This window comes from Chitinophaga sp. S165, from assembly GCF_003182155.1.
Classification (GTDB): domain Bacteria; phylum Bacteroidota; class Bacteroidia; order Chitinophagales; family Chitinophagaceae; genus Chitinophaga.
In genome coordinates, this window is the sequence record NZ_QGTG01000001.1 from 939,761 (window position 1) to 1,170,446 (window position 230,686).

At 45.8% G+C, this 230,686-nt stretch carries 145 protein-coding genes (2 of these 145 cut by a window edge); 54 read left to right on the forward strand and 91 right to left on the reverse strand.

Going from position 1 to position 230,686, the window contains the following annotated elements:
* Both cobW and cobN read left to right on the forward strand, forming a co-directional pair.
* Nucleotides 1-351: the final stretch of a cobalamin biosynthesis protein CobW gene (gene cobW, locus C7475_RS03465; RefSeq protein ID WP_110051087.1), read on the forward strand. The gene continues 696 nt to the left of window position 1, outside the view; the window shows 351 of its 1,047 coding nt (coding positions 697-1,047); the start codon falls outside the window, past its left edge; it ends in the stop codon at nucleotides 349-351.
* 8 nt (nucleotides 352-359) lie between these two features.
* Complete coding sequence (gene cobN / locus C7475_RS03470) at nucleotides 360-4,145, forward strand: cobaltochelatase subunit CobN (protein ID WP_110051089.1); 3,786 nt, start codon at nucleotides 360-362, stop codon at nucleotides 4,143-4,145.
* On the opposite strand, the gene C7475_RS03475 is transcribed toward cobN, so the two are convergent.
* Nucleotides 4,146-6,122, reverse strand: coding sequence for an amidohydrolase family protein (locus C7475_RS03475; protein ID WP_110051092.1), 1,977 nt, complete (start codon nucleotides 6,120-6,122; stop codon nucleotides 4,146-4,148).
* A 315-nt stretch (nucleotides 6,123-6,437) separates the two neighbouring features.
* Between C7475_RS03475 and C7475_RS03480 the strand changes: the two genes are divergently transcribed.
* The 5 genes from C7475_RS03480 to C7475_RS03500 all read left to right on the forward strand — a co-directional run bounded on the left by C7475_RS03480 (nucleotide 6,438) and on the right by C7475_RS03500 (nucleotide 15,727).
* Nucleotides 6,438-7,964 carry a ferritin-like protein gene (locus tag C7475_RS03480; protein ID WP_110051094.1) on the forward strand — a complete coding sequence of 509 codons (1,527 nt, stop codon included), beginning with the start codon at nucleotides 6,438-6,440 and terminating at the stop codon, nucleotides 7,962-7,964.
* A 10-nt stretch (nucleotides 7,965-7,974) separates the two neighbouring features.
* The gene (locus tag C7475_RS03485; protein WP_110051096.1) at nucleotides 7,975-10,359 is read left to right on the forward strand and encodes a hypothetical protein; all 2,385 of its coding nucleotides are present in this window, start codon (nucleotides 7,975-7,977) and stop codon (nucleotides 10,357-10,359) included.
* Nucleotides 10,359-11,741 carry a radical SAM/SPASM domain-containing protein gene (locus C7475_RS03490; protein WP_110051099.1) on the forward strand — a complete coding sequence of 461 codons (1,383 nt, stop codon included), beginning with the start codon at nucleotides 10,359-10,361 and terminating at the stop codon, nucleotides 11,739-11,741. The genes C7475_RS03485 and C7475_RS03490 overlap by 1 nt, the downstream gene beginning before the upstream one ends.
* Before the next feature lie 14 nt (nucleotides 11,742-11,755).
* Complete coding sequence (locus C7475_RS03495; protein ID WP_110051101.1) at nucleotides 11,756-13,225, forward strand: NAD(P)/FAD-dependent oxidoreductase; 1,470 nt, start codon at nucleotides 11,756-11,758, stop codon at nucleotides 13,223-13,225.
* 144 nt (nucleotides 13,226-13,369) lie between these two features.
* Complete coding sequence (locus tag C7475_RS03500; protein ID WP_110051103.1) at nucleotides 13,370-15,727, forward strand: ABC transporter permease; 2,358 nt, start codon at nucleotides 13,370-13,372, stop codon at nucleotides 15,725-15,727.
* Between the two features lie 76 nt (nucleotides 15,728-15,803).
* On the opposite strand, the gene C7475_RS03505 is transcribed toward C7475_RS03500, so the two are convergent.
* The 14 genes from C7475_RS03505 to C7475_RS03565 form a co-directional block, all read right to left on the reverse strand.
* Nucleotides 15,804-16,244: an SRPBCC domain-containing protein gene (locus C7475_RS03505; protein ID WP_110051105.1), complete on the reverse strand. Its 441-nt coding sequence runs from the start codon at nucleotides 16,242-16,244 to the stop codon at nucleotides 15,804-15,806.
* Between the two features lie 169 nt (nucleotides 16,245-16,413).
* The gene (locus C7475_RS03510; RefSeq protein ID WP_199236164.1) at nucleotides 16,414-17,382 is read right to left on the reverse strand and encodes a family 43 glycosylhydrolase; all 969 of its coding nucleotides are present in this window, start codon (nucleotides 17,380-17,382) and stop codon (nucleotides 16,414-16,416) included.
* A gap of 17 nt (nucleotides 17,383-17,399) precedes the next feature.
* Nucleotides 17,400-18,107 (reverse strand): DUF3823 domain-containing protein, encoded by a 708-nt coding sequence (locus C7475_RS03515; RefSeq protein WP_110051107.1) that lies wholly within the window; start codon nucleotides 18,105-18,107, stop codon nucleotides 17,400-17,402.
* 15 nt (nucleotides 18,108-18,122) lie between these two features.
* Nucleotides 18,123-19,946, reverse strand: coding sequence for a RagB/SusD family nutrient uptake outer membrane protein (locus tag C7475_RS03520; RefSeq protein WP_110051109.1), 1,824 nt, complete (start codon nucleotides 19,944-19,946; stop codon nucleotides 18,123-18,125).
* A 12-nt stretch (nucleotides 19,947-19,958) separates the two neighbouring features.
* The gene (locus tag C7475_RS03525) at nucleotides 19,959-23,180 is read right to left on the reverse strand and encodes a TonB-dependent receptor (RefSeq protein WP_110051111.1); all 3,222 of its coding nucleotides are present in this window, start codon (nucleotides 23,178-23,180) and stop codon (nucleotides 19,959-19,961) included.
* Nucleotides 23,181-23,642: 462 nt separating this feature from the next.
* Nucleotides 23,643-26,216 carry a kelch repeat-containing protein gene (locus C7475_RS03530; protein ID WP_158286407.1) on the reverse strand — a complete coding sequence of 858 codons (2,574 nt, stop codon included), beginning with the start codon at nucleotides 26,214-26,216 and terminating at the stop codon, nucleotides 23,643-23,645.
* 95 nt (nucleotides 26,217-26,311) lie between these two features.
* Nucleotides 26,312-29,809 (reverse strand): gliding motility-associated C-terminal domain-containing protein, encoded by a 3,498-nt coding sequence (locus C7475_RS03535; RefSeq protein ID WP_110051116.1) that lies wholly within the window; start codon nucleotides 29,807-29,809, stop codon nucleotides 26,312-26,314.
* Nucleotides 29,810-29,993: 184 nt separating this feature from the next.
* The gene (locus tag C7475_RS03540) at nucleotides 29,994-30,956 is read right to left on the reverse strand and encodes a DUF5996 family protein (protein ID WP_110051118.1); all 963 of its coding nucleotides are present in this window, start codon (nucleotides 30,954-30,956) and stop codon (nucleotides 29,994-29,996) included.
* A 167-nt stretch (nucleotides 30,957-31,123) separates the two neighbouring features.
* Nucleotides 31,124-34,159 carry a T9SS type A sorting domain-containing protein gene (locus tag C7475_RS03545; RefSeq protein ID WP_110051120.1) on the reverse strand — a complete coding sequence of 1,012 codons (3,036 nt, stop codon included), beginning with the start codon at nucleotides 34,157-34,159 and terminating at the stop codon, nucleotides 31,124-31,126.
* A gap of 150 nt (nucleotides 34,160-34,309) precedes the next feature.
* Entirely contained in the window at nucleotides 34,310-34,480 is a 171-nt protein-coding gene (locus C7475_RS32885; RefSeq protein ID WP_158286408.1) for a hypothetical protein, read from the reverse strand.
* Nucleotides 34,481-34,910: 430 nt separating this feature from the next.
* Entirely contained in the window at nucleotides 34,911-35,540 is a 630-nt protein-coding gene (locus C7475_RS03550; RefSeq protein WP_146217455.1) for a hypothetical protein, read from the reverse strand.
* A 209-nt stretch (nucleotides 35,541-35,749) separates the two neighbouring features.
* Nucleotides 35,750-36,835 (reverse strand): L-dopachrome tautomerase-related protein, encoded by a 1,086-nt coding sequence (locus C7475_RS03555; RefSeq protein WP_110052799.1) that lies wholly within the window; start codon nucleotides 36,833-36,835, stop codon nucleotides 35,750-35,752.
* Nucleotides 36,836-36,886: 51 nt separating this feature from the next.
* Nucleotides 36,887-37,582 (reverse strand): DUF421 domain-containing protein, encoded by a 696-nt coding sequence (locus tag C7475_RS03560; protein WP_110051125.1) that lies wholly within the window; start codon nucleotides 37,580-37,582, stop codon nucleotides 36,887-36,889.
* 11 nt (nucleotides 37,583-37,593) lie between these two features.
* Nucleotides 37,594-38,283 carry a DUF421 domain-containing protein gene (locus C7475_RS03565; RefSeq protein ID WP_110051127.1) on the reverse strand — a complete coding sequence of 230 codons (690 nt, stop codon included), beginning with the start codon at nucleotides 38,281-38,283 and terminating at the stop codon, nucleotides 37,594-37,596.
* A gap of 602 nt (nucleotides 38,284-38,885) precedes the next feature.
* On the opposite strand from C7475_RS03565, the gene cas13b reads away from it, so the two are divergent.
* The 3 genes from cas13b to C7475_RS32890 all read left to right on the forward strand — a co-directional run bounded on the left by cas13b (nucleotide 38,886) and on the right by C7475_RS32890 (nucleotide 44,789).
* Complete coding sequence (gene cas13b, locus C7475_RS03570) at nucleotides 38,886-42,569, forward strand: type VI-B CRISPR-associated RNA-guided ribonuclease Cas13b (RefSeq protein WP_110051129.1); 3,684 nt, start codon at nucleotides 38,886-38,888, stop codon at nucleotides 42,567-42,569.
* Nucleotides 42,562-43,080: a CRISPR-associated protein Csx28 gene (gene csx28, locus C7475_RS03575; protein WP_110051131.1), complete on the forward strand. Its 519-nt coding sequence runs from the start codon at nucleotides 42,562-42,564 to the stop codon at nucleotides 43,078-43,080. The genes cas13b and csx28 overlap by 8 nt, the downstream gene beginning before the upstream one ends.
* A 1,538-nt stretch (nucleotides 43,081-44,618) precedes the next feature.
* Nucleotides 44,619-44,789: a hypothetical protein gene (locus C7475_RS32890; protein ID WP_158286409.1), complete on the forward strand. Its 171-nt coding sequence runs from the start codon at nucleotides 44,619-44,621 to the stop codon at nucleotides 44,787-44,789.
* Between the two features lie 342 nt (nucleotides 44,790-45,131).
* Here C7475_RS32890 and C7475_RS03590 read toward each other — a convergent pair whose 3' ends face one another.
* The 3 genes from C7475_RS03590 to C7475_RS03600 form a co-directional block, all read right to left on the reverse strand.
* A complete protein-coding gene (locus C7475_RS03590) occupies nucleotides 45,132-45,551 on the reverse strand; it encodes a hypothetical protein (protein WP_110051139.1) in 420 nt (139 codons plus the stop codon).
* Nucleotides 45,552-45,654: 103 nt separating this feature from the next.
* On the reverse strand, nucleotides 45,655-46,383 hold the full coding sequence (locus C7475_RS03595; protein WP_110051140.1) for a hypothetical protein: 729 nt from the start codon (nucleotides 46,381-46,383) through the stop codon (nucleotides 45,655-45,657).
* A gap of 3 nt (nucleotides 46,384-46,386) precedes the next feature.
* Nucleotides 46,387-47,595 carry an AAA family ATPase gene (locus C7475_RS03600; RefSeq protein ID WP_110051143.1) on the reverse strand — a complete coding sequence of 403 codons (1,209 nt, stop codon included), beginning with the start codon at nucleotides 47,593-47,595 and terminating at the stop codon, nucleotides 46,387-46,389.
* 160 nt (nucleotides 47,596-47,755) lie between these two features.
* Between C7475_RS03600 and C7475_RS03605 the strand changes: the two genes are divergently transcribed.
* The gene (locus C7475_RS03605) at nucleotides 47,756-48,511 is read left to right on the forward strand and encodes a hypothetical protein (protein WP_110051145.1); all 756 of its coding nucleotides are present in this window, start codon (nucleotides 47,756-47,758) and stop codon (nucleotides 48,509-48,511) included.
* On the opposite strand, the gene uxuA is transcribed toward C7475_RS03605, so the two are convergent.
* From uxuA to C7475_RS03625, 4 genes are all read right to left on the reverse strand, one after another.
* On the reverse strand, nucleotides 48,435-49,610 hold the full coding sequence (gene uxuA, locus C7475_RS03610; protein ID WP_110051147.1) for a mannonate dehydratase: 1,176 nt from the start codon (nucleotides 49,608-49,610) through the stop codon (nucleotides 48,435-48,437). The genes C7475_RS03605 and uxuA overlap by 77 nt on opposite strands.
* A gap of 3 nt (nucleotides 49,611-49,613) precedes the next feature.
* On the reverse strand, nucleotides 49,614-51,938 hold the full coding sequence (locus tag C7475_RS03615; protein WP_110051150.1) for a glycoside hydrolase family 3 N-terminal domain-containing protein: 2,325 nt from the start codon (nucleotides 51,936-51,938) through the stop codon (nucleotides 49,614-49,616).
* Nucleotides 51,939-52,012: 74 nt separating this feature from the next.
* A complete protein-coding gene (locus C7475_RS03620) occupies nucleotides 52,013-53,833 on the reverse strand; it encodes a RagB/SusD family nutrient uptake outer membrane protein (RefSeq protein ID WP_158286411.1) in 1,821 nt (606 codons plus the stop codon).
* Nucleotides 53,834-53,848: 15 nt separating this feature from the next.
* Complete coding sequence (locus tag C7475_RS03625) at nucleotides 53,849-57,022, reverse strand: TonB-dependent receptor (protein WP_110051155.1); 3,174 nt, start codon at nucleotides 57,020-57,022, stop codon at nucleotides 53,849-53,851.
* Nucleotides 57,023-57,400: 378 nt separating this feature from the next.
* On the opposite strand from C7475_RS03625, the gene C7475_RS03630 reads away from it, so the two are divergent.
* Nucleotides 57,401-58,438: a LacI family DNA-binding transcriptional regulator gene (locus C7475_RS03630; RefSeq protein ID WP_110051157.1), complete on the forward strand. Its 1,038-nt coding sequence runs from the start codon at nucleotides 57,401-57,403 to the stop codon at nucleotides 58,436-58,438.
* Here the strand turns inward: C7475_RS03630 and C7475_RS03635 are convergent, their stop codons facing one another.
* The gene (locus tag C7475_RS03635) at nucleotides 58,439-58,906 is read right to left on the reverse strand and encodes a hypothetical protein (RefSeq protein WP_110051159.1); all 468 of its coding nucleotides are present in this window, start codon (nucleotides 58,904-58,906) and stop codon (nucleotides 58,439-58,441) included. It abuts the gene before it with no gap.
* 591 nt (nucleotides 58,907-59,497) lie between these two features.
* Between C7475_RS03635 and C7475_RS03640 the strand changes: the two genes are divergently transcribed.
* From C7475_RS03640 to C7475_RS03650, 3 genes are read left to right on the forward strand one after another with little or no spacing between them, the layout of a single operon-like run.
* On the forward strand, nucleotides 59,498-61,642 hold the full coding sequence (locus tag C7475_RS03640; RefSeq protein ID WP_110051162.1) for an alpha-glucuronidase family glycosyl hydrolase: 2,145 nt from the start codon (nucleotides 59,498-59,500) through the stop codon (nucleotides 61,640-61,642).
* Between the two features lie 23 nt (nucleotides 61,643-61,665).
* A complete protein-coding gene (locus tag C7475_RS03645) occupies nucleotides 61,666-62,415 on the forward strand; it encodes an SDR family NAD(P)-dependent oxidoreductase (protein ID WP_110051165.1) in 750 nt (249 codons plus the stop codon).
* A 19-nt stretch (nucleotides 62,416-62,434) separates the two neighbouring features.
* Nucleotides 62,435-64,369: a sialate O-acetylesterase gene (locus tag C7475_RS03650; protein ID WP_110051168.1), complete on the forward strand. Its 1,935-nt coding sequence runs from the start codon at nucleotides 62,435-62,437 to the stop codon at nucleotides 64,367-64,369.
* Between the two features lie 16 nt (nucleotides 64,370-64,385).
* On the opposite strand, the gene C7475_RS03655 is transcribed toward C7475_RS03650, so the two are convergent.
* The gene (locus C7475_RS03655) at nucleotides 64,386-64,646 is read right to left on the reverse strand and encodes a SemiSWEET family sugar transporter (RefSeq protein ID WP_110051171.1); all 261 of its coding nucleotides are present in this window, start codon (nucleotides 64,644-64,646) and stop codon (nucleotides 64,386-64,388) included.
* Nucleotides 64,647-64,777: 131 nt separating this feature from the next.
* On the opposite strand from C7475_RS03655, the gene C7475_RS03660 reads away from it, so the two are divergent.
* From C7475_RS03660 to C7475_RS33110, 4 genes are all read left to right on the forward strand, one after another.
* Nucleotides 64,778-66,454, forward strand: a complete 1,677-nt coding sequence (locus tag C7475_RS03660; protein ID WP_158286412.1) for a serine hydrolase — start codon at nucleotides 64,778-64,780, stop codon at nucleotides 66,452-66,454.
* 357 nt (nucleotides 66,455-66,811) lie between these two features.
* On the forward strand, nucleotides 66,812-66,997 hold the full coding sequence (locus C7475_RS32895) for a DUF3606 domain-containing protein (RefSeq protein WP_158286413.1): 186 nt from the start codon (nucleotides 66,812-66,814) through the stop codon (nucleotides 66,995-66,997).
* A 59-nt stretch (nucleotides 66,998-67,056) separates the two neighbouring features.
* Nucleotides 67,057-67,794: an ROK family protein gene (locus C7475_RS03670; RefSeq protein WP_233259753.1), complete on the forward strand. Its 738-nt coding sequence runs from the start codon at nucleotides 67,057-67,059 to the stop codon at nucleotides 67,792-67,794.
* 425 nt (nucleotides 67,795-68,219) lie between these two features.
* Complete coding sequence (locus C7475_RS33110) at nucleotides 68,220-71,828, forward strand: glycoside hydrolase family 19 protein (RefSeq protein ID WP_199236165.1); 3,609 nt, start codon at nucleotides 68,220-68,222, stop codon at nucleotides 71,826-71,828.
* A gap of 199 nt (nucleotides 71,829-72,027) precedes the next feature.
* Here C7475_RS33110 and C7475_RS03695 read toward each other — a convergent pair whose 3' ends face one another.
* The 3 genes from C7475_RS03695 to C7475_RS03705 all read right to left on the reverse strand — a co-directional run bounded on the left by C7475_RS03695 (nucleotide 72,028) and on the right by C7475_RS03705 (nucleotide 77,132).
* On the reverse strand, nucleotides 72,028-73,344 hold the full coding sequence (locus C7475_RS03695) for a RagB/SusD family nutrient uptake outer membrane protein (protein WP_110051181.1): 1,317 nt from the start codon (nucleotides 73,342-73,344) through the stop codon (nucleotides 72,028-72,030).
* A 31-nt stretch (nucleotides 73,345-73,375) separates the two neighbouring features.
* Complete coding sequence (locus C7475_RS03700; protein WP_110051184.1) at nucleotides 73,376-76,372, reverse strand: SusC/RagA family TonB-linked outer membrane protein; 2,997 nt, start codon at nucleotides 76,370-76,372, stop codon at nucleotides 73,376-73,378.
* 391 nt (nucleotides 76,373-76,763) lie between these two features.
* A complete protein-coding gene (locus C7475_RS03705) occupies nucleotides 76,764-77,132 on the reverse strand; it encodes a hypothetical protein (protein ID WP_110051186.1) in 369 nt (122 codons plus the stop codon).
* Nucleotides 77,133-77,606: 474 nt separating this feature from the next.
* On the opposite strand from C7475_RS03705, the gene C7475_RS03710 reads away from it, so the two are divergent.
* Nucleotides 77,607-78,740: a TlpA disulfide reductase family protein gene (locus tag C7475_RS03710; protein ID WP_110051188.1), complete on the forward strand. Its 1,134-nt coding sequence runs from the start codon at nucleotides 77,607-77,609 to the stop codon at nucleotides 78,738-78,740.
* Between the two features lie 143 nt (nucleotides 78,741-78,883).
* Here C7475_RS03710 and C7475_RS03715 read toward each other — a convergent pair whose 3' ends face one another.
* Genes C7475_RS03715 through C7475_RS03740 form a run of 6 tightly spaced genes read right to left on the reverse strand, consistent with a single transcriptional unit; the run spans nucleotide 78,884 to nucleotide 88,510 of the window.
* A complete protein-coding gene (locus C7475_RS03715; protein WP_110051190.1) occupies nucleotides 78,884-80,821 on the reverse strand; it encodes a heparinase II/III family protein in 1,938 nt (645 codons plus the stop codon).
* A 15-nt stretch (nucleotides 80,822-80,836) separates the two neighbouring features.
* Nucleotides 80,837-82,051 (reverse strand): alginate lyase family protein, encoded by a 1,215-nt coding sequence (locus C7475_RS03720; protein WP_233259754.1) that lies wholly within the window; start codon nucleotides 82,049-82,051, stop codon nucleotides 80,837-80,839.
* 7 nt (nucleotides 82,052-82,058) lie between these two features.
* The gene (locus C7475_RS03725; RefSeq protein WP_110051195.1) at nucleotides 82,059-83,048 is read right to left on the reverse strand and encodes a DUF4466 family protein; all 990 of its coding nucleotides are present in this window, start codon (nucleotides 83,046-83,048) and stop codon (nucleotides 82,059-82,061) included.
* Nucleotides 83,049-83,072: 24 nt separating this feature from the next.
* Nucleotides 83,073-83,480: a hypothetical protein gene (locus C7475_RS03730; protein WP_233259755.1), complete on the reverse strand. Its 408-nt coding sequence runs from the start codon at nucleotides 83,478-83,480 to the stop codon at nucleotides 83,073-83,075.
* Between the two features lie 21 nt (nucleotides 83,481-83,501).
* Nucleotides 83,502-85,343: a RagB/SusD family nutrient uptake outer membrane protein gene (locus C7475_RS03735; protein WP_110052802.1), complete on the reverse strand. Its 1,842-nt coding sequence runs from the start codon at nucleotides 85,341-85,343 to the stop codon at nucleotides 83,502-83,504.
* Between the two features lie 11 nt (nucleotides 85,344-85,354).
* Nucleotides 85,355-88,510, reverse strand: a complete 3,156-nt coding sequence (locus tag C7475_RS03740; RefSeq protein ID WP_110052803.1) for a TonB-dependent receptor — start codon at nucleotides 88,508-88,510, stop codon at nucleotides 85,355-85,357.
* Between the two features lie 740 nt (nucleotides 88,511-89,250).
* On the opposite strand from C7475_RS03740, the gene C7475_RS03745 reads away from it, so the two are divergent.
* Nucleotides 89,251-90,711 (forward strand): carboxylesterase/lipase family protein, encoded by a 1,461-nt coding sequence (locus C7475_RS03745; RefSeq protein WP_158286414.1) that lies wholly within the window; start codon nucleotides 89,251-89,253, stop codon nucleotides 90,709-90,711.
* 61 nt (nucleotides 90,712-90,772) lie between these two features.
* Here the strand turns inward: C7475_RS03745 and C7475_RS03750 are convergent, their stop codons facing one another.
* Nucleotides 90,773-91,675: an SDR family oxidoreductase gene (locus tag C7475_RS03750; RefSeq protein WP_110051200.1), complete on the reverse strand. Its 903-nt coding sequence runs from the start codon at nucleotides 91,673-91,675 to the stop codon at nucleotides 90,773-90,775.
* Nucleotides 91,676-91,975: 300 nt separating this feature from the next.
* Between C7475_RS03750 and C7475_RS03755 the strand changes: the two genes are divergently transcribed.
* On the forward strand, nucleotides 91,976-92,815 hold the full coding sequence (locus C7475_RS03755) for an alpha/beta fold hydrolase (protein WP_110051202.1): 840 nt from the start codon (nucleotides 91,976-91,978) through the stop codon (nucleotides 92,813-92,815).
* A gap of 216 nt (nucleotides 92,816-93,031) precedes the next feature.
* Here C7475_RS03755 and C7475_RS03760 read toward each other — a convergent pair whose 3' ends face one another.
* On the reverse strand, nucleotides 93,032-94,159 hold the full coding sequence (locus C7475_RS03760) for a FecR family protein (protein WP_110051205.1): 1,128 nt from the start codon (nucleotides 94,157-94,159) through the stop codon (nucleotides 93,032-93,034).
* A gap of 10 nt (nucleotides 94,160-94,169) precedes the next feature.
* A complete protein-coding gene (locus C7475_RS03765) occupies nucleotides 94,170-94,778 on the reverse strand; it encodes an RNA polymerase sigma factor (protein ID WP_110051207.1) in 609 nt (202 codons plus the stop codon).
* A gap of 353 nt (nucleotides 94,779-95,131) precedes the next feature.
* On the opposite strand from C7475_RS03765, the gene C7475_RS03770 reads away from it, so the two are divergent.
* Nucleotides 95,132-98,473: a SusC/RagA family TonB-linked outer membrane protein gene (locus tag C7475_RS03770; RefSeq protein ID WP_110051209.1), complete on the forward strand. Its 3,342-nt coding sequence runs from the start codon at nucleotides 95,132-95,134 to the stop codon at nucleotides 98,471-98,473.
* A gap of 15 nt (nucleotides 98,474-98,488) precedes the next feature.
* Nucleotides 98,489-99,892 (forward strand): RagB/SusD family nutrient uptake outer membrane protein, encoded by a 1,404-nt coding sequence (locus tag C7475_RS03775; RefSeq protein ID WP_110051211.1) that lies wholly within the window; start codon nucleotides 98,489-98,491, stop codon nucleotides 99,890-99,892.
* Nucleotides 99,893-99,960: 68 nt separating this feature from the next.
* Here the strand turns inward: C7475_RS03775 and C7475_RS03780 are convergent, their stop codons facing one another.
* The 4 genes from C7475_RS03780 to C7475_RS03800 form a co-directional block, all read right to left on the reverse strand.
* The gene (locus C7475_RS03780) at nucleotides 99,961-100,215 is read right to left on the reverse strand and encodes a hypothetical protein (RefSeq protein ID WP_110051213.1); all 255 of its coding nucleotides are present in this window, start codon (nucleotides 100,213-100,215) and stop codon (nucleotides 99,961-99,963) included.
* Between the two features lie 378 nt (nucleotides 100,216-100,593).
* Nucleotides 100,594-101,031 (reverse strand): MauE/DoxX family redox-associated membrane protein, encoded by a 438-nt coding sequence (locus C7475_RS03785; protein ID WP_110051215.1) that lies wholly within the window; start codon nucleotides 101,029-101,031, stop codon nucleotides 100,594-100,596.
* 256 nt (nucleotides 101,032-101,287) lie between these two features.
* Nucleotides 101,288-101,611, reverse strand: a complete 324-nt coding sequence (locus C7475_RS03795; RefSeq protein WP_110051220.1) for a S24 family peptidase — start codon at nucleotides 101,609-101,611, stop codon at nucleotides 101,288-101,290.
* 289 nt (nucleotides 101,612-101,900) lie between these two features.
* Nucleotides 101,901-102,833 carry an AraC family transcriptional regulator gene (locus tag C7475_RS03800; protein ID WP_110051223.1) on the reverse strand — a complete coding sequence of 311 codons (933 nt, stop codon included), beginning with the start codon at nucleotides 102,831-102,833 and terminating at the stop codon, nucleotides 101,901-101,903.
* A 367-nt stretch (nucleotides 102,834-103,200) separates the two neighbouring features.
* Between C7475_RS03800 and C7475_RS03805 the strand changes: the two genes are divergently transcribed.
* From C7475_RS03805 to C7475_RS03825, 5 genes are read left to right on the forward strand one after another with little or no spacing between them, the layout of a single operon-like run.
* Nucleotides 103,201-106,443: a TonB-dependent receptor gene (locus C7475_RS03805; RefSeq protein WP_110051225.1), complete on the forward strand. Its 3,243-nt coding sequence runs from the start codon at nucleotides 103,201-103,203 to the stop codon at nucleotides 106,441-106,443.
* Between the two features lie 23 nt (nucleotides 106,444-106,466).
* Nucleotides 106,467-108,389, forward strand: a complete 1,923-nt coding sequence (locus tag C7475_RS03810) for a RagB/SusD family nutrient uptake outer membrane protein (RefSeq protein ID WP_110051227.1) — start codon at nucleotides 106,467-106,469, stop codon at nucleotides 108,387-108,389.
* A gap of 29 nt (nucleotides 108,390-108,418) precedes the next feature.
* Nucleotides 108,419-109,678, forward strand: coding sequence for a DUF4959 domain-containing protein (locus C7475_RS03815; RefSeq protein WP_110051230.1), 1,260 nt, complete (start codon nucleotides 108,419-108,421; stop codon nucleotides 109,676-109,678).
* A 22-nt stretch (nucleotides 109,679-109,700) separates the two neighbouring features.
* Entirely contained in the window at nucleotides 109,701-110,921 is a 1,221-nt protein-coding gene (locus tag C7475_RS03820) for a DUF4998 domain-containing protein (RefSeq protein WP_110051232.1), read from the forward strand.
* A gap of 21 nt (nucleotides 110,922-110,942) precedes the next feature.
* Nucleotides 110,943-113,273, forward strand: a complete 2,331-nt coding sequence (locus tag C7475_RS03825; RefSeq protein ID WP_110051235.1) for a glycoside hydrolase N-terminal domain-containing protein — start codon at nucleotides 110,943-110,945, stop codon at nucleotides 113,271-113,273.
* Nucleotides 113,274-113,348: 75 nt separating this feature from the next.
* Here C7475_RS03825 and C7475_RS03830 read toward each other — a convergent pair whose 3' ends face one another.
* The 13 genes from C7475_RS03830 to C7475_RS03890 all read right to left on the reverse strand — a co-directional run bounded on the left by C7475_RS03830 (nucleotide 113,349) and on the right by C7475_RS03890 (nucleotide 131,589).
* Nucleotides 113,349-113,894, reverse strand: coding sequence for a hypothetical protein (locus C7475_RS03830; RefSeq protein WP_110051237.1), 546 nt, complete (start codon nucleotides 113,892-113,894; stop codon nucleotides 113,349-113,351).
* Nucleotides 113,895-114,135: 241 nt separating this feature from the next.
* A complete protein-coding gene (locus tag C7475_RS03835; protein ID WP_233259756.1) occupies nucleotides 114,136-114,723 on the reverse strand; it encodes a YdeI family protein in 588 nt (195 codons plus the stop codon).
* 10 nt (nucleotides 114,724-114,733) lie between these two features.
* Nucleotides 114,734-115,117, reverse strand: coding sequence for a DoxX family protein (locus tag C7475_RS03840; protein ID WP_110051239.1), 384 nt, complete (start codon nucleotides 115,115-115,117; stop codon nucleotides 114,734-114,736).
* A gap of 6 nt (nucleotides 115,118-115,123) precedes the next feature.
* Entirely contained in the window at nucleotides 115,124-115,597 is a 474-nt protein-coding gene (locus tag C7475_RS03845; protein WP_110051241.1) for an SRPBCC domain-containing protein, read from the reverse strand.
* A gap of 4 nt (nucleotides 115,598-115,601) precedes the next feature.
* Complete coding sequence (locus C7475_RS03850) at nucleotides 115,602-115,925, reverse strand: helix-turn-helix transcriptional regulator (RefSeq protein ID WP_110051243.1); 324 nt, start codon at nucleotides 115,923-115,925, stop codon at nucleotides 115,602-115,604.
* A gap of 641 nt (nucleotides 115,926-116,566) precedes the next feature.
* Nucleotides 116,567-117,571 (reverse strand): toll/interleukin-1 receptor domain-containing protein, encoded by a 1,005-nt coding sequence (locus C7475_RS03855; RefSeq protein WP_110051245.1) that lies wholly within the window; start codon nucleotides 117,569-117,571, stop codon nucleotides 116,567-116,569.
* A 278-nt stretch (nucleotides 117,572-117,849) separates the two neighbouring features.
* Nucleotides 117,850-119,130 carry a sugar MFS transporter gene (locus tag C7475_RS03860; protein WP_110051248.1) on the reverse strand — a complete coding sequence of 427 codons (1,281 nt, stop codon included), beginning with the start codon at nucleotides 119,128-119,130 and terminating at the stop codon, nucleotides 117,850-117,852.
* 317 nt (nucleotides 119,131-119,447) lie between these two features.
* Nucleotides 119,448-121,484, reverse strand: a complete 2,037-nt coding sequence (locus C7475_RS03865; protein ID WP_110051250.1) for a hypothetical protein — start codon at nucleotides 121,482-121,484, stop codon at nucleotides 119,448-119,450.
* A gap of 347 nt (nucleotides 121,485-121,831) precedes the next feature.
* Entirely contained in the window at nucleotides 121,832-122,257 is a 426-nt protein-coding gene (locus tag C7475_RS03870) for a hypothetical protein (protein WP_110051253.1), read from the reverse strand.
* A 405-nt stretch (nucleotides 122,258-122,662) separates the two neighbouring features.
* Entirely contained in the window at nucleotides 122,663-123,379 is a 717-nt protein-coding gene (locus C7475_RS03875; RefSeq protein ID WP_110051255.1) for an ATP-grasp domain-containing protein, read from the reverse strand.
* Between the two features lie 67 nt (nucleotides 123,380-123,446).
* Complete coding sequence (locus C7475_RS03880; protein WP_110051258.1) at nucleotides 123,447-126,557, reverse strand: AsmA-like C-terminal region-containing protein; 3,111 nt, start codon at nucleotides 126,555-126,557, stop codon at nucleotides 123,447-123,449.
* 81 nt (nucleotides 126,558-126,638) lie between these two features.
* Nucleotides 126,639-130,355: a glycosyltransferase gene (locus C7475_RS03885; RefSeq protein WP_199236166.1), complete on the reverse strand. Its 3,717-nt coding sequence runs from the start codon at nucleotides 130,353-130,355 to the stop codon at nucleotides 126,639-126,641.
* 61 nt (nucleotides 130,356-130,416) lie between these two features.
* Nucleotides 130,417-131,589 (reverse strand): glycoside hydrolase family 2 TIM barrel-domain containing protein, encoded by a 1,173-nt coding sequence (locus C7475_RS03890; RefSeq protein ID WP_158286416.1) that lies wholly within the window; start codon nucleotides 131,587-131,589, stop codon nucleotides 130,417-130,419.
* 358 nt (nucleotides 131,590-131,947) lie between these two features.
* Here C7475_RS03890 and C7475_RS03895 point away from each other — a divergent pair, with 358 nt between their 5' ends.
* Nucleotides 131,948-132,220 (forward strand): DUF4242 domain-containing protein, encoded by a 273-nt coding sequence (locus tag C7475_RS03895; RefSeq protein WP_110051266.1) that lies wholly within the window; start codon nucleotides 131,948-131,950, stop codon nucleotides 132,218-132,220.
* 136 nt (nucleotides 132,221-132,356) lie between these two features.
* On the forward strand, nucleotides 132,357-133,532 hold the full coding sequence (locus C7475_RS03900) for an aminotransferase class V-fold PLP-dependent enzyme (RefSeq protein WP_110051269.1): 1,176 nt from the start codon (nucleotides 132,357-132,359) through the stop codon (nucleotides 133,530-133,532).
* Here C7475_RS03900 and C7475_RS03905 read toward each other — a convergent pair.
* The gene (locus C7475_RS03905) at nucleotides 133,529-134,596 is read right to left on the reverse strand and encodes a class I fructose-bisphosphate aldolase (protein WP_110051272.1); all 1,068 of its coding nucleotides are present in this window, start codon (nucleotides 134,594-134,596) and stop codon (nucleotides 133,529-133,531) included. The two genes, C7475_RS03900 and C7475_RS03905, sit on opposite strands and share 4 nt — an antisense overlap.
* Nucleotides 134,597-134,821: 225 nt before the next feature.
* Here C7475_RS03905 and C7475_RS03910 point away from each other — a divergent pair, with 225 nt between their 5' ends.
* Genes C7475_RS03910 through C7475_RS03920 form a run of 3 tightly spaced genes read left to right on the forward strand, consistent with a single transcriptional unit; the run spans nucleotide 134,822 to nucleotide 144,405 of the window.
* Nucleotides 134,822-136,420 carry a cyclic peptide export ABC transporter gene (locus C7475_RS03910; protein ID WP_158286417.1) on the forward strand — a complete coding sequence of 533 codons (1,599 nt, stop codon included), beginning with the start codon at nucleotides 134,822-134,824 and terminating at the stop codon, nucleotides 136,418-136,420.
* A gap of 12 nt (nucleotides 136,421-136,432) precedes the next feature.
* Nucleotides 136,433-142,666: a type I polyketide synthase gene (locus C7475_RS03915; RefSeq protein ID WP_110051277.1), complete on the forward strand. Its 6,234-nt coding sequence runs from the start codon at nucleotides 136,433-136,435 to the stop codon at nucleotides 142,664-142,666.
* Nucleotides 142,666-144,405: a carbamoyltransferase C-terminal domain-containing protein gene (locus C7475_RS03920; RefSeq protein ID WP_110051280.1), complete on the forward strand. Its 1,740-nt coding sequence runs from the start codon at nucleotides 142,666-142,668 to the stop codon at nucleotides 144,403-144,405. The genes C7475_RS03915 and C7475_RS03920 overlap by 1 nt, the downstream gene beginning before the upstream one ends.
* A 4-nt stretch (nucleotides 144,406-144,409) precedes the next feature.
* Here the strand turns inward: C7475_RS03920 and C7475_RS03925 are convergent, their stop codons facing one another.
* From C7475_RS03925 to C7475_RS03980, 11 genes are all read right to left on the reverse strand, one after another.
* On the reverse strand, nucleotides 144,410-151,045 hold the full coding sequence (locus C7475_RS03925; RefSeq protein ID WP_110051282.1) for a non-ribosomal peptide synthetase: 6,636 nt from the start codon (nucleotides 151,043-151,045) through the stop codon (nucleotides 144,410-144,412).
* A gap of 16 nt (nucleotides 151,046-151,061) precedes the next feature.
* Nucleotides 151,062-152,879 carry a TauD/TfdA family dioxygenase gene (locus C7475_RS03930; protein WP_110051285.1) on the reverse strand — a complete coding sequence of 606 codons (1,818 nt, stop codon included), beginning with the start codon at nucleotides 152,877-152,879 and terminating at the stop codon, nucleotides 151,062-151,064.
* Nucleotide 152,880: 1 nt separating this feature from the next.
* Complete coding sequence (locus tag C7475_RS03935; protein WP_110051288.1) at nucleotides 152,881-158,973, reverse strand: non-ribosomal peptide synthetase; 6,093 nt, start codon at nucleotides 158,971-158,973, stop codon at nucleotides 152,881-152,883.
* A 2-nt stretch (nucleotides 158,974-158,975) separates the two neighbouring features.
* Nucleotides 158,976-163,235, reverse strand: a complete 4,260-nt coding sequence (locus C7475_RS03940) for a non-ribosomal peptide synthetase (RefSeq protein WP_110051290.1) — start codon at nucleotides 163,233-163,235, stop codon at nucleotides 158,976-158,978.
* 9 nt (nucleotides 163,236-163,244) lie between these two features.
* Nucleotides 163,245-170,561, reverse strand: coding sequence for a non-ribosomal peptide synthetase (locus tag C7475_RS03945; RefSeq protein ID WP_110051292.1), 7,317 nt, complete (start codon nucleotides 170,559-170,561; stop codon nucleotides 163,245-163,247).
* Entirely contained in the window at nucleotides 170,561-171,562 is a 1,002-nt protein-coding gene (locus C7475_RS03950; RefSeq protein WP_110051295.1) for a TauD/TfdA family dioxygenase, read from the reverse strand. Before C7475_RS03950 ends, C7475_RS03945 begins: the two co-directional genes overlap by 1 nt.
* Before the next feature lie 6 nt (nucleotides 171,563-171,568).
* A complete protein-coding gene (locus tag C7475_RS03955) occupies nucleotides 171,569-176,458 on the reverse strand; it encodes an aminotransferase class III-fold pyridoxal phosphate-dependent enzyme (RefSeq protein WP_110051297.1) in 4,890 nt (1,629 codons plus the stop codon).
* A gap of 6 nt (nucleotides 176,459-176,464) precedes the next feature.
* On the reverse strand, nucleotides 176,465-179,686 hold the full coding sequence (locus tag C7475_RS03960) for a type I polyketide synthase (RefSeq protein WP_110051299.1): 3,222 nt from the start codon (nucleotides 179,684-179,686) through the stop codon (nucleotides 176,465-176,467).
* Between the two features lie 27 nt (nucleotides 179,687-179,713).
* Nucleotides 179,714-180,463: a thioesterase II family protein gene (locus C7475_RS03965; protein WP_110051302.1), complete on the reverse strand. Its 750-nt coding sequence runs from the start codon at nucleotides 180,461-180,463 to the stop codon at nucleotides 179,714-179,716.
* A 221-nt stretch (nucleotides 180,464-180,684) separates the two neighbouring features.
* Entirely contained in the window at nucleotides 180,685-181,236 is a 552-nt protein-coding gene (locus C7475_RS03975) for a YcjF family protein (protein ID WP_110051308.1), read from the reverse strand.
* A 38-nt stretch (nucleotides 181,237-181,274) separates the two neighbouring features.
* Nucleotides 181,275-182,165 carry a prohibitin family protein gene (locus tag C7475_RS03980; RefSeq protein ID WP_110051310.1) on the reverse strand — a complete coding sequence of 297 codons (891 nt, stop codon included), beginning with the start codon at nucleotides 182,163-182,165 and terminating at the stop codon, nucleotides 181,275-181,277.
* Between the two features lie 665 nt (nucleotides 182,166-182,830).
* Between C7475_RS03980 and C7475_RS03985 the strand changes: the two genes are divergently transcribed.
* Entirely contained in the window at nucleotides 182,831-183,481 is a 651-nt protein-coding gene (locus C7475_RS03985) for a response regulator transcription factor (RefSeq protein WP_110051313.1), read from the forward strand.
* A gap of 156 nt (nucleotides 183,482-183,637) precedes the next feature.
* Here C7475_RS03985 and C7475_RS03990 read toward each other — a convergent pair whose 3' ends face one another.
* The 5 genes from C7475_RS03990 to C7475_RS04010 form a co-directional block, all read right to left on the reverse strand.
* Complete coding sequence (locus tag C7475_RS03990; protein ID WP_110051316.1) at nucleotides 183,638-185,464, reverse strand: beta-galactosidase; 1,827 nt, start codon at nucleotides 185,462-185,464, stop codon at nucleotides 183,638-183,640.
* Nucleotides 185,465-185,477: 13 nt separating this feature from the next.
* Nucleotides 185,478-186,959 carry a glycoside hydrolase family 30 protein gene (locus tag C7475_RS03995; RefSeq protein ID WP_110051319.1) on the reverse strand — a complete coding sequence of 494 codons (1,482 nt, stop codon included), beginning with the start codon at nucleotides 186,957-186,959 and terminating at the stop codon, nucleotides 185,478-185,480.
* 1 nt (nucleotide 186,960) lies between these two features.
* Entirely contained in the window at nucleotides 186,961-188,631 is a 1,671-nt protein-coding gene (locus C7475_RS04000; RefSeq protein WP_110051321.1) for a RagB/SusD family nutrient uptake outer membrane protein, read from the reverse strand.
* A 17-nt stretch (nucleotides 188,632-188,648) separates the two neighbouring features.
* Nucleotides 188,649-191,753, reverse strand: a complete 3,105-nt coding sequence (locus C7475_RS04005) for a TonB-dependent receptor (RefSeq protein ID WP_110051323.1) — start codon at nucleotides 191,751-191,753, stop codon at nucleotides 188,649-188,651.
* A 133-nt stretch (nucleotides 191,754-191,886) separates the two neighbouring features.
* Entirely contained in the window at nucleotides 191,887-195,843 is a 3,957-nt protein-coding gene (locus tag C7475_RS04010; protein ID WP_110051326.1) for a hybrid sensor histidine kinase/response regulator transcription factor, read from the reverse strand.
* 233 nt (nucleotides 195,844-196,076) lie between these two features.
* On the opposite strand from C7475_RS04010, the gene C7475_RS04015 reads away from it, so the two are divergent.
* Both C7475_RS04015 and C7475_RS04020 read left to right on the forward strand, forming a co-directional pair.
* Nucleotides 196,077-197,000, forward strand: a complete 924-nt coding sequence (locus tag C7475_RS04015; protein ID WP_110051328.1) for an alpha/beta fold hydrolase — start codon at nucleotides 196,077-196,079, stop codon at nucleotides 196,998-197,000.
* Between the two features lie 122 nt (nucleotides 197,001-197,122).
* Nucleotides 197,123-198,133 (forward strand): hypothetical protein, encoded by a 1,011-nt coding sequence (locus C7475_RS04020; protein ID WP_110051330.1) that lies wholly within the window; start codon nucleotides 197,123-197,125, stop codon nucleotides 198,131-198,133.
* A 26-nt stretch (nucleotides 198,134-198,159) separates the two neighbouring features.
* On the opposite strand, the gene C7475_RS04025 is transcribed toward C7475_RS04020, so the two are convergent.
* Nucleotides 198,160-198,867, reverse strand: coding sequence for an SMUG2 DNA glycosylase family protein (locus C7475_RS04025; protein WP_110051332.1), 708 nt, complete (start codon nucleotides 198,865-198,867; stop codon nucleotides 198,160-198,162).
* Nucleotides 198,868-198,907: 40 nt separating this feature from the next.
* Nucleotides 198,908-199,498 carry a TetR/AcrR family transcriptional regulator gene (locus C7475_RS04030; RefSeq protein ID WP_233259757.1) on the reverse strand — a complete coding sequence of 197 codons (591 nt, stop codon included), beginning with the start codon at nucleotides 199,496-199,498 and terminating at the stop codon, nucleotides 198,908-198,910.
* A 276-nt stretch (nucleotides 199,499-199,774) separates the two neighbouring features.
* Here C7475_RS04030 and C7475_RS04035 point away from each other — a divergent pair, with 276 nt between their 5' ends.
* Both C7475_RS04035 and C7475_RS04040 read left to right on the forward strand, forming a co-directional pair.
* On the forward strand, nucleotides 199,775-200,455 hold the full coding sequence (locus C7475_RS04035) for a metal-dependent hydrolase (RefSeq protein ID WP_110051334.1): 681 nt from the start codon (nucleotides 199,775-199,777) through the stop codon (nucleotides 200,453-200,455).
* 304 nt (nucleotides 200,456-200,759) lie between these two features.
* A complete protein-coding gene (locus C7475_RS04040) occupies nucleotides 200,760-202,181 on the forward strand; it encodes an MDR family MFS transporter (protein WP_110051336.1) in 1,422 nt (473 codons plus the stop codon).
* Here the strand turns inward: C7475_RS04040 and C7475_RS32740 are convergent.
* Nucleotides 202,081-202,764 carry a hypothetical protein gene (locus tag C7475_RS32740; protein WP_146217456.1) on the reverse strand — a complete coding sequence of 228 codons (684 nt, stop codon included), beginning with the start codon at nucleotides 202,762-202,764 and terminating at the stop codon, nucleotides 202,081-202,083. The genes C7475_RS04040 and C7475_RS32740 overlap by 101 nt on opposite strands.
* Before the next feature lie 131 nt (nucleotides 202,765-202,895).
* Between C7475_RS32740 and C7475_RS04050 the strand changes: the two genes are divergently transcribed.
* On the forward strand, nucleotides 202,896-204,632 hold the full coding sequence (locus C7475_RS04050) for a hypothetical protein (protein WP_110051341.1): 1,737 nt from the start codon (nucleotides 202,896-202,898) through the stop codon (nucleotides 204,630-204,632).
* A gap of 32 nt (nucleotides 204,633-204,664) precedes the next feature.
* Here the strand turns inward: C7475_RS04050 and C7475_RS04055 are convergent, their stop codons facing one another.
* Nucleotides 204,665-205,033 carry a VOC family protein gene (locus C7475_RS04055; protein ID WP_110051344.1) on the reverse strand — a complete coding sequence of 123 codons (369 nt, stop codon included), beginning with the start codon at nucleotides 205,031-205,033 and terminating at the stop codon, nucleotides 204,665-204,667.
* A 111-nt stretch (nucleotides 205,034-205,144) separates the two neighbouring features.
* Nucleotides 205,145-206,533, reverse strand: coding sequence for a right-handed parallel beta-helix repeat-containing protein (locus C7475_RS04060; RefSeq protein ID WP_110051346.1), 1,389 nt, complete (start codon nucleotides 206,531-206,533; stop codon nucleotides 205,145-205,147).
* A 104-nt stretch (nucleotides 206,534-206,637) separates the two neighbouring features.
* Between C7475_RS04060 and C7475_RS04065 the strand changes: the two genes are divergently transcribed.
* Nucleotides 206,638-207,876: a hypothetical protein gene (locus tag C7475_RS04065; protein WP_110051349.1), complete on the forward strand. Its 1,239-nt coding sequence runs from the start codon at nucleotides 206,638-206,640 to the stop codon at nucleotides 207,874-207,876.
* A 751-nt stretch (nucleotides 207,877-208,627) separates the two neighbouring features.
* On the opposite strand, the gene C7475_RS04070 is transcribed toward C7475_RS04065, so the two are convergent.
* Nucleotides 208,628-209,518 carry an NAD(P)H-binding protein gene (locus C7475_RS04070; RefSeq protein ID WP_110051351.1) on the reverse strand — a complete coding sequence of 297 codons (891 nt, stop codon included), beginning with the start codon at nucleotides 209,516-209,518 and terminating at the stop codon, nucleotides 208,628-208,630.
* Between the two features lie 78 nt (nucleotides 209,519-209,596).
* Between C7475_RS04070 and C7475_RS04075 the strand changes: the two genes are divergently transcribed.
* Nucleotides 209,597-209,974: a helix-turn-helix domain-containing protein gene (locus tag C7475_RS04075; RefSeq protein ID WP_110051353.1), complete on the forward strand. Its 378-nt coding sequence runs from the start codon at nucleotides 209,597-209,599 to the stop codon at nucleotides 209,972-209,974.
* A 30-nt stretch (nucleotides 209,975-210,004) separates the two neighbouring features.
* Here C7475_RS04075 and C7475_RS04080 read toward each other — a convergent pair whose 3' ends face one another.
* Together C7475_RS04080 and C7475_RS04085 are read right to left on the reverse strand one after the other, a co-directional pair.
* Nucleotides 210,005-210,481, reverse strand: coding sequence for a hypothetical protein (locus C7475_RS04080; RefSeq protein WP_110051356.1), 477 nt, complete (start codon nucleotides 210,479-210,481; stop codon nucleotides 210,005-210,007).
* Between the two features lie 209 nt (nucleotides 210,482-210,690).
* On the reverse strand, nucleotides 210,691-211,242 hold the full coding sequence (locus tag C7475_RS04085; RefSeq protein WP_110052806.1) for a dihydrofolate reductase family protein: 552 nt from the start codon (nucleotides 211,240-211,242) through the stop codon (nucleotides 210,691-210,693).
* 172 nt (nucleotides 211,243-211,414) lie between these two features.
* Here C7475_RS04085 and C7475_RS04090 point away from each other — a divergent pair, with 172 nt between their 5' ends.
* Nucleotides 211,415-211,633 carry a DUF4287 domain-containing protein gene (locus tag C7475_RS04090; RefSeq protein WP_110051358.1) on the forward strand — a complete coding sequence of 73 codons (219 nt, stop codon included), beginning with the start codon at nucleotides 211,415-211,417 and terminating at the stop codon, nucleotides 211,631-211,633.
* A 240-nt stretch (nucleotides 211,634-211,873) separates the two neighbouring features.
* Here C7475_RS04090 and C7475_RS04095 read toward each other — a convergent pair whose 3' ends face one another.
* Nucleotides 211,874-214,189, reverse strand: a complete 2,316-nt coding sequence (locus C7475_RS04095; RefSeq protein WP_110051360.1) for a T9SS type A sorting domain-containing protein — start codon at nucleotides 214,187-214,189, stop codon at nucleotides 211,874-211,876.
* Between the two features lie 369 nt (nucleotides 214,190-214,558).
* Here C7475_RS04095 and C7475_RS04100 point away from each other — a divergent pair, with 369 nt between their 5' ends.
* Together C7475_RS04100 and C7475_RS04105 are read left to right on the forward strand one after the other, a co-directional pair.
* Entirely contained in the window at nucleotides 214,559-215,575 is a 1,017-nt protein-coding gene (locus C7475_RS04100) for an SDR family NAD(P)-dependent oxidoreductase (protein WP_110051362.1), read from the forward strand.
* Nucleotides 215,576-215,651: 76 nt separating this feature from the next.
* Nucleotides 215,652-216,461 (forward strand): AraC family transcriptional regulator, encoded by an 810-nt coding sequence (locus tag C7475_RS04105; protein ID WP_110051364.1) that lies wholly within the window; start codon nucleotides 215,652-215,654, stop codon nucleotides 216,459-216,461.
* Between the two features lie 46 nt (nucleotides 216,462-216,507).
* On the opposite strand, the gene C7475_RS04110 is transcribed toward C7475_RS04105, so the two are convergent.
* The 8 genes from C7475_RS04110 to C7475_RS04135 form a co-directional block, all read right to left on the reverse strand.
* Nucleotides 216,508-216,891: a GreA/GreB family elongation factor gene (locus C7475_RS04110; protein ID WP_110051367.1), complete on the reverse strand. Its 384-nt coding sequence runs from the start codon at nucleotides 216,889-216,891 to the stop codon at nucleotides 216,508-216,510.
* 32 nt (nucleotides 216,892-216,923) lie between these two features.
* A complete protein-coding gene (locus tag C7475_RS04115; protein WP_110051370.1) occupies nucleotides 216,924-217,355 on the reverse strand; it encodes a hypothetical protein in 432 nt (143 codons plus the stop codon).
* A gap of 121 nt (nucleotides 217,356-217,476) precedes the next feature.
* Nucleotides 217,477-217,644, reverse strand: coding sequence for a hypothetical protein (locus C7475_RS32900; RefSeq protein ID WP_158286418.1), 168 nt, complete (start codon nucleotides 217,642-217,644; stop codon nucleotides 217,477-217,479).
* A 72-nt stretch (nucleotides 217,645-217,716) separates the two neighbouring features.
* A complete protein-coding gene (locus tag C7475_RS32905) occupies nucleotides 217,717-217,881 on the reverse strand; it encodes a hypothetical protein (protein ID WP_158286419.1) in 165 nt (54 codons plus the stop codon).
* A gap of 113 nt (nucleotides 217,882-217,994) precedes the next feature.
* Entirely contained in the window at nucleotides 217,995-218,912 is a 918-nt protein-coding gene (locus tag C7475_RS04120) for an AraC family transcriptional regulator (protein ID WP_110051372.1), read from the reverse strand.
* Between the two features lie 105 nt (nucleotides 218,913-219,017).
* Entirely contained in the window at nucleotides 219,018-219,281 is a 264-nt protein-coding gene (locus C7475_RS04125) for a hypothetical protein (protein WP_110051375.1), read from the reverse strand.
* Nucleotides 219,282-219,326: 45 nt separating this feature from the next.
* Nucleotides 219,327-219,749 (reverse strand): hypothetical protein, encoded by a 423-nt coding sequence (locus tag C7475_RS04130; RefSeq protein WP_110051377.1) that lies wholly within the window; start codon nucleotides 219,747-219,749, stop codon nucleotides 219,327-219,329.
* Nucleotides 219,750-219,986: 237 nt separating this feature from the next.
* On the reverse strand, nucleotides 219,987-220,430 hold the full coding sequence (locus tag C7475_RS04135) for a YqgE/AlgH family protein (protein ID WP_110051380.1): 444 nt from the start codon (nucleotides 220,428-220,430) through the stop codon (nucleotides 219,987-219,989).
* A gap of 104 nt (nucleotides 220,431-220,534) precedes the next feature.
* Between C7475_RS04135 and C7475_RS04140 the strand changes: the two genes are divergently transcribed.
* The 3 genes from C7475_RS04140 (at nucleotide 220,535) to C7475_RS04150 (ending at nucleotide 223,191) form a co-directional block, all read left to right on the forward strand.
* Nucleotides 220,535-221,269 (forward strand): hypothetical protein, encoded by a 735-nt coding sequence (locus C7475_RS04140; RefSeq protein WP_110051382.1) that lies wholly within the window; start codon nucleotides 220,535-220,537, stop codon nucleotides 221,267-221,269.
* A gap of 89 nt (nucleotides 221,270-221,358) precedes the next feature.
* Nucleotides 221,359-221,889, forward strand: a complete 531-nt coding sequence (locus C7475_RS04145; RefSeq protein WP_110051384.1) for a DinB family protein — start codon at nucleotides 221,359-221,361, stop codon at nucleotides 221,887-221,889.
* Nucleotides 221,890-221,982: 93 nt separating this feature from the next.
* The gene (locus C7475_RS04150; protein WP_110051386.1) at nucleotides 221,983-223,191 is read left to right on the forward strand and encodes an alpha/beta hydrolase-fold protein; all 1,209 of its coding nucleotides are present in this window, start codon (nucleotides 221,983-221,985) and stop codon (nucleotides 223,189-223,191) included.
* An 82-nt stretch (nucleotides 223,192-223,273) separates the two neighbouring features.
* Here C7475_RS04150 and C7475_RS04155 read toward each other — a convergent pair whose 3' ends face one another.
* The 4 genes from C7475_RS04155 to C7475_RS04170 form a co-directional block, all read right to left on the reverse strand.
* Nucleotides 223,274-223,636 (reverse strand): YegP family protein, encoded by a 363-nt coding sequence (locus C7475_RS04155; protein ID WP_110051388.1) that lies wholly within the window; start codon nucleotides 223,634-223,636, stop codon nucleotides 223,274-223,276.
* Between the two features lie 65 nt (nucleotides 223,637-223,701).
* Nucleotides 223,702-224,472 carry a PIN domain-containing protein gene (locus tag C7475_RS04160; protein WP_146217457.1) on the reverse strand — a complete coding sequence of 257 codons (771 nt, stop codon included), beginning with the start codon at nucleotides 224,470-224,472 and terminating at the stop codon, nucleotides 223,702-223,704.
* Between the two features lie 621 nt (nucleotides 224,473-225,093).
* On the reverse strand, nucleotides 225,094-225,849 hold the full coding sequence (locus C7475_RS04165) for a hypothetical protein (RefSeq protein WP_110051393.1): 756 nt from the start codon (nucleotides 225,847-225,849) through the stop codon (nucleotides 225,094-225,096).
* Between the two features lie 146 nt (nucleotides 225,850-225,995).
* Nucleotides 225,996-226,277 (reverse strand): helix-turn-helix domain-containing protein, encoded by a 282-nt coding sequence (locus tag C7475_RS04170; RefSeq protein ID WP_110051396.1) that lies wholly within the window; start codon nucleotides 226,275-226,277, stop codon nucleotides 225,996-225,998.
* A gap of 231 nt (nucleotides 226,278-226,508) precedes the next feature.
* Between C7475_RS04170 and C7475_RS04175 the strand changes: the two genes are divergently transcribed.
* From C7475_RS04175 to C7475_RS04200, 6 genes are all read left to right on the forward strand, one after another.
* Complete coding sequence (locus tag C7475_RS04175) at nucleotides 226,509-226,781, forward strand: hypothetical protein (protein WP_146217458.1); 273 nt, start codon at nucleotides 226,509-226,511, stop codon at nucleotides 226,779-226,781.
* A 169-nt stretch (nucleotides 226,782-226,950) separates the two neighbouring features.
* On the forward strand, nucleotides 226,951-227,778 hold the full coding sequence (locus C7475_RS04180) for an SDR family oxidoreductase (protein ID WP_110051401.1): 828 nt from the start codon (nucleotides 226,951-226,953) through the stop codon (nucleotides 227,776-227,778).
* A gap of 43 nt (nucleotides 227,779-227,821) precedes the next feature.
* The gene (locus C7475_RS04185) at nucleotides 227,822-228,730 is read left to right on the forward strand and encodes an AraC family transcriptional regulator (RefSeq protein ID WP_233259758.1); all 909 of its coding nucleotides are present in this window, start codon (nucleotides 227,822-227,824) and stop codon (nucleotides 228,728-228,730) included.
* Nucleotides 228,731-228,841: 111 nt separating this feature from the next.
* Nucleotides 228,842-229,264 (forward strand): hypothetical protein, encoded by a 423-nt coding sequence (locus tag C7475_RS04190; RefSeq protein ID WP_110051403.1) that lies wholly within the window; start codon nucleotides 228,842-228,844, stop codon nucleotides 229,262-229,264.
* A 71-nt stretch (nucleotides 229,265-229,335) separates the two neighbouring features.
* A complete protein-coding gene (locus C7475_RS04195; protein WP_110051406.1) occupies nucleotides 229,336-229,920 on the forward strand; it encodes a hypothetical protein in 585 nt (194 codons plus the stop codon).
* A gap of 48 nt (nucleotides 229,921-229,968) precedes the next feature.
* On the forward strand, nucleotides 229,969-230,686 hold the 5' portion of the coding sequence (locus C7475_RS04200) for a DUF2652 domain-containing protein (RefSeq protein ID WP_110052808.1). It continues 365 nt past the right edge of the window; only the first 718 of its 1,083 coding nucleotides appear in the window; it begins with the start codon at nucleotides 229,969-229,971; its stop codon lies off the right edge, out of view.

The window sequence follows — 230,686 nt, forward strand, 5'->3', positions numbered from 1 at the left end:
CACTCACATCATGAAGAAGATCATGCCAATGGCCTGGACCACCACCATGACGATGATATTGACTCCGTAGTAGTAGATATTCATGCGCCGCATACGCCTGAAACACTGGTGGAAGCCCTGAAGGAGCTGGTGAGTGAATATGAAATATACCGTATAAAGGGCTTTATTGATGTTCCCGGCAAACCTATGCGCCTTGTATTACAGGGTGTATCCAATCGTTTCGATCACTATTTCGATCGTAAATGGAAGGACGGCGAAACCCGTAAAACAAGCCTCGTGATCATCGGAGACGAGTTACACGACAAAGACCTGGGTACTATTATCAATGAAAGACTGAGTGTAGTCAGCTAATATCATACATGCATCTTATTCCAACTATTCCGGGAGGATGGAACCCTAATGGTGAAGGGGTCTTCCATATACAACAGCAGCCTGGCGATATCATCTTCCTGTCTGCAGCCGATACAGAGATACATTCCCTGAACAATGCGTACCGGGAACTGTATGGACCTGCAGCAGGGGCTTCCTCCCTGCCGTCCCTGCGTATTGCCAACCTCGTGTACCTGAAACAGGAACTGACGATCGACAAATACGTAGAGGAAGTGATCGGTGAAGCTAAACTGGTCATATGCCGGTTCCTGGGTGGTAAGAACTACTACCCCTACCTGTTCGAAGCAGTCAGTATTGCCTGTGAGCTGAAGAAGATCCCTGTTCTGTTCCTCCCGGGATATGATGTACCTGATATTGAATTGTTGAACAGTTCTACAGCCGATCTCAATATTGCAGATACTGTCTGGAAATACCTTTGTGCAGGCGGCAGGCGAAACCACCTGCAATGCCTGCAATATCTCTTTCACACTTTCTTCCGGCTTCCATATACATTTGAAGCGCCGCAACGGCTACCGGACCTGTTCCTGTTCCATCCCGAAAGAGGGCTTATCCTGCCGGGAGAAGAACATACCATCATTCCACAGGATGTACGTTCCGGAAATGCAGTCATCCTTGTATACCAGACGCACTACCTGGCCGACAACCTGGAGCCGGTATATTATCTTGCAACAGCACTTGAAAAACAAGGTATCAATCCGGTCATTGCCTTTGCAAGTAATCTTCGCGACCTGAGCACCTGCGATGAGCTATATCACCTGCTGAACAAGATAGGTGCATCCTTAGATGTGATTATCAATACCACCAGCTTCTCCATTAAATCATTGCTGGATGCTACAGATGATCAGTTCATCTTCAGCAAACTGAATATACCTGTTATTCAGGCCATCTTCGCATCCTGTACAAAAGAGATCTGGCAGGAAAACCTCTTTGGCCTGACACCGGCAGATGTAGCGATGAACATTGCCCTCCCCGAAATAGACGGGAGGATCATCACTACGGCAGTTTCGTTTAAGTCTTCATTAGGAAGAGATGCACTCACTGATTCGGACATTCTTAAATATACCACACACGAAGAAGGCTGCGACTTTGTAATAGAATTTGCGAAACGATGGATAAGTCTCAGGCGTAAAGAGAATGGCGACAAGCACATTGCCCTGATCATGCCCAACTATCCCAATAAGGATAGCCGTCTTGCCAATGGTGTGGGACTCGATACCCCGGCCAGTATTATAGAGATCCTCCATGCGCTGAAAGCAGCTGGTTATGATACGGGAGAACTCGTACCTACCGACAGCGCCGAACTCATTGAACTGATCACTCATTACATCACCAACGATACAGATACTGCCTTATACAGGCCTTACCAGGTGAGCCTGAAGATTGAACAATTCAATCAGCATTATAACGCCCTCTCTCCGCTGCTGAAACAGAAGATTGAACAGCAATGGGGCCTGCCTGAAGATTCACCTAACTATAATGCAGATGAATTCATTATTCCGGGTTTTTTACTGAGTAATATCTTTGTCAGCATTCAACCTGCCCGTGGTTACAATCAGGACGTTAAAGCCATTTACCATTCTCCCGATCTGCCGCCTACCTATGCTTATCTCGCTTATTATTTCTGGGTGAATAACGTATTTGGTGCTGACGCAGTCGTACACGTAGGCAAACACGGAAACCTTGAATGGCTGCCTGGTAAAAGTGTGGCATTAAGCAGAGAGACCTGTTTCCCTGCAGTATTGTTAAATCCAATTCCGCATTTCTACCCCTTTATTATTAATGATCCTGGTGAAGGCACGCAGGCAAAGAGAAGAAATCACGCTATCATTATAGATCACCTGATACCCCCCATGACAAGGGCGGAAAGTTATGGCGTGCTGACTAAGCTGGAACACCTGATCGATGAGTATTACGATGCTTACAGTATTGACCCCAAACGAACAGCCGTCATCAAAACACAGATCACGCAACTGGTACGGGAAGCCAATCTGGAAGCTGACCTGCAATCGTCTGTGAAGGACATCGACGAACTGCTCGTTAAACTGGACGGCTATCTTTGTGAACTAAAAGAAGCGCAGATCAGGGACGGTCTGCACATTCTTGGTAAAGCTCCGGAAGGAGAACAACTGACAGACCTGGTCGTAGCATTACACCGTGTACCTGCCGTGGGTAACATAGGCATCACACAGGCTATTGCCCGGAGTCTGGAACTATCATTCGATCCTTTGAACTGTGATTATCAGTCGTCGTTTGCAGCAGACGGGCAGCATGCCGTATTTGCAGCTTGCAGGATAAATGGAGATGTGGTTGAAGTACTCGAGCAACTGGCTAAAACATGGACAACCCAACTACTTAACGACACTACTGAGCTTCCGGCACTTCTTCCCGATGGCAAACAGTATCCGCTCATTGTCGAATACGGCAGCCTGATTCTTAACAATACACTACCAAAAATAAAAAATACCCGTGGAGAGATCACGAATCTTCTACAAGGCCTGAATGGCAGCTATGTCCCATCGGGCAGTTCCGGCGCGCCTACACGGGGAAGGCTGGACGTATTACCTACAGGGCGTAATTTCTATTCTGTAGATGTACGTGCCATCCCCACACAAACTGCATACAGCCTCGGAGTAAAAAGTGCTAACCTCATCATTGACCGCTATTTACAGGAACATGGCGACTATCCAGAATCAATAGGTCTCTCAGTATGGGGCACTTCCACTATGCGCACCGGCGGTGACGACATTGCACAGGCGCTGGCGCTGATGGGCGTAAAACCTGTATGGCAAACCGCCAACAGGCGGGTAAGTGATTTCGAGATCATTCCGCTGATCACTCTGCGCCGCCCTAGAGTAGACGTCATGCTGAGAATATCCGGCTTCTTCAGAGATGCTTTTCCTGATGTTATTTCTCTCTTTAACGCTGCCGTAGAGAAGGTAGCTCAATTGGACGAACCATTCGAGCAGAACCCCGTTAGAAAACGTTTCCTCAAAGAGAAACAGGAATGGCAGTCCAAAGGACTGGATGAGGAAAAAGCATATAAGCGTGCTTTATTCAGAGTGTTCGGTTCCAAACCCGGTGCTTATGGAGCGGGTTTGCAGGCCGTGATCGATGAAAAGAACTGGCAATCAAGAGAAGACCTGGCGAAGGTATATATCAACTGGAGCGGTTACGCCTATGGTGCTGACCGTATCGGTGAATCAGCACACGAAGTGTTTGAAAAACGCTTGTCAGACATCCAGGTGGTGATGCATAACCAGGACAACAGAGAACACGACATCCTCGATTCCGACGACTATTACCAGTTCCAGGGAGGACTGGCCAATGCTGTACAGACCATCAAAGGAGAACAACCTTCTATCTATTTCGGAGATAACGCCCGTCCGGAAAACCCCAAAGTGAAGACGTTAAAAGACGAGTTGCTGAAAGTATACCGGTCCCGTGTAGTCAATCCTAAATGGATCGCCGGAGTAAAACGTCATGGATATAAGGGAGCGTTTGAAATGGCCGCTACCATGGATTACCTGTTTGCTTACGACGCTACGACCGACCTGGTGGACGACTTCATGTATGAAGGCATCACACAGGCATATCTCTTCGACGATGACAACAGGCAGTTCATTGAACAGGTCAATCCCTGGGCACTGAAAGATATGACCGAACGTATGCTGGAAGCTATCCAGCGGGGGATGTGGAAACATCCGGAGAGAGAAACGCTGGAACGCCTGCAACAACTATTTATAGATCAGGAATGATCAACAGTCTATCGGTGAAGTGTCAATGTCATACTTAGACACTGGCACTTCATCATTCAGCTTCTCTCCATCTACGCCAGGTATTCCTTCGTTATCCGGATTCGAATAAATAACAACTGTCCTCGGATTGTCTTTTATGTTTAAGTACTTCCTCGGATTAATTCTTGCGATCTGATCAAAATCTTCCTCCGATAATCCGCCCATCATATCAGCCACCATGTTCTTATCTGACTTATGATTTCTTACAACAAAAAAGTCAGTACCATACAACACTTTTTCTCTCAGACGTTTGTTCTGCAATGTTTCTTTCAGCAAAGGCAGAATGGCGGCATCGTTATGGAGAATATAACTGATATCTGCGTATACGTTCTTATACTGCAACATCATGCTGCAAATAATAGAGTACCAGTCTGTGTAACGCCAGATCTGTTCAGGCTTGCCCGGAGAAGGCTCCCCGTCCAGTCTTGTAAAGAACTGAATACCTTCATCAGGATGTTTGATCAACTGGCTGCTGTAATTATATCTGTCCTTTTCAAAATACCGGCACCATTCGTCATCACCACCGAAATGCCCCAGGCAGATCTTCAGTGCGCTCAGGTCCTGCGTTAAGCCGGTATCTGAATATCCAAAAAGGGCTTTCACACGTGCTATTTCCTCCTGACTGGATACTTTTTTTAACACATCTCCACCTAATAACTTTTGCAGCTGTCCTTTGTCCAGTAAACAAAGAAAATTCATCGGATGAGTGAAATTGCAGCTGAAATCCATGTTCTTCGTTTGCGAAAGGACCAGCGGAACATATTCACTTTTTAGACTATCATGTGTCTCCCTTTGCTCATCTGTTTCAAATCCATCCTTTACATCTTCATTATCATCACTCTCCCCTCCCATCGCTTGCTCGAATACCGGATGCTCATACCATTCCGTTTTCTTCCTGCCCCTGTAAAAGATAGTGCCTCTGATACAATGTGTAAGTATCGGAATGTTATTGTCTGCCGCATACTTCCATAATGGAAGCAGTTTAATATCAAATGGAAAATAACCCAGTGCAGGATAGATCTTGATACCGCTGAATTGTCTTTCCTCCAGGTATTCCCTGATAAAACAATCTTCCAGAACAACCTTATCACCTTCCTGTCTCCACTCAAAAAAAGGCTTATCTCCTTTTACAGATCGCTTTTCTTCAGCTACAGGCACACACCTCCTGGGATCAACAAAAACAAAAGGAAAGAACGTCTTTTTGTTCCTTTTCTTTTCCTTCATCTCTGCCAGCTCCTGCATCTGATCACGATAACGTACACGGCTCTCCCCGGCTGCCATATAATCCATATCCATCGGTAGTACAACAAAACCTGTCCCCTCCGGATACTGGGATTTCAGCTTAGAAAAGATCCGGGACTGCTGCCTGTGAAATGCATACCGGCCTATATTTACATAACGCCCGATCATCTCTCTGGTCTGCTTACCTGGCAACATAGCTACAAACTTCTTTAGCCCGCTGCTCATCCAGATAACAAGGTTCCTGATAGATGGGAAGAACAATAAAACAAATACAACAAAACAGCCTTGTAAAAATGTCCCTTTTATTGGCAACATAAAGGGTGCGAGCCATGCATACAGCTGGTCCGTTAATGACGACAACCAGTTTCCTTCAGGCAATACTGCCGGCAGCAGTTCATTTAACAAATAAAGTGTCTGAAAGAAAAGGTAGTATTCAAAGATGGTATTGAACGGCCAGCATTTATTGTAGACACGGTTCACAGCGGTAAAACCTCTACGAAGCTTTTTGAACCAATACGTATACGGGATTCTTGCAGGCCCTCTGTACCACCACCGGAAAAAACCTACGATCAGTTTAAGTGAAATAAGGTAGTGAAGCGGTTCCGGTACAAAAGTGCGCGCTAGAAAAGGAGGCACATGATCTCCCGTGAAAACATGCGTATGGCAATTGATGATGGGGTGTTTTTCATCCTGCATGACAATCTTTTTATGGGGTCCCTAAATAAGCAATATAAAGGTATTTCTATCCACAGAAAATACAAACTACTTTGTATCTTCTGCTGGCGTTCAGTTATATATGTTTTATCCTGTATTTAAAATTCATTTTGACAGCTCAAAAAAAAGTCTTTAACTTTAAAAGACCTCGAATTGACCGACGAGAATTAAGATACTATTACAAAGCAGACAAAATAACTATTACAGAACAAGTCATGTGAACCGCAGTATTGCAGGTTAAGGTTGCTATTTTTTTTATTCCACACCAACTCACCATTATCCTAAACACCACTGCTCATGCAACGTAATTTTCAACGTTACCTCGGCCCCGTATTCAAAAGAGCACAACTCAATCAACTCAGAACGGAAGCTTTAAGGTCGGCCCAGTTTGAAGGAAAAGGTATCCAGTCCATGGAATATTCCGCCTTCGAAATTGATGAAGTCCCTATTGTTATTCCTCCGGAATTTAACGGAAAAGACTATGTTTCATTCCTCTTATGCATCGATGCGGAGATCGAGCATGGCCTGATGCTACAGTACCTCTATGCAGCCTACAGTCTCGGCGGACCACAGATCCCACCCGACTACCAGGACCAGATCCGTGGTGCACAGGAAGTCATCCTGGGTATTGCAAAAGAAGAAATGGGACACTTTATTTCCGTACAGAATGTATTAAAACTGATCGGCGCCCCTTTACATTTCGAAAGACAGGACTATCCCTGGGATACGCCCTTCTATCCTTTCCCATTCAAACTGGAACCGCTCACCCTGCAATCGCTGGCAAAATATGTGTACGCAGAAGCGCCACAGAGCTGGCTGGACAGCGATGATGCAGATGCCCGGAAGATCGTCAAGATGGTAAAAGATGAAGTACCGCACCCAAATACAGTGGGCGCCCTGTTTGAAGTGCTTCGCAAACTGATCAATGATCCTACCGTTATTCCTGACGATGCCTTCCAGGCGGATACTTATCCTCAACAGGCCAAGTTTGACGAATGGGGCCGCGGCTACCAGGGCGGACAACGCGGTAATGCAACGGGTGCAGGTATGGCTGGCGCTCCCGATGTATTGGTCATGCCATTGGCCAGCAGAGATGATGCCTATAACGCCGTTACCGAAATAGCAGAGCAAGGTGAAGCCGCCACCGCACCGGATAGTGATTCACCATCACACTTTGAGCGCTTCCTTAAAATATTCCAGCTGCTTGAAGGAATATCGAACACGCCCGGTGTTAACTGGTCCTTCTCACGTAACCTGGCAGTCAATCCGGAGATACTTTCCAACACAGACGATCCGGAATCATCCCCTTCTGAAGGACAGATAGCAGATGAAGAAGTAGACGTCATCACAAATGTAGAAGCGCAGAACTGGGGACACCTGTTCAATATCCGCTACCGCATGCTGCTGAATTTCCTCACGCATAGCTTTGTGCTGGACAATGGTTACAACAATGTGGGCGCTATTTCTCCGCGTGGTATGATCATCAACTCCACCTTCGGTGAGATGTACAACCTGCGTAGCATTGCATCAGTAATGGTGCAGATACCACTGCTTGAAAATCCTGGTCCTATTGACGAAAACACCAAATTCGCAGGCCCTCCGTTCCTCGTGCCTTATAGCCTGCAACTCCCCACAGGAGAGCATAACAGGTGGCGTGCACACCAGGACCTCATAGAAGCGTCAGACCCTATTATCCGTACGCTATTGAATCAGGTGAAGCCCCATAATCAACGCTACCTCTATTCGCTTCTTGAAGCAGACGCGAAACTGTTACAGGTAATCCAGGAACTCACAGCAGCCTGCAGCTGTACTACTAACCAGTAAAACCTACGTTATGCAAACGCAAATCAAAGAAATCCGTATCCTTCCCCCAATAGCTATAGGCCGTCTCGGCGCATCTCCGACACCAGTGGACGCATATGACCTGGTCATTCCTGACGATAAACCACTTGGCTTCCGGCAGATAGTACCACAGAAATCATTAACCGTCAACTTTGGCGATCACACTGTCAGTGCTACTGTACCCGACCAGATCATTTTCAAGGAAGCTCCAATCGGCGATTATCCAAACGGTTATATCCGTCCCGTAGCGCCCTTCCTGGAACTCTTTGCCATTACGACCGATAATCCTGATATGCTCGTTCCGCTTACCCTGGACTTGCTCGGAAAGGCCGGCCTTTCACTAAAAAACGTCAAGTGGTCAATCACGCTGGGTAACCTGAAGATCTTCCGCAGAACAGGTGATCCAAAGGATAAGATCACCGTCACCCAAGACATTCCGGATACCTATCCATACCAGCTGAATGCAACGTGTGAGCATTTCTACGCAGGGCAATCACTACACCTGGGCTCAGTCCAGTTTATTCAGCCTTCAGAGGATTTCCCGGGATTAAGGCTCCGCTTTACACCAGCTGCTGGCAATGTATATGGCTCATCTAAACTGAGAAAAGAAAGTGAAGATGCAGATCCTACCACCGACCCGATCATCACCAAAGACAGTCAGGTAATATATAATTCCACCTCCGGCAACGGGACCTGGCAGGGATATACCGAGTCAGGCGATTTCAATCCTACATACACCATGCCTGCACAGATCTTTGCCGGTTATGGTACGTCAAAGGGCGAGCAGGTAAGCTGGGGCTACCTGGATGACGAATGCGATGGTATCGTCACCGCCTATCTGAAACAAAGCGACAACGATAATAATCCACTCACGGCTACCGCACACGTAGTGGCGGGGCCTCCCGCATATGCGCCCGATATACTGCCTATCCGTGCCGTATCTGATGAACTGGAACAGATCATCAAAGGTACCGCGCCCGATAAGGAAGTGCCTATCGAAGTAGCCGAAGAAGTGGTGCGCCGCGCCTTCGAGTCCATTACGCTCATGAACACGGCTGTCATGAACGGTAACCCCATCAATGGCAGGGAGAATGTGGCCAGTACAATGGTAAGACAGGATACCAATGATTTTGGACGCCTGTATGAGCCTATTATGGCAAGTTCCATAGTAGACAACCTGGCCCTTCGTACCCTGCATGAAAGAGTATTTAACGGACTAAGCACCGGCGCTGCTACCTGGTTTGCATCAGCGCTCCGGCAACCTAACATGATCGGCGATCTCTCCGACACGGAACGCCGCAAAATGCCTGGCCTGATGCGTGGTGCGGACGGCAGAGGCCTTACGCTGACCCACAGGATGATCAACAACGTTATCCAGGCAGCCGCCAATGCCATGTTCCAGAATAATGAAGACGGCACTTCGGAAGCTCCTCTGCCCCCACCGCCGCCACCTGTTCCCGGTCAGCCGATAAAAGCGGACGACCTCATTGCACAGTTACATTACCGTGGCGAAGGCAATCCCTACAGCGTGCTGTCAAGGGCCGCTATATCCAATTGCTTCCCGGGACTTGAATTCGACTTCAGGAACTTATGGCGGCATACTTTCGTCAACCTCACCATGAGTGAAAATGATAATTATGTGCTTGACGATGCTACCGGCAACAACCTGAAAGGCCGCCGCCTCGTAGCTGTAAATAATCAACCTACTATGGTGGCCGGTGTAGGACCTGTATTCCCTGGCGGAGACAGTGTACCGCTTCAGACTAAAGACAATCCCAATGGTGCAGCCTTCATGGAATGGTCTAACCTCATCGCAGGTTTTAATCTGCAGCCGGGACAAACCGCGAACGTACAGTTCACTGCCGGAGAAGCCACGCTGCCCGTACTGGTGACAGTAAAAGACCTGGAGGACAAAACAAAATATCCGGAGTTCACACTTACCGTCAATGGCTTCATGACGCCTAATACGGCTGCATTATCTCCTACCATCGTTTCTCCCGGAGAATTAACGCACGGTCTCTGCGCTCCCTGGCAGAACGATTACAGGGAATGCGCCTGCTATTATTGGGCCGCCAGCCGCCCTGATTATGTGAATGTGGTACCGGGCGAGAATGGCCTCAGTAAAGGTGATATGTGGCTGGCTAAACGGCGTACAGGAAATTATGTTCCCGACAACCGTACCGACTCCCGTCTCTTCTCCTATGATGACCTTTTCAGGGACTGGCAGGGAGAACTCAGTTTCATTATCAATGGACGTGATGCAACAGCTTCTCCGTCAACCTCCGGGCAACAGGGAAATAGTATTGCCGAAGGCAATGAAAAAGCAACTAAGCCTGGAACACAAACACATCCGAATCCTTCACTAATAGATAAATAATGTCCCCTGTTACAACACAGACAGGCACTGATTCACTGGCAGCAATTGCCAGTGAATTAGCTGCCCGTATCAATATGGGATCTGCGCCGCGATCTCCGCAGGTCCACCTGATACCTACCGCCGGTAATACCCACTTGTTCATTACCAATGGCAGCCGTTTGTATAATATGTCGCCCGCCATTGAAGCACGTATAGAACAGCTGCTGCAACAACAGGACGAAGAAGGCATCACCAGGGAGCTGATCTCCCTCGGTCTTGATATGCCAGTGCTTATTAACGACGAACCTTTAAAGAACCCTAAAACATATGCATTATCGTTAGCCATCGCCCAGAAATGTAACATGGGCTGTACATACTGTTATGCCGACCAGGGCGATTTTGGCGGACCAATGAAGAACATGTCTGCCGATACTGCCAGACAATCCATTGATCTCCTCCTGAAAGATTGTGATCCCGGCAGTAAAGTACAGGTCACCTTCCTGGGTGGTGAACCGCTCATCAACAGGAAAGCATTAAGAGAAACCACACAGTACGCTTTTGAACAGGGCCGCAGCAAAGATGTACAGGTCAATTTCTCGCTGACCACTAACGGAACGCTCTTAAAAGAAGATGATGCCGCTTTTTTTGAAGAATACGGTTTTGCAGTCACCATTAGCCTCGATGGTATCGGGGAACAACATGACCGTCTTCGTCCTTTAAAGAACGGGGCTGGCACCTACCGGCAGATCATCGAAAAGATCCGGCCATTGCTGACTATGCAACGCAGGATGCAGGTGTCTGCCAGGGTAACCGTTACTCCTGCCAATATGGACCTCGCAAAAACCTTACAGGAATTCATTGACATGGGCTTCCACAGTATCGGCTTCTCGCCGCTGTTACGCTCAAGCAGCGGAAAAGGCGAGATGTCTAAAGAAGACCTTGAACAGATGCTACAAGGCATGATCGAATGCGGACTGCTTTTCGAGCAGCACGTCATCACCGGCAAACGCTTTCCTTTCCTCAACATGGTCAATGCCCTGAAAGAAATTGCGAAAGGCACCCACAGGCCCTATCCCTGTGGTGCAGGTGCAGGTTATATGGGCGTTTCGGCGGACGGCGAGTTATCTGCCTGCCACCGTTTTGTGAACGAACCAGCAGGCCGCATGGGCGATCTTGTTAACGGAATAAATCCTACCTTACAGAACAACTGGCTGGCGTCAAGGCACGTCCATAACCAGGAGCCCTGTCACCAGTGCTGGGCCAGGTATCTTTGCGGTGGCGGTTGTCATCATGAAGTGCTCGAAAAAGGCCGTACTGCCTGTGACTATATCCGTGGCTGGCTGCATTACACCATGCAGGCCCACGAGAGGATCGCCCGGATGGCGCCCCATTGGTACAAGTAGCTATTCAACATATTATGACCCCGCAACACACAACTGACGTGCTTATCATTGGAGCTGGCCCCGCAGGTACCTGCGCTGCTTTACGCCTGCTCTCCCTCGGCCATAAAGTGGCGCTGACAGAAAGTGAGCCCTTTCCCCGGCCACAGATCGGTGAATCCCTTTCTCCAGGTATCCGGAACATCTTCGATTACCTGGAAGCTTCCCATCTGCTCAACCAACGGAATTACCTTCATCAGCTCAACGCACAGGTGATATGGGACACAACGGCCGTACAAACCTTCAGTGCCGCACAACGTGGTCCGGGCATCATGGTCGACAGGGGATTGCTTGACAAAGACCTGCTCTCCCTGGCAGTAGAACGGGGATTACAACTTTATCAGCCTGCACGTTTTGAATCCTGCCGGCAAACAGATACCGGCTGGCAATCACAACTCCGCCAGGAAACACAACTCCTTACCATCAATAGCAGATTCATACTCGACGCCCGTGGCCGCCGGGGCAACAGTATGCAGGACAGGGTGCTTACCGCTCCCCCTACAGTGGCAATATGGGGCCATTTACCGGCACATCTCATGCCGGGTGATACACTGATCGAGGCGACAAAAAAAGGCTGGATATGGGGCTCTCCTACGCCTGACAGACAGTTCAGGACAATTACCTTCATCGATCCGAAGGAATTAAAAGGCAACACGGTCTCCCTCACGTTCAGTAACGTACTGTCAGAAAGCCGTTTATTCCAGGTGGTCCGCAATAACGGAATACAGGACCTGCAAACCTGTACGGTCTTTACATATGCGCACACTTCGCCCTGGCAGGATAATTACCTCCGTTTGGGCGAAGCCGCCTTCTCCCTCGATCCGCTTTCCTCCACCGGTGTAGAAAAAGCCATGCGCTTTTCCCTGCAGGCCGTCATTGCCATCAATACGATCCTGAAAACCGGTCAGACGAACCTTGCACAGGCTTTCTATGAAGATAACATGATCACCTCCGTTAGTAGTCATACCCACTGGACCAGCAACTACTATGCGCAGGCATGGCCGGGACAGGAACATGCTTTCTGGCGGGAAAGGTCTGTTCCCTTCATCGGTCAGCCCGATACAGCTACTGCATTCTACAACAGGCTGAAAGACAAATTCGCCGCACCTAAAGAAAAAGGCCCTGACAGGCAGATCAACGTACAGCAGGAACTGCAACGCCTCTGGCACGAACAGGTCCGTTTATCCCCTGCGCTGATCTTCAGGGAAACGCCTTGCGTAGTCGATGATATACTGCAACTCCGTACAGCCATTCAGCACCCTAACCTGGAAAGGGAAATAGCCTACCTGGAAACGGTGGAGATTTCTCCTTTGCTGTCAATGGCTCATAATATCACTACATTTGGCGATATTGTACAGGAGTGGAGCCGTCTGTTGCCTTTCGAACAGGCTGTCCGTATTGCCTTCTTTTTGTGGGATAAAGACATTCTTTGCGAAACAGCATCATGATGGTGTCCGGAAACGAACGTACTTTATGCTGAAACCGGACAACCAACAGCCTATCCATCCACACAACATACTGAATATAAAACCATTGGCTCGTGGCATTGACTTTGTTCGCCATGAATACACCCGTTATTTAAACATACCCGTATGTTCAGGAACTACTTCATCGTCGCTATCAGGAACCTGAGACGCAATCTTAACTATGCCTCCCTAAATATCATAGGGCTTACGTTAAGTATTGCCGCCTGTCTGATCATTTTTCTGATCACTAAGAATGAACTGACATTTGACGCCTACCATAAGAAGGCCGGCAGGACCTACCGTGTCACCATGAATGCACTGGACTTTAACCCCAGTGTATCCCTGGCCATCGCACCGGCTATGCGGACAGCCTTTCCTGAACTTGAGAACATCTCTCAGTACTGGTATCGCAGGAACGGACTCGTGAAAGTAGGTAACACCCGCTATAAACAGGACGAATACGCCTTCGCCGACCAATCATTTACAGACATATTTGATTACGAATGGATCTCCGGTAACCCGCAAACAGCACTCACAGCGCCCAATTCAGTGGTATTGACAGAAAGCATCGCCCGTAAATATTTTGGTGATCAGAACGCAATAGGCAAGACATTTCAGCTCGATAATAATTACCAGTTAACAGTCACCGGTATCATTAAAGACCTGCCACCCAATACCGGCATGACCTTTGGCTTTGTTGCCTCTTTTGCAACGATCGAGAAGGAAATGAAGCGGGCGATGAGCGAGTTCTATGCCATCGTAGGCGGTAATACATTCGTTGTCATTCCCGAAAACTACAACATCAGCAATATCGAAAAGCGCATGAAAGCTTTCGTGAGCCAGAACTGGGGTCCGAACATCGCAGCAGAAGCAAAGCTGCTGCTTCAACCATTGAAAGACATCCGGTTCGACCAGCGTTATATTCAAAGCGCTACCACTTCCCGCAATACTTACCGTGCACTCATTGCCATAGCAATCTTTATCATCGTTACTGCCTGTATCAATTTCATTAATCTGGCTACAGCACAGGCTATGAAACGGGCCAGGGAAACAAGCGTAAGAAAAGTACTGGGAGCGAACCGTTTCCAGCTTATACGTCAGTTCCTGGGAGAAACAAGCGTAATAGTTTTGCTCACCATCCTGCTGGGCCTCGTTGTCGCTTATCTTGCATTACCACAGGTTGCAACCTGGCTGGATATACGCATCGGCGTACAACAGTTGAATCAACCGCTGATATACGGACTACTCGCGGCACTGGCTCTCACCATCATACTACTGGCAGGCCTTTATCCGGCCTTTGTACAATCATCTTTTCAACCGGCTGTCAGTCTTAAGAGCGCAAGCGGTCATTCATCCGGTCATGCCTTAACCCTCCGTAAATCATTAGTGCTTGTGCAGTTCCTGGTATCCCAGGTGCTGATCATAGGCACACTTGTCGTGTCAAAACAAATGGATTTCTTTAAGAACGGCGATCTTGGCTTCAACAAAGAAGCCGTAGTTACTTTCTCCATCCCTGACAGGAACAAACGGATTGTACTTGAACAACAACTGAAAGACAATGCCGGCATTAAAGAAATGTCATTCTCTTCCGGTGCGCCTTCCTATAACCGTTCATTCGCTCCTTTCTCCTGCCCGGAAAAAGGTATTACCAAAGATGACGTCACTGAACTGAAGTTTGTAGATGAGCACTTCATGAAAATGTTTGACATGAAAATGTTGTCAGGCGAAGGCATCACGCCCGTGAAAGATGGTGATACCATTTACAGGGTCGTGGTTAACGAAGCGCTGATCCGTAAGCTCGGTGTGGTCCGTCCGGAAGATGCCGTTGGAATGAACATCATGTCCGGCGACGAAAAACTTGTTATCAAAGGAGTAATGCAGGACTTCCAGAGTGAATCCAAACACAAGGACAGGAGACCATGTATCTTCTTCAACGATCCGAAAGCTTTCGATATCGCCAGTGTAAGATTACATCCTAAGAACATGCCGGCCACTATCGCCAGGATAGAAAAAGGCTGGTCTACCCTCTTTCCGGATGATCTCTTTTCTTACGAATTCCTGGACGATCATATCGCCGCCATGTACAAACAGGAACAGAAGCTCTTTACTGCCTACAGGCTGTTCTCAGGTCTCGCTATCATTATCGGATGCCTGGGCCTATACGGCCTCGTAGCTTTTGCAGCAGTACAACGCAATAAAGAAATTGGTATCAGGAAAGTATTAGGCGCGTCCATTCCGGATATTGTCTTTCTGTTCGGTAAGGAATTTATTCTGCTGATAGCTTTGGCATTTCTCATAGCCACACCACTATCTTATTACCTGATGCACAACTGGCTGAACAACTTTGCCTATCATATTCCGTTATCACCCGGCATCTTTGTACTTGCCATTGGTTGCTCGGTGCTCATTGCGGCATTGACCATCGCACATCAATCTGTAAAAGCCGCGCTGGCCAATCCGTTAAAAAGTATTAAAACAGAATAATGTTGATCAGCAAAAGGAAAGCCGGCCTCTTAAACAGACCGGCTTTCAATGCCAATATCGTACGATGAACAACGATCTAATTCCGTTCGGATAATTCCTTCACTTTTTCGAGTGCCTTAGGCCAGGTCTCGGTGAAATAATCCTTAAACTCATCCACAAGATCTATATCGATCACGAGCTCTGTATGACCGTCCACATTCCTGAGCGTATAATTCTCGTGTGCGCCGGCCCACTTCTTTACTTCATCACTCACCTTGTCTTCAACACCGTCCGTTACAAACCCGAGGTGCTCTATCGACATGTACTCGTTAGGAATATTATCTGCTATCCTGGATATCATGCCGGAATTCTTGGCATCCAGGAACTGAACCTCGCTGCCTTTCTTCCAGTCAGTTTTCGCCCATGATCCCGGAGCGAAGACCGATGTCCATTCACGGTAAGAAGCATCATCCCACAGTACCTGCCACACCTTTTCCCGGGGTCCGTTGATTGTGATCTTGAATTCATGTTTTTCCATAACATGTGTTTTTTGCGTTTTGTACGTATGATTAATGGAAAGCTTGTTGCTATAACAAAGATGAATTTCTTTTCACTTTTACAGGCGGTGTAATTAAGACATTCTGAAGGGGTAAACAGGTCAGTCCGCAAGGCCCCTACAGCCCGGTACGATCAGTAACAACGAGGGCCTATTTACCTGTCGTCTGTACTACCTTCTGAATAGTCCCGTCTTCATTGTAGAACAATTTATCTACACAGATCGACCGCAGCCAGTCATGATGCGACAATGCGCTGTTATGGTAGAAAGCGTACCACTGACCTTTATACTCAACAATAGAACCATGGTTCGTATAACTGTCTGTCGGGTCCATATAGATCCCTTTGTATGTCCACGGACCTAAAGGACTATCGCTTGTAGCGTAACGCAACTGATTGTGTTTGCCATCTTTGTCATTGTTGTCGGAGTAAGACAGGTAGTACACGCCATCTTTTTTATGCACCCAGGTGGCCTCGTGGAAGTCCACCAGTCCTTCCATAGGCTGCATATCACCATCTATGCCCATCATGTCGTCCATCAGTTTACCACCTTTGCAAACACCGCCACCGCCATAGTAGAAGTAAGCCAGTCCGTCGTCGTCAACAAACACACATGGATCGATCATCGGTTCCAGGTCAGGCAGGAAGCCCTTTACGGTAAATCCGCCTGCCGGGCTGGTACTGGTAGCTACGCCGATCTTCCAGGTCTTATTCCACTCATCTCCGCTTGGATGAGGGAAGAAAAGATAATAGGTGCCTTTCCTGAACGCACAGTCAGGCGCCCACATAAAGCCGCCATCTTTTCTGCCCCAGGGAACCTGGCTCGCACGCAATATCTCACCATGGTCTTTCCAGTGTACCATATCATCAGTAGAGAAAACATGGTACTGGTCCATCAGGTCACAGCCTTTTGGCGGCGCAATATCATGAGATGCATAAACATATAATCGTCCGTCATTCCACACATGTGCCGAAGGATCGGCTGTGTAGATCTCCGTAATAAAAGGGTTCTGTTGTGCCGTGGATGAAGAGGCCGACAATACTACCGATAAAAGTGAAATGGAAAGAACGTACATCATCTTTCCCGTAAAACCTGAACGCGTGCGACTGATCTTTTGCATATTACTTAAAACTTGTATTATGGAACTTTAACTTCGATTATCTGCGAATAATTAAACTGCTTGTAACTATCGTCCACCCGTACCCCAACTCTCGCGTAGAACGTTCTGGCTGTCTTCAGGTTCGGTACGCGTATCTCAAATGTCCTTGCGGCAATGTCGTCTGACCAGCTGCTGTTGATATCGATCTTATTAGGATCGGTATACTGGCTGATTGTTGCTCCACTGCCCACATACTCGCTCGTATTTACGAAAGGCTTGACATCCAGTATCTTGGGTAAACCTGTTTCTACCGGTGCTGACAGCTTGAACCGCATGATCAGCGTAGTGCCCTCCAGTTCGTGCGTGAACTGTGTGATACGCAGATAAGGCGTCAATGTGAAATCCTGGGTGGTCGTTCCGTTAATGTCCACCTCAATTCCCGGTACCGGCCAGAAAGCACCGTTAACAGGCGTAACCCGGTAATGCCCGCTGAACAGTTTTGTATCTTCAAAAGTTCCGTCACTCCTGGAAGGGATGTACTGCGGAGTAGGTGTTGCGCTCCAGCTCAGCTCTTCCAGTCTGATCTGCACCCCGCCGGTTTCCGTCAGGAAATTCTCTTTGGAATCATTGTCCAGCAGCCTTCCTTTGAAGCCTGCATCCGGGCCGTCATAATTATCTTCCTTGGAACAGGAAAACATCGTTACGGCAGTAAGCAAGATAAACAATCCATTTATGATCTTTTGCATGGTCGTCGCTTTAAATTAGTGATTAGGGTTGTTGGGATAAAGGTTCGGGTTCTTGCCAAGCTCTCCGCCCGGAATAGGCTCGTAATAAAACTTCTTCTCAAAAGTGTAGGAACGCTGGAATGGTTCCAGTTCACGGAGGAAGATAAATTTCTGCTCGTCAGCCACATAATAAGGCATCAATGCATGATACTTCGTATTATCCAGCATCCTGTCGGCAATACGCCATCTTCTGAGGTCCCACCAGTATTGTTTTTCAAATGCCAGCTCTTTACAACGTTCGTTACGTACGGTATCTATCGTAAAATCTCCCACCAGCAATGGCGCTCCTGCACGTTCCCTGATATCGTTGATCATATTTCTCGCATCTCCCAGGTTATTGAGTTCCACCGCCGCTTCTGCCCTGTTCAGCAGTACTTCTGCATAACGCATATCTATCCAGCTCTGGGTACTCATATACAATCCGCATTGTGACTGTATCCTGTTGTAGTCTACATATTTCCTGACATAGAAACCGGTACGGGTGAAGTCGTCATTGTCTGTACTGATACCGGTAAATCCAATGATGCGCATACCGTTAAACAAAGTTTCCGTCTTACCGGCCAGATGTCTGACAGAGAGGTTCGGCGGATTCTGTCCCAGTTCATCAGCCGCAGTACCATTGAAGTGCTCATAGATCCCGCGTTGCATATCAAACTGTTTACCTCTTAAAGTAGCACCTGGGAAATAGATAGTGGCCAGCAAACGCGGCTCCAGTCCCTGTGCCAGTTGTGCTGTATTATCAAAACGGCGGGGAGTACCGTCTGCATTAACGATCGGCAATTGCCCGGTAAAACGCTCTATCAGCTCCAGTGTAGGGTATGCACGGGAAAGACCATCTGCAGTCATGAAACGGCAGGTCATGGTAGCGTCCCAGCTATGCGCCGTATTGCTGGTCAGTGAATAGTCCCTCACCAGGATGTTTTCCGTGCTTTCCCTGTCCAGGAAGAGGTCTACATAATTCTGTTCCTTATCGGTTTTCTTACGGTACAGGCTATACTGTCCTTCCAGCAGCTTCGCTGCATCCCAGGACTTCTGAAAGAAACCGTTCGCTGCGGATGCCGGAATACCCACATACCCCTGATCACGGGCATCTCCTGCCACAAAGTTTTCAGAACCATACTTCGCGATAGTGCCTGCATATAACATCGCCCTGGATTTCAGTGCAGCAGCCACGTAACGGTTAGCCCTGCCCCTGGGACTTGTAGCTGGCATTTTATTATAAGCACTGTCAAGATCTGCACTTATAAAATTCCAGACGTCTTCTTCCTTATCCCTGTGTACCTGCAGTTCCTCCAGGCTTTGTTCCGGATAATGCTGCACTTTCCTGATAATAGGAATACCACCGTAACGCTTAGCCAGTGCGAAGTAGTAATATGCCCTGCAGAAGTAAGCCTCACCCAGCCATGCATCTATTTGTTCCGGTGAAAAACCCGTACCGTAAACCGGCAGGTTCTCTATGAAATAATTAACCGTACGGATATCATTGTAAGGCCAGTACCCGAAACCGCCTGCGCCGTCATACGTGCTGCCATAAGGCCCTACCAGCTCGCCGCAAAGCGCGCCGGGATGATAGAACTGCTCCCATCCCCTGTTGAAACCGGAACCTTCCTGGCGATAATAAAAATCTTCTATCGGCAATGCCCTGTATACCGTAGCCAGATACCCTGCTACACCTGCTTCAGTGCCAAAAACATCCCTGTCCTGGATCACGTTCAACGGATCAATGTCCAGATCTCTGCAGGAAGGCTGTAGCAGTATTGCCAGTATCGCGATGATGCTTATATATATTTTGCTCTTCATGTTGTTTTCAGTTTAAAAGGTGATGCTGGCGCCTACACTAAATGTTCTGTTCATAGGATATTTATATCCGCCCTGGGAGTAGTTCCAGTCTGCGCCATTAGCTACAGTACCTGGATGCTCCGGATCACTGTTTTTCAATCCCGTGAAAGTGGCCAGGTTATAACTGTTGACGTAGGCCCTGAGATTGCCGATACCAACTCTGCTGAGCAATTTCTTCGGAATAGTATATCCTATCTCCAGGCTCTTGATCCTCACGTACGTAGCATTCTGTACTGCCTTTGTGCCTTCTGCCACCGGCGAGCCCATTGCAGGATATTTACCAGGTACCCACTCCGTATTGGGATCAAAAACATCCGCCTCAGGATCGGCGGTATGCCACCTGTCAAGGAATTGTGTCAGCGCACTACGGCCATACATCAACGGCTCTGCCATCTGTTCTGCATATTGCACATGGAAATTAGTGGCGCCCTGTAACAGCATATTAAAGTCAATCCCTTTCCATGCTGCGCCAATGGTCATCCCGAAGTTTACCAGCGGAATATCTCTGGTTGCTATCGGTGATTCATCCTTACCATCTATCACCCCATCATTATTCCAGTCGAGGTAATAATAATCGCCGGGTACAATGTTCTGGTTTCCGCCACCTGTATTGACATTGTGATTATAGATCTGATCGTAAGAAGTGAACTGCCCGCCGTATTGTTTTCCCCACCAGATATTCGTATAACGGTCTGCCTGTGAGTTCTTCCAGTTCTCGTAAGAGTTACCGGCGCGGGTTTGCTGTACCTCACGCAGCTTAGTACGTGTAGATGAAATGTTTCCGCTGATATTATAGCTGAAATCACCAATGGTATTACGATGTGTCAGCACGATCTCAATACCCCGTGTCTGATCGCTGTTCAGGTTTTCCTGCGGCAGGTTAGTGCCGACAGTACCTGGCAGTGTAGTCGTTCTTGTAGCCAGCAAACCGTCCCTGTTGCGGATGAAATAATCTACCGAACCACCTATTACACCTCTTAACAGATCAAAGTCGATCCCCATGTTGAGCGTCTTGGCCGTATACCATGTCAGATCAGGATTCACCACACCTCTGGAGGCCATTCCGTTTACATAATTTCCTCCGAAGAAGTAACCGGGCGATGGATAGTTATATCCCGATATATACTGGAAGCCCGTAGCGCCATCATCACCGGTCTTCCCATAGGAACCGCGGAACTTCAGGTTACTTAGGATATTAGGAGATACAAAGCCCTGGAAGAACGGTTCTTCTGTTATACGCCAACCGGCTGATACTGCTGGAAAGAAACCCCATTGTGCACCCGGTTTGAACTTGCTGGAGCCATCATACCTGAAACTGAAATCCAGCAGGTATTTGCCTTTAAAATCATAAGTCGCTTTACCGACAACGCCCTTGTTCACGGTTTCCCAGAGGCCGTTCCCGTCCATGCTGCCCAGCTGATTGGTCTGATCGCCTGCAAACAGGTAAGGGAGCCCCAGCGAGAATTCGCGCTGTGCATAGAAGTTATCGGCCGTCGAATGACTTTCCTCATACAACACCAATCCGGTCACATTATGCCTGCCCGCGAATTTCCTGTTATAGTTCAGCGACAACTGGTATAAAGTAGAAGTATTATTGCCATAAGTACGGTTAACTGTTGATGGAGAATTCACCAGCGTTCCGATGTACTTATCGTTCTGCTGATCGTATTGAAACAATGTATAGGACTTCCTGACCATGCTGTTATCAACGATATTGAAACCGTAATTGTACATGCCCCTGGCCATCAATCCCTCAATGGCAGGGATATCATATTCCAGTGCCAGCTGCCCCTGGAAGTTCCTGTTCTTAAATGACTGTCCTCCTGTATAATCAGCATCTGTCATAATCACCGGGTTCGCATTGTCCGGCATCAGATGAGGGTACAAAGGATTGTTGTTTGCATAGATCTGGTCGGTCGGCAACTGGTTCCAGGTATATTTGAACATCTCCCACACGCCCCTGCCGCCCGGTTGATTCTTTGTATCGGTATACCCCGACACCAGCAACTGTGCGCGCAGCCGGTCAGTGATCTTTGCATTTACATTTGAGCGGAAGTTCCAGCGGTCGTAATTCATATCCCCGCTACGGAACAAGCCATCCTGGTTGAAATATCCCAGGTTGAAGAAATAGTTCGTCTTATCATTGCCACCATTCACACTCAGGGTATGTTGTATTTCCGGAGCAAACTCCTTCATGGTAGCGCCTACCCAGTCGGACGACTTTAACGTTCCGTTCCTGTACAGCTCCATGTCGGCATCAGAGAAAGAAGGCGGCATCTGGTTATAGAAGTTATTCCCAAAGCCACGCTTCTGCTGCTCGTTCTTCAGCATCATATATTGCAGCGCATCCACACCTTGCGGTACATTCAGGAACTGCTGCCAGCTTTGGTTCACCGCATAGGTAATATCGAACTTACCCGTCTGACTGCGGGTACCTCTTTTACTGGTCACCAGGATCACCCCGTTTGCTGCACGTACACCGTAGATAGCGGCAGAGGCATCCTTCAGGATAGAGATACTTTCAATCTCATTCGGGTCCATCCTGGAAAGATCTCCGCCGCTCCGTGGCACCCCGTCTATCACTACCAGCGGATTGCCCATCCCACGGATGTCGAACACATTATCATAAGCGCCCGGCTCACTGCTTTTCTGCACAACGCGCAATCCCGGAAGCTTACCCGTCATCATATTGATAACGTTCTCGTTTTTGGTCACTACCAGCTCACCGGACCTGATCACGGAAACAGCCCCTGTCACCGTCGCCTTTCGCTGGGTGCCATATCCTGTTACGATCACCTGGTTCAAACCGGCCGTTGTAGACGGCAGACGGATCATCAGGTTACCGGAACCGCTGTAAGGGATCCTCAGTTCCCTGTATCCCACCAGCCGGACGTACAGAGATACGGACTGCCCTTCAGGCGCCTTCACGGTAAACCGGCCGTCCTTATCGGAAATAGCGCCCGACTGGGTACCGGCAATACCGACAGTCACTCCCTCCAGCACATGGCCATCGGCAGAATCGACAACCTGGCCTGTAATAGTCTTCAGTGTTTTGAAACTATCCCTTTCCTGTGCCTTGACCCCTCCCGGTCGGGATAAAACGAGGGTACTGACCATCAGTAATTGTAACAACAGGGATTTTCCGTCCATGCTTTTAATAACATGAACGCATGCGTCATACGTGGATCTTTTCATATTTGCAAGCTTTGCGTTTAACAAGGAGGTCTGTCGATCTCTGATTTCATAACAGGAATAAAAATTTTATACACTAGTGAACTCTAATACTTTTAATGCTGATCCAGGAAAACATAACTCATGACATAGATGAGAAAACAAAAGAAGAGACCTGCCAACCGGACTGTAATTAACTGATCGGGAGATTAAAAAAGGCTTAACAAAAGGGTTAACGGAAGGCTTAATGCTTGATTTTCATAAAAAAGAATATTGATAAATCGATTACAATTGACGGGTGTTCATATCGGTTCACGTTCCGTACGTTTCCCAACGATCCACGCGTTCACGTTCCGCACGTCTTGACGTTCCGCGCGTTTCCCACGTTTCCCGAGCCAGGCACCAGGGTAGGGCCAATGCCAGTGCCAATGCCGGGGAGATCCACAGGTAATGCGATACCACCCCGGGCATCGAAACCATCCCATCCTACCTTATCACATCATTGAACGACTTATAAAACTCCTCTCCATAAATGTCCCGGTAATCTTTTACGAACTTTTCATAGGTAGTATTCGCCAATGAATGCCTTTTCAACTGAATGAGGTTTTTACATTTATACTCCAACGCCTCTTCATGCAGGCGGTCAAAAAGGAATATTGCATTCGTGACCCTTATAATAAACTCTGGATCTTCCACCGTCTGCCCGCTCTCTTTGAGATAACCCAGGCTGAGATCAATAACGGCATTGCTGACTTCCGCCTTGATATCGTCCAGCCAATCGTATTCTGTTTTAGCGAGGAAGGCCCCTGCTTCAACTATTTTCAGCAGGTCGGTCATTAAGGACAGGTCTGCAATGGCTTTTCGTTTAGCCAGACCGACAAACTGTTCATAATCAAGATAAAAACGGTCTTCTGTATACTGAAATTGCCAGTAAACGGCCTTCTTATTGATCATACAATTCCCTATCCGCTCAAGGATGCTTTTCAGTTTAGCGAGGTTGACCGACCTGTTATTTTTGGCGTCTTTGGCCGACTTCCCATTCCAGAGGATCTCGTTCAGTTCATCGGCGGTGATGCCTTGTCCGGTCCTTACGGTATAGATCAGGATCAGGAGTAGCAGCTCTTTCATCAACGGCGTAAATAACCCTGTCACTTCTTCTCCGGCCTCATTAAACGCCTGGAACGGACCGAAGAGGCGAACACCGGACTTCGGCATCTCCTCATCTTTCACTTCTTCGGGAATTACTCTCTCCTCCGGATGATCTGCTACTAAGACAGGCTCCGGAATGGCCTGCAATGGGCGCTCTTCCTTTTCTCCTGCGACTGCAACCGGCGGCTTTACCTGTTTAACGGTTTTCTTCCGGAACAGCCACCAGAGGCATCCCATAGCAGCTGCAAAAAATAACGCTATGAAAAGCAGCCATTTACCGGAGAAACCTTTTCTACCAGCCGCTGTTGCTTCAACAGCATCCAGGTCAAGCGGGGGAAAATCAATGGTATAGACTTTCACGGTTGTTTTACGCTGACGCAGTTCCTGATCATCATACAATAACGTTACCGCTACCAGCTTACCCACTCCCGGCGCATAGTACAGGTCTGCAAAAGACTGCACATCATAAAAAGCATAAGGGATGGGGGTACCTGTCAGCTTGTATACGGGCCTGTCAAGCGAGCCTTGTATAAGCTGCAACCTGGAATTGAAACTATCTTTGGGGAATACCAGTCCGTAATACTGTCTTCTTTTGGCATCGATCACCAGGCTATTGGCAAAGGTGAACCTGCCATATACCGAGTCGAGGTTAAACCGTTTGCTGAAGGTGCCGGTACGCACGTCGAAAGCAAACAGGTCGTAATATCCACGGGGGTCCAGCATCTGATCGCCGGTAATGCTGCCATATCCTCCGATAATAAAAGCTGTATCGCCGGAAGTATTCAATCCCAGTCCTGCCAGGTAACGCGGAGGGAAAACGCTGCCTCCGGCAGGCATGGTCTCCCATTCTCCCGTACGCAGCTTGTATCGCTGTACCTGGTTTTTATACTTGAGTTGTCCATATCCACCGATGATATATAACGCAGTGTCTACAGGAGAAATGAATTTATTGGCGTGCCAGAATTCTGTCAGTATAGTATCCGGAAAAGTAGTGGTCCATTGAGGATGTGCATTGCTATAAGCCGCCACTTTCTTATGATCAATATAGACAGTGTACAACTGTTCCGTAAGCGTATCAAAAATGCCCTGGCAGCCCACCAGTATGTTTTCCTGCGGCACCGACTTCGCTGTCCGGGAATGCTGGTTCTGTCGCAAGTCATATGTTATGATGGAATCTATACCGGTGATCAGTAATTGTTCCTTCCGCTGGTCAAATGCTACCACCACATTTCCGTTCAGCTGGAAAGACCCGATCGTTTTCCAGTACTGATGACCCGGTTTCAGCCACACCCCGTTTTTTACTTTTGCAGCTTCCCGGGAAATATCGTCGTAACAAAGTGTATCCGCTACTTCTGCCAGCGGCCAGTGGTTCGTTAACTGCCCGTCATGAAAGATCCGGATGTCCTTGATGCGCATCGGCGGAATGTCCCTGGTATGGAATCTTTCATCGTCATTAGCGCCATAGAGGAATTTAAAACAGTTCCCCTTAAAAGAAAAGGCGGCGCTGCCCACACTTTTATTGTTCACCGCTAATGAGATCTGTTGCTTTTCCAGGTCCATGGTAACCGACAGCCGGTTCCATTCATTGTACAATTTATAGGCGTCACAAGAAAAGGAGATATTGAAAAAATGCTGCCCGGAAGTAACGCGGAAAAGAGAAGCCTTCTGATCATAGATCAGGTCAATATTCTGTTTGTCGTTTACAATACGGAGGATGTAACCGAAATAGATATGATTGTAAGCAATGAAGTTCAGGTCAAATTCAAGACGCACCCTGCCAGAGAAACATAAGGGTTTACCTGTAGCAATTTCAAAAGCAGTCCTTTTCTCAGCGACCGCCTCATGTCCATTAAATGCGAGCCCATAGGATAAATAAGATTGTGCCCGTCCTATAGTTAAAATGAGTAACAAAAATATAGTAAGGAAAGATCGATACATACTTAAGCAAAAAAACAATATTAAGTTGTATTGAGCAATCTACACACCTATTTTTTTATCATATCCGCCTAATAGACCACAAGCACGGCCCCTTTATCCTGAACAGGCCGCCCGAGGATGTCAATGCCCTGCATCAGCCACACATAAGCGCCCGCATCCACCTTTTTGCCCCGGAAAGTGCCGTCCCATCCGGCTTCAATATCTTTTGTAGTAAATACAACATTGCCCCAGCGGTCCATCACCGTGAAAAGCGTATAAGATGCAACGCCGATCCCTTTAGGCTTGAACACATCATTACGGCCGTCCCCGTTGGGAGAGAAAGCAGTAGGTGAAACCACCTTGATGGAGTCTATCACATGCACCCTTATTATCGTTGTGGCGCTCGCACAATCGCCAAACTCATAATTCATTCCGTAAGTGGTGGTTTCAGTGATCCCCGTGATCCTGAACACCCCTGTGTCATTGCTTTCGGACCATTCGGTGCCAGGTATGAACAACACGTATTTACCGGTACGTTTGTCGTTAGCCTTTATTACGGCTGTCATTCCCCGCATGATGGTCACGTCTTTTGCAGGAGGCGCCGATAAGGAGAGATTAACTGCCAATATCGGGAAAGGACGGCTGTTCACAACACATCCGTTACCATCTGTCACCTGCAGCGTGTATGTCCCCGCCGGTAACATGTCTGCCGCCAGTATATTCGAAACAACAACACTATCCTGATTCAGCCAGGTATATGAAAGCGGCGTTTTACCGTCAACACCAATACCTGTTATTGTACCGGAAATGGTATTACACATGTCATCTATAATAGCAAGGTTCTCATCATCTATCACAGCCAGATCAGGCGTTTTCAGCGTCACTGTCGATACCAGCTGTTCGCATTGTTCCACATCAGTAACATACACATGGTAAGTACCGTCGCCAAGATCTCTCAGATCTTTCTCCTGACCGATCACTGTGCCTGCCTGATCGGTCCAGCGATAGCTGACCGGTGTTCCTCCCACTATAACAAGGCCGGTTACACTACCGTTATGCAGATTACATACAGGGTCCTGTACATTGATCTGCGCAACGTTCATCTTGTCGGGTTGATGTTTCGGTATAACATATTCTATCCTGGTATTACAACCTACAGCATTGCTGATCTGCAAGGTATATCTGCCCGCTGCCATATTGGTCAGGTCAAGGCTATTGCCTACGGTGGCGCCATTCTGGTCTGTCCAGCTTACAATCTCTGCGTTTGTAGCCTGTAAACCGGTCACGCCGCCATTATCAACTGCGCAATCTGCTTCTTTTATCACAAGTCCGTTTATGTCAATGGTGATCAATCCCGGAGCTGTAATTGTAAACGGTGCAGAAGGTAACGCAGGACAGGAAGATCCATCGGTAAATGACAGTACGTACTGTCCTGCCGGAATATTCGCCAGGTCTAACGTATTTCCGACCACATCCTGGTTCGCATTCCTCCATGTATATACGATCGTTCCGGTACCGGTCACTTTCAAGCCGGTAATGCTGCCCGTCGGATCACTGCATATAGCCTCTTTTATTACGACGCTGCTGGCATCCAGCACAGGAGCAGCCACACCATTGATCACGAACGGACCGCCGGTAGCAGTACATGTGTTCACGGTATCTGTGATGGTCAGCGTATAATTACCCGGAGCAAGGTTACTGAGCGTGGGGCCAGTTCCAACTACAACATTTGCGGCATTACGCCAGGCGTATTTCAGGTTCATTCCCTGGAACTGTAATCCGGTGATGCTGCCATTGTTTACACCACAGGTTGCAGGCTTTATCACACCTGTTGCTGTCAGTACCTGCGGCGTCTGGTCCTTTACCTCAAAATAAGGAGAGTACACAATACACTCCGGCTTATTACACCCGCCACCGTACATAACGAGGCGGTACTTTCCTGCCGGTACATTGTTCAGCGATGTATCCGTTCCCACAGTATTGCCTGCCGCATCTTCCCAATGGAACGGCGTGGCATTGTAGAGGAGTTTATTTTTAATACTACCGGTGCTTTTACCGCATGCGGTATTGATAATATTTGCCGGGATATCTTCACTCCATACAGGGTTACTATAGTCGGAGGTAGCACCGGCTGCATCAGTAGCAGATACGATCACGCCGTCACGTCCTTTTAATGCATATGTCCATTTACCGTCAGCCCCGGCAAAGAACGTCTCAATATAATTCCTGCCATCACATTTCGGCCCTGAACCGCATTTGAAAGGAACGAAGGCCTCCATTCTTGCATTAGGCGTTGCCGTTCCGCTTAATGTAGTACCGGTACACGCGGTAACACGCACGAACGGCAGCGCTCTTCCGTCGTCGGGACTCCAGTCAAGCAGCGCAACGCTGTTCGCAGGACGATCAATGCTGGATGTCCTGTTATTACAGAACATCTCATTTTGCGATACCGTTACGCGGTAAGACCTGACCACAGAAACCGGTGCATCACTGCCACCGGCAATAATATTTTTGTCAGACAATATACCTCCGATCATTCCCTTCGCCAGGTTACAATCCCTGATCAATATACCCGACGAGTGGTTCCCCAGCACATTCTGACCCGTTATATCCGTTCCTATCTTATTTCTTACAATACTGAAAGTGCCATTCGTCAAACCAAATACCCCGATGCCATAAACACTGGTACCTGCCACCTGGTTATCGCTGATCACTACATTACCGGTTGTACCGCCATAAATACCCAATAGTTCTCCCGTAAAAATGAAGAAGTTCATTGCACCGGTACCATTAATATCCGTTCCTATCTTATTAAAAGCGACAAGCGCATTCCCCGATTCAATATTCAATTCCACGCCATAATAGTTCCCCATGATCACGTTCCCCCAGTCGTTCCCGTTACCACCAAGTGTTACCCCGTTCAGGTATCTCAGATGAACAGGCTTGTAACTGGATAACTGCGTAGTGGCGGTCATACCGTCTTCTTCAAAACCGAGAATGTTACTTTGTATCACGACGTTACTGATCGTCTTCGGATCAAAGTTGCCCGCATCACCGTAGATACAGTACTTGTAACCATTGATGACATTTCCCTTTCCCGGACTTCCTATCGTAATATCTGAACAGGTACCGCTGATCTCAATGCCATGCCCCTCGATGGAAGTGTTCAATGTATTCTTTATAGCCAACCCATATATTTCAACCTTCTGGGCGTTATCCACCTTCAAGGCATAAAAGCCTGCAGGCGTTCCTGAAACCTGTCTGTATACGTATACCCTCGCCCCGTTAGGACTTAGCTGGTTAGATGGCTGCGTAGAAGCGTCCAACGCAATATTACTGGTCAATCCGGGCAGATCGCTGAGCAGTGTGATCGTCACATCCGCGGCCGTCGTTCCGGGAAGATTAAAGTAGATATAGTCTTTTGCAGCAGTACCGTTGCTATTGGCTTTGGTGATTGCATCTCTCAGTGTTCCGGGTCCGCTGTCCGCTTTTGATATAACGATGAAAGTGGCGGCTTTGGCTGGAGTAAGAATACAAAAACAAGATATGGTAATGAGCAGGAGTAATACACCTGTTGTAGGTTTCATGTTAGTCGATATTCGGGATATATAGGCAGCGTTTAACTACCGGGTCGAAAAATACATATATTTATTAAGAATATAATATAAAAAGGAAATTCTTCACATTAAAATTTAGCGTAAAAGGCTGTAACAGGAAAAAACTACTCTTTCAAGTAAAAGGAAGGGGCCCCGTTTCGGCGCCCCTTCAGTATCATTTTCTAAAACATCCATATTCATTTTCAAGGTGGGAAAAGTCGCATTCCAGCGCCTTACGGTCCCAGTTACTCGTCTTAGCAGTAGCCTCGTATGTCGACTGCAGAAAATCCAGTAATGTTTCTTCCGGATTATCTGATTGCTGTACCACGTCGTAGTGGAGCAGGAACTCGCCCATTTCAGTGCTGTAGAAAGCTTCCTGGGGTTTAACCGGTTGTTCTCCGAAAGCCTCATTAACCGGGTAACAATAAGCATAAAAAACTACGTGCGGATATTGTTCACTGCCCGGCCAGAACCCAACGGAGCTTACTTCTTTGGAATAAGACTCCTGCATCACCACGGCCGGCATATTAGGGCTCTGTCCCTGATGCGGTGGTGCATCCCTGCCTGAAAACCGTGTAACGGCCAGGTCAAAACCGCCCCAGAAGAAATGTACCGGACTGACCTTACCCGTAAAACGGGACCTGAAACGTGTAAATACACCGTCGATCCTTACAAGTGCCTGCCAGTAATCAGCCATCTTTTCCGCATTGTATGTACGGGGGGCATGGTCCTTCTCAAATGGTATGGCGCCTTCAATTTCACTGGGCGTTGTGAAAATCGAAACCTGTATGTCCAATGCCTTCAATTTCTCAAACACGGCTCCGTAAAAGTCAGCCACTGTACGTGAACCTAAACTCACGGATTCCCTCTTACCCATACTGGTAATGATCAGCAACTGATGAAGATGGAAATCGAAATCTATCTGAAAACTGCCATGCTCATACGGTATACTCCCCGTACTAAGTCCATAAGGAGTAACATACAATGTAACATGCCAGGAATGATTTAACCAGGGCATTTTCCTGAGCCGGATCTTCCCAACAACCTGTGTCCACAGTTGGACCACCGTTAATGTATCTTTCAACTCATCAAATTTCAGCACTGGCCATTTGCTTGTTTGTAAAGCAGTATCACCCATAATTAAATATTGAAAATGAACAGATTAGTGTTATCAATAGTAATTTAAGGAAAAAATATTTAGCCGGATGATCATGTTATGCTTTATGCGCTAAATCCCACTATATGTACAATAAAAAAAGACAGGGATACAGCACGTACCCCTGCCTAAAACCACAGCGTCGATGTCTATTCCACCACCAACTTCTTTGTTTCTATTTTTACATTGGAAACTGTTTTAACCAGATACACACCCGGAACAAGATTAGCTGTATTTACAGTAATGCGTTGTTCTCCGGAAGGTATCCTTTGTTTCAATGCCTTTACAAGCACCCCGTTCGAATTATATATCTCGATCACTGCATCAGTAGCGGCCTGTAACTGGTAATGCAATGTTACCTGTTCCCTTGCAGGGTTTGGATAAAGTTTCAGGCCTGCCTTTGTCAGCTTGCTCTCAACCGGTAGCACTTGTGAAGCCGTAAGTCTTGCTGCTGATGTAGTGCCCCATCTGAACACTTCCCATCCGCCTATAGCTGCACGGTTACAGTTCATTGGTTTTGTTCCGTTCTCAGAGCAAACGTACTGTCCTTTCAGGCTCTGGAAAGCCACCGTATTGCCGCTCATGTTGATCCAGTTAAATCTTGTCGTACTATCCAGTGTGGTACCTGTGCAGAACATCGGACTGGTAGCCGTAACGTACAGACCATTATTCCCTTTCAGTGCAATCGTATTGTTACCTGCATCTACCACCTGGAATTTCTCCCACGGTCCTAACCCGGTACGGTTACAGTTCATCGCCTGTGCACCATTTTCAGAACATACCAGCAGCGTATCGTGATAGAGGTAGATCGTACTGCCTATAGGCGCCGGTGATGGCGGATTTGTAACAGTTGTATCCTGTGCATCTTCGATGATGATATCGTCAAAATAAGCGGTAAAATTGCCACTCAGCGCCGGATTATCATAAGCAATACTGATACCCGTGATCTCATCACCGATCAGTTCTCCCTTACCGATCTGGCAGGAAAATTTCTGCCAGCTGCCTACAGTACCACGCCCTATATTCGGATGCATCGCATTACCGTTATTGTCTTTATATGCCGACAGACTACGCAGCACTTTACCTGATTTAAACGTCAGGTCGACCGATGTAAACCTGCCAGGATTGTTCACTGTATATTTCCAGAAACTCAATTGCATATTGGCCTTCACCGGGATCTTCGTTTCTGAAATTTTATAATAGTAGGATGATGCTCCGCCAGCGGTACCGTTGATCTTCACAGTATATACGCCGCTCTTCGAAAAGCCAGGCGCATTGTCGATCGTTACAGCTGTATTACTAACGCCATTGGAGGACAACAACGCATTCCTGTAAAAGCAGGCGTCGATCGGCGAAACGATATCCTGTGGCACATTATTGATGATACAATTTGCTACCCTGCTCTCGAAACTGTTCCTATAATAGATAGGACCAAGAGAATAAGGGATCGGTATTTCCGCAGGCGTATCTGTGCTGGTCAGCAAACGTGCTGCCTCCCCGGCGAGACGCAGGTAGTAATCTGACGACGTCCATACGCCATCCATAGAAAGCGTACCGAAGTACTGATCTGTCGGAATATCAAAATAGTCAACTGCAGAACTGATAATATTCGTCGATTCTTCAAACTCGTCCAGCATGGCGTAGTACATAGACTTCACGCCTACACTCTTAATATTACGGGCCTGCTTCCACAGGAACTTACCACCCAGTCTGCGGGTATCGTTCGGATAACCGGTCACATGTTGCGACCATGCACTGCCCGGCATGATCACCGGATAAAAACCCATACCGTTCTGATCGCAATATTGCTTGTCAGGGATCAGGTATTGTGTCCTGAAATTATCAGCCCCTGTCGTATCACTATACACACCTACTGTCCAGGGAGAGATCATGTTGTATGCCTTATATACATCTGCAAAATCGGTGCGGGAACCGTCATTCATCAATCGCCAGCCTCTCGGTACACCGGCGATCACATAACAACCACGATCTTTGAAGAACTGCGCCAGTTCAAGCGCCTGCGCCCTGTCTACGAGGATGGTTGAATAACCCAGTCCCCACAGCTCTACTACCGGTTTACCGTTTACTGTTGCATATGCACCTGATTTCGTCAGTTCAAATATCTGCTCCATCTGATATACCCAGTCGCGTTTAATGCCCTCTACGAGGTCAATAGAGTTCACTTCTCCGTTGTTCTGGTCTGGCATACAGTACATCACATAAAACAGCCTGCCATTAGCCTCACAGGCGTTCTTGATATTGACATAATAATCATCCGTAGATGTATATTTAATATTCCTTCCAACTGGTGCATTACGCTGGATGGCCACCCCATCAAAACCCGTTCTTTTCAGCAATGCCATCTGCACGTCTATCACACCTTTGTCGGTAGAGTTATACAGTCTGGCGGGCTTGCCATTACCCAGGTTAGCGAAATTGGTAGCATACATCGGAACATTGGGATTATTCTCATAATCGGCCAGCAACGGAAATGTTTCAGTATTATGATTACCTCTTCCGGCAGCAGGTACTTTGTCGTATGACCAATGACCCCAGTCTTCAGGTTTAGGCCCTGCCTCATGCCATAACTGGTAACCCGCAAACGATTTTCCTACAAACTCGGAAGCAGGATTGTTCGGTCTTGCAGGAATAGGCTGCGCATCCGGATTCAGAGAACCTACGTACATGGTGATATCCTTGATGTACGTATCTTCAGAACCATAGCCCAGGCGAATATCGCCGCCGTAACCCATGCTGCCATCCAGACCGGCATCTTCCAGGAATACCAGGCGCGTTACCCATTTCTTTGTATTGGATTTCTTAAAATCCGCACCACCCCAGCCAGTACCGGAACGGGTATAGTTCAGCCACACGAAATTCATGCTGTTATCATAATAGGTAACAGACAGGATGATCTTTTTTGCTGTAGTAGGTACCGCGGCTCTGTCAGCACGTACATACATAAACTTTCCGGCGGGGATCTTCCGGCATAATACGCCGTCCACTGTTGCTACTTCCGTGTAGCCTTCGCCACTTTGGTTGTTCTCAATGCCATAGGTCAGGCTGCCTGATTGTACAGGATTGGTGAATTTGATCCAGGCAGATACTGCGGGCAGGGTTATATCGCCCGCCCTTAGGATACACGCACAGATAAGGCATGCAAATAGTAATAGAGAGTGTTTCATATATAGTATTTAGTTGGGAAAAGATGTCAGGGATAGCTGACCTGTTGACGGGCTTCATACAGACCTGCTGTAAATCAACAGATATGGATCTAGGTAAACGGGTTTACAGTGTTAAAGAGATATGGTTTTCGGGATAAATATACAAAAACTTCATTGCTGTCCGAATACTATCGGCATTTCATAACATGCTATTATTCCCTGTAAAGACAATTGCTGTTTTTCTATGAACGGCAATGCATCTTCCTCGTTAGTATCGGGAAATAATAAAGGTATAGGGAACCAATATTTCAAAGAACTTAGCAATGCCTGTAGTTGAATCATATACCCGGTTTTACATTAAATTATCTTCCATACTAGCGTACTTCATAACGATCATCAGCATCAGGTTAAAGCAGGGAACGTTCTGCCAGCTTCAGGCGCAGCCCCGTTTTACCGTGATTACTGAACACAATATTAGCGGATTTATTTGCGTAATTCTGGACAATGTACACAGGACGCAAATCCATGTGTATAGGACGCAAAAACGTGTATGCAAGACGCAAAAACGTAGGGGTCAGAAATTTGCCCAAAGTGGCAGATATAAATTACAGATTCGGTTAACATATTCTTCTACCGGTCCGGCTACGGTTTAACTTTGGTTAAGATTCGCTTTGATATTACTCATCTTACGTTGATCTTACGTTCATGAACGTAGGATCAACGTAAGATGAGTAATATCAAAGCGAATCTTAACCGATTATCAGGCGAACTACTACCGCCTTTCCCATTCCGCTCTCAAGGCGGCAATATATTCCGGCAATGTATTCAGTTCAGGAAAGCCTTCTTCTACAGGATCATCACTGGGTAATTCAGTCATGATATAAACGTTAATGTACTGGGCAAAGGCTTTTTCTCCCAACAAGCTCTGTAACAAGAGGAAAACAGCAGTATCAAGATGCTCGTTCAGTTTAAGAAGATCATAGTTCTGCATATGTACCGCCAGATTCAGCTTCTCCGGCGTTTCAGGGTCTTCGATGGCGGTGAACCACATCTCATCCGGCGATAACTCAAGGTCTTCATATTCAATTCCTTCACCGCCTTCATCTGCCGGTATTAATGCAGTAAAGGTCCAGTAATCCAGTTCAGGTGCTTTTTCAACCAGATATTCAGCATCATCAAAGAAGTCTTCGTCGCAGTTAGCTGTTATAATAAGTTCACCTTCATTATTTTCATTGATACGCATTTCGAAGAACAGGCTGGTACAATAACGATGGAGCCTTTCTGTCAGCTCGTCAAATACCTCCACGATCTGTTCCTGTTCCATTTCCCTAAAAAAGCGAAAGTCGTCCTGCCTTTCTTCAAACCAGCGCCAAAACTTTGCAGCGTCATTACTTCTAAGCATATCTGTCCGTTTTATGGCCATATGCGGCCGGGGGGATAACATTAGTATTTATACCTGCAATTTAGGTTTTTTTGCATTTTACATAGTTATATTATATACTTAATATGACTGCAAAGGAACAACATCTTAAAACAACGATTCCCGACTTTATCAGCCAGGAACCCTGAGAATCTTTCAGCCGTCGTTAAGCGGCAGCTTGGTAATTTCCGTTAGATCTTAATCCTGTAAACAGTATACGGTGAGGTTCGTTTATCAACGCCGTTATTATATTCAGGTTGTTTTTGTATCTGCGAGCAACTTACATACAGGTAGCCGTCAGCAATTGAATAACTGTCAGGCCATATCAGCCGGTCGTCCTGCACAATGGTCGTCATCTTCAGGCTTGAGTCCAGTTTCACCAACCGGTAACGTTGCAGATCGCCCAGGTAAAGGTTTCCTTTTTTGTCGAAGATCATTCCATCCGTAGTTGTAAAATGTCCCAGGTCTTCTACCTTACTGCCCAGATCAGCATCAGTCATATTCCAGTCCCGCAGATATTCAGTTTTGATCCTGTAAAGCTTATCGTCAGAAAGAGGTTTGTAATACAACCACTCACCGTCGGGTGTCAATGCGATACCGTCAGAATTAAATTTGGCAGGACGGCCATCTTTCATCAGTTCCCTGCCATCAATAATAAACTTATAGGCCGGGTCGGAAATGGTCGAATAATGCGCCTTTAATACCCGGCGCATTTGTCCGTCGGCAAGATTCACTACAATGAGCCCTCCACCTTTTGATTCCGTCAGATACGCATACTGACGCGCCACATCGACCCTCACGTCATTCACATAAGAAGTATCTGCCACAATATTCACAAATGAATAGTTACGGGCGACGGTATTATTGGCCTTATCCATCTTCACCAGCTTTGCACCGTTCCCCTGGATAGTTTGCAGTTTGGGTGCCGCGGGGTCCAGTATCCATAGCTCACCGGCATCATCAAAGTAAACAGACTGTACGCATACCCACTTATTCAGACCGGGCAAACCATGCTGCCATTGCTGCATATCGGTATTTGGATAAGGCGTTTTACCGGTCCTTCCCTCTGTTACTACAACCGCATATTGGTAGATATCCGACCACCGTGGATAATTCACCAGCATACGCCCACCCTCCTCTTTGGCCACACCGGTTAACTGATAGGTGTTATCTTCGAAGACAAGTTGAAGTCCGCGGTCATTGTCAGGGTCATTATCGTCAGAACAAGCTGCCAGAAAGCTCATGAGCAACAGCAGGAGTACAGTATGATTTTTCATAAACATGGTTTTATATTTTCAGCATTCTTTTTAATTGCAATACACAGCATATCACATGTCTTTGGGGTTTACAGGATGAGTGAAGCGGTCATGATCGCATTTCGGACATTTATCAGGTGCGGCTATTCCGGTATCGTTACCACAATGATAACATACACGCTGGTCGTGTTCATAATGAAGGCCTTTCACCATTTCTTCATCTTCCTCCGGCATTATCGATAACCCAGGCTTTGGCTCAGTGCTGTTGATCAGCGTAAATGTACCATTGGCCTCAAAGTAGAAACGGCTCACCTGCCCCAGGTGTTTAATCCCTTCTGAACGCAACTGTGAAAAAAGGCGTTCCCTGGAAATGCGTGTTGTTAACATCTCGCGGAGGTTCATGGTACCATCAAAAACAAGTACGCCAATGTCCCCCTGTGAAATCCTTTCAAAACGCTCGCTTGTGGTAGCTATACGCGCGATCCATCGTTGTCCCAGTATGACGATCACCGCCACGATAAACGCAGGAAGCAATCCCCTGTCGGGTGCCTGGATGGGAATACCGATCGCTGCCGCCAGAGAGGACATCGCTACCATCTCATTGCGGCTTAACTGAGAAGCCATGCGCTTGCCCATTATTCGCATGGAAATGATCAGTAACAGGAACACAAAAAGTACCCTGAAAATCACCTCCATGAAAAAGACCACCGGGACATTACCCATGAAGATCCTCATCCAGTCATCAACCAAAATTTCGTACGACTTCATACACCATCCGTTTATATTACTGCTCTATCCCATTTGACGGCGCCGCAGTTGTTGCATGCCTTGTCCTTTGTTGACAACTTCTCAGTAGCCCCGCAGTGCTGACAGGCATATTCGTCCTCGTCTGCATCGTGCCGGTAACCATGTACATGTTTGTCGCGCGTAGGCAGTAAAGACAATCCCGGGCGGGATCCCTTTGTCTTAAATACTGTAAAAGCGCCACATGCTTCAAGATAGACGCGTTCCACTACACCGAGATTATAGATCTTCTTTTGCCTTAAAACACTATATAGTTGCGCCCTTGAAACACGGGTCTTCTCCAGCTCATCGGTCTGCAGTAATCCGTTCTTTACCAGAATAGACATTGAGCCGTATGTAGCAGTCTCCACTTTCGCATTTTTTACCTCCCACCAGCTCAACCCGCGATGGTATGCTAAAACAAGGACGAGGATGAAGATCCCCTGTAATATCCCCCTGTCAGGCAGCTCCATCGGTGGGGCCACGATCGCACCAAGCATGATAGTGATAGCAAAATCCACGATAGTCAATTGTCCCGACATTCTTTTACCGAGCAGTCTCATGATCAGCAGCAGGGCAACATAAACAATGATTGTACGGAAGAACACTTCCAGCATAAATGCGACAGGGGCATTTCCAATAAAGATCCGTTCCAGATCTGTAAGTTTTATCTGAGTCTTGTCCATAACATCACACGCTGGCCGCAATAGTTTACTCAAAAACTATGCAATCTAATGGAGCGGAACGGCATACCTTCGTGAACGATGATCGCTGCATGTTTGTACCGGGAGAATGGCAATGGACCATTCTAAGGAGCAGGCTGATACCTTGAAAACTGGTGCTAAATGTTCCCGACATATCCCCATAATTCCCATACGGGGCAAGGCACGGTGGGCAACTGACGCCATCTATTAGAGCAATAAGTAATATTACTCAACAGTTAATAAGAGGTTAACGATACATAATTATCAACTTTTTCTCATGCTTTTACACAACAAGTATTTAAATTACAGGTGTTAATACCCAACCATGAAAAAACGCTTACTAATTGTTTCATCGCTACTATTATCATCATTATCATTTAGCGGAAAGGTTTTTACAAAAGTGTATATCTGCAGATCATCTGGCAGTTATGCCTATCACAAAACACTTTGTAAAGGTCTGGACCAATGTGCACATAAAATAGACTCTGTAACCATACAGGATGCAATAGCAATGGGTAAAAAGAAAGCCTGCCGCTACTGCTTCCGATAAGCTCCCATATTATTTACCCCTTATTTCTTCCACGATGAATGCAAACACCCCAACACTGGCGCCCGAGCTGAAGGCGCCCAGGATCTACAATCAACAGGATACTCCATGGTATTTTGGAGCCCATCTTAATCAGGCCAGGCACAATCTGTTTCTGGCTCTGAACGAATTGACTATTAAGATAGGTGGGAACCCCATCGAAAATGATGATCAGCTGCAGAGTGCCAAAGCATTGACAATACTCAATGCAGCATCGCCTAATCCCAATGAGCTGGCAAAGGCAATGGAATATTATGACAAGAACTTTCCGTTCCTGTTCTACATGCAGTACAGGTATGAAACCGATCAGGAAAGAGATGAAAGGATCTTCTCCCGTCAGAAGAACCGTAGGTCCGCACCTGTTCAACATGCCTATGGTAGCGCCGCCAGGTATTTTGAGATCCTGAATACACTCATCGTCTATCTCAACAAAGCCCGGAATCACTGTAACCATTACACGTATTCTCCACTGACTATAAAAAAAGACCTTGTCTACCTGCTCAATGATGTATTCGACGTAAATGTGAGACTGATAAAAAGCAGGTTTAACCTGGAAGAAGCACAGCTGGACCATCTGAAAAGATATAATGGCATCGACAGGAAAACGAAAAAGCCAAAATCCAACTACCGCTTCTGGTACTCATTTACCGCCACGGGAAATACTGAAAATATCTCTGAGGCCGGACTCGCATTTTTTACCTGTCTCTTTCTTCCGAAAGGAGAAGCTTATCTGTTCCTGAAGAAGCTTTCCGGTTTTAAACGGGCGGAAACGCCTGAATATAAGGCCACGCTGGAAGTCTTTACTTCGAATATGTTGCGCGTTCCCAGAGAAAGATTGGAGAGCGATAACAGTCCCCAGGCCGTGTTCCTTGACATGTGTAATGAACTGGCCAGGTGTCCGGCAGAACTCTTTGAGTTGCTGGAAGAAGAAAAGCAGGAGTTATTCATTACGAACCGGCTTGAAGATGAAGACAATACCGATAGCTCCGGCGACGGTCCGGAAACAAAGATGATCCGCAAAAGCGACAGGTTCCTTTACTTCGCTCAACGTTATCTCGATATCACAAAAGGTCTTCCTCAAATGAGATTCGGCGTCGATCTCGGCATGTATTTTTACAGTATCTATCCCAAGACACTGGCCGGCGTCGACGAAATGCGGCAGTTAACCAAACACCTCATCGGTTACGGAAGACTGGAAGATTTCGATACGGACAAACGTCCTGCTGCATTTGCCGCGCTCTATGGACAAAAGGAAGATCCGTTTGCTCCGTACATCAGGGAAACGACACCGCACTATCATACAGATGGCAAGAACATTCCCATCTATATCGGTAGCAGTTCCTGCGAATGGCCTGAAATCGGCACAACGGACGTTAAAGGAAAATCATATCCGCGGAAACTGAATAAAAACAATACGCTCCTTCCCTACGCAATACTCAGCGCAAAGGAAATGCCTGCTTTAATGCTGTACCACTTGCTGCGAAAAGAAAAGAACAAAGGCGATGACGTGCAGAAAGTGATTGTCACCCATATCAACAACGTAAGGAGGTTCTTCAAAGCGGTGCTGAACGGAAGCGAAAGACCTGTGGATCAAAGCCCGCTTCCGAAACCCGACGGAGACGCATTGAAACAACGGTCGGACAAGGAATATTGCCGTCGCTATGAATTACTGTTGCAGCAACTGGACAGATATGCCCTCCATCCTTCCTACATCCCGGAAAAGTTGGCCAACTACCTGTTGGGTATCGCTCCCTCAGATTGGAAAGAAAAAGCGGAAAGACGGCTGAATGAAATGAAAGCCACTGCTGCCGATCTGGTTGAACGAATGGAACTAAGAGAGAAAGACGATATCAAACCAGGCAAACCGGGATTCAGGAAGGTAAAAGTAGGCAAGCTGGCACAGTTAATTGTAGAAGATATGATGCTGATGCAACCTGTGCTGAAAGATGAGAATGATCAACCTGTTCCTGATTCAAAAGCAAATGGACTGGCGTACAGGCTACTGCAAAGTCACCTGGCTTTCTATGGTGTGCACCGGGATAACATCACTGAGCTATTTAGTAGCTGCAAACTAACCGGCGGCACCAATCCGCATCCTTTCCTCCATCGCATCAACGTAAATGAGCTGTCGGGCATCATTGAATTTTATAAAGCATACTTCAATGAAAAGATCGACTACCTCAATACCTGCTTAAAAAACAAGCGATATGATGAGTATCATTTTCTAAAAATAAATGCGCAGCCGGATGATATTGCTGATCTGCTAAAAACTTACCTGCAAACAGAAGGACCGTCTCACTCGCCTTTTAATCTGCCACGGGGTTTCTTTCATCGTGCAACAGTCAACTGGCTGATGTTACACGGAACAGAGAGTAATAAAAAGTTCCTCGCTGATCATCCCGATACCAATACGGTCCATCTCACAAAACACCTGTTTGAACAACAGGACACGGCGCAAGCCTTCTATCACTGGAAACGGCATTATCACCTGTTCAGCGGCGATGTTCCCCTGTATCTCAACCTGGAAGAAAGAAAACAGGAAACGGAACGCACGATGAAGATCGTTAACAGGCTCCGCGAAGAACTGGACGACATGGAAGATCTGGCAGCAGAAGCTCAAGACACTTTCTATCATGAAATCAAGCGACTACGCTCTTTAGATGATATCATCAGGCACACAGAAAGGAAATACGGCGCCTCATTTCCTGCAGTCTATGAGATTGAATGGCGCGTGTCCGATTACTATATGCATAAAGATGCTACCCGGCTTGTAACAGCAGCGATAGAAGGTCAGATCAAAGACAATAAACATTACCTCAACAGCTACAAGTTCTTCATTGAGAATGAAAAGTATCTCCGCCTTATTGAGGCGCAGGATATGCTGCTGTTCATGGCCGTGAAAGACCTGCTGAAAGAAAAGATCGGCGATATTTCACTGACTGAAACGCAGGACAAAGAATCCGGCACCTTCTTACTCAGTAACATCTCGCCTCAAAACGTTGAAAACAATAAGAACTTACTGAACCAGCGGCCGGCTGGCGGGATCCACATCAACCTTGATTTCTTCGAAATAAACGAGAATGGATCATTCAGGAAATCGGAAAACGGTAAAGTGAAAGTAGGTACCGCCACCATCATCGACAAACATCTCAAAATTAAAAATGCAGGCAACTTCCGGAAACTCTTAAAAGATCGCCGGATCAATAATATCTGCTTCTATTTCAAACCGGATGCCGGTCATTTCACTATCAACCGTATGGTGCTCGAAAATGAATTCAGGGCATACGATAAACAACGCCTGAAAGTACTTGAAGTCGTAGCTGCTTTTGAGGAGAAGCTTTATCTCAACAGTAACAAAGAGGAGAAAGCCACTTTCCTCAACAACAAAGGCGTCGCGGAACACAAACTCTATCTTAAACATTACTTCGGCAAGTTCACAGATGATAACGAAAACCTTCAGCGGAATCTGCTTGCTATCAGAAATGCCTTCGCACACAATCAATTCCCGCTGATCCACGACGATACCTTCGCCCTCTCCGCCAATGAATGGAGAATGATCCATGAACAGTACCAGCCTTCTGCACAAGGCAGTCACCAGGGATATGGTATCATCGAGAAAATATCCTTATACGGGATAAACGGATATCAATCTCTCATAGACAAAATAAGCGGGCATGTGTGAGATCAACTGGGACCTGACGATAAAAGCCCTCGGCGTGTTAGCTACAATACTTGTAGCCGTATTGCTCTACTTCTTCACCAAAAGGAATATGCGCAATGAGACAATGGAGCGGATCAGCAGGTTCAGGAACGAAAAGCTGATGGAGGCCGGTATGGCTTTCTGGAGCTTACTAGCGTATATCACTCCTACAGAAAACAATCACTCTATCATTGTCTGGACACAGAAGAAAGGCCGGACAGAAAAAGAGTACTTCTTTCAGCCTTTCCTCGCCGGGGAGTTTATCAAAAAACTAAATGAGGTAAACTATGAGAAAGGGTTTGGGCTATTTCTTAGTAAGTCTACAAGGGATCTGTTCTATGAATACAGGAATATTATCTATGGGATTTTGCTGGCGGAGAAAAATAATACCAGTGAGAAGATCCTGCTTTCAAACGATGAGATGGTGAAGAAGATGTTCGACCTGTATAATAAGATGGTGGTGGAGTTGAGGAAGGAAGTTGGGCCAGTGTAAGATTAGAAAAACAAGAATATTTAGTTATATCAGTCGATTGAGAGGGAATTTAATCTTGTTGACTTTCTATACAAAGCATTGTCAAAGAATATTTTGATGATTTAATGTTGGAGTAACCTGTGATTTGTAGGGTAACGACAACTGGTCAAACAACCGTATTTAGAAGCCGAATAGTTGGAGTAACCTGTGATTTGTAGGGTAACGACAACGCAATCCGATTTCGCTCCGCATCGTAAAAGTTGGAGTGACCTGTGATTTGTAGGGTAACGACAACTCCGAACAAATGAGCGGAAATATACATTAAGTTGGAGTGACCTGCGTTTTGTAGGGTGGCTACAACCATGCTCGAAGCCGTACTTCATCTTCATGTGTTGGAGCGACCCGTGATTTGTAGGGTAACGACAACTAAACTCCATATATGTCCGAACGCCTAAAGGTTGGAGTGACCTGCGTTTTGTAGGGTAACTACAACGTCAGGCTATTATGAGAATATTTTTATGTATTGGAGTGACCTCCGTTTTGTAGGCTACGACAACCTTCATTGATTGTTTGATAACTTCAAATTTGTTGGATACATCTGTGTTTTGTAGGATAACAACAACAACTCATGATCAAAGATTTAAATGTTAGAGCTGGGAAAACCTACGCTTTAGTGGATAACCACAGCACCGTTCAACAAACCCACAATGTCCGGACGTTGGGAAAGCCTGTATTTGCAGAGCACTCACAACATTTTCATGGTCAATTTGTTTTTAAAATGAAGTTGGAAAGACCTGTGTTTTATAGGTGGATCACAACAACATCAAACTCCGTTAACCATTAAACCTTATCGTTGGGGAAGCTCCAAATTTGCAGGGCAACAACACTTCATCGGATCGGTTGATTTTAATAGGGGTAGTTGGAAAAACCTACATTTTGTAGGTCACGACAACATTGCAACAAAAAGTTGGTTGCGATACTAGTTGGAGAAAACCGTCTTTATCCGGGTAAACCACAACTGCGAGTTTGACTAGCTATCACTTTGTGGCACAGCCACAAAAAACATTTGGGTTTCATTAATTGATCCTGCGTTGGGAAAGCCGCACATTCTATCGGCAACAACAACGCCCATTTTTTTTGGATTTTAACGTGACGCCGGGGAATTCCCATTTTGCAGGTACTTAACGGCCACACATTCACATGGAAAATTAACAGGGGTGTTGGATAATCCTACGTTTTGCAGCCCAAGTACAACACCAAACAAATTAGTTGTCCAGGTTAGCGTTGGGACAGCCGTGAGGCAACTCAAACTCACAGTTTGAGAGTTTAAAACTTAGGAAGTTGGAGATGCCCGTATTTCATTGGGTTATCACAACGGCAGACAATAAGAATTTCATAACTTTGGTTGGAGAAGCCTTCATTTTCGAAGAGCAACTACGACATTATAGTTTAGATTTTAGCGTAATTATGTTATTGGGGAAACCTGTATCTTACATGTTCATCACAACCGCAGATAAGGAGAAACCAATAGCAGCTCTTAACTATCTAAATTCATTGCCATGACACCTGGAAGAAAAAGAGAGCAATTAAGACTTCAAATTTTAGAAACCCAACGAATGCTCGACCTCGTTGGCGCACACCCTATCATGAGCGCATCTTTCCAAGATCGCCTCAGTCAACTTCAACAACAATTAGATGATTTACCTGCTGATAACAAAGATCTACCGTAAGCCTCTTCTTTTCCGGATGCCCGGTCATGGGGTCTACTATGTATAATCGCGTATCCGAAACAAATACAAAATCTTCCCAGGTTGAATTAAGAGGCGTTCTTAAGGGCATCCCGTTGGAATCTTGGAAGTTTGACTTTCTAACCGATGAAGATCATTTGATCAATGGAAGAATCGGTCAACATTTATCCGAGGAAGAAATTACCGATTTTATGAGTCAGTTCTTCAACAAAACCTGCATGGCATCTTTTGAGAAGACCACAGTATATCTGAAAAATGGTAGGATTAAAGATAGTTATGAGTTGATTAACTTAAATAAATAGCTAAGTTGGGCGCCTTCATTTATCAATTCTCATCCCCTTCAACAATAATCTGCCCATAAACCGGATCATTAGAAGATGTAAGCTTATATGGCAGGTAATATCTGACAACCTTCCCATCATGATGTACTACCCGGATTTCAACTGCAGACGTTTTCCCATTTGAACTATCATCGCTGATATATACATCTATTCCCATCGCCGCCATCTTATAATCGCCTCGTACAATTCCGTTCCATAATGCTTCACTCAAGCGATCAATCATCTCCTTTGAATCGGGATGTTCTTCGCCCCAATATATCCCAATGGGCCTTAATTCGTCGTTTTTATCCATTGCAGCGCCGAACGGATAAAACTCACCGGCTTCTTTTAGAAATGCAGTTGCCTGGTCTATAATGAGCTTCCTTAGGCTGTCTATATTTACCTCGGGGAGCTTAGCTGTCATATGATCCGGGATTTAAAGCACAGTAATAGTCCTAAAGCCTCTAATGTTGAAAGTAATGCAACGAGATATGGGGAGTAAATGTCGCTACACTATCATCTAATACTTAATCCAACATCTCAGCAGGTACATGATTTAATACAGCAACCATTGACCTGCATAACATTGTAAATGAAGACTTCCTGGACAAATGCATTTCTAACTGCCTCTTATACTGATGCTTCAAAACCGGGTTGCTACAGCCTAGCCATTGAATAAGCAAATCCTTTATATGGTCGTATTTCTTCCTGATTTCAAATCTAAGCCCCGCAGTCGCCTTGATAGTTTCCTCACTGTGACCGTTATGCAGCCTGTTTAAAAGTTCGCAGGTATTAACCGCTTTCCCATTAGTAGCATCACGCGGCTCAAAATGAGGATCCTCACCCATTATTCCAAGACTATATAGAATTTCTGTCTCCACATCATCCGCCGGATCGCAAGGATCCAGGTAGCCACCGGCAGGTGTTGCTCTTGGCTTCATTTTATTTGCTCTATGCTCTGCCGGATACAGATTCGTCCAGTCATATCGTCTTGAACGATCTACCGACTGAGAAACAAAATGTTCAATATCCATACACCAGGAGTTAAGGAACTTCTGCTCTGTCAGGTAACATTTTGAATGAAAACATCGATCAAACGCCTCCAGAAGATCTGAACTTCTGTACGTTCCAGGCTCGGTTGGCTTTATTCCAACCGCAGGATTGGCAAGATATGCCTGGATATCTGTGATGTATTGCTGTATCTCTTGGGTATTTAACGCGGAAGGTATAGCGGCCTCTCTTTGGACATTGATCATATTTTATCCCCGTTTGCTTTCTAATGCTATAATTTGATTTTCTATTTCAAATCTCAGTGATGGCGTCATATACTTTTCATTCGCCATTATTATCTCGCGGAGCTTATCCGGATTACGTTCATTAACGGCCTGGCTTACCTCCAGCAAAATAGCATCTGCTACCGGCGAGAACTCATTGTCCAAACCGAAATGTTTGATCATTAACTCAGAATAACTACTTCCAGCCTGCCAACCAGCTATTTCTTTTTTACTTGTAAGATCATAAACAATGGCATTTTTTACACTTGAAATAACTGCCGGTGAATGTGTTGCGACAATAAACTGAATAGCAGGAAACAGTTCGGTTAACAGTGGTAAGATCTCATATTGCATTCCAATATGAAAATGAGTTTCAGGTTCGTCTATAAGAACGATGCCTGGTGGATCGTAACTGTAATCTCCGTTCTCCTTTCTGATCAGATCCACACGCATCAGCAGGTCCATTAAAATGCTTATGAAAGCGGAGAATCCCTCAGAAAGCTGGTTAAATGTCATTCTCCTTCCATCTCTCAGAACTATCTCAAAATCAAAGCTCTCCTGAATAAACAACAAATCTAATTCAGTATCCTCAAATACTCTCCTTAAAATATTAGTAAGACTGCCGAAAAAAATCTGATTTTGATTTAATCTCGTTTTATCGTCTTTAATGAGATCAAATGCCTCATATACTTTCTTGTTAACCAAAAACTGTTTAAACCTTGATATAAATTTTTCGGGATCCGATTCAGCTTTTAGATTTTTCATGAACTCCTCCTCTTGTACCACTGAATTCACCAACCCCAAATTAATTTTTCTGTGAGCCCTGAAATGAGAGAATATAAACTCAGCCGGTCTTAAAAGCAATTCTAAATTGTCTTCGTGGAGAAAATGCAAATCCAATATATTATAAGGATTTATCCTTTTATCAGAAAGAGAATCTTTAATCGGGAAATTTTGTGAAGGTTGCTTTTTTATATTACTTAGGTTGTGCAATCTATACTCTCCTCCAAATGTATCGTTTACCAACAATCCCATTTGAAAGCCTATTGACTCCAATATCGTTGTCTTCCCAGTCCCATTCTTTCCCGTCAAAATAATATGCTTAAACTCAGCCAACGGAGTTGCAGGAACGTCAAAATTCTGATACGCATAACAATCATTGACATGAATCTGTTTAATATATGGGAACTTCATACTACGATCTTCTTAGTTATCTCAAAAAAACAAACCATTCTACATCAAAATAGAATGGCTCAAGACATAAAAGTACAAAACTTATCTAAAAATACCTTCCCCCCTCCCCGTCTCCCAAATTTTCCGTACCTTTAACCAACTCAAAATCAACTATTAAAGCATGCCCAAACAACAAAGCATCATCCTTTTATCCGGCCGCATGGGCGACCAGGTATTCTACCACAAAAAAGACAAACGTGGCAGGAAGAAATACTACGTCCGCAGAGCGCCGGAAGTAGTCCGCCAATCCACCGCCACCAAAAAGACGGCCACCGACTTCGGTACCGCCAGCAAGGCCAGTCGCCTGATCCGGCAGGCATTGAATGCATACACCTGCCAGTACAAGGACGAAACCCTGCATTACCGCCTGAACGCCCTCCTGGGAAAGATAATCCGCCTCGACACAGACCGCCCCGCCGGACAGAAAAGGCTCCTGCCGGAACACATGTCCCTTTTAACCGGTTTCCGGTTCAATAGTGAAACACGTGTCCCTAAAATGGACCGCATGACAGTAAAAGAGAACACAAAGCTTATCGCGGTATCCGTCAATTTTGAAAAAGGAACGACCCTCGTCCGGGTCAGTGAAGCCATAACAGCAGAACAACCCGGCAATAACGAACTGACGCTGCTTCTGGCAGAAACGGAAGGCAAAGCCCTGGACATCATCGACGTCCTCCAACCCGCCCCTGTACAACAACAGACCAGGGCCAGACCTAAATTACAGGTCCAACCTAAGTCCATATCAACGCCTACCTTACTTCATCTATACGCCTACCCATATCCGGGTACAAAGCATCATTCTACCGCCCGTTCAGCCCGAAAGCGATCCCCATTTCTAACCCTCTCAGCTCCGCTAACCCTTTCAGGCGCCCTATAGCTGAATAACCAGGGTAAGTAGTCTTGTCAAGATCGTCCAGCATCTGGTGACCATGGTCCGGTCGCACGGGAAGCGTATATCCCTTCCGTTGCATCAGCAATACTAATTCCTTTACGACACTGTACATATCTACTATCCCGTCCAGGTGATTGGACTCAAAGAAATTACCCGCCACATCCTGTTGCGTATTACGCAGATGAACGAAGTGGATACGGTCACCGAACCGCCGTACCATCTCCGGAAGATCATTATCTTTTCTAACCCCGAAAGAGCCGGTACAGAAACACAAGCCATTAGCAGGAGAAGGCACCGCATTCAACAAGGCCTCCACATCCGCGCTAGTGCTTACAATACGCGGCAATCCCAACACCGGGAAAGGCGGATCGTCCGGATGAATAGCCAGCTGCACACCTACAGATTCCGCCACCGGCGCAACTTCCCGTAGAAAATAGTAAAGGTGCTCCCGCAGCTTCGCTGCATCAATATCCTTATAAGTATCCAACGCCTGTAATACCTCAGGTGCAGTAAAAGGAATATCACTGCCCGGCAATCCCAGTAAAGCATTCTTATAAAGCGTAGCCTGGTCTTTGTCGTTCATCTCACTTAGCAAAGCTGCAGCTTCCGCAAGTTCGTCAGCCGTATAATCTTTCTCTGCGCCCGGCCTTTGCAGCATGAACACATCAAAAGCAATAAAAGCCGAACGCTCAAACCGCAAGGCCTTACTGCCATCCGGTAAGGTATAAGCGATGTCGGTACGTACCCAGTCCAGCACCGGCATAAAATTGTACGTCACTACCTTCAGCCCGCATTGTGCAATGTTCAACAGGCTTTGCTTATAGTTGGCAATATGCAGCTGATAATCACCTGTTTGTTTTTTAATATCCTCACTTACCGGTAAACTCTCGATCACTGTCCAGGTCATACCCGCCGCTTCAATGATCGCCCTCCGTTTGTTGATCTCCCGTACGGGCCACACTTCCCCTACCGGTATATGATGCAACGCAGTTACTACTCCCGTACATCCCGACTGCCTGATATCCCACAGGCTCACCGGATCGCTCGGACCGAACCAGCGCATAGTTTTCTCCATCAATAACATTCGCTATGGTATTACTGTCAATGAAACAGATGTTGTTTTATCTGATGCCGTACCGGCCATAATTGTAAACGTACCCGGTTCCACTACCCACTTCATATCCTTGTTGTAAAACGATAACGCAGATGTATCAATAGTAAAGTGAACGGTCTGAGATTGACCCGGTTCCAGCCAGATCTTCTGAAAACCCTTCAGTTCCATTACCGGACGGGGAACAGATGAATAATCATCCCTGATGTACAACTGCACAACCTCTGCTCCTGCCCTGCTACCAGTATTCGTCACCGTTACACTCGCCGTCGTCTTACCGTTTGTTTTAATTTTCCCTTCGGATAAGATTAAGTCGCTATAACCAAAGTTCGTATAACTTAACCCGTGCCCAAACGCAAATAGCGAGCTTGCGTCAAAGCCTAAATTATACCCGCGGCGGGCGGACGGTTTATAGTTGTAATAAGCAGGAATATGTCCCGCAGTTCTCGGAAAGGAAATAGGCAATTTACCACTGGGATTAATATCACCGAATAAGGCATCCACCATTGCATAGCCGCTCTCCTGACCTAAATACCAGCATTGCATGATGGCTGGCACTATAGCAGTAACAGGTCCCAAACTTAACGGCGGACCACTATTAACAAACGCGCACATAGGTTTGCCGGTCGCAGCCACAGCCTTCACCAGCTCTATCTGTCCATTCAGCAATTCCAGCGTAGGCATATCGCCCAGGTGATTACTCGCCCAGCCTTCCCTGTTCATACTCTCATTACCACCTATAAACAACACTACTACATCCGCCTGTTTCGCGATCTCTACTGCTGCATCGATCTTGCTCTTATCCGGATTGTCGGCAGCAAGATTGATCGTATCTGCAAACCAATTGTTCTTATCTGTCAATGTAACACCTTCCGCGTACAACACTTTTATCTTATCGCCATAACGCTCTTTCATCGCCTGCAAAGGAGAGATCGTAACGCGGGGTTTGCCGGAATAACCGCCCAGCAAACACTTGTCCGCGTTAGGCCCGATAAAAGCGATCGTCTTGATCTTGTTCTTATCCAACGGTAATACCTGCTGATCATTCTTCAACAATACCATCGCTTCCTGCGCTGCGCGATAAGCCACTGCTCTTTTAGAGGCACTGCCTACTAATGTATCAGCACGGGCAACATCCACATAAGGATTATCAAATAGACCTACACGGAACTTGTTGATCAATATCCTCTTTACAGCTGAATCAAGCACTTTAACAGATACCTTGCCGCTCTTCACAGCCTGCGCCAGATTCTTAAATCCATCCGGGTCAGGCGTTTCTATTTCAACACCTGCATTGATTGCCAATACGCCCGCTTCATCCAGCGATGGCGTTACTTTATGCAAAGTCTGCACATCTCTCACCGCATAATAATCTGACACTATCACGCCTTTAAAACCCCATTCCTTTCTCAGGATATCCTTCAACAAATAACTGTTAATATGAGCCGGCAAACCGAATACTTCATTATAACAAGCCATCACGTTCATAGCGCCCGCCTCTTGTATACACGCAACGAACGGTTTAAAAAACACTTCTCTTGCCGTTCGTATATCAATATTGCTGGGCGACACATTCAGCCCGCCTTCACTCTGCCCGTGAATACCAAAATGTTTCAATGTAGCAGCTACCTTATCACGACCAAGATACACACCGCCACCCTGATATGCTTTGATCTGCGCTACCGACAACCGGGATATCAGGTATGGATCTTCTCCCATCGTTTCTTCCGTCCTGCCCCAACGCGGATCACGTACAATATCAACAACCGGGGCCAATACCTGCTGACCGCCCCTCGCACGTACTTCCGCTGCAACACTCGTAAATACATCGCCCATCAAAGCCTCATTCCAGGTGCTCGCCAATGCGATCGGTACCGGAAAGTTGGTCGCGTCCTGCGTTTGCTGACCATGCAATGATTCCTCATGCACCATCACAGGAATACCTAATCTCGTCTTCTCTATGAAATAACGTTGAATATTGTTATATAACTCAGCCTGTTCCTTCGGATGACGCCCGTCACTGTTCGGCCCTCCCTTTTCGTTCAACCGTGCGATCTCTCCCAGCCCGTTCTTCAATACCGTACCGGCTTTCGCCTCATCGAAACGGCCTAGTGTATCCAGCAGGCCAGCCTTCTGAGCCCAGAAACATTGCGTCTGCATCACCTTCTCTTCCAATGTCATCCTGGCTAAGAGGTCCTTCGCCCGTACATCGGGCGACAACCGCTTATTCTTATATGCGGGCGATTGTGCATAGGATACATAACTGCTTAAAAAAGCGATGGCTAAAAAATATTTCCTCATAGATCAATGAATGGTTAAGGCCTGCAACAATATGCTGCAGGCCGGTTTTTATGATGGAAGAAAAATATCAATGATCAATACCCAGCGTTCTGGTATTGTGTCTTATTCATATCAGCAACCGCGTCCAGCTGTCCTTTCGGAATAGGCCGCAACACGTGAAAATCCTTGATACCGGCGGCACCGTCCGGATTGTACGCCTTCACTCTTTCAATCAGTTTACCCCTCACCGCCAGGTCCGGCCAGCGCATGCTTTCACCGCACAGTTCACGGGTACGCTCATCCAGTATGAAGTCCAGCGTGATCTGCGACACATCATTCACCCTGATAGCATTGTACCTTGCCGTCACTTCACTTTCACTCAATCCCGGACGATACGCTGCACGTTGTTTTAACACATTGATCAGACCTACTGCATCCGCAGGATGATTATCGCCTAACGCCGCTTCCGCCGCGATCAGGTATACTTCGGATAATTTGCTGACAACGAAAGGCCTTCCTCCCTGGTCGTTAGCCGCCAGTTTATTAGGGTCTTCATATTTACTCAGACTGGGATACATGTTCCTCGTCACCACAGGATCTATCGAACCACCGATCAGGTAAAACTCTCTCGGAGCTATCACACGGTATGGTTTCAGTTTAGGCCCTGCGGGCGATATACCATTCAGTGAATCAGCGATCCTGTTGGTCTTCGCCATAATAAAGGCAGTGTCTACATTCGCAGTAAAGCCACCGCCTGTAACCGAAGCAATGTACACCGTACGGAAAGTCCCGTCGTAACGGCTGTCATTTGTTTTATCTGCAAAGGCTACATTGTACAGCCAGGGCGTCGGACAAAAACGTCGTATCGGTCTGCCGTACTGCACCGTCCTGGCGGATATCGGCTGTGTCGTGGAAGAAGCTTCAGGCGCTCTCACAGAAGTATAATCACCTACAAAATCATTATTAGCATCAATCCCTTTCATACCACCACCAATGCTGTTCGGGTTACCTACTTCATTCGCATTGTTGTTACCGGGAATACGTTCCACCGCATACAAGATCTCCGCATTATAATCATTGCCCGGTCTGTGCACATCCGCATAATTCTGCTGCAACGCCACACCATAAAACGCCTGGTTGTTGATCAGCTCCATTGCCGTGTTATAGGCATTCGTGAAATCTGAGGGCTGTTTTGCCGCGGAATACGCCCGGGAGAGGTAAGCCTTCGACAGGAGGTGTAAAGCAGCTGATTTGGACAGTTTAAAGGCATTGGTAGGCCTTTTATCCGGCAGGTTCTCACTGGCAAAGGTCAGGTCTTCTATAATAACGTTATAATCCTTCACCAATACATCTGCAACCGGCAACCTGTTGAAACCCTGGAAAGCCGTTTCATTGAACACCAGGTCCCCGTTCCCGAGATCTACCGGTACTGCGCCAAACTGCTGTACAAGCAGCAGGTAATAAGCTGCTCTTAAGAACCTCGCTTCTCCCTGTATCACCTTCCGCTGATCTTCACTGATAGGTACTTCCGGTGCATACTGCACAATCGCATTCGCCAGATTGATATTCGAATAACTCCTGTTCCAGGGAGTGAGAATAGCCCCGTTCGCAAAGTCCAGCGTATAGTTCCCCAACGTCAGAAAATCCTGCGTACCGCCAGCGCCGTTACGAGGCTGCTCTGCATAGGTATATTCATCTGTACCACATACGGCAATGGCTACAGCGCCCTCCGGACCATAGTTGTACCGCATACCTGAATACAGCGCATTGACAGCATTCTGTAATCCTGCCGGTGTTTTGAAATACTCCGGAGAGAACACGGTGTAAGGACGCTCCTCCAGCTTTTTATTACAGCCGGTCACTGTTAACAGTAATCCGCCGGCCATTATCGTTAGAAACTGATATATAGGCTTCATATGCATGCTAATGGTTTAAAGTGAGATATTGGCTCCAAGCGTGAAAGTCCTCATTGGCGGCGTGCCCAGGCCCACTGTAATAGAACCGTTCCCGTTAGTGTTCGGACGGATATTGCCCGGATCGGCCACACCCTGTGTACCTACGCCGGTCCCCTCGGGATCAACGCCTGTCTTATCAAAGAATGGAGAGAATATAGTAGCAACATTATCTACCGTCACATAAAAACGTACGGCCTGTGCATTCAACCGTTTCAGCAAAGGACCATTGAATGTATATCCCAGGTTGATGCTTCTGATCTTTACAAAAGATGCATCGTAGTATCCCAGCGTGGTCCATGCAGTACTGATATTGCTGATAGTCGCCTGTGGTTTCGGGAACCAGTTGGAAGGATTGCTTTCCGTCCAGTAGTCTACCTTCAGACCATTACGCTTACCATCCATTACGGTCAGGTAAGCAGCATTCGGCTGATGCACCTGGCTGATAAGCGTTCCGCCGAAACGTGCATACATCACAATGCTCAGATCAATGCCCTTATAAGAGAACCTGTTGGTCAAACCACCCTGCAAACGTGCCTCCATACTGCCAATCACATAACGGTCGTACAATGCGCTGATCTGCCCGTCAGGTTTACCTTCCGGACCACCATGATCTTCAAACTTGATCTGCCCCGGAATAGCGCCGTAAGTCGCTGCTTCAGCAGCTTCGTTACTTTGCCAGATACCCAGCTTTTTATAATCGTAAATAGCCGACATCGGGTGACCAACAAACAACTGATTAGCCACATCCTCCGTTACCTGGTTACTTAATTTCAGGATCTTGTTCCTGTTGAAGAACAGGTTCAGGTCAGTGCTCCAGGAGAACCCGCTCTTTGATCTGATATTTACTGATGATGCCGTGAACTCTAAACCCTTGTTCTGCATCTCACCAATGTTCGTCTGATAAGCGCCGGACACACCGGATGTAGGCGGCAGCGTTACACTATAGAGTATCCTGTTGGTCTTCGCATAATAGTAATCCAGTGATCCTGTCAGCCTGTTGTTAAACAAACCAAAGTCCACCCCGATATTGCGTGTTTGCGTATACTCCCACTGTAAATTAGGATTAGGTAAGGTTGCCACCTGGTACCCTGTTACGATCGTACCGCCATAGTTATACCTGATCACATTACCCGGAGCAGTCAGGAAGTTATCGTTGGTCACAAGCCCCAGCGATGCATAAGGCAGTACCGCCTGATTGGAAGTTTGTCCCCATCCTGCACGGATCTTCAGGTCAGACAGGAACTTCACCTTACTCATAAATGATTCCCTGCTGATATTCCATCCCGCCGATACTGCCGGATAAGAATGCCATTTCTGTCCGGGAGATAATCTTGAAGAACCATCCATGCGTCCCGTCAGTGTCAGCATAAAACGATCGTCATACACATAGTTCACCCTCGCCATATACGATAACAAGGCCCATGAACTTTCATCACCATCTACTACAGCAGCGGGCGTTGTATTGGATTGAGAGAGGTTATAGAATTGTACAAAATCTTCATTAATGGAATCTTTAGAAACGGAAGTAGAATGCATGTGGTTCTCCTGTACACTGTACAAACCAGTAAAGCTGATACGATGTTTCTTGGCGATAGTTTTGTCGTAATACAACAGGTGCTCCAATGTATAACCCCATGCCTCTTCATTGAACACGGAAGCCGTATTGCCCTTGAAACCACGGAAGAACGCAGGATTGGCAGGTGTATTGGCACTCTGGAACTGATCGTTCTCCTGTTGCCTGAAACTCAGACCCAGGTTCACGCGGTAACGCAAACCCTCTAATATTTCATACTCGCCATACAAGCTGTTATTGGAAGTCATCCTGCGGATCTTATCCACCCAGTTATTATTGTTCCGCTGCAACAACAACGGACTATAAGTAGGATAATTGTTATCATCGATATTACCATTCGGCAAAGGGATCACATTGCCGGCGCTATCGTATGGAGGCATCAGCGGGCTCATTGCCAGCGTCGGGAACATCGTGTTCTGTGCCACGAATTGTGAACCATTGGTCACGCCCACCTGGTTAATAGTCGTGATACCCACCTTGATACGTTTACCGATACGGCTGTCGATAGTAGCACGCAGTGAGTAACGCGTAAAGTCCTGTCCTGGCACTACTGCCTCCTCTTTATAGTAACCGCCACCCAGCGAGAAGGTATTACCGGCGTGCCCGCCGGATACCGTCAGGTTATGATTGCTACGATAACCGGTACCATACATCAGGTCCTGCCAGTCGGTACTTCTGCCACTGGCGATAGACTTCTGTTCTTCCGGCATGTAACCTTGTCCCCAGGTAGAAGTATCGCGCATGGTCTGGTATTCCTGCGGATTAAACACCGGGTATTTATTCGCCACCTTACTGAAGCCATGATAGCCGCTGTAAGCCACACGGGTATCGCCGCTCTTACCACGTTTGGTAGTAACGATAACAACACCGTTCGCACCTCTTGAGCCGTAAATAGCAGTAGCAGAAGCATCCTTGAGCACATCAATGGAAGCGATATCGTCAGGGTTCAGATCGTTGAGCGTACCTTCAAACGGAATACCATCCACAACGAACAGGGGTTCATTGGAACCACTGATCGATCTTGTACCTCTTATCCTGATCTGCGCACCTGCGCCGGGCGTGGTACCTGCACGCTGGATCTCCAGACCGGCGGCACGCCCCTGTAATGCCTGTTGTACGTTGGCTACGGGCACTTCTCTGAGGGTGGTTTCATTTACGGAAACGACAGACCCTGTCACATCTTTACGCTTCTGCGTACCATAACCGATCACCACTACTTCTCCTATATCTTTTGAAACAGGCAATAACTGTACGGTGATAGTTGTCTGATCGCCGACCACTATTTCCTTCTCTCCAAATCCCATACTTGTAACGACCAATACGGCCTGCGGGCCGGCAGTAATGGTAAACTCTCCGCTGACGTTGGTCACGGTACCATTCACTGTACCCTTCACCTGTACCGTAGCGCCGATAACCGGTGTCCCCAGGTCACTGATAACCCTGCCTTTTACTGTTTTATCCTGCTGAGCAAGACTTACCGCAGGAATGACAAGCTGGCAAATAAGCATAACGGCAAGCCAGAAAGCCGTATACTTCCGCCATTTCCCCCTATAGCATTGTAAATGTAAATTGACCATTTTCCCGTATTTTGTTAGATGTAAATGAAATCGGTTGTAATCCCACCGCAATCAATACCTGTCTGGATAACGTGAACACTTCAGCGCAGCCGGTCATGCCGCAGCCGATCAAATCTGCCGGTAATTTTATGAAGTCACAGTAAAGGGTTGCTTATAGCCTTGAGCAGGCGGGAAATGAGCTGTCTGTTTTTCATTAAACCGTTGGCACGAGCCTTCTTTCGTTTATTTCGTGGAACCCTTAAGAATGTGCTTACATTTGTGGAATCTTTTTGTCTGTCTTTTCAGACACGAATATAGCAATTTTAATAAAAAATACAACCGATTGTATTTTTTAGATAAAATATTTCTACTTTTATTTGTACAGGAAACATCCTTGTCATGTCAGAAGAAAAAGAAATCACGATCTACGATATAGCCAAACATCTGAACATTTCGCCTACTACGGTCAGCCGCGGACTGAAGGACCATCCCACCATTAATATAAAGACGCGCAAGAAGATCGCTGAAGCGGCCCGCCAGCTGGGCTACCGCTCCAACACCTTTGCCAGCAGTCTTCGCAGCAAGCGTACCGAGACGCTGGGGGTTATTGTTCCCAGGCTGAATAGTAATTTCATGTCGTCTGTACTGGCAGGCATGGAGAACGCCGCCAGCAGGGAAGGTTACAATCTGATCATAGCACAGTCGCTGGAACAGGCCGACAAGGAAATGGAGAACGTGATGACCATGTTCAATAAGAGAGTGGACGGGCTATTGGTATCTCTCGCCTATGGTACAGAAAGCATCCGTCACTTTGATGTGTTCTTTAACAAAAAGATCCCGGTTATCTTTTTTGACCGCGTAGCCGCGCATCCTGACAGCACCAGTATCATCATCGATAACTTCACGGCCGCTTACCAGGTTACCCGGCACCTTATTATGCAAGGCCATAAACGCATTATGCACCTGGGTGGCAATATGTTACTGAATGTATATTCCGAACGATTAAGAGGCTATAAACAGGCATTACAGGACCATAAACTGCCTTTTGAAGAGAAGCTGGTCATGACAGGCAATCTTACCGAAGAATGCGGCACAGACATCGCGAAACAGCTCCTGAAACTGAAACCTAAAGACAGGCCCGAAGCCGTCTTCTGCGCCAACGATACTGCCGCCGTATATTGTATGATCGCCCTCAAGAACGCCGGCGTCAGCATTCCCGAAGAAATCGCCTTTGCCGGTTTCAATAATGATCCGATCAGCAGGGTGATAGAACCGAACCTCACCACCGTGAACTATCCTGGCTATAATATGGGGCAGGCCGCTGTGACAGCACTTGCCAATCACCTTAACGGAGACGCCAGCATCACCGACACGAATACGATCGTACTGAGATCTGAACTGATTATCAGAGCATCCTCCGGAAAAAGGGAGCAATAACTACAACGCTCCCACAATAGTGCATTTGCTGAGATACTCCCTGTTGAAATAATCTGTATAATGAGCTGTTCTCCGCAGCTGCATTGTCTTTATATTCAATTCCCACACAGCCGCATCAAGGTATAATATACCCACCAGCAGTTCTACCGTCTCCTCATCTTTCTGGCGCATATCAAATACAGGATCTGTATCGATCGTTATTACTTCCTCTTCATCATGTTCCCCTTCATACCAGACAGTCAGTTCAAAATCTCCCGCCATTACGGCCCAGTCTTCATTCTCACTGATCAATCCACAGGTCGGGTTACCATAGAACCAGTTCAGATAAGTTACATCCCTCGTCTCCAGGTGCAGCAGATAAGCATTCTCGGATTGACTTACAATCCTCCGCTGCTTACCTATAATGTATTTATCAGCCCCACTAAGGGTGAAATACGCGTTATATAAATTCGTAAACAATTCTGACATAGCGGCTGCAAAGTAATGGAACTCTTGTTTTATATACAAATCATGGGGACAAAAATATCCATGTAATCCGCTACCCGCTTGTTTCTGACTTGGGATGAAACAAATGAGCCCAATTTGTTTCCACGGGGTTGTCACCCCGGGGAAACGTTTGAACACGCAACACCGCTACCGACGAAACACACGAACACCACCGGGGAAACGTTTGAACACGCAACACCCCCACCGGCAAACACACGAACACCACCGGGGAAACGTTTGAACACGCAACACCCCCTACGACGAAACACACGAACGCCACCGGGGAAACGTTTGAACACGCAACACCCCACCGACGAAACACACGAACGCCACCGGGGAAACGTTTGAACACGCAACACCCCTACCGACGAAACACACGAACGCCACCGGGGAAACGTTTGAACACGCAACACCCCCACCGGCAAACAAATGAACCCGCAAAGCATATCATTGAACACCAAACAATCCGCCACACATATCCCCGCTCCCCAAAAACAAATCTTTGTAATTAAAATTCTTTTACCGACTTTTACGCAACCGATTGTAATTTTTATTTCAACCAACAGCCCCGTTATGAAAAACACACTGTTGCTGATGCTCTTACTGTGCTGTATACAGCCTTTACGGGCCGAAGACGGATATGATCTCTGGCTCCGGTATAAACGGATTGACAATAACGCCCTGTTATCCACCTACAGGAGAACCATCGCTGCTATTCACATAGCTGGCAATTCCCTTGTTATGGATGCGGTAAAGAAAGAATTAGACCAGGGCCTGAATGGGTTACTGCAAGCGCACATACCTTTCACCAACGGACAACCTGTCAACAACACACTCATCGTTGGCACAACTTCAACGCTTGCAGCTTTGAAATTATTCCCGAAGGATGATCTCCAGCAACTTGGGACTGAAGGTTTCCGCATTACGTCCAGGACAGTTGCCGGGAAGGTTTGTACAGTCATCACAGCCAATACAGATATAGGCGTGCTTTACGGTGCCTTCCATTTTCTCCGCCTGATACAGACCCTGCAACCTGTTGCAAACCTGAATATCACCTCAACTCCCCGTGTTAAACTCAGACTGCTGAACCACTGGGATAACCTTAACAGGTATGTTGAACGCGGATACGCTGGTATCTCTATCTGGAACTGGCATACCTTGCCTGAGTATATAGATGACCGTTATATCGATTATGCCCGGGCAAACGCCTCTATCGGTATTAACGGTACAGTACTCAACAACGTCAATGCCAACGCGACCGTCCTTACAGCACCCTACCTCCACAAGGTAGCTGCGCTGGCGGACGTACTTCGCCCGTATGGCATCAAAGTATATCTCAGCGCCCGATTCAGTGCGCCGATGGAGATCGGACACCTGAATACCGCCGATCCTCTAAACGATACCGTACGCCAATGGTGGCAAGCCAAAGCTAAAGAGATCTATACCATGATCCCCGACTTTGGAGGCTTTCTTGTTAAGGCAAACAGCGAAGGCCAACCAGGCCCGCAAAGCTATGGCCGCACGCATGCTGACGGCGCTAATATGCTGGCAGACGCGCTCTCGCCACTTGGAGGTATCGTTATCTGGCGAGCCTTTGTATACGACCCCGAGGCAAATGATCGCTTCAAACAAGCTTATGATGAATTCACTCCGCTGGATGGAAAATTCCGTAAGAACGTACTGGTACAGGTAAAGAATGGCCCCATCGATTTCCAGCCAAGAGAGCCCTTCTCTCCCCTGTTCGGCGCTATGCCGAAAACACCTTTGATGATGGAGTTCCAGCTCACGCAGGAATACCTCGGCCAGGGCACACACCTCGTTTACGAAGCACCCCTGTTCAAAGAAGTATTGGATGCAGATACACATAGCAAAGGAAAAAACAGCACAGTGGCAAAGATCGTAGACGGCACCCTCAACGATCATACGCTTTCCGGTATCGCAGGAGTAGCCAATATCGGTAATGAACGCAACTGGACAAACCATCCTTTCGGTCAGGCAAACTGGTATGCGCTCGGCAGACTTTCATGGGATTACTCTTTGAGCAGCGAACAGATCGCCTCAGAATGGATTCGTCAAACGTTCAGCAATGACCCAACAGTGGTCAACACTATCAGGAACATCATGCTAACCTCCCGTGAGGCTGTTGTTAACTATATGACGCCACTTGGCCTGCATCATATCATGGGAAATGGACATCACTACGGCCCTGCACCCTGGAGCAATAAAGCGCCCAGGCCAGACTGGGACCCTGTATATTATCATAAAGCAGACGCGAAAGGGGTCGGCTTCGACAGGACAGCCTCCGGCTCTAACGCACTGCAACAGTATCAACCTGCCGTACGTCAGTTATATGCCGACAGCAACGCCTGCAGCGACCAATACCTGCTATGGTTCCATCATGTCAGCTGGCAGCATAAAATGCATTCCGGCAGAACCTTATGGAATGAGCTTTGCCATAAATACCAGGAAGGCGTCGACTCCGTCAGCGCCATGCAACAACAATGGAGGCAGTTAAAGAAACATATTGATCCGGAGAGATTCCACCAGGTAGAAATGTTGCTGGCCATTCAGCACAAAGATGCCATCTGGTGGAGGAATGCATGCCTGCTTTATTTTCAGACATTCTCCGGAATGCCTTTCCCGGCAGGATATGAACAACCGGACCATACACTCGGATATTATCAACAAGAACGTTTCCCTTATGCACCAGGGAACTGATACACCTTAATAAACAGATCGATATGGATACAGTAAACAAACGGGTAGCAATTGTAACAGGCGGCGGTTCAGGCATCGGACTGGCTATCACGGAAAAATTCATCTCCGGTGGTATTCACACCGTCATCGTGGGCAGGGATGAAAAGAAGCTGCAGGCTGCCAGAACACAATTAGGAGAGCTCTGTTATCCGATCAACCATGATGTCAGCGATCTGGCAACCATTCCATCGCTTATCAAAAAAGTCATTGATAAATTCGGGCATATCGATATCTTAGTGAACAACGCCGGTATCAATATGAAAAAGGATTTCATTGAGATCACCGACGAAGAGTTCCAGCAGATCATCACCACTAACCTCTGTTCTGTATTCTCTATTTCACGGGAAGTAGTGAAACATATGTTGCCCAGGAACAGCGGAAATATCATCAATATAAGCTCAATGGCGGCCCAATATGGTATGCCGAGGGTAATTGCCTATAGTGCCAGCAAAACGGCAATAGACGGCATGACAAGGGCCATGGCGGTTGAATTATCTCCCAAAGGCATCCGCATCAATGCAATCGCCCCGGGATTTATTGAAACTGCTATGACAGCCAAAGCACTGAATGCCGATCCTGAAAGAAAGAAGAAAGCCGTTGGCAGAACGCCCATGGGCCACATGGGCCAACCTATGGACATTGCTGATGCGGCGCTTTTTCTCTCTTCGGATGCCGCCCGTTACATCACTGGCGTCATCCTGCCGGTAGATGGTGGTAATTCAATTGGATTCTAGACTTTCATATATCACGTTTATGAAGACGCTTCGTTTACTGCTGCTTTCCATTGTAATATGTTGTTCTGTCCGCGCACAGGTTCGCCTGCCACGCCTGATCAGCGACAACATGGTACTACAGAGAGAGGCCCAGCTAAACATCTGGGGCTGGGCTACCGCCGGGGAAAAGGTCCTCCTCGGCTTCGCCGGCAAGCAATACGAAACGATCACTCCTGCAGACGGCCGCTGGCAGGTGGCCATACCACCCATGGAAGCCGGCGGCCCTTACGACCTCACCATCGATGGCAGCAATCACATCACCGTTAAGAACATCGTTATCGGTGATATCTGGATCTGCTCCGGGCAATCCAATATGGAAACCCCGATGTCGAGATTAAAGGACAAATACCCTGCTGTCATCGCTGCAGCACACAATCCCAATATCCGGGCGTTTAATCCTGCTACCAGGATGGAATGGCAACGGCCTTTGGACGACTTCCAGACAGGCTCCTGGGAAATGGCAGACCCACAAACAGTATTACAATTTTCCGGTGTTGCATACTTCTTTGCAAAAACCATCTACGAACAATACAACATTCCCATCGGCATCATCAAGGTAGCCGCCGGAGGCTCTACCATAGAAGGATGGATAAGCGAAGAAGCCCTGCAACGAACACCCGCATACGCTAATGTACTTAGGTTGAAACAACCAGGGTACATGGACAGTATCCGCCAGGCAGACCAAAAAGCCAGCGACGACTGGTATTACCACTTATGGAAGCAGGATAAGGGAATACAAACAACCACACAATGGTCAGACAGCAGTTATGTTCCGGAAAATTGGAATACAATGAATATACCAGGCTATTGGCATGACCAGGGATTAACAAACATACATGGCTCCGTATGGTTCAGAAAGACCATCCAGGTTCCCGCAGCTATGACTGGTCAACCCGCCAGACTGTTCCTCGGCAATATCGTTGACAGGGATTCCGTATACCTCAACGGTCACCTTATCGGCGCTACGCAATACCAATACCCGCCCCGGAAATACCCTGTTCCTGCCGGCATGCTGAAGGAAGGCCCTAATACCATCGTCGTACGGGTGATCAACTACAGCGGTAACGGAGGCTTTTACAAAGACAAGGTTTATCAGCTGTTCACTACCACCGACACTATCAACCTGGAAGGTCCCTGGCAATACCAGCTGGGCGCATCCACCGATCCTATACCACCATCCATTCCCTTCTACACACAGCCGCTGGGGCTCTATAATGCCATGATAGCGCCATTACTGCCCTTTGCTATGAAGGGAGTGCTCTGGTACCAGGGAGAAGCAAATTCAGACAATCCAACCGCATATAAAACGCTACTCGAAACCCTCATAAAAGACTGGCGGATGAAATGGACCGGTATGCAGCCCATGCAGAACTTTCCGTTTTTATATGTACAGTTACCAAACTATATGGTCAGTCATCCCCAGCCAACAAACAGCAACTGGGCACTCTTAAGGGAATCACAGCTGAAGGCATTATCTGTTCCCAATACAGCCATGGCAGTAGCCATTGACATCGGCGAATGGAATGATATCCATCCCCTCAACAAAGAAGACGTGGGCAAACGTTTAGCTCTGGCAGCACGTAAACTTGCCTATCAAGACAGTCTTGTGGTCAGCTCAGGTCCTTTGTATAAGAACATGACATCCGAAGGGCACAAGATCATTATACAATTCATCAATACCGGCAGCGGTCTTATAGCTAAAAACGGTCCCTTAAAACAATTTGCCATCGCAGGCCCTGACAAGCAATTCAGATGGGCGCATGCAGAAATCAAAGGCAATAAGGTCATCGTCTGGCATGAGGCCATCAGCAAACCTGTAGCCGTACGTTATGCCTGGGCCGACAATCCGGAAGGCGCCAATCTCTATAACAAAGAAGGATTGCCGGCATCTCCTTTCAGGACCGACAATTTCTAGACTCATAGCCCGTATATCAGCTGTGCCTGTACTTATACTTAAGTACCAGCATTGCAATATTTAATCCCAGTGCGAGGAAGTTGGTTAAAATGATGGGAAGGTCCGATTTGTCAAATCCGTAATAGACCCACAGGCTGTTCCCCGTCATCATAACAATAAACATGAATACCGATACATCCTGCGCTTCCTTTGTCTTTAGCGTCTTGATAAGCTGCGGAAGTATAGAAGAAGAAGTGCACATGCCTGCTACAAAACCCAGTATCTCAATAAATTCCATAATCCCGGTTTATCTGTTAGCAACAACAAAACAATGCCAATTCTGACAGTCCCGGGCATAATCGTATGCAACCTTTCTTTATCTCAGTTGTCATTAAGGAAGCATATCGCCATCTTTACAACACCAGCATTATGAAGAAATATCTCCTCGTTGTTTTATTGCTAAGCTATGTGCAGGGTATTGCACAACAGATACCAGACTCCCTGGAGCCTGACATTAACAAACTGTTCTCCAGATACAGCCGCCCAGGCACTCCGGGGGCTGCAGTGCTTATCGTACAGAACGGACAGATCATATTCAAAAAAGGCTATGGGTCCGCCAACCTGGAATACGACATTCCCGTAGCTCCCAATACCGTTTTTGACATTGCTTCCGTATCAAAACAATTCACCGGTTTCGCCATATCAACATTGATAGAGGAGGGAAAGATCTCTCCGGATGATGATATTCGTAAGTACCTCCCTGAAGTACCACAATTTGGCAAAACGATCACGATACGCCATTTGATCCACCATACCAGCGGACTAAGAGACTGGCCTGCCACATTACATGCAGCAGGATGGAGATGGGATGAAACCTTTAGCTTCGACGACATTCTAAGAATGGTGAAACAGCAACGTGAGCTTGATTTTGAACCAGGCTCACAATACTCCTACTCCAATACCGGTTATAACCTGCTGGCAGCCCTGGTAGCTAAAGTAAGCGGCAAATCATTTCCCGACTGGATGAAAGAACATCTCTTTTCTCCTTTACAGATGAATGCCACTATCGTACAAGACGATCACTCACAGATAATCCCGCGTCTGGCCTCCTCATACTACCACAACGGAAGAGAGTATCACAAAAGTAACGACGCCCTTACCGCTTTAGGTTCGAGTTCAATATTTACAACCGTTGAAGATCTCTCCAAATGGGTGATCTATTTCCAGGCGCAACTGGACAAAAAGAACCCTGTTTTTCTAAGGATGATTGAAACAGATAGCCTAAATAACAAACTCCCCATCAATTATGCATACGGAGTGGAAGTATCTAAGATAAATAACGCAGACAAGGACAATCGCAATAGTGTAACGAATATTTCACACGATGGCGGCTGGGCAGGATTTCGCACCATCATATCCAATTACCCGGACCAGAAACTGTCAATTATCCTGCTTGGGAACGATGGCAACTTCGATAGTAATGGCAGCGCCAAAGCCATTGCAAGATTGTTCCTGAAAGAGAAACTACCTCTAACCGCCGGTCCGACACGCGAAAACCTAAGTAATTTGCCAACAATCAAAGGCGACCAGTCGCTACTAAAAAAATACACCGGCAGCTACCAGTTGGGAGAAGGTTGGTACGTGACTTTCACCCTCGAAAACGACCGCATGATGGTACAGGCCAATGGCGAATATAAGTTCCCTACAGATATAAAATCAGACACTGTATTATGGGTCCCTGCATATTCTTCATCAGTTACATTCAGGGACATAAAAGAAAAAGCAGGCGCCCTCAAATATCGGAACATCATCGCCAAAAGAGTCGAGCCCATCACAATTGATTCATCGCAGCTCAAGCGTTATGCAGGCACTTATTACAGCGAAGAGCTGGAAACAGCGTACAAACTGTCCGTTAAAGGCGGTAAACTCATAGCCCATCATATGCGCCTGGGCGACTTTGAATTCCAGCCCGACATGGCCATCGCCGATAAATTCAGCAGTTATAACGGCACCATTAACTTCCTAAAAACAGGAACAGGCAACATAACCAGCTTCAGACTATCCAACGGAAGGATAAAGAACATCCTGTTCAAAAAACAGGAATAAGGAGTACAAGAAAACTAAGTGCTATGCTGAGTATAACTGATCCTTTTTGAAGCATCCATAATAGGAACTCCGAAGTTGCTGCCGGTTTCAGGTAGGAATTGCGGGCCTCCGGCTCTTTGAGACACGCTTGATGCCCCCCCAATAGAGATCCAACAGCCCATACGCTTGAAAATGCTTAATAGACATCCAACCAAAGAGGCGCCGACCGCAATCCTACCTGAAACCAAAAGCGACGAAAACAAATCCAACAAACGGAAAACGCGACCACAATCCTACCAAAACCGAAAGCGACGAAAACAAGTGGCACAATCTCTGATCAGATATTTAAAAGTATTTTCTAACCAAAACACTTTCACCATGTCTGATAACAAAACCAACGTCGGTCAGCAGGACCGGATAAGGATCGACGCCAATGACCCTGCTGAGGTGGAATATGTTCACAGACTATTCCCACATCTTGAACACAAACAGGTATTAGACGCCATCAAAAATAAAGGCCCGATAAGGGAAGATGTCATTAAATATCTGCAAAATCTGAAGTAACTTCAATAACATGCCCTGCGTAAATTACGCAGGGCTTTTTTAAACAATAATCTCATATTATGGCAACAGGACATATCTTAGCAATAGACGTAGGCGGATCGCACATCAAAGGCACTATTCTGAACAGCAAGGGCGAATGGCAAATGGAATACAAGCGGTTGCCTACACCCAAAGAAGCAAAACCCGCAGACGTATTGGAAACCATATCAGCATTGGTAAAGGAGATGCCCGAATATGAGAAGATCTCAGTAGGCTTTCCGGGATATGTTCGTAATGGCGTCGTGTACACAGCGCCGAACCTGGGCAATCCACATTGGAAGAATATCGATCTTGGCCAGCAGATAGCAGACCTGTTAAACAAGCCGGTGAGGCTGGTTAATGACGCAGACCAGCTGGGTCTTGGCGTAGTCAGCGGTAAAGGATATGAACTGGCAGTAACGCTCGGTACAGGTTTCGGCACAGCATTACTCATAGATGGGTATTTGCTGCCACACCTTGAGCTTGCGCATCACCCGGTGACCAGGGAACACGATTATGATGAATATATCGGAAATAAGGCCCTTGAAAGAGAAGGAAAAGAGAAATGGAACAAAAGGATGGAACGCGTGCTGGACATCCTGAAAACCGTCTTCAATTACGACCGGCTGTATATCGGCGGAGGCAGTGCAGACGAATTAACGATGCCGCTTGATGACAACATTCATATTTTCACCAACAAACAAGGTATCAAAGGCGGCGCACGGCTGTGGGACATGGAAGACAAATACCACATCAGTACAAACTATCCTAAAAGATAGCGAAGAACCAAAAAAAATTATTCCTTACACAGGTACCAAATAGCAAGTCGCACGTCATAGTATGCATACATGCCCGCCGGTTGATCGCCGCGGGCAGTATTTGCAGATAAATTCAGAGCGCAAACAAACACCACAACTAAAACATGACGTAAGCAGGTAAAGGAAGGCTATTTAATATTACTCAAAATAATCACGGTACAATAACCTATACAGGCACCAGCTTGTAAAGGGTAAACCCATCATTACTCAAAATAATCATTGTACATCTGCTACAGGCAATTGCCGGTAGAGGAAACTATGTATTACTTCAAATGATCATTGTACAAAAATCTGCTGCAGGCATCGCCTGTAGCGCCACACCATCCCGTAATCATCAAAAAATCTAAGGTACATCGACTATTCACTGAAAACCAAATAGTATATCCATGAAAATCCATTACTGGAAGCCGGCCATCAAACGATGGCTCAGGCGAAGCTTTATCGTAACCTTTATCCTGAGTTGCGTTGCCGCAACTAACACAGGCTATGCACAGAACTTTAGTGATGTGATGGCCGCGTCTGAGTGGAACACGTTCTTCCCTCACCGTTTTAATCCGGACGACCGTACAGGCGCCGGTACCTTACCTACAACTGCCGCAAAGGATTTCTATTCCTATGCTAACTTTGCCGAAGCGGTACGCCGTATGGGCAACATCAAGATCATTATCGAAAGACGTTGCGGAACCAATGCCTACCGTCTTACCCGTATCGACAAAACAACAGGAGCATCAAAAGTGATCCGTACAGATGCGGATTTCAACATCTCTCCTAATAACATCCTGACAGAAACACTGGATTATGCTTCTTTCGCAGGTGAAGGCGACCTGGCAGCACGTAAGCGTGAGCTCTGTGCTTTCCTGGCCAACATCTCACAGGAAACTACAGGTGGCTGGCCTACAGCACCTGGAGGCCAATATGCATGGGGCCTTTATTTCCGCGAAGAGCAAGGCTTTGAAGGTACCAACAACGTTGGTTATATTGTTTCAGATGCAACTTATCCTGCAGCACCTGGTAAATCTTACCATGGCCGTGGCCCTATCCAGTTGAGCTACAACTATAACTATGGTCAGGTGAGTGAGTTCATCTTCGGCGATAAGAACGTACTGCTGGCTAATCCTGAAAAGGTGATCCAGGATGGCGTGATCGCTTTTGAAACCGGTATCTGGTTCTGGATGACACAACAGTACCCTAAACCATCCTGCCATGATGTAATGATCCCGAACAAATGGACGCCTACAGCAGAACAAACAGCACTGGGGCTGCGTCCTGGTTTTGGCGCCACCGTTAATATCATCAATGGTGGTATTGAGTGTGGCGGTGGTTCAGAAAACACCAAAGTATTGAGCCGTATTGGTCACTTCCAGCGTTACACCGGCATCAAAGGCGTAAGCCTTGAGCTGAACGGCGGTAACAGCACTGTTAACTGTGGTTGTGCTAACATGCGTCCATTCGCGATTGACGCACAGGAATGCAGCAAGATCGCTTCCCTGAAATTCACCTCTCCATCAAATGGCATATTGAGCACAAGCTCTTTATCTGCAGTTACCTTATCGGTATCTAAGAATGATCCCCGTGGTGAGATCTCTGAAGTATTCATTAAGATAGATGGCAGGCGTCTGTCCGGTACTTCCGTACAGTTCACACCATCTGCGTATAAATCATACACTGCTACAGCAGTGGGTATCCGTCCTGGTAAAGATTCTGTAATAACCACTGTAACCTTCGCTATCTGGAATCCGCAGACATTTGAAGGCTGTGCAGGTCTGCCTGCATGGAGTGCTGCTGCAACTTATGCTGCTGCCGGCACTATCGTGCGTTACAACAGTACCATCTACCGTAACCTGTGGTGGGCCGGTGCTGCTGATATTCCGGGTGTAAGCTCGGCATGGGCAGTAGTAGGTGCATGTAATGGCACTAATCCTCCTACCGATCCTGAAGATCCGGAAGAACCTAATCAGCCTTCTACAGCGCCTATCGGCAAAACTATCTGGCTGAAAGGCTTCAACGGTCAATATGTAAGCTCTGAGAACGGAGTACAACCAATGAACTGTAACCGCCCTGACGTACAGGGTTGGGAACAATTCCTGGTAGTGGATGCTGGTAACGGTACGATTGCACTGAGCAACCAGGGCAAATATGTATCATCCGGTAACGGTACCGCATCGATGACCTGTGCTGCAACAACTATCCAGGCATGGGAGAAGTTCATATGGGTTGTGAATGCAGATAACACCATTTCCCTGAAGGGCAATAACAACATGTTTGTAAGCTCTGAGAACGGAACAAAAGCAATGACTTGCAGCCGTGCAACCGCACAGGGCTGGGAAGCCTTCACCTGGGGTGAAGTAAGCAGCACGCCTCCTACCGATCCGGGAGATGGTGGCGATACAACCGTAACACCGCCTACACCTACCACCGACTTCAAAGTAATTGGTTACGTGCCTTCATGGCAGGGCGATGTGAACACTGTACAATACAGCAAGCTCACACATATCAACTATGCATTTATACTGCCTAATGCAGACGGTAGTCTGCGTGCCCTGGAAAATCCATCCAAGCTGCAAAGCCTCGTAACAAGAGCACACGCTAACGGTGTGAAGGTGATGATCTCTGTAGGTGGCTGGAATAATGCTGACGATAGCGGTTTCCACGGTCTGGCAAGCAACGCGACCGGCCGTACTAACTTTACCAATGCCCTCATCGCACTGGTGAACCAGTACAACCTGGATGGTGTGGATATCGACTGGGAATACCCGGACCCTAACACACAGTCTGCTAACGACTACGTAACTCTCATGACTCAACTGTCTAACGCAATGCATAGCCGCGGTAAACTGCTTACAGCAGCTATCGTAGCACAAGGCGGTACCGGCGGTGGTATCCTGAGCAGCGTATTCCCTGTTGTGGACTTCCTGAACATCATGGCTTATGATGCTGATGGTGCTAACCACTCTACCTACGCTTATGCACAAAGCTCTCTGAACTACTGGAGAAACCGTGGCTTACCTAAAGAGAAAGCCGTACTGGGCGTTCCTTTCTATTCAAGGAATGGCTGGTATCCTTTCTGGCAGCTGCTGCAGATGGGCGCTAGTCCAAATGCTGACCAGTTCAATGGAGAAGGATACAACGGTATCCCAACTATGAAGAACAAAACCAACCTTGCATTTGACAACGGTGGTGGTGTGATGATCTGGGAACTGTCCAACGATGCAACTGGTGCTAACTCTCTCCTGAGTGCAATCCACGAAGTAGTATTACAACGTGGTGGTAATACTGAAAATCCTCCAACCAATCCTCCTGCTACCGGTGCTCCTATCGGCAAGACTATCTGGCTGCAAGGCTTCAACGGTCCGTATGTGAGCTCTAAGAACGGCGTAGGCCCAATGTGGTGCAACGCTACTGCTGTAGCTGGCTGGAACCAGTTCCTGGTAACGGATGCAGGCAACGGTAAGATCGCACTAAGTAACCTGGGTAAATACGTAACCTCCGGTAACGGTACAGCAGCAATGACCTGCGCCGCCACAATTATCCAGGATTGGGAGAAATTTGACTGGATCGAGAACGTAGACGGAACCATCTCCCTGAGAGGTAATAACGGTATGTATGTATCTTCTGAAAATGCAGAAGAAGCAATGAACTGTAACAGGGCTACTATCGGTGGCTGGGAAGCCTTCAACTGGGGCGCTGTCAACGCAGCTGCAAGAACTGCAACAGTTGCTGCAATAGCTCCTGTAACTGATAACAAGGTTGCTACTGCTTCCGTATATCCCAACCCGATCGGCAAGGGTAACACCTTTACCGTGACTATGGGGCAGTTTGATGCTAAACAACCGGTACGCATTACCATTCTGGACCTCAATAAGAAAGTTGTTGCTTCTCAAACCGCCAACGGTGGCGTAGTGAAAGTGTCAACTGCCGGAATCCCTGCCGGATTCTATATTGTCGTGATCAGCAACGGTCATAATGTAGTTACCAATAAGATAGTGATTCAATAAGACGATCACGTCACGTCACATTAACAAGGCCGTCCCTGGAGAGAGACGGCCTTGTTTCATTTACAAGTTATCAGATAAAGCGAAAAGACCGCCCCAAAACTACGTTCGAGACGGTCTCTCGTTGCTCACTAAATTGTAACAAGTAAAAACGGCAGCGCCGCAGAAGACGGATCTCCTGCGGCGCTACCGGTGACTAAAACTACAAATTGCTCTCATTCTGTGGTAATGGATACTTTGCCCATACATCGTCGTCAGGTCTGTCTTTCGGCAATGTATTCAGTAAATTATAACGTCTGAGGTCTATCCAGCGATGGCCCTCCATGAACAATGAATACCGCCTGTTGTACAACAGCTCTGTAGTCAATGCTGGAACCGTGATGGCTCCGGCATATGGCGTCAGGTTGTGTTGTGTCCTGATACGGTTCAGAGCTACAATAGCATCAGGAATAGCACCAGATTGTAACTTCGCTTCTGCATAGATCAGGATCAGCTCCTCATTACGGATAATACTTACCGGCGAGTTCAGGGAGCTCCAGATCACTACATCACGGGTTACTGTCAATCCGCCCTGGCTGGCTGCAACAGTACGCAGTGCAGTTTTAGCGATACGGTCATCTGAAGGAAGAATATCCGTCGTATAAGAAGGATGTGGGCCTCTTACTTCACCGCTTGTGTTTGGAGCCAGGAACAACGTATTAGGCAAATCGCCACCGTTGGTAGAGAAGAAATGATATACACCATCATTCAACGGGCCATTCAGATTAAAGAAGGACTCATTCAACGCCGTCAGCGCAGCAGCCCAGTTCTTTCTGTAAAGATGTACCCTGGCAGCCAATGCACGGTTAAATTTCAGTAAACCTGCCGCATCTTTGAAACCAGCAAAACCATTTGACAATGGGAACATTACTTCCGATCCTGTCAGGTCTGCTTTACCCGCATCAAGGAATTGCAGTACGGTATCCATTACTTTCCCGGGATCTGTGATAACAGGCCCTAATGTAGCACCATTTGGCACTGGTATACGTGCACCATTAGAATCTGTCATATTGATGTTCAGCAACAGCTGATAACCGATCAGCGTCTTCGCAAAACCGGTGAAGGCTTTCTTCTGTACATCGGAAGCGATCTCCGGACGGGCATTACCTATCGCGTCAATCAGTATGAAACACTGCCTGATCACCTGGTAACGGGAACCCCAGGGGTTAGTCAGATAGAAGGTATTATTGTCCAGTATCCTGCTACCACCGCCAAGTATATCGGTAGTATAACGGGGCTCAGAACCTGAAAAGCGGTAGATTTCCCTGCCAATGGCGCCGAGACCGTCAAGATACACCGCATAGTTATTACGCATACCTGATTCAGCACCAGTTACCAGGTTAAACAGATCACTACGGGTCGGATTATTTATGATATCACCTACTACAGGCGTATTTAGACTGTTTATTTCTCCTTTCTGACAGGCATTCATGGTCAGCAGGAAGAAGGCAGCAGTTATTATTGAGAAATAGTTCTTCATATGTAATAATTTTTAACAGACAGAAAATGATCTAGAAATCAACACCAACATGGAAACTACCTCTTTTGGAAGCAGGGAACGGAGTAACGTCCACACCGGTCGACAAACCAATACTACCACGGCTTGTAGAAGTAGTGATAGTGTTACTACCGAAGTTGGATACCTCAGGATCATATCCTACATAACTTGTCCAGGTAAAGAAGTTGTTAGCAGATACCCCCAGGCGTATGCCCTTGATGAAGTTTGTGTTCTTCAACGGTACATTGTAATAAAGGCCTATCTCACGGATACGTACATAAGAAGCATCCTGTACATAGACGCCAGCATCACCAGCGCCGGTACGGTATTCTCCGAGTTTCATTCCATGAGAGATCTCATCATAGTCAAAGGAAGTACCGCCCAGGTCTGTCAGCAATTGCGTCAGGTTGATATTGTCTCCCCCTTTCTTCCAGTGGATCAGGAAACGTAGGGAGAAGTTTTTGAACACTGTCAGTTCATCAAAGAAACTCATCTGGAACTTAGGCTCTGAGTTACCGATCAGTTTCAGCTCGCCATTCACAGTACCTTTGATCTGTGTAGCAGGTTCGCCTTCTTCCAGGTAGAAAGTACCGAGTGAGTTACCGAACGCGCCGATAGCATAAGGAGGAATCAACAATGTGGTTACTTTGGAACGGTTACGCCACCAGTTAACGGTAGAAGACCATCTTACATTTTTTGTGTTGATAGGGATAGCTGTCAGTCCCAGCTCAATACCCTGGTTCTTCAGGTCACCACTATTCTTCCACTCGTTAGCATAACCTGATGATCCTGGCAAAGCATGACGTAACAATACATCCTGGATACGTTTGTTATAATAAGTAGCTTCCAGATTGATCCTGCCATCCAGTACACTGACGTCCAGACCGGCTTCAAATTCGGACTGTCTTTCGGGTTTGATATCCGGGTTCCCCAGCAGATTATCTACCAGTATACCAGGGTATCCGCCGATATTACTTCCCAGCATACCTGTGAACTTACTGCTGTAAGGCGGTACGTTACCAGACTGTCCATAGGCTGCACGCAGCTTAAGGTTTTCCACTCCTTTCACATCCCAGAATTTCATTTTGGCCAGGTTCCAGGAAACGGCTCCTTTAGGGAATACATAATATTTCTTGTAATCTCCGTTGTTGGTAGATCTGTCAAAACGAACACCACCGCTTAAGGTGATAGCGTCAATTAATGTCAGGTCTTCCTGTACGAAAATACCGTTGTCGCGGTACTTCTGTCTGAATTGCCTTGTAGCCGTATTGGCGCTGGCGTCCAGGTTGCTTTGTCCGGATACAAGGTTGGTGGCTACTGTAACGATGTTGTCGAGATACCCGGTTTCTAAGGTAGCTCCTGCGGTACTGGTCAGGCTGATATTTTCATTTGGAGTGAACGTATTGACCAGGAAACCGGCAAGGTTTGTATTGGTGTTATTTGTATTACCCTGAATCGAATGACCCTGTAATGCATTTTCTTCAAACTGCAGGTCACGTGGGAACAGGGCCGCTGTTTTATAGTTAAAGTAGTCAAGACCGCCACGGCCGATGAAACGCGTGGAAGAACGCTCATTCTGCTGGATGCGTACTTCCAGGTTAGCACCACCCACAAAACGGTTGGTCACCTCATTGTTTTCCATTTTATCCCGGGTTTCCAGTGGATTGGAGGCCGCAAAAGTATTACGTGGATATTCGCCCAATGCGTTCGGGAACAGGTCTACAAAGGTAGGAGTAGATGATAAAGCCACACCGTAAGTCACACCGTTATTATCGTTGTTGGTCAATCCCCTGTCAGCGTTAGAATGAATGTAACTGGTCGTAATGCCGAAAGAAATACGGTCACTGATCTTATGGTCTACATTGACACGTACAGAGTTGTTGAAATAACCCGTATTCTTAACGATACCATCTTCCTGCCTGCGGTTACCTGAGATATAGAAAGTGGTCTTGTCTCCGCCACCACTTAATGACAGGCCGGTATTTAATATCAGACCGGTTTCTCCATACATTTCCTTTTCATAGTCGATGAGCTTACCTGCGCTTTTAGCAGCATTATACTGTGCTGCGTATTGCGCACGTCTGGCTATTACTCCAGGATCGGCGCTGCTGGCAGGCCCCGCCAGATCAGCTGCTGTTTCCGCAGTAAGTTCACGCACGCCCATCAGATGTCTTACTTTAGCGAAACCTGTTTCATGGTTCGCACTGATCCTTGTCTTACCTGCACGGCCTTTCTTTGTAGTGATGATCACCACGCCGGCAGCCGCTTTAGCGCCATACAAGGCAGCGGCAGAAGCGCCTTTCAGGATCTCGATATTCTCAATATCCTGCGGATTGAGGTCGGCGATACGGCTGGAAGGGTTATCCTGGTTATTGGGATTACCAGCTGTTGCAGCACCTGTTACATCGTTCAATCCGGCAGGGATACTACTGTTATTGAAGAAGATACCATCTACTACATACAGTGGTTGCGAATTACCGAATACAGAAGTGATACCTCTCATCTTTACAGAAATACCGCCACCGGGAGCACCGGAGTTAGCGGTGATAAGGGCGCCCGGCACCTTGCCGCTCAACGCTGCGTCAAAAGTTTGCGCAGGCGCTGTACCAGACAGCTGATTGGCGGAGATGGTCACTACCGTATTAGCGAGGTTACTTCTCTTCACCGTAGTAGCCAGACCTGTTACTACGATTTCGTCCAGTTTCGCAAAGTCTTCTTCCAGGGTGATGTCAAGTGAAGTACTGCCCGGCGAAACCTTGAGGGTCTGTGTTTTGTACCCGGTAAAAGAGACTAATAAAGTGGAACTACCTGCGGGAACTGCCAGGTTGTAGGTTCCATTGGCATCTGAAATAGTTCCCCTGTTGGTGCCCTGTATTCTGATAGTTACACCGGGAATAGGCTTGCCATTCACGGCGTCCCTGATTCTGCCTGAAAGGTTTTGCTGCGCAAATAATGCTAGTGTACTACATACGAATAGCAGTACAAGCAAGCTGGATTTGGGTAGAAGCATAGCTTGTTCGATTTAGATATAATGATTGATAAATAAATGCTACTGTTTCACGTACGGTCTTGCGATCTTAGATTTTGGTGTTAAACTTGCTACAGGTCATGTCTGCTTACTTAACAGTTAATAATGCGTTGTGGTTCCCTGCCAGGAGCATTCAGCTACGGGTTTTTGGTACAGTCTGGAGGCAAGGCCCTCATAAGCCGGTTTTTATAACGTTGAATAAGTTCGGCAGATTACGAAAAACTCAAAGCATTTCGTTTTTTTTCTTTGGGTGATTTATGCTATATTTTCATTTAACGTTACCAGTCTGCTATTCAATAGCACCAATGGCAATGTCCCGGAACCGGTTACTTCCGTAACCCGGTTCCGGGACATTATCTTTTATGTAGATTGATTAAGGTTTTACACCTCCCTCAATAGCGCCTTTAAGATCCTTGGAAATAAGCTTACTACCGTCAAAGAATGACACCGTCGCCTTATCCTTTATAGTAAATTGTGTGGCCTTCAGGTGGAGTACCTTGCCATTAAAATTATCCAGCTTCAGTATTTCTCCCGTGGTATTTCGTTGTACCTGTATATAAGCGATGGCGTTAGGTCCATCTTTAGACAGGTCAGCATAAAATGTGTAGTAATAACTTTCGTCTTTCTGATATCCGATCTCGGTGAATGGGAATTTGTCACTGTTAGCTTTAACAACGAAAGTACAGAAAGAAGACATTGCTACAACAACAATAATGAGCAGGTATAGTGCGCGCTTTCTCATAGGGATAGTTTACTTTAATAATAAAAAAGGTTCGTGTGCATGTACAATTTAACAATATTTTATATTTAAAAGAAACTTTTATTCGTTATGCAGATAAAAAAATCTGCCCCCTCTTCAGAAATATTTTTTTTATTTTTTCTTTCGGCTGATAATCAATTATTTGATACCAAACACCCGTATTTGATTAAAAATATTTTTTTTGAGTGTTTCCCTGCTTTCCAAGTGTCCTGCTCTTTCACAACTCACATATAATAAATGAATTATGTATTTCTATCCCGGCATAGGGGTTGCTCATAATATTTACCCGGCCACTTCTCTTCACCATATACTTTAAATTTTTTTTTAACCCTTGTACGCATATCGGGTATTAAATGTTGTCTTATATGCAAAGGGTTCATTCAATATAGTGCGCGTTTAAATTTTGAATCGACTTTAATAATTCGTGTAAGCAACAACAATAAAGGTAAATCACAGATGAACAGAAGCTTAATGGTTCTTGCAGCCTGCTGCATAACTATGCCTGCAATTGCGCAATCCTTTCAGATCAAAGGAAAGCTTGGAAGATTACAGTCACCCGCCAAGGTGTATATTGGTTACACTTACGATGGTAAAAGTGTATATGATTCTACTTACCTGGACAATGGTAATTTCTCGTTCGACAGACCTGTCTCCTATCCTACCAACATTATGTTGACAGTAAGCAGGGACGGTGAAGCGCAGACTTTCTTTAATGCTAAAGACATCGCTCACCTGTATGTGGAACCAGGTTCCATCGTTTGGTTAACATCTGATGAAAGCATCGCGAATTTTGAGTCCAACGGTTCTCAGGCACAGGATGATTATAAAGTATATGAAAAGTTCATGACGGATGCCGAAGAAAAACTGGCCCTGCTCACGGCTGAATCATCCAACACACTGCAGAACGACGTATCTGAAAAAGGCCTTGCTGCGAAAAGCCAGTACATGGAACATTTCCGTGCAGCAATGGACTATAGGAAACAGAAAATGAAAGAGTTCATCCAGCAACATCCTGATATGTATATCAGCCTGGATATCCTGGAAGAATATGCCGGCGCCTTCATCAACCACGTTGACGTGGAGCCCCTGTTCAGATCTCTGAATGACAAAACTAAAACTTCAATAAAAGGCAAACAATATCTGAAGAAGATCGAGTTAGCTAAACAGACCGCTATTGGCGCTGTAGCTCCCGAATTCTCTCAGAAAGGTCCGGACGGTAATAAAATAGCGCTTTCTTCCTTCAAAGGAAAAGTAGTGTTACTCAACTTCTGGGCCAGCTGGTCTGCAACTTCCAGGATAGAGAACCAGGAACTGAAGCAGATTGTAAAAAACTACAATACAAAAGATCTCGTAGTAATAAATGTTTCAATGGACGAACGTAAGGAAGAATGGGAAAAAGCCCTGGCGGAAGATAAAATGACCGGTTACAACGTATCCGATCTGAAATTCCTGAGAAACGAAGTAGCAGAACTTTATAATGTCACCGCGATCCCACAGAACGTGTTGATTGATGCATCCGGAAAAATCATTGCCCGAAATGTGAAGGGTAGTCAGCTGTCAGAGAAATTAGGTAGTATACTTGGTAAATAATTAATTGATAAATAAGTAAAGAGTGTAATCATAACAGGTAGTCATAGTGAATTAATGCAAACCCGGCAGGTGTAGTGAAATAATATTTCATGAACCTGCCGGTTCTTTTTAAGATCAATTTATCCGATCCCTTACTAATAACATTACATAGCCCCTACAGAGAACGTCAGTTTGCCTTTTGCCTTTACACTCCCCTCAAGATTTATCCTGTAAATATTATCTCCCCATTTCTGTTTTACACCTCCGTCTTCTTCCGTTTGCAAGGGGATCTTCTCTACTTTGGCCACAAGCTGTGCAGCCGGATAGTGCAGGTAGAAATCCTTTGTAATACCACCTTCCTGCCGGTGGATCACCAGTACTCCAGGTTTCAACACTTCCACCGGATAACAGGTCATTAAATGTTCCGTCACCTTGCTATCCGCGTTAAGCTCCATCACATCATCTATCAGCACATTCTTCCCCTTGTTCAAACGGATACTTCGCTCCCATTTCTTTACGCCCGCCTCCACAGGATAAGAACTACTGATATCCATAGCTATACTGCTACGGCTGGCGTTATTACTATACACTACCTTTTCAGCCTTAAATTTCGCGCCTGCCGACTGCGGATAGCCATTCACGCTTGGTACGTTATGATAGTCGGAACGATTATACCAGATATCATATCGTCTGCCGCTAAAAGTTTTTGCAGTATAAGTACCACGGCCAATATCGATCAGTACCGGCAGCCCGTCGTAATACACCACATAGTTGCCGATGTCATTATGATTATGGCTCTCGTCATTATTTCCACCCTTTGCCGCCACGAAGAAGCCATCCGTACTTCCACCTTTGTCACGGGCTATCATTACCTGCAGATCAGGCCACCAGCAATCGCCGGGTAGTACCAGTCCCTGTTTGGCTTGCTTAAGCTCATCCTGCATGAACAACACGAACAGATGCCTGAAGTAATGATACCCTCTCGTTGACGCCGGATTCTCCCGCTTCAGGTAATACGCTCCGAATTGCATCATCGCCGTATCTTTTATATCCTTTCCAAAGCGATAGATCATACTGGCCGCCATTCCAGGTTGAGGGTCCGCATCTGCAAAATTCAGGAAATAACGTTCACTGATCTGTGCCTTGTAAATGAACCGGCCCATCTCAGCTACCTTCTTATCGGCGTAGACATAATTGAATGCCTGATTGGTAGCCAGGTTAAGCATTGAAACGTTATCATACAAAGATGCCGCCGCTGCACCCCAGTACCCCGGACCTTCATCACAACCACCATCAGCTGGATATGGGTTCAGGAAAGCATCAAGCACTCCCAATATCTTCGATACAGCTGCCACACGTTTGCTGTCATCCTTCTCCAGCAGCAATACGGAATTAAGCCAGTTAGAACAGATCCAGGGATTCCAGTTATTCGGACGCCTGCCCTGACCACTGGAGCTCATCCAACCATGGTGTTTTGTCATCAATGGCTCGAAGATCCGTTTGTTGGTTTCATAATAGATCCGCTTTCTTATCTGCGGTGAAACCTTGTCAAACTGTGCTCCCAGGAAGTAGTCCGTCCAGGCCAGTAAGGTGGCCGTCTCCGCTGAGAAAAGCTCTACGAAAGGAGCAGATACATCCATCAATCCATCAAAAGATCTTGGCAGATGCGCAGGTACTCCCCAGAAAGACTCTTCACAGATCGACCATACGCCGTTCACTATCGGATCAATGAACCTCCCTTTATTTTCATACACTTCCGCCAGCAGTAAAGTACCAAGAACCTCCCGTCTTTTACCGGCGATGTCCTGATACTCACTACGGTTACCATTACGGATGATCAACAGTGACTTTACGGCAGGGATACCCGGCCAATCGTAGTTCTGATACTCTTCTGCCTTCTTTATTACAGCAGCCCCTATTGTAGGATCGGCCAGCTGCCATCCTTTGCGGTTCTCCGTATGCGGGAAGGGCTCCCAGCGACTATACGGTATCAGTTTCTCTGTAAGTTGTGCAGACGTATACCGGCCACTTAACAGGTTCTGGGCAGACAAGAGCCCGCCCGCTAAAAGCAGCATGCAGGTTAAAACAATGTGTTTTTTCATGAGACCTTTGTTTGTTTAATATGCCCAGTCAGTAAGCAGGATTAAGTTGTTACGGAAATTCCCGTGCTTCTCCCTGAGTACAGCCAGGTCAATGTCAGTATATTTTTTTGCCGCCACTTCCGACAGCTCCAGGAACTCTTCATTATGTCTTGGCTTGATCTGCTGGTGTTGCCATTCCTTCTTTCCTGTTGCATAAGGCAGTAGCCATGTATAAGCTTTCTTCAGACTTTTCCTGCCAGGACTTTCATAATGCCACAGGTCAACCTGTACATTTTCAGCAAGTAATGCCAGTTCAAAAAATGCACGCAGATTAAACAGTGAATAATTCCACGAGAGTGTTCTTGCCAGCTCCTTCGGCTGCTCTCCATCTGCCTCCAGCTGTTTGTCTATCCGCCTTTTGGTTTGCTGCTCCAGCATCTCTTTCGCCAGTTCCCGCTGACCGGTGAACAGTGCAATAATAACCTGTTGCACATCATACCAGGTCCCATGATTATTCAGCTCGTCTGCTTCGTCCTTGCCTATAGGACTGGATCGCATCCATTGCAGGAATTGTCGGTACCATTCCTGTATACCTTCATACTCGGCTGTCGATAATGCTTTTGAACCTTTCAATAACTGGATGCCATCAATCAGCATGGTTACGTTGTGCGTATCAATCAGGCCAATACCCCTGCCGTCAGTAATACCGGGTATGGCCTGCCCGTAATTCAGGTGAGGATTCATCCGTGTAGCAGTATCGAGGAACCAGGTACGTAACAACCCTGCCGCATGTGCAGCATACTTTTCATTACCTGTATAGAACCATGCCAATCCCAGGAAGTATACATCCCGGGATATGGCGTTCTGAAATTCATCATCTTTGATAGCATAGCGCTCCGGATTGACCTGTCCGTCCTTGCGGATGTATGGCAATCCATTAGCCTTGCTGGAGTCCGGCCACCAGTATGGCCCTACACTCATATAATCGTGCTTGTTGCCACTGGGCGGCACCTTATTCTTGTATACAACAGAATAAGGGCCGTTCCTCAGTGACCGGTCAGCTATGGAAAGCAGTTCCGTCAGCGCCCGTTGCATGGCAGTATCCCGCTGCGCGATCTTCCGTTTTCCGTCCAGCAGTTTTGCTGGTTTGATCAGAAAGGTCTCAGGAGGCGACTGTGCAGCCAGAGTGCTTATACACATCAACAGGGCTAACAACAACATAATACAGATCTCAATTGATGGCGTCCTCATAGTAGCGTTATTTAAGCGTGTAACGTTTCATACTGATAGTGCCACTTTTCTTGCCATCATCAGCTTTGTTGATGTAAATATACGCACGGTACTTACCGTCAGCAGTTTCTACCCAAACGCCCGCTTCAGATTTAAGATTGATCGCATAATCCGGCGTACCCGACATATCCAGCTGCCGGAAATCCACATCATCGATATAGATCCCGTACTGTAATCTCGCAAGGTGAAAATCTCTCAGTGCCCAGGTCTTCTTAACTTTCGTCACCCTGTTTACGCCAGGCGGTAATACAATACCGGGTAAATAAGCAGTATCAGCACCCGGCGATACAAGCGCATGTTTGAAAGTGATATTGGGTATGGCCCTGTAGAGGTAAACGAGATCTATTTTGTCAGCGTTCGCAGTGGCATCCTTTTCATTGTAAACTGCCATATCAGCAACGGAGATGAAACAAGCGTCACCGTCCTTTACCGGTAGATCAAGCGCCATATCCATATTGGAGATCGCATATGGCCCCATAGCATAAGATACAGTTTCGCCGTTGCTGCTTTTTGCCGTGAATGTGAAACGGACTTCTTTTCCCTTTGCTGCCTTCGGTATCCTGTAGTAATACCGAAGCGTTACTGCATTGGTATCTTTTGTGAACGTAACTGTCGTGATGTTTCCCTGATTCACAGAAGAATCACCTATCGGAATACCGACATCTTCACCACTTCCGTTTGTGTAATATGATTTATTCTCCAGGTAGGTAGTGCTATCTCCCTGAATAGACGCCTCCACTTGTGCAGAGATAATCTTACCCCTGGTCGCCGGCAGTGCCATGGCGTAGGCAAACTCTATATTCAGACCTGCCAGGTTAGGTCCCAGCGTCCTTTTGATACAGTCGTTCTGCAGCTCGTTCTTCGGCTCCGGAATTGCATAGTCTTTATCCTTACACCCTACTACCGAAAGGCACAGGGAGAACAACCCTAATGTATATCCAAAATATTTAGCGTTCATAAAATGCGTGTTTAAGTATAAAAACTACCGTGGCTGTACTGTGACTGTCACCTTATAGGTCTTTCTCACCTCCCTGTTGCCCGAAATCACTGTATATGTTCTTGGCGTCGCGAGGTCTGAAAAGTCAGTAAAACCAGTGATCTTCGGGTCCAGCTTAGCATCCGTCACCAGCGTGAACTGGGGATAAAGATGCTTCAGATCAGTGCCATAAAATACCGTCACACCAATGGTGCATGCCACGGTATCTATTTCAGCGTTCTTCGTACGCACCGTCTGGAAGTCAGAGCCTAACAATTCAAAATTGCTGACATAACATTCTGCACGGTCTGTGATCAACAGTCCGTCTTCATCTATCGGCGTATCTTTTCTGCAACCTGTCCAGCACAATGTCATAAGGAGCAATAACGTGATCGTGGAATATCTTTTCATCATGTTGTTATTAATAGTTTACAATTACAGCCAGGGCGTATTCTGTGTCAGGTTAGGGTTCCTGTTACGCTCTCCCGGCGGGATCCTGAAAATGTAACATTGTTCGTACTCCCGCTCAGACATGTTCTGAAAATAACGGGTCATCTGGGCGCCATAGGTATCGATACGCCATACGCCACTGCCATATGGCGGGTTCCATACCCGTTCAATAGCTCTCCACCGGCGAAGATCGAATGGACGCTGTCCCTCTCCGAACAATTCTACTATACGCTCCTGCTCAATGGCGCTAAAGAATGCATCCTTACTGGCAGTCTTGTCTGCCGTCAAAGGAGGAAGATTTCCTCTGTGACGTACCCTGTTCACCAGGGCAATAGCGTCTGCCTGTGGTCCGTTCACCGCGTTCGTTGCTTCCGCATACATCAGGTATACATCCGCCAGACGCATAACGGGATAATTATACGTACCATCGCTACGGCCCAGGCCAGCAGTATTACGGAGGAACTTCCGCAGCACATAACCGGAATTACAACCATCGGTATTATAGGTGATGTACTGAACACCGTCAAGGGTCACCGACTGGTTCCAGGTTTTATAAATGAAAGGCACCCATCCGGTCGACTTCAAAGAGATCATTCCAACACTCCTTTCAAAGTCCCACATAATGGAAGACTTCATTCTGAAGTCCCGGTTTGCATAGCTTTGGGGATTTACAGCCGAATTAAGGGCAGTTCTCGCCCCTGCCGTAGATGGGTTCATCGGGATCAGTTTGGGTGCAAAATCGCCTGTAATGGTCGATTGATACCTATCAGCTATTTCATACCGTGGAGATACCCAACATTGGGAACCTTCATGGGAACGGCCGGCCACATCGCGCATCAGTTCTTCGCCCTGGTTTGTACCGGTACCACCATGCGTAAAGGCCATGATCATTTCAGCATCTCCATTGGCGACGGGCGTAAACAGGTAATAGTAATTAGGCAGTTTATCCGCTTTTCCCAACTCATCGCATTCACCAGGCTCACCACCCCTGAAAAGCGTCAGACCATAATCATTGATAACCTTGTTGAAATCATCAGCCGCCGACCTGTAAGCCTGATCACCCGTTGCTTCATCCGGTGTGAATGTATCCAGTTCAGGCCAGCCAAATTTATTCCAGCATGCCCAGTACAATTGCACTTTACCACGGAAAGCCAGTGCTGCTGCTTTTGACGCCCTTCCTATTTCAGGCGCCCTCGCCGGCAGTTTCTCAAATGCATAGGTCAGATCCGCAATAATAGAATCCTTTACCTGGGCTAATGGCGTACGTGTAAGGTTCGCAACTTCTGCGTTGCCGAATATCACATGATCTATATATGGCACATCCCCCCACATGGAGATCAGCCGGAAATAAACCATTGCTCTGAGCAGGCGGGCTTCACCTACTACTCTTTCCAGTTTAGGCCGTGAGGTTTCATTGGCTGCGGCCAGCATCTTCTGCACGTTTTCAATCACATAGTTTGCACGATGTACGCCGCCATAAAGATGCTCATACATTTTGTCGAAGTTGTCGCCATAACCAGAGGGGTTATAGTCCCCGCCATTATAGGCATCTCCTTTTTGCAGATTACCACTGGCGGTGCTGGTGCCACGGGTCCTGATATATTCACCTTGTCCGTCGAAATAATAATCGCGGTCAAATAACGGCCTGATATCCGCATAAGCGCCCATCAGGGCATAAGTTGCATCACCTTCTGTTTTCCAGAAAGAACCCGATTCCAGCTCTGTGGTCGGTTCCCTGTTCAGCAGGTCTTTCGTGCAGCCGCTGGTTAAGAAAGCCATCAGGCATAACATACCAGCAAAGTATATTTTAACAGTAGCTTGTTTCATGATCATTACATTTATAAACTCATATTTAAACCCACTGAATAGGACCTGTTCAACGGATACGCGTTACTCCTGTTCCCCATCAGTTCAGGGTCAAGTCCGCGGAAAGATGTGATCGTAGCAATATTCTCCGTAGCGCAATAGATACGGAAGCTGCCTATACCGATCCTTTTCATTAGCTTCTCCGGGAAGCGGTATCCCAGCTGAATATTCTTGAAGCGGATATAACTGAGATCATCCAGCCAGAAGGTAGTCTCCACCCGGTTATTGCTGCCACCCAGGCGGGGCCATTCACCGTCGCGGTTTTCTACTGACCATGGATTGTTCCAGTGGTCCCAGGATGATGCATAACGCTGTGCACCGAAGTTGATATTGTTGTAGTTATTGATCCAGTAATCTTTACGGCCTGTCGCTCCTGTTATCAGGAATGACAGATCAATTCCCTTCCAGGAAAAGCCTGCATTGATTGCAGCACTGGTGGTAGGTCTGTCACGCTGTGTATTGGGATATGCCCTCATATCATTCCCGTCAATACGGCCATCGCCGTTCAGGTCTTTTCTGATAAGGTCTCCGGGCGATGCTCCCTGTGGTGTATTACTGTACACATCCTGCCATGTCTGCGCAATACCGATGTCCTCATAAGTATATAGGAAATGATAAGGCATATTCAGGAATGTCCATCCACGGCCCAGGAACTCGTTCCATTCCTCAAGCGTGGTAATATTATAGGAAGCATTCAGATTGATACCATAACTCAGTTCACCTATCTTGTCTGACCAGCCGATATTTGCTTCAATACCCTGGTTACGCAGATTACCAATGTTCTTACGTGGTGCATTATATGCACCTGTAAGCAGGATAGACATTTCCGACGGACGGTTCATGCCCGTTGTCAAACGATTATAGTAGTCAAATTCCGTAGTCAGACGATTGTCCAGGAATCCCAGCTCAAGACCGATATTCAGTACTTTCGTAGATTCCCATGACAGGTCCTTATTCACCATTTTCTCATTTACAAAACCCTTTGCGATCGTACCATCTATCATGTAATGACTTGACCCCAGCGTAGACTGTTGCTCAAAACGTCCTACACCGCTGTTGTTACCCAGTCCTCCGTAAGAGACGCGGGCCTTACCATTACTAAGGAAGCTTTTGGTGAAAGCATGGATGAATTTCTCTTCAGTAAAACGCCAGCCCAGCGCTACGGAAGGGAAAAAGCCATATTGGTTTCCCGGCAGGAAACGGGAAGAACCATCGTAACGGAAATTAGCCTCGAACAGATACCTGTTAAATGCTGTATAGCTTACACGGCCAATGTATGAACGCAGTCCTTCTGTACTTGAATTTCCGCCGGTAGACTGAATATCCGTCAGCGCAGCATCGACTTCATGTAATGTCGGGTATAACCTATCATTACGGGAAGTGCCCTGGGAACGGTCGTACCAGAATTCCTCACTATATACGCCAAGCAGGCTGATATCATGGTTTTCGCCAAACGTCTTGTGATAGTTCAGACGGCCATTCAACATTGTCTTATATCCCGTGAAAGTATAGTTGCCTATACCGGCGTTTTCTCCCACATATACGCGGCTGCCAAAGGCACCTGTCTGAAAGTTGAAAGAGCGGTTTGGATTATTTGCACTCCAGCGGAACTGGTTATAGTAATTCAATGTATAATCGACGCGGCCTGTAAGCCCTTTTATCGGTTCCCAGTCCACATACGCTGTGGCATTAGCCTCCTGCCTGTTCTGCCGGTTCAGCATATTCTGGTACACCGTATACGGATTGTATGCCTGCGGATCTTCATTATAGGCCATTACACCACCATAGTACCCCGTCAGCGGATCATATGGCAGGATACCGGCAATGGCATATTGCAGGTCGAAGCCAGCTGTATTTGAAGCATCATCGTCCGTATAGCCATCATTCAATGCATAGGTATACTTGGACCAGTTGCCATTGAAACGCAGACCGGCATTTATATTTTTACGCAGCTTGTTATCATAATTGAAGCGGACATTATATCTCTTGTAATCATTATTGATCTGTAGTCCTTTTTCATTCATGATACCGGCGGATATGAAGAAGTTAGAATTATCGGTTCCTCCGGACGCAGAAAGATTATAGTTCTGGATACCACCGTTGCGCATTACAACGTCCCACCAATCTGTATTGGGATAGCGCAGCGGATCTACCATGCTCATCGCCATCCACTGATCGATAGTGCCGTCTTTAAAGTTATAGTTATCGCGGAGTGTATTCACTGCCGCAGCACGTTGATGCAGGGTCAGTGCGCGGGCATAATCAGCCATGAACTCGTAAGAGCGTGTAGGCACTTCAAGGCCATATCCTCCCGAGAAGCTGATTACAGTCTTCTTCTGTCCCTTACCTGACTTTGTAGTGATCAGGATCACCCCGTTGGCAGCTCTGGAACCATACACCGAAGCAGAAGTCGCATCTTTTAGTATTGAGATGGACTCAATATCATTCATATTAATACGGTTGATGTCGACATCCGGCATACCGTCCACAACTACCAGCGGACTGGCATTATTAACGGTACCAAGTCCGCGGATCATCAGGCTTGCAGCGTTGTTTCCCGCCATGCCGGAAGACTGTACAACCGATAGTCCGGGAGCAAGTCCTGATAAAGCAGAGGACGTATTAGGCAAAGCCCTGCTGGTGATCTTTTCGTCCATCTTTATGACAGATACGGAACCTACAAGATTGACCTTCTTTTGTGTACCGTATCCAACTACGACTACTTCGCCTAATGCCTTCTGGTCTGACTCCAGTATTATATTCACTGTAGACGAACCGGAAAATGAGGCTTCTTTTTTCAGGTATCCCATAGAGGAGAATACCAACGTGCCTTTAGCTGCACGTAATTGCAGGGTGTAATGCCCTTCTCCGTTTGTAACGGTACCGGAGGAAGTACCTTTTAATGAAACACTGACACCTGGTAATGGCTGTTGGTTGACATCGGTTACCCGTCCGCTGATGTTCTGATGTTGCGTAGTATCCTGTCGGAAATACGAAGCATCAGTTCCTGAACGATTGCTTGCTACAGCATTGGTAATTGATCCTGCTGAAAGGAGGAGAACAGGCAGAATACTTATGGCATGGAGCCATCGTACCCCCAGTCCCTGTGGGAGTAAATAAGTCATCATAACGTTATGTTTAAATAAGACAATAAAAGCCCTATGCCGTGTTCTACCGGCATAATACAACAGCATTCCATCCTGGGAATGCAAACGTTTGCATACTAGGAGCTGCTAATAACGGTTCTGTTAAGTGAATTTGTCATGCGTGGAATGATTTTTTAATTTCTAGATTTAGAATCTTGGTCAAGGGAAACTCGTCTACAGAATATACAGTTCTTCAATTACAAATGTAATAAAAAGGCAATCGATTGCAAGAAAATAATTAAAATGCTTTTATAATTATATTATATCAGCACATTTCAAATACAACTATCTGTTTACCAATACATTCAGATTTAAAAAGCAATGAGTAAATTACCGGCAATGTTCTTTATCCTGCCTAAATCCGCTAATAATTACGCATATCACTGGTACACCGGGTACGACAACTATCACATCTGCTATTTCTTCTATTCAGTACGCAGAAACCGTTGCTTTATTATCACTGACATAAAAAAAATTGATACGGCTTTTCTAACAAGTCAATATCTGATGGCTTTCGCCCACGCCTAACTTCCACAATACCGTTCAAAGAACACGCTGTTCCCCGCAGAACTACGGAGGCCGTTCAACGTTAGTTTAGTAATCATAAAATGTCGTTATCGTACATCACTGTATTAATCCCCGCTGTGATTTTTAAGCGCAAATACTTATTTTGAGCCACTAATTGAATTTCCGTTATGCACTTTTTCAGCTCACATATAAAGATGTCATTCTCATCTGTTGCCGTTGTCCTCTTGCTGTTGATACAAATTTCTGCGGCCGGTCAGGATGGTCCCATCGTCAAAACACGTCGTGGGTACATCAGGGGTATACAGGAAAAAGGCATCTTTGTTTTCAAAGGAATCCCGTTTGCCGCACCACCTGTGGGAGCACAACGGTTCAAAGCGCCGTCACCCGTACCTGTATGGAAGGATACCCTTTCCTGCACGCGCTTTGGAAATGTAGCAATGCAATCTGCCGGAAACGTTGAAACGGTAAGAGGTGATGAAGACTGTCTTCAACTCAATCTGTATACACCAACCCTGAAACCCAGGAAGAGCTTACCAGTACTGGTGTGGGTACATGGCGGTGGTATGACCGGCGGTAGCGGCATCGGACAAAACGGACATTCATTTTCACATAACGACAGTATCATTACTATCACGATCAATTACCGTCTTGGCGTATTCGGTTTCTTATACATGGGAGACGTTGCCGGATATCAGTCGGCAGGCAACAACGGATTACTCGATTGTATCATGGCATTGAAGTGGATCAGGGAAAACGTTAAGGCCTTCGGTGGAGACCCTTCCCGTGTAACCCTCATCGGGGAATCGGCAGGTGCCAAACTAATCTCCTCATTGCTGGTAACGCCTGCAGCTAAAGGATATTTCAGTCAGCTGATCCTTGAAAGCGGCGCTGTAAATTGTATCCGTGATATTGCTACGGCTCAAGCTATCCGCAAACGCCTCATGGATACGCTGGGTATTTCCAACCCTGCTGATCTTCTGCATCTTCCTGCCGCCACTCTTATTACAGCACAGGCTAAAGTATTAGGTGGCGCCAAAGGCACTAACTATTTTGGTCCTCTTCAGGATGGGAAACTGATCAGAGAGGATGCTTTACAATATGTCCGTAATCATCCGAATAGAAAAGTCCGCGTACTACTTGGTACCAATAAAGCAGAAAGTACCCTGTTCATGAACATGGATAAGAGATTGTATACACCTGATTCAACCGTACTGAGCGACTGGTTTGGCGATAATTATCGGTATAGTTATAAAGCCTGGCAGGCGCTCGGCCATATGTCCGGAGACTCGGCAGCAATTATTACTTTAAGCCGTTATATGTATCAGCTGCATACCTACCGCCTGACTAAAGCACTGGCAGCAGGCGGTTATAAAACCTGGATGTACTCTTTCGAACAACTCAATAAAGGAGCTGCCGCCACTCACGGAGAGGAATTAGCCTATGTCTTCTATGAGCCAGGCAACGGCAACCCAGCTAATGTTCAACTGGCTGTAATGCTACATCAATATTGGGCCGATTTTATAAAAGGCCGCCAGCTCTGGCACCAATATGACAGAGAGAAGTCGGGGATGATCTTTGCAGAAAAAAGCCATGTAGCTGTTATGGATGATTACGAAGATCCTGATCATCCGACCATGGGATTTATATTACATTGATATCAAAGGAAAAGCCTTCGTCCATAAACGAAGGCTTTTCTTATATGGTTGCACCCTTCAGTTATATTGTAGGCATACCACCAGTTACAGCAACAGTAGCACCCGACACATAGCTTGCTTCCTGTGAGGCCAACAGAACATAAACAGGCGCTAGCTCGGCCGGCTGACCCGGACGTTTCATCGGTGTATTTTCGCCGAACTTGGACGTATGCTCTGCCGGGAAGCTGGCGGGGATCAATGGTGTCCAGATAGGTCCGGGCGCTACACAATTCACACGTATACCTTTTTCGCCCCACAGCTGAGCCAGACTCGCCGTAAAATTCTGGATAGCACCCTTCGTCACGGTGTAAGGAATGAGTGTTGGCCGGGGCGTATACGCATTGACAGAGGTCGTATTGATTACGGCACTGCCCGGCTTCAGGTGCGGCTCTGCGGCCTTACATAAATAGAACATCGCCGACACATTAACTCTGAAAGTCTTTTCCCATTCTTCTGCTGATATCTCCCCCAGCGTTTCATGAGATACCTGAAAGGCAGCATTATTTACGAGAATGTCTAAACCGCCAAATTCCTTAACAGCCCTATCTATCATCTCTTTACAATGTTCCTCGCTACTGATATCACCGGGAAAAAGAATGACCTTCCTACCTGCTTTCTCTATATAGGCGGCGGTCTCCTTTGCATCTTCCTCTTCGTTTAAATAAGAGATCAGCACATCAGCACCTTCCCTGGCATAAGCAATTGCTACTGCCTTTCCTATCCCGGAGTCCCCACCCGTAATAATGGCTTTCCGTCCCGTCAGTTTACCACTTCCTTTATAGCTGTCCTCACCGTGATCCGGTTTAGGAGACATTTTCTGTTCTGAACCCGGCAACTCCTGTTCCTGCTTTGGAAATTCAGGTTTAGGATACTGATCGACCGGGTTAACAATAACTGTATTTTTTTCTTTTACTTCAGTTGCCATGATACAATGATTTAAATGGTTTACATATGCGTTCGCTATCGTCGGACAGGCCCACATCAATATGCTTTAAATTCAGTGCCAGAATATCCCTCTCCCCTGCAGATCTATCTGGTAACCAAAACTGTTGATCCCAGTCGACATCCATGTAACCATTTATACCCAATCAACCAATACAAGGTCCATACTTTTTTAACTCTTTTGCAACTGTTCAGATTGGCCCGCTTCACCCTCAGGTTTGTCCTGTTTGCCACCCATTGTATTAAATATCCGGATGTATGTTTGCTCCCTTAAATCAATTGTATGAAACCCAGATTTCTGGTACTTGTAATCCTCCTAATGACAACACATTTGCAAATGAATGCACAGCAAGCAAAAAACGGAAACTATGCCACAGTGAATGGTTTAAAGATGTACTATGAGCTCCACGGTAAAGGCATGCCACTGGTATTGCTACACGGCGGCGGCTCTACTATTGAGTCCAACTATGGCCGTGTTCTGCCAGACCTTGCAAAGACACATCAGGTAATTGCCGTAGAGTTACAGGCGCACGGACATACACCGGATATTGACCGGCCGTTAAGTTTTGAACAGGATGCGGATGATGTGGCGGCACTGTTAAAACAACTGCATATTGAAAAAGCAGATATTATGGGGTTCAGTAACGGAGCTACCACTTCATTGCAGATCGCTATCCGTCATCCCAAACTGGTCAATAAACTGGTACTTGCTTCAGCCCTTTACAAACGGGAAGGAATGCCTGATGGTTTCTTCAAAGGCATGGAGCAGGCTACGTTCGATCAAATGCCGCAACCATTGAAAGATGCTTACCTGAAGGCCAATCCTGATCCTAAGGGGCTGGACGCTATGTTTCACAGGGATGTAGCAAGAATGGTGAGCTTTAAAGATATCAGCGATGAGCAGATTAGAAATATCCAGGCGCCAGCCCTGGTTATTAACGGCGATAGAGAAGTCATAAAGGCAGAACATGCTTTTGCCTTATCCCGTGTGTTGCCGCATGGCCAACTGGCCATATTACCTGGCGGACATGGAGATTACATCGGGGAGATCTGTGCGCCTGACAGGAACAGTAAAATACCAGCGCTTGTTGTAGGGATGATCAACGAATTCCTCAAGCAGTAAAAAATAAGGAAGCCGGCAAGAAATTGCCGGCTTATTGCGTGACTAGCTAAAAAAGGTCAACAATACTGTGCTTGGTAAATGATTGTCTACCTGGGAACATTACCAATAGTCATTTTGAGGGATCTCTTGGTGTAATTGTATCAGGGATTCATTAGCGATAATAAAAACCAACCAACTTAAATAATATGTTTACTCATCTGTCATATCACTCATTACTTAGTGAAGCAATGACAAACGATATATACCATTTTCTTTAGAATACTTAAGACCGTTTGCCTGTGCATAACGCTCAATGAAAACCTCAACAGGCTGATCACGATCTATTACAGCGGCAGTCCGTCTTCCCTGGATCGCATCATCAAATTCAACTTTCTCACCGTAATACCTTGCCACTGCCTTTTCGATATCTTCTACTCCTGCATCGGGTAAATCGATCATACGGCGTTTCCATTCCATGATAGCAGTAGTATCGGATAGCTGCGCCCGCAACTGATCATTTATATATACAGCCTCCTGGCCGGGTTTAAGATGTACGCTTTGTTGCCGTCCGTTCACATTGATACTGCCAGTTATTAATGAGATCTGCAGCGGCTTTTCATTATAATATGCCCTGACATTAAAACTGGTGCCTAACACCTCTACGGTTTCATTGCGTAAATGAATAATGAATGGCTGACTGGCATTTTCCTTTACCTCAAAGAATGCTTCTCCACTAAGTGAAACCTCCCGTTTTCCGTTTCCAAAACCCGGATGCCAGCTAAGCACTGAACCTGAGTTCATATGTACAAGTGTACCATCACTCAGTCTTATTTTATATTCTCTGTCCCAGGGCACGATAAGCTTAACCGCCTCAGTTTTACCTACAGCCCCGGCAATTGAAATTGTTTTATCCCCGTTATATGTAAATAGTTCGTCTGTATTTATTTCACCATGCTGCCCACTCAGCGCTATCACTTTCTCGTCAAGATCTAACCATACATTCTGTCCTTTCCCGAATAAGGCTTCCGTTCCGTTATCCCGTCCGGAAAAGTAGAACACGGCAAAGAAAGCGCCCACCATACATGCTGCAGCTACTGATACTGCTATGGTAAACATCCGGCGTACGCGTCCCCGTGTATGCAAGCGGGCATTTCCCAATTCAATGATCTTTTCTGCAGAAGTGTTCCTGACTTCACTGATCTCTTTCATTTTAGGCTCCAGGACCTTATGCATATTTTCGGACAGTACTCTTACATCCGAAGAACTTTTCATCAACTCCTCTAGCTCCGCACGTTCTTCGTCCGTAATAGACCCGGTTATTTCGGCAATTATGAGGGCTTCTGTTTTCAAGTTCCTGTTTTTCATGGTTATACTTTTATAGACAAGACTGCAAGAAGAAATAGATGAAAAGAAATAAACTTTTTTTTGAAGGACCTTTCCCCTTCTTTCCCGCAAGTTTTGGCCTGATGGATTTCAGGACATTCTGTACCTGCGTTTTTAAGGTTGTTTCCGACACTCCGGCCTGGGCAGCAGCTTCTTTATAGCTCATCTGCCGGAAAAAGATCATTTCAAACGCTTTCCTGCTCTTTGGAGGAACTTTCTTCAACAGTTGTTTAATTTCCAGTGTAAGTTCACTGTCTTTATCGGCAGACGGCTGCAGCGTCAATTCCGGTTCGGCATCTTCTGCATACTTCTGCTTCCTTAAAGCATAACGCTGATTTTTCTTAAGCTTGTTGGTGCAAAGATTATGGGTAGCGGAGATAAGATAGGTACCCAGATCGCCGTGGATATTCAGGGAAGCTCTTTTGGTCCATAACCTGATAAACAATTCCTGCATTACGTCTTCGGCATCGTCCATATTTTCCAGACGGTAATAAGCATATGCCTTGACATTTGTCCTAAATAGCTCAAAAATGCGGGCAAACTCTGTCTCATCTATCTTATCAAACCTTATATTCAGTCTAGCATTCTCAGTTTGTCGCATACTAGTGGGATTCTTTCATCGTTACAAAATGTTGACAGCGCCAATTGCGTACAGCCTACCCGTGAATCTAATTGTCTTGGGATTATCATAAGATTCCGGAAGAAGGATTTAGTCAAGGGAAAGTGTACTAAATTACTTATTATCGTTATGATAATAAAATTATAGCAACTCCAATGACCGGTTTACATGTTATGAAAGGATTTACCACAACGGATTTCAGTTAATTCATATTTTTTTTCGACATAAGTAGCGCCCAAAAAAACACAACTTTGATTCATCTGCTTGGTTAATTAATATTGTCTACCCGCGGGAAGCAATACCAACGTATTAAAAAACAACTTACACTAGCTATTATGCAACTTTTTAAGAGGCATGCCAGCATATTATTCCTCATGCTATTATTTCAGTTGTTATTATATTTTCCCACTGCAGTTATTGCGCAGCAACCATCATCCCAATCCATTGTACTGGTTACTTTATCTTTAGATAATACCCCATTACACATCATATTTGACCGCATTAAACAACAAACAGGACTCTATCTCTTTTACTCCAAAAACGATCTTGCTGATGACGAGCTATATGATGTACACGCGCTGAATGAGCCGGTAGAAACGCTCATTGACCGCCTTGTAAGTAAGAAAGGCTTTTCCTGCAGGCGGGAAGGCAATACAATCCTTATCAACAGGGACCCGCGACTGCCGGTTACCGGTCCCGCTACAACGGAACCTTCCACCGACGCTACAAATAAAAGAATTTACCGCCTCCAGGGACAGGTGAAGGATAGTTTGGGGACACCCTTACCGGGAGCTACTATCTGGATAAAAGGAACTGATAAAAGGTATAGCTCTAAGGAAGACGGAGCGTTCTTCATTTCATCCACCGTTCCCCATCCCGTATTACAGATAAGTTACACCGGCTATGCTACACAGGAATACAACGTTCCGGACCCGGATGCGGCCATCAGTGTTACCCTCAATAAGTCACTCAGCCACCTGGACGAAACGATCATTGTCGCTTATGGTACAACCTCAAAACGGTTGAACACGGGGAACGTTGCCAGTGTAACGGCTGTCGATATAGAAAAATATCCGGTAGCGAATCCTCTACTCGCGCTTCAGGGCAGAGTGCCGGGGTTAACGGTTTACCAGTCAAGTGGTGCGCCAGGTACGCCTCTGGATATCCGTCTTAGGGTACAGAACTCATTCTTGAGTAACAATGAGCCACTTATTGTAATTGACGGTATTCCAATACCTGCTGGGAATCAGCGTATCAATCTTCTTACTACCCAGCCCAATGGTAGTGTAGGATTGCTCTCCAGTCTTAATACAATGGACATTGCCAGTATCGAAATATTGAAGGACGCGGATGCTACCGCCATTTATGGTAGTCGCGGGGGAAATGGCGTTATCCAGATCACTACCAAAAAAGGAACGGCAGGTAAAATAAAGGTCACTGCAGATTATATGCAAGGCTTCACTCAGATCAGCAAAAAGCTTTCCCTGCTCGATACCAAACAATACCTGGAAGTCAGGCGTGAAGCTTTCCGGAATGACAACATCACGCCCAATAACGACCCTGGTACTCCAGGCTATGCCTTTGATATCTACTCCTGGGATACTACAAGGTACACTGACTGGCAGAAGTGGCTAGTTGGAGGGACTGCTCCTGTCAGGAGGGCCAACATCTTCATGTCGGGCGGGAATGCGACTACGCAATTAATGCTGGGTGCAGGCTATTACCGGGAAGGTACAGTATATCCGTCAGATATGTCCTTTCTCAGAGGCAACGCCAGTCTTTCCGTAAATCACAGGTCAGAAAACGGTAAACTCAGAATAGGGCTGTATTACAATTATGCTAAAGACAAGAATGAGATGTTTAATGCGCCTTTATTTGCCCTTTTACTTCCACCTAACGCACCACCTGTATATGATGCAAATCATCAACCTGTCTGGATTGAAGGAAATGAGCCATTCCAAAATCCTTTGGCAGAATTCTTCAAGCGTTATATACATAAAAAGGAAAACCAACTACTTAATCTGCACGCAGCATATTCTATCCTGGATAATCTTTGGGTTAAACTAAACCTCGGGTATAACAGCACAGACGCTGCTGAAACTCAGATCATTCCTAAAGCCTCACTGAATCCCTACCTCGTAGACGATATAACTGGCGCGGCTTCGTTCGGCAACAATACTTTCAAAAGTTATCTCGCAGAACCGCAGGCAGAATATCATCGGGGGCTCGGTGACGGTGAACTTACAATAATGGCAGGAGCATCCTATCAGTATACGACCAACAATACCTTTTTAATTAAGGGACAAGGTTATACTAATGACGCATTGCTTTATTCTATCGACGGAGCGGCTGTCATCTCTGGTAAACAAACAAACCGCATTGAATATAAATATGGCGCTGTCTTTGGCAGGGCCACGTATAAACTTAGAAACAAGTATATTATTAATCTATCCGGACGACGGGATGGAAGCAGTAAATTCAGCCCTGAAAACCGCTACAGTAATTTCGGAGCTATTGGCGCCGCCTGGATCTTTTCAGAGGAACCCCTTATAAAATCGTCATTGCCATTCCTGAGTTTCGGGAAACTGCGTACAAGTTTTGGTGTTACCGGTAACGACCAGATAGCCGACTATAAATATCTCGATACATGGTCAGCTACCCTTAACCCCTATCAGGGCATAACACCTATGTCTCCCGATGCGCTTTACAACCCTAATTATAACTGGGAAAGGACTAAAAAACTGGAAACTGCTCTGGAACTGGAATTTTTCAAAGACCGCCTGGTGACGTCCATCGCCTACTTCCGGAATAGAAGTGACAACCAGCTGCTAGATTATAAATTACCGTTTCAGACGGGCTTTGGAAGCATTTTAAGAAATTTTGACGCGTTGGTGCAAAGCAGCGGCTGGGAATTCGCTCTTAGCGGCGACATCGTAAAAACAAAGTCATTCACTTTAAATGCCGCAGTTAATCTCAGCATTCCCAGAAACAAACTGCTCCGTTTTGTCAACCTCGACAGCTCTTCGTATAACAGCAGATATGTTATAGGCCAATCGCTGAATGTACTTAACAAGTTTCAGTCCACGGGTGTTTCTCCCGACAACGGACTTTTCTCCCTGACGGACGAAGATGGCAATGGCCGCTATGATGCTGCAGACTATAAAGTGATAGGCAGTCTCGATCCGAAATACCATGGCGGCATTCAACTGAACATGCGATATAAACAACTCAGCCTTTCAGTGTTGGGAGATTTTAGAAAACAGCTGGTACCTAATTCTCTTTACAGTACATATCTCAACGGCTTATTCCCTGGATTACCAGGTAATCAGCTGGACCTCGTACTTGACCGTTGGCAACAAAAAGGAGATCAGACAAGGTACCCCAGATATTCAACAAGACCAACGGGAGACGTCTATACCACAAAAACCAATATTCTATTGTCTGATGAAGCTTATTCCGACGGCAGCTTTTTCAAGTGCAGGAACGTTAGTGTCACTTATACGATAAATTTTGACAAGAACAAGGAAAAGACCATTGCAAAAATTATTTTCTTCTGCAATGCACAAAATTTATTCACCCTTACCGGTTATAAAGAAGGCGATCCCGAAACGGCTGGCATATTCTCGTTACCAACACTCAGAACAATAACCGGAGGAATGCGAGTCTCAGTACGATAATTTAAATGATTAAACATGCGAAATACCTTTATTAAGCATAGCGCCAAACAGCTTTTACTAATAATAGTCATCTACTATTGTTCCTCCGGCTGCAATAAGATACTTGATGTGGATAATCCAACCGACAAGATTGTAGGCGACGACTTATTTAAAGATAAAGAATCGGCTGAATCAGCCATTCTGGGAATCTACTCTGCTATTTCTGATAATTCCAATATCTTCGCAGGAGCCATCACTTTCTATACCGCTATATATGGAGATGAGGCTGACTATACTGGGCAAGCCATTTCCAGTCTTGAATTTTACCAGGGCTCTGTTTCAACCACCAATTCATTTATTGAGACCAATTTCTGGGCCACTACTTATCGTCTCACTTACCAGATTAATGCGTCCCTTGAAATATTGGAAAGCAGTAAATCTTTGCCGCTCGCTACCAAAAATCAACTTAGAGGCGAGTGCAAATTTTTGCGGGCATTCATTTACTTCCAAATGATCCAGCTATTTGGAGAGGTACCACTTATCACTGGCACAGACTACAGGATGAATGAAAATATGGGGAGAACAAATATAAATTCCATTAAAGAGCAAATTCTATCAGATCTAACTAGTGCAAAAGAATTGCTTTCAGATGCTTATCCCGGAAATGAAAAGTCAAGGGCGAATAAGTGGACAGCCGCAACCCTTTTAGCTCGATATTACCTGTATCAACAATCATGGGCAAAAGCAGAGGAAGAAGCATCAGAAATCATCAATACAGGACATTACCGCCTTACAGAACCTGACAAAGTTTTTCTCGCTAACAGCTCCGAGGCGATATTTCAGATACAACCGGTACGACCAGGATATAACACCATGGAGGGAAACGCATTTATTCCTTCAGAATTAGCAAGACCCTCCTATACACTGACAATGTCGCTGATCAATGCTTTTGAACTGAATGACAAACGGTGGCCAGCATGGGTTAAAAGCAAAGAGGTAAACGGAACTACCTATTATTATCCCTTTAAGTATAAAAAAAAGGTTGACTTCTCTTCTAACTTCAGTCTGACAGAGTACAGTATGATATTCCGTCTTAGCGAAGTATTATTGATCCGTGCCGAAAGTCGTGTATTCATTGATCTCTTACCCGATGCTATTGCAGATCTGGACACCATCAGGCAACGCGCAGGATTACCGCTTATCAGCGTTACTTATCCGGGAATATCCGGCATTGAGCTAATTGAAAAAATACAACAAGAAAGAAGAATAGAATTTTTTACCGAATGCGGCCACCGTTGGTTTGATCTCAAAAGAACCGGTAAGGCATATACGACATTACTTACAATGAAACCTAGCTGGAAAGTAGAAAACGGCCTATGGCCAATACCGCAGGCACAAATATCCTTAAACCCAAATCTTGACCAGAACCCAGGATATTAATTAAGTTATAAACAAACAAAAATTACAACACCAGGTGTTTCGTCTCCTGGTGTTGTCCAATCTATTTCTCAAAAGCTTGGATACTCTCCTGTAGTATAAACATGGGTAGCCCCTTGCGCTCGGAGACAAACAGTGGGTTGCGAACCAGAACAAAGCGTTTGCGCCTGTGCCTGCGTCTGATTCACAAGGACAAGCTCATTATCCCAGTTGATCCAGTTGTAGGTAATATCAGCAGAAGAATACGTAGAAACACTAGATGCCACAGCGCCGCTAACTCCTGCTACAGCAGCGAGGATTGCAAAGAGAAGTTTGATTTTTTTCATACGATTGCTTATTTGTAATTGAGGATTGAAGAGTTATTTTGAAACTGAACGGCACTAAAGAACATAGCACCGCTTCATGATGTGCAATCATTTTCTCTCTCTACTGATTTAAAGGTATAGCTCCCCCATCATGCTAACTGAAGACCCAATTAGCTAGTCACATTTTAAAGCTCATGGTCAGGGGAAATTGCGCGCTGGATTTCATTTCCAGCGCAATGCAACCTTTACAATCAATGCAAATAAATTTGTTCCGAAAACTTAACTGTTACCTGTCAAAGTATAAATGTCAATTTTTATTGTCCCTATACGTAAGCGATTACTCTTTATTATATGTCATATCAACAAGCATTATTCTAATAATGTTTTGCGTTCTTAAAATTAAGCTGATTTTCTTCTGAACTGCTGTTCGAGGTATATAGCAGTAAAGCCTACTGCAAGAAAGAAGATATTGAAGATCAGATGTTGCCCCCACGTAAACTTTGAGATCACTCCCCCACAGGTACAGGGAATTTTACCGTAGTAGTTGAGTTTGATCAGGATGATATATCCCGTAAAACATATCATCATTGCCGTTGCAAAGAACATCCCGATCCTTCTGAAAGGAATAGTCATCATCAAAATAGCCGCAAATATTTCGGCTGACGGAATGCCCCATACCAGTAGAGGTGTAAACTTGTCAGGAAATGGCTGCTTATTCATCTGAAGAACAAAAATGTCGTAATTCATCAGTTTGGATACTGCTGCGTAAACGAACATGCCCGTGAATAAAAAGTAACAGATCAAAAGTACAGCATCCCTGGTTTTCATACTAACCATGTGTGTGAGCAGTTTAATTGAATGTCCCCTAAAAATTATAAGTCCCTCTAAAATGAATGGAAAAGCAAAGCAGAGCAACAAGGTAATTTTTTTTCATTACAACTTAGTTAATCCTATGTTAATGAAGAATATCTTTTACCTTGACCTGCTTTCTTTTACTGTCGGCTGTTGTAGCGGGAATTGCGGGGTGAGTGAGGAACTGTTCTGTTACCGGGGCTTTAATTACTATAAAGGGATTGTTATTAAAATTTGAAGATCAACCTCTTTGATAGATGACCCTGTTTTCGAATTCTCCGGTCACTACCCTGCCATAGACAGTCTTCGTCCAACCGTTCTCAAAACCATGATTGTTAGCGATCAGGAATCCTTTGTTAGCGTCTTTCTTCACAATCTTATGTGCGTCAATGTAACGGCCGCGTACCTTGCAGAATACGATATCTCCGATCGTGTATTCGTCCGCCTTTGAAAACGTAAGCAGGGTCCCGCTCTTTAAAATAGGCAACATGGAATTTCCAAATGCCTTCATCCTTCCCGTCCCGGCTGTCTGCAGCTCGCCTTTTAATCTTTCGTATTTATTCATCTTGTTAAAAATTATAATGCAAAATTATAATAAATATTATATTGCGCCTTCACTCTCTATCATTATTAATGATATTAAGTCCCGACTTCGCCTAAAGACTGATACAACCAGCTTTATACAAGGTTTATACAAGCTTTATCTTACGTTCATCCTACGTCTTTGAACGTAGGATGAACGTAAGATAAAGCTTGTATAAACCTTGTATGATCACGAAAATGTAGAAGCTTATACCAGGTTCAAATGGTTCAATAACAGCGAACATACCCAGGATACAGCCTTCATATGAACCTTATATGGAACTCATATCCCATTCCTCTTCCGCCTGAAAAGCGCCCTTCCTTCTCAATCCCCTGTACTGCTCCGGAGAAATATGCATGGTCTTTTTGAATAAACGGGAAAAATGATAGGGATCGTCATAACCGGTAGCTGCCGCCACATCTTTCACTTTCATGCCGGTAGTATATAACAACAGGCAGGCCTCCTGCAACTTAAGATGAATGAAATAATTCAGCGGCGACATCCCCGTCGCCTTCTTGAATAAATTTGAAAAATGCGATGGCGACAGATCACACTTCTGTGCAAGTTCATCTACCGTAAGCGTAGCAGACAAATGCTGTTGCATATACTTGATCGTACCCTCTATCCTGTTCTGTGCTTCTTTCTTTTCTACACATTCTTTTTCAGGAAAAAGGAACGAAGAGATGAAATGATACAAACATAGATGCGCCTTACTAAGATTGTCCTTTCCAAATCCCATCTTCAGACTTTGGTACATAATATCCCATAACTGGATACCGGCTTCATTTGATTGTATATGCCGCGGCCCGTCCAGCAATCCGATATTAAAGCCCTTATTAAAGCTCTCAATATCATTACTGCAGAAATGCACCCAGTAAATGGTCCAGGGATTTTTATCGTCTGATCCATAACACAAACGGGCTTTGGTAGCAGGCACGATCACAAATTCATTTAATCCCAATTCAAAACGCCTGTCATTCACTGAATACCAACCTTTTCCTTTCACACAGTATAACAGGATATTATCCGGACAGCCGTTCTTTCTCTCCCTGTAATGGAACGCTGCTTTGGGAAAATAACCTATATGCGTAATGTATAGCTGACCTAATACGGGATTTGTTTTAATGGCATTTTTCCAGACGGTGTCGGGGAGACTGATCATACGCTCTCCTTCAAAACCGTCTTTTCGTTTTACAGTTTTCATAACGCTACATGTATTATATTAACTTAGCACAATACTATCTTGACATAGGCAAAATCAGAGTATTCTACATTTCTCATAACCGGCGAATATTAAATTACCTTAGGCCAATACTATCTTCTCTTAGTCCGGATCTGGCGGTATAACTCCACTCATAACGTGTTAAATAGTAAATTACCATAGGCCAATACTATCTTGACAGGGCTTATTTTTGGTATCAAAGCAAGTTAACAATTTTGTGCAAAATCGTAGGATAATCCATCAAAATAAATGAATGTTCCATTTCCCTGACATCTCTCATAAGATAGTTTTGTTTGCAATTCCATGTATGATCTAGTTTTATTCACTCATTTTTCCTAAAGACTGGTTTATGCCAAAATCTCTGTCTGTGTCCCGGTCCCGGACATTTAAATCCGCGTGCCTGTTTTTTCTATTATCCACATTCCTTGCCTACAATGCTGTTGCACAACAAACACAAAAACTAACCGTTACCGGAACTATCACAGATACTTCCGGTGCAAAACTTGAAGGCGTAAGCATTGTCGCCGAAAACAAGAAGAATGTAGCCACCATGAGTAACTCAAACGGAAAGTTTGTACTCGATGTTGAACCAGGTACTATGCTCAGATTCTCATTCATAGGGTTTGAGCAACAATTCATTTCAATAACAGCTAACACAAAGGTGATCAACCTTGTACTGAAGCCTTCCACCTTCAGTGCCGAAGAAGTGGTAGTTGTAGCGTATGGAAGAAAACAAAGGAAAGAAGCTGTTGTAGGATCAGTTACAAGTATTGATCCCGCCGCACTGAAGATCCCCGCCAGTAATCTTACCAATGCGATGGCCGGACAAATTGCCGGTATGGTCGCATTCCAACGCGGCGGTCAGCCTGGTCTGGACAATTCAAATTTCTTCATCCGTGGGGTGACCACATTTGGTTACAGTGCCAGTCCGCTGATATTGGTAGACAACGTTGAATTGACTTCCAACGATCTCGCACGCCTGCAGGTAGACGACATCGCCAGTTTCTCTATCTTAAAAGATGCCAGCGCTGCTGCACTCTATGGCGCCAGAGGCGCAAATGGTGTTATCCTTGTTACCACCAAAGAAGGTAAGATCGGTAAAGCCCGCATGAACTTCCGTTACGAACGTTCTATCTCCAAACCTACACAAACGGTGAAACTGGCTGATCCTGTTACCTACATGAAGCTGTATAATGAGGCACTGACAACGCGTAATCCGCTTGCCAAGCCACAATACACGCCCAACGACATCATCAACACCCAGGCTACTATGGACGGCGCTGCCGGCAGCAATCCTTATGTAAACCCTGCTGTTGACTGGATGTCTACCTTGTTTAAAAATCAAACCACCACACAACGCGCAAACTTCAATGTGCAGGGAGGTACGGAAGCAGCCAGGTATTATATAGCCGGATCTTACGACAGGGACAATGGTATCTTACAGGTGAACCCCGTTAATAATTTCAACTCTTCCATGAAGTTTGAAAACTATCAATTACGTTCCAACGTCAACGTTAAGCTGACTAAAACAACGGAAGCAGTTGTTCGCTTATGGGGAAACTTCAATGATTATACAGGACCTATCACCGACGATCAGTCAGGTTTTGCCAGTGACATGTACGACAGGGCTTTGCATACCAGCCCGGTAGCTTTCCCGGCTTATTTTCCGGCAGATAGCTCTAATCTGCTCACCAAACACATTCTTTTCGGTAATTCCCTGACCACTTCAGGCGGCTTGCAAAACAATCCTTATGCAGCCCTTATGTATGGCTATAAAGCATTTTCAGAATCAAAGCTGTCCGCACAGTTTGAAGTGAACCAGAACTTCAACTTCATCACAGAAGGCCTGGCTTTTCATGGTTTATTCAGCACGAACAGGTATTCCTATTTCGATCTGAGAAGGGCCTATAAGCCATTTTTCTACGACGTAGACAACTACGATCAGACAGCGAATACATACACGCTTACCTGGCTTAATAATCAACCAGGACAAGCACAGGAATTCCTCAGTTACTATCCCGGTAGCAAGAATGTAAACACATTCCTTTATCTACAGGGTAGCCTCGACTATGCAAGAGCTTTCGGCAAGCACAATATCAGCGCTGCACTGATCGGTACGCGTCAGCAGAAGCTGAATGCCGATGCGAATGATCCTAACACAGGAAATCCATCCTTACAGTACTCACTGCCTTACCGCAACCTCGGACTGGCGGGTAGAGCTACTTATTCATTCGCCAGCAAATACTATCTGGAGTTCAACTTCGGTTACAACGGATCTGAACGTTTCTCCACCCAATATCGCTGGGGCTTCTTCCCTACTGTTGGTGCAGGCTGGGTAATATCTAACGAGAAGTTCTGGAAAGGAGGCATAGCAGACGTTGTTACGAGATTGAAACTGAGAGGTAGCTATGGTCTTGTAGGAAACGACAACATCGACAATACCCGTTTCTATTATCTGTCCAACGTTACACCCGATGATGTAAATGGTCCGTCTGCTGTTTTTGGTACCAACAATAATGTGAAGATGTACGGTACCACCATACAGAATTATCCTAATCCTGGTGTAACATGGGAAACTTCACGTAAGGCTAATCTCGCGGCAGAGATCACATTATTCGATCATCTGAACATCACAGCTGAGATCTATAATGAATACAGATATAACATCCTGCAACCACGCGGATATATCCCTGTTACCAACGGTCTTGAAGCACAGGTTAAATCCAACGTGGGTACCGCTTATGCAAAAGGACTTGATCTGAACATTAATTATAAACAGAACATTTCAAAAGATGTATGGGCTTCTGTAATGGGTAACCTCACAGTTACTTCCAATCGTTACGGCCGTTATGAAGAACCTCAGTACAAATATGACTATCGCTTCCAGACAGGCAGGCCGATCAATCAGCCTTTCGGCTATATCGCGGAAAGATTATTTGTAGATGATAAAGAAGCTGCTAATTCTCCTACCCAGTTATTCGGTAGCTCTCCGTTACCAATTGGAGGCGATATCAAATACAGGGACGTTAACAAAGACGGTATCATTAACCAGGACGATCAGGTGCCTATCGGATTGCCTACCACACCGCAGATCATCTACGGCTTCGGTTTTTCTATGGGTTACAAAAACTTTGACCTGAATGCATTCTTCCAGGGGCTTGCTAGAGAATCTTTCTTCATCAATGCTACATCAGAAGATGACAGGTATCGTGGCAAATATGGTACTGCTCCATTTGTGAACAATGCCCAGATCTTACAGGCTTATGCTGATGACCATTGGTCTGAAGAAAACCAACACCTCTATGCGTTATGGCCAAGATTAGCAACCAGCGATATCCTGAACAACCAGCAGCAAAGCACATGGTGGCTGAGAGATGGTAGTTTCATGCGCTTAAAGTCAATTGAAGTTGGTTACTCTATACCTAAGTCTCTGGCAAGACGTATGTACATCTCTAATTTGCGTCTATACTTCAGTGGTCTGAACCTGTTAACCTTCAGTCATTTCAAATTATGGGATCCGGAGCAAGCGGGCCAGGGCTTCAGCTATCCGATCCAGAAAGTGTTCAATTTCGGCGCTAATCTCAATTTTTAACGAACGTAACGTAAACGATTACAATGCAGACCATTATAAAATTTTTGCTTTGCGCAGTCCTTTGCCTTTCTGTAACTACACTTCCATCCTGTAGTAAATACCTGGATGTCGTACCCGATGATGTAGCTACACTGGAAAGCGCTTTTGCCAATGCGAATGAAACACAAGCTTATTTATTCGGATGTTATGCAACGCTACAGGCGCTCTCTGATGTACGCAGAAACCCCGGTTTTACAACATCAGGCGAGATCCTGTTCCCATATCCCCTACCCGACCTGACTACATTGGGCGGCAATGGCGGAGACGCCGGATTCGCCATTATGCGTGGTATTCAGAACAGCGCTAACCCACTACTGAACTATTGGGACGGCTATAACATGGGCCTGAATATGTGGCAGGCTATCAGGAAGTGTAACATCTTCCTGGAAAATGTGCACATTCCACTTGACCTGCCGGAATTCCAGCGGAAAAGATGGAGCGCGGAAGCTAAATTCCTGAAAGCATATTTCCATTACTGGCTGATCAGGATGTACGGACCTATTCCTATTGTAGATGCGAACCTGCCGGTAAATGCTTCTATAGACGAAGTAAGGATAAAACAACAACCGCTTGACTCCTGCTTCAATTATGTAGTGCGTTTGCTTGATGAAGCTATCGTTGATCTGCCGCCGGTTATACAGAACCTCGCTGCTGAACAGGGCCGTATCAGTGCTACTATCGCAAAGGCAGTAAAGGCTGAAGTATTGGTTACACAGGCCAGCCCGTTGTTCAATGGTAATCCTGACTATGCATCAATGAAAAGAGGCGATGGTACAAGATTGTTCCCTGCTGAATACGACAATAAAAAGTGGGAGAACGCCATGATCGCGTGTAAAGATGCTATTGATGCTGCTGTTACTGCCGGCGCAGACTTATACCAGTTGAGGATCACAGGAGGTGTAGTACATATGTCTGACGCTACACGCAGAATGCTTACCATCCAGGGAGCAATTGTAGACAGCTGGAATACAGAGCAGATATGGACACTCAATCCGCAATTCGGCTGGCAATATATGGCCTCTCCACGTGTGACCGCAGAAGCTGCGGCAAACGTGTTCGCCGTGTATTCCAACTTCTCCGTACCCATCGGACAATCAGAGATCTTCTATAGCAGCAATGGTGTACCGATCAATGAAGACAGGTTCTGGGACTATAAGAACAGGTATAAACTGCAGACAGGCGATGATGCGCATGCTTATTACATAAAGAAAGGTTACACCACTGTTAAAGGCAACTTTGCCAGGGAACCACGTTATTATGCAGACGTTGCTTTTGATGGCAGTGTATGGTTCGGATCTGGTAATCTGGACGATAACAATCCTAACTACGTAAACGCAGTGAATGGCTTTGCCGCTCCTCCTGATCAGCTGCGCTATAACGCTACCGGCTACTGGCCGAAAAAGCTGGTACCTTATCAAACCACCTTCGGACAAAACAGTGTGCAACAGAATTATTCATGGCCGTTTATTCGCCTAACCGGTTTATGGCTGTTGTATGCAGAGTGTCTGAACGAAGTGAGTGGTCCCGGTGAAGAGGCCTACAAATGGATAGATAAAGTGCGCGAGAGAGCCGGACTACAGGGTGTAGCAACCTCCTGGTCTCAGTATTCTAACAATCCTAATAAATACACTTCTAAAGACGGGTTAAGAGCCATCATTCACCAGGAAAGAAGAATTGAAACTGCTTTCGAAGGACAGGCCGGATGGGACCTCCGGAGATGGAAGGAACTGCAGGGCGTATTAAGTACTCCGCTGCTGGGCTGGAATGTGTTTAACAAAACAACTGAAGGATATTACCAGGTGAGAATTGCACAACAAACAGCATTCGGCGTCAGGAACTACCTCTACCCTATACAGGACTACGACCTGCTGACCAATCCTAACCTGGTGCAAACACTTTACTGGTAATACATCCAACTATCATTCAATTATCACGTATGAAATACAGAACACATTATATACATCAGCTGATATTACTGCTCATGGCAGTGGCAGTATTACCCGTGTCATGTAAGCGGCTGGATGGTTACAACGAGATCGTATCTACCGATATGACGAAGCCGGGGCCTGTCACAAATGTTAAAGTGGACAATTTTAATGGTGGAGCGTACATCACTTATACCCTTCCGAATTCGCCCAATATCCTGTATGTGCAGGCGGAATATAAGATCAATGGTGAAACCAGCAGGCAATCAAAGTCTTCCTATTACTCCGACAGTATCACAGTAAACGGCTTTGCGAAGAGCCAGGACTATGAGGTAATACTACGCACTGTAAGCCGTGCCCAGGTGTCTTCGGATCCGGTAACAGTGACCGTTCACCCCGACACGCCTGCTTACCTGCTGGCCCGTCCTACCGTGCAGATACAGCCAGACTTCGGCGGACTGAATATCACTGTATTTAATAAGACCAATGCCAATCTGGGCATCATCGTTGTTTCGCCTGACCAGACCGACAAGTACCAGATCATCGATCAGAATTATACCGACCAGGATAGCATTTCATATAGCCTGCGAGGTTATGATACCATTCCTAAAAAATTCGGGGTATATGTAACTGACCAGTGGGGCAATATTTCAGATACCCTGTTCTCTACTATCAAGCCTGTATTTGAAGCCCAGATGGACAAATCATTATTCCGTGGTTATACATTGGGAACAGATGCCAGAACCGGCTTCGGATGGGGCATAGAAAACCTGTGGAATGGAACGAACGGATCACCGGGATATCATACGGAACAGCCGATACAGCCGTTGGTGTGGCCGGCGGTGATCACCTTCGACATGGGCAAAGCCACCAGATTAAGCCGTTATACCATCTGGAACAGAAGTATAGACATCAGTGGTAACTGGTTATGGCAGGCAGGAGCACCGCAGAGATGGGTGTTATGGGGACGGGAAGACGATCCTGTAGACGAGACGATGCCGGACGAAAACCATCTGCCTCCTGTAGGTGGACGTACGCCAAACGGCTGGATTAACCTGGGTGTATATGATGCACCGCCCAAGCCGTCCAAATTGCCTAATCCACAGTACAATGCCGCCGACCTTGCTGCATGGAATGCAGGCTTCGGTTTCAATTTCTCCCTAGATCTTCCGAAGGTGAGGTATATGCGCTTCGAATGTATCTCAAATATGGCGGGGACAAATAACTTTTTCAACGTCACAGAACTGACCTTCTGGGGAGATCCGAGATAATTAACAACTTAAAACGGCGAAAATGAAACGATATCATACAAACAAAATATACCTGCTGGCATGCTTCGTGGTATTGCTGGCATGCAGTAAAAAGCCTACTGACTACCGCGATTTCCTGGAAGGTGAAGAACTGGTATATCCAGGTGCAGTATCTGATGCAAAAGTACTACCAGGCAATAACCGCCTGCAGTTGATATGGCATCCCAGCCCCGATCCCAGTGTTGTTAAATACACCGTGTTCTGGAATAACAAGGCTGATTCCCTTACCATCAATTCTACTACGCACAATGCTACGGATACGGTGAAATGTACTATTACCGGCCTGTCGGAATATGTATACTCTTTCACTATCTATTCGTATGATGCAAAAGGTAACAGGTCGGTAGCCACGGAGATCAGCAATGCGCGGGTATATGGTACGGTATATAATGCAACGCTCAACAACAGGTTGAGCGACCCGGTGAATCCTTACACTATCAATGAAGATAGTTCCGTCATCATCCGGTTTGCCACACCAGATACGATCAACATTAACACTGCCCTGCAATACACCAAAAAGAACGGTGAGGTGGCGCAGTTGTCATTAGCGCCTGATGAAGACTTCCTCACGCTGACAGACTATAAATTTGGTACGCCTGTAGTATACAAGTCATCCTACATTCCTGTAGCATCAGCACTGGATACATTTTATACCTTGCAAAATGATACATTTCCTACTATCTTCAGGCTGATACAATGTGACAAAAGCCTTTTCGCGGAGCATGACCTTTGGGGAGATATGGGCATCTATCAGTCTGATACACGGGTAAGTAGATTGTGGGATGGATCAGTTGGTCCGCAGGGTTACCCAAACATCTTCCACGCTGACGACCATGCTACAATGCCGAGAGTGCTTAGCTTTGATATGGGTAAGGTATATAACAACCTGGGAGCGATAGAAGAAACCGGCAGGGATTGTTGTAATAATCCTGACCAGTTCGAAGTATGGGGCATTGACGACCTCACGGATGCGGTGCCGGAAATGAATTCCGATGATGGAGGCTGGAAGGCTGCGATGCAGGCAAAGGGTTGGACATTGCTGAAAGAAGTTATAAGAACGGACGATGGCAAAGCTGCTTATAAAGTTCCGCTGATGGACAATCCTCCACCGGTACGTTACATTCGTATCAGGGTATTGCACAACGTCAATGGAGAAAGCCGTTATACGAATTTGTCAGAGCTCACGTTCTGGAATAAAGAATAATTAACACAAGTTACAGGTCTAATGATGTTTTTAAGAAGAAGAATTATTACTACGATCATCATGGTATTTCCGGTATTGCTTTGCACTGCGCAAAGCAATACCCTGGAATTGAAGTATGACAAACCAGCTCAGACATGGGAAGAAACCATTCCCCTCGGTAATGGCCGTTTAGGTATGATGCCTGATGGCGGTATCACGACCGAAAAGATCGTCCTGAACGATATCACGCTCTGGTCGGGCGCACCGCAGGACGCCAACAATTACGAAGCGTATAAACAGCTGCCCCGTATCAGGCAATTACTAAAGGAAGGCAGGAATGATGAAGCGCAGGCATTGATGGACAAAGATTTCATCTGCACAGGTAAAGGCTCAGGCAGTGTACCTTTTGGCTGTTACCAGGTGTTAGGAGAATTGCAGCTACAGTTCGAAGGAGCTGGTGCTGGCACTCCGGAGCAATATGAGAGAAAACTCTCCCTACAACAGGCCATTGCCACCAGCAGCTATAAAGTAGATGGTGTTACTTACCGCCGCGAATATTTTACCAGTTATGGAGATGACCTGGGGATGATCAGGCTTACATCAAGTCAGCCGGGAAAACTTAGTTGTCGCGTGACGATGAGCCGCCAGGAAAGATCATCTACCCGTACTACCGGCAATGCACTTGAACTATATGGTCAGCTGGACAACGGTACTGACGGCAAGGGTATGCAATACCAGGCCACTGTGAAAGCCAGTACGAAAGGTGGCAGCATCAACACAGACGGGAATGCCCTGGTCATCAAAGATGCCACAGAGATCATCCTCTACGTTTCTATGGGTACTGATTTCAGAAACCCTGACTTCAAAAAGAAGATCAGCCAGACGTTGGCATCCGCTATGAAAAAGGATTATACTATCCAGCGGAAACAGCATATCGCTAATTACAGCAAACTGTTTAACAGGGTGCAGTTAAGCCTGGGAAAAGGCAGTGCCAGTACCCTGCCGACAGACAAGCGCCTGGCTGCTTTCTATAACAACTCGGCGGCCGACAATGAATTGCCTGTGCTCTTTTACCAGTTTGGCCGTTACCTGCTGATATCCAGCACAAGGCCAGGTTTGCTGCCACCTAATTTACAAGGTCTCTGGGCTAATCAGATCCAGACGCCCTGGAATGGCGACTATCACCTTGACGTGAATGTGCAGATGAATCACTGGCCGGTAGAGGTGTCCAATCTTCCCGAACTGAACCTGCCTTTGGCTGATCTTGTAAAGGGAATGGTGGAACCAGGTAAAAGAACTGCCCGTGCCTATTATAACGCACCGGGATGGGTTGCACATGTTATCACTAATATCTGGGGCTTCACAGAACCTGGTGAAAGCGCTTCCTGGGGTGCTACAAAATCCGGCTCCGGATGGCTTTGTAATAATCTCTGGGAACATTACGCATTTACGAACGACAAAAAATACCTGGCAGATATCTATCCTGTCATCAAAGAATCTGCCGTGTTCTATAACAGCCTGCTGATCAAAGATGATAAAACAGGCTGGCTGGTGATGTCGCCTTCCTCCTCTCCCGAAAATACGTTCTATTTGCCTAATGGTAAACATGCCAGTATCTGTATCGGAGCTACGATCGATAACCAGATCGTCCGCGACCTGTTCAACAATGTGATCAGCGCTTCTGCTACACTTGGCAAAGACAGCGCCTTCAGAAAAGAACTGCAGGATAAGATCACATTGCTGCCACCTCCGGGCGTAATTGCCAAAGACGGCAGGATCATGGAATGGCTGGAGGATTATAAAGAAACTGATCCTCAACACAGACATCTTTCACATTTGTGGGGACTGTACCCAGCGTCTTTGATCACTGCGGAAAACACACCCGACCTGGCAGCTGCAGCTAAGAAATCGCTGGAGGTAAGGGGTGATGACGGCCCAAGCTGGACAATCGCCTATAAGCTATTGTTCTGGGCTAGGTTGCAGGATGGTAACCGCTCGTTCAAACTATTACGGGAACTGCTGAAACCAACTGCCAGAACGGACATCAACTATGGCGCAGGCGGAGGTGTATACCAGAATATGTTATCAGCCGGCCCGCCATTCCAGATAGATGGTAACTTCGGTGCGACTGCAGGCATCGCAGAAATGCTATTACAGAGCCATGCAGGGCTTATTAACCTCCTACCCTCCATACCAGATCAATGGAAGGCAGAAGGCGCCGTAAAAGGCTTAAAAGCACGCGGAAACTTCACCGTAGACTTTGCATGGAAGGATGGGAAAGTGATAAGCTACAAAATTACTTCGCCTACACCACGTAAAGTGAAGGTAAAGGTCAACGGTGTGACAAAAGAGATTTTCGCTGCTAAGAGCTGATCTTACTTTTAATACTTCAGGGAACCGTCTCATAAATAAATGAGGCGGTTTTTTGTTATATGGGGACATCTAATATCAGCTGTAAGTATGCTCTTCTAAAAGCCGGTTACATAGCGCCAAAATTTCATCAGGGGTCTTTTCCAAACCATGAATAGAAAAAATAACTTCCTCTTTCGCTTTGTCTGTAACGCAAAGATGATATTTCGGTATAGTATAGGATGTTGATCCCGTACCATCAGTGGGGCTCATTGTATATTCTTTGTAATAAATCACCAATCTGAACTCTTTTATATTTTCCCAGAGAAGCCGTTTTTCAGATCTGGCTGTGAACTTTTGCAAAAAGGCAAAGCTGTCATAGATACTTTTACTTGGAGATACTACCAACCCTTCATCTGATATCTTCAATGCGGCTTTTAATGGGATTTTAGTCGCAATAAAACTAATGAATGCAGGAAGAAGAAAACCTGCTGCTATTATGCCATATGCTATCATATCGTACTTATGCCTGGCTGTAAACATTGCATATAGAAACAATATAACTGGTATTGACACTCCCAATAAGCATCCGAGACTTGCTTCAATATTCGCGTCAGTAGATCTTTTTATGATGATGGGTTCCATTTGTAAACGGGGCACTTAAATGATTGCGCTCACAAATATATGGCACAACGCATTGATCAGCAAACCCCAGCCAACTACATAACAACTACCGGTTCTTAAAATGTGACTACAACATGTCTACACAACGTCAAAGAAGCCGCCTCTTTGTAATTTACAGGACGGCTTCTTTGGCATTCTTATTCAGGTGTCCCTTTTTGTATTGATCATTACAAAAATGGTCAAAAAAAACAGCTGATATTTATTAGTCATTTAATCCCTTACCCTCAAGGATCTGAGGCGTACATTTTTCAACCCTTGATTCGCGGGTTTTGGATTGTTTAGGTGCAGAGAAATGAAGAAGATAGGCTCTCTGCCGTCCTGGCGTTAATGCATCAAAAGCGGTTTTCAAAGAAGGGTTTTTATCCAGTTTCTTCTGAAACTCTTCAGCTACAGCAAACTCGGTGACCTTTTTAAATTTCACCTGCAGGCCGGCCTTTTCCACTTCTATGGCCTCATAAATATAGGATTTCAGAACAGGTGCTAATTTCACGATTTCTTTCACATTAGTGAAGCGTGTCTGGCGCGCTGCCTGTACATTCTCTGTCTGAATAACAAGGATATCATCAGCATCACTCAACAATACACCTTTGAAGAATAAAAACGCGCAGTACTCCTTGAATACATGTATCAAAACGATGTTGTTACCCTCGTGGGTGTAACAGGGACAACCCCATTTCAACTCTTCAGTCAATCCGCAACTAAGAGCGATCAGTCTCAATTGCTCTATTTCTTTCTGCCACTTCTCATTCTGATCAAAATAGAAATCAACTTTCGGGTTCATGTTATTCATGTTATTCTGTTTATTGATTAACTAAGATACATTTTCTTTCAGCCGGTCTGAAATACCAGGATGCAGCTGTTAGTACGACCAGCAATAGCGACGGGTATATTTCATTAAACGGATCTCCTACTATCATATGTGAAATGGCAGCTCCCGACATGGCAAAGAAAAAACCGGCGTAAGCCCATTCCTTTAGCAGCGGATATCTGGGTATAAGTACTGCGACCGCTCCCAAAAATTTCCAGATGGCTAAGATCGTGAGGATATAGACAGGATATCCCAACTTTGTGATCATATCGACTTCGTCCTTCCTTTGCATTAACTGTACTATGCCTGTCGATACCATTCCTAAAGCGAGCCACAGTGTTGCTATCCAATAAATGATTTTGTTCCTTTTTGTCATGGGATGTTATTTCACTTTTAATTGTCCTACGATTTTTTCTAAACGGTCATGCGCCATACTCATGCCTTTACCCATGCCGATCTTTATCATTCCATCCCTATGTTCAACCGATTCATACACGATATGGATATTCAGTCTGCTGGTATCTTCGCTTACTGCTATAAACTCCAGGAATTCAAGCTGGACGCCAAACGGTGCGTTTTCCATTTCAAATGTCCTCGTGATCTTTTTATTGGGACTAAACTCATGGAACACCCCATTGGCCTGAAATACAGGATTACCTTGTGGGTCTGAAGTTATGTAATGCCAGCTACCGTGCTTTTTATTTTCAAGTTTCTGCACCTTTGTTCCCATCCATTGCTCAACGATCTCCGCTTCTGCATAAGCTTTGAAGAGTAATTCCAGGGGCAGATCAAACTCTCTCGTTATTACCAGATCCTGTTTGCCCTCTTCGGCATTGACCTTTGTTTTTTGCTCCATAGTGTTATTGTTTAGGTTTATAGTTTTTCATAATAGATTCCAGTTTATTAAACCTGTCATCCCACATCTGGCGGAATGGTTCTATAAAATCTGCTATCTCTTTCATTTTCTGTGGGTTTAAATGGTAATAGATCTCCCGTCCGTTCTGTTCCTGTTTCAGCAACTCACATTCGGTCAGTATTGCCAGATGTTTTGACACCGTCGGCCTCGCCGTATCAAAGTTTGCAGCTATCGCTCCTGCTGTCATTGACTGCGATGCTACGAGGACCAGTATGGCCCTCCTGGTAGGATCTGCTATAGCCTGAAATACATCTCTTCTTAAATTCATTGCGTAGCTATTTGACTACAAATATACATGTAGCTATTTAGCTACACAAATGTTTTATCAATTTTCTTATCATGTAATGGGGTAAATGTGCTTTATCTATTCTTTCTGCCAGTTTAGTTGTTGCTTCCCGAAGACAAAGACACCTCTAGTTTAATGTATAATCTAATTTAAAATCAATCATCTATAAAAAAACTTTGTTTTAGTAATGGCCTGAAAGGCTTGCTAGTAGTGCCTTATAAGGTATATAACCCGTATATAACCCGTATATGCCCCGTATATAAGCCATATATAACCCATATTTAATAGATACGGATTATATACGGGTTATATATGGGTTGTATATAGATCAAATACAGGTTACAGTAAGCAAATGTCTATAGTAGCACACCTTTTAGGTTATTTTGGGACGCCGGAATCAGGACTAAAGACCTGGTTTCGATCCCGGCCAGGAGCGAAATAAGAGGTAAGAGCTGTTTGGGGAGAGGAACATTGGGAGAGGGAGGGACGGATTCCGGGAAGAAAATTCTAAGGGGAGACGGGGGATGACAGGATAGAGAATTATCTATAACGTAAAGTCTGCTATTCTACGTTTCCATTGCAGACTTAAGACTAATAAAAATTGCAGTTTCGTTTGGTATCTCTCAAATTGGATCTGATGCACTTAACGGTTTTCCTTTCAAAATTTCCCTTTGCACCTTAATCCAAATATTTTGAAACTGTTTCTCCAGGTTTCCGTTGCCAGAAGTATCCTGATGTATCGTAAAATAATTTTTAAATCTATCAATGATATCGTCAATGGTCAGCTTATTAGAAAGCTTCTCGATTTGCCTGTATTCACGACGCAAATAAGATTCGTCTAGCGAAATAGTTTCCCATGCGCCAGATTTATAATAGAGAATAAATATTAATTCGCCTTCCAGGCCTCTCGTAGCATTTCGATGATGAAGAATGAAGTCCAGATATTCAAGGGGTGAATTTCGTGTGAAAGTTCTACCTTCTTCAGGGAGGCCTTCAAAAGGATCTACAACAATAACAACTTGTTTTGAGGGATCGAATGTATTCTCCTGAATCAAACGTCCATTTTTATAGGGATCACTCCTTTCGAATCCTGGCCATTTAACCCGATCAATATCTTCGATATCATACAATTCGAGCTCCGATTGATAAAGTATTTCCCTTAGTCTATCCCATTCAGCCCCGCCAATTCCAGCAACACCTACAAATAAAACTTCCTTGCCTGTAATTCCAGGCCAGATCAGCCGATTAATATTTACAGCGTATTTTGATAAATCCCTAAAATCGATATATTGTAAATCCGCTAGAAATCCTGGCAATTCTACGTTTCCGAATAGAATTGGAATCAATTGCACCCCTTCCGAAGTCGCCAAAGATAATGCTCGTGCTCTCTCCCGACGTACCCAGCCTGAATTTACACTTTCTGGAGTAATTACTATTACTACTGTTTTGCTTGTCTCCAATCCATTCTCCAACGCTTCAACAAATAGATCCCCTGGCCTTATCTCATCTTTGTCCAACCATACCTTTATACCACGCAATTGAAGATCACGCTTAAGCCGCTGGACAAAATCATTATCCTGACTTTTATACGAAAGAAAAACGTCAAATTTTTTCCTGTTAGAATTCATTTTCCCTTTGATTTAGAGTGACACTTGGAAGTATGGCAGATGGAGCACTAAAGAAGTTGGTCAATACAAAAATATGAGTTAAAGGTGCTTTAATTAATATTAAATAACAATACCAAGTAGTTTGTATTTTTTGATATCGGATTTAATCTGTAAGGCATATCCAACAAAGACATAACAGCAATGTTGCGGTTTAGATGTCACTCTGTAAAATGCAAAAAGCCATTAAACATAGCAATCACTATGTTTAATGGCTTCTTATTCTGAATCAATCAGTTTTATCAGATAGTCTGGGTATCGGCGAGTTGCCGGGATTTTCTGGATCTCATGTAAACTACCAGACATGTAAAGGCCACGATAAGGATAATAGGCAGCACTAAAGTCACCTGTAATACGTCAGGGCCTGCAAGGTTCTTTGCCTCGTTTAGCGCCGCTGCTTCAGGAGTCCCCTCGGCGGCAGCCACATAAGCATCCAGGTTAGAACCTGCAGGAAGATGCTTAACTACCAAACCGTCATAAAATCCGCCCATAAACATAGTATATATCGATACCGCGAACATACCAGCGCCTCCCATCAGGTTAAGCCCCAGTGCTCCGGACTGCGGGATGTTCTCGGCAACAAAACCGATCATCGTTGGCCAGAAGTAACATACGCCGATGCCGAAGATCAGGGCTGCAACGAACACAGAGCTTCCCGTAAATGTGCTCAGCATATAAAGCCCTATAGCGGCGAAAATGGCAGAAAACAGGAGAACTCCCTGTGGTGCCAGCTTTTTAACGATCGGCTTCGCAAAGGCCCGGCCAACGACCATAATACCAGTAGTTAATGTCAGCAGCAGCAACGCATTATCGGTTACGTTCTTCAGCAGCAAGCCTATCCACTGTCCGGTGAAAAGTTCAGTGATCGCCGTCATGAACATGCAAATGAGCATAAAGATGAACAGTGGCGTAAGGATTGCCTTGTACATGTCACCCTCCGAATAACCGGATGAAACCCTTTCTGTGAGCGGAAAATCAAGCCTCGAAAACAAAAAGCCATAGATCAGGGTAGGGATCAGCATAGTAGCCACCTGCAACTGCCAACCCAGGTTTAGCTTGACAAACAAAGTAACCACCAATGTGCCGATCACGATACCTCCAGGAAACCAAAGGTGAAAATAGTTCAGCCTTGTTGTCTTTTCATTAGGGTAAAGTGCCGCCACCAATGGATTACAGGCCGCTTCTACCGTACCGTTGGCAATACCGATCAGCAACGTGGAGAAAAACAGCGTCCAGTACCCCTGTGCGAAAATAGTGAGTGCAATACCCGCAAGGTGAAAAACAAAAGCGATGATCAACAGGCGTTTCATGCCGATGATATCGACTATAACACCGCCGATGACCATAGCCAGTGGGAAACCCCAGAAAGCGGTAGCCGTAATGCTCGCCAGCTGAGTGGCGCTAAGTTGGAAATCAATCCCCAATTGATTCATCATCCCCGCGCGGATACCGAAGGAAAGTGAGGTTACTAACAATGCCAGGCAGCTTGCCCAGAATAATTTACTGGTTTGAATGTTCTTCATATACGTGGTTTTGGACTTGAGAAATTTAAAGGTTTCATATCCCGTTGTTTCCTTCGCGATGCACTTCCCCTATCTTAGGGACTGATGCCATATCCATTTCCTATCCTATGTTTCATCACAGGGACTTGCTAGCTGTTCGCCGGTATATTTGGGGGATGTCTTCTTATAATGTTGACACTAAGCGTTCGCACCGGATTAAATTACAAAAAAAAAGTTCGAACTTTTCCCATTTTTCTTGATGAGAAAAGCACAACATCATAGTTATGATAAATATAATGTATTTCTGGGAATTTATGCAGGTATCACAATATCTACAGTTATTTGAATAGTTTATCAAAAAAAGGAGTATGCCTTTTCTCAACCGCCTGAATTAGTTGGCTAAACCTAAGTACTTCAATGTGCATATTTAGATCAGGGTAAATTTTATAAAAAGTCCCAAATGGAGTCTTTCTGTATCCTTTCCCAATATTATACACCTCTAGCTGTTCAGGAATTATATCAACAATGACATATCCGAATTTTGGCGTTTCCTTTCTCACCACAACCTGGCTCCCTCTATAGTTCTTCTTTGAGTTGCCATATAAAAAGTCATCAAAATATCCTTCGATCAATTCTGAAAACTCCCATCTATAATCAGCCTTATTTTTCTGATGAGCAATTTCGCCTGGGCGTTTAAATTCAAATACGACCATTGAGGAAATCTCTCCGGATTGTTCAGGTGCAAAACTTATAGGATTATCGAACATAGGTGGACGATCTATCATTAATAAGTCCGGCTCCTTTCTGCTTCTATTCTGAGAAATAGAAGTGATCGGTTTATCTGAAGCGATGAATGTGTACGTTGCAAAACGTTCATCCAACAGCCATAAATTATGAGAATCATAAGTAATTTCCCTATCGGTTACACCCATGGGGAATATAAGGTTATGTATATCTTCCTCCAGTTTGTACTTTCCGTTCTGATCCGCTTCAAGAAAACGACTAAACAAATCAATTATAGCCTTTCTCCTTATCATATATTCGGAAAGATTATCAGCATCATAAGCCGTCTTTTCTACCAGCTCTTTTTTTATTGCCTCAATATTTTCTCGATTAACTTCTCCTCTGTCTATGAACCTTTGAATTTTCAGATCAATACTCTTTTTCTCATTAAAGGAAATTTTATAAAGGGCTTCTTCCTTTTTATCATCTGTAAGATTAGGCGGAATTAAGCTTAAAATATCTTCTCTACCAATATATCTCCGATAACGGGGCGCCTTTGAAGAAATATAGTCTTTCAATTCCTTTATATTTCTATCTTGCATTGCCTTAACAAAGTCATCATATTCATTAGCCAACAAATCTGCAAGTGCCTTTTCTATATTATCGAAACAGAGTTCTGAAGTGATTTCTTCAAGATTAAGCAGGCCATTTTCACGTTGTTGTGGAATAGTAAAACCGTTTCTTGCGTGGTAGACCTTTTTATTTAAATACTCTGACACCACATAAACATCCAAATAATACCCCTTACCACTTTCAATTAACGGATAACTAAAGATACTATTCACCCTTCCAATACTCCTACCTAGTCCAACTACGCGAGAGTTTGCACAATAATGTATATAGTGATTCTTTCTATTATTGACCTTTTCAGTTTTCGTTATATAACACTTGAAAGACTCATTCCCAACTGTGAAATTACGCTCTCTGTCTTTTGACACCTGCCTATAAAGATCGTTAACTAAAGCGATCTCACCATTTTCAAGATCCAATACCTCAATTAATGGAAGATCATCACATAAATAATATATAAGGCAATGACGCATGATCTCTTCCGCAATTTTTGATACTGAAAGTGCGGTTTGCTTTTTTATAGTTTCATTGTAGCACGAGGAAAGTTCGACGATAGTTTTTCTAATGGATTCTTCACTTTCTTTAACATCTATTATTGTTACCTCATTAATTGGATCAAACTTGAACTCTATATATTTCCATATATCGCCATCCTTATATGTACTTGAAATATTGATTTCCTCAAATGCCGCAAGAACGGTGAACCTACCAATCCCCTTACAGCCAAAAGCCTTATTATGCCGCGAATAAGCCGTTTGATAGGACTTGAAATTTATATCTGTAAATCCATTTCCATTATCTATGACTTTCAAAGATTGTATAGTCCTTGTATTGGAAATGATATTGTTTTGCGGAAATTCTCCACGTATAACTTGAACTTGAATCTTCTTCTCGTCCTTATTAAGATCTTTTGTTTGTTTCAGGCTTACAATGGCATTGGCCACCGTTTCAAACAATGGCAACAGAGCATCAGTTGGTTTAAGATCAACTTCGCCAACAATATTTTGAACAGGCAAATCCATAAAGTAATTATTGTAAGATATAACTGTACACTCTAAAAATACTAATTTTTTTAGTAATCAAAAACAAATTTGATTTTAGCACTCTATCAACATTAAATCTTACTCTTGCATTATAGTCCTAATCCCATAAGATTTTCCCATCTCAGTATCGGGCTGTTAAATTTGATATTCAACTTCGCAGAGAATTAGGCAATGTTAAGCAATTTAATACCCTTTTATAGTTGCCCTCCCCGCCGAACGGTAACACCTACACTGATATTGTCAGAGACGCTGATTCACTTCTCAGTAAACTTCAATTAGCCAGGCAAACAGAATATAAGTGTTCGCATAGCTACCGTCTGAATCTCCTAATTTATCTTTTGTCTAAGCGTATTAGCCGCAATAAACCAGATAAGCAGCATCGGGAATATGATCATAAAAGAAAGTTGCGGCAGAGAATGTATCAGGGTAGACATCTGTCCCATCGTCGCCGATACCAGGAATAAATAAACGAGAAGAATACCACTTCCTAATAAACCATGTATTATGCCTACTTTGACATAAGGATTCCCCCTTTCAATTTCTCCGATTGCCCGCTTGCCTAAAAAATAAGAGGAACCGAACAACAGCGCAAAAAAGCTCAATACCAAAGGGTTCAATTGAGCCTGAACATAAAATAGTATGCCATTAGCAAAATCACCTCTGCTTTCTGCAACCAGCCAGATCAATTCAATAAGGATCACTGCATACAATGTTATTTTACATACTTGTTTCCCTGCTTCGTGTCGGTTCATATTAATTTAAGTTAAAATATTGTGAAGGGTACAAGATAAGCATTGCGATACATACTTTCTTTAAAGAAATGTTAACTTCGTCGCTTTATAAAAAAAGACTTATGCTATCCTTCCAGCAAGCCAGGGACATTGCCGCTAAAATTGTTGAACAGCCTGGTTCTTCCAGCCGTCATGATATAATAATTATAGATGATCATATTATTGAAACACCCTACGCATGGGTATTTCCGTATAATACAAGGGGGGGCACTGGAAGGAGATATTTATTGCGCATTAGGCGGCAATTCGCCAGTTTTTGTAGATAAAAAAGACGGGGCAGTTTTAAGCAATGCTACTAACCAAGAACGGGATAAAGGTGGAAGTTCTATTGGCAGATTGAAATTCACAGATACTCCTCTCTTTTATTTAATTTATTGTCGCACTTAGAATACAATCAACAACATTTTTAGCACTACAATTATTAAGCCCTGCTCCCCAGCAAGCATTAAATTCTAACACGAACCAACCTGTCTGTTCATTATACGCAATATCAACGACAACAACATCCGGTAGGTAATCCTGATTAGAAGCTATAAAACCTGTCAGGAACCTACGCCCCTCTTCCAGGTCTGCAACTCCTTCGTAAAAAGCCAGATCGTTTATATTGCCTTTCATAATGAATGCTCTTGCTTCAGCCTGTATAGGATGAATAACTGATGAAACAAGGATTTCCTCATCTAAAGATAAGCCCTGTACTAGGTTCGCAAATGCATCCCGTGTTTCGAAAACACCTGCGGTAAATATTTTCGGGATTACCGGCTTTATAAAAACAGGAAAATCCTCTTCAACCAGTTCTCCAATAGTCATCAATTGAATATTTCTCCTGGTCCACTTTGGCTCCAGTCTGGCTATCAGTGTATCATCTGGCGATAGCAACTCCACGTTATATATCTGCGCTAATACGAATGCAAAGGTTTGATTCCCATATATAGCGATCTTATTGTTCGCCAGCTCATCGTCCCTGACCCAATATTTGCCTAAGCGCCTGACTTCTCCACCCATGCCCGTCCATGTTGCACAAACATCTTCAAATTCAACATCAGTCTTTTCGGGAATGAGAAGTATGGTTTTAATAATGGACATTACTGTATACTTTATTAATGAGATAGAATATATACGCGATCAGGACAAAAACAAATACCCCTTATCCCTACTCCCCTGCCTCCTTATCCAGCGAGTCCTTGTCACTCCCCTTCTTCAATCTTACTTGCGGATTCGTCTGTGTCCCCGTTACACTGAACGGCACTCCCCAGATCCCCAAAGGCGGCAGTCCAATACGGCCCTTCAGGTTCAGCCGGCCGTTAAAACTTACCTGCCCTTCAAAGCGGGGACGGAAACCGGCAATACGCATCTTTGTGCGCTCTATCGTAATGATATTGTTACCTATAGTGGATTTGATGTCCACTTCGGACAGATTCGGATCTTTAATATTCCGCTTTGTGGTATTGCTGACAGCATTAAATAATTTGAACCCTTTCAGTTTTATTTTCTTCAGTGATAATACCCCTTCACCTTTCAAAGAAGGATAGTTCAGGCGCATATTCTCCCCAAACTTACCACTGATGCGGTAATCCAGTCCGACGATACCGCTTGCGGAACCCGCAGAAGATACCATATCATGAAACAACCTGATCTCATTATAAGCACGTTTGATGTCAAACTCCCGTGCATTAATATGGTAGTCGAATGTGGCGCTCTCTTCGTTCTGGCTGGTGTATTGCCCTTCCATTTCAACAGGGGCGCCAATGATATCGAAGCCTGTTTTACTCAATTGCAGACTGCCGTTGTCCATCTGTAACTGTCCGCGGAAATGTTGCAGATCTATCCCCCGGAAATCAACTTTACCCGCTGACGCATTCAGCGTCAGTGAGAGGTTATCGGGTATCACAACAACACCGGAAGCTCCGGGTTCATCACTGCTATAAGCGTTACTATTGGAAGACACCAGTTCGTCTACCAGGATATAGTTGCTCTTCAGATTAAAAGCTCCTTGCAAACGTTGGCCCTTCTGCGTAGCATAGCTGATGAGGTTATATAAATGACCATCCAGATGAAGGTCTGACTTACCATAATGTGCGTCGAACTTGTCGAACCACATTTTATCTTCTTCAAAACGGAAAACGCCATTATTGATATAGAAAGGCAGCGGGAATGCTGTTGCTTTTAGTGAAACATCCCTGAGTGTCAGTGTTCCTTTGTTAAACAGTTTGTCGTACTGGCTGTTCATGGCATCACTCTTCGTACCCTGCAGGCTCAGATCAGCCTTTACATAACCTTTTGCGTCAAATCCTTCCCTGCCCAGTACCCGGTATATCTTACCAAGATCTATGATACCATTGGCAAGAATGTTATAGTGCAGATCATCGAAGTTATTCAGCGCAGCTTTGAGTGTAAAGGTCTGTCCTTCAAATTCAAATGATACCGGCTTTATATCAATCTTTAGGTCATGAAAACTACCGGCCGTGTCTGTCAGGGTAGCGTTCACATTGATCTTTTCAACAGGGTGTTTGTAGTACTTCGTTTGTACCATTCCGTTGTTCATATTGAGCGCAGCGGTTGTTACCGGGAATAGATTTCTTGCTGGTTGATAGATGCCCTGGCTCTGGATATTAATACTCAGATCACCGGTCATGTCAACGCCATCTAACGGATAGAACTTTTCAATGTCGGCCAGATGCAGCAGTCCCTTCAGACTACCGTCTACATGTGGCTCCTGTGCATTGTTCAACTGAAGATATCCCTTGAGATAGTTACCCAATACCTCTGCATTGAGCTTACTTACATCAACATGTACGTTGGCATAGTTGTTATCAGGGCAGGAAGCCTGTACATCAAAGCTAACATGACGGATAGACTCTTTCACATCCTTGAATTTCAGATATCCGTCACTGAGGCTGGATTTAAAATCAAATACAGGAATACTGCTGATCACTACGTCCGCTTCATGCCCGGGGCCATTATTCACTGTATACTGCGTATATCTGCCATCCGCCTGTAACTGCGCCAGCAATCGGCCTTTCAGGTCAAAGGCATCCCAGCCCATAGCTTGCGCCCATTTATCCATGTCCAGGTCAGCGCTCATTTTTGCATGGATGTCAGGCCTTGCCAGCCCGGTTACTTTGATATCAGAACTGAAATATCCTTTATCAAGCTTAAAGAATGCGGAGTCAACGTTGATGGTAAACCTTTCCGGATCCATTTCAGGGAGCTTTGCACGAAAATCAAGCCGTAAGCCTTCAATAGCAGAAGGCGCACCAGCGCTGGCAATCGTTCCCTCTCTTATTTTCATATGAAATGTGAGATCAGGCATCTTGTTAGTCTTCGCAATGTACTTCCCTATCAATGAAGCATTTACCTCTGCAGCTCCTTTGATGTCAGTATTTTCCATCCAGGTAGTGTACTTCGCCGGCAATGCGCTAAAGAGCGCCTCCAGGGTAGACTCACCGGAAGTAAGCTTGAAATCTATCTTATAGCCGTTCTTCAGGAAGCTGAATGCACCATTCAGCTTCATTGGCAGCTGATTGATTTTCAGATCATTCCTCTCGAAAACGAAGTTCAGCGACTTCGTATTGATACGCGTGATCAGGTTGCCATCCAGCTTTTTAGACTGTATGTAAGGCATGCCTCCGTACGACAAGTCAAATGAAGCAATGCTGATATGTGAGTACAGGTCAAACTGCGATTTATCCAGGTCGCCTTTCCCCGTGTAGTTCACCTCTTTAGCTTTTATCTGTAAAGCAAGGGATTTATCATTGTAGAAGATCTTACAATGTTCCAGCTGGATCTTTTCAATTTTTAATGATACGTTACTGCTATCGGCGTTTTTACCGGAGGAAGGAGAAGGCTGATATACGTTGTAATTGGGACGGCCTTCGGTATCCACCAATACGTGGATGTTCCCCTTTGTGAGATAGATCTTATCGACCCTGGTAGTACCTGAAAAAATACTTGCCAGGTTTACACCAAATGAGACTTCTCCGGCAGATACCAATGTATCCTGCTCGAAAGGAGATGATCCTTTCAGGCTGAAATCGTACAGCGTGAGCGTCAGTGAAGGAAAATGATTAAAGAAAGATAACCTTGCCTTTGAAAAATTGATCTCGCCTGTGATGTTCTGATTTGTCCAGCTTTTGATCCTATTTGAAACGGCCGCGGGAAACAGGAGCGGTAAAAGAAAAAGTATCAGTAACATTCCCCCGGCAGTTATTGAAGTAATCTTCAATGTCCGCCATGCGGTTCTCTTCATAGTAGCACTAAGCATAAGGTATAGGATCGTTTATTTGCACTCCATTTGGCGGCGCAAAGATAGACATTCCTACAAATGTTTAAAAAAAATAAGGTGTTAATTCTCCTTTTTAAACGGTGTGTTAAGTGGAGCATGGGCACTCACCGCGTAACCATCCTTACTAACGACCAGGTATAAGCGGTACAATTCGGGGGACTCGGGAATGGTCAGGTCAAGATCGGGACCTGTGCCGATAGAACGCATATAGATCGCATTACCCCAGCCATCTGTTTTGTAGAGGAACCATTCAAATGTCAGTTTATAGTTGATGGAGTTGCCAAGATGCCATTGTCCGTTATACACTAACGCATGATAGGTTAACACGTTTTCTGCATAAGTGATGCGGGCAGGACGTAATATCTTAATACCTGGTAACGGCGGGCCTGCCCTGTCGATATGCCAGAGGCGGGCCAGTTGTGAATAGGCTGGTTTATAGTGCCGCCTCAGATCAAGCAGTCCGTTGAAAGTAACTGCATTGCGGTTTTGCAAGTCCTGCCATGCGCTGATAAACAAAGGCTTATCCGTCCCCGATGTGATATATTGATTTACGCTCATCGCACTGGCAAACCAGGGGCCTCTCGTTTGAGGCAGGGTAATGGAACTCGTATCATCAGGAACTACCAGTCCCAGACAGGCAATTTCAGGCAGAGCGCCGGCAAATGTTTCCAGCGTAGCATTAATGGTTTCATCCAGCGGAACATCCAATGTTACAGGTCGTGAAGGATCCACTTCTTTGATCTGCCGCACCAGTTCCCGGAGCGAGGTTAAATAATCATCCTGATACCTCAGTAATGCTGGCTTCGTGTATCTTGAAGTTAAACCGGACCAGATATTATTTGCCAGATGCCAGCCAATAATACAGTTCTCACTCTTCCTTTTTCTGACTGTTGCTATCACTGACTTTGTAAAACTATTCCATTCTCTGTCAGCCGGGAAATTGCCGTCCACATCAGGCATCCAAAAGGCATATTGGACATGCATGTCCAGATCATTTGCCACAGCAAGAATATTGTGATCATATACACCAGGACCAAATCTTCTGATCGTGTTAATGCCTATTTGCCGCATTTCTTTCAGGTCTTTTTCTACCACCTTTCTAGTCAGCGTTTGCTGGTTCCTGAACCAGGGTATCCCTTTCACGTAAACTACTCCACGAATGCTATCCATTATATGCCCATGATCGCGGTTCCCACTGATTGTGTCAAACTGTATGAGTGGGCGGGTGATATCATCATCATTTTTCTGTAGCATGTGCATAGCCTGCAAGGACCTGGCAGGCTTTGACAACTTCCAGTCAAGTACGCCGCTGTCTTTCCTGCTCACCATGTTCACGTCATAACTGCTGTTGAAAAGCACAGCAGCTTTTATTTCGGGGAAGCTTGCCTTCATATCTGAAAATGCCTCCTGCAACCAGTGCTGCTGATTTCCTTCCTTCTTCAAAGAACCTAATTCGGCCACCATAACAGGTAAACCCGAACGGAATAACTGTTGCTGATGATAAGGTGTGTACAGTTCGTTAAAACTGTACCACTGTCCGTCGGGATGTTTACTGCCATAATTTAATATTGTTACACCCAGCCAGTCAACATAACCATTCCCCGGAAAATATTGCGTTATAGCTTCCGGTTTCCAGGGGTTCCATACCCAAATGACATTCCTCACACCTGCACGACTAAAATAATCATGCACATATCTCCAGGCATGTATATATTCTGCGGCTGTATTATGTCCACTGCCTGACCAGGGATAAGCCGGATTATCCGGTTCATGTCCGAACCTGATAAAGATAGGCCGTTTCAATGCCTTCACGCGGGCTGTAAACTTATTCAGATAATCATCAAAGCTTCCCTGACTAATGTGAAGCATCATTTTCCTTTCCCCGCTCAATGCTGTATCGGTACGGGTAACCCGGAACAAAGCTGCCCAGGGTTCCCAGGTGATCATGGGTATGGCGTCTGCGCTGTATATGGCATTCATCAGTGAATCATGCGGAAAACATTGCGGTGCGTCTCCCCAGGGTATATAACAGGAGATGATATCGAAGTGGTTATTCCCCATTTGATTGTACGAGTTGACTTCCTGCATGGATGTTATACCGGAAGCATCGGTGGGACTAAAAATGCCTGTCAGGAAGATAGGCTGCTTAACAGCCGGCTTACCTGCATAACTGGCTGGGGGCTTCGCATCTTCATAAACAAACCATACAGTAAGGCCGCAAACAATAAGCGTAAGCAGCAGCGCTGTTCGTCTCACCACTACGTATAAACTGTGCCGTAACTTCCATACAAGTCTTTTAAAGGCATAATAGTGATGATAGAACCACTCGGTTAGCGTAGCAGGCGGCAAGTGGGATATGCGCCCTCTCCAGATGCCTGCCAGTATATTGAACAACATGATCAGGCAGTTCAGAAAAGCAATACCTGCCATCACCAGGGAAAAAGGATTCCAGTCCCGCCATAGCCCGTACACAATAGCCAATGCAGAAATAAACAGCACGGCTGCATTGGGTATGAAAAGTTTCCAGTTGGTATCTTCCTTATCATCTTTCGGTGTGGGAATATAGGGCACTTTCCGGCGGATCAACGTATATATTAGTCCGACGATGTAGATCCACCAGGTACCGATCAGGAGCAAGCCACCTACCATATGAAACCCGCTCTCCTCTTCACCCATCACCCAACGCTGCACAAAATGCCTGATAAGAAGGGGGATGCAAACATAAGGAAGCCCGAGTATCGCAAATGACAACAGGTCGAGCTGAAAGGGAATAACTCCCAACACCAGCGACAATACCGGTACAATGAAATTGATCAGGCAGATAATTCCTACGAAATAATGGAATGGCAATGTACCGTAATGCAATTTCTGTCGCCAGGTAAAATGCCTGAACAATTGAGGATAGGCAGTTACCAGCAGTTCGAAAGTACCGCGCGACCATTTCAGCTGTTGTTTATAATAGGCTGACAGCGTTGATGGCACGAGTCCCAGTGTCAATACCTCCGGCACGTATACCGACGTCCATCCTTCGGCGTGCAACTGCATGGCGGTATGCATATCTTCCGCAAGCCCTGCTGCATGTCCGCCGATGCTATCCAGTGCGCTTCTACGGAATGTACAGTTAGCGCCAATAGCCTGCACGGTACCATATTTATGCATGGACATCATCATCGGACCATAGAACTGAAAGGTTTGCTGGGCAGCACCTTTCGCTATGATACTATCGCCGATGTTACTGTATGCCTGTACGATCTGTACAAACCCTATCCGGGGATCATCAAAATAAGGCACGACCCTCTCCAGAAAATCGGGTGTTGGTACATGGTCAGGGTCCAATACCACACAAAGCTCACCGGTGGCATATTGCAATGCGTTATTGATATTACCGGCTTTCGCATCCAAGCGGTTATTGCGGGTCACATGACGTACCCCTAAACGTTGGCAGACTTCTTTCAGGAACGGATCATTAGCCTCATCACAGAGGTAACTGGTATGCGGATAAGTAATGGCCTGCATTGCTTCGAGTGTCCTGATGACCATTTCATAAGGCTCACCGGCACAAAATGTTGTGAGGATATCTACCGTGGGCCGTGATGCGGATACCGGCCTGCCAGGAACAGTGATATAGAAATAATGGTACCACTCGTGCAATGTTTTCAGACAGGTGAAAATAACTGCTACCATCAGCAGCCAGTATAACGGAAGATTGCCCTTATTAACGGGACTAAAAAGGCAGTACAGGAGTACGCCCATACTGATTACTCCGGTGATGATCATAAACCGGAGGATAAACAACTCTTTTTTTGAAGGTGGGGAAACGCGCTTCCTTGTTACCATATTATATTCCTACTACGTAAAAAGGTGTATTGGCCGTAGCCACATTTCCATCATCATCATAAATCCATGAATAGATCCTGTAGGGGCCTTCTTTTGATGGCGCCCGGAAAGTTACCCGCAGGCTGTCGCCGGGAGTAAGATCGACCATATATGCTTTAGGTTGATGCATATTCTGAGGATCGAAATCTTCATCAAGTACTTTCCATACTATGCGCAGCCCCTTCGTTAGCGGATCAATCATCCTAACTTCGGCAGTTTGCATTGTACCCGGTTTCATTATAATATTGTCTGCCGCGCCTTTGCCGTTCACCAACATGTACTCAAGTTCCGGCGGCTCACGCAATTGTGTTGCTCCCGTCCATAAAGACTGCATTTCTCTCACCATAGCGGTAGCGCCGCCGCTATCATCCAGGATGCTGTACCAGGTGGGTGTCACTTCTTCTTTTTGTCCCCAGTAAAAGGTAAGTGCGCCAAGAAAACGGGGATTGTCTACGGGCAGGTCCCTGGTATACATTTCACGATACTGCGCTGCCTTCTTCGTACTTGTAGGTTCTATTGGCACGCCCCATGCGGTGTTCACCGATTCCTGGGGTGAGTATATCCCCCATTCTGTTATCAGGAACGGCCCTTTCCAAAACCAGCTGAATGAGGAAAGATTATTCTTCAGTTTCTGCAGATCACCGAAGGTGTTGAAAGAAATGATATCGATACCTTTTACCTTGAGACGGATGTTGATAATATTCCGGAACTGATAGTTCACCATCGTAGTCGTAACAGGATGGTCGGGATCTTCAGTATGGATCATATTCAGCAACCTGTTATATGCATCATAGAATTTGTTGTAGCGGGCTTTAAATGGAAAATCAACTTCATTACCCAGGCACCACATCAGCAATGCCGGATGTGAACGATAACGCTGTATAACCTGACGAAGTGCGGCATACTGTTCATCCACCTTTTTCTGATCGTTGTAAAACAAGCCGAAGTACCTGCTTTCAGGAATATACAGACCTGCAATAACAGCCAGGTTATTGGCTGCCGCCGAATCGAGTATAGCGCCCAGGCCCGCGGTATCCCAGGTCCGGACGGTATTTCCGCCAATCGCTTTTAACATGGTCATACGCGCATAACCGGAACCTCCTTTTACTACGAACGGAGTGTCATTCCGGTACAAAATATACCTGCCACGCTCTTGTGCTATCCGAACTTTTTTTAAGGGGCCTGTAGCTTTATTGCAATTGCAAAAAAGGTAGAGGAACAAATATAGTGGAAGCGTATATCGTCGAATACAGTCAGCCCTCATTCGATCTTATGAATTTGATATCTGCGAACATTCACCGTGTTATAAATATAATACGAATCAGGCAATATACCATCATGTAAATCAGGTCATAACGCCGGGCAGGACAGTAGTCGTTCAGGGAATCAATATATTCCAAGAACTAAAACCCCGCAGAATTGTTATCAACGATACGGGGGATGCGGCATCATGCCGGAACACCACATAACCAAAACAATTTAAATTTTAAGCTATGCCGAAGTATGTCATTGAAAGGGAGATCCCGGGTGCGGGCAACTTAACCGCCGACCAGCTAAAGGACGTATCACAATCTTCGTGTGATGTGTTACGTGACATGGGTCCGGAAATACAATGGGTACACAGTTATGTGACAGGCGATAAAATTTATTGCGTCTACATTGCGCCCAATGAAGACATGATCCTTGAACATGCAAGAAAGGGAGGATTCCCTGCCAATTCAATCAAGCCGGTAGCTGCCGTGATTGATCCGACCACTGCAGAATAAACCGTTTGTCCGCCGGTATAAATTTTATTGAACCAGGCTTCGTGTATTAGTCCGGTAACAGGATATCCATGTAGTTAAAAAAAGTGCTATTTTGCTATTACTGCAAAAGACACAATAGCTAAAAGTAACTTGAAATATGGATATCGCACAGATCAGAAAAGACACCATTGGTTGTGAAAATATCATCCATTTTAATAATGCAGGTGCGGCCCTCATGCCTGCCAGCGTAGCGAATACGATACGCGCCTGGCTCACTGAAGAGGAACTGTCGGGTGGATATGAAGTTGCCGATAAACGAAAAGGCGACCTGGATAATTTTTATGAAGCTGCCGCTAGTTTATTACATTGTAAAAGCCAGAATATCGCCTTTACAACAAATGCCACGGACAGTTACAACAGGGCGCTTTCGGCTATCCCGTTTAAACAGGGAGATGTGATACTGACATCTGAAAATGACTACCCATCCAATTTCATTGCGTTCATATCACTGCAGAAAAGGTACGGCGTAAAAGTTGTAACCGTTAGAAACGCGCCTTCGGGAGAGATTGATCTTGATGATCTTGAGAAAAAACTCCTTACATATAAACCACGATTGGTATCGGTAACGCATGTACCCACCAGTTCAGGGTTGGTACAGCCTGTTGTGGCTATCGGTGAAATCATCAAACGACATGACACTATTTACCTGCTGGACGCCTGTCAATCGCTCGGGCAGATGGATGTAGACGCTGTGGCCACTCACGCTGATTTCATCAGCGGAACACTTCGTAAATTCCTGCGGGGGCCCAGAGGCGCCGGTCTGTTGTATGTTTCAGATAAAGCGCTGGCGTTGGGGTTGGAACCGCTTTTTATTGACCTCAGAGGCGCAGAATGGACTTCTAAGGACACCTACCAGTCTTTGCCTGACGCAAAACGGTTTGAAGACTGGGAAACTGCTTATGCGCTGATGGCGGGCAGTACAGAGGCTATCAGATACCTGCTCTCACTTGGGATCGGAAATGTCCAGTCACGGAATGAGCTTCTATCAGGTATCTTAAGGTCTGAACTGAATGAGATAGGCAAGATCCAACTACAGGATAAAGGCAGCGCCAAATGTAACATCATCACTTTCAGCATGCAGGGCCACGACCCGGAGAGCGTCAAACGCGACTTCCGGCGTGCAGGCATAAATATCTATACCACTTCGAAGACTTCTGCTCAAATGGACTTTCTTGAAAAAGGAATAGAATGGGCAGTACGGGTATCCCCGCATTACTACAATACCGAAGCTGAAATTGACCGCTTCATTGAAACGCTGAAGGCCTATGTCTAAGCTACTGTGACCTGGTCTGAAAGATAAACGTCCTGGATAGCGTTCAGCAGTGCTACACCGTCTCCGAAAGGCCGCTGAAATGCCTTTCTTCCGGAGATAAGGCCCATGCCACCAGCCCTTTTATTGATCACGGCAGTACGTACCGCTTCTTTCAGATCACCGGCGCCGGAGGAAGCCCCACCGGAGTTGATCAATCCGATACGGCCGCTATAACAGTTCAATACCTGGTAACGGCACATATCTATAGGATTTGTCGTACTTAACTCTGTATACATACGCTCGTCCAGCTTACCGTAAGAACTGCTTCCCATATTGAGCGCCTTATACCCTCCGTTCATCTCCGGCAGCTTCTGTTTGATGATATCAGCCTGTATGGTAACGCCCAGGTGATTAGCCTGTCCGGTCAGATCGGCCGCCAGGTGATAGTCTTTACCGCCTTTAAAAGCGTCGTTACGGAGGTAACACCACAATATAGTTGCCATTCCCAGATTATGCGCTTCTTCAAAAGCCTTTGACACCTCAACGATCTGCCGCCTTGACTCGGAGGAGCCAAAATAAATCGTAGCGCCAACTGCTACCGCGCCCAGGTTCCAGGCGTCCCGCACAGAGCCGAACATGGTCTGATCGAATGTGTTCGGATAGGTCAGCAGCTCGTTATGATTGATCTTAACGATAAAGGGGATCTTATGGGCATACTTCCGGGACATCAGGGCCAGTCCGCCGAAGGTAGTGGCTACGGCATTACATCCTCCCTCAATGGCAAGCCGGACTATATTTTCCGGATCAAAGTATTGCGGATTGGGCGCAAAGGATGCGCCCGCGCTATGCTCAATACCCTGGTCTATCGGCAGAATAGAAACGTACCCCGTACCCGACAGGCGGCCCGAATTATATAATTGCGCCAGGCTGCGTAAGGTTTGGGCATTCCTGTTCGAGAGGGCAAAATGATCGTCAAGGAAACGGGGAGAAGGAAGATGCAATTGTTCTTTGGGAAACTTGCATTTATAGGTCAACAGATTCGGGGCATCGTCGCCTAATATGCTGTTCAATTTGTCTAAAGTCATGGTATTTTATTTAATATGAATTACCGCAACTACTATGTTCTATTGACGGGAACGAAGCTACAAAAAAATCCGGCTAACTATTCAACCCGAGGAGGTTAAAGACTACAGGAATATGTGGCAAGGGTTCTTCACCCTGATTGTAAATTAGCTCTTATTAAAAAACTCATGCCCGATCAGAATATAAAAGACACAGCCCGGCCAGTTGGATATAAGTTATACCTCAGAATGGTTCTTCAACATTCGGACATTCCCAAAAGGACCCTCATATTTTACACTGTCTTATCCGGTATCGTCAATGCGGTTTTACTATCTGTTCTGAATGCGGCGGCCAACTCCGCCGGCGAAGGAGAAGTACAGGTAAAATATCTCCTGATGTTCGGCTGTGCATTAGCTGTATTCTACATCACTAAAAGATATATCCTAAGGAAATCTGTTGTTATAGTAGAGAATGCCGTTTATAACCTGCGACTCAGAATACTGGAAAAACTGAGAAAATGTGAGCTCTCCCCTATGGAGTCTATTGGCAAGGATGAGATCTTCACACGGGTATCCAACGATACCAACTTCATCTCGCAATCAGCCGCCGTTATCATCAATGCATTTCAGGCATTGGTACTTGTGACCTTTGCACTTATTTATATTGCGTTCCTTTCATTCACTGCTTTTACGGCTACTATCCTGATCCTCGCCATTGCCATTTCTTATTTTCTAAGGAGACAAAGTGCCATCAACCAGGAACTGCGGGCAGCCAATCAGAATGAAGCCGCTTTTTATGATCATATAGAGAACCTGGTGGAAGGGTTTAAAGAAATAAAGATCAACCACCTGAAAAATGAACAGCTGTTCAGCGACATACGGGAGACCGCAGATTATGGAAAGTCCGTCAAGATCAGTAGCGGATTGCGTTTTGCCGTTGGGTTCATGTTTTCGGAAATGGTGTTCTACCTGCTACTGGCCTCGATCATTTTCCTGCTTCCGCAATTCCAGACGCTCTATGCAGGTACACTTACCCGCCTTACTGCATCTATCCTCTTTGTGATCGGTCCGCTCGAAAATATTGTTACCACTATTCCCTTGTTTGCGAAAGCGATCCAGTCTACGCAGAACATTGACCACCTTGAACGGAAGATCTCTTCTTTCTCAGAAGAGGACACGAAGAAAGCCTATCCTCCCCTGCCGGCGTTCGAAGAGATCAAATTGGAGAATGTGGTGTACGATTACATGGATGAGGACAGGCAGTCATCTTTTACATTAGGACCTATAAATTTCACGTTGAAGAAAGGGGCACTGATATGTATCATAGGTGGGAATGGAAGTGGAAAATCCACCTTCCTGAAAGTACTTACAAATCTCTATCATCCGGGGTCGGGCCGCATCATGGTGAACGGGCATGATCTGAAACATTACAACAAAGAAGATTACCGTTACTGGTTCTCCACCATCTTTACCGACTTCCACCTGTTCCCTAAAATATACGGCATCCCTAAACTCAATGCCGACAAGGTCAATGAGTATATCAACCTGATGGGATTGTCGCACAAGACACATTTTAACGGAGAGAATTTCAGTAATGTAAGATTGTCGACCGGTCAGCGTAAAAGGTTGGCGCTGATATGTACCCTGTTAGAAGATAAACCCATTATGATCTTGGACGAGGTGACCGCCGACCAGGACCCTGGTTTCAAAAAGTTCTTTTACACAGAAGTCTTACCCTCATTCAGGTTAAAAGGTAAAACTGTCATTATGGTCTCACACGATGACAAGTATACCGAACAGTTTGACCAGGTAATAGAAATGGAATATGGTAAGATCATTTCACAATAACGAACAATTATTATGCACCAGTCCCTTGTTAATTTCCCGGATATAACAGCCGCACTGCTTAACCGTTCCGATCTAGCAGAAAGAAAGATCACCTTCGTAAAAGGAATGACCGAAGAAGAAGCCCTGACCCACGAACAGCTTATTCATGCCGCTAAAGGATTGTTAGGTCATTTCACTGCTTATGGTATAAGAAAAGGAGATGAACTGATCATTCAGACAGATGATAATAAAAAGTTTGTTATTGCTTTCGTAGCCTGTCTGTTAGGCGGCATCATCGCTGTGCCACTTGCCACAGGTACACAGGACGAGCATAAACAAAAGATCAGGAATGCCTGGCGTATCATGAAACGTCCGTTCCTTTTTGCAGATGCCGAAAGCCTTGCCAGGCTGGAACAATTCTTTACAGCAGGCGATGCAGCATGGTGGAAAGAAATGCAGGCTTTTGTAGTATTATGGACAACCGATATCAAACCTGCACAGATCAGTCATGCTGCCTCTCCCGACGAAATTGCCTATCTGCAGTTCTCATCAGGTTCTACCGGGCAACCAAAAGGGATCATGATCTCACATATGAATGTGCTGAGCAATGTCCATGCTATTCAGATCAGTTCTGACATGGCCCCCGGAGAAACCGGTGTTTCCTGGCTGCCGCTCACACATGACATGGGACTGGTCGGGTGTCTTTTTAAAACGTTACTGCTTGGATACAACCTGGTGTTGATCCCTACGGCTTTGTTCATCCGGCATCCCATGATCTGGATGCACAAGGTGGATGAACACCGTGGCAATATTGGCTATTCTCCCAATTTCGGTTATAAATACTTTCTGCAGGATTTTGAAAGTAAAAGCCAGCATGTACAATGGGACTTAAGCTGTCTTAAATCAATCTACAACGGCGCTGAAAGTATTAATCATGAGTTGATCAGCCAGTTCGTTACAGCACTTAAACCACATAAAATAAGCCAGGAAGTCATGCTACCAGCCTATGGAATGGCTGAAGCTACATTGATGGCGTCTTTTCATCCTTATGGTACACCTTTTATCACTGTTACTGTAAACAGGTTAAGCCTGCAACATGAAGGGACGGTGGAATTTGTACCCGAAGGATCGCCACAGGCTATTACCCTTGTGTCCTGCGGTCAGGCATCGAAGTATGTGCAGATTAGGATCACCGATAAACATGATCAGTTGCTGGCTGACGGACAAACAGGTAATATCCAGTTAAAGGGCCTGAGTATTACATCCGGTTATTATCAGCTGGAAGACGCCGATGCATTTTCAGCGGATGGATGGCTGAAGACCGGTGATACCGGTTTTATTCATGAAGGCAATCTCTATATCGCAGGCCGGGAAAAGGAAATGATCATCATCAACGGATTAAACTATTATCCTTATGACCTGGAGAGAGTGCTGGAAGCAGAAGACGGGAAATTGTTCAGCCTTACGAAAACAGCAGCAGCTTCCGTACCGGATGGTAAGAATGGTGAGGAACTGGTCATCTTTATACAATACAGAGGCTCAGAACAGCAGTTCGCAGGTGTTTCAGAACAGGTCAGAAAGATCATTATGAAACACTTTGGGCTTGTGGTAAAATCTGTTGTACCGGTAAGCCGTATCCCTAAAACGACCAGCGGTAAATTACAACGGACCAAACTGGCGGAAGAATACCTGGAAAAAAGACCTCCTATAGAGAAGAAGATCTCTCAGTACAGCACGTACATACAATTAATACAGCAGGAAATAACCGCCTTATTTGGCATTACCGATATCCAGACCGATGTACCACTGATCGACCTGGGATTCGATTCCCTCAAAGGCACATCGCTGATCAACCGGATCAACCATATCATGCAACTCAGTTTAAGCCCGACCGTAGTATTTGAATATCCTACAATTCACCGGTTGGCAGAACACCTTGCGACTGTTAAGCAGGAAAAGAAGACGGTTAACCGCCGGGCAACTTTTGAGCCGGTCGCTATCATTGGTATGGCAGGTAAATTTCCGGCAGGCGCTGATGACCCTGAAAAGCTCTGGGAACTGCTGATCAAAGGTATAGATCCTGTTATGACAGTGCCGGCGGAAAGATGGCGTGTGCAAAATGGCGACAAGGCCTTCGCAGGCAGCTTTGTTGATCACCCGGAATTATTTGATGCAGGCTTCTTTGGCATTTCACCAAAAGAGGCAGCGGCATTAGACCCGCAACAGCGGATGTTACTGGAGACAGCTTTCCTGTCATTGCAGGATGCAGGTTATCCGCTACCGTTGATCCAACATACCGAAACAGGTGTTTTTCTTGGCCTTAGCCACAGCGATTATATGCGCGCCCATATCTGTTCTGACGATATGGAAGCAATCGATCCTTATTCCCTGACGGGGACTATCACCAGCACTGCCGCAGGCAGGTTGTCTTATTTCTTTGATCTGACCGGCCCTGCGATGGTCATTAATACAGCATGTTCTTCTTCCCTCGCGGCCATCCATTATGCATGTAACAGCCTGCAATCCGGCGATTGTACCATGGCTATAGCCGGAGGTGTAAACCTGATGCTTGCGCCGGAGCCCAGCGTCGCCCTTACCAGGATCCAGGCGTTGTCGCCCGACGGCAGGTGTAAAACCTTCGATGCCGGAGCTGATGGCTATGGCCGTGGAGAAGGATGCGCCCTGGTTATCCTGAAACCACTGGCCAGTGCCATAGAGAATGGAGATGCTATATTAGGCGTCATCCGTAGCTCGGCGATCAACCAGGACGGCAAAAGCAACGGTATGACAGCCCCGAATGGACTGGCGCAACAACGGTTGCTCAGCAAAGCAATCCAGATGGCAGGCATTCATCCTGATGAGGTAGACTACGTAGAAGCACATGGAACAGGTACGCCGTTAGGAGATCCGTTGGAGTTAGAAGCTATGCAACAGGCCTATCAAACCGGCGGCAGACAATCGCCTTTGCTTACAGGCAGCCTCAAGTCTAATATCGGGCACCTTGAATCGGCAGCAGGTATTGCAGGACTTATTAAGGTCCTATTGTCCTTCCGGTATCAGCAGATCCCCGGTAATCTTCACTTCCATCGTCCTAATCCGCTGATACCGTGGAAAACCGCACAGATAAAAGTGGTGGACCAACCAGTCAGCTGGCTGGCAGACAAAAAGAGAATAGCAGGGATCAGTTCATTTGGTTTCAGCGGTACCAATGCACATGCTATTATTGAAGCGCCGGTAGTTACCCGCCATACATCTCCAGACAAAGGCAGTTATATCTGCACGCTGTCCGCTCATTCTATAGCTGCACTAAAGGAGATGACAACAGATCTCCAGAAATATGTATCTGGCACAAACGCATCTATCGGAGAGATCACTTACAATATCAACAGAAGAAATAACGGGCTGCCCTATCACTGGCATTGTATAACGAACAGTAAGGAGGCCCTCGCTTCATCATTAGCGAAGTTCTCTGAAGAACAGGCTGTTTATTGCAGGCAGATAAAACATACGATCGGATTCCAGTTCACGGGACAGGGATCTCAATACACTGGCATGGGGAAAGAGCTCTATGAGTATTATCCTGTTTTCCGCCAGGCGATCGATGATTGCAGTAAGCTGTATGCAAAATACAACAACGGTATCTCCTTATCGGAAATCATCTTCAAAGAAGATCCGGACAAACGTATTGACCAGACCCGGTATACACAACCTGCGCTTTTCAGCTTATCGTATGCGCTGTCTGCATTGTATAAAAGTTTTGGTATCACGCCTGCAATAGTAATGGGCCACAGCATCGGAGAGTTTACTGCATCGTGCGTGGCAGGGCTGCTAACATTAGAAGATGCGGTGATGCTGATAAGTGACAGGGCGAGGCTAATGCAGGAATTACCTGCAGGCACTGGTATGATGTCACTGAATGTTTCGGAAGCGAAGGCCAATCAACTGATAACAGCCCTTAAGCTTGACTTGTATATCGCTTGTGTGAATGCCCCTCAACAAACTGTCGTTTCCGGGAAATCGGACCAGCTGCAATTACTGAAAGATAATGCTAGGGACGTCAACTGTTCTCCGCTGAATGTATCACATGCTTTCCACTCTCCATTAATGGCTCCTGCGGCAGAATCGCTCATGCAAACAAGCGCCAAAGTCAGGCAAGGAAAAACAGTTATCCCTGTAATTTCCAATGTTACAGGACTTACACTTAATGAAACACAACAACAAGACCCGGCTTACTGGTCAAAGCATATGCTGCAGGCAGTCAGGTACAATGACTCCATTCACTCATTACAGCAATCAGGGTGTACATTGTGCCTGGAGGTTGGCCCACAGCCGGTACTGACCAACATGGTCAATAACCTGCAACTTCCATCACTCGAAGCGATCCCTTCACTGAGAAGAGGTAAACCTGCCGTCGCCCAGTTCATGGAAAGCCTGGCCTGTTTGCAAAGGAATGGGATCCATGTAGACTGGAAACAGGGCGAGAGCGGGTATCAGCTGCAACATCTGCCAATACCACCCTATCCGTTCCAGAAAAAGAAGTACTGGATGCCATTGTTTGTGGCCGGGCAAGGGAAACTAATGTCCTCCACAGAGATCAACGAGGACAGTATTTCAGAACTGGTGTATCAAAAGATTGCAACGGCAGAAACGGTAGCTCCGGCTCTACAGGTGATCCTTTATGATCAGCAACGTGAAACTGCGGAACACTGGCAACAACAGCTATTGTCGGCAGGTACGGATACGATCATTGCTCATATCAGCGTCGCTCCCGAAATAACCGAAAGAACAACGATCTGTTATATCTCTAATCTTTTTGAAGATAGTACGCCGGTCATTGACCAACAGGAACTGCTTCACCTCGCAGCATTGACAGAACAGGTCCGGTCGGCTTCCCTCGAGCGGTTTATCATTGTTACCAACAATGTACATCAGCAGGCATCTGTCAACCTTCAAAGCAGCATGTTATGGGGCTTCTTCATTTCCCTGAAACATGAACTGGACCATGTGCAGTTTACGGTCGTTGACGTCAATGCAAATGAATATAGCCAGGCATTGGCACTTATCACCAGTCAGTTACCTGCCACGGGATTTCAATTCGTGATCCGTGAAGGGCAATGGTCCATGCCGGTACTTGAACAAAAACTGCTCATTGAAAAAACAACAGCACTATCTATTCAGAAGGACAAAACATATATCGTTACGGGCGGGTTCGGCAGTCTGGGCACACAGGTTGTGCAATGGCTGGTCCAGAAGGGCGCCGGGCATGTTGTTATCACAGGCAGAGGGCCTTTACGGGAAACAGTATCATCGCAATGGGAACAGCAGGGCTGCAGGATCACTTATATCCAGATGAAGGAAAATGAATCGCTGTCCCAACGACTGAAGAACATTACAAATGTAAAGGGCATCATTCATACTGCCGGCGCTATCAATGATAAGTTACTCCTCTCACATAATAAGGAAAGCTTCACATCGGTGTTCGAGGGGAAGGTACAGCATGCATGGGAACTCCACAAACTGAGCGTGCAATGGCAACCGGACTTCTTCGTTTTGTTTTCCTCTACCGTATCGCTGATAGGTAATGCCGGACAAACAAACTACGGCGCTGCGAACTATCTGTTGAACGGCCTAGCACAACTGCGTAAAGCGCAGCAGCTACCTTGTGTCAGCATCTGCTGGGGACCCTGGAAAAGTTCAGCCATGGCAGCATCATTGTCTTCCCATTTTGAACAACTGGGCATCCATCCCTTTGATAACCAGGAAGGCATCCGGTTAATGGAATCGTTGATGCAGGCAAAAGGCGCGGTATATGCGGCGCTGGACCTTACACCCGGACAGGCATTTCCAGGCTGGTTACAGCCTTATTTACCTCAAGGGTGGCATAAGGCCCAGGGGAATGAAGAAATCGTCCGTATGGCCTTCGTATTACCCAAAAATGAAACCGGCATGCTGGAACTGGTGAAAAAACTGGCGAAAGATGTACTAGGGCTTGGAGAAGATGAGCCACTTGTTACTGACCGGCCTTATTTTGAAACCGGGTTTGACTCCATCATGCTCAATACACTCAAAAACAAACTGGTGGCCGCAACAGGGATCCCCATTCCGATCTCCCATTTCTTCCAGTATCCGACAATCGCCACCTTGTCCGGCTACATCTTTTCTGCGTTAAACAAACCAGCATACGATCCTGAAGACCTACTGATCGCTGAGATCAGCATGATCTCCGACGACGAAATTGCGAACATCCTAAACGAATATAAAGTGTAATGGAAACATATTACATCGGTCTTTCAAATACATTCCACGACTCCTCTATTGCCATCATGAACAATCAGGGAGAGGTACTGTTTGCAGAAGCAACAGAAAGAAAACTGCAATATAAGAGAGGGCTGAGTTGCCCTGCCGACAACTTCGATATTGGCCGTACGCTGAAAAAATACTGTAAGAAGGGCGCTTCCTTCGTGGTTGCTACGTCGTGGAGCCAGGATTACCTGGAGTTCCTTGACAGACTGGAACGGCTTGGGTTCTTTTCAGAAAAGAGCCTTACAAATCCCTTGTTACAACTTCCTTCCAGGTACATCTTCTCAAAGGCTTCCATTTATACCATTCTCAAATTACAGCACCAGTACCAGAAGAATGCGGGTACGGGCATCTTACTCGCCCTGCAACAACACTTCCCTGAAAGTAAAGTGAGCTTCCGCAGTTTCTCCCACCATCTGGCACATGCGGCCTACGCCTGTTATACCAGTCCGTATGAAAACGCTGCCTGTGCCGTTATTGACGGCTACGGGGAAGGCGGTTCCATTTCCATTTATCATTACGAAAATGATAAGGTGAAGGAGGTCAGACTGCATAAAGGCCCTCAAAGCCTGGGATGGTTGTATGAGATGATCACAACACTTTGCGGCTTTGACTGGTTTACCGGCGAGGAGTGGAAAGTGATGGGACTTGCGCCTTACGGCAAGATCATCCCGGAGGCCTACAAACTAATAAAGGAATTATGCTGGTACGACAACCTCCGTCTGCATTATCCTCCTGTTGAAAGGATCATCGCGATATTAAAAGAACTGGAAGCATTCAAACGGGCGCCTGACAGTGATCCGTGGACGGCGGCGGACCTGGCATTTACAGGACAGACCTGTTTTTCGGAGCTGACCACCGCCATGCTGAAAGACGTGGAGTCGCTTAAACTATCGGCTAACCTGGTTATAGGAGGCGGCTGCGGATTAAACTCTTCCTTTAACGGAACAGTAACATCTACTACGGGCTTCAACAAATTATTCGTTCCATCTGCCCCCGCAGATGATGGCAATTCCATAGGCGCAGCCATGCTTGCATTAAAAGAAGATAATCCTGCCATTAAACTGGGAAGTAAATCCTTCTTCACACCATATCTTGGTTCTGCCATCCAGGAGGAAGCCATTAAACGGATGTTACAGCTGGGAAGGGTGAACAATATCCGTCACCTGCCACTTAGCATCCATAAAGAAACCGCCGCGAAACTGGCAGAAGGAAAACTCGTAGCATGGGTGCAGGGAAGAGCAGAATTCGGTCCGCGGTCACTAGGCAACCGGAGTATTCTGGCCGACCCAAGACCGGAAGACATGAAGAACAAGATCAACTCAATGGTAAAGTTCAGGGAAGAGTTCCGTCCGTTTGCGCCTTCTATTCTGCATGAATTCGGGGATACCTACTTTGAGAATTATGAGGAAACGCCTTATATGGAGCGGACACTTATTTTCAAGAAGGAAGTGAAGAGCCAGATACCGGCGGTTGTACATGCCAATCATACCGGCAGATTACAAACCGTGAAAAAAGAGTGGAATGCATCTTACTATAAACTGATCAAATCATTCTATGACATTACAGGTGTCCCCATTGTACTTAACACTAGTTTGAATATTATGGGGAAACCTATATTGCATTCACTGGAAGACGCTATCGGGATGTTTTATACAACTGGCCTGGATGTACTGGTTGTAAACGACTATATGATAGAGAAGTAAAGTTCTATTGAAATATTTCATGAAGGATCCTCATGTATACCTGTAAGTTCTTGGGCAGATATTCGCTATCAAGCATGGATACATGGGGCCCCTTCCCTTCACAAACCACTACGCTGCCATTGGTCGCCTCTCCCCATGCAGACCAGCGCTCTACATTCTCCCTGTTCTCATCTGAGCTGATGTAAAATATGTCGGCGTTGATCATTCCGCTGTCTTCCAGCTGATGAATAAACCTCGTGGAGGCTTCAATACGATGGCGCATACGAGATGCCATTTCAGGAGAACTGATGATGGCTTTAGCCCGTGGGTCATTCAGGTAATCCGTAGCAATCTGTCCGATCATTGATTCCTCCAGCGGTTCGGCTTTCACGAATCTGCGGGAATCCAGGAACACGAGCGCATTTACATTTCGCCCTGCTTTCTCAAGTGCCTGTGCCACATGAAAGCTCATACTTCCACCTGCAGAGAAGCCACAGAAAACAAGATTTCCGGCTGGTTGCAATTGCTGTACGATGGCAACCATTTTTGCAATGGTATCATGTTCAATGAAGTTGATACCGATCACCCTATACCCCTCCAGGTGCATAGCCAATTTACCGAAACCGACGGCATAACCGACGGCGGGCGGAAAGAAGAACAATGTCTTATCTGCCGGACCTTCTTTGAGTACGATATATTCGGCCTCAACCTGCCGGTCCATACCAGCCATATGCTGCCTGATGGTAGACGCAAAATCTTTCAGTACCGGGTCCTGGTACAACTGTATAACCGGCAACGTTACATTGAATTGCTGCTGCACGGCGCTGATGATGCGGAAGGATATGAGGCTATGGCCGCCGGATTCAAAGAAATTATCTTCCGGTGAAACCGCTTGTCCGAGCTCCTTGCTCCACAGGCTCACAAGATATTGTTCTATCTTATCATCACTCTCTTTCACGGCAGTAGTGGAGACCGGAGGCGGCAACTTACGCCTGTCAACCTTACCGTTAGCAGTAAGAGGCAGGGCCTCCAAAGGAATGAAATACTGGGGAATGAAATGCGCAGGAAGCGTTAATGCCAGGAATGACCGGAGTTCCTTTACTGACATAGGCGCTGCTTTAAAAATGATGTAGGCAGCCAGAGAAGTAGTTCCCGTCACTTTAACAGGAACTACGCAAGCCTGTTTAATAGCTGAATGTTCCTGCAAGCGGTATACTATTTCCCCTGGTTCTATCCTGTAGCCGCGAATCTTTACCTGCTCATCCCGCCTTCCCCCGAACTCCAGTATTCCACCGGGTAACCAACGGCCAGTATCTCCGCTACGGTACAACCGGCCTTCATCATTCAGCGGATGTGTAATGAACCTGAATTCCGTCAGCTCTTTGTTATTGTAATATCCTGCAGAGACGCCATCCCCGCCTACACAGATCTCTCCAAAAACACCTTCCGGGCACAGTTGCAGCTGTTTATCCATGATGTATACGGATGCCCCCGGAAGTGGCGTACCGATATAAGAACTACCAGTAGCATGTAATATCTCATCGTCAGTTACCTGGTGCCAGGTAACGTGTACAGTCGTTTCTGTAATGCCATAGAGGTTATATAAAGCCGCCTGTTCATGGCCAGGTATATCAAGCCATCTGCGTAGCTTTGTAAAATCCAGTACGTCCCCTCCAAATATCACCATACGTAGATCACCTACTTTCATGACATCCAGCAGTCCGTAGAAAGAAGATGGCGTCTGATTCAGGATGGTAATTCCTTTTTCTTCCAATAGCTGACAGAACATGCCTGCATCCCTTACCTGATTGCGATCCGGAATATAGAGTGAACCACCGTTCACCAGGGCGCCATACATTTCCCATACAGAGAAATCAAACGCAGCGGAATGTGCCATGATCCATTTATCTTTTGCAGAGAAAGATAACCAGGGCTGCTGTTGCAGGAACAGATGCTGTAAATTGCTGTGTTTAACCTGGCACCCTTTGGGGTTACCACTTGATCCGGAAGTATAAATGATGTAGGCAATATCTTCTCCACTGATAACAGGCATTGTTACTGCTGGTACTTCGGACGGTATAACTTCCATCAAAATAAGCGGCACCCCTGTCAATGCTGTTGAAAGGTACAAACTACTGATCATTGCCCTGGCGTCACTATCAACAGCGATATACAGTTTCCTGTCTGCCGGGTATTCAATATCTACCGGAACGTATGTAGCACCGGCTTTTAATACAGCCAGTATTGCAATGATCAGTTCCGTCGAAGGAGGAAGGCAGACCAGCACATGATCCCCTTTGCGGATGCCGTGCTTAGTTATCAGCCAACCGGCCATTACGTCCACCTTACTCAGCATATCGGCATAGGACAAGGTTTGCTGCTGATCTTCCAGGGCAGTTTTCCCAGGGTACGTTTTGCCAGCGGCTTCAATGGCATCCAGGATGTTAATGCCGGGATCGAAGCTGCCGTATGGTTCTCCTGCCTTCAATAATGCCAGCCTTTCCTGCTCGGGTACAACGTCCAGACCGGATATTTTACCGTCAGGATCGTTTACCATATGCTCCAGCACCTGCAATAGACAGGTAGCCACTTTTCCAATGGCGGTATCCGTATACCTGTTCCTGTTGTACATGAAATTAACGATGCAGGAGGTGCCGGGGTATACGACCACTGCCAGCGGATAACCTACCTGTGCAGCCCCATTTTCCGACACGACGGATATATTCGTATTAACCATGGACTCTTCCATGCTGCTCAGCGGATAATTTTCAAATACCAGCACGTGATCCAGCAGGTCTTTCTTAAGCACTGAACAGGCTTGTATTTCAGCCAGGGACAGATACTGGTGTTGCTGTATATCAAACAGGTAATTTCTTACGGTGGCAAGCAAAGAAGAAATGGTCTCGTCCTCCCAGCGTACACGTACAGGCAGTGTATTTATAAACAGTCCCAAAAGATCCTCAAAGCCTTCCATTTCATAAGGCCTGCCTGCGACGGTCACCCCAAATACTACATCATTGGTATTGTTGTACCTGCTCAGCAAAATACCCCAGGCAACCTGCATAAAAGTACTGACAGTCAGCCTGGATCTTGCACACAAGGCGCCGATCTGCGCTGTTAAATCCGCAGGCAGTGTAAGCATATATTCGCCTGCATCATAAGCAGTGGGTTGTTGTGTACCGGTGGATGGGACGGTAGCCAGTGTATCATATCCCTGCAGATAGTTGCTCCAGAATGAACGGGAGGCTGCAGCATCCTTTCCTTTGATCCAGTCAAGATATTTCGTAAAGGATGTATACTTCCTCCAGGTATGTTCCTTACCCGTGCACAATGCCTCATAGTAAGCCATTATCTGTTGTATGATCAGCTGGAAGCACCACCCGTCCATGATAATATGGTGATAGTACAGCAATAGTTGCGCACCTTCGGGCTGAAGGAATATCTTCACCTTCAACACCGGTCCGGCAGCCAGATCAACACCTTCACTCAACCACTTCCGTTTTGTATCTGCGACATCATTGCCTTCTGAGATCTCTACAGATAAGGTATTATCATCACTGACGGTACAATAGAAGTGATGGTCTTCCCCCGTAAAGAAACGGAGCCGCAGAATGTCAAACTGCTGTATAGCGCCTTTGATGGCCTTTTCGAGTAAGGCAGGCTGCAGACCTCCCGCTATGTGAAACTGCCGGATGATATGATTCGCAGCTGATTCCGGGAATACCTTATGATGATAATACATGGCTTCCTGCATGGGCAAAAGCCGGTAACGGCTTATAACGGCCTTTTCAGGCTGTAACCGGGCGGCCAATGTCCTGACAGTAGTATAGTTGAATATATCCGGCAATTGGCAATTCAGGCCCTTTCTGTTCAATTTAGCCACTATCTGGATGGCTTTGATTGAATCTCCTCCTGATGCGAAGAAGTCACTGTCTGCACCAACAGGTAGCCCCAATACCTCTGACCATATTGCAGCAATAACGGTTTCTGCCTCATTCAGGTTACTGTCGACAGCTATATGTTGCCCTGCATGCTCATACGGATCAGGGAAACGGTTGTGGTCAATTTTTCCATTCGCTGTAAGCGGCAATTTATCCAGCTTAACAAAGAATGCCGGTATCATATAGTCAGGCAATACCTTCCCAAGTTCCTGACGCCAGGCTGGTTGCACTGCTTCTTTATCCGCCAGGTAATAGCACACCAGTTCTTCCCCGAATGAACGTGATGGTATGAGCCTGAGGTACACTTCTCTGATCCCCGTGAATTGTATAGCATTTTTGATCTCTTCCAACTCCACCCTGTGGCCGTGTATCTTAACCTGGCTATCTTTTCTCCCTTCCAGGCACACTGTTCCGTCTCCTATCCAATAGCCAAGATCACCTGTGTGGTATACTCTTACAGTTCTGCCATTCAGTGTTATCTCCCCGAACTTTTCACTGGTGAGCTCCTCTCTGTTATAATAACCTTTCGCCACACCCTTACCTCCTATAAGTAACTCTCCTTTCTCACCTGGTACACAAAAGTCGCCCGCTGCATTAACGATAAATACTTCATTCCCGCTAATGGGTTTACCCACTACTGGTTTCAATGCAAAGCCAGTCAGGTTCACTGGTTGGAACAAAGTCCCTATCGTGGTTTCAGTTGGTCCATAGTGATTGACAAATTGTATATCCGGTTTTATAGCTGCGAACCGCTCAATACCGGAGACATCTATCTTCTCTCCACCTGAAAAGACCAGTCGCAGGGAGGAATCCTTTAATGCTCCGATGTTCTCCGCCTGTAATAACAAGTAACAGATGGAAGGCGTTAGTTTCAGAAAGGTGATCTGCTGTTCTCTGATATAGTCAACCATCCAATCGGCATCCTGCCTTTTTTCGCCCGGGATGATATGAACAGCTGCACCACTGGTCAGGCATCCCCATAAACTTGTATACCCAAGGTCATAGGCATAAGATGCCTGCAAGATGCTCCGGTCATTTTCAGTCAGGTGAAAAGTGTGTTTCAGCCAGCTGGTATAATTCAACATGTTATGCCCGGTCACCATGACGCCTTTCGGTATACCGGTAGTACCGGATGTATAGATCATACATGCTATCTCTTCGCCGGTAAACTGACAGGGCCGGAGCACCAGGTCATGCTCTTTACAGAGTAATTTAAAACGTACTATGGGTACTTTATAATCCGGTTGTTCTTCATTGATCAATATACACTTCAACGGGACATCTGACAGTATCTGCTGAATTCTCGCTTCCGGATTACCAGCGTCTACAGGCACATATGCCGCGCCCGTTTTCATAATAGCCAGCAATGCAACAGGCAGCCAATGATCTTCCGGCATCATTACGCCAACAAAATCGCCTGCAGTAATGCCATGGCGTTCTATCAATGCAGCCGCTGCCTTATCTGAATACTCATCCAATTCCTTATACGTAAGACTACCGGAAAGGCTTTTAACTGCTTCATGTGCCGGGTATTGCAACGTCATCGCTTTACAGGCCTCCACAATATGCGCAAACTCACTTTCTACCTTCGTTCCGGAAGCGCATACTCTTTCTGCAAAGGAGGTGCGGAAGAGGCTTAGTTTGTTATGATTTCTGTTTACACGGTCAGTTAACAGTGCCAGGTACAAGTCCTGCATCTGACGGATGTCTTCTATACGAAAGTAACCAGGATGATACAGGAATAACACCCGCATTCCTGTATCGTCAGTGATCACCTGGCATTTCAACTTCCTGCCCATTAACCATTGCAGTCCTTCAGAAGCGCCATTCAAGGCCACGTAACCGAACTGGTAATCAAATACCTGTTCGGCAGTATGATAAAACTGAAACGCTTTTATATTAGACAGGATGTCGGCTGATTGGCTATATGCGTAGGGTAATACCTTACTCAACAGACCGATGGTATCTTTCAGCTCTTCAAATTCCCTTCCGTGGCACTCTACTCCGATCGTAAAAGACTCACTATCTGTGAGCATCTGTAACATATCCAGGAAGCAGGCGAGGAAAATATTTTCTCCTTCAGTTCCTATCCGTTCGCTTAACTCAGCCGGCAGCACCAATGTCTTTACACCTGCTTCCAACTGATTATCAGTATATTTCAATTCATTGCGAAGCACCAGCTGTGCACCTTTGTATTGAGCATTCCAGAAGGAGGAGGCTTCTGCCTGACCTTCACTATCCTGCAACTGATGCTGCCATTCAGCATATTGCAGGTAACCGATTTCTTCTGTGGGCGCAGTACCGGTTTCCAGTAAGGTAATAAGTTGTTGCTGTAATATGTGCAAACTACTCAGGTCCGCCACCAGTGGGCTCACCAATAAAGTCACATCAGTTTTACCGTTTCCCTGTTGCAGGTATACGCGAACAGGCGAATCTTTTCCGTTAACTTTCTCCATCTTACCGGGCAGGGACCTTTGCCTGGAGAAGGAAGGTGTTACTTCCAGTCCGGCAGACTGCAACCATTCTCCCTGCTCACTCTCATGAACTGATAGTTTGAATGCTTCATAACAATCCAGCAATTGTGTAATGGCGACTTCAACATCCTTTTGTGAAAATCGTCCCGGTAATGTAAAAACCAGCTTATTATAAAAAAGGTGCGCCTTTGAGAGGATCAGTGACTGTTGCTGAGAGGATAGTCTGTAGGCAAACGCGGTGTTCATGGTGTGAGTCAGTTTATTAAAGCGGTTTATATTGAATCAGATCGGGGTAAAAACGTTCTGCCTTCCGCATATAGGCATCAAATTCTATTTGCAGACCCAATGGGTTAGCGATCCACTGACGCGTCAGCCTTGCCACTTCCGGATCAACGATCTTAACATTACCCGCACGCATTGCCATGAGGTTGGCCATGCAGGACTGTTCGGCTGCGATCATCAGGATAGCCGCAGTTTCCAGTTCCGCCGCCATAGTAAGGGTACCGTGATTACGTAGTAAAAGCGTGTGATTGCCGCCAGTTGCTTCTACCAGTTTGTCTCCTTCAGCCAAAGACAGCACCGGTCCGTTATATTCGTCATACAGCGCATGGTCTTCAAAGAACATACAGCTGGTTTGATTAACCGGCTGTATCGGTTGCCCCAGTGAAGCATATAAGGTGGCGTTCGGCGAGTGCGTGTGTACGATACAATGCGTATCGGGTCTTCCCTTGTGAAGGGCCGCATGGATACAAAAGCCTGCAACATTCACCGGATGGTCCCCTTCCAATACATTGCCTTTTCCATCTACTGTGATCAGGTTATCAGGGGTCACTTCTTCAAAGAAAAGCCCGAACGGATTCACCCAGAAAGCATCTTCCCTGCCGGGTACTTTCATTGAAATATGTCCGCTGATACCTTCGTCCAGTTTCTCCATTGCCAGGATGCGGTAAAGGGCGGCTAACCGGTAACGCAGCCAGGGTACTGTCTGCGGACGTTCCTTTCGGCTGAAAAAAGCGGCGGTATTGCGACGTGCATTTCCCACAGCATTGGTTGTCCCTTCAATAGGATCAGACATCGCCACCAATACTTTACGATTACCGGTGAATGGTCTTCTGCTATGGGCAAAGCGCATGTTATCCAACAAAAGTACATCACCGCTCTCCCAGGGGAATACTATCTGAGCCTTTTCATATGTATCCATCACGGCGTTAAAGTCCTCTCTTGTCAGGGCCGTACCATCTCCCAGAAAACTGTTCCGTGGTACATTCTCTTCCCCCAGTAAACTCACCAATGAAGATCGTGTATCGGCATCCAGGTTCATGAGGTTAAATAAGTGCGCCTGGTTAAACCACACCTTCTCGCCTGTTACCGGATGTACCGCTATGGCCTGCGCCGTATAATTGGTCTGTAAAACGTCTCCCTCTTTCCAGTTAAAGCTCATACCTCTTTTCTCGCAGTATATCTTCACCTCTTCTTTATTATCGGTACCAAATACCTTCTGCCAGCTCAAGTCTATCTGTTTATGGAATGTCCTTACATATCGTACGCCGGCACGTTCGAATTTTTCTTTTACCATCGTGGGCATCAGTCTGTATACCAGGGCGGAATCCGCAATGGGGGTTTCTCCCCCGCTGTCCGCATTCTCCTTACAATAGAACCATATTTTTCCTGGCCAGGTGTTTGTGTAAGAGTGCTCATTATGGAAAGGAATAGACCTTTCCTTCGGATATTCTGTTGATGTATATACTTTATCTCCCACTTTCGTCCTCGGTGTGGAAGGTTCAGAATAATCAAGTAAACGGGTAGCATATAACTGGCAGATCTGCTGAAAATCATCTTCATTACCAATGGCGAACCCACGAAAAAGAATAGCGCCGTACTGCCGGTATAACTTATCCAGTTGTGCTTTATTGTCCAATACCCATTCTTTCAGCTGCAGATCTGCATTGCTACAGTTCAGTACAACATATAACGAACCTTCTTCATTTCCACGGATAACTTCCTGGCGCACCGGATTAACCTGTTGAACAGGACGGGGAACTGTACGCTTCAATGACTGTAAAATATCCTGGTTTTTCATATCACTTTTTCATGCTTTTAAGTAATTCGTGCGACCTTGTTTTCAGCTTTGACGCTGCATCTTCCCAGCTATTCACCAACAGCGTCTCTACTTGTGCTTCTTCCTGTATGCAGAGCTGTTCCAGCAATTGCTCCCATTGTTTGATGTATGAAAAAATAGCAGCCTTCGTATATTTCGCCGCCTTATACTCCACGTTGAGCGACAGCGTTTCCCTATAGGGTTGTACGGTAAAACTGAGGTCGAATTTGCTACCTTCCATCACCACTTCTATTTCTGTAATGTCAATACCGTTTGATACATTTTCCTGCGCGCTGAAGTCATTATATACAAAGCGCGTGTTAATGTATTCGGATAATTGAAGACCTTTCTCTTTCCTCATCAATGCCGACAACTCATCAAAGGCAAGATCTGTATGGTGCATGTCCTGCCGTATTCCCTCCGCGAAGTCCTGCAAGGCTTTTCTTACCGGTTTATGTTTATCAATGTCAACAAATACAGGCATCATATTTACGAAGAACCCTATTACAGGCTCCATACTTGTATTCGTTCTTCCTGACACTGAACTACCTAACACAAAATGCTCCGTACCGGAAAGTCTGGCTTGTAACAACCCAAAACTGAACAACAGCAACTGAAAATCGGTGACCTGCCGTTTCCTGGCCAACTGCAATACCTTACGGGCAAGTTCGTCAGGAAGAATATGATGCAGGGTAATCCCTTCAATTGTATCTTCTGACACCACATAAGGGAATAACGCGCGTTGCAGTCCCGGAATTACTTTATTCAACCAGTATGCACCTGAAGTTTCCAGCACGGCCTGCGACCGCGAAGACATCCATTGCGCAATATCTACATAACGCAATGACAACGGCGTCAAAGCAGCTACTGTGCCTGCGAGTTTAGCCTCATAAATAGCCAGGAGGTCTGACAACAGTACCGCGATAGACCAACCATCTGAGATAATATGATGCAGGTTGATCACCATGTAAAATTCATGATTATCGCTTTCCATGATCAGCACCCGGACCAATGGCGCCTGATCCAGTCTGAAGGGAGTGTTACTAAACACCTTCGCCAGGTCCATGATTTCCTCAACCGACCTTTTCCCATTCAGGAATGTCAGGTATGCGGAAGGATCTGGTGTTGTTAACAGAACAACCGGCCCGTTCTCCTGCAATACAAAAGCTGCCCTTAACTGATCATGCCGCTGTACAAGTGCTTCGAAGGATGCTTCGAGCACCTCTCTTTTCAAAGGCTTTGATATCCTGAAAGCGGTGGTCATGTTATAGGATATATTGTCAGGCTCACGTTGCTGCAGGAACCATAATCTCCTCTGTAAAGGAGAAACGCTATAGTAGGGTTGCTCTCCTACGTGCGGAATAATAAACGTACCGCCATGCCGGCGTGAGGCAACAAACATTGCCAGGTCATACAACCGGGGATGTTTGAATACGTCGAATAAATTGATCTGGATGTTAAACCGTTCCCTCAACCTGCTAACCAGTTTGATAGCTAACAGGCTCTGTCCTCCGGAAAGGAAAAAATCATCTTCCGGTTCAACGGTCTTCAGTCTTAACATCTCTTTGAATATATCCGCTACTTTCTCTTCAATATCAGCAGGTACCTGTACAACCGGTGGTGCCGTATAACTCGCTTTTTCATTACCACTTCCCATTGGCGGCGCCAATTCCCGCAGGTTTGCAATAGTCATATCCGGCAACATAGGACCTGACTGCAGCAGGGTACAGAACGCATTGTACAGGTGTACCGGCAGTGCAGCATCGATCAGGTTAGTGGCATGTATGAAAGTGAGAGCGAATATATTGTCTGCTTCTGTTATTTCAATACTCAGGTCAAACCGTGCGCCTGATTCAGCCGCAGGGTCCAGCCCTTCCTGGTTACCAGTCCCTTCAGGTGCTACCACATAGTTGAACAGGATGTTGAACAAAGGATGTTTACTACCGTACCTTGATAACTGTTTGTCGCGCAACAAATGAGCAGGCGGATACCAGGCATGTTCCATTATCCTGGCTAATTGTATGCCCGTTGTATGTACATATTCACCGAATGATACTGCGGGGTCTAAGCGTACATGGAATGGCAGTGTACTGACCATAAATCCCGTTACGTCCTGCATTTCATCGGTCATCCTGTTAGAGAACGGTAAGCCGCAAAGCAGGCGATTGTCTTCAGTATATCCCGACAAAATAATATGGAAAGCGGAGAAGATTAACGTAAAGTCAGTTACACCCAGTTTTGACGACAAAGACCTGATCCTGTTCACCACAGCAGGCGGCAATACCGGCCGGAATACGGAACCTTCAAAAGGAGAACCGTTGCCTTCCGCCGCGGGAAGTGATGGCATAACCGGTATGGTATCAAGATATTCGCCCCACCATGTTTTGTCCTTCTGGTATTGATCCCCTTGCAGATAAGTATTGTGATACCACATTGCTACATCATGGAACTGTAACACAGGAGCTTGTACCGGTAACTGTTTATACAACCGGACCAGATCCGAGGCGAATATGGTATTTGAATGTTCGTCTGTTACAAGATGATGAATATCCAGCAGCAGATAATACGCCTGATTGTGTGTCAGCAGGTATATCCTGAACAAGGGGGCCTGACTGATATCAATAACAGACCGTTGCGCTCCGAATGCCTGCAAAGGATTCAATTTAGGTAAGGCAAAACTGATGATACCACCTGACTTCACAAATGCATTATAAACATCTTTGGCAGGCTGGATCTGTTGCAATACCTGCTCGTCCTTCTCAATGAACCTTGTACGAAGTACGGTATATCTGTCCAGCAGCTGCTCCAGGGCCTGCAACAAGCGCCCTTCATCCGGACGTTGTTCCAGTTTTATTAATGCGGGCACATAATAGCTAAAACCTATATCGGGCAAACTGTCCAATACATAAATACTCTCCTGGGAAGGCATTAAGGCCAGGCTATCCGGTGCAGCAACACTTGTTATGGCGGCAGTTTTCGAAGGACTACCCTTTTTAATATAAGCAGATAGTTTATCCAGTGTTGAATGTTGCAATATATCCGGAAGAGAGATCTGTACACCGAAATTCCTTTTTATTGCAGACATCATCCTCACAGCGGTCAGACTGTGGGCACCATTCGCAAAGAAATCCTTCTCCGGATCTACCTCATTCCCGATCACCTGTGCCCAAACCTGTAGTAACTTCGCAGCTGTTTCATCGTTCTGCAAGCGTTTGGAAACTGACTTTTCATCTTCCTGCTCTTTCAGTAGTGCTGATAGCAGCTTACGATTGATCTTGCCACTGGCTAGCCGGGGAATCTCATTAATCATCTTAAAGCCGGACGGGATCATATATACCGGCAACTGTTTCGCCAATGTAGTCCTGATAGTAACGGCAGGCACTTCCTCCCCGGTATAAAATGCATATAGGAAGGATGCTCCGTCGTCTCTTTTCATCAGCAACACCACTGCTTCGCGGATGCCTTCCACAGACAGTAGTTTAGCTTCTATATCGCCTGGCTCTATGCGTTGTCCGTTCAGTTTCACCTGCTGATCTATCCGCCCGAGATAAATAAGCTCACCGACATCGTTCCACATGGCAAGGTCGCCCGTTCTGTACATCCGTGCGCCCTTCACAAACGGGTCAGGCAGGAACTTTTCAGCAGTCAGTTCTTCCCTGTTGATATATTCCCTCGCCACTCCTGCTCCGGCAATACACAGCTCACCGCTTATCCAGGGTGGCAACAGTGCCTGCTCTTTATCCAATATATAGGCCCTTGTGTTCAGTAAAGGTTTCCCAATTGGTACATAAGTGTATTGCTCCGGCCAGGGAGAACAGGTAAAGCCAGTACAATCGACCGTAGCTTCCGTTGGCCCATACAGGTTCACCAGGATAGCGCCTGTGTGTTTATATACATGCTCATTGAACTGCTCCATAGAGGCATATAACAAGGCTTCTCCACTTGCAAAGACAAATCGCAGAGAGGCACACTCGTCCACCAGTTTTTCCTGCATCACAACATCCATGAACAAGGTTAACATAGATGGTACAAAGTGCGTAACGGTCACATGGTGGTCCTTAATGGTACGCACGATCTCGTATGGCTCACTTTCTTTACCTGGCGCCAGGAAGAAGGTAGTACAACCTGAAAACAGCCAGTGAAACAATTCCCATACGGACACATCGAAACCGATACTTGTTTTCTGCAGAATACAGTCATCTTTCGACAACGGAAAATCTTGTTGCATCCAGTACATCCTGTTCACCACTGCGCTATGCTCAACGACAACGCCCTTAGGCATACCGGTAGAGCCAGATGTATAGATGATATAAGTTGGATCAGTTACCAGGGGCATGATCACAGGGCTGTACTCCGTAACAGGCTGCCCGATCACCGCTTCCATATCAATGTATGGTACATTTGTCTCTATCAGTGGGGCGTCCCATCCCAATACGACCTTTACGTGGGCATCCTGTAACACAAATGCGATACGGTCTTCCGGCATCCGCAGATCTATCGGCACATAAGTACCTGCGCGTTTAAATATTGACATCACAGCTACTTCCAGCCACACCGAGCGTTTGCAGCATATGGCAACCTTATCTCCCCTGCCAATGCCTGCCTGCGCCAATGCATGTTGTACAGCATTACTGTAAGCCTCCAGATCATGTATTGACAAGTTATGTTCTTCATCTGCTATCTTTACCGGTGAATTCCTTTCCAGCAGGTCGTAGTAGAACGACAACAATGTTTTATCTGCCGGATAGAACCCTTCTGTATCATTGAAGCGATGGATCAGATCATTTGTCTGCCGGTCTCCCCACAATCTTATATCAGACAAGCCCCTGGCTTTGCCAATGCCCTGTACTACCTGTTCGCCAATTGCAGTCAGATGTGCCAGTACCTGCCGGATAAGGGCTTCCGGGTATCTGTCCACATTAAAGGAAATACGCCATAACATCTTTTTACCGGCAGAGATGTGTACTGACAATGGATAATTTGTGCGGTCAAACACTTCCGATCCCGAAAGCTTTCCTTCCGCCAGTCCGGCTTCGTCATAAGGATAGTCCTCTACCGCCACCACGTGATCGAACAACTCTCCTTCTACACCGGCCTTCCGCCTGATATCAGCTACAGAGCAGTACTGGTAAGGCAGGCTATTAATGAAGCGGCTTGAAATACCAGTGAAATAATCAGCTATTGTCGTCTCATCCTCTGTATGAAAAGGGAAAGGAACTGTATTAATGCACATGCCTACTATATCCGTAGCATTGGCAATATTTATTTCCCTGCCCGAAACGGTGATTCCTGCAATTACTTTCTTCTGGCGGCAGTAACGTGATAGTAATATCCCCCACATGCCGTATAGTATGGTATTGATACTTACCTGTAAAGTTGCGGCAGCCTGCTTCAATTGCGTACTCAGTTCTTCGCTGAACGTCGTATGCAGGGATACCTGCTCCATGTTCAGCGAAGGCTGCATAAAGGACTCCGTAAGCGAGCCTGGTATAAAGTCAGGCTCTATATCCAGGTGCCTGAGCCAGTACTGCGTTACCTCATCCTGTTGCTGTTGCGCCAGATATGCTGTGAGCCCTGTGAAAGACACCGCTCCTTTAGATATTGTCTTTCCCTGATACAGCGCAATCAGCTCGTTCATTACGATAGCGAAGCTCCAGCCGTCCAATATGATATGATGAAAGGATATCACCAGGCGGGAGCTGTCTCCGGCATATATTATAGCGGCCCTGAACAAGTTATCGGAAAGTATATCGAAAGCACGTTCCCTGTCAGCACGCAGGAACTCCGCTATCTGTTCCTCCGCTTCCAGAGAATGAACACTCAGCTCCGGCGTTACTTCATCCATGATCACCTGTACCGGCCGCACACCTTTGTCGGCCACGAAACGTACACGCAATGCATCGTGACGCTGTATTATGGTTGCCAGTCCTGACCGGAACATCTCCACATCAATGCTACCCGGCATGGTAAAGCTATATTGTTCGAAATAAGCCTGTCTGTCTGTTTTCGCAAGGGCATGAAATAATAATCCCTCCTGCAGTGGCGTCAATACCTGTATGCTCTTAATATTGCCCATATTTATATTGAATTAAGGATCTCTTCCAATTCCTGTTCATTCAACCCAAGTCCGTCGGCACCGGATATCTTCTTCTTGAACATGCCACCCCCTTTTTCTAACGCATCAATGAACTGCTCAAGCGCTATTATATATTTCCCGATCAACTGACTGGCTGAATTTTGTGTAAATAGTGCATTGTGATAAGAAAGGCTTATCTGTAGAGCGCCTTCGGAGACAATCAGTGTAAAGAAGAGCGCTGAAGGCATATAGATATCCGGACCCACATTCTGCTGCGACGCCGATAACGGATGAATAGTGTACAACCCGCCTCCAACACTTTCTATCTGTCCGAGGTAGTTAAATGTGATCAATGGTTCCGCACCATGGTCGGTTTCTTGCAGTTCGCCCAGGTAGCGCTGACAGAGATAGCCCTCTCCATTACCGGGCACCTGTTCTAATGCGGCGATCGTCTGTTGTATGCCAGTATGCACGTCTCCTGCAATGCAGGGCAACATGACTGGATATTTCATGGTGAACCAGCCTACAGTGTCTGCAAAAGAAGCGGCATCGTCAGTACTGTTCCGGCCGTGCGACTCGATGTATAAGGTAACTGCAGGCTTTCCGCTCCAATCATGTATGGCACTGGTCAGCGCCGCCAGCAGCACTTCCTGCATGTTTACCTTCATCGCATGTAAGGGCAATGCCAGCAGCTGGCTGGTAGTTCCGGCAGACAATACTTCATTCACGTGATCGTAATGCTGATAACTTTTTTGTACAGATGTAAAGCCGATCCAGTCCTCCGTAGCCTTTGCTTCCATTCTCATCCAATGAGACATTTCAGGCACAGTCAGGCTGTCTGTTCTCTTCCTCATTGCCTGTGACCATTTCAGGTAACATGCAGCCGTACTATCTTTCCCTGAAGGATCTTCAGCCAGCTGTTCTAAAATGATACGCCACGATACACCATCGATGATCAGGTGATGCGCCAGCAGGAATACAACATCATATTCCTCTTCATGAAATAATATACACCTGAATAAAGGCCCCGTTTCGAGGTCAAACTGCTGCTGCCAGTAATGCGTCTGTGCCTTCAGATCGATCACCGGTTCTTCCCTGAAACAGCTATCCGGCATATCAGCGGCAGGCAGTACCTGTTGAACACGCTCATTACCGACCAAAGGGAAAACAGTACGTAAGGCTGCATGACGCTGCCACAAACCGGAGACAGCCGCCTTAATATCTGTCACTGCAATTCGTGCCTTTGCCTGCAATAAAACTGACTGGTTGTAATGATGTAGATCTTTTGTATTGTCAGTGAAGAACTTTATCTGCAAAGGCGTAAGCGGGACCTCGCCACCATCTGCCAGATCATCAGCAGGAATATGATCTGCCTCTTTGAGATAGTCCACCAGCTGTGAGATAGTTGGATACCGGAGTATATCCCCGACCTGTAAGCTCCATCCTTTCTCTCTCATCTTCGCCACTACCTGTATCGCTTTGATAGAGTCGCCACCTATACCCAGGAAATGATCGTGTATACCAATTGAAGACTTTTGCAACACCAGCTCCCATACCTGGGCAAGCATCTTTTCCTGTGGTGTACGTGGTGGTACTGATTCCTTCTTTGCACGTACCTCTTTGGGAGATGGTAGTGCTGTTATATCAAGTTTGCCATTGACATTCACAGGGAACTTCGCTAATGCAACAAGGCTGCCAGGTTGCATATATGCGGGGAGCTCGAGCTCCAGCTCCTTCCTGATAGCATCCGCCAGTCCGGCATCTCCTGTATAATAACCCACGAGCTCTTCATCGAGGACCATTACAAAAGCGTCACTAACACCGCCTACACTACGCATCACCGCTGCTATTTCACCAGGCTCTATTCGGTAACCGCGTACTTTGATCATGTCGTCATTACGGCCCGTATAACATATATTACCATCGGGCAACCAGTAGCCAATGTCTCCGGTCCGGTATAAGCCGTTTATAAAACGCTCAGTTGTTTTTTCTGCATCATTGAAATATCCTGCACCGACTGTATTACCTCCTATCCAGATCTCTCCTTCAATGCCAGGCATACAGGACTCGGTCCGCGCGTTCAGGATATGGGCCTGTGTATTGCTGATAGGTTTGCCTATCAGTATATCATCATATGATTCCGGCACTTCCCATACAATACATCCTACCGTACACTCAGTCGGACCATATTCATTGTAAATGCGCATGGCAGGGTTTAATGAACGGAGGATCGTTATATCAAGCTCCTGCAGGGCTTCTCCTCCCACAATACAAGTATCGGTCATAGCGCCAGATATTTCCAGGTACGGCAGCATACGGATATGTGAAGGCGTCAGCTTAATAGCATTCATCCTGGTAAAGGCATCTTTCAAATGTTCAGTAACTGCTCCTTCTTCGGAGCAAATGAATAAAGTGGCACCTCTTAACAGGGTGCAAAAAACTGATGTAACAGTCAGGTCGAACGCAATCGGCGTGAACAAAGGCATTTTACCCGCTGCGCTATTGGAGAAATAATAGTTAGTGGCCCAACCGGTATAGTACAAGAGGTTGTTCATGGTAATGACACAACCTTTAGGTTGACCTGTGGTACCCGACGTATACAGTATGTAAACCGGTTGATCAGGCTTCCATCTGGGCAGATCCCTTTGTTTGATCGTTACCTTTGCAGCTTGCCTAAAGAGCTCTTCAGGAGAGATTCCCTTATCAGCTAACGGATCATCCGTTACAGCCAGTTTCGCATCAGATTGCTGCATGATATACCTGATCCTCGCTTCAGGATATTGCTTATCTGCCGGAATATAAGTAGCACCGCTAAACATCACTGCCCAGATAACAGGTATCAATTTTTCCGTGCGGGCCATATTGAGCAACACCCGGTCCCCTGCCGCCAAACCATGCTTTACGATCAGCACCTCTGCTATTTGTCTTGACTGCCGGACTAATTCCTGGTAAGTCATCTCTCCCTCTTCCCACTCCAGCGCAATATGATCCGGATAGCGGCCGGCGGTCGCCATCAGCATATCTGGAAGCGCAACAAATTCAAAAGGGACTTCAGCACCGGATAACACATGCATCGGGGCTGTACTCAACATCCCCTCTCCAGATGTGAAACCAACGATATATTGCAATAATGTCTGCCTGATCCATTCCAGTGATGAAGCAGAAATGGCATTTTTATCTGCCTGTAACACGATCCTTGTAGAATCAGCAGTATCTTCTGCAAAAAAGGAAAGGATAAAGGGTTCCGGACAAGAATGACTTTCTACACAGGCAGGCATCTCCGCCCATACTGCTTCAGGAAAATGCTCCCGTTCCAGGTATTCAAAGCTACAGGTACATGCGTTGGGAAGTGTTCCACATTCAAATTGTTCGCGGTACAGGTCAAAACGTTCCCTCTTTTCTTTTAGCTTCAACACATCCTGTGGCTGCTCTTTGCGGAAACTGCTATAGATCCCTTTGGCAAACGGTCCCGGGATCTGTTTAAATTCATCAAACTGACGCCCGGATGATATATATGCGGCAGTACCTATACCCTGCTTCAGGTAAGATGTGGTGATATTCGTCCATGCCCAGTACCAGATATCCGCGGGAGTGACATTCTTCTGTTTAGCCACCTGCTGTAATCTTCTGAGCAAGGTTTCATCAGCATTCACATCCGCCGTGATGCATGAAGGATCTCCGGCGTGCGCTTCGCCTTCCTGCAAAGTCAACGTTCCTCTGAAATGCACAGCGCCTTGTTCCAGCTCTGCAGGCAATGTTTCATTATCGCCTGCCGTATTTTCCAGCCATTCAACATATTGGATGAATTGCAGGGGCTCCTCATCCTGATCATTTGCAGCGACCAGCTGCCAGGCCAGGAAACGCAAGGACCAGCTATCTAACCATACTGTCGGAGCAATGATCCCGACGTACGCAGGGCTGCCCTTTTCGTTATTAAATATGACCAGTCTGATCCTTCCGTTATCCGTCGACATGTTTCTCCACGCCGTGAGGATGTCTTCCATATCCCGGTCCTTGTTGTCTACCACAGTGATGGTGGTCTGGTCCTGATCAGTTATATCCTGGAAAGGGATGCTAACGTTATTTGTGTATGTACTAACTGTTCTCAGTATAGCGTGCCTGTTCACCAGCTGTTTCCACCGGGCTGCAACATCTTGCGTAACAAGGCCGGATATTTTAAACAATGCGCGGTGTAATAACGACTGGTTCCAGCCACGGCTGAAGTATTTTTTTTGCACAGGAGATATACAATGGATACTCATATTGAAACCTTAATTCTTTTTTAGAAAACTGCGGATACTGGCCATCTGTGCAGCCTGCATCATATCCTTTTCCGTGTTATGCAATTTATATTCGAGCGCCATGACCGTTTGAGAGGGCTCATTGTTGAGAGCAGCGAGGATCTGTTCGAACTTTGCTATTCCACGCTGCACAAAGTTGCCGCTGTAACTTCCCTGATCATATAAACATTCTGCAGAAAGGCCCTGACTATCTGAGGTAAAATGTATTTCCATACTAAACTTCCTGCTCATCGCAGTATGCTGAGGACGAACAGTAATATCAGCCGGTGTGATAAGTTCCTGACGATAATGTTCTGCGAAGTCGTCTATATGTATCTCCAACACACCTCTTCCGGCCGTTTCCTCCTTTTCAGTGGGCACCCAATGGGCGATGTACCTTTCCGGCTGATCAAGAAAGGCAGTACACTGGGTTTGTACATGTTCAATCAGATCTGATATATGCGTGTATAATTGCTTATAGATGGTTACAGGTACCACGTTCATGAACAATCCCACCGTATTATTCCAGGCAGGATCAAAACGTCCGTGCAGCGGTGCAAATACCGTCAGCACCGGTTGCGATACATCATCCATGAATGCAAGGGCTTGCAAACCGGTTATCAGTGCAAAAGGGGACACTTTGTATACAGCAGATAACTCAGTGATGGTATCATTCGAATACTTATGAAATACCTGTCTGAAATAACCGGGTCCCTGATCAGTATTCTTTGCTGCATCCCTGTCTTTCAGTAAACAATGCTGTACCATTGCCGGCCTGTCTACTTTAACAGGAACAAGCTGGCTCATGTTACGTGCATATTCCCGGTATGGGGCAATCGTTTTATAAAGGCCTGGTTTACCGTAATATTCCAGGATAGATGTGATCAACACTTTAATGCTCCATGCGTCTGCTATGAGATGATGCAGCACAAACGTAAACAAGTGCCGTTGCTCTTCCTGTTTTTGAATAAAGAAACGACATAAGGGATCTTTCTCGGGGTCCATACTTATAGCGGATCCATCACCATACTGCACCTGGTTTTCGGCTACGGCAAATACTTTGTATTGCAGTCCATCACCCAACACACGGAAGCGGCATCTCAGCATCTCCTGTACTTCCAGCACCCTGTTCAGGGCATTCCTGAAACGGGTTTCATCAAGGAGACCATTCAGTTCAAACGAACCCTTCATCAGATATTTACTTCCACCGCTTATTTCCATATCCGCCCATATTCTTTGTTGCATAGGCGTAGCAGGATGCCAGTCATTTTCTATCTGCTCTACTTTTGCAACAGGCTCCCTTTCTTTCTGATCAAGTAGTGCGGACAATTCCTTTACCTGCGGATACCGGTAAAGCTCTCCTAACGTTACACCCTTTTGTGTGAGCCTGTAAATAGTTGAAATAACCTGGATAGCCCGCAGACTATTGCCACCAGCAGCAAAGAAGTGTGTATTCCTGTCAGCCTGCATACCCAACAGTCCTGTATACAACCTGCTTACTATTTCCTCACTTTCTGATAAAGGCTGGCTTATCTGGACTTCCTCATCGCTGAAAGGCGAAGGCAGACCGGTGATGTCTTTCTTTCCGTTGCTGGTAAGAGGGATGTCCGGTATGATAACAAAAAAAGAAGGGACCATATAAGCCGGTAGTGCTGTACGCGCATAAGACATCAGTATGTCGGTATTACATGGACCATCTTCAGGCACAACATAAGCCACTAATGCCGGCTGATTCCTGCCATCAAAAGTTTTGTAAACAACTACAGCGTCCTTTACCAGTTGATGCGCTGTGAGACAATGCCTGATCTCTTCCAGTTCCACCCTGTTACCATTGATCTTTACCTGCTCGTCTTTTCGTCCCGCGAAAGCCAGCCGTCCATCATCCAGCCAGCGAACAAAGTCCCCCGTACGGTACCATATCTCCTCTCCTTGCGTATAAAAACGTAAACCAGTTTCCGCCTCATTATTGTAGTACCCGTTTGTCAGTCCTGGCCCGGATACATGCAGTTCTCCGGTTACACCGGCTGGAACCGGTTGATGGTCTGCATCGAGTACTTTTACTTTAACATTTGCCATCGGCATACCGATAGGCATCAGATTATCCGTAGGATATATTCTGGTAAAGGTGGTGCAGATCGCATTTTCCGATGGGCCATACGCATTAAACAACATATGCTTTCCGGCTAATGCAAGTCCCGTTCTTTCCGGTAATGCCTCTCCCGCAGCGATCAATACGCGTAGTGTATCCGGCAGCGCTGTAGACAACGCTGACAGGTAGGCAGGTGGAATAGTGGCCACCGTAATCCCGTTCTTCATCATCCAGTTAAGAAATATATACTGGTTACCGATCAGTTCAGGTGATGCAGTATAAATTGTGGCGCCGGACAACAAAGCCAACAGTACTTCCGATAGCGAAGCATCAAAAGCAGGAGATGAAAACCATAGACAATGATCATTCTTTTCTACACCAAATCCTGCGATCTGTGCAGTGATCGTATTTAATAAGCCTGTATGCGATATACTTAGTCCCTTAGGTTTACCTGTAGATCCCGAAGTAAATATCATATATGCAGCTGACGATCCGGTCATAGCTGCTGATGCTTCTGCTACTCCGAATGCTGGTATCTCTACTTCAATGCTCTCAAGTTTGTACGGCTGTCCTGAAGTATTCAGCACCAGCCTTGCACCGCATTCTCTTATAACAGACATCACCCGTTCTACCGGCCAATTAGCATCTACAGGCAGATATACACCACCACTGTTCATAACGGCCAGCATAGCCGTAATAGTCAACTCGTTACGGCTTGCCAGTACCGGTACGATCTGCCCAGGGATGATCCCATGCATACGCATGGTGCTCACCTGATGCAAAAGTGTACCGTAACTGACGGCTTTACCTTCGTGAACGATAGCAGTACTATCGGCATATAGGGTAGCCACTTCACGGAACCGGGCGATGACTGTTTCCTCTGGTATAATATCCGTAACAGGCCCCTTGCCACAGTTCATCCATTCCGTTATTTCTTCAACAGAAAGCATGGGGATGATCCCGACGGGTGTTTCCGGTGTTCTCATTAGTTGCCCGGCCAGGAATAGGCAATGCCTTACCAGCTGACGGATAAAAGATTCCGGATAGCTACTTTTGTTATAATCGACAGTTAGTTCAAGTTCCTTTTTATGCAAGGAGAAATTGAATGCCAGTTCCGCTTTCGCCCCTGTATTGTATTCATACTGCAATTTCTCCAGCTTAATGCTTCCGGTCTCTATGATATTGCCTTGTTGTCTTTCCTGGAAGTTGACGAGTACCTGAAACAAACTATCACCAGATATGCCGTGAAGTGTTGTCAGTTCTTTTGCCAATGCCTCATAGGGGTATTGCTGATGCTGCAATCCCTCGGCTAATTGATGATTCCATCTGTCTGTCAATGTATGGAAAGATGCTGTCGTATCAAGTTCGTTCCTTAACAAGAGGGTGTTAAGAAAGAAGCCGACCTGCCGCATGAATGCCTCGTGCAGGCGGGTATCGACCGGTATAGCCAACACTCTGTCCTTATTGCCACCGTAGCGGTACAGCAACACATCTACGATAGACAACAGCAGCGGGAATACAGTCGTCTTTCTTTCCGTGGAGAATGACAATATCTTTTCTGACAGTTCTCTTCCTAATGTAACTGTGTAACTGCCTGCTATGTTGTTTTGCTGGCGAACTCCATTTACAGATACCGTCAATGCTGTTGCAGGCAAAGTGGATTTAAATTTCTCCAGCCAGTAATCACGGCTTCCCGTATGCTGCAATTGCCTGTTCTGCCAGGCGGCGTATTCTTTATATTGTAAACCGGGAGCACTACCTGCTGACTGCTGATGATATTCCATGAGCAGTTGTTCAAACAAGATCTCCTCAGAAAGCCCGTCTGCAATAATGTGGTGCAGATTGATCAGCAGCAGCCATTCCTGTTCATCCAGTTTATACAAGGCTACCCGGTAAAGGGGCAATGTATCCAGTGGTATATGTAATTCAGCATGCTGTCTGCATACAGCGTTTGCATCAACTGCCGATTCTTCGTATTCGTAGATGAAAGTATGGTCGTTGTGGATCACCTGCCTGGGGATGCCGTCCTCATTGCAGATAAACGTGGTACGCAATGACTCAAAGCGGCCGATCAGTTTCTCAAAAGCGGCCGCAAAGCGCTGCCTGGAAAAGTCTCCCTCTACCTTGTATGCCACAGGCATGTTATAAGCTGTAGAGAAACGGACGCCGTGATGTTCTGTCCAGATCCTCAGCTGCTGCCCTGACAACTCGTACGATTCCTGCAAAGGAAGTGCAACAGGCTCAGTTAAACGAATTTTAACGCCTCTTACAGCCCTTATCGCCTGCTGGAAGAGTAATGGACAGTCAAATATATCTTTCAGCGTAAATGCGGCCTCAAAATGCTTATTTAAGCGAGCCACTAAAGCGGAAGCTTTGATGCTTTGTCCGCCCGAAGCAAAAAAATGGTCTTGCCTTCCCACCTGCTCTACCTGCAGCAATTCTTTCCAGATGGCGGCAATTATTTCCTCCGTCTCATTAACAGGGGCTTCATAAATCTTTGTGTCGTCTTTAATGGTCAGACTATGGGAAAGCAGCCTTTGCGTGTCTACCTTTCCATTGACGGTCAGGGGAATTTCCTTCAACCGGTAATAGTATTGGGGCACCATATAAACAGGCAGATGCTCCTCAAGCGATGCTCTTATACTTTTCACATCCGCATCACCGTTAAAGAACAATACCAGCTCCAGGTCGTCCCCATGTTGTTCGGCCAGCACATGTGCCGTCTTTATACCTGCGATGTTGTTTACCTGGTGTATGATCTCGTCTGTTTCTATACGGTATCCCCGGATCTTTAACTGCTGATCTGTCCTTCCCAGGAAAACCAGCTCTCCATCAGGCAATTGCCTTACCAGGTCGCCGGTACGGTATAAACGCCTGTTAATCCCGGTTCCCGCAACAATAAATTTCTCACTGGTCAACGCTTCATTATTCAGGTACCCTTTTGCTATACCGTTCCCTGCCAGGAACAGTTCCCCCGCAAGACCCGGCATTACTACCCTGCCGGCATTGTTAAGGATGAACGCTTCCATCCCGTCTATAGGACGCCCGATCGTTATCAGCTCATCGGCCGGCCGTATCCTTTTAACGATACAACCCACCGTTGCCTCTGTAGGGCCATATTCATTGTACAGTAGAATGTCCCTGTTAAGCCCGAGCAACACTGTTGCTTGTGAAGCCAACAATTGCTCTCCTCCGGTGATCACCACCTGTACAGGTGAGTGTGTTAGTTCCTGGTGTTTCAGCAAACTGATATGCGAAGGGGTCAGTTTGATGCAGTCAATGCCCTCCTTTCCGGAAAAGCATTGCCGCAGGATCACGTCTGTTTGCTCCGCCTCTCCAAATACAACCACCTTCTTCCCTGTTACTAAGGGCAGAAAGATACTGGTGATGGTGAGATCGAAAGACAACGGCGTAAACCAGGGGAAGTTGCCGCAGGCCGTATCTTTTGTATATGTTTTGATACACCAATGGAGATAGTGGGAAAGATTACCGCCCGTCAGCATACAACCTTTCGGCTTTCCTGTTGTACCGGAAGTATAGATCACATAAGAAAGCGCTTCGCTATTCTCCTCCGGATAATTTACCTGGCTTTCTACCTCGTCCAACAATGATCCTATAGGACAGCCCGGACCGTCCTCATTATCATCAGTAAGTATCAATACAGGAGCCGCATCCTCGAGGATGGATTGTATCCTGGATGCAGGCTGCGACCTGTCTATAGGCAGGAAAGCAGCACCGGCTTTTATAATGGCAATAACAGCAATGATCACCCGTGCACTTCTCCCTGCACTGACAGCCACAATATCTCCCGGGCGTACACCCTTCTTTCCGATGAGTACTGCCGCCAGTTTGTCTGTTGCAAGCTGAAGTGACTGATAGGTATACTTCGTATCTCCGTCAACAACAGCGATTGCATCAGGATACTTTTTACATGCTGTCTGGAACAATGCAATAAACCCCGGCTGTGAAATTACCGGCAGCGGTGCATCAAAGGACAGCTCATCCGCCAGTAGATGAACATCTGTAAGGTTTTCCAGGCCGGTCGCTGCCAGGTCCAGCAATCTTTGCAATACCTGGTCTATTTGCTCAACGCCATTCCTATCAAATCGTGTAGTATCGTAATACCATCTTGTCGTAAGCCCATCTGTCCCTTCCAGGATATCCAGTTGCAAGGCTGCGCCGGGAAGTACTACCCGCCAATCGCTGTAATCGGCAATATGTTCCGGTATTCTCACGTATTGCACTACATAACGTAACTCATTGCCCGCAACTTCTTCTATGAATTCGTGCGTGAAATACTCCGCAAGCGATTGTCTCTCTTCCATTGACTGAGAGAGCCTGTCCACCAACGCTTTGAAACTATCTTCCAAAGCTACCGGCAAAGGGATCACCTGGTCGATAAGGCCTGCGGTGTTGCCCAGTTCATCATAAACCCTGCCGTTCAGTAATACTCCGGGCGTTACAACATCCCTGCCTGTAAAGTGACCCAGCAAAACACTGAATATACCATAACAGCAATCGCGGACTGACATACCCGCCTTTTCAGCCGCAAGCAGTAATGATCTTCCTTTCTTTGTTGCAATGGTGCTTTCATAGGCAGGTCTATTCGCGGTAGCTCTTTCAAATATAAACGGCGCTGTCTCCGTAGCCTGCTGCTGTTTAAACCAGGCGCTTACCTCATCCGGCGCTTGTTTCAATGTTTCTGCCTGCCAGCTTGCATACTGAGAATAAGATATAAGGAGCACTTCCACCTGCTTACCTGAAAAAACCTGTTGTATTGCACTGCATAACTTAACAACGCTGTGAAAGTCAACGAGGCCAAAAGGGATCTGTATATAAGCATCATAACAAGCCTTCCCCCGTGAAGCTACGAAGACCACATATTCACTTAACTCTTCCTGACACCTGCGGCAATTGTCCCGGAACGCGTCTTCATTCCCCGGCTGATCATCCAGGACAATATATAGTTGCTGTCTATCTGATGTATCTATTTTCTGTAGCGGATACACCACATCAGGCTGATAAATAAAACGTATAAAAAGTGCTTCCTGCTCCTGAAACATCGCTCGTAGCGCACGCTCCAGCTCCTGCAAATGGTTCACCTGTTCACAGCGGACCTTCCAGGAAAAACTAACAGGCAACTGAGGTATGTTCTTTTGAAAATATCCCTTCTGTTTTTCAGTAACAGGCAGGATTACATCACCGGATAAACTCGTCATTATAGTCTGATAGGTTTCATCATGATTACATTGATCTCTCTTTCTCCGCGGAAGGAATTACGCCCGTGCGCAACCAGCATATTATCCATCAGCAGGAGATCTTTCTTCTTCCAGGGGAAATAGATACATTCTTCCTCGTAAGCAGCATGGATCAATTCCAGGTATTCGGCTTCAATAGATGAGCCATCTCCATAGTAAGTATTAAAAGGGAGCTCGTCACTGCTGGAAAACGCCGCCCTTATTTCGGGTGCAAGGGCCAGGAAATTGAAGAAATATCCATGGTTGAACCAAATATCTTCTCCTGTTACCGGATGTGTTCTTACGGCAGGCCTTTGCCATCTGATCTCCAGCCGGTCATTGCCTGTCCAGGCGAACTCCTGTCCATGTGTTTTACAATGCTCTTCTACCACTGCAGGATCTTTCGTCTGGAACACCTCCTGCCATGATAATCCCACCCCTTGTTGCAACAGCCTCCGATAAAGGATACCTTTTTCACGAAAGCTGTTAACCAGCTTCTCTGGCAGACGCTTCAACACTTTACGCACGTCCGCTATAGGTGTTTCTCCACGTTCCAATGGCTCTTTCGCACAGTAGAAAGCGATCTTCTGGGGCCAGGTGTGAGAGTAAGACAGCTCATTATGCATATTAATAACCTGATCTGCCGGATGCTCCGTAGAAGTATATACATTTTCCCTCACCTCCGTCCGTGGAGAGGACCGGTCCTTATAAGAAAGGAACTCTTCGTTAAAGGCGCCCATTACATCCTGGAAGGCATTTCTGTCAGGTACATCAAAGCCTCTGAATAAGATAGCCCCATAAACTTTCAGCTCAAGCTCCACCTCTTCCTGGTGGCCAGACAACCATGACTGCAATGATATTCCGTCTATAGCGGGTTTATAGATCACGGGAAAACCAGGCGTTCTTTCAATAATATCTCCTGCAAGATCAATAGTCCTCGGTTTCACATCTTTTAATGAAAATTGCTGTCTTTGAAACTGCATAGAGCATTATTTTGTAGTGGTTAATTTTATGAGGTTCTCATTCCGGCGGGAGTGTAAGGTTTGCCTGGCTTTTGCTGACCGGTTTTCTTTCAGTTTGGCTATTAGCTTTGCAAGTGATTCATCCCGACCTGTAAATACCAGTTCCAGCAGCTGCTGCCAGTCTTCTGTCATCTCATTTACCAGTGCAGCAGGATATCGTGCCGCGTCGTAATGTATCCGCAGATCGATATCATCATGTCCTTCATCAAAACGGAATTCCATCGGATATTTTCTTGGGTCTATAGACATCCTCTTAAAACTGCTTATTGTCAGATCATCAAAATGCCTTGCGCTATGATGCCGTTTCAACCGGAAGTTCTGCAGCGATATTTCTATTTCAAAGAACGGATGGAGCGCTCCCTCCTGCCGTTCCCAGCATTCATTCTTTAATGTTTCGAAGGAGTAGTCCTGCTTTTCAAACATCTCCATCAGATGTAACTTCAGCCGTTCCAGGAAATGAGTAAATGTTTCATCCCGGTCCAGCTGAATACGCAACACCAGTATATTCAGAAAATGTCCTATCAGCTTATTCCATTTTGCTTTGCTTCTTCCCGTAACAGGCGTTCCTGTAGTAATGTCTGTAGCGCCTGTATAACTGTGTAACAACAACTGCGTAACGGCTATTATGACAGCGAATACACTAAGGTTAAGATCAGTCGCCAGCTGTTTGATGCCGGCATAGAGGGGGCCATTTATCAGCAATGCGGCTTCTCCATTTCCCGGAGCCCCATTATCCGTTACTCCCGGAATATGCAACGGTGTAATTGCTTTCACTTGTTGATGCCAGAATGAACGCAGCATTTCATTCTGTGTGTTATCCTGTTCCTCCTGTACGTAATGACGGTATTGTAATGAGGATGCACCCGCCAGCTGTTGTCCGTTCACCAATGCATTATATAGGTCTATCAGGTCATTAAAGAGTATTTCCAACGACCATCCATCGCAAACAATATGATGCACTGTCACGGCGACAAGGTGGGTCCCGTTGTTTCTTTTACATACCGATACCCGCCATAGCCATTCATCACCCGGACTAAAGGCTTCCTGGTTCTTTGCCATTAAGCGTTGCTCCGCAGCAGCAGCATCGTCCGGAAGATCAAGATGCTCAATTGTGAACCTGCGACCAGGTAATGGCTTCTGCCAGGGGATCCCTTCTTTTTCGTAGAACACCGTCTGCAATATCTCGTGCCGCTGTGCAAGCAGGTTGCAAGCTTCTTCGAATTTGTCGGGAAGGAAAGGGCCTTCTATAAGCAGTGTTTCAGACAGGTTGAACAATGCAGCCCCGGGCTGTAACCGCCATGCCCACCAGATGTTCTGTTGTGCAGCGGAGAGTTTGATTTCGGGCACTAAGATCTCCTCTTCCGCACTGATCAGCCCTTCCTGTAACAGCTCCACACAACTATCCATTACTGACTGTTTCAGGTAACTGATATCAGCAGCTGTATGCGCCGTTGATACATAACAATTCCGGCCTTCCCATATGTAGACACCTTTTGCCAGCAGTTTATAAAAAATCAGTTCGTAGTTACCTTTCAGCACAAAGCGGAACAATGATCCGAAGTGCACCATGCTAACAGGAATACGCTGACCTTTGAAGAATGTATTCAGTTCGTCGCACATGCCGGCAGTTGTTCGTTCCAGTTCCTGGTAGATGTCCGGGTTCGCTTCCAGGTGGTCCAATACATGGATCCCTGCTTCCATCGCCAGCGGATGATGGCAGAAAGTACCAGCTACAAACGTATTGGTAGCAGTAGGATACGAATTGTCGCCATAAGACCAGCATCCGCCATCCACGGCATCCATGAAGCGTTTGCTACCTGCTACTACACCTATCGGAACACCACCGCCAATGATCTTACCATATACTGAAAGATCCGGTCTTACTTTTGTAAATGCACGGATCCCGTTGATCGCGAACCTGAACCCCGATATCACCTCGTCAAATATCAATGCAATATTGTGCTGTGCTGTAATGCCTGATAAGCTTTCGAGGAATTGTCCGGGGAAGAAGTCCGGTCTGCGGCTCTGCACCGGTTCCACCAGTACAGCGGCGATCTCTCCTGTCATACCTGCAATCACTTCCAGGTCTTCCTCATTCCCATAACGCAACACGAGTACGTCCTGTCCTACAGATGTATTCACGCCAGGCGCCAGCGGTTCTCCGTATACACTCTTTCCCTGGCGTGCCAGGATGCCATCGAAAGTGCCATGATAAGAGCCTGAGAAGATCACGATCTTATTCTTCTGGGTTACCGCTCTTGCCAGCCTGATAGCCACCATAACAGCTTCCGTGCCTGTATTGTAAAAAGCCGCACGATCATTACCTGTAATATTACAGATGCGCATAGCCAGCTTTCCTGCCTGCGGACTTAAAGCTCCCAGGAATAGTTTATTCTCCAGTACTTCCTGTAAACCTTTATTGATGAATGCCGGATTATAACCAAACAGATGTACCCCAAAGCCCATTGTAAAATCCAGGTACCGGTTATCGTCCATATCCCAGATGTAAGCGCCTTCCGCTTTTGCCGCTACCGGCTGGTACACCATTTCTTTCCAGCGCGGTTTAAACCCTGCAATGTTGCGGTTGTTGGCAAGGTATTGACGATAGTCCTGCGTCAGTTGTTTGGAGCTATTGCTGTTTTTTACAACATCATTCACCAAAGCCTGCAATGCATCATCATTACCTGTTGACTGATCCTGTAGTACTTCCGGCGCTTTATAAGGCACATAGGCAGCTTCTTCTGTCTTCTTTACCGGTATTGCACCGGGGGCAGCTGTCAACAGATACTCTTTTAACTTCCCCGGTGTATTCAGTTTGTCATAGAATAACGACACCTCAATATTCACCTTTTTATCTTCAAGGATCCGTTCACGCAGGTGCATGATCATAATTGAATCCATGCCCATGCCAAAGAAATCATCCTCATCACTGAATGTACCGGCTTTCATTTCTGTGATCTCAGCAACGATCCTGTCGGTATATAATGCTATTGAAAGATCTTCAGTTGTACTGGCCGTTGCAGGTACTGTACCGGTTGTTATAATTTCACCCGAAGGGTTTACATATGAACGGTACCGGCCGTCGTCCACCCAGAACTCTTCATGATCAAACTGGTATACAGGAATGGGAACAGCTACGCCATTGAGCGAATAGACATGTGCCTGGCCGGCTGATAAAAACTGTTGTGCGTCTTCCTGTAACAACAGACAGTGGCTGTCATTCATTCCCGGAGACACAAGTAACCTTTCGTTATCCCCTTTTACCACCAGTTCCAACAAACGGCATGCAGCCACTTTATTCTCAGCGATCAGTGCTACGCGTTCTTCGAAATGGTCCCGGCAATGCAAAGCGGTATATGCTACATCTGGAAAAGCAACATCTGTATTCCCGAGGTATGTTATATAAGCTGCCGCCAGTTTCTGCAATGCTCCTGCCGACCGGGCAGAAAGTAATAAAACGCTGCATTCATCAGGATGCTGATTACTGTATTGATGTACTGCCGACTGCAATATCATATGCACATTCGTGCCACTGAACCCAAAGGAACTTACCGATGCAAAACTGTTTGCAAGAGTGGGCAGACTGGTTGTAGACGTCACAACCTTCACCTGTTCATTCCAGCTGATAGCAGGATTGGGATTGTGATAATGCAGGCTTGCCGGCACTTTCCCGTGATACAGGCACAGGGAAGTTTTGATCAGCGCGGCAATGCCGGCGGCAGATTCCAGGTGCCCGATATTCGTCTTCACGCTCCCTATATAAAGTGGGTGTTTTCTTTCATTACCGTTTATGTATGCCTGTTGCAGCGCCTCTGCTTCTATAGGGTCACCCAGTTTGGTGCCTGTTCCATGTGCTTCTACATACAACACCTCATCGGGATGTACATTCGCACTTTTAAGGGCCGCTTTCAGCAGCCTTTCCTGTGCCAGACCATTGGGGGCAGTCATACCGTTACTCGCGCCATCCTGGTTAATAGCGGCCCCTTTTATTACTGCTATAATATGATCACCATCCCGGATGGCATCATCATACCTTTTCAGTACCACTATTCCGCATCCCTCACCACGGCCATAACCGTCTGCGGCGGCATCAAAAGCCTTACACCTGCCATCAGCAGCCAGCGCCCTCGTTCTTGACAATGAAATATATCCAAGCGGCGTCAGGAAAAGGTTGATCCCTCCCGCAATAGCGATACCTGTCTTTCCGGAACGGAGTTCCCTGACAGCAAGGTCCACGGCCACAAGCGATGAAGAGCAGGCAGTATCAACCATCATGTTGGCTCCTGTCAGTCCCAACTGATAAGCGATCCTTCCACTTGTAGTAGAAGTGGCATTACCTGTTACAAAAAAATGTGTGATGCCCTCCGGATTTTCTCCCGTCACCAGATGTTTGTAATGATCGTCGGATGCACTCAGGAACACGGCCGTATCGGTCCCTTTAAGGCCACCGGGCCTTATATTGGCGGCTTCCAGCGCCTGCCAGGTTGTTTCAAGCAAGATCCTCTGCTGGGGTGACATTTGTTTTGCTTCTGCAGGATTGATCCTGAAGAAGGCAGCATCAAAGCCCTTTACATCATCTAAAAAAGCACCTGTGGTACAATAGGACTTACCCCGTGCATCAGGGTCCTTATCAAAAAAGCGCCCGGCATTCCAGCGGTCTTCCGGCACTTCCGCCACCGCATCTTTTGCATTACATAGATTGTCCCAGAATGCCGCCACATTTTCCGCGCCGGGAAAGCGGCAGGACATGCCAACAATGGCAACGGGCATGTCCTCCTTCCTTTCCAGTGTGTCTATACGTTCCTCTGCAATTTTCAGCCTCTCGTACAACTTCTTTACCAGCTCTATATTTTCCATAGACGATTAATATTTTTGCATTTCTTCACTAACCATTTTTAATACCTCTTCATCACTCATATCATAGAGACTGCTTATTTTCCCTGTTTTGACCTGCGGAGCTACTACCTTTTCGAAACGGCTGTTCACATAAGCCGACAGGCCACTGATCGTTGGATAATTGAACAGCATATTGGTCGTCACTGTCAATCCCAGCTGTGCATTGATACACTGTACATATTTGACCAGCAATATGGAATCCATTCCCATGTCACTGAAACTCCGGGTAATGTCTACCGGTGCTTCGCCTTCCATTGCCAGGACCTGTTTCACCAATCTTACCAGTTCTTTCCTGATCAGGTCCTGTCTTTCCACATCATCAGCTATCAGCGAAAGATCTGTCTTACCCTCAACGGGCTGCTCTGATCTGTTCTCTGCCGGGCGCAGGTTTTCCCAGAAGGCTACGGGTCCCTGCATTTCCATCATGGCAATAAAGCGCGTCGTATCAAGGCGTACATATATCAATTGAGGAGTATCGGCTACCAACAGCGAAGAGTATATCCTGCGAACGGCGCCTGCATTAAAAGGCGGCACACCGGACTCCTTCAACAGATCAACACTGTTCTCAGTTTCCAGCATCATATTACTGCCTTCCCAGGGTCCCCAGTTGATAGTTTTAGCCGCGATACCCTGCTTTCTCAATCGCAGGATAAACCCATCCATATAGGCATTGGCGGCGGCATAATGGGACAACATCCCAGATCCCCACACTGCTGCAATGGAAGAATAAGTAACCAGGAAATCCAGCTGCTCCAGGGGCAGGCAGGCTGCAATGTTTTGCAGTCCTGTAATTTTGGGCCCGGCCACATACATGATGTCATCGGTAGTCAGGTTATTTTGTAAACAACGACTGTTTGTTCCCGCCGCATGAACAATACCCTTCAATATTTTCTTTTCCTTCAGTAGCCAATCGGCAAGCCCGCGAACTGCCGCAGCGTCTGTAATATCCAGCTGCCTGTAAATAACACGGTCACCAGCCGTATTACTGTTTATACTCCTTCCTGTAATAATTACTGTACCGGCTCCTTTCTGTACCATCCACTCTGCAAGATGAGCGCCTAAAGACCCCTTGCCACCGGTAATAAGATAAGTTCCTCCGGGATCGCAGGAGATCTCCACTGCGGGGGATAATCCACTGGCCGTAAGAGCCGGATACCACAGTCGCCCGTCCCTGAAAGATATTTCCCTGAAACAGGATTGTTGTACATAGTTATCAAGGAACACGGCATCCGGTAACTGTTTGTCTATGTCCAGCACCAGCATCACTGCGCCACGCATTTCCAGGGACACTGATTTTATAAAGGCCGTCAGACTATATTGAAATGCGGACAGATCATCATTACCCGGTGCATTGAAAGCATTACGGGTAACAAAGAGTATAGCAGCCGGCGTGCGACCAAGCTGTTGTACCGATCTAAAAAACGTCAGCAACTGCTGATATACATTTCTCAACCCTGCCTCGTCTGTCTCCTGAAGAGCGCTGAGATCATATACCAGGCAGAAAGGCCGCTGCCCGAAACCACTATTGAGGCTATCCAGCGTAGACAACCGGTCGTATGGCAGCGATATAGTTCCGCTTTTATTCAGGAACCATTGCCTGTTCAGGTCCGTTCCCTCGCCTGTCTCTAAATAAACATATTGCAACACTTCCTTTTCCTCGAGTATCGCAGGTTCCAACTGCTTCCACTGAATACCGTAACAACCCGCAGCGGACGCCCCTGGCAGTTTTCCCAGCCAGTGGGACTTCAGATGAAAACGGGGTGCTGGTAGCTGTTTACGGGTAGTTGTCGTTGTTGTTTCACAAGCCGTCACTATGCAATGTGCAATGGTACCGGTAAAGCCAAATGAACTGACACCTCCGGTGAGGCGGGAATCATTATTGAAACCCTGAGTATCTGTATTGATCTGAAAGGGCATATTATCCCAGTCAATATGATGGTTAGGCTGCTGGAAATGCAGGTGTGGAGGCAGTTGCCTGTGATGAATACTCAGACATACTTTTATGAAGCCTGCCAGTCCTGCCGCAGCTTCCAGGTGCCCTACATTACTTTTAACAGAACCCAGCAACAGCTTTTTGCCAGCTGTACGATTGCCAAACACCTGCTTCAATCCTTCTGCCTCTACAGGATCTCCCAGGGATGTTCCGGTACCATGTCCCTCTATAAAACTTATATCATCAGGTTGCATACCTGCAGCACTTAAGGCATTGCGGATCACTTTCGCCTGGCTGCCAGGATCAGGTACTGTAAGTCCGCCGCTGGCGCCATCCTGTGCAACAGCAGAACCCTTTATACAAGCATAGATGCGGTCTCCGTCGTTCACCGCATCGGACAATCTTTTTAATACGACCGACAAACAACCTTCAGAACGCACGTAACCATTAGCACTATCGTCGAAAGCTTTGCAACGTCCGTCGGGCGATAACATTCCTGCTTCTGTCAGACTTGCCTGCAGATAAGGGGACAATACCAGGTTTGCGCCACTGACAATTGCCACCTTACACTCGTTCCTTTTAAGACTTTCAGCGCCCTGGTGCAGGGCTACTAAGGAAGAAGAGCAGGCAGTGTCTATACTTAAACAGGGACCGTGAAAACCGTAACAGTAAGAGATGCGCCCACTGGCGCCGCTCAATGAATTGCCGCTTCCCAGGTAGGGGTCTACCATATATTTATCATCCTGCTGCATGATATGCAGACTGTAGTCGAATGCACTGATGCCGGTAAAAACGCCCGTATCAGTGCCTTTAAGGGACTCAGGAGATATGCCTGCATCAGCGAGCGCATTACCCACTACCATCAGCAACTGCCGTTGTTGCGGATCGATATATCTTGCTTCTGCTGGTGAGATGTGAAAATATTCGTTATCAAACAATGTGATGTCGTCCAGTAACCCCGCATGTGGCATAGCCCGGCTAACAGGCCCCTGCTGATGTCCCATATCCTGCCAGCGGGCAGTTAAACCATTGTCAGCTATCAGATCCTCTCCCGTCAGCAAGGCATCCCAGAAGTCCTGCACAGAACGGATACCACCGGGCAGGTGACAGGCCATACCTACCACCGCTATTTCTTCGGTTAAAGGATCACGGCTTTTCTCTTCTTCCAGCTTTCTTTCCAGGTTCCGGATGATCAGAAACGACTTCTGAAGACTGCTAAGCGTATCATGGGATGTTGATTGAGCTGTAGTATTCACAATAGTTAACTTTAATTGGTAGATGGGTTAAATACACGCTTTCAAAAGCGGCAGCTGCAAATGTGTAAAATGCATGCTGATATATTTTGTTAGTGTCTGACTGAAAGCGGTGGCATCTGAAAAGTAGAAATGATTGCCTTCCAGCCATTCCTGGTAACATGCAGCTATGGTATGTTCCTTCCAGAAAATTGCGGGATCAGGCCCGACACTTTCATCTTCCGTCCCGTTCATGATCACAAAGGGCAGATCAAAGGGTTCGCGCTGACGATATGAATAGGTGTCATTCAAATGCAGATCATTCCGGATGATCGGCAGATAGAACGAAAGGAAGTCAGGATGCCGCAGAAAGTATTCCGGGATCCCGCCCATCCGGGAAAGGCAGGTTAACAGTTCATCATCCGGCAATAGTGATCTGTTGGTATTTTCTGAAACGGCGGCAGGCCCTTTCCTGCCGGAAAAGAAGACCAGTTCGGGCAGGTCCATGTCATAACGCCGCATACAGGCCATTGTTTCAAAGGCAATGAGCGCCCCCAGGCTATGGCCCAGAAAGACCAGCGGTAAATGCTGATCCCTGTTCTTCCGGACTATTTCCATGCAATCTTTTGCTGTGGCATCCATGTCTTTTAGAAACGGCTCTTGTATCCTCCTGCCTCTTCCGGCATAACAGATCGTAGATGTTACTGTCACCGGCAGCAGTTCTTTCTCTATAGGAACATAGGAAACCTCGCTTCCGCCCGCGTGGGGGAAAATAAAAAGCTGTACGCCGTTTGTACGCATCGCTTTAATGTTTGTGATATGTAAGAATTACCGGCCCTTATTTATCGGCTGAAACAGATACAGTGCAATGAGCACCACTACAGGAGTAAGAACGATGCCCAGGCAAAATGATCCCCAGAATCCGATACGCGTACGTATACCGGCGATCCCGCAGACCACTGCAAGAATTATCCAACCGATAAATAAGGGGCTGAAAATGATATTGAACATATTCCGGTCGGTTATATCGCGTCAGGTTCAGGATCTCTTCCTGCTTTCCTGGAAGTAAAAGGTTTCTTAACTGTTGTAGTGATATTGCTTACAACTTCTTTTCCCTTATCCAGCTCTTCTGAGAAGTACTCCTTCACATCTGCAGGCTTGAAATCGAGCATAGTGCCACCCTGTGCAAAATGTTTATCAAACACTTTACCCACAGCGTATGTAGTAGCACCGGCAAATGCAGGGAATGTAACGGCTCCTATGGCTGATCCAACTACAGGAATAGCCTTGATGGCACTTCCCAGGAAGCTTGTTACCAATGCTTTACTGCCCACACCGCCAACTAAAGCCGCCAGCAACGATTTACCCAGATCTTCTGCGAACTGTACACCGTGTAATTTGGCCAGTTTGCTGATCATAGAAAGCTGTACGCCTGTAACGGCTGCTACATCTACAATTGGAATAGGAACAGCCCCTACGCCCATAGAAATAAGTACATGCTTTTTGATAATTGCCCGAGAGCTGACTTCTCTGTCAGTCGATGTGGTAACTTCGACCTGTGAATTTTCTATCATGTTAATTCTATTTTACTGATGAAAAATGATTTAGTTATTTACGGCCTGTTAGGCGTGGCTGGTCTTACGGTCGCGCCGCCGGCAGCAGGCACTGTTGTAAACTGATCACCCATTATCACAGGAAGCCCGCCCGAGCCATTACTACCCATAATGATCATTTTTGAATTCGGCGAAGCAGCCAGTCGTTGTGTTACATCAAGCGCCCTCCACTGAGCAGGCGACACATTCAATATTGTCGCGAAATCCCTCACCCCTTGCGCTTCTATGATCTTACGCTGCCGCTCCTTCTGCTCTACTGCCAGTCTATACCTATATTCTTCATTCAGCTGCTGCCTTGCAAACACTGCTGTGATGGCACTATCAATGATATCAGGCAGCTCAACTTTTGAAATGAAATATCCTTCTATCTGCACTTTATTATTGACAAGGATCTTCCTCAGACTATCAATTTCATTTTTCTCTGTCACCCCCCTGTCCATCATAAAAATATCTTCAGGAGCAAGTTCTGAGATGTCCTTCCTGATCTTAGCCTCAATACACGGCGCAACAAGTGTATTCTTGTAATCCGTTCCCACCTGCTGATGCAGCAGCGGAAGGAAATTCCTGTCGGGCTTGAATAATACTGCATAGTCCAGTCGGATCTTGAGCCCGTTCTTACTGATTATAGACTGGCTGAAATTGAGCTTCTGTGTCCTTACATCATAAATGGTCATTGTATTGAACGGACTAATGATGTGCAACCCTTCACCATATGTTCTCTTAATATCAGTTCCGCTGGCTACGCTATATAATACACCGGCTTCACCTGACTTTATTACAACGAAAACACGTTTATGAAAAAACACAACAAAAAAAAGAAGCACCAGTGTTACAATAGCCGCTCTTCTTAAAAATTCATTCCTGTCTGATCGGGTATCAAAAATTTTCATAACCTGCCCTCTGCAAGACTATTTAACTGGTTAGCCAATGATATATCTGTAAATAACTGATGGAAAGTTAAAGGAGCAAATAGATGTCTTCATTAATGTCATTACTGGGTTTTATCATATTATCAATACGCTTTATGGCTTTGTTTCCCGATATATACATACACACGCATAGCAGGAAAATCACAACGTAAACGGTGATCTTTCCGGGTATACTCTTTAAGCATACTCAAACAATGAACGCAGTAAGATCTGTAGTCATCCGTGGGAATAAGGATTTATCATACTCAACAGCTGAAATGTGTACTATCAGGGTTCCTGACATTTCAATTCTTATTTTATTTAAATTTTTCTGATATTCGTTTTATGTAACTTCAAATAAAATTCGTGCTATTATCAATATTATTTACCACATAAAAGTGTAGTCCTTGATGATACATTGATTTTATATCTTGTTCTGGGTCAGTAACCATATTCCGCTAAAGGTCAATAATACGTAGGTCTTGTACTTTGTCATAGTGAAACGGACGAGTTAATCATCCCAGCCCGTTCCCCTATTTTTTGTTAACGTATAAACTATTTGATAACTCTATTGTTTTCTATTCTCTTCGTTTTAAACCAACGCACGTACTTATCTTATTCCCAATGATTCAAAATTTTAAAAACCAATGTTATCAGTCAATCTAAATCGAAAATATCAGATCGGCATCATTGAAGAAGACACACAATTCAGCGACGATCTCATATTACACATCTCTCAAAACAGCCATTTTTCGACTTGTCTCAATACCAACAGTATTTCAACAGCTTTCCGTATCCTGTATAATTATCCTTCCCTTAACCCTGATCTCTTATTACTAAGTATACAAACCGCAGATGCGGAAAAGATGGAAGAAATAAAAGAGTTTAAGGAACTCAAGCCTGAAATGCTCGTTGTACTGCTTACGAAAGAAGAAAATAAACATATCATCCAGCTGGCGTTTGATCAGGGCGCCGATGGCTATCTCATGAAAACTGAAAACTTCCACAGCATAGAACATAAAATGATCAATATGCTGGAATTCGGTCAACCGGCAGTCAGTCAGCAGATATTCAGATATATGCTTTACCGTAACAGAAATGAGAAACCTGCTACCAGGGAAAAGCTGACCAAAAAAGAAAAAGAAATTACAGAAATGGTCCTGGAGGGAATGTCTTATAAACAGATCGCCGCAAACCTCCATCTAAGCTTAAATACCATTCAATACCATATGAAAAATATTTTCCTTAAACTGGATATCAAAACAAAGACGGAGTTATTTAAGATCTATTATCATTAAGTGTGACGGCTAAAAAATAATCGGGGCTTCTTTACGAAGCCCCGACCGCATTGACGAAACAAACAGTAAGATAAAAGGCGCTACAAGAAATACAGGTCAACAATAAAAATCATCTGTTCACTGTTCTATCATTTGTTTCATCATTCACTATTTTATTCATTTTAATACGTCCAATACAGCATGGTCAATTGCTGATAACTTATCCATCTCCGGTTTGATCAATTCCATCACAGCAATGTTGTTGGCCCCTTTATGAAGCCACTCTGCCGGTACATAGATCGTTTGCTGCGGGCCTACCTCCCAGTATCTGCCCAGGTTATGCCCGTTCACCCATACGGTACCTTTGCCCCAATTGCTCATATCCAGGTACGTATCTCCTACCGTATCTAAGGTGAAGGTTCCTTCTTTCAACGCCGGCACATTTGATCCTGCAATCGCCTTTTTTGTTTTCACTGCAGGCAGTTTGTCGAACGGCAATTTGTATAACTGCCAGTTGTTCACTTCCTTCCCGGCCCAGAGCACCTTCTCTGTTATTCCCTTTTTGTTTGTCAGCAGGTAAGGGCCGAAGTTGATACGTCCTAAGTTCTCCACCAGCAGGTCCAGTTTCACATTCCCTGCCGGTAATTGCAGTTGTATACTGTCTACTCCGGATCTTCTGTCCAGTACGCCTACCCTCTTACCATTCACCATCACAATACAGTAATCCCGCAGTTCTTTGATCTTTAGCCAGGCTTTTTTATTTCCTGCCAGCTTTGTGCTATACAACACCCATCCATAGGCCTGTCCCAGGTCTTCGAAAGTAAGCGGTTTAACGCTACCCGCAGGAACAGGCAGGAAGTTGAATAGTGGGGCCGAGCTTGTAAAACGGATGTCAGGGATCGTTATGACCGGTCTCGCAGCCGGCACTTCCGGCAGTACTGTTCCTTCAGGCAGGTGTTTTGAGATCACCTTGCGGAACTGCATGAACTTTTCTGTAGCATTCCCTGCTTCATCCAGCGGCGCATCATAATCATAACTGCTGATCTGCGGTTCGTACGGCGTACGGTCATTCGCATTAGCACCATTCATGAAACCCCTGGTTGTTCCTCCATGGAACATGTACATATTGATGGATATACCGGCGGCCAATACACTGTCGAGCTTCCCCAGGTATTGCTGATAAGGAACGGTATGATGTTTTGTTCCCCACCAGTCGAACCATGCCGGATACCATTCTGCTATATAATACGGTCCCTTTCCGTTATGATTTTCATTGATCAGTCTTTTTACTTTCGAAGGATCATCTACGCCGTTTATAGCTGGTAAAAGTCCCGGCAAATGCCCATCTTTAATTGCCGGTTCAGGGTCGCAGGTATAGAGCAGGCCATCAAACCCGGCATCAATAAATAACTTCCTGTTAATGTCCAGGTAGTCCTTATCATTGGAATAGGAGCCGTACTCATTTTCGATCTGCACCATCAGGATATTACCACCATGCTCTACCAGTAATGGCGACAACTGTTTGCCTACGGCCATAATATAATTCCTGTAAGCTTCCAGGTATTGCGGTTCCTTGCCGCGTACCACCAGTCCTTTTATCTGCTGCAACCAATATGGGTATCCGCCAAACTCCCACTCTGCACATACATAGGGACTGGGCCTTAACACGACCCATAGCCCTTCTTCCTGTGCTGTTTTCACAAAAGCTGCAATATCATTATTGCCCGAAAAATCATATTGCCCTTTTTCAGGTTCATGTACATTCCAGAATACATAGGTGCCAATGGTATTCAGCCCCATGGCTTTCGCCATTTTCATTCTTGCCCGCCAGCATTCTCGCGGAACCCGCGGATAATGCATTTCACCTGAGATCATCAGGAAAGGTTTCCCGTCCAGCAGGAATGCGGTATCGCCCAGTGCGAACGTATGTTTAGCTGTTTGCTGCGCAAGTGCGGGCATGCTGAAGATCACCATCAGCAAAACAATGATGCCAGTCCTTTTCATCCTTCGTCGTTTATTAATGAATACTTTCCGTCACCGTAACAACAGCCCGGGCGGGTATTACTATACTGTTATTTACAGCGAGGGGATGCAGATTATCCGCCCCGGAGGTCACATAGGAACGAAGCCGGCGAAACTGTCCCTTTTTACGGTCCAGTGAAATGTGCCTGTCTTCCTGCGCACTATTTACAATCACCACGCTTATTGTCTGATCTGTATTTTTATAGGCGGAAACAAGCAGACTGCTATCTCCCTGTACATTCACACTGATCCTTTTTGCACCTGGTCTTACAAAGCGGCTATAGTTCCCCATAGCCCATAACATCTTACTGTCGTGATACTGACCGTCCTGTTTATTTTTATCTATGTAGATCAGGCCATCCTTATAATCATACGGCGATATTGCTAGCCAGTATTGCCATGCAGAAGCATTTGCTACTGTCAGATCATCATGGATAACACGGGCCAGGTATAATGCTGCGTCCATACCGTAGTCTCTTTTGTTGCCATTGATCTCGCCTGCATTATCACCCAGTATGCAGTATTCAGATTGCCAGAATCCCAGTCCTTTAAAGGAGCTAATATGCCGGGCAACTTCTTCTCTTGTCCTGATGGATGCGGGGCGTGGAGATGTGGTAAAATAACTGTGACCGGAAATAACATGGCTGACATTTGACAGGTTGCCCAGGTAATCGGGAGAGCTGGTATCAAAGAAGGCAGTGATCTGTTGACCGCGGGCAGGTTTATTCTTTCCTCCATACAGGTAATCCAGCTGTCCTGCTTCACTCACCATTATCTTAGTGGAGAGCTTCCTTGCAGCCAGTGTTTTACTCAAGCTTCTGGCTACACCGCTGACCTGATCATTGTCATAGGGACATCCCTCCTGTTTATTATCGCTCCAGTCCCATTGAGGTTCATTCACAGGACTGATCACATCGAACCGGATACCGGCTGTTTTGCTGATCCCTTCCATTGCATCGGCAATGTAGGTGGCAAAGGCGTCATAGTTGTCTGGTTTGATGTTACAATTGCCCTTGTCAGCAAATGCCCTTCCGTTAATGGTAAGGTTTACCGGCGGACTGTTAAGGAATGCGAGGAATTGTTTCACCTTTCTTTCCTTCGCGGCCCGGAGGAACCAAAGTTGGCCTGACTGATTCTGCCATTTCGCGGCACGACGCCATTCATCTGTAATGCCACTGCCCTCTCCCTGTTCCGTACTACCGGCGCCTATGTTGTAACGCCAGAGGGATAACCCGATCCCCTTCGGCTGACCCGTAGCAGTAGTGTCTGAACTGAACAACCAGTCAGCGATGGTATTCTTCTTTTCCTCGGGCCAGTTACCTACAAATTGCGCCGACCATGCATCGGAAGCCCCGAAATTATCGATCGTCTGATATGTCACGTCCGGATCGATGTTTATATGCACCGCGGCGGTCTGTCCCGCCGCGGTATGCATACACGTATAAAGCAGTATTGCCGATACGATGATCTCTTTCATACTAATATCCTGTTGTTTGGTCTAACTTATTGTTTGAAGCCTGGATCTCTGTTCTCGGAATAGGCAGGAAGTAGTTCTTCTCAGCGAACAAACGGCCTGTCAGTGCTATTTTCCGGGTATATACAGGAGCGCCGTTCTTCAACTCCACCGTAATGCCATATGCAGGTACGTTCTCCGTTTGCATAGCGATCTTCCAGCGGCGTACATCATAAAAACGATGCTCTTCAAAGGCAAGCTCCACCTGTCTTTCCCTTCTGATCGCTTCTCTCATCTGGTCTTTAGACAGGCCTGCCTGCAATGCCGGCTGATTAACACTTGCACGCTGTCTTACCTGGTTTACCGCATTATAAACTGTGGCGTCAGGTCCTGCAGCTTCGTTCTGCGCTTCGGCATAGTTCAGCAAGACTTCAGCATAGCGGAGATAGATCCATGGCTGACGGCCGGCCACATCCCATGGGTTCTCGATGGGATAAGAATCATCCATGAACTTACGCAGATAATAACCGGTTTTAGTTGTATTCCAGTTTGATGGTCCGTCATTACTGTCTTTACCTCCGGGCGTATAGGCTTGTATGGTGCTTCCACGGTAAGTGGCGCCGTTATAGAGGATAGTCGCATAAAAACGGGCGTCACGATTCACATACGGAGTAGCTGCATTATAGCCGGAAGCCGGATCTGTGATCGGTTTACCGTTCTTCATCTCATATGCATCTACCAGGTTCTGTAACGGTGTATTTCCGGCCCAGCCGTTGTATCCGTTAGGACCATTCGCTATTTCCATACAAACGTGACGTGCACCTATGGCATACAACCTTGAGAAAATAGCCTCATTATTATCTGAACTCTGGAACAATTTAACGTAATCCGCTGCGATGCCATATTTATTCATGTCCATTACTGCTTTTGCCGCTGCAGCTGCTGCTTCCCAGGTACCTACATTATATAACGGGCTTGCTGCATACAATAACATGCGTGCTTTCAAAGCCAGCGCTGCACCTTTGGTAGCCCGGCCTGCCTGCCAGCTATCGTCATTCACTTCCGGCAGGTATTGCGCTGCTGAATCCAGTTCGGCTACTGCATAGCTGATACAATCGTTCAAAGGCGCCCTTGTGAACAAAGAAGGATCGGTCATATCGTCTTCCAGATTGTACACCTTATCTCCCATCAGCACCACAGTACCATAATTCCTGATCAGGTCATGATAACGGAAGGCGCGGATGAAATGTAATTCTCCTCTTAGTTTATTCCTCAATTGTTCACTCATCGGCACCTGCATGATGTTCACCAGTCCATAGTTACACTCCCTGATACTGCGGTAACTTCTGCCCCAGATCGTACCCGCAATACCCGTGTTTTCCGGCGCCAGCAATCCTCTTTGTATCAGCCAGGTATTATCATCGTTATTGTAGATAGATTCATCGCTCACAGAGCTCCACATCGCATATTCAAAACCTCTGCCGAAACCGGGAGGAGTACCTTCTCCTTCTTTATCCTGGAGTTTGATGCTCATGTAACGGTTAATTACATAATTCTGAAATAAAGCGGAATCCGATAATACGGTAACATCCGGTACTCTGTCTGTCGGCACAATGTCCAGGTAATTTTTCTTACACGAAGCAAACAGGCCTCCGGTGATCAGCAGAATAGATATAATAATATTGTTAGTTTTCATTGATGGAATTTTTACGATTAAAACTTAACATTGGCCCCTACGTTCACAATACGCTGCTGCGGATAGAACTGTCCGCTGTTGCTGCTGCCTTCCGGGTCATAGTCTTTTACATCTGTAATGGTGAACAGGTTGAAAGCATTGGCGTAGATCCTCAGTCCGGAGATCTTCATGCGTGACAATATACCTGCATTCACATTATACCCCACTTCCACATTCTTCAGACGGATAAAAGAAGCATTATTCTGCCAGAAAGAATTCCTGTACAGGCCTCCATTGATGGAAGAAGACGCTCTCTCATCTACTCTTGGATAACTACCGCCTATGTTAGAAGGGCTCCATCTGTTATCTGCCCAGCTGCTGTAGAAGTTACCGATGGTACCTGATTCCGGTAATACATACTGGCTCACATGTGTTTGTCCTGCCAGCACAAGCGATATATCAAAGCCTTTGTAATCAGCGCCCATTAAAATGCCGTAAGTAATTTCAGGCACATTGGTGTATTTTGTCCGGGTCTGATCATCAGCAGTGATATTGCCATCACCGTTATAATCCTGGTAGATCAGATCTCCCAGCTGCGCACCGGTCAGATGAGGATACTTTGTCAGTTCATCCGCTGTTCTATAGATGCCTATCGCATTATACAACAGGTCTGTATTCAATGGCCTGCCGGTTTTCCGCTGATAGTCCAGGGTCCCTGCTGCTTCGTCAATGAAGATCACTTTGCTTTTTGCGTAGGTCATATTACCACTGATATGATAGCCAACACCACTGTTCGTACGGTTATCATAGCCCAGTGTTGCTTCAATACCACTGCTATTCACTTTTCCGATATTTTCAGAAGGCACCAGCGGATCACTTCCATTAGGATTTACGATCCCCGATACCTGTGGAATGGAGGCATTCCTTTGTGTGAGTATGTCCGAACGTTTCTGTTTGAAATAGATAAACTCCAGGGAGAAGTGACGCAGGAACTGCGCATTTAATCCGAGGTCCATTTTCTCAGCGGTTTCCCAGGTAATGCTTGGATTACCCAGTTTAGTAAGATCGATACCGGAATGGATCGCAGAACCGATCACGTACATGTTACTGAAAGAATAATTATCGAACGACTGGAACAGGCCCACATTATCATTACCCAGCGTACCATAAGAGCCACGCAGTTTCAGGTCGTTGATGAAGCCTACTGACGACTTAAACCACTCTTCCTGTGATATGCGCCATCCGGCGGATACGGAAGGAAAGAAACCATATTGATTGCCTTTGGCGAAGGTGGAAGAACCATCAATACGGGCCTGTGCTTCCAGCAGGTACTTCTCCTGATAGTTGTAAGCTATACGGCCGAAATAACTTTTCCTGGTGAAATTATAGCTGTTGCCGGAGTTGTTCTTATCTGTAGCTGCTGCACCGCCCTGTGATAGTTCAGGCGTCAGTGAGGTCGGGAAATTCATCCTGTAAGCCCCAAGACTGTCCTGGCTGGTTTTACTCTGTTCGTATGCAACAAAGGCGCTGATATTATGCTGACCGAACTGCCGGGCATAGTTCAATTTAATATTTGATGTGACGAGCGACCGGTTCAGTTGTCCTTCCGCAAGGGTAGCCGCTCCGTTTGAACCGCCGATAACGGTTTTCTTATAACTGTCGCTTGCCTCGTCATAAGTGTAAACAGAATAAGGTTTACTGAACGCTTTGGCGAAACTCCAGGATTTATCAATAGAAAAGAATCCGTCCAGCGACAATCCTTCAACACCCGGAATAAGATAGCTGCCTTTCAGGATACCGTTGAATACCTGTGTAGGGTTCCGGTTAGTACCGCCGATATCAGTTACCTGCAATATCGGGTTGTTGTTCTCAATACCGGAAGTAGGAAATCCATTCGGGTAGATAGCTGCTACCGTCGGATAAGCCCTGTAAATAGAACGGAAGATATCTCCGGCGCCTGTGATGGGATAGAGACGGTCCTCCTGACGGCCAGACAGATAAATGCTCACTTTGAGCCTTTTGGTGACATCCGCATCAATGTTTGACCTGAAATTATACTGATGATAATCTGTTACACCATGTTTGTATATACCTTCCTGCTTGATCATGCCCAGGGATGCATAATATCTCACATTATCACTACCGCCGCTCACAGACAGGTTATGCTGATTCTGAAGCGCCGTTTTCTTTAATGCGGCTTTCTGCCAGTCTGTATTCGGATAAAGCAGCGGATCAGAACCATCCCTGAACTTCTGTATCTCGTCGGCTGTATAAAACTGGTTCATACCTCCTGACGGATTACCATAATACTGGATCTCATTCATGATGGTGGCATAAGTTGGGGCGTCGGCCATCGCCGGTAGCCTGGTAGGAGAAGAAAAGCCCTGGTTGAAGCTATAGGAGATCGCCGGTTTTCCCGTTTTACCCCTTTTTGTCGTTACCAGGATCACCCCGTTTGCCGCGCGACTACCATACACTGCTGCGGATGCATCTTTCAGAACGCTGATACTTTCAATATCGTTCGGGTCCAGCCTGTCCAGACCACCGATCTGTCCGGGTACTCCGTCCACCACGATCAGCACATCATTATTGCCCGTAGTAGCCTGCCCACGGATGAGGATATTGGAACCGTCATACCCTGGCTCTCCTGACCTGTTGTTGGCCATTACGCCGGAGAAACGGCCAGTCAGGGCATTGGATACATTGGGCTGCGGACTTTTAACGATATCCGCCCCTTTTACCACAGAAATGGAACCTGTCAGGGTCGCCTTTTTCTGGGTGCCGTAACCCACTACCACCACCTCATTTACATTCTGGCTGGTGGTAACAAGGGTCACATTGACCGGGGAGGTATTTCTTACAGCAATTTCCTGTGTGACATATGAAACGTGATTAAATACGAGGGTATCGCCAACACCTGCCTGCAGGGTAAATCTTCCTTCCTCATTGGTGAGCGTACCCTGGTTCGTCCCTTTTATCCGGACACTGACACCGGGAATAGCGCCTGTCGCCTCAGATACTTTCCCTGTAATATTTGTCTTTTGCGCCCTTAATTCAGGTATCAGGGACAGGGAAAAAAGAAGCATCAGTAGCAATTGTCGTAGCGACACTAAATTCACTACAGTTGGTAAGCTTTTTTTCATAACGTACATTCCTTTAAAATTGATAGATTGTTGGTTGCACTATTGTTACGTGGTAATTACCTGACTAAATTAGGGGGATAAAAAGGACCCGTAGAGGGGATAAATCGCTTAAAAAAGGGGGTATTTTCGCATTTTAGAGGGCCGAAGTATCAGATTTGACCACGTTCAGGTCCTGGTTAAATGAATGCCGGTACTTTTTTACATACGCCGACGGATTCATGCCGAATAACTTGCAGAACTGTTCCCTGAAATATTTATTATCGGCTATTCCCACCTGGAAGGCAGCCTGGTTGACCGTATAGTTTTCCTTCAGCATCAATACTGCCGCTTTCCGGAGCCTGATGGAGCGAATAAAGGCGTTGATCGTTTGTCCTGAGATCGATTTTACCTTTTTATACAGGCTGGAATGGCTCATACCGATTGCCTGCGTGAAGGTTTTGATGGAAAAATCCTCATTACCGAGGTTGGCTTCCACTATCTCGATACATCTCTTTAAAAAGTCCTGGTATTCGGCAGGGACCTTCACGTAACTCGTCTTCAGGGTGATACTTTCCTGGTAATACTGCTGGAGGAGGTTCCGGTTCCTGATAATGGTCTGCACTTTCACCAGCAACAGGGCGCTATCGAAAGGTTTGGTAATATAATCGTCAGCACCGCCCCCGATCCCTTCCATGCGGGCCTCGGAAGAAGAGGCAGAAGTCAGCAGAATAACAGGGATATGACTTACGATATCTGTCTCCTTGATCTTCCGGCACAATTCGATCCCGTTCATGCCCTCCATATGTACATCACTGATCACCAGGTCAGGCATATACTTCTCTACCGCGGCAAATCCGTCGGTCCCGTTATCGGCATCGTAAATAATATATTTGTCGGCAAAAAGCTGACGCAGGTAATCCCGGATCTCAGCATTGTCGTCAATCACCAGGATGGACCTTTTTTCTGTGATCATTTCCCCCGGCGACAACGGTTTCTCCGGCTTCCGGTACACATCATCGATCAGTTCATCGAGGATGGCCGATTTCTTAACCGGCTCTTCTTTTAGAATGTTGGCATCAAAATGCTCCTTTCCTCTTTTTAAATGAACACAGAATGTAGTGCCCTCATTTATCCGGCTGGAATAAGAGACCTTTCCTTTATGATTTTCAACGAATTTCCTGACCAGGTAAAGTCCGATACCAAACCCTGAACTATGGTTATCGCCATGCTGAAATTTGTCAAAAATCTTATCTCCCATGTTCTCAGGGATGCCTGGTCCGGAATCCTGTAGTTCTATGTCTACCCCACCAGCTGTTTGCTGAATACAAAAGGAAATCTCACCTCCGTCGGGAGTGAATTTAAAAGCGTTTGACAGTAAGTTGAAAAGGGCGATCTCTATCTGCTCGTAATTGGCATATATTTCAATCGACTCGTCGTTATCAGTCCGGAAATGGTACCTGATGTTCCGCGTTTCGGCCTGCTGGGTGAAACACAGGAACACCTCGTTACATAAAGCGATGATATCAAACCTGGTCACTGTCAGTTCTTCGTTATCCGCTTTCCGGAATAACAGCAGCTGATCCACCAGGCTTAGTAGCCTTCTTGCATTTCTATACACCACACCCAGTTTCTCACTGTCTTTCAGCTCTTTCAGTGGATTGATGATCAACGTAAGCGGGGTACGGAACTCATGAGAGATATTTGTAAAAAAGGACAGTTTCTTCTCATTCATCTCTTTCTCCTTTTCGCTTTCCAGGTGGGCCAGCCTGATCTCGTATCTCAGGCGTTCCTGACGGGACTTATATTGTATAAAGAGATAGATCACGCCGAAGATGAGCGCAATATAGATTCCATACGCCCAGCCTGTCCTGTACCAGGGAGGTAATACTATGATCTTCAGCAATTCCATTTCCTCTCCCCATTTCCCATCAGCATTTGTGACCCGGAGCATGAAATTATAGTCCCCTTCCTGCAAGTGGGTATAATTGGCTGTGCGGGATTCCCGTGCATCGTTCCAGCCCTTGTCCCATCCTTCCAGCAGGTAGCTGTAACCGATCTTATCCGGCGAAGTATATTCCAATGCTACAAAGTCAAGTGAAACAGCGGCTTTGTCGTATGGAACGGTGATCTCCTGTATATTCTCCAAAGACCGCTTAGAGATATAATCATTGTTCTGCTCTGCCGGCACATTATTCAAACGGATACCTGTCAGGAAAACCGGTGAGAAGTTGCTCCGTTCATAAATGCTGTCGGGATGGAAGATATTAAAGCCCTTGATACCACCGAAAAAGAACTCACCGGACTTCAGTTTCAATGCCGCATTGTACGCGAACTGGTTACTTTGTAGTCCGTCGGTCTGTGAAAAGCTCCTGCAGGTATGGGTTATAGGATCAAACTTTGCCAGCCCATTGAATGTACTTAGCCAGAGATTGCCCTTATCATCTTCCAGCAAACGGAGCACTGAATTGCCGGGCAATCCGTCAGCCTCAGAGAAACGCTTGTACTTGCCGCTCGCAGGGTTGAACTCCAGCAACCCTCCACCCTCTGTACCTACCCACAAAATGCCCCGGCGGTCTTCATGTACAGTACGTACTGTATATCCGATCCTATAGGTCCGGTGCTGCTTATGATCACGATCGATCTTTATCAGTGAGGAATAATTCCCTCCCCACATGTTGCCCTGACGATCTTCCGCCAGGCATTGCAGATTGACCAGTGTCCTGTCAAAAAGCTCAAAGGTGTTTGTCTGCCGGTTAAAGAGATATAATGTGCCATTATTCGACGTACTGGCCCACAGATTCTTTTGCGCATCTTCATAGATCACCCAGACATTATTCTCGGCAGCCTGCGTAAATGGGTTAAAACAGGTATAACGATCAAATGCGTCCCGGCTCTTATTATATCTGCTTACACCACCGAACCAGGTAGCTATCCAAAGATCGCCATTGGAATCTTTCAGCATACCGGTAATAAAATTGCTGCTGATAGCGTGTTTATTCTCCCTATCGTAGTTATAGTTTTTTACGATATTGTTCTCGCGGTCCCAGTATTTAAGTCCTCCGCCATCCGTACCGATCCACATATTTCTTCCGTCCGCTTCACAGAAGGAGAGAATAAAATTGTCGACCGTGCCTTTGAAGGCATGTTGCTCGAATAAATTACGCCTGTTATCTATTATATTAACACCACCGCGTAGTGTGCCGATCCACTTACGTCCTTCGCGGTCTTCGCATATAGAGTAAACGGCATTACTGCTCAATGGATAGTTGCTGCGCTCCGCCTTTCCGTCTCTGACGATAAAAATACCATGACCATCAGAGGCTGCCCATAGTAGTCCCTGATTATCAGCACAAAGGCTTACTATCTTGCTATTTTCTTTCAGATAGTTGGCAGAGTAGGAATTATTATACCTGAAAAGACCTTTGTCAGTACCGATCCAGAGATCGCCGTTCCTGTCGGACTTCAGGCAATTAGCTTGTTTTAATTCATTGCTGATGATGGTAATGGTTGCTTTTCTGCAATCATATTTACATAATCCGATATCCTGAACGAAGATATATGCGACAGTTTTATCCGCATTAAACTCTATTGCGGTCACCTCATAATTTGTGTTATTATTTATCGGGATCTGGCGCCCAGCTGCTGAGTGCCTGTTAAATAATAACAGTCCTTTGGTTTCCGATCCGACCAGTACTGTGCCGTCATTTCCGGCTTTGATGACATGGATATTCCCTTCAACGGCTTTACCTGTTGCAACATTTCTGGCTACACAAAAGCGTTCATTCACCGGATCGAAGATGCTGACGCCTTTGCGTCCTCCGATCCATAACCTGTGGTCAGTATCGCCGTCTATAGTGTAGATACCATTATCTATCAGTGAAGTAGTGTCCCCTATCCTATTCCTGTAAATCCTGAATTTATATCCATCGTACCGGTTCAGCCCATCATAAGTACCGAACCACATGAAGCCTTTATAATCCTGATAAACGTTTACGACCGCATTATTGGAGAGCCCGTTTTCTATACTCAGATACCGCAAAGGTTGCTCAGCGGCGAATAGACCATTTAAATGAATGGTCATCCATATCATCATCAGCATTGTCCACCGCATTCTGTCAGCGCTTATTTGTTGTCAAAATAACATTTTTTATTGTAATCGCACCCAACAATATACCATTTCAGAAAAGAAATAGCCCTCCTTCCTTCGGGGCTGGAAATGTCCGGTTCGCCCTGAATCTGGTCCACTTAAACTGTTTACTGATTGTCCGGCGGCAGCTGCAGCCATAGTTTTGAGCCGTCAATTATAAACACTCAACAAAACACGGAAACTACAAAACACAATCTATGAAACATCTTATTTTATCCGCCCTTCTGGCGTTGGGCCTGGTATCCTGCAGTAAAGACGAAAAACCTTCCAATGATCAGGACAATGTAACAGTTGATTATCATCAGACAGCGAAGACACAATTCGTACAATCTGGTGATACCAAATATGCTTACCGCGTTCTGGGCGACAAAGAAGGTACTCCCCTGGTAATGGTATCTCCCCTGGGAGGCACAATGGATGATTGGGACCCGGCACTTACCAATGGCCTCGCTCAAAAATACAAGGTGATCATCTTTGATAATCAGGGTGTAGCATCTTCTACAGGTAAAACACCTTCCACCATTGCAGACATGGCTAAAGGTGCAGTTACGTTCATCAAAGCATTAGGTTATACTAAAGTAAATCTGATGGGATTCTCTATGGGTGCGTTTATCACCCAGCAGATCGTACTTACAGAACCGGCATTGGTTAATAAGATCGTACTTACCGGCGTAGGTCCTAAAGGAAGCGAAGGTCTTTCTAAACTGCCTGATATCTTAGCTGGCGGCGCAGGTCTGAACCCGCTGGAATCATTCCTGTATTTCGGATTCACAACATCTACCGCTAGTAGAGATGCAGGTAAACTGTCTTACGAAAGGACGCTCAAACGTACCGTTAACAGAGATTCAACATTGAGCAATGAAAGCAGTGTGGCGCAGCTCACCGCAGTACTGGCATGGGCACAACCATATCCGAATGCGCTGAAAGAACTGGAAGCTGTTACACAGCCTACGTTGATCCTTCAAGGTGAAAAAGACCGTCCTGTTCCAGTAGTAAATGCGATCAACATCTCTCAGCACATTCCTAATGCACGCCTGGTGGTTTATCCGGATGCAGCGCACGCAGCACTGTTCCAGCTGCCGGATGAGTTCACAAAAGAAATAGCTGATTTCCTGAAATAACATCTTATAATGTAAACAGAAAAACCGTGTAGGTCTTATGACCTATGCGGTTTTGACATATCATGTTGTGTTGTAGCCCTAATTGTTTATCTTGCGGCTTCCTATAAACCTTTGAATTCCCTATGCGTCTTCTCTCCTCATTCCTGCTGCTTTTTTGCATGATCAATGCTACTTCCGTATCAGGACAATCCAGTCCAGGTAATGAAGCCATCGTCAAAGTCTTTGAGAAAGTCCTGAAAGCAAAGCGCGATCAGTGGGCTAAAAGCAATTACAACAGCGTGATCTTTGTTCCGGATGCGGAGATAAAACAGACGGTCATATTCCATCAGTTTAAGGCCACCAGTTTCGATAGTGTAGGTTTTTACAGACCATCGCAGGACAAGTCCGGGAAGTTCTTGTATTTCTTCCCCGTTCCACTGGACACGACTTATACAGACGGTGAAATGCAGATGCATTTTCCCAATGGCGGTTATTCATTCATTGAAGAAAGAAGCCTGTCCAAGAACCTTACTTTCCGGGGAGACACCATCATTTACAAAACTGATAGTGCAAAATCCGTTAAATATCCTGGTACTTATGGCCTTCGCATTATGCCTGATAAAGATTCTAAAATTAACGCGCGTCTATCCTATGCCTGGTATCTGCCAGAGGGTTACGAATACATTTCTTATAAAAGTAACAGAAAAGGCTATTGGCAACGGGAAGATAACCTGATACATTTTGTCGGTGATTTTGAGGAAAATAATTTCCTCTTCGAAATCCGGTTTCGGAAGAAGCACGAACAACCAGCTATATTGCTAGGCAGAACAATAAATTACACAAAGACGATACCTGTAACAGCAGACCACATTGATCTATTTATAAACGACGCCCAAACAGAGGATGGCGACATTATTTCGCTTAACCTGAATGGTGAGTGGATCGTACGCGGACTGGAGGTTACAAAGGCAGGTGCAAAGATCCGTGTTCCTTTGATCCATAAGAAAAACTATCTCATCATGCATGCGGAGAACCTGGGTTCCATTCCTCCCAATACGGCTTCTATGAAGCTGAATGACGGAACTAAGGTTCATGAGATCACACTCAACTCAGATGCGGGAAAAAGCGAAGGTATTTTGTTTGTACGGCCGTAGTAGTGGGTCTGTAATAATCTACCTCTCTACTTCCCATAAGCCGCAAACGCTTCCAGGTACTTACTAATAAATTCCTCCTTACGTTTTAAACGATATTGCATGATAAAACGTGGATGCTCGAGCGGCACGATCGTTTCAAAGAACCGTTCCTTTTCATTGAGCTGTTTCAGAAAGGCAGCGTTCTTCCCCGTACCGAAGCAATAACAAACACGGGTATCTATCCCGAATTCCAGCTGCTGCCGGATGCTGGTTACCATGAAGTCGTACACGGCGTTGGTCAGTGCTTTACTATCGTAGTAATTGTAATTAATCTCCGAGCCGTCAGGTTGTATGGCGGTAAATCCTAAAGGTGAGACGGACGCAAAATAAAAGTCGTTATAAAAAGCAGTTGGACCTCCATAAGCATTGATCACATCGTAAACGAACACCGATGAAGGCTCATGCGTTTTTAATCCTTCGATACTGATCCCTACTACTTCTGTCAGCCTTTTGGTATCAGTGAAAGGGATCCCCGTTGCGCCGGAGCCTAGTCTGCCGGGATTAATACCCATGATCATCCTTCGCTGATGATGATCGCTATAATACTTACGGTAAAACTGCTGCATGATATCCATTACCTGTGGCTGTTCACGGAAGGGATTCATGATCCTGATACCCGGAGGTAACGAGCCTATGTAATGCAGATTACTATTGAATTCAATGACGTGGTCGGCGAATGTCTTCTTTTTCTTCATGATAGGATTTGGCCTGTAAAGATATGTTTAAATGCCGCTATCATAACAGCTGTGCGTCGATCTCCTGTTTCATCAAATTGATCAGCAAGAGCATCTGGCTGTTATCCTGTGCGATCCTCGAAACGAGGATGCCGCCTTCAAGCATGGCGAACGCTTTTACAACAAAAGTATGGATATCCCAGTCTGGTTTAAATTCACCATCATCGATACCCTTTTGTAATAAGGCTTTCATGAAATGCTGGATATCACCGATAGCCTGGTTCACGATATCCCTGATAACCGGACTTGTATCGTCGGCTTCCATTCCGAAGTTAAGAATGGGACAACCTCCCTTTATGGGATGATTTAGGGGATCACTTAACAGGTCCAGTACTGCAAAGAATTTATCGTGCGCGCTGACAAAATGAGCCACTTCTTCACCCGACCTATCGATGAACAACTGGATATTATAAGCAACTACACTGTAGGCTAATTCGTCCTTGTTACTGAAATGGACATAGAGACTTCCTTTGGCAAGATTGGTCACTGCCATGATATCAGAAATGGCAGTAGCAGCTACTCCTTTTGTATTAAAGAGCGGAGCGGTTTGCTCTATAATATACTGTTTCGTTTTTTCCGCCTTAGTCATCATCAGAGGTTTGTTTAAACAAAGATAGCTCAAAATGAACGATCATTCATTTCTGTCAAACTTTTGTCATCATTCCTGTCATCAGTAATACACAAATAATTAATAATCAGATAAATAATAAAAACACTCGGATTCTTCCCTGTTTCAAGTAGCTGAAATGAACAGTCGTTCATTTACCTTTATAAGGTCATTTGGTGGCCAACCTGTTATGATAACTACAGCGGCAACGTGGCCTGATCAGCCATACCGCAGATACAACAATCATCTAAAACAGTAACAATGGAACTCACTTATTACGGCCATTCCACTTTCTCAGTCGTTGCCGGAGGCAAGCACATTCTCTTTGACCCATTCATTTCGGGAAATGATCTGGCGAAACACATCCGCATCGATGAGATCAAGGCTGACTACATTTTTGTATCTCACGGACATTTTGATCATATCACTGATGTGGCATCTATTGCCAAACGTACCGGCGCAACGGTGCTCGGCATATGGGAACTATATGACCATTTCACCAAACAGGGTGTTCAGAATGCAATACCCCTCAACCCCGGTGGTAAGATCACGCTCGATTTCGGGACCGCGAAGTCTGTTCCGGCCCAGCATTCAAGCAGTTTCCCTGATGGCAGTTATGCCGGTGTAGCAGCAGGATTCGTACTGACAACTCCCGAAGGCAATTTCTACTATAGTGGCGATACCGCATTGACGATGGATATGAGCTTTATTCCCAAATGGACAAAACTGGACTTCGCTGTTTTCCCGATCGGAGACCAGTTGACAATGGGTCCCGAAGAAGCCATTGAAGCAGCAAAGCTGGTCGAGGTGAACACTGTGTTTGGCGTACACTATGATACTTTTGATATAATCAGGATTGATAAAGCAAACACCATACAGACATTTAAGAAAGCAGGGGTGACATTACACCTGGCGGGCATCGGAGATACAATAACGATCTGATTTACATAAGGCGGGCATTGTCCCGCCTCCTGCAGCTTTGATCGGAACTATATTTTATGCTCTTCAACCGCGGACTCGCTACCATTGTTGCCGCCAGGTTGATCATAGATTGCCTGGATAAAGGACTGGAGCCATACAGCCGGCGTCAATGCGTATTAAACGCCACAGCAACGTGTATTATAAACACAAAGTCGTATTTCTCCCCGTTCTGCGCCCATGCGGCTGAGTTGCTGTGCCGGCCGCTGTTGTGCTTTCATACCAGGGTGGAATAACAATTGCAGCTGGGATGTAAACGTAAACAGGTATGCCGAAGGATAAGAACAAGGTATTGGTGACACTGATGATAGGCACGTCTATGGCGGCCATTGACAGCAGCATAGTAAACGTATCGTTACCTGTTATGCAACAGGAGTTCGATGCCGCCGTGGATGAGGTTTCCCTGGTGATCACCGCTTATATGATCACATTCCTGCTCTTTATTCCACTGACCAACTGGCTTAAAAACCGGATCGGCTATTACCATCTTTACATGGGAAGCATCCTGGTGTTCATTTTAGGATCGTTCCTTTGCAGTATATCGGGCTCGCTTACCATGCTGGTTACCTCCAGGGTGGTACAGGCAATCGGTGGAGGCGCTATTGCTCCTACCTCACTTGCTATCCTGTCGGAAGCCTTTCCCAAAAAAGAGCGTGGCAGCGCCATTGGGTGGTGGGGTATTGGCAACGTTATGGGCCCTGCGCTCGGCCCGACACTGGGAGGAGTGCTGACGGAATACCTGGGCTGGCAGGCAATATTCTATGTAAATCTTCCGATCGGACTGATAGCGGTTCTGCTCAACATGCGTTACCTGTCGTTCCTGAAGCTTAAGCCTCGTTGCAAACCGCCTTTTGACCTGAAAGGATATCTGTTGTTTGTATGTTTTATTATCTTATTGCAATTTACGCTGACAAGTACCAGCAGCAGATACGGCTTCACTTCCTGGCAGTTCCTGGCAGGGATCGTATTAACGGCCGTTTTCCTGTGGCTATTTATCCGGTCTTCCAAACGACCGCAATCATTGCTTGACCTGTCTGTATTCTGCAATGCCGGGTTTAACAGGGCATTCATTATAGTCGCCATTCGGTCACTGGCCCTCTTTGGCGGCATGTTCTTCCTGCCCTTCCTCTTACAGGGCTTTCTTGGTTATACAGAGATAGAAAGCGCCATGTTATTATTACCCAATGCCCTGATAATGCTTGTGACAAGGCCTCTAGCGGGCAAACTTGCAGACAATGGCATGATCAGGAATATTTCAATAACGGGAATCTGTTTACTATCCGCTTCTTTCTTTCTTTTCGCTCGTATAGACACGGGAACACCTGTATGGTTTATTTTGCTGGCAATGGTGATCCGTGGACTCGGCATCAGCTTCCTGATAGCGCCCGTTTCGACAGCGATGCTGAATGCTGTTACACAGGCGCAAACCGCTACTGCAACATCTCTGAACAGCCTGATCCTTCAGCTGGGAGGCTCTGTAGGGATCGCCATCAGCAGCTCTCTCCATTCTTACATTTATGATCTTTACATGGCGAAAGGCGATGATGCCTCGCTGGCAGAGCATTATGCACTGCAGGACGGTTTTCTTTTTACAGCCGTGCTGATACTGGTAAGCTTAATTCCTGCTGCGAAGCTTCCCCAGAAAGTGTACAAACACTTACGCCACCGGCATAAGGAGGCAATGGGATAGCAGCAGTAACACCTTTGCTTTTTGCTGCTTTGGGCAAGGTGCGTTGCGGAATTGTCTTCCCGCCGGGTTTCAATAATTCAAACGACTGTGCTATCTGATGGAATAGATCCCGTGATTCCTTCAAACGGGAGATCCTTGAGATACCCGTTATCATATACACGAAGCCTTTCCGATACACGACAAAATAGCTTCCGCATATGGTATCGTTCATGTTCGGCACCGCATGCATATCTTCAAACCAACGCATTTTTTCTCCATTCACCCAATAAGTGCCGGTGTCTTTAACCGCCTGCAGGCGATTCCTTTTGGTCATTTTTTGCAGCAGGGAAAACGCACTATCGGTATTCAAACCGGGATGTTTGAATACAGCCACATTGAAATTATCAGGAACACGCTTTTCATCCATACTGCTTACATTCACCCCCGCTATTTTCATGGATGGACTGTCGGGTGTAGCCTGATATTTCCAGGTTTCCGGTACACTAATAGAAAAATTGCTGACGGTGTCCTTGTAGATGTAAAACGACTGTGCCTTAACAGACATCTGCCATAGCAGGCAGCAAATGACCAGCAAATACTTCATAGAATAGATTAATTCCGCCAGCGAAGATATAAAATGAAAAGCAGTACCGGAAATCATCATGCCCCTCCGGACAACCGGTGCAAGTCCACAGTTGCGCGGATTATCGTAACTTAATAATAAAATCGGTCGCCATGAAAAAGCATCTTTTACTGGTGATACCAGCCTGTTCCCTACTGGCACTATTCTCCTTCCGGCTCCTCACCGATCAAAAGAATAAAACAGCTGTTCTGTCCATAGCCACAGCTGACGGCCGGTCTTCTATAGCCTGCGCTCCCCCCGCCGGCAAAACGGTCCGGACAGATGCAAACGGCAAGTTTGCGCCGGTATTTCCGGGATGGGGAACTTATCATTACGGTATACATACTTCCAGCGATAGCGCCCAGTTCTATTTCGACCAGGGCCTGAACCTCTATTACAGCTACCACCTCACAGAAGCCCTCGCTTCTTTCAAAGAAGCTGCCAGATATGATACATCCTGTGCGATGGCCTACTGGGGACAGGCGCTGGCAATGGGGCCATACTATAATAGTTACTATTATGAGATGCCGGTTACTATATTTCCTGTGCTGGAAAAAATGAACCAGGCACTCCCCGGAACAGAAAAAGAGAAAGGGCTTGTAAAGGCCATGAATGAAAGATATTCTGCTGATACAAGCGACACTAAACGCAGTGAGTTAAACCGCGCCTATGCCCGGTCGCTGGCCGCTCTGATCAAGAAACATCCTGCCGATGCGGATATAAAAGCCCTCTATGTAGACGCTGTGATGCTCGAACACACCTGGGATTTCTGGCAAAGCGATGGTACGCCTAAAACATGGACGCCCGAACTGGTCGACTATTGTGATGATATACTGAAGCAACATCCTAACCACCCTGCTGCATTACACTACCAGATCCACCTGGTGGAAGCTTCGCGGCATCCGGAGAAAGCATTAGCGCATGCGGATAAGCTGAAGGACGCCCTACCCGGCGTTCCTCATATGGTGCATATGTCCAGTCATATGTACCAGCGTAATGGTTTGTATGCAAAAGGGGTTGAGATAAATGAGGACGCGTCTTCGTTACTCATCCGCTACGATTCTCTGGCATCCCATCTGAACCTGGGAATATTCGGCCTCACTCATTATGATGCTGTTGGCGCTTTCTGTGCGATGAATGCAAACATGTATGAGAAAGGCAGGGAGATGTCCGGTCATCTTCATGATATTTTATCGACTAACTACAAATCACGTCTTTCCAGTACGTTCTTTCAATACCTGTACATGATGCCTATGTTCAATGCTGTCAGGTCAGGCAAATGGAATGAGGTCCTTGCAATGCCGCCGCCCGATAAAGATCTCCGCTATGCCAGGTTGCTTGACCATTTCGGCAAAGGATTAGCTGCTTTACGAAAGGCTGATACAATGAATGCCATCCATCACTTAGGCCAGCTGCAGGAACTAACAGATGATAAGTCCCTTGCGAGCAGGAACCTCCCTTTTAATACAGCTATGGAATCCGCAAAGATTGCAGAGGCCATACTTGCCGGCGAGCTTCTTCTGGCGCATGGCAAGCATGATGCAGGGATACAGTCCCTGGAAAATGCGGTATCCCTGGAGGACAATATGATCTACCGTGAGCCGAAAGAATGGCCGATCCCTGCACGTCATTTCCTCGGTGCAGGCCTGATAAAGCTTAATAAGGCGGTTAAGGCGGCACAGGTATATCGTGATGACCTTGTGCGAAATCCAGGTAACGGATGGGCCTTTCTGGGGTTATATCAAAGCCTCGCCATGCAGCACAAAGGCAGGGAGGCTGACAAATACAGGGAAGCATTGAAGCTGGCTTTTGCCACTGCGGATGAACAACCGCCTGCTTCAGTATACTGATATATACCTGTGCAGCACCAGCATATCGGTCATTAGCGGAGTGAAAATTCTCCGAAGTGCCAGAGAACGCCTGAGGGATCGTGCACGAAACATTCCTTTCCCCAGTCTTCCGTCCGGACCGGCGTCAGTTTCACACCTTCATACTTAGTGGTCAGGTCAAGCGCCACCAATTCTTTCCAGAAGCGCTCTACGTCGTCAACTTCTAAAAAGATCATCGAATTATCTATCCAGTCCTGTACGTAGGCGTCCTGTAAATAGAAGGCTAAAGTTCCGGATTTGAACACAGACATATTGTGCGAGAGTACACTTTCTTCGAAACCCAGGTCCCTGTAAAAACTGCGAGATGTTTTAAAATCCTTAGCGCCAATGAAAGGCCGGATAGATACAGCTTTATGTTCCATGGTTTTCACTTTAGTGATTGCCGATAGTGGCGGTACTAAAGATATCATAAAGCCCGGACAAATCTCCGGGCTTTATGATATTCATGAAATTTTCACCATCGGATGAATATATTATTTCTTCCTGTAACCAGCGGTCCCCATTGTGGACCCAGCCAGCGGTTGATAATAAACCGCATCTGCCTTTGACGATAGCCATGTGGGGTATTTCTTATTCGCCAGTGTACCGGTGCCTTCTACCGCAGCAGCGCCGTCTTCTACATAAATGTAATTTTTCGGGTAGATGGTAGCGGCAGCGTTGAGTGGACGGATAAACGCATTCGCGTTGATGATCTGGGCGCTCTTCATACCGGTGCTGCCATTCAGACGGAGACTGTTGCCCTTAGTAACAGCAATAGTATTGTTTGTGAAACGTACTACTGCATTGGCCGTACCTCTCAGGCTCACACCATCCAGCTGGTTACCTCTGAACAGGTTGTTGTTCATGATATGGGTAGCGCCGTTTTCGCCGGAACCATAGAACTGCAGCATCTCACCCCAGCCATCGTGTACGTAGTTATCGTGTGTATTTGTGTTGGTCGTGCGTCCACCTATCAGAATACCTCCGTTATGTGAGCTATTCTTCTGCATGCCCCAGTTGGTTACTTCGTTGTTGTAAACTTCCATCTGATCGGCAGCAGCGGTCTGAATACCATCGAGCCCGATATTCTGCACTTTGTTGTTGTAGATCTTCACATTTCTCCAGATGATCGGCTGCACGTACTGGTGTCCGCCTGCCATTCCGGATGTTGCGCCATAGTAAGGCACATTGGAAGTCAGGTCCCAGTAAGTAGCAGTGTGCCCGATATACATTGCTTCATTGGTAGTGCCTTTGATCAGCAGATCATGTATTTTCAGATTCATCATAGTGGTGTTAGGATATGCTGTTGTAGCATCTCCTTTTACAGGATCAGTTTTTGCTACGATACCATTGCCACCGTTTTGAATAGTAAGATTGGATACTTCGATATTATCTGTTTTGTTGCCCAATTGCAGGTCATAATAAGAAGCTTTCGCTGCCTGCGTAGAGCCACTGATAACAATGCTCGATTGTCCTGACTGTCCGCCGAAACGGATATAATGACAGTTCCAGAACACACATGCCACACCGTATGCGCCACCGTTCCATGCGGGGTTCCCGATAGTGACAGCAGTTCCTGTCAGGTTACGGATAGTTATCGGCGCAGATGAGCTTCCACTCAGGTTCACAACCTGGACAGCCTTAAAATTACCTTTCAGATTAATGATGTCTCCGGGCTGGTAGGTTTTGCTGGTATTGTCAATAAGCAGGCGGCCATTGACATCCGGAACAAGTGTGAATTGTCTTCCGGTGGCTGTTGCAGTGACAGCCACATTGTCACCAGTTAATTTTTCCTGTAAAGCGTCTTCTTTTTTGCAGCTGGCGGCGAGTAAAAGCACAGCTACGCCAATCATTGATTGGACAATGTGTTTACGATTCTTCATGTTAATGTTATGGTTAAAATTTTGCGCAAGATAGTAAACCGATGCGACTATTTTTCTATCTTGCAAAAATTACTGAAAGGAGTACTAACAGAATCAACTATACGATGAGAGCCTTTATTTATCTGCCTTTTGTCCTGAGTATATTCACTACTGTTGCGCGTTCACAGCACACGAACACTGACGGGAAACAACTGGTAAAATCCATTGATTCATTCACAAAAAAAAATTTTTACAAGTGGTTGGAATTTGAGGAAATGACTGCGTCTCATATCGACAATGGAGCTGCAACAAAATTCGATTCCTTCCGCAATAATTCTTTTGTAAAAGCGTTTACGACTTTTACAGAACAGCAGGCAACTCACTACGCAGCTGTACGGTCGTCGAAATTCGCGCAATACGCCGCGCCACCTCCTGCACTGCTGGCGCTTAAATGGGATACAACCGGCCAGCAATCGCCTGGTAGCACTATCAGTCATATGGACCTCTTTGCCGTAGCCTTCATCCGCACTTTCGATCCGTCAACGATCGCACAGATCACGAATTCGCTCGTAACGGCTGACATGTTTACAGATTCATCGCGCGATAAAATGTTTGCCTATTACAGCAAAAGGGATTTGTTCGGTATACGGATCTATGCGCGTCCGATCGACAATAATAACTGGCAGGTATGGGCAGCCGATCATTTCATGGCGCTTTCCTTCCGGTTTGATGCTGCAAACGGAATTGTCTCAGCGGTTAGTCACACGTACATGGACGATCCTGCATATGCGAAAATACAATGGCCTCCTTCCGTTGCGAAACCTGCCAATGAAACTGAACGTTTGCGGCAGGACATTCTGACGGAGATATGGAACAGTTATCCGGCCAACGCAGTTGAGGGGAACAGCTATTACGCGTATAGGGACATCCGCAATGAACAGGTGACAAAATTTCATAACCGTCAGCTCGCAAGGTATAAGCCGGCCAGGGAAGAACAGCTGCGTTTATTAGACGCACCTCCTGCCGAATTGACAAATTACAAAGAGCTTACTGCGCCAGAGGACAATCTGCTGCAACACTCAGACAGTACTTATAACGCCGCTACCCTACTGTATGCCGAACAATGGATGCAAACACTTGCTATAGCAGCTGTCAGTTATTTCCAGATCGACACAAAAATATTTGCCAAACGCGTACAACGCAATGCAATATCAGGTTCTAAGACCTACGCACGCCGTCTGAATGACAATGAATGGGAAATCATGACGATCAGCGCGCGGGACGCCAGCTCCTGCATATGGAACATCAAAACAGGATACGCCCGGAATGGACGTTACTGGGTGTCAAAAGAACCGGGAGCCTGATAGAAATAAGTCTCCGTTCAGTTATTCTGAGGGTTTACCAATATGTCAAAGAACTTTTAGCAGAATTCAGCAATAGCCGTCCGCCCTGCGCCCGGACAGTCGTCTGAATGTTGTTTTTCGCTACTATAAAAGCAAAATTAGGTTAGATCTGAAGACGATTTTGAACAATGTATACAGGACGCAAAAACGCGTATGCAGGACGCAAAAACGTGTATACAGGACGCAAAAATGTGAGGACAAAATTCAGCTACACCACTTCCAGGGGCCGGCGACAACTAAATCAGTACAAAAAAACCGGCTGTTAACCAATAACAGGACTACGGGGTTTGTTTACGATCCGGTTTGGCGTTACTGATCCGGGCAGATCTTACGTTCATCATCGTAGGAGTTCTAATATCAAAAGCGGATACCCGTAAGGGCACCTGCCTGAATGCTGAATAAACGCAATTTATAGCCCGATTACGGCAATAAGACAATTCTGAAACTCTACCTTCGCCCCAAGTCAGTAAATGCGAAAAATGGCCTATTTTTAAGCTACAACTGGCCTGTTGCACCAACTGACATGGAATACTCCGGGCTGCCTTTCCTCTTCTGCTATCATACAAACTGGATCATACAAGGCTTATACAAGGCTTATCTTACGTTCATCCTACGTCTTTGAACGTAAGATGAACGTAAGATAAGCCTTGTATAAGCCTTGTATAATGGGGACTCAAAGGAAAGCAGATCACAGACCAAAGGGATGTGTAAGCTACTGCTGCGACTTATACACAGCAGCAAATTCGGTTGCAAAATCCGCGAGTTTGGTACGCCCCCATACACCGTTCCTATGCCTGTTGAAATCCTCAAATAAGACACCGCTATTGATAGCCTGTCCCATTTCCACATACGGCCCCGCGATGGCGGCCGACATGCCCGCCGCTGTCATGCCTGCGTATGTTTCTTCATCGCTGAATTGTACCCAGGGCAGGTCCGGCTTGCCGATGGAGGTTCCCAGCACTTTTACGATATCGGCCATTTCACCTTCTTCGCTCACCACATAACGATGGCTTTTACCTTCAAATGAGCCCTGTAATTCCTCTGCTGCAGCTGCTGCGATATCCCTCGGATGCACCATCACCAATTTAGTCTGGCTACTGTAATTGTTGCCCATGATACCTGAATTCCGGATAGTACCTATATCAAAAAAGAAATTGATATAAAAGATACCTGCCCGCAAATGTTTAACGTCTACTCCATCCAGGGTATTCAGAAGCAGTTCTACATCATGCAGGCCTGCGATAGGTCCTGTGCCGCCATTGAGGTGCGCCCCTATGCTGCTAAGATTTACTACACGTTTTACGCCTGAAGCTTTAATGGCCGCCAAATAATTCTCTCCCGTTCCGGCAATATATTGCCTGTAATTGGTTGTAGCCCAGTTGGGTGGCACCATCGTGTATATCGCGTCCGCACCGGTAAAAGCGCCGGTTAAGAAGGTAACATCACTTACAGATCCTACAGCCGCCTTTGCGCCAAGCGCCTCGATATCTTTTACCTTTTTGTCATCACTGCTTATTACGACAACTTCGTGACCATTTCTGACCAGTATTTCAGCAAGCGGCTTGCTGATATTTCCCAGCGATCCTGTTATTGTAATCTTCATATGCTTTTGTTTAAATGTTTATGCAAAGCTATCTTTGAACAAACTTTTTAACAAGTACCTACGCCAAAGTAAGTGGTCATGACAAAAGCAAAAGCATCATCAACACTGAGCCAGAATAAAGGCATTGCAGAAACGACCTGCCCGATAACTTATGTAATGAATAAGATAGGCGGTCATTGGAAATGCATTATCCTTTATTACCTCATAAGCGGCCCGAAACGCTACAGTGAATTGAAACGCTCTATACCTGCCATTACAGAGAAAATGCTGGCGGAGCATCTGAAGCAGTTAAAAGAAGATAACCTGATAACAAAAAAGGTGGAACAGATCATGCCGCCCATTACGATCTACAGTCTTACGCCATCAGGCGAGGAATTAGGACCCGTGTTAATGGCAATGGCCGACTGGGCTATAAAAGATAGTGAGCATTTTCAGAATCTACGGATGCAAGGTTAAGCTCCATATGCGTCTATGCATTTTGAATCTTCACTGTGCGCCTAACTGTTTTATCTTCCTATGCACAATCATGAGCGGCACGATACCGAATACGCCAAATGAACAGTCGATCATCCTCCAGAAAACCGGGATCTCTCTAACCGGTCCGGCAATTAGTGCCAACGGGATAACTAATACACAGGCAATCATTCCAAATTCAATGACCCATATGTTCCGTACCGGATCTCTTAATGGCCCGATAAAGGAGATTGCGATCACTATATGCGCAAAAGCCATCCAGTCATAACCATACGCCAGGATCGGGTATTGTTTGTTAGTGGAACTGATCGCTTCATAACAAATTGTCAGCCAGTAATAAAATCCTGCATTTTTATCAGGCCACCATGAGCGGACCCATTCAAGTTCTGTTTCAAGGGGAAAGGCAGTAGCGCCACTGAGAACCAGGGCAATCATGAAGAATATGATCCATCTTCTAATGGACCTTCTGTTTTTAACATCGTTATTCATAAGCCAGGGATTAATTCACTTTGTAATACAAAGCTACAGATAAAATGAATATGCTCAACACTTTCCTAAAAAGAAAAGAGGCTGTCTCAAAAGTATTGAGCAGCCTCTTTTTATTCGGATACCTGATGGAATCAGGCAGTCATTTAAGCTATTCTGAAGACGTTAATTTATTTTTGATACATCCACTTCCTATCTATGTGCTGAAATATTTATACTTTCTCATAGTCAAGCAGGATCACTCCTGACTTTGAGGTAACAGCGCCATTAAGTTTGAGGTTAGTACGATCTTTAAGATCTGCAAAAAGGGGCCTCCCTCCTCCCAGGATCACCGGATGCACTGCAAGCAGATAATTGTCAACAAGGCCCAGGTTCATAAAAGTCGTGATCAGGCTGGCGCCTCCGTAGAGCCAGATATCTTTTCCCGGTTTGGCTTTCAGCTCCTCCACCATACCGGCAATACCGGAAGATACATAAGTAGCGTCCTTGCTTTCTTTTGGATGCGTCGAAAAAACATATTTGCTTTTACTGTGTACGCTTTCCCAAAGTTTCTTTTCATCTGAAGATGCATCGCCGGATGGTTGGTATTGTCCCCATAGGTCGTAACTCACACGTCCGTAAAATATAGTGTCTACCCTGGCCAGGAACTCATCAAAGTGTGCCGTTATTCCTTCTTCATCAGTTATACACCAGTCAATTTCTCCGTTAGGGCCTTCGATGAAGCCATCCAGTGTTACTGCAAGATTTAAGATCACTTTTCTCATATCGTATGGTTTATAATAATTTACTGCTATAGTATGAGCCTGCGGATCGAATGCCACCTAACAGGCGCATTTACCCCCTTAAAATGTCTTTATCATACCGCCAGGCAAGAACCAATCTCACCTATCTTTGTACAGGAAATCAAACTGTAATTATACACTTAATAACGGAAATATGTCATTTCAGGCTTACCTAGATAACATTCAGACAAAGACAGGAAAAACTGCAGAAGATTTTAAAAAGCTTGCTACGCAAAAAGGCTTTCTTGAAAAGGGTGAATTAAAGGATAGCGTAAAGGCTACGCAAATTGTTCAATGGCTGAAAGACGACTATGAACTTGGGCACGGTCATGCGATGGCTATGTTTGCCTATTTCAGGGGCAAGAGAGAATAATCGGATGACATCAGTCACCGCTCACGGGCCCTCACTTTTGGCAAGTACCAGGCTTCCTATCATGGTTAAAATGCACCAAAGAGAACGAGTGGCGTAATAAAAGTAACAGTTCCTATAAAGTGAAATCCCTCAGGAAAATTCCTGAGAGATTTCACTTTATAGCTTCAACATCCAATTACTATCCAGTGCACCGGAGAAGCTATTTGCATATCACTGTTCTAACAATTCGTAAAAGCCTACTCAAAGCACAATAAGCTTCTGTGTAGCATTGAGTGCGGTATTGGAGATCTTTACCAGGTATACGCCAGGTTTAAGCGTTTTAGGGCTTATTGTATAATTCGGCGCTGCCGTTACTTTTTGCAATACCAACTCACCAGCCATCGTATAGACAGTGATAACACTTTTTTCCCCATTTGGATTTGTAAAGTTGATCTGCACGCTATTACCGGCTATTGCAGGGTTAGGATATACCTTGAATGCCGGATGTGCATAGGCCACTTTATATTCTTCAGGTCTTGCCTGACCGTGGAACGGCTGATTACAATATAACGACCAGTCGATCCCTGTGAAACTTTCACCATCCGTCTCACTTGTTCTTGCGGAAGAAAGCAGCGCTGCTGCATACCATTTTGTGTTCACGTTTGCCGCGCCTGTTACACCGGTAACCAGTTGCAGGCGATAATCAAATTTAGTCTTCCTCGTTGTTTCTCCTTCATAAATGTAGTTGGTGTTAGTGATGATGGCGATAACTACATTATTGGCAGGAGGAGATGTAAGGTTCAGCGTACAATTACCGCTGGATACATACTGGCTGTACACAGGCGTACCGTTGGCCGTCCAGTAGGCCAGCTGACAGGTCATATTAGCGCCTATAGGCTGGAAGTTGACAGTAACAGTATTGCCGGTAACCGTCAGCGGGATCTGGTTCGCACCTGACCATCCGGGCAGCGTTGTCGTATCTGGTCTGAGGGTACCGTTGCTATTGGTTGTTTTAGCATATGGCGTAGCGATCCATGGGGCTGGGTTTAGCCATGAGGGTTGCCACTCGGCGCCAATAGAGTCACCGAAAACACCGTCCAGTAGTGCCACACAGGCACGCTTCCATTTGCCAAAGTCGACCATTGCCTGTTTGGCCCTGTATTCGGTGATCAGTCTGCGCATCTGGGCCACGCCTATTCCACTTGCGATCCCTTCCAATACGCGGGTAGGTGCGTATCTCCAGATCCAGGGCACAGCGCCGTCTCCGAGCGTATTACCCAGGAAAGTGGGGAATGAGGAACTGTATTGATGTCCGCCGAGATAGGTACGCCATGTGCAGAGCTGCTGGCTGCCGTTATACCTGTTCACCCCTTCTGCTGCCGGTCCGCCGAAACTACCGTCCTGCAACCAGCCTGAATAGCACTCAATAGGCATAAAAGGAGCTATGAAATCAGTGCCGTTCAGAAATCCCAATGAACTGAAGTTGCCTGATCTGCGTGCATCGGCAGTTTGCTGGAACCACACGTTACCACCTTCATGGAACCATGCCGAGTTTTTCACTCCGGGAAGATCAGCCAGCATAGCGTGGATACCTTCATGTGTCATAGCGCTTCTCTGGTACTCACCATCACTACCGGTAAATCCCGGATCGAACGCATATACGGGATAATAGGAAGCCAGGATAATAGGCCAGCTCCTTCCGTTGTAACTAATGGCGCTCTGCCATCCGCCGAGAGCAGTACTATCTGCCTGGTCGGTACACAGTCCGGAGCCATACAGGTATACAGCGCTCTTATAGCCGCTTCTGGCCCTGATATCGGGAGGCCAGCCCATAGTATCACGGAAGTAGGAAAAGTCGGTATTCAGCCGCGCAAGCATCGGCGTGATAGCTGCGGATGTGATCAGAGAACGTTTCCTGGGCCCCCAGCGAAATGTCCACCAGCCGGAAGATTGTGTTCCTACTACCTGCGGACAATCGTTCAGGACGTTTGCAGGTTGCGGAAGACTGGGATATTCTGTTCTGAAATCATAGCTGATGCCAGGTGAGTATGTTGGCCAGGTATAGGGACTGCCATTGCCGCCGCCGGGATTAACAGGTGTGCCCAATACCCGCCATTCCAGGATACCGGTTGATTGCGTAGTGTTGCGCATCGACAAACGTAACCTGGTTACATTCACTGATGTGAAACCGGCTGTGTTGAAAGCATTCTTCTGCAGCGGTACATTGGCCAGCTGAGTCCATGCGGAGCCGTTCCAATATTCAAGGTAAGCTGTTGTGGGCGTCAGTACACCACCCGCATCATCAAACCAGTAAACCTGTACAGAAGTAACTGCAAATGCCTGTGACCAATCATACTGCACCCACTGAATGGAATTGGGATTATTCCAGTTGCCATAAGCACCGTGGCTTTTGTCGTTCGAGTTAGCAGGCGTAAAATCATCGTTCAAAGCAGCAATTGTTTCCCATGAGGAAACATAAGAAGTAGTGGCAGTGGCTTGTGGCGCTATATTCGTTTGTGACAGCGCGACAAAGGTGCCAAAGAACATCAGGACTAACGTCAATGTAAATTTGAGCATAACGTAATGTTTAATGATGAATAAAAGGATAGCTGATCGTGGTTTTCCGAATGAGCATAGAACTATGACGGCATAGATGTCATAGCCGGGTTACATCACTGTTCAATACCGGGAATTGATTCCTTCTAATGGTTTTCGTTGATGACAGGTTTTCAAGACATGTACAGCACAGGGCTTTTGCTCACTGTAAAAGTAGCTTACTTCCTTTTAAGATAGTATCCGGATTTTAACCTCTTCAGCTAACATTTTACCAGGTGTCACGATAACACTATAAACTCAAAAATGACGTTTTAAACAAACTCTTTTGACGTTTTAAACAAAACGACTTCGTGATGAGGTACTTAGCTTTGTCTTGTAAAAATTAAAAAAATGAAAGACAACTACAATGGTGCATTACAGCATCCTCTCCGTTCAGGATTCAACGCAACATCAACTGTTCATGACGTTATAAAAGGAATTAACCTAAGTGGTAAAACAGTGATTGTTACCGGCGGTTATGCAGGTATAGGACTTGAAACCGTGAAGACACTTGCAGCGGCAGGCGCGAAGGTCGTTGTACCGGCACGTGATATTAAAAAAGCTATCAGCAATTTAGAAGGAGTGAACAATATAACAATTGAAGCGATGGACCTTATGGACCCTGCATCTATCAATGCATTTGCAGAGAAGTTCCTTGCTACGCATGATAAACTTGAGATCCTCATCAACAATGCGGGCATTATGTGGGTACCATTGCAACGTGATCAACGCGGATATGAATCGCAGCTTGCTACTAACCACCTGGGACATTTCCAGTTAACAGCAAAGCTCTGGCCAGCATTAAAGAAGGCGAATGGTGCACGTGTAGTAAATGTATCTTCCTTCGGGCATCAGATGGCGCCATTTAACTTTGATGATCCGAATTTTACAAACAGGGAGTACGAAACATTACAGGGTTACGGACAGTCTAAAACAGCGAATAATCTTTTCGCTGTAGAACTTGACCATCGCGGGAAAACATCTGGTGTACGGGCGTTCTCTTTACATCCCGGTTCCGTACTGGGAACAGATCTCGGGCGTGTGGCTCCTATGGCTTTATTTCAGCAGATGGGTACTCACGATGAAAACGGGGATATATATCCTGAAGTAGCAGCTAAACTGAAAAATACGGACCAGGGTGCAGCAACATCTGTATGGGTAGCAACCAGTCCGCTGTTAAATGGCATTGGCGGTGTTTATTGCGAGGACGCAGATGTAGCTGAACTGGATGAAGGAAATATTGTCCATAACTATGATGAACCATCATCATTGCGCGGAGTGAAACCATATGCTGTTGATGCGGAAAGCGCCCGGAAACTGTGGGCATTGAGTGAAGAAATGATCAGCTTATCATTTCCTGCCAACTGATGAAACCCGGTAACCAGGACAAGTCCGGACACATTGTCCGGCTTGTTTCATTTTTGTAGATTTACCTTTTACCTCCATGGAATTTGAAACGAAATATATTACCCCTGATATAAAACTTTCTGAGTTTAACGGCAAGACTTTCAGAACGGAAGTCATGTTCGAGCATCATATGCTGGTTTGGTTCATCTCAGGTGAAACAAAGATCATCCAGGCAGATGCCACCTATACTTTCAATGCAGGTGATACATTCCTTATTCCCCGGAACCAGCTGGCCACTGTGATCAATTACCCGAAGGACGGATTGGCACACAAGGCTGTGGCGATGCATCTTACCAAAGAAAGGCTAAAGGACTTTTATTCCAGGCATAAAGCTGTTGGCAGGGTACAACCGCTTCAGAAGGTATATCGCTTTACGAAACATCCATTACTGGAGAGTTGCCTGGCGTCGCTCATCCCCTATTTTGCTCTGGGAGATCATCTGCCTGCAGATATTGCAAATATTAAAATTGAAGAAGCGATCAGTATCTTAAGATCAATTGATAAAGATGTGGATGGCTTGCTGGCTAACTTTGAGGAACCAGGCAAAATAAACCTGACTGACTTCATGGAGCGGCATTATATGTTCAACATGACGCTGGATAGATTCGGTTATCTTACCGGCCGCAGTCTGGCCACTTTCAGGAGGGATTTTAAAAGGGCATTCAATACGACGCCACAGAAATGGCTAACGGAAAAGCGATTGGAACTGGCACATTATGAGATTGCAGAGAAGCAACGCAAACCAATCGATGTATATGTAGAAGCGGGCTTTGAGAACCTTTCACATTTCTCTTATGCTTTTAAGACCCGCTTCGGATATCCACCGAATGTGCTGCTTAAGAAATGAACTGCCTTGTCATTTAATACAGCAAGCCCCCATAAAGGGGGCTCCATTAAAATACATCCAGTATAACTAACTTCTTTTCACCTGCCGGAACTGACCAGCTGATCTCCCGGCCTTTCTGAAAGCCTAATAGGGCTGTTCCGATAGGCGCGAGTACTGATATCTTATTCTGAGAGATATCTGCTTTATCGGGCGTTACGATGGTAATAGCCAATATCCTTTCCGTCGCCATATCTTTGATAACGGCGGTGGAGTTGAGTGCTACGACAGTATCAGGAAAGTTCTCCTTACTTACCAGTTTAGCTTTCTTCAGCTCTCCTGCCAGCTCCTGTATGTTATTCTTATCGAATGACTGCTGGCTTCCGCCATTTCTGATACATGTGGTGAGGATATCAAAATCCTCTTTCTTTATAACAAGTTGTTCCTTTTCCATTTTTCAATTTTTTAATTAACAATACGCCTACGTCAGGCGCTTTTTTTCAGCGATACCGGCAGCATCTTGGATAGTATCACTTTCCATTTCTCTGCCTTGTCTTCCAGCCGCGGAAGCTCACTGATGTGATTTTCCGTTTGTTTGAAGAACGGGATATCCTCCGGTTGTTTCTCTATCAGAAACTTAAAGTTTAAGGTCATTCTCTCCAGGTATTGCTCCAGCTTTCTTTTCCTGAGACCATTGACCTGGATACGGCCGTACTCTTTTTTCACCGAGCAATCACTTACCTCGTTCAGATCGATGATATATTCGGAGAGTGGGCCATTATTAATTCCGTTCAATATCAGCAGCTTTCTCTGTACACCATCCAGTCCGATGATGCAGCTGCGTAATACCTCCTGGCTTGAAAATGTAAGATTATATTTAGATCCTAACCTGCTGAAATAATCAAGAAGTCGTTTCATTTTCTTTTGCTTTTGTCTGTTTACAATAGCTCTCCGCAACAGGCAACACAGAAGTGCTGCTGCTGAAAGCATTACAGTGAGACCTACCAATGACATCATAAATTTTTACAGGGCGGTATGATCAGCGGTGACCGCTAAAGCGATAGATCAGCAATGCAGGCACGGTAAGGCACAACAGGTAATACCACGCCGAATTGGTTGTCATACCTCTTTCCAGCGAAATAGCGCTTAATAGTGTTAACAGCGCGACAGCCCCGCCATTTGAAACACGTTGTTGTTTCTGATACATGGCAATAACTTTTACACGTTAAATACTAACAGTAAATAAGATGGATACACTTATCCCAGGCTAATGGAGAATTCAGGCCTGGGCAAACTTTTTAAAGTCTTTGTAGCTGGAGTAGTAGTACAGGTCTATGCAGAAAGGAATAAACTCCGGGAATGACCAGGTAAAACAATTGCTGATATCAGGTATTACATACCTGACAGGGAGCGTATTGTTATTATGGGAAATAGTTTTGGTCATTACCCAAACTTACTAAATATATTTATCATAACCAGCGCAAATATTTAATATTTCGTTAATTATTGGCAGGTATTGGCCTTCGCTGGCCGGAACAGGACGGACTATGAGCTGGCTCAGTTCAGCGAGTGTCTGTATTCATTGGGGCTAAGATCTGTTTTCTTCTTAAATATTTTACTGAATGACTGCGGATGTTCGAAACCCAGCAGGTAAGAGATCTCAGAAACAGACAAATGACCGAGCGCCAGGTATTCTTTGGCCTTCTCTATCATCTTCTGGTGGATATGCTGTTGTGCATTGAGGCCGGTAAGCGAGCGTAACATATCGCTCAGATAACCGGGTGACAGCAGCAGCTTTTCTGCCAGGTATTGTACGGTAGGCAAGCCTTTCCTTAAAGCTTCGTCGCTGTTGAAATAAGATGCCAGCAGCGATTCCATCCGGGTAAGCAGGTCTTCGTTCACAGAGATACGGGTCATGAACTGCCGGTGATAGAAACGGTCGCTATAATTAAGCAGGGACTCTATATGGCTGATGATGATCTTCTGACTGAACTTATCGATACGCTGTACCAGTTCTTCTTTTATCTGGCTGAAAATAGCAAGGATGACTTCCTTTTCCTTTTGGGAAAGGTGTAATGATTCATTAGCAGTATAGGAAAAGAAGTTATAATCCCTGATGCCTGCCGCCAGTGAGGAGCCTTTTAGAAAATCCGGATGGATCAGCAAAGTACTACCCTCACACTCATCTTCGTGCCCACCCGTGCCTAACAACTGGTTAGGGGCGGTGAAGGAAAGTCCTCCGTTAGCAAAATCGTAGTGCATTTCCCCATATCTGATCGTACCGCTAAAGCTGTCTTTAAAGGAGATCTGGTAGAAATTCATCATCACGCCGTCTGAAATATCTGCAGACAGGTTTTCATCAGTTTCAGAGAAATCGCTGATGGTAATAAGGGGATGTAATGGTTCCGGCAGCCCCAGATCTCTGTTTAATTCGATGAGTGAATTATATATTCTGGGCTTGTGTACTTTTTTCATATCGCCAATATTCTCTGAAAGTTAGCATTCTTCTATCAGTTCTCCTTCAGGTACCAGACTGCAATCTCATGGATAGCCTGCCGGGTTCGATACAAAGCAATTCTATCATAGTCCTATGCGGGGAATAGCTTCCATCAAATAGGCGCCGCCATGCAGGTAAATGATGTGTTTATTCAGTATGCGTTCCCCGGTGATCGTATGTACAGGAAACCCGTCTACTTTCGTTGTGCTTACTTTTAGCTTCCTGCTAAATTTATGTGCGTCCATCACACCAGTATTCCTTGCAGGATTACGTAGCGCTCTGGCAGCCAGCTTCTTTGCGTTTATAATCTTAAATGAAATGCTCAATAATTCAGATCGTATGCTCATGACAGTTCCAAGTTAGAGAAAAGCAATCCGGAAGAAATATACCAATTAAGAAATACTACGTGGCCCAGCGAAACGATTATCCAGCCACAGGACCATCAGGATCAGCAACGCTCCTCCTCCTTCCCATAAGGCGGCGGGAATAAACTGATGAGGGGCCCTTCCTGCTGCTACGAGCAGTAAAAAACCGGCACACATCACCATTCTGGCAAATACCAGGTAGGATTTAAAGTGCGGCCATTTCTTCAAGACGCCGAAAATGTACATAATGCCCACATATACGGCCGATAAGGAGCCACTGCCCATCAGACCCGGAATTACGCTTCCGGCCTTAAGGGCGTCCTGTTTAAGGCCCATCATTTCATATTGTGACTGAGGATGACATAGTCCGATTATGCCAAGTATCAGACCAATAAGGCCCAAAACTATCACGGTCCAGTCTGATGCATTCCGTTTTGTTGTATTTGCCATTCTTTTGCTCATTTATTACTTCGCAAAATTGGCGGTAAGGGTAAGAAAGCTCTAAGCCAAAACAAGGATTGTTTTAGCCATAATGAGAAATAATAAAGCATCTGAAACGCTGACAATGTATTATTTCCGGAACATTTTTGCATGGACGCTGATATCGGGCATTATAGCTGTAGATCTTCTGGTTGTTGGAATCGGGTATTACGTGTTGCATGGGTATTTCGATACCGGGCATTTTAATTAAGAGAATAATTTGTGTTCTTCTACAATCTTCCAGCTACCTTCTTCTATCTCTGCTTCCAATTCCTGATCGTCCCAGCCGCAATAACCGATAAATATTATGATATCATCCTCAGTTAGCGTTCCTTCGTTGATGTACATCATCGCCGCCTGAAAATCTCCTCCCAGGTAGACGTTATCTGCTATCAGCTCACCTCCTTTGATCAGGCCAGGCCGTTGGTGTATAAAGAACAGATGCTCCTGGTCGACAGGCCCTCCTTCGAATAATGTGAATGGAATACTATCCTGGAACTCTACCAATTCATTGATCTTCCTCGGAAAAGGTTTATTGACGACAAATCCCATCGCTCCCTTTTCGTTATGTTCTGTTATGAAAATAACTGTCTTTTCGAAAATAGTGTCATCAAGGAGAGCTGTACTGTACAAAAACATACCTGCGTTCATGCTGCTAAAATTAATACAATAGCGTAATACCAGGAGTTAAACTTTAAATTATTAATTATTTTGCATGTCTTAATCAGCCCGCTATTTATTCTTAAATCATTCAGATGAAAATACTACTCATCATCATTTTTTTGCTTATTAGTTATGCCGATATTTCCGCGCAATCAGGAAAATTATTCAACATAGAACATAAGACACTAACCACCTACTTTAACGAAGATGTCAAAAACCAATTCAAAAGACGCAGTACGTACTTTTATGAAGACGAAAACTATATAGTAAAAAAAACTTGTCGCGGGGAATGGGGCGGAAGCATTATTTTTAAGAATAAAAAAACGGAGCTTGAATATTTCTGCAGCGCTACCTGCCCGGTTGCTGTGAATAAGATAGATGGTAAATACATCGTCTCTACAACACTCCCGCACATGGATGGAGATTGCGCCATTCTCCAGATCGACCACCCGGACTCCATGGCTGTATTTGTCTTGCCCAAGTCCGAAAATGGGTTTATTCCTTTTGGCCAACCGGGTTCCAGTTCCTACATAGGCAGGAAAGTACTTCTAGATACAGGCCGGGTGCTGATACTCGCCAGTTTCCCATACGAAGGAAAGCTTTATCATATTACAACAGACGGGGAAAAAACCTATGTGTCTAAACTCGAAAATAAAAGCCTGGTAAATCTTGATCCAATTTCCAATGAGCCTCTCTGGACATTTAACCAAGATAGTTTTGAGACCATAGATGATCACTATATCACATTCTTCCGTGATAGGGATGGAATTAATGGCTATCTTGACATGACAGGTAATAAGATCAGCGTTATCAGGTTTTGGAGATAAACCTTGTGAACCATTCGGTTCCCTTTTTGTTTAGTATATTTACTATAGCAGACATTTCCACCTGTAATCAAACTCCTAAAAAGAATCCCATGAGACTACTTCGTCTTTTCACCACGTTATCTCTCTTTTTCAGCGCTATCAGTTTCGTATCGGCCCAGGATACCAATGAGGACATCGCAAAGGAATGGGAAAGAGCTAAAGCATATACCAAGGCCTATCTTGATGCAATGCCGGAGGACAAATACTCGCTGAAGCCAACACCTGAAATGCGTTCCTTCGCCGACCAGGCATTACACCTGGCAGATGCAAATTATGGTCTCATTGCTGCCGCCACTGGCGTGAAGGGGCCTTCAGAATTCGGAGAACTAGAGAAAAGTACCGACAAATCAAAAGCGGCAGTTACCGACAAAGTGCTGGACAGCTATGATTGGGTGATCACCAGTGTCAGGAAAATGACTCCGGAGCAGTTGAATGAACACATCAAGCTTTTTGACAAGTTCGAACTTTCCAGGAGAATGGCACTTGCAAAAGGATTTGAGCATCAGACGCACCACAGAGGTCAGACGACCGTATATCTCCGTCTTGCCGGTGTAAAACCACCGGAGGAAATGTTGTTCTAAGGAACTGCTCTTTCGTCCCATTTAAAGACGGTTATATCACATATTCAGTGGGGAGTCGGGGAATCTGCCGACCTTGTCGCATAAAAAAATGCCATGAGAAAACTGATCCTCCTCTCCCTGCTGTTTCCCCTTCTATCGATAGCCCAGACACCAACAACGCTGGTCTCTTTCGGACAACCCGACAGCCTCTACTCTGCTATTCTGAAAGAGAAGAGGCACCTCTGGATATACAGTCCCAGTGGTGATACCACCTACTTTGAAAAACCCGCCTATCCTGTTCTATATGTCCTGGACGGTGACGCTCATTTTGCCTACCTGCAGACAATGATGCAGCAGTTGAGCCTTAATGGCAATACAGCGCTGCCGCAGATGATCATAGTGGGTATTGCGAATACGAATCGTACACGTGACCTCACTCCTACCAGCGACCCTAAAATTCCTGATTCAGGCGGAGGAGAACAGTTTACCTCGTTCCTGGAAAAAGAACTGCTTCCTTATATCGACAGTAAGTATCCTACCGCTCCCTACAGGGTCTATTCCGGGCACTCTCTCGGCGGGCTAATGGTAATGAACACGCTGATACATCATCCGGGGCTGTTTAATGCTTATATCGCCTCAGATCCAAGTATATTCTGGAACAACAGCATGATACTATCCTCTGTTGACAGTTTGCTGGAACATCAGGACTTTAAGAACAAGAAACTCTATCTTGCCGTTGCCCATACGATGAACCAATATCTGGATACCGTACAAGTTAAAAATGATAAGGCAATGGGATCTATACATACCAGTGCCATCTTACAACTGGCGGATAAGCTGAAAAAACATCCGGGCAATCATCTCAATTGGAGTTACAAATATTTCCCGGACGACTATCATAACTCCCTTCCGCTTATTGCCCAGTATGAAGGCTTGCGGTCGACATTCCGTCAATATTGGTTTCCGACCTACCTCTATCCGGATAACTCACCGAATGCCGACTCTCTGAGAACGTTGATCATATCGCATTATAAAACACTCAGTAAAGAAATGGGATATCCTGTTCGTCCTTATGAATGGGAGTTTAATAACCTGGGGTATCATCATCTTTCCATAAAGAATTATGCTAAGTCGCGGATGTTCTTCGAACTCAATATTGAATACTTCCCTAAGAGTTATAACACCTACGATAGTATGGGCGATTATTATAAGGAAACAGGCGATTCAGCAAAAGCGGTCAGCTACTGGAAGCAATCGCTTGCCATCAGGTTTGTGGCGGGTATACAGGAGAAAATAGATCATGTGGCATTATCTACAAGATAACTATCCGGTATAAAGTAATAAGCCAGCAAGATCAATTGCTGGCTTAACAACTTGCCCTTTCCTAATGGGAGAAATTCAGGAACTACCTCGTTAGGTATTGAAGAAAACCGGTAACCCGCAAATCTCCATCATCAAGGATCGCATCTGGTGCATATCTTTTCACAGCAGCGATCGCATTATCTCTCTCGGCCTCACTTTCGTACATCTGGCTAGTTGCCAGCGTTACGCAACCAGATATCAGTATAAAATATGGCTTACCATCAGATGATGTTAATTTCACAAACTGGTCATCAACCACGGCATCTGATCTGAATGAGTTACTCGCCCTTGAAGCAGCAATTTTTGTTGCATAGCTTTCACTAACAATAACAGTCTGACCATTATCATCTACTAGCTTGAAGCGATATTCCTTGTTCTGGCTGGGTATAATTACAAGTTTTCCCATGTTATTATTTGTCAATTAATGTGAAATAATATTCTTAATTATATCGAAAATAAGAGGTAACAAAATCAAAGGATCGTTTCTTCAACTTTAGCGGAACGTTTCCAAAACTCACTATAATTGGACTCTTCCATAGACCTCATTAGCAATTTCTCAGCCGTCTCGACTACATCACCGGGCCGAATACCTACAATTTTCAAAGCATTAGTTATTCTGTCAGTCACTCCTTTAAGCGAATGCCCTGTAAGTTTCTTAAATTCCTTCGCAAGGAAACTAAAGTTATCATAGAAGGCGTTATCCCTGCCTACAATGATAGTATCCTCATCTATATGCCTTAATACAATCTCCCAATTTATCTCGTCACCGATTGAATATTTATCAATAGTAGTGGGAGGATTTCCTATTAACTTCCTGCTATGTGCATTCTTAATGATCTCATCATCTGTGTACCAAACTTTATTACCGGCAATTGCTTTATTTACCAACTGCTTAAAAAATACTGCAATCTTATCTTCAGATGGATCATCCAACATTGCTGTAATTAATTTGATGACCTTATCTTTCTTGTTATTGTATAACTTCCGAGCCTTCTCTAATTCTCTAAAGTCCTCCATGTCACTTAACAATGAGCTAGTAAAGCCTCCAAGCCTGGACTCCTGTTCGAAATTTTTCAGTACGTTCCGAAGCACTTTTTCTCTACTCCTTTCAAATTCCTGAATGATCTGATCCGTTAAAATGATGACACCGTCCAGAGCAATCAATTCAGACAGCAGTATTATCCCTTCCTTATTAGACCTGTAAAAATCAAGATAAATATTGGTATCAATCAGTATTTTCATAGAGGAATTATAAAAGATGATGCAATAACCAATGCAATAAAGGTGCACCTCATAGATATGAGCAATCATTTCCTTAGAGTTAACAACTATTAGCATCAATTTAGGGTAAAGGTATAAATTCTCTCTGTTCAAAAATTCAGCTAAACCTATGCAAAATCAAAATGAACAAAATGAATAAAACCTGTAACCTGTATATGATAATTTTAGTATCAGATGTTATTTCGAAACTTGCCTCTTCTCTGCCCTGCATTTAAAGCGAAATGTATTAATAAGCTTTATGAAGAATCGTGGAATTACTTTTGGAAGGAGCTTCATTAGTGGTGGCATATGTTTAAAATGTCATTGGGAAAATCATAACAATAACTTATGCCCGCCATATGATAGGGAGAACCATACCGTATACACGGCGTATACATGCTGCATATGTGGACTTGATCCGGTGTTGGTGTTCTGGTGTGTTGTTAGTATGAAATATAAAGAGAGGATGTATTAAGGTGGATTGCGGCAATGGCAGAACTGCTTCAGGGCTGTGCTGAAGCTACGAAAGAGATGTTATGTTCAAAGATATCGGTTGGGTTATACAAATTTACTTATCAAAACAAACATTGTGGCAAAGGTTGTTTATTCCCGTTGAACAGTGTCCTGACAGGAATGTGAGAGCGTCAGGGTTAAAGGCATTTTCAGGCCTGATACTGATCGCCGGGCGTAAGTATGTTTGTTATATACTTTGGGCATCTGCGGCGTTGCTACGACGATAATATCGGCTGCCAGGTATTGCCTGTTGGAGGAAGGGAGATCATGGTCCATGCCCCTTACCTGTAAGGTGATTACGAGCGTTCCCTCACCCGGTACATCCAGTGGGATGTTGGTACCGCGGAAAGGCATCCGGGAGTCAATCGTTATAACAGCGGTTTGTTTGCCGGAAGCCTGACCAGACTGGAAATCTATCCGCGAAGCAATGATCTTAACCTCCAGGGCAGTAACTCCTTTGTACTGCGAAAGGCTTTGCGTTGGAATATGTAATACCTCGTTTCGGAACAGCCTGGGAGCTATCGTGAAGAAGCGGTCTATCCCTGTGTGTTGATTGAACCGAAAGCCTTTAATTGTTGTGATGTTGCCGGCGGCTGTGACGAGGGCCTTGTTCAGACGATTGATATGGCCGCTATCGCAGGCTATATCAAGATCATTGTAGAACGTATGACGGATAAGGGCTCCCAATCTGCTTGCCACGCCAAAGCGATATGCTGCGCTCCGTGTGGCAGGCGTTTGCCGCACTACCTCGGGAACACCTCGCAGGAAGTACTTACCGTTGCGTCTATACCCTATGATATTACCGAGTTTTCCGGTAAAAGGGAAAAGAGAATTTTGTCTTGCCATCAGATTGTTTTGATAGGTATAAAATTAACATAATCCGATGGCACTAAGGCGATTATAAGCGTAGATATTATCCACAGTTACGGGGAGGTGATGTGGAAAATCCAGGTACAGGAGACGATCATTTTTCAGAAGGAGGAGCCGGTCTGTTATTCAAATCCATCTGAAAAGAACTCCTTAGGGCTTATTCCAAGTCCGTCGATGATCTTCAACAGAGTCCTCATCCGAATATCATCAAAGGCCCCTGCTTCATATTTGGACATCCCGGCCCTTGAGATCTCAATATCATAAGCAAATAACTCATAGGAATTAAATCCGTTCTGCTTGCGCAAAGTTTTAATTCTTTTACTCAGTTTCTCCATGAAATCATCATGGTCAAAATGCCCCAAAGTTGCCTTCTTTCGTTCTTCTTTCTTAGGATTCTTAGCCATAGCGCAATTAACTTAATACCCATATTATAAATAACCCTATTTAATAGGGTATAAATAAATATGTATATTATAATAGGCTATTATAACTATTATTCCTATATTTACCATACAATCTTGCATTGGGGGCTTAATAAAAGATATTGACCCTACCGCTTTGATCCCGGCTGGAATACCGGAGGATAGGCCGGAAGCGGGGCAATATACAGCATGGACAAACAACTTAATTATACGATGGCTAGACAAGTAAATCCGGCGACGGGCGAGGATTCCAATCTGCTGCATGATCTGCACACATCAATCATTCACATGGCGACCTTTCTACGCAATAAGATCTGTGAAGAATTTAGCTGGGATACCGCCACCTATAACCGTAAATGCAGGGATAAACCAAAACGGGGCAGATCGTATAGTGAGGCTGAAAAACTGATCATCATGACGGCTTATATGCAAACACTACAAATAGCATTTGAACAGGTAGAAAAACAAAAAAAGTTTCTACCGTAATAAATGCATTGATTGCTATGTTTTAGGATGATTTGATCATCGCCGCTGCCTGCATGGATTTGCAGCTCTTATAGCTAACATCCGGAAAATGTATAAGTAATCGTAGATAGGTATAATTCTATCTTTTTGTGCCCTTCTACCTTTGTGTTGTATTAAACACATAAACAAAATGGCAAAGACAATATTTATTACCGGCGCATCTTCAGGATTAGGCAAGGCAACAGCAAAATTATTCCAAAGCAAGGGCTGGCACGTTATAGCAACTATGCGCGCACCAGGGAATGAAAAAGAACTGACACAATTAAACAACGTTACACTTCTGCCGCTTGATGTGACGCAACCGGCGGCAATACAGGCATGTATCGCCAAAGCCATTGCTTTAAGAGACATTGATGTTGTGTTCAATAATGCAGGACATGGATTATCGGGTCCTTTGGAGACTTATTCTGACGAGCAGATCGCTGGGTTGCTGAATACAAATCTGCTAGGCGTGATCAGTGTTACAAAAGCCTTCATTCCTTACTTCAGAGAGAAAGGCGCAGGGTTGTTTATTAATACGTCATCAATGGGTGGTGTGACCACTTTTCCTTTTAATTCGATCTACCATGCTGCTAAATGGGGATTGGAAGGCTTTGCAGAAAGCATGCATTTTGAATTGTCTAAATTTGGGATCGGCATTAAGAACATCCTGCCGGGTGGTATAAGAACGGACTATGTGGGAAGATCTATGGCTATTGGCACCAACAATACCGCTCCTTATCAGCGCATCCTGGACAAAGCCAATAAGATCTACAGTAGCCTTATGGTGCCGGAAAATCTTAATCCACCCGAGCTTATTGCCGAAGTAGTCTATGAGGCCGCTACAGATGGAAAAGATCAATTGAGGTATGTTGCAGGAGCCGATGGCAAACAATTGTATGAGAGCCGTCAGACAATGGGTGCAGACGCCTTCCGGGCACATTTTGACCAGTTGTTCTTTGGTGATAACAACCACTAAAAGAACTGTATCTCATTAACAAGACAAACATTAGCTTTGTAACGTGGAAAAGAAAGAAAAGATCATCCCCATCAAGACTATCAGTGCATTGCACAGGTACTATCAATGCGGAAGCCCGAAACATCCGCTGGTCAGTGTTATGGACCTGCAAACCATTCCTCACGATCAATTTGAACCGGGTGTGTTTTATAAGATGTCTTTTTATGTAATTGCCTGCAAACGGTTTAAAGGAGAGATCACGTATGGACGGTCAAAGTATGATTTTGAAGAAGGATCAATGATGTTCACAGCGCCAGACCAGGTGGTCAGCTCCGGGCCTGCAGTTGAAATGGAAGAAGGATGGGCGTTGTTCTTTCATCCTGATCTGCTCAGTGGGACTGAACTTGAAAGAAAGATGTCATCGTATTCTTTTTTCCGTTACGAAGCTAATGAAGCTTTACATATCTCCGAAGAAGAGAATCTTATTCTGAAAGATTGTATTGAAAAAATTAAAAGAGAGTATTCACTCAATATAGACAAACATACGCAGGGGTTGATCGTAAGCAACATAGAACTGCTGTTGAACTACTGCAACCGTTTTTACGACAGGCAATTTATTACCAGGGCCAAAGCGAACAATGATATAGTCAGCAGATTTGAAAGGCTGCTAGCCGATTATTTTTCTCAGGGATCGTTGATAGAGTCAGGATTACCAGATGTTAAGTATTTTTCTTCCCGATTACACCTTTCTCCGAACTACTTATCTGATCTGTTAAGTAAGCACACAGGAAAGACTACGCAGGAACATATTCATCTGCAATTGGTAGAGAAAGCGAAATCGTTACTGTGGGAAACCAGCAAGTCCATTAGTGAAATTGCTTATGATCTGGGCTTTGAGCATCCCTCCCACTTTACAAAGATCTTCAAAACAAAGACGGGGAAATCGCCCAAAGAATATAGAAGTTTGAGTTAGGAAGGAAGTATGACGAAATCAGTCGACAAAACTATTTCAGTACAGTCAATAAAATTATTATTACAGCCCGGTTTTCTGTAACTTTCGCCATCTACTATCCGTTTTAAGTTTATGAAAACACTACATTATCCCCTACTACTACTGTTCATTGTACTGACCACTTCGTCCTTTACTTGCAGAAAGGCCCGGCAAGAAGATATTTCTCTTGAAGGTCAACCGCTTGATGTTGTTCAGCAACATGTTGCTGGTAAATGGAAACTGCTCTCTACTATTGGCGGTATTTCAGGCACTAATAAGACAGAATACCAAAATGACTATATCTCATTCAGGGACTTTAAGATCATATGGACACATAATGATACTGTTCGCCTCAATACCGCTTACAGATGGCAAAAGATGACAGATTCCTACGTCATGCTGTTTTCCGGATTCCCCGATTCGTTTCAACCGCTAAAGATCGAACCAAACGATGACCTTATACTTACAGATAATATTGCGGACGGGTATCAGTATCGTCTCAGGCGTGCTAATTGATTGTAACATTTCACCCTGTTAATCCGTTTCACCCCGGACATCCATTCACGTAACTTATATTTCTGCACTTTATGAAACACTTTTACCTGCTTCTGTCCCTTACATTACTATTTGCTGCCTGCTCAAAGGACGAATTCGATCGTTCGAAACCCCAAAATGGCCAGGAGGTTGAATTGTTTGTAGATCATTATATAGCCGGCGGTGATTACCGGGTATTTCTAAGTAATGATAGAGAGGAAAGGCTTTATACATGGGTTGAAAACTTTGACGAACGGGAGATCGGTTATATATATCTGATCAAAGCCAAAGCAGTGGTACCCGAACAACCACTGATGGATGGCCCGTCTTACTGGTTTGAACGTATCAAAACTATCCGCAAGGATAAATACCAGGGAGTTGATACTTTTTCCTTGCCCTTGTTTGGCTCCTGGATGCCTCAACCATTTTTCTGTATGACAAAAGAAGCGGACAAATTCACCTATAATTTCAAATATCCCTTAACACCCGCAAACGACCAGGTCCGTGCTGATCTTGAACAAGCAATTACAAAAGGGCAGTCGCTGGTAAGGACCGGCCCTTTTCTGTTGAACATCATCGTACAACACGATCCGGCCAATTATACCAAAGGATACATTGTACACAGGGTTGCGCTTTAGACGTTGGTTATCAGGCAGAACTTTTTTACTACCTTTAGAAAAAAAGAGATGCAAAATAAAGGGCTGCTTTTTATTCCGGATATAAGTGGCTTTACCCGATTCGTCAACGAAATAGAGATCGATCATAGCAGGCATATTATACAGCAGTTGCTGGAAGTGTTAATCAACTCCAACAACTCAGGGCTGGAGATCTCTGAAATTGAAGGGGATGCCATTCTTTTCTACAAATTCGGAGAACCACTTGAACTGGAAGCTTTGTACAAGCAGGTGGAGAAGATGTTCTGCGAGTTCCACCGTCACCTGAACGCATATGATCATCGCAAAATATGCCAGTGTAAAGCCTGTGTGTCTGCTGTTGATCTTACACTGAAGGTGATCACACACTACGGCGAGTTCACTACTTATAACGTAAAGAATTTCAGTAAACTCATCGGCAAGGATGTGATCGTTGCTCACCAGCTGCTGAAGAATGATATTGAACAGCATGAGTACTGGCTGGTTACGGACCATCTGTTACAGGATGCTTCACCCGAAGAACTGGCGGACTGGATGAAATGGGATGCCAGTTCAAAACTTACGGAAACAGGTACCATCCCTTTTCACTATACCCAGTTAAGTCAGCTGAAGAAGGAATTACCTCCTGATCCCGATCCACAGCTGGAACTATCTGACAAGACCAGGGTTATTTCTGTTTATAAGGATTATGACATTGACATCAAGACGCTGTGTTACACTGTTGTGCACTTTGAATTCCGGCAGCAATGGC

What these genes read in the sequence shown, in the direction of transcription:
- C7475_RS04075 (WP_110051353.1), top strand. Translation starts at nt 209,597, where the DNA reads ATGACAAAAGCAAAAGCATCATCAACACTGAGCCAGAATAAAGGCATT.
- C7475_RS04065 (WP_110051349.1), top strand. Translation starts at nt 206,638, where the DNA reads ATGAGAGCCTTTATTTATCTGCCTTTTGTCCTGAGTATATTCACTACT.
- C7475_RS03545 (WP_110051120.1), bottom strand. Translation starts at nt 34,159, where the DNA reads ATGAAACACTCTCTATTACTATTTGCATGCCTTATCTGTGCGTGTATC.
- C7475_RS03770 (WP_110051209.1), top strand. Translation starts at nt 95,132, where the DNA reads ATGCAACTTTTTAAGAGGCATGCCAGCATATTATTCCTCATGCTATTA.
- C7475_RS03520 (WP_110051109.1), bottom strand. Translation starts at nt 19,946, where the DNA reads ATGAAGAGCAAAATATATATAAGCATCATCGCGATACTGGCAATACTG.
- C7475_RS03550 (WP_146217455.1), bottom strand. Translation starts at nt 35,540, where the DNA reads ATGCTTAGAAGTAATGACGCTGCAAAGTTTTGGCGCTGGTTTGAAGAA.
- C7475_RS03950 (WP_110051295.1), bottom strand. Translation starts at nt 171,562, where the DNA reads ATGCAGTTTCAAAGACAGCAATTTTCATTAAAAGATGTGAAACCGAGG.
- C7475_RS03555 (WP_110052799.1), bottom strand. Translation starts at nt 36,835, where the DNA reads ATGAAAAATCATACTGTACTCCTGCTGTTGCTCATGAGCTTTCTGGCA.
- C7475_RS03810 (WP_110051227.1), top strand. Translation starts at nt 106,467, where the DNA reads ATGCAGACCATTATAAAATTTTTGCTTTGCGCAGTCCTTTGCCTTTCT.
- C7475_RS03920 (WP_110051280.1), top strand. Translation starts at nt 142,666, where the DNA reads ATGGAAACATATTACATCGGTCTTTCAAATACATTCCACGACTCCTCT.
- C7475_RS03700 (WP_110051184.1), bottom strand. Translation starts at nt 76,372, where the DNA reads ATGCTTCTACCCAAATCCAGCTTGCTTGTACTGCTATTCGTATGTAGT.
- C7475_RS32900 (WP_158286418.1), bottom strand. Translation starts at nt 217,644, where the DNA reads ATGTATCAGAAACAACAACGTGTTTCAAATGGCGGGGCTGTCGCGCTG.
- C7475_RS04015 (WP_110051328.1), top strand. Translation starts at nt 196,077, where the DNA reads ATGAAACATCTTATTTTATCCGCCCTTCTGGCGTTGGGCCTGGTATCC.
- C7475_RS04035 (WP_110051334.1), top strand. Translation starts at nt 199,775, where the DNA reads ATGGAACTCACTTATTACGGCCATTCCACTTTCTCAGTCGTTGCCGGA.
- C7475_RS03640 (WP_110051162.1), top strand. Translation starts at nt 59,498, where the DNA reads ATGAAAAACACACTGTTGCTGATGCTCTTACTGTGCTGTATACAGCCT.
- C7475_RS03490 (WP_110051099.1), top strand. Translation starts at nt 10,359, where the DNA reads ATGTCCCCTGTTACAACACAGACAGGCACTGATTCACTGGCAGCAATT.
- C7475_RS03625 (WP_110051155.1), bottom strand. Translation starts at nt 57,022, where the DNA reads ATGGTCAATTTACATTTACAATGCTATAGGGGGAAATGGCGGAAGTAT.
- C7475_RS04125 (WP_110051375.1), bottom strand. Translation starts at nt 219,281, where the DNA reads ATGAGCATACGATCTGAATTATTGAGCATTTCATTTAAGATTATAAAC.
- C7475_RS03560 (WP_110051125.1), bottom strand. Translation starts at nt 37,582, where the DNA reads ATGAAGTCGTACGAAATTTTGGTTGATGACTGGATGAGGATCTTCATG.
- C7475_RS03510 (WP_199236164.1), bottom strand. Translation starts at nt 17,382, where the DNA reads ATGCAAAAGATCAGTCGCACGCGTTCAGGTTTTACGGGAAAGATGATG.
- C7475_RS04010 (WP_110051326.1), bottom strand. Translation starts at nt 195,843, where the DNA reads ATGCGGTGGACAATGCTGATGATGATATGGATGACCATTCATTTAAAT.
- C7475_RS04190 (WP_110051403.1), top strand. Translation starts at nt 228,842, where the DNA reads ATGAAAACACTACATTATCCCCTACTACTACTGTTCATTGTACTGACC.
- C7475_RS03720 (WP_233259754.1), bottom strand. Translation starts at nt 82,051, where the DNA reads ATGAGGACGCCATCAATTGAGATCTGTATTATGTTGTTGTTAGCCCTG.
- C7475_RS03495 (WP_110051101.1), top strand. Translation starts at nt 11,756, where the DNA reads ATGACCCCGCAACACACAACTGACGTGCTTATCATTGGAGCTGGCCCC.
- C7475_RS04155 (WP_110051388.1), bottom strand. Translation starts at nt 223,636, where the DNA reads ATGGGAAAACTTGTAATTATACCCAGCCAGAACAAGGAATATCGCTTC.
- C7475_RS03600 (WP_110051143.1), bottom strand. Translation starts at nt 47,595, where the DNA reads ATGAAGTTCCCATATATTAAACAGATTCATGTCAATGATTGTTATGCG.
- cobN (WP_110051089.1), top strand. Translation starts at nt 360, where the DNA reads ATGCATCTTATTCCAACTATTCCGGGAGGATGGAACCCTAATGGTGAA.
- C7475_RS03660 (WP_158286412.1), top strand. Translation starts at nt 64,778, where the DNA reads ATGAAGAAATATCTCCTCGTTGTTTTATTGCTAAGCTATGTGCAGGGT.
- C7475_RS03815 (WP_110051230.1), top strand. Translation starts at nt 108,419, where the DNA reads ATGAAATACAGAACACATTATATACATCAGCTGATATTACTGCTCATG.
- C7475_RS03940 (WP_110051290.1), bottom strand. Translation starts at nt 163,235, where the DNA reads ATGAGTATCCATTGTATATCTCCTGTGCAAAAAAAATACTTCAGCCGT.
- C7475_RS04050 (WP_110051341.1), top strand. Translation starts at nt 202,896, where the DNA reads ATGAAAAAGCATCTTTTACTGGTGATACCAGCCTGTTCCCTACTGGCA.
- C7475_RS03855 (WP_110051245.1), bottom strand. Translation starts at nt 117,571, where the DNA reads ATGAATTCTAACAGGAAAAAATTTGACGTTTTTCTTTCGTATAAAAGT.
- C7475_RS04070 (WP_110051351.1), bottom strand. Translation starts at nt 209,518, where the DNA reads ATGAAGATTACAATAACAGGATCGCTGGGAAATATCAGCAAGCCGCTT.
- C7475_RS32885 (WP_158286408.1), bottom strand. Translation starts at nt 34,480, where the DNA reads ATGATTCAACTACAGGCATTGCTAAGTTCTTTGAAATATTGGTTCCCT.
- C7475_RS03930 (WP_110051285.1), bottom strand. Translation starts at nt 152,879, where the DNA reads ATGAAAAACCAGGATATTTTACAGTCATTGAAGCGTACAGTTCCCCGT.
- C7475_RS03945 (WP_110051292.1), bottom strand. Translation starts at nt 170,561, where the DNA reads ATGACGAGTTTATCCGGTGATGTAATCCTGCCTGTTACTGAAAAACAG.
- C7475_RS03620 (WP_158286411.1), bottom strand. Translation starts at nt 53,833, where the DNA reads ATGAAGCCTATATATCAGTTTCTAACGATAATGGCCGGCGGATTACTG.
- C7475_RS03990 (WP_110051316.1), bottom strand. Translation starts at nt 185,464, where the DNA reads ATGAAAAGGACTGGCATCATTGTTTTGCTGATGGTGATCTTCAGCATG.
- C7475_RS03590 (WP_110051139.1), bottom strand. Translation starts at nt 45,551, where the DNA reads ATGACAGCTAAGCTCCCCGAGGTAAATATAGACAGCCTAAGGAAGCTC.
- csx28 (WP_110051131.1), top strand. Translation starts at nt 42,562, where the DNA reads ATGTGTGAGATCAACTGGGACCTGACGATAAAAGCCCTCGGCGTGTTA.
- C7475_RS03935 (WP_110051288.1), bottom strand. Translation starts at nt 158,973, where the DNA reads ATGGGCAATATTAAGAGCATACAGGTATTGACGCCACTGCAGGAGGGA.
- C7475_RS03710 (WP_110051188.1), top strand. Translation starts at nt 77,607, where the DNA reads ATGAACAGAAGCTTAATGGTTCTTGCAGCCTGCTGCATAACTATGCCT.
- C7475_RS03745 (WP_158286414.1), top strand. Translation starts at nt 89,251, where the DNA reads ATGTCATTCTCATCTGTTGCCGTTGTCCTCTTGCTGTTGATACAAATT.
- C7475_RS03895 (WP_110051266.1), top strand. Translation starts at nt 131,948, where the DNA reads ATGCCGAAGTATGTCATTGAAAGGGAGATCCCGGGTGCGGGCAACTTA.
- C7475_RS03995 (WP_110051319.1), bottom strand. Translation starts at nt 186,959, where the DNA reads ATGAAAGAGATCATCGTATCGGCAATACTGCTTTATACGTGTATGCAT.
- C7475_RS03535 (WP_110051116.1), bottom strand. Translation starts at nt 29,809, where the DNA reads ATGAAACCTACAACAGGTGTATTACTCCTGCTCATTACCATATCTTGT.
- C7475_RS03835 (WP_233259756.1), bottom strand. Translation starts at nt 114,723, where the DNA reads ATGAATAACATGAACCCGAAAGTTGATTTCTATTTTGATCAGAATGAG.
- C7475_RS03500 (WP_110051103.1), top strand. Translation starts at nt 13,370, where the DNA reads ATGTTCAGGAACTACTTCATCGTCGCTATCAGGAACCTGAGACGCAAT.
- C7475_RS03765 (WP_110051207.1), bottom strand. Translation starts at nt 94,778, where the DNA reads ATGCGACAAACTGAGAATGCTAGACTGAATATAAGGTTTGATAAGATA.
- C7475_RS03525 (WP_110051111.1), bottom strand. Translation starts at nt 23,180, where the DNA reads ATGAAAAGATCCACGTATGACGCATGCGTTCATGTTATTAAAAGCATG.
- C7475_RS03730 (WP_233259755.1), bottom strand. Translation starts at nt 83,480, where the DNA reads ATGATGAAAAGATATTCCACGATCACGTTATTGCTCCTTATGACATTG.
- C7475_RS04140 (WP_110051382.1), top strand. Translation starts at nt 220,535, where the DNA reads ATGAAAATACTACTCATCATCATTTTTTTGCTTATTAGTTATGCCGAT.
- C7475_RS03795 (WP_110051220.1), bottom strand. Translation starts at nt 101,611, where the DNA reads ATGAATAAATACGAAAGATTAAAAGGCGAGCTGCAGACAGCCGGGACG.
- C7475_RS03905 (WP_110051272.1), bottom strand. Translation starts at nt 134,596, where the DNA reads ATGACTTTAGACAAATTGAACAGCATATTAGGCGACGATGCCCCGAAT.
- C7475_RS03630 (WP_110051157.1), top strand. Translation starts at nt 57,401, where the DNA reads ATGTCAGAAGAAAAAGAAATCACGATCTACGATATAGCCAAACATCTG.
- C7475_RS04115 (WP_110051370.1), bottom strand. Translation starts at nt 217,355, where the DNA reads ATGAAACGACTTCTTGATTATTTCAGCAGGTTAGGATCTAAATATAAT.
- C7475_RS04170 (WP_110051396.1), bottom strand. Translation starts at nt 226,277, where the DNA reads ATGGCTAAGAATCCTAAGAAAGAAGAACGAAAGAAGGCAACTTTGGGG.
- C7475_RS03860 (WP_110051248.1), bottom strand. Translation starts at nt 119,130, where the DNA reads ATGAAGAACATTCAAACCAGTAAATTATTCTGGGCAAGCTGCCTGGCA.
- C7475_RS03725 (WP_110051195.1), bottom strand. Translation starts at nt 83,048, where the DNA reads ATGAACGCTAAATATTTTGGATATACATTAGGGTTGTTCTCCCTGTGC.
- C7475_RS04150 (WP_110051386.1), top strand. Translation starts at nt 221,983, where the DNA reads ATGAGAAAACTGATCCTCCTCTCCCTGCTGTTTCCCCTTCTATCGATA.
- C7475_RS04040 (WP_110051336.1), top strand. Translation starts at nt 200,760, where the DNA reads ATGCCGAAGGATAAGAACAAGGTATTGGTGACACTGATGATAGGCACG.
- C7475_RS03910 (WP_158286417.1), top strand. Translation starts at nt 134,822, where the DNA reads ATGGTTCTTCAACATTCGGACATTCCCAAAAGGACCCTCATATTTTAC.
- C7475_RS04175 (WP_146217458.1), top strand. Translation starts at nt 226,509, where the DNA reads ATGGCTAGACAAGTAAATCCGGCGACGGGCGAGGATTCCAATCTGCTG.
- C7475_RS04025 (WP_110051332.1), bottom strand. Translation starts at nt 198,867, where the DNA reads ATGAAGAAAAAGAAGACATTCGCCGACCACGTCATTGAATTCAATAGT.
- C7475_RS03605 (WP_110051145.1), top strand. Translation starts at nt 47,756, where the DNA reads ATGCCCAAACAACAAAGCATCATCCTTTTATCCGGCCGCATGGGCGAC.
- C7475_RS03975 (WP_110051308.1), bottom strand. Translation starts at nt 181,236, where the DNA reads ATGATAGAAAATTCACAGGTCGAAGTTACCACATCGACTGACAGAGAA.
- C7475_RS03705 (WP_110051186.1), bottom strand. Translation starts at nt 77,132, where the DNA reads ATGAGAAAGCGCGCACTATACCTGCTCATTATTGTTGTTGTAGCAATG.
- C7475_RS03755 (WP_110051202.1), top strand. Translation starts at nt 91,976, where the DNA reads ATGAAACCCAGATTTCTGGTACTTGTAATCCTCCTAATGACAACACAT.
- C7475_RS03925 (WP_110051282.1), bottom strand. Translation starts at nt 151,045, where the DNA reads ATGAACACCGCGTTTGCCTACAGACTATCCTCTCAGCAACAGTCACTG.
- C7475_RS03870 (WP_110051253.1), bottom strand. Translation starts at nt 122,257, where the DNA reads ATGAACCGACACGAAGCAGGGAAACAAGTATGTAAAATAACATTGTAT.
- C7475_RS04060 (WP_110051346.1), bottom strand. Translation starts at nt 206,533, where the DNA reads ATGAAGAATCGTAAACACATTGTCCAATCAATGATTGGCGTAGCTGTG.
- C7475_RS03780 (WP_110051213.1), bottom strand. Translation starts at nt 100,215, where the DNA reads ATGAAAAAAATCAAACTTCTCTTTGCAATCCTCGCTGCTGTAGCAGGA.
- C7475_RS03840 (WP_110051239.1), bottom strand. Translation starts at nt 115,117, where the DNA reads ATGACAAAAAGGAACAAAATCATTTATTGGATAGCAACACTGTGGCTC.
- C7475_RS04135 (WP_110051380.1), bottom strand. Translation starts at nt 220,430, where the DNA reads ATGAACGCAGGTATGTTTTTGTACAGTACAGCTCTCCTTGATGACACT.
- C7475_RS03980 (WP_110051310.1), bottom strand. Translation starts at nt 182,165, where the DNA reads ATGAAAATTTTTGATACCCGATCAGACAGGAATGAATTTTTAAGAAGA.
- C7475_RS03655 (WP_110051171.1), bottom strand. Translation starts at nt 64,646, where the DNA reads ATGGAATTTATTGAGATACTGGGTTTTGTAGCAGGCATGTGCACTTCT.
- C7475_RS03615 (WP_110051150.1), bottom strand. Translation starts at nt 51,938, where the DNA reads ATGAGGAAATATTTTTTAGCCATCGCTTTTTTAAGCAGTTATGTATCC.
- C7475_RS03825 (WP_110051235.1), top strand. Translation starts at nt 110,943, where the DNA reads ATGATGTTTTTAAGAAGAAGAATTATTACTACGATCATCATGGTATTT.
- C7475_RS04165 (WP_110051393.1), bottom strand. Translation starts at nt 225,849, where the DNA reads ATGGCAAGACAAAATTCTCTTTTCCCTTTTACCGGAAAACTCGGTAAT.
- C7475_RS04120 (WP_110051372.1), bottom strand. Translation starts at nt 218,912, where the DNA reads ATGAAAAAAGTACACAAGCCCAGAATATATAATTCACTCATCGAATTA.
- C7475_RS03830 (WP_110051237.1), bottom strand. Translation starts at nt 113,894, where the DNA reads ATGGAACCCATCATCATAAAAAGATCTACTGACGCGAATATTGAAGCA.
- C7475_RS03885 (WP_199236166.1), bottom strand. Translation starts at nt 130,355, where the DNA reads ATGATCATCACCGGAGTAATCAGTATGGGCGTACTCCTGTACTGCCTT.
- C7475_RS03875 (WP_110051255.1), bottom strand. Translation starts at nt 123,379, where the DNA reads ATGTCCATTATTAAAACCATACTTCTCATTCCCGAAAAGACTGATGTT.
- C7475_RS04110 (WP_110051367.1), bottom strand. Translation starts at nt 216,891, where the DNA reads ATGGAAAAGGAACAACTTGTTATAAAGAAAGAGGATTTTGATATCCTC.
- C7475_RS03845 (WP_110051241.1), bottom strand. Translation starts at nt 115,597, where the DNA reads ATGGAGCAAAAAACAAAGGTCAATGCCGAAGAGGGCAAACAGGATCTG.
- C7475_RS03650 (WP_110051168.1), top strand. Translation starts at nt 62,435, where the DNA reads ATGAAGACGCTTCGTTTACTGCTGCTTTCCATTGTAATATGTTGTTCT.
- C7475_RS03785 (WP_110051215.1), bottom strand. Translation starts at nt 101,031, where the DNA reads ATGGTTAGTATGAAAACCAGGGATGCTGTACTTTTGATCTGTTACTTT.
- C7475_RS04080 (WP_110051356.1), bottom strand. Translation starts at nt 210,481, where the DNA reads ATGAATAACGATGTTAAAAACAGAAGGTCCATTAGAAGATGGATCATA.
- C7475_RS04145 (WP_110051384.1), top strand. Translation starts at nt 221,359, where the DNA reads ATGAGACTACTTCGTCTTTTCACCACGTTATCTCTCTTTTTCAGCGCT.
- C7475_RS03915 (WP_110051277.1), top strand. Translation starts at nt 136,433, where the DNA reads ATGCACCAGTCCCTTGTTAATTTCCCGGATATAACAGCCGCACTGCTT.
- C7475_RS04020 (WP_110051330.1), top strand. Translation starts at nt 197,123, where the DNA reads ATGCGTCTTCTCTCCTCATTCCTGCTGCTTTTTTGCATGATCAATGCT.
- C7475_RS03485 (WP_110051096.1), top strand. Translation starts at nt 7,975, where the DNA reads ATGCAAACGCAAATCAAAGAAATCCGTATCCTTCCCCCAATAGCTATA.
- C7475_RS03880 (WP_110051258.1), bottom strand. Translation starts at nt 126,557, where the DNA reads ATGCTTAGTGCTACTATGAAGAGAACCGCATGGCGGACATTGAAGATT.
- C7475_RS03900 (WP_110051269.1), top strand. Translation starts at nt 132,357, where the DNA reads ATGGATATCGCACAGATCAGAAAAGACACCATTGGTTGTGAAAATATC.
- C7475_RS03475 (WP_110051092.1), bottom strand. Translation starts at nt 6,122, where the DNA reads ATGCAGGATGAAAAACACCCCATCATCAATTGCCATACGCATGTTTTC.
- C7475_RS03480 (WP_110051094.1), top strand. Translation starts at nt 6,438, where the DNA reads ATGCAACGTAATTTTCAACGTTACCTCGGCCCCGTATTCAAAAGAGCA.
- C7475_RS03515 (WP_110051107.1), bottom strand. Translation starts at nt 18,107, where the DNA reads ATGCAAAAGATCATAAATGGATTGTTTATCTTGCTTACTGCCGTAACG.
- C7475_RS04095 (WP_110051360.1), bottom strand. Translation starts at nt 214,189, where the DNA reads ATGCTCAAATTTACATTGACGTTAGTCCTGATGTTCTTTGGCACCTTT.
- C7475_RS04005 (WP_110051323.1), bottom strand. Translation starts at nt 191,753, where the DNA reads ATGAAAAAAAGCTTACCAACTGTAGTGAATTTAGTGTCGCTACGACAA.
- C7475_RS03775 (WP_110051211.1), top strand. Translation starts at nt 98,489, where the DNA reads ATGCGAAATACCTTTATTAAGCATAGCGCCAAACAGCTTTTACTAATA.
- C7475_RS04100 (WP_110051362.1), top strand. Translation starts at nt 214,559, where the DNA reads ATGAAAGACAACTACAATGGTGCATTACAGCATCCTCTCCGTTCAGGA.
- C7475_RS03865 (WP_110051250.1), bottom strand. Translation starts at nt 121,484, where the DNA reads ATGGATTTGCCTGTTCAAAATATTGTTGGCGAAGTTGATCTTAAACCA.
- C7475_RS04085 (WP_110052806.1), bottom strand. Translation starts at nt 211,242, where the DNA reads ATGAGAAAAGTGATCTTAAATCTTGCAGTAACACTGGATGGCTTCATC.
- C7475_RS03670 (WP_233259753.1), top strand. Translation starts at nt 67,057, where the DNA reads ATGGCAACAGGACATATCTTAGCAATAGACGTAGGCGGATCGCACATC.
- C7475_RS03715 (WP_110051190.1), bottom strand. Translation starts at nt 80,821, where the DNA reads ATGAAAAAACACATTGTTTTAACCTGCATGCTGCTTTTAGCGGGCGGG.
- C7475_RS04195 (WP_110051406.1), top strand. Translation starts at nt 229,336, where the DNA reads ATGAAACACTTTTACCTGCTTCTGTCCCTTACATTACTATTTGCTGCC.
- C7475_RS03750 (WP_110051200.1), bottom strand. Translation starts at nt 91,675, where the DNA reads ATGGCAACTGAAGTAAAAGAAAAAAATACAGTTATTGTTAACCCGGTC.
- C7475_RS03985 (WP_110051313.1), top strand. Translation starts at nt 182,831, where the DNA reads ATGTTATCAGTCAATCTAAATCGAAAATATCAGATCGGCATCATTGAA.
- C7475_RS03955 (WP_110051297.1), bottom strand. Translation starts at nt 176,458, where the DNA reads ATGGAAAATATAGAGCTGGTAAAGAAGTTGTACGAGAGGCTGAAAATT.
- C7475_RS04180 (WP_110051401.1), top strand. Translation starts at nt 226,951, where the DNA reads ATGGCAAAGACAATATTTATTACCGGCGCATCTTCAGGATTAGGCAAG.
- C7475_RS03965 (WP_110051302.1), bottom strand. Translation starts at nt 180,463, where the DNA reads ATGCGTACAAACGGCGTACAGCTTTTTATTTTCCCCCACGCGGGCGGA.
- C7475_RS04130 (WP_110051377.1), bottom strand. Translation starts at nt 219,749, where the DNA reads ATGGCAAATACAACAAAACGGAATGCATCAGACTGGACCGTGATAGTT.
- C7475_RS32895 (WP_158286413.1), top strand. Translation starts at nt 66,812, where the DNA reads ATGTCTGATAACAAAACCAACGTCGGTCAGCAGGACCGGATAAGGATC.
- C7475_RS03595 (WP_110051140.1), bottom strand. Translation starts at nt 46,383, where the DNA reads ATGATCAATGTCCAAAGAGAGGCCGCTATACCTTCCGCGTTAAATACC.
- C7475_RS04105 (WP_110051364.1), top strand. Translation starts at nt 215,652, where the DNA reads ATGGAATTTGAAACGAAATATATTACCCCTGATATAAAACTTTCTGAG.
- C7475_RS32905 (WP_158286419.1), bottom strand. Translation starts at nt 217,881, where the DNA reads ATGACCAAAACTATTTCCCATAATAACAATACGCTCCCTGTCAGGTAT.
- C7475_RS03820 (WP_110051232.1), top strand. Translation starts at nt 109,701, where the DNA reads ATGAAACGATATCATACAAACAAAATATACCTGCTGGCATGCTTCGTG.
- C7475_RS03645 (WP_110051165.1), top strand. Translation starts at nt 61,666, where the DNA reads ATGGATACAGTAAACAAACGGGTAGCAATTGTAACAGGCGGCGGTTCA.
- C7475_RS03565 (WP_110051127.1), bottom strand. Translation starts at nt 38,283, where the DNA reads ATGGACAAGACTCAGATAAAACTTACAGATCTGGAACGGATCTTTATT.
- C7475_RS04000 (WP_110051321.1), bottom strand. Translation starts at nt 188,631, where the DNA reads ATGAAAACTAACAATATTATTATATCTATTCTGCTGATCACCGGAGGC.
- C7475_RS03805 (WP_110051225.1), top strand. Translation starts at nt 103,201, where the DNA reads ATGCCAAAATCTCTGTCTGTGTCCCGGTCCCGGACATTTAAATCCGCG.
- C7475_RS03540 (WP_110051118.1), bottom strand. Translation starts at nt 30,956, where the DNA reads ATGGGTGATACTGCTTTACAAACAAGCAAATGGCCAGTGCTGAAATTT.
- C7475_RS03760 (WP_110051205.1), bottom strand. Translation starts at nt 94,159, where the DNA reads ATGAAAAACAGGAACTTGAAAACAGAAGCCCTCATAATTGCCGAAATA.
- C7475_RS04055 (WP_110051344.1), bottom strand. Translation starts at nt 205,033, where the DNA reads ATGGAACATAAAGCTGTATCTATCCGGCCTTTCATTGGCGCTAAGGAT.
- C7475_RS03695 (WP_110051181.1), bottom strand. Translation starts at nt 73,344, where the DNA reads ATGAAGAACTATTTCTCAATAATAACTGCTGCCTTCTTCCTGCTGACC.
- C7475_RS04030 (WP_233259757.1), bottom strand. Translation starts at nt 199,498, where the DNA reads ATGATGACTAAGGCGGAAAAAACGAAACAGTATATTATAGAGCAAACC.
- C7475_RS03850 (WP_110051243.1), bottom strand. Translation starts at nt 115,925, where the DNA reads ATGAATTTAAGAAGAGATGTATTTCAGGCTATAGCAGATCCTACCAGG.
- uxuA (WP_110051147.1), bottom strand. Translation starts at nt 49,610, where the DNA reads ATGTTATTGATGGAGAAAACTATGCGCTGGTTCGGTCCGAGCGATCCG.
- C7475_RS03740 (WP_110052803.1), bottom strand. Translation starts at nt 88,510, where the DNA reads ATGATGACTTATTTACTCCCACAGGGACTGGGGGTACGATGGCTCCAT.
- C7475_RS03635 (WP_110051159.1), bottom strand. Translation starts at nt 58,906, where the DNA reads ATGTCAGAATTGTTTACGAATTTATATAACGCGTATTTCACCCTTAGT.
- C7475_RS03735 (WP_110052802.1), bottom strand. Translation starts at nt 85,343, where the DNA reads ATGAAACAAGCTACTGTTAAAATATACTTTGCTGGTATGTTATGCCTG.
- C7475_RS32890 (WP_158286409.1), top strand. Translation starts at nt 44,619, where the DNA reads ATGACACCTGGAAGAAAAAGAGAGCAATTAAGACTTCAAATTTTAGAA.
- C7475_RS03800 (WP_110051223.1), bottom strand. Translation starts at nt 102,833, where the DNA reads ATGAAAACTGTAAAACGAAAAGACGGTTTTGAAGGAGAGCGTATGATC.
- C7475_RS03505 (WP_110051105.1), bottom strand. Translation starts at nt 16,244, where the DNA reads ATGGAAAAACATGAATTCAAGATCACAATCAACGGACCCCGGGAAAAG.
- C7475_RS04160 (WP_146217457.1), bottom strand. Translation starts at nt 224,472, where the DNA reads ATGAAAATACTGATTGATACCAATATTTATCTTGATTTTTACAGGTCT.
- C7475_RS33110 (WP_199236165.1), top strand. Translation starts at nt 68,220, where the DNA reads ATGAAAATCCATTACTGGAAGCCGGCCATCAAACGATGGCTCAGGCGA.
- C7475_RS32740 (WP_146217456.1), bottom strand. Translation starts at nt 202,764, where the DNA reads ATGAAGTATTTGCTGGTCATTTGCTGCCTGCTATGGCAGATGTCTGTT.
- C7475_RS04090 (WP_110051358.1), top strand. Translation starts at nt 211,415, where the DNA reads ATGTCATTTCAGGCTTACCTAGATAACATTCAGACAAAGACAGGAAAA.
- cas13b (WP_110051129.1), top strand. Translation starts at nt 38,886, where the DNA reads ATGAATGCAAACACCCCAACACTGGCGCCCGAGCTGAAGGCGCCCAGG.